Raw genomic sequence first — 200,857 nt, forward strand, 5'->3', positions numbered from 1 at the left:
CCCTATTACATGTGCAAGACGAAGGGCTGCGAGAGCTACCGGAAATCGATCCGGCGCGATCAGCTTCATGGAGACTTCGAGGACGTGCTGCAATCCGTCCAGCCGCGCCGCGGCCTGTTCCAGATCGCCAAGGACATGTTTGCCGATGCCTGGAATCAGCGTCTCTCACAAAGCGGCGAGAGCCGCGCGGCCCTGAAACGGGAAATCGCGAGCATCGAGAAGGACGTCGAGGGGCTGCTCGACCGGATCATGGAGGCGAGCAACCCGACCGTGATCGCGGCCTATGAGAAGCGGATTTCCAGCTTTGAACGCCAGAAGGTCGTGGCAGAGGAAAAACTGACCCAGATCGGGCGTCCGCAGAAGGCCTTCGAGGAGTCGTTCGAACTCGCCTGCAGATTTCTCTCAAGCCCTTGGAATATATGGGTAAATGGAGGATTAGAGGTGCGCCGGACCGTGCTCAGACTGGTGTTCCAGAAGCCCCTTGCCTATAGCCGGAAACAGGGTGTTCGAACCCCGGAAATATCGTTTCCATTCAAGGCTTTAGGTCAGATTTTCGGCGGGAATTTTGAAATGGCGCACCCGACAGGATTCGAACCTGTGACCTTCGCCTTCGGAGGGCGACACTCTATCCAGCTGAGCTACGGGTGCGTCGTCCGGTCTTTTAGCGTGGCCCCGCAGAGGACGCAATGACCGAAGCGCAGCTTTTGGGCAGTCTTTTCGTCGATCTTCGGCGACGCCTCGATCGCGCGGCCCGGGGGCGACGGGCGCCCAAGCTGCCCCCGACGGTGGTCCGGAGATTTCGACCCGTGCGGCCGGGCAGGGGACCGCGGGCGGTGGCGACATGCCCGCGCGGGCCGCAGCTCTAGACCATCAGGCCGCGGGAGCGGAGCACCTCGGCGACGGTCAGGGCGGTGAATTCCGTCTTCGTCCAGATCGCGACGACATTGGCCGCCTCGGCCTTGGCGCTCATGAAGGGCGAGGGCCAGTCGCTGACCATGACCACCGGGATCTGGCTCCAGCCGCGGTGTGCGGACAGCTCCAGAGCGAAATTCGCGCCCTTCCCGTCGGGAAGGGAATTGTCGAGAAAGATGATCGAGATCGGCTCCTCGTAAAGGCATTGTCGTGCCTCGGCGAGGGTGGCGGCTAAGCGCACCTGAAGCGACTTGTCAATGGCGGCGAGTTTCCGCTGCATGATCATCCGGTCGAAATCCGTATCCTCGACGACGAGGCAGATGGGTGCGGACTGAGTCATCCTGTCGGCCCCTTGTGGCGTTGGTCTCGATGCGGGCGTGTATTCTGGTTTCGTGAGCATCTCTGGTCTCGTGAAATGGAACGACGCCGCCCGACCCCCGCATGGAGGCTGACGTTGGGGAAAGCATACTCGAAAATGCCGCAGCGTCGCAGGAACAAATCATGAAAATACAACCGATCGTCGCAAGATCCGACAAGCCTTTGAAATGCGGGTCCGTCACGCGTTTCGCCCGACAGGCCTTGTGCCCGGTTGGAACCGCCGCAAACGGGCAGGGGCCCCGGCCCGGGAGGCGGCCTTTCGGCCCGGGCGCGGAGCGGCCTGCACGCGCCGATCGGCCTGAGGCGAATTGTCCCAATGGCGTAGACAAACGCACATGTCGTCCCCAGACTGACCCGGCACACGACCGTTCCCATGGAAAGAGCCATGCCCGTGACCAAGACCGATGCCGGCCCCCGGAGCCCCGCCCGCCGCTCCGCGATCAAGACGCTCGCCGCCGCCGCTGCCGGCACCGCGAGCCTGCCGCTCTGGGCGCGCTATGCCGGCGCCCAAAGCGCTGCGCCGATCCGGATCGGGTTCCAGATGCATGCGACCGGCATCGGCGCCGCCTATGGCCGCTGGTACGACCGCACCACCCGGGCCGCGCTGCGGCTGATCAACGAGGCGGGCGGCATCAACGGTCGGCCGGTCGAGCTGGTCACCGAGGATGACGGCACCGATCCCAAGCGCGGCGCCGAGGTGGTCGAGAAATTCGCCAGCCTGCACCGCTGCGATGTCGGCTATGGCACGCTTTTCAGCCATGTGGTGATGGGCTCGGCGCCCCGCGCGGGCGAGCTGAAGCTGCCCTATTTCGTGGTCTCCGAAGGCCATCACGTGGCCTCGGGCGCGCTCAACCGCTGGACGCTGCAGCCCGGCATCACCGATGTCAAAAGCCAGGTTCTGGCGATGGCGCCCTTCGTGCGCGAAAACCTCGGGCGCAAGGTCACGATGATCTTCCCCGACTACGCCTTCGGCCACGACCATCGCGACTTCTTCAGCCAGGCGATCGAGGCCCAGGGCGGCGAGGTGGTGGCCAAGCTGGCGATCCCGCCCACCGAAACCTCCTTTACCAAGTATTTCGCCAAGATCCCGCGCGAGACCGAGGTGATCTACCACGTCATGGTCGGCCCCTCGGTCCTGACCTTCGTCAAGGAGATGGGCGAATTCTTCGGCCCGTCGCGGCCCGAGATCTTCGGCTTCATCGACAGCCTCGAGTCGGTCGATCTGCAAAGCCCAGGGCTCGACTTCCTGGAAGGCACCTATTTCTGGGAGGGCATGCCCCGCTACGCCCAGCCCGACCAGACCGCGTTCGACCGCCATTACCGCGCGGCCATCGGCATCGACGAGAACGGCGCGCTGGCCGCCGATCCGTCCGATGTTTCGGCCTATGCCCACATGTTCGGCTGCTGGGAGACGCTTTACGTCATCAAGGCCGGGATGGAGGCCTGCGGCTATCGCGGCCCCGACGACCGCGCGGCGCTGGTCGAGGCGGTCGAGGCGATGACCGAGATGCCGCTGTCGAACGACCACCCGCAGGGCGCCAAGCTCTTCAACGGGCGGACGCACCAGGTCTTCGGGCCGCAATACATCTCGAAGGTCGAGAACGGGCGGCTGGTCGTGCAGGCGGAAACCCCGATCGAGGCCGGGTTCTATCCCGACGAGGTCGACTACACGACCCAATCGCTCTAGGCAGGGTCCCGGAGCGCGCGCGCCGAGGCCCGGGTCCGGGCGCGGTCGCGCGTGCCGCTTGTCCTTACGGGGTCGGGTTCTGCGCCCGGCCCATCCCGACCCGGAGCGCCCATGGAATTCGGCCCCCATCTGATGCTTGCCGTGCTGGAGGGCGCGGTCACCGCGGCCGTGCTGGCGCTGATGGCCTCGGGGCTCAGCCTCGTCTTCGGGGTGATGCGCGTCGTCAATGTCGCCCATGGCCAGTTCTTCATGCTGGGCGCGGTGCTGGCCTGGGCGGTGTCCTCGGCGCTGGGGGGCGGGGCCGTGGGCTTTGTCGCGGCACTCCTGCTGGCGCCGGTCATCGCCGGGGCGCTGGCGGTCGCGGCCGACCTGACCGTGCTCAAGCGCGTGGGCTACGACCCCGAACGGACCATCGTCGCCACCATCGGGCTGCTCTATATCCTGCAGCAGGCCGCGCTGATGACCTATGGCCCCGAGGCGCGCCCCGTGGCGCCGCCCTTCAACGACCGCCTCGCGCTACCCTGGATCGAATTCGGCCCGGAGGGACCTGGGCTGATCTGGCCCTGGGGGTTGTCGATCACCTCTTACAAGCTCTTCGTGATGGGGGCCGCTGCGGCGGTGCTGGCCGGGCTCTGGGCGCTGATGACCCGGACCGGGATTGGCCTCGTGATGCGGGCGACCCAGCTGGACCGCGAGACCGCGCAGGCCTTCGGCATTCCGGTCGAACGGGTCTATGCCGGGGTCTTCGGGCTGGGGGCGGCGCTGGCCGCGCTTGCGGGCGTGCTGATCGTGCCGATCCAGCAGGCGCATTACCTGATGGGGGGCGACGCGCTTCTGCTGTCCTTTATCGTGGTCATCATCGGCGGGCTCGGCAGCCTTGGCGGCACGGTGATCGCGGCGCTGCTGATCGGGCTGTCCGACGGCATCGTCTCGGTCTTCTTCTCGCCGACGCTGGCGAAGATCCTCGCCACGCTGCTGGTGGCGCTGGTGCTGGTCTTCCGGCCCGAGGGCTTGATGGGCAAGGCCGCGCGATGAGGGGCGGGCGCCTCCTCGGGCTGCATCTGGGGCTGGTCGCGGTCCTTCTTGCGCTGAACTTCCTGCTGCCCGCCTACAGCCATGGCACCGTCGCCCGGGTGATGGTGCTGGCGACCTATGCGATGGGCTACAACATCCTCTTCGGCTATACCGGGCTCCTGAGCCTCGGCCACGCGATGTTCTTCGCCGCGGGCATGTACGGGCTTGCGATGCCGATGACGCATCTGGGCCTTGGCGCCGGGCCTGCGCTTCTGACCGGCATCGGTGCCGCGGCGCTTCTGTCGCTGGGCGTGGGGCTCCTGGCGCTGCGCACCAGGGGCGTCGCCTTCATGATCGTGACGCTGATGTTCGCGCAGGCGGCCTGGCTGACGATCCTGCTGGCCGGGCGCTGGACCCGGGGCGACGAGGGCGTGGTGATCCCGCAGGCCGACCGGATGCTGCTGGGGCTCGATCTGTCCGACCCGCAGAGCCGCTATCTGGCGGCGCTTGCGCTGTTCTCGGCGGTCCTTTTCGGCACGCTCTGGCTGGTCCGCCAGCCGATGGGCCGGGTGCTGGTCGCGATCCGCGAGAACGAGGACCGGGCCGAGCTTCTGGGCTATGACACCTTCCGGCACAAGCTGGGCGCGGTGGTGCTGTCGGGCACGGTCTCTGGTGCGGCGGGCGCGGCCTACGGGCTTTTCTTCGGCTATGCCGGGGCCAGCTTCGCCGAAACGCACTATTCGATCTTCCCGCTGCTCTGGGTGCTGCTGGGCGGCGCGGGCACGGTGATCGGGCCGTTTCTCGGCACGCTCTTCATGTTCTACCTGATCGACCTCACCTCGGGGCTGACGCCCGCCTATATGCTGGTCGCGGGCGTGGCGCTGGTTCTGTTGACGCTGTTCGCGCCGCAGGGGCTGGCGGGCGAGATCCGGCGCCGCTGGTGGCGGGGCCTGCCATGAGCACGCTGCTGTCGACCCGGGCGCTGTCGCGCAGCTTCGGCGGGCTGCGCGCCGTCCATGAGGTCGATCTGGACCTCGGCCCCGGCGAGGTGCGCGCGCTGATCGGGCCGAATGGCGCGGGCAAGACCACCTTCGTGTCGATGCTGATCGGCCGGGTCGCGCCCTCGTCGGGGCGCATCCTCTTCGACGGGCAGGACATCACCCGGCGGCCCGCCCATGCCCGGGTGCGGCTGGGGCTGGCCTATACCTTTCAGATCACCTCGGTCTTCGCCCGGCTTCCGGTCGCCGAGAACGTGGCGCTGGCCGCCCGCCGCAGGCTGGGTCGCGACCGTGCCGCCGTCGCGGCCGAGGTCGCGCGCACGCTCGGCCGGGTCGGGCTGACGGGGCGCGAGAAGATCGCGGCGGCCGATCTGAGTTATGGCCACCAGCGGCTTCTGGAACTGGCCATGGGGCTGGCGCAGGCGCCGCGCCTGCTGATCCTCGACGAGCCGACGCAAGGCTTGTCCGAGCCCGAGATCGAGACCTTCAAGGCGCTGGTCCGCACCCTCGCGGGCGAGACCGCGATCCTGCTGATCGAACATAACATGGGCGTCGTGATGGACCTGGCCGACCGCATCACCGTGCTCGATGCCGGAATGGTGCTGGCCGAGGGCGCACCCGCCGCGATCCGGGCCGATGCGCGGGTGCAGGCCGCCTATCTGGGACGCTCGGCCGATGCTTGAGGTCAGGAACATCGCGGCGGGCTACGGTCCGGTCCGGGTGCTGCACGGGCTCAGCCTGACCGTCCGGCCGGGCGAGATCACCTGCCTTCTGGGCCGGAACGGTGCGGGCAAGACCACGGCGATGAAGGCGATCATGGGGCTTTTGCCGCTTGCTTCGGGCCGGGTTCTGCTGGACGGCGAGGATATCGGCCGGCTGCCCGCCCATGAGGTGCCGCGCCGGGGCATCGGCTATATCCCGCAGGGGCGGCGGCTGTTCTCGGATCTGACGGTCGCGCAGAACCTCGAGATCGGGATGCGCTGCCGCAAAAGCCCGCCCGAGGTCCGCGACCGCGTGCTGGAGATGTTCCCGCGGCTTGCCGACCGGATGGGCCAGCGCGCGGGCACCCTGTCGGGGGGCGAACAGCAGATGCTGGCCACCGCCCGCGCGCTGTGTGTCGATCCGCGCGTGTTGTTGCTGGACGAGCCGACCGAAGGCTTGCAGCCCTCGATGATCGCGCTGATCCGCGACACGGTTCTCAGGCTGCGCGACGAAGGTGTGGCGATCCTTCTGGTCGAACAACGGCTCGACGCGGTGCTGGCCACGGCCGACCGGGCGGTGATCCTCGAAAACGGCGCGGTCCGGGCCGAGGCCGAGGCCGCGCAGCTGCGGGCCGAACCCGGTCTCTTGCGGCGTCACCTCGGGGTCTGACACCCCATATCCCATTGCAAGACAGGAAGTTGCAATGGGATGTTCATGTTTTACGTGAACCTGAGAGCGGTCCCCGGTCTAAAGGTCCTTCACCAGCCGCAACGCGTCGTAGATCGCGGCATGCACGTTGCGTGCGGCCACCGCGTCACCGATGCGGAACAGCCGATAGCGCCCCTCGGGATTGCGACCCAGCGCCTGCGGCCGCCCTTCGATCAGCGCGGGGTAATCGACCTCGCCCAGGTTCGACGCGCCCGGCCGCAGCCCGAAGTAAAGATCGTCAAGCGGGTGCGTGCCAAGGTTGACCACCACCTGATCGACCTGCCGTTCGCGCGTCTCGGGGCCGTAATCGCTGCCAAGCAGCGCGGTCAGCGCATTCCCTGTCCGCCGGATCGCATCGAGCCGCCAGGTCGGGGACCAGAGCACATCGGCCCGCTGCAAGGCCCGGAGCGCCGGGGTCAGCGACATCGCCATCACCTCGGGCACCAGGCTGCGGTCGCGGCAGACGATCTCGACCCGCGCGCCGGACGCGGCCAGCGCCTCGGCGGTCTGCAGCCCCGCATGATCGCCCGCATCGTCCCACAAAAGCACGTTCATGCCGGGCCGCACCTCCCCCGACAGGATGTCCCAGGCCGAAACCGCAAGAGCGTCTCCCTCGGCCAGACCCGGCTCGGGCGGCAGGCCGCCGGTCGCGACGATCGCCACATCGGGCGCCTCGGCCTGCACCGTTTCGGGCTCGGCCCAGGAATTGAACCGGAAGCCGACGCCAAGCCGGGTGCATTCGGCCATGCGCCAGTCGATCACCGCCATCATCTCGGCCCGGCGCAGGTGGCGCGCCAGCAGCCGGACCTGACCGCCCGGATCGGTCGCGGCCTCGTGCAGCACCACCTCGTGGCCGCGTTCGGCCGCGACCCGCGCGGCCTCGAGCCCGCCGGGACCGGCACCCACCACGACCACCTTCAGGGGCGTCGCGGCCTTCGCCACCAGATGCGGCATGGTCAGCTCGCGCCCGGTGGCGGGGTTGTGCAGGCAATAGGCGGACCCGCCCTGATAGATGCGGTCGAGGCAGTAATTGGCGCCGACGCAGGGCCGGATGCGGTCCTCGGCGCCCGCCACCAGCTTGGCGATCAGATGCGGGTCGGCCAGATGCGCGCGGGTCATGCCGACCATGTCAAGCTTGCCTTCGGCGATGGCATGGCGCGCGGTCGCCAGATCGGGGATGCGCGCGGCATGCAGGGTGGGCAGCCCGGTCGCGGCCCGGATACCGCCCGCGAAATCGAGATGCGGGGCGCTTTTCATCCCCTGCACCGGGATCACGTCGGTCAGCCCGGCATCGGTGTCGATATGGCCGCGGATCACGTTCAGGAAATCGACCAGCCCGCTGTCCTTCAGCCGCCGGGCAATCTCCAGCCCCTCGGCCGCGCCGATCCCGCCCGGCAACGCCTCGTCGGCGACATGGCGGATGCCGACGATGAAATCGGGGCCGACCCGGTCGCGGATCGCCCGCAGCACCTCCATCGACAGGCGCATCCGGTTGTCGAGATCGCCGCCCCAGGGCGGCTCCAGCGCATTGGTCAAGGGCGACCAGAACTGGTCGAGCAGATGGCCATAGGCCTCAAGCTCGATCCCGTCGAGCCCGGCCGCCTGCATCCGCTCGGCGGCATCGGCATAGTCGGCCACGATGCGGGCGATGTCCCAGTCCTCGGCGGTCTTGGGAAAGGCGCGGTGCGCGATCTCGCGGGCGGGCCCGGCCGAGACCACCGGCAGCCAGTCGCCCCGGTCCCAGCGGGTGCGGCGGCCCAGATGGGTCAGCTGGATCATCACCGCAGTGCCGTGCTCGTGGCAGTCGTCGGTCAGCCGTTTCATCCAGCCCACCACCTCGTCCTTCCAGGCGAGGATGTTGTTGAAGGCGGGCGGGCTGTCGCGCGAGACCGAGGCCGACCCCGCCGTCATGGTCAGCGCGACCCCGGCCCGGGCGCGTTCGACGTGATAGGCGCGGTAGCGGTCCTTGGGCAGGCCGTCCTCGGCATAGGCGGGCTCGTGCGCGGACAGGAAGATCCGGTTCTTCAGCGTCAGGTGGCGCAGCCGGAAGGGCGAAAGCAGGGGGTCGTTGGTCATCGGGCTCTCCGTCGGTCGCGCCGAGTGTTCCCCGCGCCGCAGCGTTCTGGCAAGCCGGACCGGGCTGCGCCGCTCGGCCGAATTGCGGGGCGGGGCGAAGTCGCCTAGGGATCGGGCATGTCCCCGTTGCGAAAGGCCGCCTCCGCATGACCGACCCGATCCGCACCACGCTTGACGTTCTTCTTGAGATTCTTGCGCCGCTCGAGGGGCGGTGCGTGCTCGATATCGGCTGCGGCCGGGGCGGGTTGGCCGGACCCTTCCGCGAGGCCGGTGCCGAGTGGCGCGGGCTCGAACCCTTCCCGCAGGCGGGCGGCGTGCCCGGCATCGACGTGGCCCAGGCCGAGGCCATGCCCTATCCCACGGGCGCCTTCGATGTCGCGGTCATCGTCAACGCGCTGCATCACATCCCGGTCGAGGGCATGGGCGACGCGCTGGCCGAGGCGGCGCGGGTGATCGCGCCCGAGGCACCGCTGGTGGTGATCGAGCCGCGCGTCGAGGGCGATCTGAGCCAGGTGATCGCGACCGTCGATGACGAGACCGGCATCCGCACGGCGGCGCAGGCCGCGCTTGATGCCGCGGTGGCCTCCGGGCTTCTGACCGAAACCCGCGCCTTCGACTATGTGCGGCGCGAGGTCTATGACGATTTCGACGCCTTCGTCGGCCGGATCTCGTCCTTCGCGCCTGAGCGCGGCGTGCTGACCGAGGATCTGACCGAGGCGCTGCGCGCGGCGTTTCTCGCGCGCGCAGGCCGTGAGGGCGCGGCCTTCACCCTGACCCAGCCGATGTCGGCGCGGTTGTTCCGGCGCGGTCCGGCGACAGGCTAGGGGCGCGCGCCGCCGCCCAGACCCCGCCCGCCAGAAGGTCGCCCACCACCGCGCGCAGGGTTTCGGCCACCGCCTCCTGGGCGCGGGTCACCGGGCGCGCGGCCGGCCGGATCAGCCAGGCCCCGCGCCAGAGCCCCGGCGCCGCGATCCGGCTGACGATCAGCGCGCGGGCCTCGGCCTCGGGCGCGACCGCGTGCCAGGGCAGCACCGAGGCGCCGAAGCCCGCCGCGACCAGGTTCTTGATATTGGCATAGGAATCGATCTCGACGGCCAGCTCCGGCGCAATCCCGTCGGTCGCGAGCCGCGCGTCGAGCATCCGGCGCAGCCCATGCGCCCGGCTCGGCAGCACCAGCGGCACGCCGTCAAGCGCGGCCAGCCCGATTTCCGGCGGGGCGGGCCAGTCGGGCGGCCAGAGCACGACCAGTTCCTCTTCCAGCAGCGGATCGCAAGCCAGACCCGGATCGGCGGGCGCCTCGTAAAGCACCGCCAGATCGACCCGGCCTTCGGACAGCCATCCGGCGACGAACCCGCTCATCGCCTCGGCGATCTGCAGCGTGATCCGCGGATAGCGCTCGCGCAGCGCCTCGATCAGCGGCACCGCCAGAAGCCCGCCGATGGTGCCGGTCAGCCCGATCGCGACCCGGCCCGAGGGGTCGGTCTCGAGCCCGCGGATCTCGGCCTCGGTCCGCGCGACCTCGTCGAGGATCGACCGCGCCCGCCGGGCCAGAAGCTCGCCCGCCTCGGTCGGCACCACCCCGGTCGGACGGCGCAGCAACAGCCGGGTGCCCAGCCGGTCCTCGAGGTTGCGGACATGCAGCGACAGCGCGGGCTGGGCCACGTTCAGCGTGCCCGCCGCCCGGGTGATCGACCCGCGTTCGACGATTTCCAGAAAATAACGAAGCTGCCGCAGATCCATGCCCGTGCCCGAAGGGTCCAGCCTCTCCCATATAAAAACCATATGGCAGTCAGGCAAAGAATATATTTGCATGATGGGGGGACGTGCGCATTTCTGGCTCAAATGCCTCAGGCAGGACCCTCCATGCAGACCGACCCCCATCAGGACATCCGCGACGCCATCCGCGCGCTGTGCGCGACCTTCCCGCCCGAGTATCACCGCCGGATCGATGCCGAGCGCGGCTATCCCGAGGCCTTCGTGCAGGCGCTGACCGAAGCCGGATGGATGGCGGCGCTGATCCCGGAAGAGTATGGCGGCTCGGGGCTGGGGCTGACCGAGGCTTCGGTGATCATGGAAGAGATCAACCGCTCGGGCGGCAATTCCGGCGCCTGTCACGGTCAGATGTACAACATGACGACGCTGGTCCGGCACGGCTCGGAAGACCAGCGCCGCCGCTACCTGCCGAAGATCGCGGCGGGCGAGCTGCGGTTGCAATCGATGGGCGTGACCGAGCCCACCACCGGCACCGACACCACCCGGATCAAGACCACGGCGGTGAAGAAGGGCGACCGCTATGTCATCAACGGCCAGAAGGTCTGGATCAGCCGGGTCCAGCATTCGGACCTGATGATCCTTCTGGCCCGCACGACGCCGCTGGCCGATGTCGCGAAGAAATCCGAAGGGCTGTCGATCTTCCTCGTCGATATCCGCGAGGCGATGGGCTCGGGCATGACGGTGCGGCCGATCCCCAACATGGTCAATCACGAGACCAACGAGCTGTTCTTCGACAATCTGGAAATCCCGGCCGAGAACCTGATCGGCGAGGAGGGGCAGGGGTTCAAGTACATCCTGACGGGGCTCAATGCCGAACGCACGCTGATCGCGGCCGAATGCATCGGCGACGGCTACTGGTTCACCGACAAGGTCAGCGCCTATGTGCGCGAACGCCAGGTCTTCGGCCGCCCCATCGGGCAGAACCAGGGCGTGCAGTTCCCGATTGCCGAGGCCTTCATCGAGGTCGAGGCCGCGAGCCTGATGCGGTTCGAGGCCTGCCGGATGTACGATGCCGGCCAGCCCTGCGGTGCCCAGGCCAACATGGCCAAGTATCTGGCCGCCAAGGCGTCGTGGGAGGCCGCAAATGCCTGCCTGCAATTCCATGGCGGCTTCGGCTTTGCCTGCGAATACGATGTCGAACGCAAGTTCCGCGAGACGCGGCTGTATCAGGTGGCGCCGATCTCGACCAATCTCATCCTCAGCTACGTGGCCGAACACGTGCTGGGCCTGCCGAGGTCGTTCTGATGCGCCCGCTCGAGGGGATCGAGGTGGTCGCGGTCGAACAGGCGGTGGCCGCGCCCTTCGCGACCGCGCGGCTGGCCGATGCGGGCGCCCATGTGATCAAGATCGAGCGGCCCGGCGGCGATTTCGCGCGCGGCTATGACGATGCCGCGGCCGGGCAGTCCAGCTATTTCGTCTGGCTCAACCGCGGCAAGGAGACCCGGACGCTGGATCTGGCCTCCGAGGCCGGGCGCGCGGCGCTGGCGGATCTGCTGGCCGGGGCCGATGTGCTGGTGCAGAACCTCAAGCCCGGCGCGCTGGCCCGGCTCGGGTTTTCCGACGCGGTGCTGGCGCGCGACTATCCGCGGCTGATCTCCTGCGCGATCTCGGGCTATGGCACCGAGGGGCCGCTGGCCGGGCGCAAGGCCTATGATCTGCTGATCCAGGCGGAATCGGGGCTGTCCTCGATCACCGGGGGGCCCGACGAACCGGCGCGGGTGGGGGTCTCGATCGTCGATATCGCGACCGGGGCCACGGCGCATGCCGCGATCCTCGAGGCGCTGATCCGCCGCGGCGTGACCGGGCAGGGGGCGCGGATCTCGGTCTCGATGTTCGACGTGATGGCCGAATGGCTGACCGTTCCGTTGCTGAACCACGAGGCCGGGCGCACGCCGGGTCGGGTCGGGCTCGCGCATCCCTCGATCGCGCCCTACGGCGTCTTTCATCCCGGCGATGGCCGCCCGATCCTGATCTCGATCCAGAGCGACCGCGAATGGCGCATGCTGGCCGAGCGCTTCCTCGACGCGCCCGGGCTGGGCACCGATCCGCGCTTTGCGACCAATGTGGCGCGGGTCCGGAACCGCGCCGAGACCGACCGGATCGTCGCCGAGGCCTTTGCCCGGCGCAGCGGCGCGGAGGCCGTGGCGGCCCTGGTCGCCGCCGACATCGCCTTTGCCTCGGTCAATGACATGGCCGGGCTTTCCAACCATCCGCATCTGCGCCGGATCGAGGTCGACAGCCCCAACGGCCCGGTCACGATGCCCGCGCCCGCCGCCCGGGTCGAGGGCGAGACGCGCAGCTTTGGCCCGGTGCCCGCCCTGAAACCCCGGGAGACCTGAATGGATCTCGATATCGAGCATCTGCGCGGCTGGATCGGCCGGGAGGAGACCGCGACCGAGCGGCTGACCCCCGATCTGGTCCGCCGCTTCGCCGCCACCTTCGACCGGACCTGGCCGCTGCAACCCGGCAACGAGGCGCCGCTTCTGATCCATTTCTGCCTGGCGCAGCCGACGGTGCCGGGCGCCGAGCTTGGCCCCGACGGCCATCCGGCGCGGGGCGGGTTCCTGCCGCCGGTGCCGCTGCCCCGGCGGATGTGGGCGGGGGGCGCGTTCCGCTTTCACACGCCGCTGCGGGTCGGGGACAGCGTCACCCGGCGGTCCACCATCGCCGATGTCACGCTGAAACACGGCCGTTCGGGGCCATTGCTGTTCGTGACGGTCGAGCACAAGATCCGCGCCCGCGGACGGCTCGCGCTGACCGAACGGCAGGATCTGGTCTATCGCGCCGCCGCCCCGTTCAGCCCGCCTGCGGCTGACCCGGCCGCGCAGGGCAGTTCGGTCCGGCGGCTGATGCCCGGGCCGGTGATGCTGTTTCGCTATTCGGCCCTGACCTTCAACGGCCACCGCATCCATTACGATGCCCCCTATGCGCGCGAGGTCGAGGGCTATCCCGGGCTCGTGGTGCATGGGCCGATGCAGGCGACGTTGCTTGTGCAATTCGCGGCCGATCTCAAGGGCAGCTGCCCGTCGCGCTTTGCTTTCCGCAGCGTCTCGACCGTGTTCGACACCGCCGAGATGGAGATGCATGCCAATTGCGAGGGCGACAGCCTGCGGCTCTGGACGGCGCAGGTGGGCGGCCCGGTCGCGATGGAGGCCACCGCAAGCTGGTAGCGCGGGGCCTTGGGCCCGGATGGTTCCGGCGTGGCCTGCGCGACAACAGGCCCGCGCGGCGGGGTCTTTCAAGTCCCTCCGGTCACAGAAGGCTGGCCATCGGCCGCCGGGCGCGGTAGCTGGCAGGAACGGCACCGCTGTCGCGGTCGCGCCGGGAGGCCAAAGGCGCCCGGCAGAGCGATAACGGCGCCTGCCGGGACGCTGCGAGTCCCCCCGCCGAGGATTGGCGGTGTCGCTGCGCCCCGGAAAATGCTAGAACGGAATACAACCGGAACGGGAGCAAGGTGAAGCCTTGACCGAGGACCGCACGCCCGAGACCGGCCTTGCCGGCACCTGGGCCCGCCTGCGCGCGGGCTTTCCCTATCTCCTGGCCGCCGGCCTTTTCGTCCTGGGGCTGGTGGCGCTTTACAAGCTGCTGGCGGCGGTCAATTTCGCCGATGTGGTGGCGCAGGTCCGCGCCACGCCCTGGTCGACGGTGGGTCTGGCGCTGGCGGCGACGGCGGCCAGCTATATCTCGCTGGTGGGCTATGACTGGTCGGCGCTGCGCTTCATCGGCAAGCCGCTGAAGTTTCCCGTGGTGCTGGCGGGCGGGTTCATGGCCTATGCCTTCGGCAACACCATCGGGCTGTCGGCGGTGTCGGGCGGGGCGGTGCGCTGGCGGGTCTATTCGGCGCTGGGGCTCGACGGCTACGATGTGGCCGCGGTCTCGACCTTCGCGGCGGTCTCGTTTGGGGTGGCGGCGACGGTGGTCGGGCTGGGCGCGCTGGCGGTTCATCCGGGCGCGCTGGCTGCGGTGCTGCCGCTTGCGCCCGGCACGGTCCGCATGCTGGCGCTGGCCGGTGTGGCGCTGATCGCGCTGCCGCTTTTGTGGGCCTCGCTGCGGCAAGGCTGCGTGAAACTCGGCCGCTTCACCTTGCGCGCGCCGGCGCCGGGGGATCTGGCGGCGCAGATCGTCTTTTGCCTGGGCGATATCGGCTTCGCCGCCGCGACGCTTTATCTGCTGATGCCGGCGAACGATCTGGGCTTTGCCACCTTTCTCGCGCTCTTTGCCGCCGCGACCATGGCCGGGGTGCTGAGCCACGTGCCGGGGGGCGTCGGTGTCTTCGAGGCGGTGATGATCGCCGCGATGCCGGCCACGGCCCCGGTCGAGGCGGTGGCGGCCTCGCTTTTGCTTTACCGGCTGATCTATTTCCTCGTGCCGTTCAGCGTGGCCCTGCTGGCGCTGGCCAGCTACGAGCTGTTCCGCTCGGCCGGCGCGCATCTGCCGCGTGGCCAGTGGGGGCGGGCGGTCGCGGCCGCCGATCCGGGCTTTCGCGCGGTCGAGGGGATCGCGCCGCTGGTGCTGGGCACGATGATCCTGGGCGCCGGGCTCTGGATGAGCGTCTCGTCGATCCTGCCGCCCACGACCGAGGCCGCCCGCGCCGCCGAGGCGCTGTTCCCGCTGCCCTTCATCGAGGGCTCGGCCCTGGCCTCGAGCGTGATCGGGGCGGCGCTGGTGCTGCTGTCCTTCGGGGTGATGCGTCGCGCGCTGGCGGCTTTCTGGCTGGCGCTGGTGGTGATGGAGACCGGCGCGGCGGTGGCGCTGATCCAGGGCGTCGATCTGGACCGGGCGGTGTTTCTTGCGGCGGGCGCGCTGTTGTTGCTGCCGTTCCGCCATGCCTTCCACCGCCACACCATGCTGAGCCACGCGACGCTGACGCCCGCCTGGGTCGCGCTGATCGTGGCGCTGATCGCGGGCTTCGGCTTCGTGCTGTTCTTCGCCCACAAGCAGACCCCTTATGCGCATGAGCTCTGGTGGCAGTTCGCGGTCAACGAACGCGCGCCGCGCGCGCTGAGGGCGGTTCTGCTGGGCAGTCTCGTGCTGGGGCTCGGGGCGCTTCTGATGCTGTTGCGCGCGCCCCGCGTGGTGCCCGACCCGCCCGATGCCGAGGATCTGGCCGCCGCGGCGCGGATCGCGGGGGGCGGCGACAACCCCGATGCGGGCTTTGCGCTGACCGGCGACAAGTCGATCCTCGTCTCGGACGATGGCCGCGCCTTCGTGATGTTCGCGGTCTCGGGCCGGTCCTGGATCGCCTATGGCGGCCCGGTCGGCCCCGCCGACGCCGCCGAGGACGTGGCCTTCGCCTTCGTCGACGCCGCCCGGCGCGAGGGCGCGCGCCCGGCCTTCTACGAGGTGCGTGCGGCCGATGTGCCGATCATGCTGGATCTGGGGCTGTCGCTGCACAAGATGGGCGAAGAGGCGATGGTCGATCTCACCCGGTTCTCGCTGGAAGGCTCGGCGCGCAAGAAGCTCAGGACAACCCATTCGCGGGCGCTGCGCGACGGGCTGTCGCTCGACTGGACAGAACCGCCCCACGCGGCCCCGCTTCTGGCCGAGCTGGGCGCCGTGTCGGATGCCTGGCTTGCGGCCAAACGCGCCCATGAAAAGGGGTTCTCGGTCGGGCGGTTCGATCCGGGCTGGCTGAACCGCTGGCCGGTGGCGACGGTGCGCCACGAGGGCCGGGTCGTGGCCTTTGCCAATGTGCTGGTCACCGACAGCCGGACCCAGGCCAGCATCGACCTGATGCGCCAGGTCGAGACCGCGCCGCCCGGCACGATGGAGTTTCTCTTCACCGCGCTGATGCTGCGGCTGAAGGACGAGGGCTATGGCGCCTTCTCGCTGGGCATGGCGCCGCTGTCGGGGCTGAGCCCGGAACGCAGCCGCAGGCTGTGGGACCGGTTCGGCGCGCTGATCTACCGGCACGGGCGGAGCTTTTACAATTTCGAAGGCCTGCGCGCCTTCAAGGCCAAGTTCGACCCCGACTGGCGGCCGCGCTATCTGGCGGCGCCTTCGGCGCTGCCGCCCCTGCTGACGCTGGCCGATGCCGCGCGGCTGATTGGCGGGCGTGCCGACCGGCGCAGCGCCGAGCGGCGCGGCAGCGACCGCCGGCACGAGGCCTGAGGCGCGTCCGGCAGGACATCTTCCCGCGGCCCGGAGGACCTTCCCCTTGGGGAAGGTTCGATTCGGGACGGTCCCGGACGCCGCTCGGGTGGCATTCCATTTCAGCACATGGCGCCAGACTGATCGAATTTAAGGCAATTGCCGGTTTTGGGGGCTGAATCCCGCCCCCTTGCGCCTGCCGTCCCGGACCCTCTCGGGCACAGTGGCCCCGGGACAGGGCGGCGGGGACCGCCCTTGGAACGCAACAAGGAGGTCCAAGGTGCTTGGAATAAAGAAAAGTTTCTCTGCGCTGATGCTGACGGCCGGGCTGCTTTCGGCGCAGACGGCGCTGGCGCAGGGCACGCTGCGCATCGGCATGACCGCGGCCGACATTCCGCTGACCACCGGCCAGACCGACCAAGGCGGAGAGGGCATGCGGTTCATGGGCTACACGGTCTACGACTCGCTGATCGAGTGGGACCTGACCTCGGCCGACAAGCCCTCGACCCTGATCCCGGGGCTGGCCACCGAATGGGCGGTCGATGCCGAGGACAAGACCAAGTGGATCTTCAAGATCCGCGAGGGCGTCAAGTTTCATGACGGGTCCGACTTCACCGCCGAAAGCGCGGTCTGGAACCTCGACAAGCTGCTGGACGACACGTCCGAACAATACGACCCGCGCCAGGCGGCGCAGGGCAAGTCGCGGATCCCGGCGGTCGCGAGCTACCGCGCCATCGACCCGCTGACGCTGGAAATCACCACCAAGGCCCCCGACGCCACGCTGCCCTATCAGCTGGCCTGGATCCTGATGTCGTCGAAGGCCAACTGGGAGGCTCATGGCAAGGACTGGGAACAGGTCGCCATGGAGCCCTCGGGCACCGGCCCCTGGAAGCTTGAGGAATTCGTGCCGCGCGAGCGCGCCGAGATGGTGCCCTTCGCCGAATACTGGGACGAGACCCGGGTGCCGAAGCTCGACAAGATGGTGCTGATCCCGCTGCCCGAACCGAACGCGCGCTCGGCCGCTCTTCTGTCGGGACAGGTCGACTGGATCGAGGCGCCCGCGCCCGACACCATCCCGGCGATGACCGCGAACGGCTTCGTGATCTCGTCGAACGCCTATCCGCATAACTGGACCTGGCACCTGTCGCGGCTGGAGGGGTCGCCCTGGAACGACATCCGCGTGCGCAAGGCCGCGAACCTGGCCATCGACCGCGAGGGCATGGGCGCGCTTCTGGGCGGGCTGATGGTGCCCGCCAAGGGCTTCCTGCCGCCCGGATCGCAATGGTTCGGCAAGCCCAGCTTCGATGTGCGCTATGACCCCGACGAGGCCAGGCGCCTGCTGGCCGAGGCGGGCTACGGCCCCGACAAGCCGCTGAAGGTCAAGGCGCTGATCTCGCCCTCGGGGTCGGGCCAGATGCTGCCGCTGCCGATGAACGAATACATCCAGCAGAACCTGGCCGAGGTCGGCATCGATGTCGAGTTCATGGTGGTCGAGTGGAACCAGATGATCAATCTGTGGCGCGCGGGGGCCGCCGATCCGGCGGTCGAGGGCAGCCAGTCGATCAACTTCACCTACTTCATCCAGGACCCGTTCACCGGGCTGATCCGGCACCTGTCCTGCGACCTGATCGCGCCGAACGGCACCAACTGGGGGCATTACTGCGACCCCGGGATGGAAGAGCTGTTCAGCCAGATCCGCAACACCTTCGATCCGGCCGAACAGGACGAGGTGATGCGGCGCACGCATGAGAAATTCGTCGATGACGCGCTGTTCCTGATGGTGACCCATGACGTGGCGCCGCGCGCGATGAGCCCGAAGGTCAAGGGCTTCGTGCAGGCGCAGAACTGGTACCAGAACTTCTCGTCGATCACGATGGAGTAAGGGCCCGTCCGGGTCCGGCGCCCCCGCCGCCCGCGCGCGGCGGGGCCGTTTCCGAAGGAGAAGACCTTTCATGTTCAGCTATTTTCTGAGGCGGCTGATCCTCGTGCTGCCGGTCGCGTTCGGCGTTTCGGTGATCTGCTTCCTGCTGGTGCAGATCGCGCCCGGCGACCCGCTGACCGCGATCATGCCGGTCGATGCGACCGCCGAGGAACAGGCGGCGATGCGCGCGGCCTACGGGCTCGACCGGCCGCTGCCGGTGCAATATGCGATCTGGGTCGGCAATCTCGCGCAGGGCGACATGGGCCGTTCGATCGCGACCGGTCGCCCGGTCGCGGGCGAGGTCTTCGGTGCGGTGCAGAATTCGCTGCTGCTGGCCGTCAGTGCCGCCGTCATCGCCTTTCCCATCGGCATCTTTCTGGGCTTCCTCGCGGGCTATTTCCGCGACACCGCGCTCGACAAGGCGGTGACGGCGGTGTCGATCGCGGGCGTGTCGGTGCCCAACTACTGGCTCGGGATCGTCCTGGTGATCATCTTCTCGGTCAATCTCGGCTGGCTGCCCTCGATGGGGGCGGGGCCGGGCGGCTCGCGCGACTGGTCCTGGAACTGGGAGCATATGCGCCATCTGGTCCTGCCCGCGGTGACGCTGTCCGTCGTGCCCATCGGCATCGTCGCCCGCACCGTGCGGGCGCTGTCGGGCGACATTCTCAGCATGGATTTCGTGCAGGCGCTTTACGCCAAGGGCATGAGCCGGCTCGACGTGCTGATCCATGTGGGCCGCAATGCCGCCGCGACCGCGCTGTCGGTGATGGGGCTGCAGCTGGGGTACCTCCTGGGCGGGTCGATCCTGATCGAGACCGTGTTCAACTGGCCGGGCTCGGGCTTTCTGCTGTCGAACGCCATCTTCCAGCGCGACCTGCCGCTGTTGCAGGGCACGATCCTGGTGCTGGCGCTGTTCTTCGTTGCCGTGAACCTCATCGTCGACGTGGCCCAGGCCGCCATCGACCCGCGGATCAAGAGGAGCTGAGCCGATGGCGCTGACCGAAACCCTAGAGCCGGTTCAGACCCCAGAGGCGCGCAAGGGCTACTGGGCGGGCGTGGCGCAGCGGCTGGCCCGCGACCCGGTCTCGATGCTGTGCCTCGCGGTCGTCGCGGCGCTGATCCTGGCCGCGATCTTCGCGCCGTATCTCGGGCTGGCCGATCCCTACAAGGGCTCGATGATCGCGCGGCTGAAGCCCATCGGCACGCCGGGCCATCTGCTTGGCACCGACGAACAGGGCCGCGACATGCTGGCCCGGCTGATCCATGGCGGGCGGCTGACGCTGTTCATCGGGCTGATGCCGGTGGTCTTCGCCTTCTTCATCGGCTCGACCCTCGGGATCGTCGCGGGCTATGTCGGCGGCCGGCTCAACACCCTCATCATGCGGGTGGTCGATGTCTTCTTCGCCTTCCCCTCGGTGCTGCTGGCCATCGCCATTTCGGGGGCGCTGGGGGCGGGGATCGTCAATTCGCTGGTCTCGCTGACCATCGTCTTCGTGCCGCCCATCACCCGCGTCGCCGAGGCGGTGACCTCGGGCGTCCGGAGCCTCGACTATATCGACGCGGCGCGGGCCACAGGGGCCAGTGCGCTGACGGTGATCCGGGTCCATGTGATCGGCAACGTGCTGTCGCCGATCTTCGTCTATGCCACGTCGCTGACCAGCGTCTGCATGATCCTCGCGGCGGGTCTCTCGTTCCTCGGGATCGGCGTCCGCCCGCCCGAACCAGAATGGGGCCTGATGCTGAACACGCTGCGCTCGGCGATCTATGTCAATCCGTGGCTCTCGGCGCTGCCGGGGGTGATGATCTTCGTCACCTCGCTGTGCCTCAACCTGCTGAGCGACGGCGTGAGGAGTGCGATGAATGTCCGCGACTGAGCTTTACGACCGGCTGCCCGACCGGGGCGGGCCGGGCCAGCCGCTGCTGACGGTGCGGGGCCTGAGGAAATACTTTCCGATCCGGGGCGGCATCCTCGGGCGCACCCGCGCGATGGTGCAGGCGGTCGACGGCGTGTCCTTCGAGGTCCGCAAGGGCGAGACGCTGGGCATCGTCGGCGAATCCGGCTGCGGCAAATCCACCACGGCGCGGCTGGCGGTCGGGCTGATCGACCGCGACGAGGGCGACATCATCTTCGACGGCGACGCGTTGGGCGACACGCTGAGCCTGCGCGAGCTGCGCCGCGGCATCCAGATGGTGTTTCAGGACAGCTATGCCTCGCTGAACCCGCGGCTGACCATCGAGGAGTCGGTGGCCTTCGGCGCCCGGGTGCAGGGCCTTTCGGACCCGATGGGACGCGCGCACGGGCTGCTGGCGCGGGTGGGGCTTGATCCTGCGCGCTTTGCCCAGCGTTATCCGCACGAGCTGTCGGGCGGCCAGCGGCAGCGCGTGAACATCGCCCGGGCGCTGGCGATGTCGCCCCGGCTGGTGGTGCTGGACGAGGCGGTCTCGGCGCTGGACAAGTCGGTCGAGGCGCAGGTGCTGAACCTGCTGTCCGACCTGCGCGCCGAATTCGGGCTGACCTATATCTTCATCAGTCACGACCTGAACGTGGTGCGCTATATCTCGGACCGGGTGCTGGTGATGTATCTGGGCGAGGTGGTCGAGGTCGCCCCGGTCGATGCCATCTGGGCGCGGCAGGCCCATCCCTACACCCGCTCGCTGTTCTCGGCGATGCCCTCGATGGACCCGGACAACCGGACCGAGGAGCCGCCCCTGACCGGCGATCCGCCAAACCCCATCGACCCGCCCGAGGGCTGCAGGTTTCACACCCGCTGTCCCTTCGCGGCGACGCTGTGCGGGCGCAAGGTGCCCAAGCTTCGCAAGATCGGCGCGGATGGCCACCTGGCCGCCTGCCACCTGCATGACCCTGCGTCCGGCCATCCCAAGGCGGGGAAGATCGCATGACCGACAAGCTGCTTGAAATCGACCATCTGACGGTGCGCTTCAAGGGCGCGCGCACGGTCCATGCCATCAACGACCTGTCGCTGTCGCTGGGTCCGGGCGAGACGCTGGCGCTGCTGGGCGAAAGCGGCTCGGGCAAAAGCGTGACGCTGAAGGCGCTGTTGCGGCTTCTGCCGCCGAAACGGACCGAGATCGAGGGCGACATTCGCGTCGGGGGCACCGACATCCTGCGGCTTTCCGGCCGGTCGCTGCAGCGCTATCGCGGCGGCGACGTGTCGATGGTGTTTCAGGAACCGGCGCTGGCGCTGGACCCGGTCTATACGGTGGGCGCCCAGATCGCCGAGACGGTGATGCGCCACAAGGGCGTCAGCCGGTCCGAGGCGATGGAGGTCGCTCTGGACATGTTGAAGCGGGTCAAGATCCCGTCGCCCGAGCGGCGGCTGCAGAACTACCCGCATGAATTGTCGGGCGGCATGCGCCAGCGGGTGATGATCGCGCTGGCTCTGGCCTGCCGTCCGCGGCTTTTGCTGGCCGACGAGCCGACAACGGCCCTTGACGCCACCGTCCAGATCCAGATTCTGCTTTTGTTGCGCGAGCTTCAGAAGGAATTCGGAATGGGGGTGATCTTCGTCACCCACGATATCGGTGTGGCGGTGGAAATCTCGGAACGGATCGCGGTGATGTATGCCGGCCAGATCGTCGAGGAGGGCACCACCCGCGAGATCATCAAGGACCCGCGTCACCCCTATACGCGCGGTCTTCTGGCGGCAAACCTGCACGATGTGGCACGGGGGGAGCGGCTGGCCGCGATCCCGGGCGCGCCGCCCGCGCTGGATACCCGGCCTGCCTCCTGTTCCTTCGCGCCGCGCTGTGCGCTGGCCGGACCCGATTGCCGGGCCGGGCTGCCGCCTGTCGTGACCCCTGCGCCGCGGCGCCGCGTGGCCTGTCTGCGCGCCGACGAGGCCGTTCCTGCCGAGTGACCGGATGCTGATCGAAGAAGATGCCTATCATGCCTTCATGCCCTATCCCGCCGTGCCGGTGGACAATGCCCCCCATGGGCCGCTGTCCGGGCTGACGCTGGCGGTCAAGGATCTGTTCGATGTCCGGGGCTATCGCACCGGCTGCGGCTGTCCGCTGAAACTGGCCGCGAGCCCCGAGGCCGAGACCACCGCCCCGGCCGTCCGGCGGCTGCTGGAGGCGGGGGCGCGCTTCGTCGGCAAGACCCATACCGACGAGCTGGCCTGGGCGCTTTACGGCATGAACCCCCATTTCGGCATCCCGGTGAACCCGAAGGCCCCCGACCGCATCCCGGGCGGGTCCTCGTCGGGCTCGGCCGTCGCCGTCGCGGCGGGGCTGGCCGATATCGCGCTTGGCACCGATACCGGCGGATCGGTCCGGGCCCCGGCAAGTTTTTGCGGCACCTGGGGGCTTCGGCCGACCCATGACCGGGTGCCGCTGGCGGGCGCGATGGCGCTGGCACCCAGCTACGACACCGCCGGGCTGTTCGCGCGGGACGGCGCGACGCTTCTGGCCGCGGCCGGGGCGCTGATGGACCCCGACCCGGTGCCGCTGCCCGAGATACCCGATCTGCTCTGGCCCGCCGACATGGTGGCCCAGCTTGACGAGGCGCCGCGCGCGGTGCTGGAGGCGGCCTTCGGCACCATGCCCTCGCGCGAGGTCGAGGTGTATCCCGAGGGCGCGGACGCGGCCTATGCCGCCTACCGGGTGACCAACGGCGCCGAGGCGCGCGAGACGGTTCTGCCGTTCATCCGCCGCTCGGGCATGCCGCTGGCGCGCGGGATCGACGGGCGCGTGGCGGCGGCCGCCGCGCTGGAGGAGGCCGAGATCGACAAGGCCCGCGCCACCCGTCATGCCTTTGCCGCCCATCTCGAGGAACTGCTGGTCGATGCCGTCCTGCTGGCGCCCGCGGTCCATGCGGCCCCCTTCGCGCTTGACGCGCCGGACGAGGTCTTGGAGGGCTTCCGCCATGACGCGATGCGGCTGCTCTGCGTCGCGGGGCTGGCCGGGCTGCCGCAGGTGGTGCTGCCCGCGGGCATGGTCGAGGGCGCGCCTTACGGGGTGTCGCTGATCGGGCCGCGCGGGTCGGACCTGTCGCTGGTCGCGCTGGCCCGGCGGCTGGCGCCCGAGCCGCATCCATGACCGCCTGTCCGGTCGAAGCACGGCTGCGAGAGCTGGGCCACAGTCTGCCCGACAGCGCGCCGTCGCGGGCGATGTTCCTGCCGGGCAAGCTCAGCGGCAACCTGCTGTTCCTGTCGGGTCAGATCTGCGAATGGGAGGGCGTCCCGCGCTATTTCGGCCCGGCCGATGACAGTCTGGATCTGGCCGAGGCGCAGGCGGCGGCGCGGATCTGCGCGCTGAACCTTCTGTTCTCGATCCGCGCCGTGGTGGGCTCGCTCGCCCGGGTGCGCGAGATCGTGCGGGTCGGGGGCTTCGTCTCGGCGCGGCCGGGCTTCGAGGCCGGGCCGATGGTCGTCAACGGCGCCTCGCAGCTTTTCATCGACCTCTGGGGGACGGCCGGTCAGCATGCCCGGACGGCGGTCTGCGTGGCTTCGCTGCCCGCCAATGCGCTGGTCGAGATCGACGCGGTGGTCGAGATCGCCTGAGACCGGTTCGCGGCCTAGCCGCCGGTATGGCTCATGTGGCGGCTGACCTGACCGTCGGCGCGCTGGCGCGAATAGTCGAAATCGTGGCCCTTGGGTTTGGCGGCAATGGCTTCGCGGATCGCCCCGATCAGCGCGCCGTCATCGCCCGGATGGGCCCGCAGCGGCGCGCGCAGATCGGCGCGGTCTTCCTGACCGAGGCACATGTAAAGCTCGCCGGTGCAGGTCACCCGCACCCGGTTGCAGCTTTCGCAGAAGTTATGCGACAGCGGCGTGATGAAGCCGATCTTCTGCCCGGTCTCGGCCAGCCGCACATAGCGCGCGGGTCCGCCGGTGCGTTCGGCCAGATCGACCGTGGTGAAGCGGTCTTCCAGCCGCGCGCGCACGTCGCGCACCGACCAGTACTGATCGACCCGGTAGTCGTTGCCCAGATCGCCCATCGGCATGACCTCGATGAAGGTCAGGTCCATGTCTTGGGCGGCACACCAGTCGACCAGATCGAACAGTTCGTCCTCGTTGAAGCCCTTCAGCGCGACGGTGTTGATCTTGACCCGGAGCCCCGCGGCCTGCGCCGCCTCGATCCCGCGCCGGACCTGATCGAGCCGGCCCCAGCGGGTGACGCGGGCGAACTTGTCGGGATCGAGCGTGTCGAGGCTGACATTGACCCGCCGCACCCCGGCCTCCCACAGCGCCGCGGCGTGCTTTTCCAGCTGCGAGCCGTTGGTCGTGACAGTCAGCTCGTCCAGCGCGCCGCTGTCCAGATGCCGCCCCATGGCACGGAAGAAGGTCAGGATGTCGCGGCGGACCAGCGGCTCGCCGCCGGTGATCCGGAGCTTCCGGACCCCGAGCCCGATGAAGGCCGAACAGAGCCGGTCGAGCTCTTCCAGCGTCAGCAGGTCCTTCTTGGGCAGGAAGGTCATGTTCTCGGCCATGCAATAGACACAGCGGAAGTCGCAGCGGTCGGTGACCGACACACGCAGATAGGTGATGGCGCGGGCGAAGGGGTCGATCAGGGGCGGCTGCTGCATCATGTCGCAGAAGGTAAGGGCAGGGGGTGCGCGCGGCAAGCACCTTTCGGGGGCCGCGCGAAGCCGCTAGGCTGGGGCGCGATGCTGGGATCGAGGAGATCGCCGATGCGGCGTGCAGACGGAACGACCCGGGGCCTGACGGCCGCCAGAAAACTGGGACCGGGTTTGGGACTGGCTCTGGTGCTGGCCGGGTGCAACGGCGCCGGAACGCCGCTTGGCGACGGTGCCGCGCCGCCCGCCGAGGAGATCCCGGCCGATCCCGGCGCGCCGCTTTCGGCGCTTGGGACCCTGCCGACCGACGGGGTCCCCGAGGCCACCGGTCCCGAGGCCGGGGCGGCTGCCGGGTCGGACGCGGTGCCGCCCGCCCCTTCCGGGCTGGCCGAGGCCACCGCACCGGTCTTCGGGCTTGAACGCGAGCTGGGCGTGACGACCGCCTCGCTGGGCGATCCGAACGAGGCGGGGTTCTGGGCGGTGACGCCGCTGGTCGACGAGACCCGGCGCGGCCGTCTGGCCGATCCGGTCTCGGGCGCCAGCGCGCAGGTCGAGCTGAGGCCCAGCGACAGTTCGCCCGGGGCGGGCACGCGGGTCTCGATGCAGGCGCTGCGGGCGCTGGGGCTGCCGCCGATCTCGCTGACCAATCTCAAGGTCTACGTGTCGGAATAGGCCCCGGCGAGTCCCGGCCGATTCTTTGACGAAGGCGGGCTTGCGAAACGGTCCGGCCGAATGGCGTGCATTGTTTTGGCAAAATTCTGTCGCGGTCGCCGGTTTCGTCAGACAGGCCGATCCGGAGCGTGCCGGATCGCGGCGGATCATCGTTTCCGGTTCGCCGGGTTTTCCTGGCGTGCCGCCGCCGAACCGCCCTCATCGTTTCCGGTTTCGCCGGTAAACCCCCGGGGCTTGCGCGGTTCTGGACCACCTGCTGCGGGGCGGGGACAGGGCCATGCCTTCTTTAGGCCATACTCCGCCGTAGCGCCCCAAGGCGTCCCGGGTTAAGGTTTTGTCAACCGATCCGGGGGCGGTCGGGCGGCTGTGCGGGGGCTTGGCCGATCGCGGGGCGGGACGTGCGTGGGACCGGCAAATCGGGTCGGCCGGCGCCGATCCAACCAGGGCAGCTCGGGTCGCCTGCGTCCCGTGCGCGTTCCGCAGGCGATTGCGCCACTGGTTTAGGCCGTGGCCCCGCGACAGATGAAATCCAGGCTCTTGCGCCCGGAGCGTTTCCCCTGCAAAACGTCGCACCCGCTGGACAGGTGCCGATGCAGACGGCACGATCCGGCGGCGCGCGTGAGAACCCGGGGAAAGAAAATGTCCGACGAGTCCGAGGCCTGGCACATGATGCCGGTGGCGATCCTGGCAATCCTCTGGAACCTTGCCGGATGCGCCGATTACGTGATGACGCAATATGGCGTGGCGCCGTATCTTCAGCTTTTCACCCAGACGCAGGCCGCCTATTTCACCTCTGTTCCCGCCTTTGTCGACGGCGCCTGGGCGGTCGCGGTCTGGGGCGGTCTGCTCGGCGCGGTGCTGCTGTTTCTCAGGGTCGGCGCGGCGCCCTGGGTGCTGGGCTTCTCGGCCCTGGGGATGACCACGGCGGCGGTCTGGCTGATCGGCTTCGCGACGCCCGGCCTGACCGAGGTCGCAGGCTATTTCGGCGACGCGATGATCGCCGGGGCGGCGGCGATGGCGATCCTGTTCTATGCCTATGCCCGCCGGATGCGGGTTCTGGGCGAGCTTTAGCGCCCCGCCCGGGCGCGCCAGTCGGTCCAGTCCTCGGGCGTGTCGAGATCGGTGACGGCGCGTCCGCCCGGCAGGGCCAGCCTGCGCACCGTCTCGCGGGCCAGCAGGTCGCGCCCGCCGACATCGCCCGCCACCGTTTCAAGCGCGGGGAAAAGCCGTGCCGGAAAGACCACCGGATGGCCCGGGCGGCCGTCCTCGGCGGTGGCGCGCAGGCAGCTGTCTGGGGCCTCGGCGAAGCTCTCGATCAGGCGGAGGAGATCCTCCGTCTCGATCTCGGGCAGGTCGGGCAGCATCACCATCAGCCCGCGCGCGCCTGCGGCGGCTGCGGCCTCGGCCCCGGCGCGCAGCGAGGCCGCCATGCCCTCGGCCGGGTCGACATGGGTGACCCTGAGGCGCGGCAGCCCGTCCAGCTGTTCGGCTCTGGGACCGCCCGCATGGCGGGGCAGGGTGACCAGAACCGGGGCGCCGCTGGCCCCGGCCCGGCGGGCCTGACGGCGCAAGAGCGCCTCGCCGTCGACCGTCTCGAGCAGCTTGTCCCGCCCGCGCATCCGCGACGAGGCGCCGGCGGCGGGCATGAGGATCAGGATGTCGGTCATCTTGGCCGGTCCCCCTCTTTGTGAACGGCCTGCCGCCCCCGCGCGGCCGCCGTCAAGGTCATGAAACCCGACTGCTCCGCTGCGGTCCGTGACGGTAACAAAGATTAACGACCGGGCCGAAGACGGAGGAGATGCCGATGGGCAGACGGGTCATGCGGGCGCTGTGCGCTCTGGTACTCATCCTAGGGGCAGGGGAGGCTCTGGCGCAAGGGCAGGGACGGGTGACGCCTCTGACGCCGACGGCGCGGCTGCTTTTGCTGGCCCCGCCGCCGGTGCAGCCGGTCTATTGCTGCAAGGTCTGCAGCAAGGGCAAGGCCTGCGGCGACAGCTGCATCAGCCGCAGCCGGTCCTGCCATGTGGGGTCCGGCTGCGCCTGCGACGGCTAGCGCGGGGCCTAGCGTTCGGGGATCAGCCCGCGCGGGCTGAAGCGCAGCACCACCAGCAGCACCACCCCCATGGTCAGGAGCCGCATATGCGCGACGCTGTCCAGAAGATGCGTCTTCAGCGCCGAGCCGTCGGCCATGCCCGAGGTGATCACGCCCATCAGCCAGGCGCCCAGGGGTTCCACCTGCACCCAGAGGAACCAGATCAGGAAGCCGCCCAGCACCGAGCCCCAGTTGTTGCCCGACCCGCCGACGATCACCATCACCCAGATCAGGAAGGTAAAGCGCAGCGGCTGGAACGAGCTGGGGGTGAGCTGGCTGTCATAGGTGATCATCATCGCGCCTGCGAGCCCGCAGATGGCCGAGCCGAGGATGAAGATCTGCAGATGCCGGCGGGTGACGTCCTTGCCCATGGCGGCGGCGGCGGTCTCGTTGTCGCGGATCGCGCGCATCATCCGGCCCCAGGGCGATTTCAGCGCCTTCTCGCAGAGCCAGAGCAGGACCACCAGCACCAGGGCGAAGAGCCCCGCATACAGCAGCTTGACGAAGATGGTCGAGGCGGTCAGCGGGTCCAGCCCAAGGTCCTGCGCGCGGGCGACGAATTCGGCGCTCGATTGCAGATCGACCTCGTAGGGCACGGGGCGCGGGATGCCGTTGACGTTCTTGACGCCGCGGCTCAGCCAGTCCTCGTTCTTCAGGACCGCGATGATGATCTCGGCGATGCCGAGCGTCGCGATGGCCAGATAGTCCGACCGAAGCCCCAGCGCGGTCTTGCCGATCACCCAGGCCGCCCCCGCCGCCAGCAGGGCGCCGACCGGCCAGCCGATCAGCACCGGCAGGCCGAGCCCGCCCAGATAGCCGGTCGCGGCCGGGTCGATGGCCTCGATCGCCTCGACCGCCGGATCGAAGATCGCGCGATAGAGAAAGAAGCCCGCGATGAGCCAGAGGATCATGGCGATCCCGCGCAGACGGCCCTTGCCCAGCTTTCGCCAGATCGCGATGGCCCCGGCAATGACGCCGAGCCCGACGGCCAGCCCGGCCCAGACGCGGACGCCGCCCGCGGCCCAGGCCTCGGGCACCGGCGGCATCGCGATCAGCACCACGGCCAGACCGCCCAGCGCCGAAAAGCCCATGACACCGATGTTGAAGAGCCCGGCATAGCCCCATTGCAGGTTGACCCCCAGCGCCATCACCGCCGAGATCAGCCCGTAATTCAGGATGAAGAGCGCGGCGTTCCAGCTTTGCAGAAAGCCCGTGCCCGCGATCAGAAGGGCCACCAGCGCGAAAAGCGCCCGGTCACGCATGGTCATATGGATTTCCCCCGGAAAAGCCCCGTCGGCCGGAACAGCAGCACGATCACCAGGATCACGAAGCTGACCGCGAACTTGTAGTCGGTGCTCAGAAGCTGCACGAGCCCGTCAGGCGCCAGATTGTCGGGCAGGGTATAGGTCAGCACCTTCTTCCAGGCATAGGTGACCATCACCTCGGAATAGGCGATCAGGAAGCCGCCCGCGATGGCGCCCAGCGGGCTGCCGATGCCGCCGACGATGGCCGAGGCGAAGATCGGCAGCAGAAGCTGGAAGTAGGTGAAGGGCTTGAACGACTTGTCGAGCCCGTAGAGCACGCCCGCGATGGTCGCCAGCGCCGCCACGATGATCCAGGTGATCGCCACCACGCGTTCGGGGTTGATCCCCGACAGCAGCGCCAGATCCTCGTTGTCGGAAAAGGCCCGCATCGACTTGCCGGTGCGGGTATAGGTCAGGAACCAGAAGAGCAGCGCCACCACGATGACCGCCGTGACGATGGTCAGCCCCTGGGTGCTGCGGATCGCCAGCCCCTCGGAGAGGCCCGTCATCTTGCGGAACTCGCCCGCGGTGACGATGAAGCGCTCGCCATCGGCGAAGTTCTGTTCGCCCGGCCCGATGATGATCCGGACGATGCCGTTGAGGATGAACATCACCCCCATCGAGACGATGACCAGGATCACCGGCTTGGCGCGCTGCTGCCGGTAGAAGCGATAGACCAGCCGGTCGGTGCCCAGCACCATCAGCGCGGTCCCGGCGATCCCGAAGGGCAGGGCCAGCAGGGCCGTGGGCAGCGGCCCGAACGAGACCCCGGCCGCCTGCAACGCCCAGGTGACGAGGATCGTGACCATGGTCCCGAAGGCCATGGTGTCGCCATGGGCGAAATTCGAAAAGCGCAAGACGGCATAGATCAGCGTGACCCCCAGCGCCCCCAGCGCAAGCTGGGCGCCGTAGGCGGTGGCCGGGACCAGCACGAAATTGGCGAAAGCCACAAGGGCATTGAGGAAATCCATCACTCGCAGGTCCCGATATAGGTCGTTGAAACCGGCCCCTCGGCCGAATGAACGGTGTAGCGCGCGGCGGGCCCGGAAAGCGCCATATAGTGCCGCTTGGCCCCGGCACCGCCTTGCAGGAACAGCGTGCCGCCGGGTCTGGGGCCGGGTCCGGGGCCGCTTCCCGGCCCGCTCAGCGTGCCGATGGTCTCGACGCGCCCGTCGGAAAGGCTCAGATCGGCCCGCGCCAGCACAACGCTCGCCCCCAGGCCGCCGATCCGTCCGCTGACGGCGGCCGTCACATCGGTCGCCTCGCAGGGCGCGGCCTCGCGGCAGGCGGTTGCGAAATGGCAGCGCATCTCGAACCCGTTCGGGCCGGGGTCCCTGGCGGTCTGCGCGGCGGCAGGCAGGGCAAGCGCGGCCCAGAGCACGAGCAGACCGGCCAGCGCGGCCAGTTTCCGCGGCCGGGACGCGATCTCGGGGGCGTGGGTCACGGCGTGACTCCTTCGAACGGGTCCGGGGCGCGCGCCTCTGCGCCCGGACAGGCTTCAGTCCTTTTCGGCACAGGTGCCATGCACGGTGACGGCAATCGTCCGGGGCGTGCCGCCCTCGGGGTCGAGCAGCACCGCGTCATGCCGGGTCAGTACGAAATCGAGCGTGTCGAAGACGGTCAGCACGCCCGCGCCCTGGCCGGGTTCCAGCCCGCCGCCGCTGGCCTGCAGGCGCACGCCCTCGGTGCCGGGCAGGCGGCGGAATTCGTAGAACCGCCCGGTCTCGTCGGCGCCCTCGGGCGTCATCACCACCTTGGCGCCGGTCTTGCGCCCGACCTCCAGCGCATAGCGCAGCTCGGTCGGCTGACAGCCCGTGCTGCCCGCTTCCAGATTGCTGACGCAGGTCAGTTGCGCCACGCAGTCGAGGCTGACGGCCGCCGCCCCCGCTGCGCCGGCCGAAGCCGCCACCAGGGATCCTGCAAGGATTGCCAGATGTCGCATGCTCAGCCCCCCAGGAAGGTGCGTCGCACCTCGGGATCGTCGAGCAGCGCCCGGCCGGTATCGGTATAGGCGTTGCTGCCCTGCACCAGCACATAGCCCTTGTCGGCGATCTCCAGCGCCTGACGCGCGTTCTGTTCCACCATCAGGATGGAAATGCCGGTCCGCGCCACCTCGATGATCCGGTCGAAGAGCTCGTCCATCACGATCGGGCTGACGCCCGCGGTCGGCTCATCGAGCATCAGCACAGAGGGCCGGGTCATCAGCGCACGGCCCACGGCCACCTGCTGGCGCTGGCCGCCCGACAGCTCGCCCGCCGCCTGCCGGCGCTTTTCCTTCAGGATCGGGAACAGCCGGTAGACCTCGTCGATGGTGCCCGAAATGTCGTCGCGGCGCAGGAAGGCGCCCATTTCGAGGTTCTCCTCGACCGTCATCGAGGTGAAGATGTTGTGGGTCTGCGGCACGAAGGCCATGCCCTTGGCGACGCGGGCCTGGGGGCTGAGGCGGGTGATGTCCTCGCCGTTCAGCCGCACCGCCCCGGCATGAATGTTCAGCATCCCGAAAACCGCCTTCATCGCGGTCGACTTGCCCGCCCCGTTGGGGCCCACGATCACGGCGATCTCGCCCTTCTCGACCGCCACCGTGCAGCCGTGCAGGATATCGGCCCCGCCATAGCCGCCGGTCATCCGGTCCCCGATCAGGAAAGGCTCTGCCATGCGTGCGCTTCCGTTCTTCTTCTTGGTTCAAATACCCATGCCCGGGCCCGCAAGAGGCACCGGCCGGGCGGTTTTTCGGACGCCGGTCTCAGCAGGCGCCAGTCTCTGGCGCTGTTTCAGGCACTGGCGCCCGCCGTCATCTTGTTCTTCAGCCCGGTGCCCAGATAGGCCTCGATCACCGCCTCGTTCTGCATGATCTCGTCGGCCTTGCCCTCGGCCAGCACCTTGCCCTCGGCCATCACGATCACCGGATCGCAAAGCCGGCCGATGAAATCCATGTCATGCTCGATCACGCAGAAGGTGTAGCCGCGTTCCTTGTTCAGCCGGACGATGGCCTCGCCGATGGTGTTCAGCAGCGTGCGGTTCACGCCCGCGCCGACCTCGTCGAGGAAGACGATCTTGGCATCGACCATCATCGTCCGGCCCAGCTCCAGCAACTTTTTCTGTCCGCCCGACAGATTGCCCGCCTTTTCGTCGGCAACATGCGAGATCGTCAGGAACTCGAGCACCTCGTCGGCCTTCCGGGCCAGCGCGCGTTCCTCCTCGGCGATCCGGCCGCGCCGGAACCAGGCCGACCACAGGCCTTCGCCCGACTGACCCGCGGGCACCATCATCAGGTTCTCGCGCACCGTCATCGAGGAAAATTCATGGGCGATCTGGAAGGTCCTCAGAAGCCCCTTGTGAAACAGCTCGTGCGGCTTCAGCCCGGTGATGTCCTCGCCATCCATCAGGACCCGGCCCGAGGTCGGCGGCAGCACCCCCGCGATCACGTTGAACAGGGTCGACTTGCCCGCACCGTTCGGCCCGATCAGCCCGGTGATCGACCCGGTCTCGATCTCGATCGAGGCGCCGTCAACGGCGTGAAAGCCGCCGAAATGCTTGTGCAGGTTTTCGACCTTGATCATCGGTTTTCCCTTTGCCGCCGCGTCCTTGCCCGGCGGCGGGCGCTTAGCGAATGGCACGGCCCGGGGCAACCTTTTTCAGCCCCGGGCCGTCCGGCCTTAATGTCGCGGTGCGGCTCAGCGGAACCGGTCGGTGACCGCCTTGCCGTCGGTGATGGTGAACTCTCGGAAGCTGCCCGCGCTTTCGCCGGACCCGATCATCTCGACATTGGTGGCGCCGACATAGTCGATGTCCTCGCCCGCCTTGAGCAGCTCGAGCCCCTTGGCCAGCTCGCCGGGCAGGATCTTCTCGCCGGGCGCGTTGGCCACGTCCATGATCTTGTCCTTGTAGTCCGCGGGCGCGGACGATCCCGCCGCCTGCATCGCCAGCAACATCAGCGCGGCCGCGTCATAGTCTTCGCCCACATAGGACGAGGTGCCGTCGAAGCCCGCTTCGGCCGCCATGTCGAGGATCGTCTGCGCGCCGTCGCTGTCGGTGCCGGGCACGGTGCCGAACGAGCCGTCGAGCGGCGAGCCGATGGCCTCGATCAGCGAGTCGCCATACATGCCGTCGGGCAGGAAGAAGGTGTCGAAGGCGCCGGTATCGACCGACGCCTGGATGATGCCCTTGCCGCCCTGATCGACATAGCCCGCCACGACCAGCATGTCGCCGCCCGCCGAGGCCAGCGCCGCGACCTCGGCCGAATAGTCGGCCTTGCCGTCCTCATGCGCGGCCGAGATCGTCACCGTGCCGCCGGCGGCCTCGAAGGCGGACTGGATCGAGTCCGCCAGCCCCTTGCCGTAGTCGTTGTTTGTGTAGGAGATCGCGACCGAGGAGATGCCCCGTTCCTTCAGCACGTCGGCGATCACCTCGCCCTGGCGCGCGTCCGACGGCGCGGTGCGGAAGAAGAGCCCGTCATCCTCGGCGGTCGAGAGCGCGGGCGAGGTCGAGGAGGGCGAGATCATCACCACGCCGTTCGGGCGGGCGACGTTCTGCAGCACCGCACCGGACACGCCCGAACAGTCGGCGCCCACGATGCCGTTGACCTTGTCCGAGGTGACCAGCCGTTCGCCCGAGGCGGTGGCGGCGGCGGCGTCGACGCAGGTCGAGTCGGCCCGCACCGAGCTTACCGTGGCGCCGTCCAGCAGCGTGCCGGCCTTGTTGACCTCGGCAATCGCCAGTTCCGCGCCCGCGGCCATGTTCGGCGTGATCGATTCCAGCGGGCCGGTAAAGCCCAGAAGGATGCCGATCTTGACCTCTTCGGCGTTCGCGACGCCAGCGAGAGCCAGCGTGGCCGCGCTGGCCAGAAGCAGTTTCTTCATTCTTAGAACTCCCGTGTTGGAACGAAATTCATCGTGACCGTAAAAGCCGCGCAAGAAAAAGAAAAGGGCGTGCCTCAGCGCCCCGGGATCCCGGCCCGCAGGACAGACCGCCCGCGCCCGTCCGGCGCCTCACGCCTCGAGCCTCCCGCCGCGGCTGCCGCGTTCGCGGTAGGGCGTGGTGTCGTAATGGGCGCGGTAGCATTTCGAGAAGTGGCTGGGCGAGGCAAAGCCGCAGGCCAGCGCCACGTTGATGACGCTCATGTCCGTCTGCATCAGCAGGTTGCGCGCCTTCGACAGCCGAAGTTCCATGTAATAGCGTTTCGGGCTGCGGTTCAGGTAGCGGCGGAACAGCCGTTCGAGCTGACGCGTCGACATGCCGACATCGCGCGCCAGCGTCGCGGGCGAGATCGGGTCCTCGAGGTTTTTCTCCATCACCTGGATGACCTGGCTCAGCTTGGGGTGGCGCACCCCGATCCGGGTCGGGATCGACAGCCGCTGGGTGTCCTGGTCGGTGCGGATCGAGGAATAGATCAGCTGATCGGCCACCGCATTGGCCAGATCTTGGCCATGGGTCTGCGCGATCAGCGTCAACGCGAGGTCGATCGAGGCGGTGCCGCCCGCCGTCGTCATCCGGTTGCCGTCGATCACGAAGACGGACCGCGTCAGCTCGATCTCGGGGAAATCCTCGAGAAAGCCGTCCTGGTTTTCCCAGTGGATGGTCGCGCGCTTGCCGTCGAGCAGCCCGGCCTTGGCCAGCGCATGGGCCGCGGTGCAAAGCCCGGCCACGATCAGCCCCTTGCGCGCCTCGCGCCGGAGCCAGCCGACCAGCGGCCGGGTGGTGGCCTTCTGCACGTCGATGCCGCCGCAGACGATGACGATCTCGTCGCGCCCCAGCGGCTCGAGCCCGATGTCGAGCAGAACCCGGCTGCCGTTCGAACAGGCCGCCTCGCCGCCGCCTTCGCCCGCCAGCCGCCAGCGGTAAAGCGTCTGCCCGGCCATGCGGTTGGCGATGCGGAAGGGCTCGATGGCCCCGGCGAAGCTCATCATCGTGAACCGGTCAAGCAAGACGAAGACCAGGTCCTGCGGTTTCCGCCCGGCGGCGGCCGCGAGTGTGGTGCTGGATCTGTCGGGAACCGGGGCCAAGTGTTCCTCCGCGCGTCGTGTCGATCAGCGATACAGAATTGTCCGTCGGGATCAAGGCTCTGAACGCGCCCGGGCGGACGGGCAGGGGCATGACGGGGCGGCATCGGTCTGCTGCTGCGGGCGGGCGGCGGCGCCGCGGCGGCAGGCAAGGCGAATTCCGGGTAGCCGGGGAGGCCCTCAGCACCTATAAGGCACAAGTTGACGAAGAGCATGGAACCACGACGATGACCACCTGGCAGAAATCGGATTGGCGTGCCCGCCCGCGGGTGCAGATGCCCGACTACACCGATGCGGCGGCGCTGACGGCCGTCGAGGCGCAGCTTGCCAAGTATCCGCCGCTGGTCTTTGCGGGCGAGGCGCGCAACCTGACCGCCAAGCTCGGACAGGCGGCGCAGGGCAAGGCCTTCCTGTTGCAAGGGGGCGACTGCGCCGAAAGCTTCGCCGAATTTTCCGCCGACACCATCCGCGACACCTTCAAGGTGCTGTTGCAGATGGCCATCGTGCTGACCTGGGGCGCCAAGGTGCCGGTGATCAAGGTCGGCCGGATGGCGGGCCAGTTCGCCAAGCCGCGCTCGGCCCCGACCGAGACGATGAACGGGGTCGAACTGCCCAGCTATCGCGGCGACATCATCAACGGCTTCGACTTCACCCCCGAGGCGCGGATCCCCGATCCGGCGCGGATGCTGCAGGCCTATACCCAGGCCGCCGCCTCGCTGAACCTGTTGCGCGCCTTTTCCAAGGGCGGGTTCGCCGATATCCACCGGGTGCATGCCTGGACGCTGGGCTTCCTCGAACGCGACGAGGCCGAGAAATACCGCGACATGGCCAACCGGATCAGCGACACGCTGGCCTTCATGACCGCGGCGGGCGTCAATGGCGAGACCATGAACGGGCTCTCGACGGTCGATTTCTTCACCTCGCACGAGGCGCTGCTGCTGGAATACGAAGAGGCGCTGACCCGGGTCGACTCGACCTCGGGCAACTGGATCGCGGGCTCGGGCCACATGATCTGGATCGGCGACCGCACCCGGCAGGTCGATGGCGCCCATGTCGCCTTCTGCCAGGGCGTGATGAACCCGATCGGGCTGAAATGCGGGCCCTCGATGGCCGAGGACGACCTGAAGATCCTGATCGAGAAGCTGAACCCGAAGAACGTGCCGGGGCGGCTGACGCTGATCTCGCGCTTCGGGGCGGGCAAGGTGGGCGATCACCTGCCGCGGCTGATCAAGGTGGTGCGCGAGATGGGGGCCGAGGTGCTTTGGGTCTGCGACCCGATGCATGGCAACACCATCAAGTCGCCGAGCGGCTTCAAGACCCGGCCCTTCGACGCGGTGCTGTGCGAGGTGCAGGAGTTCTTCGCCGTCCACAAGGCCGAGGGCACGATCCCCGGCGGCGTGCATTTCGAGATGACCGGCAAGGACGTGACCGAATGCACCGGCGGCGTGCGCGCGGTGACCGACGAGGACCTGTCCTCGCGCTATCACACCGCCTGCGACCCGCGGCTCAATGCCAGCCAGGCGCTGGAACTGGCCTTCCTCGTCGCCGAGGAACTGTCAGCGCGCAACGACGCGGCCGCGGCCGCAGCCGCGATGTGATCCGCTCTGGCCGGCGGGGGCACAGTGCCCCTGTCGGCCGACGCTTCATGCAGGGGCGCAAGATCGCCCGGCACCCCATTCCAGAACAACAAAAAAATCCCGCCCGCCTTCTGGCGGACGGGACGTTTCCTCCGGACAGGCGATACCCGTCGCCCGGCGTCCGGAGAGGACCATTCCTTGATGTCAGAACGCCGGTTCCGGTTCGACGATCCCGCCCTGAATGACCGTCAGTGCCGGGCGGCGCGCCTCGCCCTCGTCCTGCGCGGGGCGCGGTTCGGGATTGGCGGTTTCGCCGAGGATCTGGAACCGGCGGGGCGTCCAGCCCACGGTGCCGACCGTGGCCAGCGCGCCGAGGATCTTGGTGGGCGAGCCGTTCTCGCGGGCCAGCGGCAGCAGGATCATCCCGGCGAACAGGGCCTGACGATTGTAGCTGCGCGGCGAGATCAGCGTCAGCCGCACGCTCGCCCCGTCGCCCGCCAGAAGCGCCTCGATCTTTTCTTCCAGCACCGGCCGCGATTCCGGCAGGATCATCGCCGAAAGCGGCATGCCGCGCATGTCCATGCCCATCAGGTCGGTCATGTGCTGGCCGGTCAGCCGCAGCCGCAGGTGGCGCGGCGCCATCGCCTCGGCCACGAAGCAGTTCGACAGCGCCCGCGAGAAGCCGCGCGGATCGAGCTGCGCCCGGCTGGGCAATGTGCCCTGATCGTCCCGCAGCCGGGCCCAATAGGTTTCCACCTCGTCCAGGGCGGACAGGGCGCCTCCGGTTCGGTATCCCGACAGGGCGATCACCGCAGCGCGGGGACGGGTTTCGGACTCCACCATGGCAGTCTCCTTGCATCTCGGTATCGCCGCGGGCACCCTGTCCGCGGCGTTGTCGCCACCCGATCGAAGTGCTATCGCGGTGCGACCACTGTTGAAAGGAATTTGCCACAAAATGGCCACTTATTCGCGCCTTTTTTATACCGAAGGTTAACGGGTTCATGTTGCAGTCGATGACCGCCTTCGCGTCCCGCTCCGGACAGACGGAAACGCATGTCTGGACATGGGAGTTGCGGGGCGTGAACGGGAAGGGGCTGGACCTGCGCCTGAGGCTGCCGGACTGGGTGTCCGGGCTGGAACAGGCGGTGCGGACGGCCGTGCAGGGACGGGTGACACGGGGCAGCGTGACCCTGGGGCTGCGACTCACGGCCCGCGATTCGGCCCATAATGCCCTGCATGTGGACCCGGCCGCGCTGACGGCGGCGCTGGCGCTGTTGGCCCGGGTCGAGGCCGAGGCGGAGCGGCAGGGGCTGCGTCTGGCGCCCTCGAGCGCGGTCGAGATCCTGGCGATGCGGGGGCTTGCCGACAACGCCGCGCCCGACCCCGATACCGGCCCGCTGCTGGCGGCGCTGACCGCCGATCTCGGCCCGCTTCTTGACGACTTTGTGGCGATGCGGGCGGCCGAGGGCCGGGCGTTGACCACCGTGCTTTGCGACCATCTCGCCACAATTTCGTCACTTGCCGAGACCGCCGCCCGTGCGGCCGAGGCCCGGCGCGGGCAGATGGAAGAGACGCTGACGACCGCGCTTGCGCGGGTGATGGAGGGCGCGGCGGGCGCCGATCCCGACCGGGTCGCGCAGGAACTGGCGCTGATCGCGGTCAAGACCGACGTGACCGAAGAGATCGACCGGCTCAGGGCCCATGTGGCGGCGGCCCGGGCGCTGATGGCGACGGGCGAACCGGCCGGGCGCAAGCTCGACTTCCTGATGCAGGAATTCAACCGCGAGGCCAACACGCTGTGTTCGAAGGCGCAGTCGGCCGAGCTGACCCGGGTCGGGCTTGACCTCAAGGCCGCCATCGATCAGATGCGCGAACAGGTCCAGAACGTGGAGTAAGAGGCGATGGCGGCACGGCGCGGATTGCTGATCATCCTGTCTTCGCCCTCGGGCGCGGGCAAGTCGACGCTGGCACGCCGGTTGCGCGGCTGGGACCCGGCCATCGCGTTTTCGGTTTCGGCCACCACCCGCGCGCCGCGGCCGGGCGAGGTCGACGGGCACGACTATCATTTCCTGTCCGAACAGGCCTTCAAGGCGCAGGTCGCGCGCGGGGCCATGCTGGAACACGCCTTCGTCTTCGGCAATTTCTACGGCTCGCCCGAAGCGCCGGTGCGCGCCGCTATCGAGGCCGGGCAGGACGTGCTGTTCGACATCGACTGGCAGGGGGCGCAGCAGATCCGCAATTCGTCGCTGGGCCAGCACACGCTGTCGATCTTCCTGCTGCCGCCCTCGATCGCCGAGCTGCGCCGGCGTCTGGTCAGCCGCGGCCAGGACACCGCCGAGACCATCGCCGGGCGCATGCAGAAAAGCTGGGACGAGATCAGCCACTGGGACGGCTACGATTTCGTGCTGGTGAACGACGATCTCGACGCCACCGAAGAGAAGCTGAAGACCATCCTGACCGCCACCCGCCTGCGGCGCAGCCAGCAGCCCGGTCTGACCGAGCATGTGCGCGCGTTGCAGGCCGAATTCGAGGCCCTGCCATGACGCTGTATTCTCTCGACGGACTTGCCCCCACGCTGCCCGAGGATGGCGATTATTGGGTCGCCCCCGATGCCAACGTGATCGGCAAGGTGATCCTCGGCGCGGGCGCCTCGATCTGGTTCGGCAGCACGCTTCGGGGCGATAACGAGCCGATCACGGTCGGCGCCGGGACCAATATTCAGGAAAACACCGTCTGCCATACGGACATGGGCTATCCGCTGACCATCGGCGCGGGCTGCACCATCGGCCACAAGGCGATGCTGCATGGCTGCACCATCGGCGAGAACACCCTGATCGGGATGGGCGCCACTGTGCTGAACGGCGCCCGGATCGGCCGCAACTGCCTGATCGGAGCGGGGGCCCTGATCACCGAGGGCAAGGAGATCCCCGATAACAGCCTGGTGATGGGCGCGCCGGGCAAGGTCGTGCGGCAGCTGGATGAGGCGGCCATCGAGCGGTTGCGGCAGTCGGCGCTGCATTATCAGGAAAACGCGCGCCGCTACCGGGCGGGTCTTGTCGCGATATGAGACCGACCGTGCCGGCCCGTTCGAGCAGCGCGCCGCAACCGGCGGGGCGCTAGTGCCGCGCCCGGGGGATCAGCTGGACGGTGATGCCCGGGCAAAGCGCCGCGATCTCGCGCCGGATGATTTCGGGGTTGGGCACGACGGGCGTCACCACGACATAAAGCCCGCGATATCCGCCCAGGTCCAGCTGCGTGGCCAGATCCATCGCGTCGAACTGTTCGGTCAGAAGCGGCGAGACCACCATGTCGACAGATTGCACCGAGCACAGCGCGGTCTGAACCAGACCGTAGGGCAGCCGCTCGACGCGCGCGCTGGCAAAGGGCATGCCGATTTCCGGCTGATCGACCCGATCGAAACCGATCAGAAGCGCCATTCCGCCGCGGCCTGCGCCGGGCTCGGCATGAGGGGCTTGTCCGGGGCCTGTATATTCCATAGTCGCGCTCCTTTTGGCGACTGGCCATCACGGCCGAATTGCAGAAAACCTCGTCAACAACACTGTCAAGCTGTTCATTACGCCATGTACACAAGTCTGCCTATAGCGCGTGGGTGGGCAATCTGGCAATTGCCCAAAGGTCGATTCCGTCACGTCCAGCCGTCACGTCATGGCCGGTCCGGGGCCGGTCTTCAGCGATGGGGTAAAAAGTGAACGATTCTTTAGGGTTGTCAATTATTGCGGGAGTTCCCGTTCCGGTGGTTCTGATCGGCCGGGACGAGCGTGTCAACGCGCTCAATGATGCGGCCATGGCCCTGTTCGGCCCCAGCGGCAGGGGGCGTCATTATGTGACCGTGCTGCGCCATCCGGCGCTTCTGGATTGTGTGGAAGAGGCGCTGCGGCTGCGCCAGCCGCGGCGCGCGCGCTATCTGCGCAGCGATCTGGGGCGCGATTCGACCTATGACGTGACCGCCAGCCCGCTTGAAGGGGTCGCGGCCGGCGGGGTCGTTCTCAGCTTTGCCGACATCTCCGACCGCGAGCAGGCCGGGCAGATCCGCCGCGATTTCGTGGCCAATGTCAGCCACGAGCTGAAAACCCCGCTGACCGCGCTGATGGGCTTCATCGAGACCCTGCGCGGCCCGGCCAGGGACGACGAGGCCGCGCGCGAGCGGTTTCTCGAGATCATGGCGCGCGAGGCGGAACGGATGAACCGGCTGGTCAGCGATCTGCTGTCGCTGAGTCGGGTCGAGGCCGAAGAGCGGATGCGGCCCGGCGTGCGGGTCGATGTCGCCGCGCTGTTGCGGACCTCGGTGCAGACCCTGCGGTCGCTGGCGCGCGACGCGGCGGTCGAGATGACGCTGGAGGGGGCCGAGGACGCGGCCCATGTGCTGGGCGACGAGGACCAGCTGACCCAGGTGTTCCACAACCTGATCGAGAACGGCATCAAGTATGGCGGCTCGGGCGGGGTGCTGCGGCTGGTCCTGACCCGGTCCGAGCGCGAGCTGGCGTTTCGCGGCCCCGGCGTGCGGATCGACGTGATCGACCGGGGCGAGGGGTTCGATCCGGTGCATATCCCGCGCCTGACCGAACGGTTCTACCGGGTCGACAACCACCGCTCGCGCGAGATGGGCGGCACCGGGCTGGGGCTGGCCATCGTCAAGCATATCGTGAACCGCCATCGCGGCCGATTCCGGATCGACAGCGTTCCGGGCGAGGGAAGCACGTTTTCGGTGATGCTGCCGATGGCCTGACAACCCATGGTGGCAAGGCGAAAGCGGAGCCCCGAGATGTCGCAGCCGAATATGACGACTGTCATAAAACCGTTACGTCTCTGTCACAAAAGGTTGGCGCCGCAGGTCTAGGACCCGGGCCGAGGCCGCCCGCAGTCCCGCGGCCGAAACCAATCAGGAGCTATTCATGTCCTTTGCGAAACTGACCGCCTCGGCGCTCGCCATCGCTGCCGTTTCGGCGACCGCCGCCGCGGCGCGCGACAACGTCCAGGTTGCCGGGTCCTCGACCGTGCTGCCCTATGCCTCGATCGTCGCCGAAGCCTTCGGCGAGAACTTCGACTTCCCGACCCCGGTCGTGGAATCGGGCGGGTCGTCGGCCGGTCTGAAACGCTTCTGCGAAGGCGTCGGCGAAACCTCGATCGACATCGCGAACGCCTCGCGTCCGATCAAGGACAAGGAAATCGAGACCTGCAAGGCCAATGGCGTGTCGGACATCATCGAGGTCCGCATCGGCTATGACGGGATCGTGTTCGCCAGCCAGCTGAACGGCCCGGCCTTCACCGCCTTCACGCCCTCGGACCTTTACAAGGCGCTGGCCGCCGAACTGCCGGTCGACGGCAAGATGGTGGCGAACACCGCCGCCACCTGGGCCGATGCCAACCCGGACCTGCCCGCGGTCGATATCGCGGCCTTCATCCCCGGCACCAAGCATGGCACTCGCGAGGTCTTCGAAGAGAAGGTGCTGATCGAGGGCTGCAAGGCCACCGGCGCGCTGGACGCGATGGTCGGCATGGGCATGGACGAGAAAGACGCCGAGAAGGCCTGCAAGGCGGTCCGCACTGACGGCAAGTCGGTCGACATCGACGGCGACTATACCGAGACCCTGGCCCGCATCGACACCAACCCGAACGGCATCGGCGTGTTCGGACTGGCCTTCTACGAGAACAACACCGACAAGCTGAAGGTCGCGACCATGTCGGGCGTTGCTCCCTCGACCGAGACCATCGCTTCGGGCGAGTATCCGGTGTCGCGTCCGCTGTTCTTCTACATCAAGAAAGCCCATATCGGCGTGATCCCCGGCCTGAAGGAATTCGCCGAATTCTTCGTGTCGGATGAAATGGCCGGCCCCGACGGCCCGCTGGCGGCCTATGGCCTGGTGTCGGACCCGGAACTGGCTGCGACCCAGGCGAAGGTTGCCAACGAAGAGACCATGAGCAACTAAGCTCGGCAGGTCCGGAAGGGCGGCGCCCACGCCGCCCTTCCGTCTTTTAGGTTGTTTCATCCGACAGACGGAGCGGTCATGCCTGTTCTCTGGCTCGTGCTCATCGTGTTTGCCCTCGGCGCCCTCGGCTTTGTCCTGGGCCGGCGCCGCGCCCTGGGCGGGGCGGGGGGCGACATTCGCCTGCTGCATTCGCTGCCCTCCTATTACGGCACCAATGTCACCTTGCTGACCGTCGTGCCGGCGCTGTTCCTGCTGGGCATCTGGCTTCTGGTGCAGCCCGTCGTGGTCGACGCGAGAGTGTCGGCGATGCTGCCCGACAGCGCCATTTCCGAAGGCACCACGCGCGATCTGGTGATGAGCGACGTGCGGCGCATCGCCGAGGGGCTGGACAAGGCCGTAGCCGAGGGCGCGATGACCCACCGCGAGGCCCGCGACATCCGGGCCGAGTTCACCGATGTCCGCAACCGGCTTGGCGCGGTCGGCGTGGCGCTGGGATCGACGGTCGGCGCGCCCGAGCTTTACGCCGCCCAGCGCTACCGCAGGATTGCGGGCGAGGGCAGCCTGGCGATGACAGGCGTCGTTCTGGCGCTGGCCCTGGGGGGCTTCGCGCTGTCGCTGATCCGCACGACGCCCAGCTTCCGGGCGCGGAACACGGTCGAGACCGGCATCCGCTATGTGCTGATCTTCGCGGCCACCATCGCGATCCTGACCACCATCGGCATCGTGCTGTCGCTGGTCTTCAACACCATCGATTTCTTCCGGCTTTATCCCGCCTGGGACTTCTTCTTCGGCACGACCTGGAGCCCCAGCTTCGGCGGCGGGTCCGACCTTGGCATCCTGCCGCTGCTGTGGGGCACGTTCTATATTTCGATCATCGCGCTTGCCGTATCGGTGCCGATCGGGCTGTTCGCGGCGATCTACCTGTCGGAATACGCCTCGCCGCATGTCCGCGCCTTCGCCAAGCCCATGATCGAGGTGCTGGCGGGCATTCCCACCATCGTTTACGGCCTGTTCGCGCTGCTGACCGTCGGTCCGCTCTTGCTGAAGGTTTTCGGTCAGGACGGGGTCGGCATCATGCAGGCGGGCACGGCCGTCATGACCGCGGGTCTGGTGATGGGCATCATGCTGATCCCCTTCGTCAGCTCGCTGTCCGATGACATCATCAACGCGGTGCCGCAATCGATGCGCGACGGGTCGCTGGGGCTTGGCGCCACCCGGTCGGAAACCGTCCGGCAGGTGGTCCTTCCGGCGGCGCTGCCGGGCATCGTCGGCGCCATCCTGCTGGCCGCGAGCCGCGCCATCGGCGAGACCATGATCGTGGTGCTGGGGGCAGGGGCCGCGGCCAATCTGTCGCTGAACCCGTTCGAGGCGATGACGACCGTGACCGCCAAGATCGTCAGCCAGCTGACCGGGGATGCGGACTTCGCCAGCCCCGAGGCGCTGGTCGCCTTCGCGCTTGGCATGACGCTGTTCGTCATCACCCTTGGGCTGAACGTCTTCGCCCTTTACATCGTGCGCAAGTACCGGGAGCAGTACGAATGACCGACGTCCCCTTCACCGACGCATCGTCCGGCCCGGCCCGGCCCGCCCGCACCGGTTCTCTGCTCGAGGCCGACGCGCGCACCCGCCGCCGCAACGCCGCCGAGGCCCGGTTCCGGCTTTACGGGATCGCCGCGGTCGGGGTCGGCCTGTTCTTCCTGGCGGCGCTGCTTTACGCCATCTTCTCGAACGGCATCGGCGCGTTCCAGCAGACGGGCTACACGCTGCAGATCGAATTCCGCGAGGACGTACTGGACAAGACCGGCAATCGCGACCTCGAGGACATCAAGTCAGTCAAGACCTTTGCTTATTCGCCGCTGTTGCGCGCGGCGATGCTGCGCGAGATCGAGACGCACGGGATCGACACGCCGCTGGCCGAGGCCAAGCTCACCGGCTTTTCCTCGCCGCTCGACAAGCTGTTTTCCGATGGCGCCCGCTCGACCTTGCGCGACATGGTGCTGGCCGATCCAAGCCTGATCGGGCAGACGGTCGCGGTGCGGATCCTGGCTTCGTCGCGGGTCGACGGCTATCTCAAGGGCCGCGTCAGCCGCGAGTCGATCGAGCGCGACAAGAACCTCGACGCGGTCCATCTGGACCTGATCGACAAGCTGCGCGAGGCGGGTGTCGCGACCAAGGGCTTCAACCTGGCCTTCATCACCGGGCCCGACGCCTCGGACGCGCGGCCCGAACAGGCGGGGCTGGGCGTCGCCATGCTGGGGTCGCTTTACATGATGATCGTGGTGCTGGCGCTGGCGCTGCCGATCGGCGTCGCGGCCTCGATCTATCTGGAGGAATTCGCGCCGCAGAACCGCTTTACCGACATCATCGAGGTCAACATCTCGAACCTCGCGGCGGTGCCCTCGATCGTCTTCGGGATCCTCGGGCTGGCGGTCTTCATCCAGTTCGTCCACCTGCCGCAATCGGCGCCGCTGGTCGGCGGGCTGGTGCTGTCGCTGATGACCCTGCCGACGATCATCATCTCGACCCGCGCCTCGCTGAAGGCGGTGCCGCCCTCGATCCGCGACGCGGCGCTGGGGGTCGGGGCCTCGAAGATGCAGGCGGTGTTCCACCATGTGCTGCCGCTGGCGATGCCCGGTATCCTGACCGGCACCATCATCGGGCTGGCGCAGGCGCTGGGCGAAACCGCGCCGCTGCTGCTGATCGGGATGGTGGGCTTCATCGCCTCGAACTATCCCGACGGGGCGATCTCGGGCTTTCTCGCGCCGAACTCGGCCATGCCCGCACAGATCTACGAATGGGCCAAGCGGGCCGACCCGGCCTTCTACGAACGGGCCTGGGGCGGCATCATCATCCTGCTTCTGTTCCTGATGACCATGAACATCATCGCCATCATCCTGCGCCGCCGCTTCGAGCGCCGCTGGTAGAGCGCCGCGAAAGGACATCTAAGACATGTACGACAATCCAGATCTTGCGAGGACGACGGTGACGAGGGACATCAAGATCGCGGCGCATGGTTGCCAGGTCTACTACGGCGACACGCATGCGATCAGGGATGTCGATATCGACATCGAGGACAAGACCGTGACCGCCTTCATCGGCCCCTCGGGCTGCGGCAAGTCCACCTTCCTGCGCTGCCTTAACCGGATGAACGACACCATCGACATCTGCCGGGTCGAGGGCGACATCCGGCTGGACGGCGAGGACATCTACGACAAGCGGGTCGATCCGGTACAGCTGCGCGCCAAGGTCGGCATGGTGTTCCAGAAGCCGAACCCCTTCCCGAAATCGATCTACGACAACGTGGCCTACGGGCCGCGCATCCACGGGCTGGCGCGCTGCAAGGCCGATCTCGACGAGATCGTCGAAAGCTCGCTGCGCCGTGCCGCGATCTGGGGCGAGGTCAAGGACCGGCTCGACGCGCCCGGCACCGGGCTGTCGGGCGGCCAGCAGCAACGGCTGTGCATCGCGCGGGCGGTGGCGACCGAACCCGAGGTGCTGTTGATGGACGAGCCCTGTTCCGCGCTCGACCCGATCGCGACCGCCCAGGTCGAGGAGCTGATCGACGAGCTGCGCAGCCAGTATTCGGTGGTGATCGTGACGCACTCGATGCAGCAGGCCGCGCGGGTCAGCCAGAAGACGGCCTTCTTCCATCTGGGCAGCCTGGTGGAATATGGCGAGACGGGGCACATCTTCACCAATCCGACCGACCCCCGCACCGAAAGCTACATCACCGGCCGGATCGGCTGAGAAAGGTTCCAGAATGTCGGACGTGATGAAGGACCCGCATATCGTCAAATCCTACGACCGCGATCTTGAATCGATCCAGGCGCTCATCATGAAGATGGGCGGTCTGGTCGAGACCGCGATCCTCGAGGCCGCGAATTCGCTCGAGGCCCGGGACGAGGAGCTGGCCGAACGGGTGCGCAAGGGCGACAAGGCCATCGACGCGCTGGAAGAGAAGGTCAACGAAGAGGCCGCGCGGCTTCTGGCGCTGCGCCAGCCCTCGGCGGGCGATCTGCGCACCGTGCTGTCGGTGATGAAGATCTCGGCCAATCTGGAACGTTGCGGCGACTATGCCAAGAACATGGCCAAGCGCACCGGCGTGCTGGTGCAGATGGCGCCGATGGAAGGCTCGGCCGGCGCGATCCGGCGCATGGCCAAGGCCGTCGAGCTGATGCTGAAGGACGCGCTCGACGCCTATATCCAGCGCGACGCCGAACTGGCCGAGGACGTGCGCCAGCGCGATCTCGAGGTCGACCAGATGTACAACGCGCTGTTCCGCGAATTCCTGACCTTCATGATGGAAGACCCGCGCAACATCACCGCCTGCATGCATCTGCATTTCATCGCCAAGAACATCGAGCGGATGGGCGACCATGTGACCTCGATGGCCGAGCAGGTGATCTATCTGGCGACCGGCCATCTGCCCGAGGACGAACGCCCGAAAGCAGACCGCACCTCGGTCGATGCGGGCCGGAGCTGACCGCATGAGCCCGTCCGAACAGCCCACGGTCCTGATCGTCGAGGACGAGCCCGCCCAGCGTGAAGTCCTGGCCTACAACCTTCAGGCCGAGGGCTTTCGGGTGTCGAAGGCCGAGAACGGCGAAGAGGCGCTTTTGCTCGTGGACGAGCAGGCGCCCGACATCATCGTTCTCGACTGGATGCTGCCCTCGGTTTCGGGCATCGAGGTCTGCCGCCGCCTGAAATCGCGCGCCGATACCCGGGGCGTGCCGATCATCATGCTTTCGGCCCGGTCGGAAGAGGTCGACCGGGTGCGGGGGCTGGAAACCGGCGCCGACGACTATGTGGTGAAGCCCTATTCGGTGGTCGAGCTGATGGCCCGGGTGCGGGCGCAGTTGCGCCGCACGCGCCCGGCCGCCGTCGGCCAGAGGCTGGAATTCGAGGATATCCTGCTGGATGCCGAGACCCACAAGGTGTTCCGGTCCGACAAGCCGCTGAAGCTCGGGCCCACCGAATTCCGGCTTCTGTCGACCTTCATGGAAAAACCCGGCCGGGTCTGGAGCCGCGAGCAGTTGCTCGACCGGGTCTGGGGGCGGGACATCTATGTCGACACGCGCACCGTGGATGTCCATATCGGACGTCTGCGGAAGGCGCTGTGCCAGCATGGCGGGTCCGATCCGGTCCGCACCGTGCGGGGCGCGGGCTACGCACTGGGCTGAGCTTTCAGTGCCGACCGGTTCCTGCACGGGCTCCCGGCGGTTTCCCGATTTTTTCTGTCAGGAATTGATCCCGACGCGACGTCGGCCTATGCTGGGCGGGTGTCGCCGGGGCGCTGCCCCTGGGGCGCAAAGATCCGACCACCGGACCGGCTCCGGGCTGACAGGGACAAGGCACATGGGACGACCGGGCATCGCCACCGCAGCGGCAGTTTTCATATCCGCGGCGGGCCTCGCCTCGGCCGAAGAGGGAGGCGCGACCGCCGGTCCCTATGCCACGCCTGAGGCCTTCGGCGAGGCGCTCTTCTTCGATGTGAACCTCTCGAAGACCCGCAGCCAGGCCTGCGCCACCTGCCACGATCCGGCCCAGGCCTTCACCGACCCGCGGCCGACCGCGGCGGGGCGGGCGGTGTCGCTGGGAGCCGACGGCCACTCGCTGGGCGACCGCAACGCACCGACCGCCGCCTATGCCATGTTCTCGCCGACCTTCGCCCGGCGCGCCGATGGCAGCTATGTCGGCGGCCAGTTCCATGACGGCCGCGCCGCCGATCTGGCCGAGCAGGCGGGCGGGCCGCCTCTGAACCCGATCGAGATGGGGCTGGCCGATGTGAACGAGGCCGCCGCGCGCATTCTGGAAAACCCGCGTTACGGCGCGACGCTCGACGCGCTTTACGGCCCCGGGACCGCCTCGGACCCCGAGGCCGTCTATCGCGCCGCGACCTCGGCCATCGCAGCCTTCGAGGCGACCGATCTCTTCGCGCCCTTCGATTCCAGGTATGACAGATACTTGCGGGGCGAAGTTCAGCTGACGGATGAAGAAGAGCTGGGCCGTGTCCTGTTCTTTTCGCAGCAGTTCACCAACTGCAATCTCTGCCACCAGCTGCGCAGCTCGCCCATGGCGGCGGACGAGACCTTCACCGATTACAGCTATCACAATATCGGTGTGCCCGCGAATACGGCCGCGCGTGCGGTCACCGGCGTCACCGCGACCGATCCCGGGCTGCTGGCCAATCCGGCGGTCGACGACCCGGCGGAGGCGGGGAAGTTCAAGGTGCCGGGGCTGCGCAACGTCGCGGTGACCGGGCCTTACATGCATAACGGCGTCTTCGAGGATCTGCGGACCGTGATCCTGTTCTACAACAAATACAACAGCAAGGCGCCGGCGCGGCAGATCAATCCCGAGACCGGCGCACCCTGGGCCGCGCCCGAAGTGCCGGACACGCTGTCGATGGACGAACTGACGACCGGACCTGCGCTCGACGACGAGCGGATCGACGCGCTGGTGGCGTTTCTCGCGACTCTGACCGATCGCCGTTATGAGGATCTGCTAAAGTAAGAGGGCCGAACGCAGGTCCTCGGCGCTTTAAGCGCGAGCCGCGCCATTGGAAACAGCCGGGGCAGCGCCAGTCGAGCGATCAGGCAAGTCGGATAATCATGATTATGTAACCTAAATCCCTTCAAGCCGCGCGACTCCGACTGCGACCAATTCAACCCAGGATCCAGCCGACCGTTTCCCGGCGTCACGGGCATCATGTTCCGTTGAGTGGAACAAAGTGCCATGATAACAAGGGCTAGACTGCGGCTACCGCACCGTTTGCAAGGCCGATCCCGGAAAACGGGACGTTTCGCCCGCTGGTCTTGCACACAGTTACGCTGCGCGGCAGCGCTCGACAGGAGCCGCTTACCTGAACTAACAAAAAGGCATGTGTGGAGGGTCAGTCATGTTGGGTCGAGTTCGGCAAACCGTGTCCGTGCGTCTGTGCGCTTCCGGAACCGCGAGGTCGAGGTCTTCATGAGCCTTGAACATCTGAGCGCCTTGATCGCTGCGCGCAGCATCGAAGAGCTTTGGGCGCTGCACACCCAGAAGATGGCCGATTTCGGGTTCGACCGACTGATCTACGGGTTCACGCGATTCCGCGCCGCCAACAGCTTCGGCGACCGCGACGACGTCATCGTCCTGTCGAACCATTCGCCGGACTATGTCCGCGCCTTCGTCGACAAAGGGCTTTACATGAATGCCCCGATGGTCCGCTGGGCCTCGCGGAACGAAGGCACCAGCAGCTGGCGGATCATCGCCGAGCGGATGGCCCGGGGCGAACTTCCGCCCGAAGAGCTGGAAGTGCTCCAATTCAACCGCTCGATGGGCGTGGTCGCGGGCTACACGATCAGCTTCAGCGAAATCTCGGTCCGCGCCAAGGGCGCCATCGGGCTTGCGGCCCGGCCCGGGCTCGACCAGGACGATGTCGACCGGATCTGGGCCGAACATGGCGACGTGATCCAGCTGATGAACGACGTGATGCACCTGAAGGTGCACAACCTGCCCTATGCCGCACAGCGCCCGCCGCTGACCCCGCGCCAGCGCGAGGTGCTGGAATGGGTCGGCGACGGCAAGACCACGCTCGACATCGCCACCGCCCAACAGCATGCAGACAAGTCCGAAGGCCGCGACCGGCTGGCGGCCGTCCGCGGCCGACAGGACCGTGCCCATCGCGACCCACCAGATCCCCGCCCAGGCGGCCGCCAGCAGCGCCAGCGCCGCGCCCCTACTGAAGGGCTTGACCGCGAGGCCAAGATTCAGGGTCAACACCGCATAGGCGGATGGCAGGTCGAAACCGGCGCCAGTCCGCAGCATCCCCGGCAGGGATGTGCCCGAGAGCATCGCCGGCCAGCCGGGCAGCAGGGCCTCAAGAAGCCCCTGCGCGCCGATCAGAGCGGCGCCAAGCCCGAGCCCGGTCCAGATCGTCAAAGACCGTCCGGCGGGCCGACGCCCAAGCAGCGACAGCGCAAACAGCGCGAAACCGGCGGCGGCGGCGGGATGAAGCGAGGCCGCCTCCCGATGCGGCGGGATCAGCGACACCGGCAGCGCGCCAGCCAGGGCCGCGACCAGCATGGCAAGACCAAGCAGGCGAAGCGCCTGACGCGACAGGGCATGGGCGGGAAAGGCGGCGAGGTTGGGCACGGTGTGGCCCCCAAGGCTGCAAGATCTCGGCCCGAAAACCGTAATATTTTGACCCTAATCTGCAGTTAAGGTTAATAAGATTGCGCGACAGGACGAAATAGCGTGCGGCGCGTAACCAAATATTAAACCTATCGCTGCCCAATTCTGCCGCATAAACGGTGACGAGCGAGCGGTACGATGTGGATCAGTGGCCTGACAATGCGGAAATCCGGAGCGATGCGCGTTCTGGGCCTTGCCATCCTTCTTGTGATCGGTTCCGGGCTCATCCAGAATCTCCTGTCTCCCCCCGACGACAGCGCGGCGGCGCTCCATCCCCTGCCCGCGATCGGCTTTGCGCTTTTCGGGCTGGTCTTCCTGACCGGCCCGCAGACCCTGAGCCGCAACGCCCCGATCCGCATGATCGCCGCCATCATAGCGGTTCTGGCGGTCGAGCGGCTTCTGGAAGCGTCGGTCCCCGGCTGGGTGCAGATCGTGGGCCATCCCCGGATCGAGGCATCGATCGAAGACATGGGGTTGCGCGGCATCTTGTCGGTCGAAATCTCCTTCGCGCTCGCCGTGCTCAATCTCGGACTGCTGGCCGAGCCGTATCAGCGCCAGACCGCGCTGCTGTTCCTGGCTGCCGCCTGGGTCGCGACCACCATGGGCATTCTCAAGCTCGCGTTCAATCTGACGCTCTGGCGCGGAGAAATGTCGCCCTATGCGCTCGCGACCATGGTGCTGGTCTGCTCGGCCCAGACGCTGAAGCTGCGCGACCAGCCGTTCCTGCGGCCGCTTTTCGCCCAGACCAGCTATGGCACCTATACCCGCGCGCTGGTCACCGGGGCGCTGGTCGTTCCGTGGATGTCGGGCTTTCTCTATTTCCTCAACGTGCGGCCCGATCCCGCCACCCATCTGGCGCTGGAGCTTGCCTTCGGTTTCATCGGCTGGATCATGCTGGCACTGGTGCTGAGCATCGGCCATCTGATGGAGAAATCGAGCCTCGCGCTGGAACATGCCGCGCGTCACGATCCGCTGACCGGCGCCCTGAACCGGCGCGGTCTGTCGGCGGCTCTGGGCACCCGCAACGAGGCGCGCGGGGTCGTTCTGTTCGACCTCGATCACTTCAAGGCGGTCAACGATGCGCTTGGCCATGACGCGGGCGACCGGCTTTTGCGCGACATCGCAGAGACCGTGACCCGGAACGTGCGCAACGGCGATCTGCTGGTGCGCTGGGGGGGCGAGGAATTCCTGGTGGTGATGACCAGTTCGGCCGAGGTGCTGCTGGTACAGACCGCCGAACGGCTGCGCCAGGCCATCGCCGCCCGGGACCCCATGCGGATCGGCGCGACGGCGTGTCCGGTCACCGCCTCCTTCGGCGTCAGCATGGTGCATCCCGGCGAGGTCGGCATCGCCGCGGCGATCCGCCGGGCCGACGAGGCGCTTTATGCCGCCAAGATCCGCGGCCGCAACCGCGTCGTTTCGGCCGCCACGCTCTGCCAGGCCGATACCGCCCCGCTGCCCACCGCCGACCCGATCGAGCCGACGCGGCTGGTGTCCTGAAACGGCCCGCTGCCCCGCCAGACACGGAAAGCGAGAAACCTAAAGCGAGAAACGAAAACGGCGCGGCCCCGTCCGGGTGCCGCGCCGCCATGTCTTCGGGTGGTCCGTGCCGTGCGGCAGGATCAGCCCTGAGCGACTTTCGCCACTTCGGCCGCGAAATCTTCCTCGGCCTTCTCGATGCCTTCGCCGACCTCGATCCGGACAAAGCCGGTGATGGTGGCACCGGCCGCCTGAGCGGCAGCCTCGACGGTCAGGTCGGGGTTCACCACGAAGGCCTGCCCCATCAGGGTCGATTCCGCGATGAATTTCTTCATCCGGCCCGGGATGATGTTGTTGGTGATCACCGCCTCGGGCTTCGGTTTCGCGGCGCCCGCGTTTTCTTCCAGCGCCTTGGCGGTCTGGACGGCGAGTTCCTTCTCGATCACGGCCGGATCCATCTGGGCCTCGGACAGCGCCGCCGGGTTCGCCGCGGCGACGTGCATCGCCACCTGACGCCCGAAGGCCTCGTCGCCGCCGGTCATCGCGACCAGAACGCCGATCTTGCCCATGCCGTCGGCGGCCGCGTTGTGGACATAGGCCACGAGCTGGTCGCCCTCGATCTTGGCCATCCGGCGCAGCGTCATGTTCTCGCCGACGGTGGCGATCTTGTCGGTCAGCGTGTCGGCGACGGTCTTGCCGCCCAGATCGGCCGATTTCAGCGCCTCGATGTCATCGACGGCGATGGCCGCCTTGGCGATCTCCGCGACCATCGCCTGGAATTCGGCGTTCTTGGCCACGAAGTCGGTTTCCGAGTTCACCTCGACCGCGACGCCCTTGCCGCCCTCGACGACGACGGCCACCAGGCCCTCGGCGGCGGTGCGGCCGGATTTCTTGGCGGCCTTGGCCAGACCCTTGGTGCGCAGCCAATCGACCGCGGCGTCCATGTCGCCGTCGGTTTCGGTCAGCGCCTTCTTGGCATCCATCATGCCCGCGCCGGTCTTGTCGCGCAGTTCCTTCACCAGTGCAGCGGTGATCGCCATGGTTCGGCTCTCCTCGATAGTCGTTGGGTGACCGGGCGGGCTCTAGCCGCGCCCGGTATCGATTCCGTGACAGCGGATGAGGCTCAGGCCTCTTCCTCGGTCCGGGCCTCGGCCAGCAGCTCTTCGACCGGCGCCTCTTCCAGCGCGCCGATATCGACGCCGGCGGCATCCATCTGCGCGCTCATGCCGTCGAGCGCGGCCCGGCTGGCCAGGTCGCAATACAGTTGGATCGCGCGGGCCGCGTCGTCATTGCCCGGGATGATGTAGTCCACGCCCTCGGGCGAGCAGTTGGTATCGACCACCGCGACCACCGGAATGCCCAGCTTGCGGGCCTCGAGGATCGCCAGGTCTTCCTTGCGCACGTCGATGACGAACAGCAGGTCCGGCAGGCCGCCCATTTCGCGGATGCCGCCCAGCGACGCCTGCAGCTTGGTCTGCTCGCGCTCCATGTGCAGCCGTTCCTTCTTGGTCAGGCCCTCGGCGCCGGCAGACATGCGCTCGTCGATCTCGTTCAGACGCTTGATCGACTGCGACACGGTCTTCCAGTTTGTCAGCGTGCCGCCGAGCCAGCGGTGGTTCATGTAGTATTGCGCGCATTTCTCGGCCGCCTCGGCCACCGATTTCTGCGCCTGCCGCTTGGTGCCGACGAAGAGGATGCGGCCGCCGCGCGCCACGGTATCGCGGATCACGTTCAGCGCCTGGTCCAGCATCGGAACGGTCTGGGTCAGGTCGACGATGTGAATGCCGTTGCGGTCGCCATAGATATAGGGCGCCATGCGGGGGTTCCACCGCTGGGTTTGGTGACCGAAGTGAACGCCAGCTTCCAGCAGCTGACGCATGGAGAAATCGGGAAGCGCCATGTCCTTGTCCTTTCCGGTTTGCGCCTGAGCGGGACGTCAAGGGCAGATGCCCAACCGGCGGACCGCTGCGGGATGTCTCCCCGCAGGGCCCAGCCCCGCCTGTCGAAGTGACGCGCGCTTACCCTCATTTGGCCGCCCGCACAAGCCCTGCCTCTTCTTCTTGGCGAAAATACCCATATCCCGCGACTTGTCACCGGCCGGGACGCGGATCAGAAAGGCGCCATGAGCGCGGATCTTCCCATTCTCTGCATCGGCGCCGTCCTCTGGGACGTGATCGGGCGCGCGCCCCGGCCGATGGCCCCGGGCGACGACCGCCCGGGCCGGATCGCGCGCCGTCCCGGCGGTGTGGCGCTGAACGTGGCGGCGGCGCTGGCACGCCACGGACTGACCCCTGCGGTCCTGGGGGCGGTCGGGCGCGACGCCGAAGGCGCGGCGCTGATCGCCGCCACCGCCGCGCTGGGGATCGAGACCCGCTGGCTTTGCCGCGGCGCGCAGCCCACCGACATCTATATGGCGATCGAGGATGCGACCGGGCTCGTGGCCGCCATCGCCGATGCGGGCGGGCTGGAGGCCGCCGGAGCCGCGGTGCTGGCTCCGCTGATCGACGGCCCGCTCGGTGCGCCCGACCGGCCTTTCGCGGGCACCGTGGTGCTGGACGGCAACCTGCTGCCCGGGCTTCTGGCCGGGATCGCCGCCCATCCGGCCTTCGCCGCCGCCGATCTGCGCGTGGCGCCCGCAAGCCCCGGCAAGGCCGGGCGGATCGCGCCCTTCCTTGCCCGGCCCGGGGCGACGCTCTATCTGAACCGGGCCGAGGCGGGGCTGATCCTCGGGCGCGAGCTTGCCGATGCCCCCACCGCAGCCGCCGCGCTGCGGGCCGCGGGCGCGGCGCGGGTGCTGGTCACCGATGGCGCGAGGGCGGCCGCCTTCGCGTCGGACGACCGGCTGGTCGCCGCCTGCCCGGCGCCTGTCGAGGCCGCCCATGTCACCGGCGCGGGCGATGCGCTGATGGCCGCCCATATTGCCGCCGAACTGGGCGGCGCCCCTGCCGAAGCGGCGCTTGCCGCAGCCCTTGCCGCCGCCACCCGTCATGTCACCGCCGAGGACGATCCATGCCCCTCTCGCTGAGCTACTCGCCCGAAGTTTCCGACGCCAAGGCCGCCTTCGCGCCCATCGTCGCGCTGGAAAGCACCATTGTCACCCATGGCATGCCCTGGCCGCGCAATCTCGAAACCGCGCTGGCGGTCGAGGCCGAGGTGCGCGCGGCGGGCGCCGTGCCTGCCACCATCGCCGTCGTCGGCGGGCGGATCCATGCCGGACTGGCACCCGACGCGCTTGAGGCGCTGGCCCGGGCCGAGGGCGTGGCCAAGCTCAGCCGGGCCGATCTGGCGGCGGCACTGGCCCGCGGCGTCACCGGCTCGACCACGGTCGCGGCCACGATGATCTGCGCCCGCCTGGCCGGGATCGCGGTCTTCGCGACCGGCGGCATCGGCGGCGTGCATCGCGGCGCCGAAACCAGCTTCGACATCTCGGCCGACCTGCAGGAACTGGCGCAGACGCCGGTGACGGTGGTGTCGGCCGGAGCCAAGGCGATCCTCGATCTGCCGAAGACGCTGGAGGTGCTGGAAACCCTTGGCGTGCCGGTCATCGCCTATCAAAGCGACGCCTTCCCGGCCTTCTGGTCGCGCTCGTCCGGGCTGGCCGCGCCGCTCCGGATGGACAGCGCCGCCGAAATCGCCGCTGCCCACCGGATGCGCGGGCTGCTGGGCCTGCCGGGCGGCCAGCTTGTCGGCAACCCGATCCCCGAGGAAGACGAGATCCCCCGCGCCGAGATCGAGCCGATGATCGCCCGGGCGATGGCCGACACGGCCGGGGCCTCGGGCAAGGACGTGACCCCGGCCCTGCTGGCCCGGCTTTACGAGCTCAGCGGCGGGCGCACGCTCGAGGCCAATATCGCGCTCGTGCGCGCGAATGCGCGGCTCGCGGCCGAAATCGCCCTCCGCCTCGCCTGAGCGCGCCCGCCGCCTGCTCCCGGTCCCGCACCGCCCGGCGAACGGGCAGGCGGTCGGCGGAATGCCCGGTCCGCGCCCCTCTGGCGCCGAAATCCTCACCGCTTCTCGGCGCGGCTATTGCCGGGCGGCAGACCCCTGCCTAGGTATGGTCCGACACGGGAGATTTCAGCCACACATGTTCGAGACCAAAGAGCCCTCTGCCGACCATCCCGAACCGCAGGACCCGCAACCGCGCCCGTTCTGGCGCGGCGTGCTGGCGCGGCTTCGCAACAACTTCCTGGCCGGGCTGGTGGTGATCGCCCCGGTCGGCCTGACCGTCTGGCTGATCTGGACCGTGACCGGCTGGATCGACGGCTTCGTGCTGCCCTTCGTGCCGCAGAAGTTCCAGCCCGAGCAATATATCGGCATCGACATTCGCGGCCTCGGCGTGATCTTCTTCCTGATCTTCACCCTGGTCGTCGGCTGGATGGCCAAGGGCATGGTCGGGCGGTCCTTCATCGGCTGGGGCGAACGGGTCGTCGGGCAGATGCCGGTGATCCGCTCGGTCTATAACGGGCTCAAGCAGATCGCCGAGACCGTCTTCGCCCAGACCGAGACCAGCTTCGACCGGGTCGTTCTGGTGCAATATCCGCGCCAGGGGATCTGGGCGCTGGCTTTCGTCTCGACCAGCGCCAAGGGCGAGATCAAGCGCGTGATCCCGGGCGAAGAGCCCTTGCTGTCGGTGTTCCTGCCGACCACGCCCAACCCGACCTCGGGCTTTCTGCTCTTCGTGCCGCAAAGCGAGGTGATCGAGCTTGAAATGAGCGTCGAGGAAGCCGCCAAGCTGGTGATCTCGGCCGGGCTGGTGGCGCCCGAAGACCCCCGGGTTCTGGCCGCGGCGGCGGCGGCCGCCCCGCGCGCCGTGCAGGAGGCCGCCCGGCGCCCGCGCCAGCGCGAACGGCTCGGCGCCTGAAGGCGACCGCAGCGTGACCGTGCTGGGACCGGGGCTGACCGGATTCGCGACCTCGCTGTCGCTGATCCTCGCGATCGGGGCGCAGAACGCCTTCGTTCTGCGTCAGGGGCTTCTGGGCAGCCATGTCTTTGCGCTGTGTCTTTTCTGTGCGCTGTCGGACGCGGTGCTGATCGCGGCCGGGGTCGCAGGCTTTGGCGCGGTGACGGGCGCCCTGCCCTGGCTGCCGCAGGCGCTGAGCCTTGGCGGCGCGGCCTTCCTGATCGTCTATGGCGCGCTGCGCGCCCGCGCCGCCTGGCAGGGCGGGCACCGGCTGACCGCCGAGGGCCGGGCGGGCAGCGTCTGGGCGGTGCTGGGCACGGCCGCCGCGCTGACCTGGCTGAACCCGCATGTCTATCTGGACACTCTGGGTCTGATCGGCGCCGTCTCGACCGAATTCGACCCCGGTGCCGCGCGCGAGGCCTTCGCGCTGGGGGCGGTCCTGGCCTCGTTCTGTTTCTTCTTCGCGCTCGGCTACGGGGCGCGCGTCCTTGCCCCCGCGATGGCCCGCCCGGTCGCCTGGCGGGTGCTTGACGCGCTGATCGCCGCGGTGATGTGGGCCATCGCGGCGCGGCTGATCCTCGGCGCCTGACCCCCGCTCAGGTGCCTTCGCACATCCTCTGAAGGTTCACGCTGCTCGCGGTCTGCAAGGCGGGCTTGACCTCGTGCAGGAACCGCTCGGCCGCCGCCCGTCCGGCCTCCTTCAGCTCGGCCAGCACGATGGGGCTTGGCATCAGCTTGGTCACGATGCTGAGGCTGTTCATCATCCCGTCATCCGAGATCATGTGAATCCGCGGCACCTTCAGCGAGCCTGCCTCGATCCGGCCCTCGGCGATCAGCTGTTCGAGCTGCGAAATCGCCCGGAGTTCCCGAAGCAGCGACGAGTTGAAGCTGATCTCGTTGATCCGGTTCTGGATGTCCTGCGGCGTGCGCGGAACCTCGTCGCGCTCCATCGGATTGATGGACACGACCACGATGTCCTCGGGCAGTTCCGGCGCGAACAGCGGAAAGAGTGCCGGGTTGCCGGTATAGCCGCCATCCCAGTAGGCCTCGGTCCGGCCGGTGTCCGGGTCGGCGATCTCGACCGCCTGAAACAGCGTCGGCAGGCAGGCCGAGGCCAGCAACACGTCGCCGTCGATCTCGTCGCCCCGGAAGACCCGCACCTTGCCGGTCCGCACATTGGTGGCGCCGACGAAAAGAAGCGGTTCGGCCTTGGCGCAGACCTTGCCGTAATCGAAGCGGCGCACCACCCGTTCCAGCGGGTTGCGGTAGAACGGCCCCAGAGCATAGGGGCTGACCGACCGGCTTGCATTGTCGATCAGCGAGATCGGCAGGGCGTGTTCCATGAACTGCGCCACGGCGCCCGCGCCCGGCAGGAAGGCCGCCATCCAGCTGGTCAGCCGCATGTCGCCGACCGCGCCCACCTGTTCCCAGAACCAGTCTAGGTTCTCGCGCGCGGCCTCGCGGCCGCCCGAGACCAGCCCGGCCTTGACCGCCGCGCCGTTCATCGCGCCCGCCGAAGCGCCCGAGATCGCGGCAATCTCGATCTCGGGGTCCAGCAGCAGCCGATCGAGCACGCCCCAGGTGAAGGCGCCATGCGCGCCCCCGCCCTGCAGCGCCAGGTTGATGCGCCGGGTCGTCATCGCGCCCTCACAGCGCCGTCCAGCCGCCGTCGACACTGATCGTCGTGCCGGTGATCTGTTTGGCGGCGTCCGAACAGAGGAACACGGCCGTGCCGCCGATTTCCTCGACCGTGGCGAATTCCTTCGAGGGCTGGCGGTCCAGCATCACCTCGCGAATCACCGTCTCGCGGTCCATGTCGTGCGCCTTCATCTGGTCGGGGATCTGCGCCTCGACCAGCGGCGTCAGCACATAGCCCGGGCAGATCGCGTTGCAGGTGATGGGCTCTTCGGCCGTTTCCAGCGCGGTGACCTTGGTGAAGCCCACGATGCCGTGCTTGGCGGCGACATAGGCGCTTTTGAAGGGGCTCGCGGTCAGGCCATGGGCCGAGGCGATGTTGACGATCCGCCCCCAGCCCGCCTTGCGCATCATCGGCAGCGCCGCGGCGGTGGTGTGAAAGGTCGAGCTGAGGTTGATGGCGATGATCCCATCCCATTTCTCGACCGGAAACGCCTCGATCCGGGCGACGTGCTGGATACCTGCGTTGTTGACCAGGATATCGCAGGCCCCGGCCTTTTCAATCAGCGCGCGGCAGTCGTCGCCCTTGGACATGTCGGCCTTGATGTAGCGGACCTTCACCCCGTGCTGCGCGGCCATCTCTTCGGCCAGCTTGTGATCCTCGTCGCGGTCGGTGAACGAATTCAGCACGACGTCGGCGCCCGCCCGGGCCAGTTCATGCGCGACGCCAAGCCCGATGCCCGAGTTCGACCCGGTGACGATGGCGGTTTTTCCGGCAAGCGACATTTGAAACCTCTTTCGTGAATGCTGCAGTTGCAGAAATCCTACATGGCGCGGGGACGGCGGCATAGCAGGGAAACACACGCGAACGGGAGCCGAAGTGAATTGGCTCGACCGGCCGCCGACTGTAGGCAATTGCCGCTGCGGCCGGGGCCCGAAGCGGTACCGCGCCTGACCGATTCTCTTGCCCGGGATATGTCTGGAAAGCCCAGAAAAAAACGCCCGCACAAGGCGGGCGTTAAGTTATTGAGGCAGGTTTCATACAGGCAAGAAACCTATCGAGCAGTGGGTTCTTTATACGCAATCCGGCGCCGAGGGCCAAGCTAAAAGTTTGAAAAGCCACGGTGCTGCGCGTAGGCTCCGGGTCAAGCAAAACAAGGCCCAGCCAAACAGAGGCCCGAGCACCATGACAGGCACCCCCCTTCGCGCGGTACGAATCGCAGGCGTCGCACTTGGCGTGATTCTCTCGGCCGGCCTCGGTCTGGCCGAAGCCTCCGCGTCCGCGCCGGCCCATGGCATCGCCATGTATGGCGACCCGGCGCTGCCCCCGGATTTCGTGGCCCTGCCTTATGCCAATCCCGACGCGCCCAAGGGCGGGCGGATCGTGCTGGGCGAAACCGGCAGTTTCGACAGCCTGAACCCGTTCCTGCTGAAAGGCACCGCGCCCTGGGCGCTTGGCCATCAAAGCTACGAAAGCCTGATGGGCCGGTCCTGGGACGAACCCTTCACGCTTTACGGGCTTCTGGCCGAGACCGTCACCACCGGCCCGAATCGCGACTGGGTCGAATTCACCCTGCGGCCCGAGGCGCGGTTCTCGGATGGCAGCCCGGTGACGGTCGAGGATGTGCTCTGGTCGGTCGAGACGCTGGGCACGCTCGGCCATCCGCGCTATCGCAACGGCTATGAAAAGATCGCCCGGGCCGAGGCCGTGGGGCCGCGCAGCGTGCGCTTTACCTTCGACGCCCCCGACCGCGAATTGCCGCTGATCCTGGGGTTGAGACCGATCCTGAAGAAGGCGCAATGGGAGGGCCGCGACTTCGCCCGGAGCGGGCTCGAGGCACCGATCGGCAGCGGGCCTTACGTGGTCTCGGAGGTCGAGCCGGGCCGCTTCGTCAGCCTGCGCCGGAACCCCGACTATTGGGGGCGCGATCTGCCTTTCAACCGCGGCCAGCACAATTTCGACGAGATCCGCCACGACTATTACGCCGACGGGGCCGCGCTGTTCGCGGCCTTCGCCGCGGGCGAGGTCGATATCTACCGCGAAACCAACGACGCCCGCTGGCAGAGCGCCTACGACTTTCCGGCGGTCCGCGACGGCCGCATCGTCAAGGCCGAGATCCCGCACCACCGGCCCTCGGGCATTTCGGGCCTGGCGATGAACACGCGGCGGCCGATCTTCGCAGACTGGCGGGTGCGGGATGCGATGATCCTCGCTTTCAACTTCGAATTCATCAACCAGACCCTGACCGGCGGCACCCAGCCCCGGATCGCGTCCTATTTCTCGAATTCGGAACTCGGGATGCGGCCCGGCCCGGCCCAAGGCAAGGTGCGTGACCTGCTGCAGCCCTTCGCGGACAGCCTGCTGCCGGGCGCGCTTGACGGCTATGCGCTGCCGGTCTCGGACGGGCGGCCGCAGAACCGGCGCAACCTGCGCGCAGCTCTGGCGCGGCTGGCCGAGGCCGGATGGACGGTCGGCCCCGGGGGCAAGCTCAGAAACGCCGACGGCGCGCCCTTCCGGTTCGAGATCCTGCTGGTGCAGGGCGCCTCGGACAGCGAACGCATCGTGACGCTTTTCGCCGATGCGCTGCACCGGATGGGCATCGACGTCCGCGTAACCCAGGTCGATACCGCGCAATATGTCCAGCGCACCGCGTCCTACGATTTCGACATGACGGTCTACGCCCGCGCGCTGTCGCTCTCGCCGGGCAACGAGCAATGGCTGTACTGGGGATCGGCCGGCGTGACCGAGCCCGGTACCGGCAACTGGATGGGCATCGACAGCCCCGCAGCCGAGGCGATGATCCGGTCGCTGCTGAACGCCACCGACCGGGACGATTTCATCGCCGCGACCCGCGCGCTCGACCGGGTGCTGACCACCGGGCGCTATGTCATCCCGATCTGGTACGCGCCCAGCTCGCATCTTGCCCATGCCGCCCGGCTGCACTACCCGGAGACGATCCCGGTCTATGGCGACTGGGTCGGCTTCCTGCCCGATGTCTGGTGGTCCGAGGAGAACTGAGATGTCCCGACTTCTGCCCCGTCTGCTTCTTGTGGTGCTGGCGCTCGCGCTGGCCGGATGCTCGACTGTCGAGGGGGTGGGCAAGGACATCTCGGCCGGGGCCCGCGCCGTCCGGAACGCGCTTTAGGCGGGAACGCTGGTCACTCGACCGAGGTCACCCACAGCACGGTCGCATCCTCCTGGCTGACCGACACCAGATTATGCCCCATGGTCGCATCGTAATAGGCGCTGTCGCCGCGGCGCATGTCCACCGGCGCGTAGAATTCGGTGTAAAGCCGCACGACGCCGGTCAGCACATAGAGGAACTCTTCGCCCTCGTGGCGCACCCAGCCATCGAACTCGGCCACGTCGCGGGCGCGGATCCGGGTCCGGTAGGGCATCATCCGCTTGCGCGCCAGCGCCCCCGCCATCAGCTCGTGTTCGTAGGTGGCCGTCGCATGGGCCGCGCCTTCGCCGGTGCGCGTCACCGCCATCCGCCCGCCCGCGCGCGCACCGCGCATCGGCGTGAACAGCTGCGGCACCGACACGCCCAGCCCGGTCGCCAGCTTCTTCAGCGCGTCATAGGTCGGCGACATCTGGTCGTTTTCGATCTTCGAGAGCGTCGAGCGCGCAAGACCCGCCTGACGGGCCGCCTGTTCCAGCGTCCAGCCCTTCTCGGTGCGCAGCTCGCGCACCCGGCGCCCCAGATCCAGCGGTTCGGCCGCCTCGGCCTCTCCCTGGGCACGGGCGATGCGGATCAGGCTGTGTTCGCTCTCCTCGTCCATGCGCTTCGCTCTTAGAGCTTGCCCCTTGCAACCGCAAGGTCGCGCGGCTAGCACCTCTGGCATGCACGCGATCTTCGATGAGGGCGCGCCCGCGCCCTGCCCCGCCCCGTTCAACCTGGCCGCCTATGTGCTGGCCCCCGCCGCGCTGTCGCCCGACAAGGTGGCGCTGGCCATCGTCGGCCCGCATGGCGCCGAGCGCTGGTCCTATGCCCGGCTCGAGGCCGCGGTGCGCGGCCTTGCCGCAGGCCTGCTGGCAATGGGCCTGCCCGAGGGCGGACGGGTGCTGCTGCGGCTGGGCAACGGGGTCGAGTTTCCGATCGCCTATCTGGCGGCGATCACCGCCGGGCTGGTGCCGGTGCCGACCTCGGCGATGCTGACGCGCATCGAGATCGGCAAGCTCGCTGCCGAGATCGAGCCGGTGGCGATCTTCGCCGGGCCGAACGTGGCGCTGCCCGAGGACTGCCCCGCGCCGGTGCTGGATATCGAGACCCAGCGCGGCTTTTACACTCACGCGCCCGCCGACTACGTGCCGGGCGATCCCGACCGCCCCGCCTATGTGGTCTATACCTCTGGCACTTCGGGCCAGCCGCGCGGCGTGATCCATGCGCACCGGGCCGTCTGGGCGCGGCGGATGATGTGGGAGGGCTGGTACGGGCTGACCGCCGAAGACCGGCTGCTCCATGCCGGGGCGTTCAACTGGACCTATACGCTGGGCACCGGGCTTCTGGACCCCTGGGCCATCGGCGCGACCGCGCTGATCCCGGCGCCGGGGGTGCAACCGGCCGACCTGCCGCTCTTGTTGCGCCGGTTCGACGCGACGCTTTTTGCCGCCGCGCCGGGGGTTTACCGGCAGATGCTGAAGGCGCATCCGCAGATCGTGCTGCCGAAGCTGCGCCACGGGCTGTCGGCGGGCGAGAAGATGCCCGAAGCCACCCGGGCCGCCTGGCGCGAAGCGACCGGCACCTTCGTCTATGAGGCGCTCGGCATGTCCGAATGCTCGACCTTCGTCTCGGGCAGCCCCGCGCGGCCCGCGCCGCTTCCGGCCTCGGGCTATCCGCAGACCGGGCGCCGCATCGCCGTGCTGGACCCCGACAACGCCCCCGTCGCGCGGGGCGAGCCCGGGCAGCTCGCCGTCTCGAACCGCGATCCGGGGCTGATGCTGGGCTATCTCAAGGCCGAGGCCGAGACCCGCGCGCGGTTCGCGGGCGAATGGTTCCTGACCGGCGACATGGTCGAAATGGCCGAGGACGGCGCCATCACCTATCTGGGCCGCGGCGACGACATGCTGAACGCGGGCGGCGTGCGGGTCTCGCCGCTGGAGGTCGAGCGCGCGCTGATGGAACACCCCGCCATCCACGAGGTCGCCGCGACCGAGATTGCGGTCAAGGCCGACACCACCGTCATTGCCGCCTTCTATACCGGCACGCCGCAGGACGAGGCCGAGCTTGCCGCCTTCGCCGCCGAACGGCTGGCGCGCTACAAGCAGCCCCGGCTTTACGTCCATCTCGACGCGCTGCCGAAGAACCCCAATGGCAAGCTCAACCGCCGCCTGATCCGGCAACGCCATGAGGCCGCGCATGATCCGGCTTGATATCTTCTCCGATCCGATCTGCCCCTGGTGCCTGATCGGCAAACGGTTGCTGGACGCGGCCCTTTCCGAACGTCCCGACCATCCTTTCACCATCGCCTGGCAGCCCTTCCAGCTGAACCCCGGCATGCCGCGCGCGGGCATGGACCGGCGCGCCTATCTCGAGACCAAGTTCGGCGGCCAGACCGAGGCCGTCCGCGCCTATGCCGAAATCGACCGCCGCGCCCGCGAGACCGGGATCGAGCTGAACCTGGCCGCCATCGAGCGTACGCCGAACACGCTCGACGCGCACCGGCTGATCCACTGGGCCGGGATCGAGCACCGCCAGACCGAGGTCGTGACCGCGCTTTTCGAGGCCTATTTCCAGCAGGGCCGCGATATCGGCGACCCCGAGGTGCTGACCGACCTGGCCGCCTCGGCCGGGCTCGACGGGGCGATGATCGCGCGGCTTCTGGCCAGTGACGCCGATCTCGATCAGGTGCGCGCCCGCGACGCCCATGCGCGCGAGCGGGGCGTGAGCGGGGTGCCGACCTTCATCCTGGCCGATACCCATGTGCTGGTGGGCGCCCAGCCGACCGAGCTTTGGCTCGACGTCATCGCCGAACTCGCGGGCGCACCGACCGCCGCCGGGCCGCACTGATCCGCGGCCCCTGCCGCGCCCCGTGCACTGACGCACAGTGCCGCCGACTTGTCCGACCGTTCCGGATCGTCTAAGGGCGACAGGTCGGAGCGGCGGTTTTCGGGCACCTGCCCGCGCGGATCTCCTCCTCTTCAGGAAAGGACAGCACATGGCCGTACGCCGTCTCTCGCGGGTCGAATTCGTCGCCATGACGGCGCTGCTGTTCGCGACCGTCGCCTTCTCGATCGATGCGATGCTGCCCGCCCTGCCCGAGATCGGCGCCGAATTGACGCCCGAGACGCTGAACCGCGCGCAATTCGTGGTCACGAGCTTCATGCTGGGCATGGGCGCGGGCACGCTGATCATGGGGCCGCTGTCGGACTGTTTCGGGCGCAAGCCGGTGATCCTCGGCACCGCGCTGGCCTATATGCTGGGCGCGGCCATCGCGGGGCTTGGACAAAGCCTCGAATGGCTGCTGATCGGCCGGGTCATTCAGGGCTTCGGCGCGGCGGGCGTTCGGGTGGTGGCGCTGGCCGTGGTGCGCGACCTTTATTCGGGGCGCGACATGGCGAAGATCGTCTCTTTCGTCATGACGATCTTCACGCTGCTGCCGGCGCTGGCGCCCTCGGTCGGTGCGGTGGTCATGGCGGGCTTCGGCTGGCGCGGGATCTTCGGCGCCTTTCTCGTCTTTTCGGTCGTTTCGATGGGCTGGTTCGGGCTGCGCCAGGCCGAGACCCTGCCGCCCGAGTCGCGCCGCGCGCTGCGCCCCGGCCCGCTTCTGGCAGCGGCGCGCGAGGTGCTGGGCTCGCCGGTGGCGCGCAGCGCGACGCTGGTGCAGACCTTCATCTTCGCCGGGTTCTTCGGGTTCCTGACCTCGACCCAGCAGGTCTATGACATCTATTTCGACAAGGGCGACAGCTTTCCCGTCTGGTTCGGCGTGGTCGCCGTCTGCGCCGGATCGGCCAGCTTTCTCAACGCGATGCTCGTCGGACGGCTGGGCATGCGCTACCTGATCCGGACGGCGTTGATGGCGCAATTCGTGCTGTCGGGCGTCATGATGGCCGCCTTCTGGCTACACCTCTTGCCGGGCTGGGCCGAGTTTCCGGCCTATATCCTGTGGTCGATCACCTTCTTCGGGATGAACGCGCTGACCATCGGCAACCTCAACGCATTGGCGATGGAGCCGCTCGGCCATGTGGCCGGGATGGCGGCCTCGATCATCGGGGCCTTCGCGACCGCGTTGTCGGCGCTTCTGGCCTCGCCCATCGGGCTTCTTTTCGACGGCACGCCGCGGCCGCTGGCCACCGGCTGTTTCATCGCCGTGGGCGCGGCGCTGGCGGTGATGCTGACCGTGCCGAAACGCTAGGCCCCCTTCAGGCGGTCTCGCGCACCTTCTCGGCCAGATCGCGGGCGATGGCGAAGGCGCCCTTGATCTTGTCGCTGTCCTTCTTCCAGTCGCGGCGCAGGATGATCTTGTTGTCCTTGACCTTGGCCAGCCCCTGCTGGTCCTGGATGAAGGCCACAAGCCCGGCCGGATTGGCGAACTTGTGGTTGTGAAACTGCACGGTCGCGCCCTTCGGCCCGCCATCGAGCCGGGCGATGCCCGCAGCCTTGCACATCGCCTTGATGCGGACCACCAGCAGCAGCGTGTTGACCTCTTTCGGCAGCTTGCCGAAGCGGTCGATCAGCTCGGCGGCAAAGCCCTCCAGTTCGACCTTGGTCGTCAGCGTCGAGAGCCGCCGGTAAAGCCCCAGCCGCACGTCCAGATCGGGGACGTAATCGTCCGGGATCAGCACCGGCACGCCCAGATTGATCTGGGGCGACCAGCCGCTGTCGGTATCCGAAATCCCTTCCAGCTCGCCCGATTTGATGCGGGCGATCGCCTCTTCCAGCATCGACTGGTACAGCTCGAAGCCGACCTCGCGGACATGGCCCGACTGTTCCTCGCCGATCAGGTTGCCCGCGCCGCGGATGTCGAGATCCTGGGAGGCCAGCGTGAAGCCCGCCCCCAGCGTGTCGAGCGAGCCCAGCACGCGCAGCCGTTTCTGCGCCTGCGGCGTCAGCGGCGCGCGGGGCTTCGTCGTCAGATAGGCATAGGCCCGCGCCTTCGAGCGCCCGACCCGGCCCCGGATCTGGTACAGCTGGGCCAGCCCGAACATGTCGGCGCGGTGCACGATCATGGTGTTGGCGGTCGGGATGTCGAGCCCGGATTCGACGATGGTCGTGGCCAGCAGGACATCGTACTTGCCGTCGTAGAAGGCGTTCATCCGCTCGTCGAGATCGCCCGCCGCCAGCTGGCCATGGGCGGTGATGAAACTGACCTCGGGCACCTGTTCGCGCAGGAAATGCTCCATCTCGGGCAGGTCCTTGACGCGCGGCACCACGAAGAAGCTCTGCCCGCCGCGATAATGTTCGCGCAACAGCGCCTCGCGGACGGTGACCGTATCGAATTCGCTGACATAGGTCCGGATCGACAGCCGGTCGACGGGCGGCGTGCCGATGATCGACAGATCGCGCACCCCGGTCAGGCTCATCTGCAGGGTGCGCGGAATCGGCGTCGCGGTCAGGGTCAGGACGTGTACGTCGGACCGCATCTGTTTCAGCCGTTCCTTGTGGGCGACGCCGAAATGCTGTTCCTCGTCGATGATCAGCAGGCCCAGATTGCGGAACCGGACGCCCTTGGCCAGCAACGCATGGGTGCCGATGCAGATATCGACCGTGCCCTCGGCCAGCCCAGCCCGCGTTGCAGCCGCCTCCTTGGCGGGCACGAAGCGCGAGAGCTGCCGCACCTCGACCGGAAAGCCCCGGAACCGTTCGGCAAAGCCCTTGGCATGCTGGCGCGCCAGCAGCGTGGTCGGCGCCACAACCGCAACCTGTACCCCCGACATCGCCGCGACGAAAGCCGCACGCATCGCGACCTCGGTCTTGCCGAAGCCCACATCGCCGCAGATCAGCCGGTCCATCGGCGTGCCCGAGGCCATGTCGGTCAGCACATCCTCGATGGCGGCCAGCTGGTCGTCGGTCTCCTGATAGGGGAAACGCGCCGAGAACGCCTCCCACATGTGATGACCGGGCTCCAGGATCGGGGCATGGCGCAGCACGCGCTCGGCCGCCACCCGGATCAGCTTGTCGGCCATCTCGCGGATACGTTCCTTGAGCTTGGCCTTCTTGGCCTGCCAGGCGCCGCCGCCCAGCTTGTCCAGAAGCCCCTCGTCATGGCCGTAGCGGCTGAGAAGCTCGATATTCTCGACCGGCAGATACAGACGGTCGCCGCCCGCGTATTCGAGGGCCAGGCATTCATGCGGCGCACCGGCCGCGGCGATGGTTTCGAGCCCGGTATAGCGCCCGACCCCGTGTTCGACATGCACGACCAGATCGCCGGGCGACAGCGACTGGGTCTCGGTCAGGAAATTCTCGGCCCGGCGGCGTTTCTTCGGGCCGCGGATCAGGCGTTCGCCCAGCACGTCCTGTTCCGAAATGACGGTCAGGCCCGGCCCCTCGAAGCCATGTTCCAGCGCCCAGACCGTCAGATAGAGCCCGCGCCCCTCGGCCACCTCGCGAATGTCCGAGATCAGCGTGGCCTCGGTCAGCCCCTCATCCTCGAGAAGGCCCTGCAACCGTTCGCGCGCACCTTCGGAATAGGAGGCGACGACCACCGCGCCCTCTTCGCGCCGGGTCTGAATATGGTCCTTCAAGGCCCTGAAAAGGCTGACCTGTTCCAGCTTTCGCTCGGGCGCGAAATTGCGCCCGATGCGGCCGCCCGCATCGATGACGCCCGGCCCCAGCCCCTGCTGCAACGGCGCCAGCTGCACCACCCGGTGGCCCGCCACGGCCGCCTCCCAGGCGGTGTCGTCCAGATACATCAGCCCCGGCGGACAGGGCTTGTAGACGGTGTCGATCCGGCCCTTCTGCGCCATCGCCTCGCGCCGGGTCTGGTACTGATCCTCGATGGTCTCCCAGCGCGACAACCGCGCGGGCGTGACCTGATCGTCAAGATAGATCGCGGCCTCGGGCAGATAGTCGAAGATCGTTTCCAGCCGGTCGTGGAAGAAGGGCAGCCAATGCTCGGCCCCGGCATGCTTGCGCCCGGCGCTGACCGCCTCGTAAAGCGGGTCGTCGGTACCCGCCGCGCCGAACTCGATCCGGTAATTCTGTCGGAAGCGGGTGATCGCGGCCTCGTCGAGGATGACCTCGGACACGGGCGCCAGTTCGACCGATTTCAGTTTCTCGGTGGTGCGCTGGGTCGCCGGATCGAAACGGCGCGCCCCGTCCAGCACGTCGCCGAAGAGATCGAGCCGCACCGGCCCGGCCTCGCCCGGCGGGTAGATATCGACGATCCCGCCCCGGATCGCGTAGTCGCCGGGTTCCATCACCGTCGGCGCCTGGGTGAAGCCCATGCGGACCAGGAAGGCCCTCAGCGCCGCCTCGTCGATCTGCATGCCGACCCGCGCGGTGAAGGAGGCGCCCTGAAGCACCTCGCGCGCGGGCACGCGCTGGGTCGCGGCGCCAAGCGTCGTCAGCAGGATGAAGGGGCCCGAAAGCCCCGCGGCCAGCGTGGCCAGCGTCGCCATCCGTGCCGCCTCGACATCGGCATTGGGCGAGATCCGGTCATAGGGCAGACAGTCCCAGGCCGGGAAGTCCAGCACCACCGCCTCGGGCGCGAAGAAGGTCAGCGCCGCGCGCATCGCCGCCAGCCGCTTGTCGTCGCGGGCGACATGGATGATGGGCCGGCCGCTGCGGGTCAGCTCGCGGGCCAGAAGCCGGGCATCGAACCCTTCGGGGGCACCGCCGGCGGTGATGTGACGCGGATCTTCCATGGGGAGGTTCAGATACGTGCGGCGCGGCCGGTGTCAACCGCAACCCGCCCGAAGCCGGGGGCGACGGTCAAAGCCCGGTGACCACCATGTTCATCCACATGCCCCACATCGCGGTGACGAAGACCGAGACGATGCCCATCGCCTGCACCCCCAGACGGTGCCAGCGCAGCATCCGGTACAGCGCCTCGCCCGAGGGCGCGCGTTCGGCATAGCGGCGCGCGGTCCGCACCGACCAGAGCCCGACCAGCGTCGTCGGCGCGACCAGCAGAAATACCGCCTGGCAGAATTCGACCCCGTAGCCGAAGCCCAGCACCGCCAGCGCCGCCAGCGCGAAGCCGGTGAAGGCGGCGATCCAGAGCCCGGCCTCGGAGGCGATGTAAAGATAGCGCCGCGCGTTCACGCCCACCAGCGTCGCCACATCCTCGGCCGCCTGCCCGCCCCGGCGGCGCGCCCGCTGGATCAGGTCGAAGGGCACGCCCAGCACCCAGTGGCTGGAGGTCGACCACAGCACCGCCAGCGCGATCCAGTACCACAGGTTCGAGAAGGACCGCATGTCGATCAGGTCGAAGACTTTGCCGTACAGATCCACCTGGCGCGCCTTTCCTCTGTGCGAAGGCCTGGGACGATTCCCGCCCTTTAAGAGGGGCCCGGTTGGGTGTAACGCAGTCGCAGAAAATGTTGAAGGAGCCCTTGCCATGCGCCCGACCGTTGCCCCCTTCCCGACCACGCGCCTGCGCCGCACCCGCCGCACCGCGGCGCTGCGTGCGCTGACCAGCGAGACCACGCTGTCGGTGGGCGACCTGATCTGGCCGATCTTCGTGCGCGCGGGCGAGGGCGTCGAAGAGCCGGTGCCCTCGATGCCGGGTGTCATGCGGCGATCGGTCGATCTGTCGGTCGCGGCGGTCAAGGAGGCGGCCGCGCTGGGCATCCCGGCGGTCTGCATCTTCCCCTATACCGACGTTTCGCTGAAGACCGAGCTTTGCGAAGAGGCCTGGAACCCCGACAACCTGTCGAACCGGCTGATCCGCGCGATCAAGGCCGAGGTGCCCGAAATCGCGGTGATGACCGATATCGCGCTCGACCCCTACAATTCGAACGGCCATGACGGCATCGTGCGGGACGGCGTGATCGTGAACGACGAAACCGTCGAGGCGCTGGTCAAGATGGCACTCGCGCAGGCCGAGGCAGGCGCGGATATCCTGGGGCCCTCGGACATGATGGATGGCCGGATCGGCGCGATCCGCACAGCACTCGAGGAAAACGGCCATTCCGACGTGACCATCATGTCCTATTCGGCGAAATACGCCTCGGCCTTTTACGGTCCGTTCCGCGATGCGGTTGGCGCCTCGGGGGCGCTGACGGGCGACAAGAAGACCTATCAGATGGACCCGGCCAATACCGACGAGGCGGTGCGGCTGATCGAGCGCGACCTGATGGAAGGCGCCGACATGGTCATGGTGAAACCCGGCATGCCCTATCTCGACATCTGCCGCCGGGTGAAGACCGAATTCGGCGTGCCCACCTATGCCTATCAGGTGTCCGGCGAATACGCGATGCTGATGGCGGCGGTCCAGAACGGCTGGCTCGACCATGACAAGGTGATGATGGAAAGCCTGATGGCGTTCAAACGCGCGGGCTGCGACGGCATCCTGACCTATTTCGCGCCCGCCGCGGCGAAGATCCTGAACGCCCGCTAAGCCGGGCCCCGAAGCCTGTGCCCGTGGCTCTGGTCGGCGGGTGCAGGTCTGGCAAGGAATTGCCTCCTGCTGCCGTCAAGCTTGGTGACAGTCCCGGCGGGGCTGTCTATAGTTTGCGCCAAAGGCCGCCAAGGCCACAACAGCATGGGGCATGAGAGCAATGTTCAAGGACAAGACCTCCCACCTGATCTCGCGGCGCGGCTTTATCGGTGCGACCGGGGCGGCGGCGACTCTGGCGGCCTGCGGCAATGGCGTGGGCAGCAGCGGGGCAAGCGAACTCGACGCGCGCGTCGATAGCACCCGCAACTATCTTTTCGCCCATTACCCGGCGACCCGAGAGCTGTCGCAAAAGGCCCAGGGCATCCTCTGGATGCCGCTGATCACCAAGGCCGGGCTCTGGGTCGGCGGCGCCTACGGGCGCGGCGCGCTGCGCATCAACGACGTGACGGTCGATTACTACTCGGCCACGCAGGCGAGCTTCGGGTTGCAGATCGGCGCCCAGCAATACGCCCATGCGCTGTTCTTCATGACCCCCGAGGCGCTCCGGCAGTTCCGCTCGGGCTCGGGCTGGTCGGCCGGGGCCGATCTGGAATATGCGGTGACGAACGACGGCGGCATGGTCTCGGCCGATACCATCACCGCGCTCGATCCGATCATCGCCATCGTCTTCGGTCAGGCCGGGCTGATCTTCGGCGCGACGCTCGAAGGCACCAAATACACGCGCATCATTCCCTGACCCGGGACGCCCTGTCGAAAGGCCGGCCCGGACCCGGGCCGCTTTCGCATGGACAGTCCCGGCCCGTCCGGGGATAGTCGCAGGGCAGCGCAAACGGAGCCTCCGATGCAGATCGCAAGTTTCAACATCAACGGCGTCAAGGCGCGGCTTCCGGCCGTTCTCGACTGGCTCGACGCCGCGGCGCCGGATGTCGCCGTGCTGCAGGAAATCAAGTCGGTCGACGAGGCTTTCCCGCGCGAGCCCTTCGAGGATCGCGGCTACAATCTGGAAACCTACGGCCAGAAGGGGTTCAACGGGGTCGCGATCCTGTCGAAATTCCCGCTGGAGGACGTCCGGCGCGGGCTTCCGGGCGATGACGAGGACGCCCAGGCCCGCTGGATCGAGGCGACCGTCACGGGCCGCCGCGCGGTCCGGATCTGCGGGCTCTACCTGCCCAACGGCAATCCGGCGCCCGGCCCGAAATACGACTACAAGCTGGCCTGGATGGCCCGGCTCGAGGCCCGCGCCCGCGAGCTGCTGGCCGCCGAGGAACCCGCGGTGATGGCGGGCGACTACAACGTGATCCCGCAGGACGAGGATGCCGCCCGGCCCGAGGCCTGGGCGAAGGACGCGCTGGCCCTGCCCCGGACCCGCGCGGCGTTCCGCAGGGTCCTGAACCTCGGCTTTACCGAAGCGTTCCGTGCCCGGGTGCAGGGGCCAGGCCATTATTCGTTCTGGGACTATCAGGGCGGCGCCTGGGACAGAAACGACGGCATCCGGATCGACCACATGCTGTTGACGCCGCAGGCCGCCGACCTGATGACCGACTGCCGGATCGAAAGCGGCGTTCGCGCCGGCGAAAAACCCTCGGATCACGTGCCGGTCTGGATCGACCTCGACGCCTGAGCCGCGCGGCTCCCGCGCCTGCCGAAGGCCGACCGCCGCGGGCCCTGGCCCGCGGCCGGGCCCAAGCCCGGGCAAGCGGCTTTGCCGCGCCGTCCCGGGGGCGGGAGCGCCCCCCCCTCAACGCCCGCTCAGACCGGCGCCACCGGATAGCGCGCCGCTGCGTCGTAGCCGTAAAGCCAGTCGAACCGCCTGAGCGCCGCGCCCGGCGCCAGAACGCCGCCCAGCCGCAAGGCGGTCTGTGCCGCCAACCGCAGCGGCGGGAACCTCAGGTGATAGTTGCGCGCGTTCCGGCTGGCCATCTCGACGATGCGCGCGGTGCGCGGGCGCCGCTCGGCCCGATAGGCGGCAAAGGCCGCCTCGGGGGTTGCATGCCGGGCCAGCGCCGCAGCCAGCACCCAGGCATCCTCCAGTGCCATGTTGGCGCCCTGCGCCAGGAACGGAAGGGTCGGATGCGCCGCGTCGCCCAGGATCGCGGCCGGGCCGCGATACCAGACATCGGCCACCGGATGCCGGAACAGGCCCCAGAGATTGACGCTGTGCACCTGGTCCAGCAGACGCGGCACCTCGCCGCCGAAATCCGCAAAGACCCGCCGCATCGCGTCCGGGTCGCCGGTCCGGTTCCAGCCTTCCTCGACCCAGGCCTCGCGCTCTTCCACCGCCACGATGTTGATCATGTCGCCGCCGCGCAGCGGATAATGCACCAGATGCTTGCCCGGCCCCATATGCACATTGGCCACCGGCGCCACCTTGCCCCGGGCAGGCACCAGCGCGCGCCAGGCGACCTGGCCGGTAAAGCGGGGGGTGACCTGCCCGTTCAGCGCCGCGCGCACCACCGAATGCAACCCGTCGGCCCCGATCAGCAGATCGCTGCTGGCCCGCGCGCCCTGCGCCGTGATCAGCTCGGCCCGGTCGCCCTCCAGCGAAAGCCCGGTCACCTCGTGCAAAAGCCGTATCTGCACCCCGGCCGCGCGCGCGGCGTCGGCCAGAATGTCGATCAGATCGGCCCGATGCACGAAGAAGTAGTCCCGGGCGCCGCGCGACAGGTCCAGCCGCAGCACCCGCGCGCCGTGGCGATAGTCGCGCAACACGACGGCACTGCCCCGGCCCGAGGTCGCGGCCAGCGCCTCGCCAAGACCCAGCGCCCGCAGCACCGCCACCCCGTTGGGACTGATCTGCAGCCCCGCGCCGACCTCGCGGATCGCGTCGGCGCGTTCCAGCACCACGACCTCGGCCCCGTGCCGTGCCAGTGCGGTGGCGACGGCGAGACCCGCGATGCCGGCCCCGAGGACAGTGATCTTTCGGCTGCCCAGGAACATCCGGCACCTCTTAAAAGCTGGCCCGGTACCGGGCCATACACTCCCGGTCAGTCGTCGCGATGCACCCGTTCGCGCCGCTCGTGCCGTTCCTGCGCCTCGAGGCTCAGGGTCGCGATCGGACGCGCATCGAGCCGTTTCAGCGAAATCGGCTCGCCGGTCTCCTCGCAATAGCCATATTCGCCATTCTCGATCCGCCGCAGCGCCGCGTCGATCTTGGCCACCAGCTTGCGCTGCCGGTCCCGGGTCCGCAATTCCAGAGCCCGGTCGGTTTCCTCGCTGGCGCGATCGGCAATGTCGGGGATGTTGCGGCTCGAATCCTGAAGGCCCTCGAGCGTCTCGCGGCTTTCGTTCAGAAGATCGTTCTTCCAGGCAATGAGCTTGCGGCGAAAATATTCGAGCTGGCGCTCGTTCATGAACGGCTCGTCCTCGGCGGGACGATAATCGTCGGGCAAGAAAACTTCGGCTTTCATCCCTGCTCCCTCTTTTGGGCCGGGCGAAACCTGTTTCATAATCATTCTCCCCCGGCGCACCTGGGCTCGCGTGTAGCCCAATCGCCGTATCGTGTCACGAGGTTTGTGGTCCCTTACATGGCGCTTGAAGCTTTGTGAAGGGGCGCTATGGTCGCCCCCGATTTCAATGGATTGAGAGGCGGAATTGCGATGAAATTCGGGTCCACCGACGCCTATGTCGCCGCAGACGACCTGACCGTGGCCGTGAATGCCGCCGTGACGCTGGAACGCCCGTTGCTGGTCAAGGGCGAACCGGGAACCGGCAAGACCGAGCTCGCACGTCAGGTTGCCCAATCTCTGGGCATGCCGCTCATGGAATGGCACATCAAGTCCACGACCCGGGCCCAGCAGGGGCTGTACGAATACGACGCGGTGAGTCGGCTGCGCGACAGCCAGCTGGGCGACGAACGGGTCCATGACGTCGCCAACTACATCCGCCGCGGCAAGCTCTGGCAGGCCTTCGCCGCGCCCCGCAAGGTGGTGCTGCTGATCGATGAAATCGACAAGGCGGATATCGAATTTCCGAACGACCTGCTTCAGGAACTCGACCGCATGGAGTTTCACGTCTACGAGACCGGCGAAACGGTGAAAGCAAAAGAACGGCCGGTTGTCATAATTACGTCAAACAACGAAAAGGAATTGCCCGACGCGTTTTTGCGGCGCTGTTTCTTCCACTATATCCGTTTCCCCGATCTCGAGACGATGAAGAAGATCGTCGAGGTCCATCATCCGGGCATCAAGCAGGACCTGCTGCAGGCCGCACTGACCCGGTTCTACGAGATCCGCGAGACCGACGGGCTGAAGAAGCGGCCCTCGACCTCGGAAGTGCTCGACTGGCTCAAGCTGTTGCTGGCCGAGGACATGCGGCCCGAGGATCTGCGCAAGGACGGCCGCTCGGCGCTGCCCAAGCTGCATGGCGCGCTGCTGAAGAACGAACAGGACGTGCAGCTCTTCGAGCGGCTTGCCTTCATGGCGCGGCGCGGCGGCTGATCAGCGCGCCGCCAGCGCCTCGGCAAGGATGGACCTGACCAGCGCCGGATCGGCCTCCGCGGTCACGAAAGCCTCGCCGATCCCGCGCGCGAGGATAAAGCGCAGCCTGCCGTCCTGCACCTTCTTGTCCTGCGCCATCAGCGCGATCAGCCCGTCCGCGTCGGGCAGATCGCCCGGGATGTCGGCCAGATCCTTCTTCATCCCCATCGCGTCCAGATGCGCGCGCACCCGGCTCGGGTCTTCCTGCGCGCAAAGCCCCATCCGTGCCGACAGCTCGAAGGCCAGCGCACAGCCGATGGCGACCCCCTCGCCATGCAACAGCCGGTCGGAATAGCCGGTCGCGGCCTCCAGCGCATGGCCGAAGGTGTGGCCAAGATTCAGAAGCGCACGGTCGCCCTGCTCGGTCTCGTCGCGCTCGACGATCCGCGCCTTGGCCTCGCAGGACCGTTTCACCGCCGCGATCCGCGCCGCCACATCGCCTGCCGCCAGCGCCGGCCCCTGTGCTTCGAGCCACTCGAAGAAGGCGGCATCGCCCAGAAGCCCGTATTTCACCACCTCGCCATAGCCCGCGAGGAAATCGCGCGGCGCCAGCGTGCCCAGAACGCCGGTATCGGCCAGGACCAGCGAGGGCTGGTGAAAGGCGCCGATCAGGTTCTTGCCCTGCGGCGAGTTGATGCCGGTCTTGCCCCCGACGGAACTGTCGACCTGCGCCAGCAGCGTCGTCGGCACCTGCACGAAGCGCACGCCGCGCCGCAGCACGGCGGCGGCAAAGCCCGCCAGATCGCCGATCACCCCGCCGCCGAGTGCCACCACGATATCGCGCCGCTCGACCTTTTGCTCGATCAGCCATTCGACGGCGCAGCCGAACTGCGCCCAGCACTTGGTGGCCTCGCCCGCAGGCAGGGCCTGCGCCGGCGCCTCGATATCGCCAAGACCCGCGCGGAAAGCCGCAAGATGCAGCGCGGCCACCGTCTCGTCGGTCAGGATCGCCACGCGCGGGCGGCGCAGAAGCGGCCCGATCTCGGCCCCGGCCCGGGCCAGCAGCCCCTCGCCGATGCGGATGTCGTACTCGCGCCCCGGCAGGGCCACATGCACCGTCTCGACCGTCGCGCTCATGCCGCCTCCATCACGTCGGGCCGGGTTTTCAGCGCCTCGATCACGCGCCCGGCCATGTCCTCGATCGAATAGCGCGGATCGGCGCGGACGGCCAGATCGGCCATCGCGTAGAACGGTCGCCGCGCATGGTAGAGCTCGGCCAGCGTGCCATAGGGGTCGGGCGTGCGCAGCAGCGGCCGGGTGTCCTTGTGGCGCACCCTCTGCCACAGCAGGTCCAGATCGGCATCGAGCCAGACCGACACGCCGAGCCCCGAAATCGCCTCGCGGTTGGCCTCGCCCAGAAACGCCCCGCCGCCGGTCGACAGCACCCCCGGCGCGGCGCGCAGCAGGCGGGCGATCACCTCGGCCTCGCGGGCGCGGAAAAAGGCCTCGCCGTCGCGGGCGAAGATCTCGGGAATCGTCATGGCGGCGGCCTTCACGATCTCGGCGTCCGAATCGAGGAACGGCACCCCGAGCCGCCGCGCCAGGACCGTTCCGACCGCCGTCTTTCCCGCCCCCATCAACCCGACCAGAACCACCGTTTTCTTCAACTTCGCGCCCACCTGGGCAACCTCCCGCCACCGTCGCAGATTTCTGCCCCTGAATGGCGTGAACTCCGGAGGAATGCCAGTTATAATCGGGCAAAGGCGGGAAACGCGCGAGCAGACCAAAAAAGGCAGACCGGCATGGTGCGACTACTCAAGGCACTGGTTTTCATCATTTTTATCGCATTCGTCGGGCTGGTGGGCTTCGCCTATCTGGGCGACATGGACCCCGAACAGCAGACGGTGACGCAAAGCCTCACCCTCGATGTCGACTAGGGCGCCGACACTTATCCTGCTGGCCGCGGCGCTGGCGGCGGGCGCGCCCGTATGGGCCGAGCGTCCACTTTCGGCCATCGACTGGCTGTCGGATTCGGTGGCGGCCCCCGGCCCCCGAAAGCCCCCGGCGACGATCAGCCCGGTGCCCGGCGCCGAGCCCATCACCGTGGTGCCGCTGGGCACGACCGTGATCGACGCGGTCGGGCTTTTGCCCGCGCAGGTCACCGGGTTGCCCCGCGATCTCTGGGGGCCGGGCGAGACCCAGACCATCGCGCGCGCGATCCGGGCCGAGCGTGTCGATACCCTTCCCGCGGTGCAGGAGCTGCTGGTCACGCTGCTGCTGGCCGAGCTCGATCCGCCAACGGGCGGCGGGGCCGACGGGCAGCTTTTGCTGGCGCGGCTCGACAAGCTGCTGGATCTGGGCGCGCTCGATCAGGCGCAGGCGCTGGTCGAACGCGCCGGGCCGACCGCGCCTTCGCTGTTCCGGCGCTGGTTCGACATCTCGCTTCTGACCGGGCAGGAGGACCGCGCCTGTTCGGCGATGCGCGCCAATCCCGGCATCGCGCCGACCTTTCCGGTGCGGATCTTCTGTCTTGCGCGGGGCGGCGACTGGAACGCGGCCGCGCTGACGCTGGAAACCGGGCTGGCGCTTGGCTTCGTCAAGCCCGAGGAGGACGCGCTTCTGGCCCGGTTCCTCGACCCGGCGCTGGCCGAAGAGGGCGACGCGCTGCCGCTGCCGACCCGGCCCTCGCCGCTGATCTTCCGGATGCGCGAGGCGATCGGCGAGCCGCTGTCCACGACCACCCTGCCTGTCGCCTTCGCGCGCGCCGACATGCGTTCGACCGCCGGCTGGAAGGCCCGGATCGAGGCGGCCGAGCGGCTGGCCCGGACCGGCGCGCTGGCCCCGAACGAGCTTCTGGGGGTCTGGACCGAACGCAAGCCCGCGGCCTCGGGCGGGCTTTGGGACCGGGTCGCGGCGTTGCAGGCCTTCGATCTCGCGCTCCTGTCGGGCGGCCCCGAGGCGGTGACAGATACCCTCGACCCGGCCTGGACGGCGATGGTCTCGGCCGAGCTGGAGGTGCCCTTCGCCCAGCTGTACGGGCCCCGCCTGGCGCGGATGAAGCTTGGCGGTCCGGCCGGGGCGCTGGCCTTCCGGATCGGGCTTCTGAGCGACGAATACGAAGACATTGCCCGAAGCCGCGAGCCGCAGACCAACGAAGAGGCGTTTCTGGTCGGCATCGCGCGGGGCGATCTGCAAGGCCTGCCGCCGCTCGGATCGCTTGCCGCGGCGCTGCAGGACGGGTTCGACCAGCCCGCGCTGGGGTCAGGCCCGTCGCGGCTGATCGAGGAAAAGCGGCTGGGCGAGGCGATCCTTGCCGCCATAGACCTCGTGACCGATGGCGCGCAGGGCGACATTCTGGATGTGACGCGGGGGCTTGGACTTTTGCGGCAGCTGGGGCTGGAGGATGTGGCGCGGCAATCGGCGCTGCAGCTGATGCTTCTGGAGCGGCGCGGATGACCCCCGATGCCGCGCGCTGGATCTCGGCCTTTCTCGAGGCCAAGGCGGCCGAACAGGACGCGACCGCCAATACCCAGCTGGCCTATGGCCGCGACCTGAAGGATTTCGCGGGCTTTCTGGACCGGCGCGGCGGCGCCTTCGAAACCGCCACTGAGGCCGAGATCACCGCCTATCTGATCGCCTGCGAAGCCGAGGGGCTGGCCGCGACGACGCGGGCGCGGCGGCTGTCGGCGATCAAGCAGCTTTACCGCTTTGCCTATGAAGAGGGCTGGCGGTCCGACAATCCGGCGCTGCAGATCCGCGGGCCCGGCCGGGCGCGGCGATTGCCGAAGACGCTGAGCCCGGACGAGGTCGAGCGGCTGATCGAGGCCGCGGGCCGCACCCCGCACGATGCCACGCGCAATGCCTGCCTGATGGAGGTGCTGTACGCGACGGGCATGCGGGTCAGCGAGCTGGTGACGCTGCCGGTGGCGGGGGCGCGGGGCGATCCGCGGATGTTGCTGGTGCGCGGCAAGGGCGGCAAGGAACGTATGGTGCCGCTGACCCCGGGGGCGCGCACCGCGCTGGCCGCCTGGATCGCCGAGCGCGACGCCGCCGAAGAGGCGGCCCGGGCCAAGGGCCTGCCCGCCAGCCGGTATCTCTTTCCCGGGCGCGGTAAGGCGGGCCATCTGACGCGGCACCGCTTTTACGTGCTGATCAAGGAGCTTTCCGTCGCGGGCGGCATCGATCCGGCCAAGGTCACGCCGCACACGCTGCGCCATGCCTTCGCCACCCATCTGCTGGCAGGCGGCGCCGATCTTCGGGCGATCCAGACGCTTCTGGGCCATGCCGATGTCTCGACGACCGAGATTTACACCCATGTTCTGGAAGACCGGCTGCGCGATCTGGTTCTGGAGCATCACCCGCTGGCGCGCGACTCCGGACCGTCTTGATCGCGGGCCGCCCTGCCCCCATAACCAGACGGACAGTCCCGAACAGAGAGACCCATGGACAGCCCCGCCACGGTCGCCGACGCGGCCCTTTTCATTTCCAGCGCCGCCATAATCGGGCTGCTGCTGCTGTCGGCCTTCTTTTCCGGATCGGAGACCGCCCTCACCGCCGCCTCGCGCGGCAAGCTTCGCGCCCGGGCCGACAAGGGCGAACGCGGCGCCGAGACCGCACTGACCATCACCGAAGACAATGAGCGCCTGATCGGCTCGGTGCTGCTGGGCAACAACTTCGTCAACATCCTCGCGACCTCGCTGGCGACCACGCTGTTCACCCGGCTTTTCGGCGATTCCGGCGTGGCGCTGGCGACGCTGGTGATGACGCTGGTGGTGCTGGTCTTCGCCGAGGTGCTGCCCAAGACCTATGCCATCACCAATCCCGAACTTGCCGCCTCGCGGGTCTCGCCGCTGATCCGGCCGATCATCCTGATCCTGTCGCCGGTGGTCAGTGCCGTTCGCGCGCTGGTGCGCCAGATCCTGGCGCTGTTCGGGGTCCGGGCCGATCCCGACAGCCAGATCATGGCGGTCCGGGACGAAATCGCGGGCGCGCTGCAGCTGGGCCATTCCGAAGGCGTGGTCGAGAAGGAGGATCGCGACCGCATCCTCGGCGCGCTCGATCTGAGCGAGCGCACGGTCGAGGAGATCATGCTGCACCGGTCCCAGATCGAGGTGATCGATGCCGACCTGCCGCCCGAGACGATCCTGATGACCTGTCTGGAAAGCTCGCATACGCGGCTGCCGATCTACAAGGACGACCCCGAGAACATCGTGGGCGTGATCCATGCCAAGGACCTTCTGCGCGCGGTCGAGCGGCTGGTGCGCGGGCCGGACGGATCGCCCGAGAAAATCTCGGAGCTTCGGGTGCTGGATGTGGCGCGCAAGCCCTATTTCGTGCCCGACACCACGACGCTTGACGACCAGATGCGCGAATTCCTGCGCCGCCATACCCATTTCGCGATGGTGGTCGACGAATATGGCGCGCTGCGCGGGTTGATCACGCTGGAGGATATCCTCGAGGAGATCGTCGGCGAGATCACCGACGAGTTCGACATCGACAGCGAGCGCCCGCTGCGCCGGACCGAGGACGGGGCGATCCTGGTCGACGGCGCGATGACGATCCGCGACCTGAACCGGGCGATGGACTGGAGCCTGCCCGACGAGGAGGCCAACACCATCGCCGGGCTGGTCATTCACGAGGCCCAGTCGATCCCGACCCCGGGGCAGGTCTTTTCGTTCCACGGCTTCCGGTTCGAGGTGCTGCAGCGGCAGGCCAACCGGATCACCCGGCTGAAGATCCGGCCGCTCTGAGAGTGCTGACCGGGCGGCTCCCGCCCCCGGCCTGCACGGCGCCTGCGGCGCCGCTGGTCCGGCCTTGGGCCGGGCCGCGCCCAGGGGCGCGGCGCCTCCGGCGGGGGTATTTTTCCCAAGAAGAAACGGGGGGCGCGTCACCGCCTGCGGAAGAGCCCGCCGAGAAGGCCGCGCACCAGGCGGCGTCCGGTCGGGCCGGACAGCTCGTCGATCAGGGCCTGACCGAGGGCCGCGCCGAGGCTTTCTGCGCGGGGACCGTCGCGCGGGACAGACCGGGCCGGGGAATGCGGGCCGGAATAGCGGCGGGCGGAGGGAGCCTCGGGCGGCGCGGCGATTTCTTCGGTCCGTGCGGCCAGCATCTCGGCGGCCGAGGCGCGGTCGAGCGGGGTGTCGTAGCGGCCCGCGAGCGGCGAGGCCGCGATCAGGGCCGCGCGTGCCTCGGGGTCGAGGGGGCCGAGCTGCGAGGCGGGCGGGCGGATCAGGGTGCGCTGGGCGGGACCGGGAGCCCCCTTGGCGTCGAGCATCGAGGTGACCGCCTCGCCGGTCCCGACCTCGCGGATCGCGGTTGCGATGTCGAGCCCGGGATTGTCGCGATAGGTCTCGGCGGCGCGGGCCAGCGCGCGGCGGTCGCGTTCGGTGAAGGCGCGCAGCGCGTGCTGTACCCGGTTGCCGAGCTGGCCCAGCACATCCTCGGGCAGATCGTCCGGGGACTGGGTGACGAAATAGACGCCCACGCCTTTCGAGCGGATCAGCCGGGCCACCTGTTCGATCCGGTCGACCAGCGCCTTCGGGGCGTCGTCGAACAGAAGATGCGCCTCGTCGAAGAACATCACCAGTCGGGGTTTTTCGGGGTCGCCGATTTCGGGCAGGGTTTCGAAGAGTTCCGACAGGAGGAATAGCAGCAGCGTGGCGTACACCCGGGGAGCGGTCATCAGCGCCTCGGCGGCGAGGATGTTTATGCGCCCGCGCCCGTCGGGGGCAGCGAGCAGCAGATCGGAAAGCTGCAAGGCCGGTTCGCCGAAGAGATGCGCGCCGCCCTGGCTTTCGAGCACCAGAAGCCGCCGCTGGATCGCGCCCACCGAGGCCGCCGAGACATGACCGTAGCGCAGCGACAGCGTCTCGGCCCGGGCGCCGACCCAGGACAGAAGCGCGCGCAGATCCTCGAGATCGACGACCGGCAGCGCCTCGTCATCGGCGACGCGGAAGGCCAGGGTCAGCACGCCCTCCTGAACCTCGTTCAGTTCGAGCAGCCGGGACAGCAGCAAGGGGCCGAGCTCGGCCACGGTGGTGCGCAGCGGATGGCCCTGGCGGCCGAAGACATCCCAGAAGGTCACCGGGAAGGCCCTGTAGCCGTAATCGCCGAGGCCGATCCGGGCGGCCCGGGCGACGAAGGCGTCATGCAGGCGGAAGGCCGGGCTTCCGGCCGCGCCGAGGCCCGAGAGATCGCCCTTGACGTCGGCAAGAAGCACGGGCACCCCGGCGGCGGAAAACCCTTCGGCCAGGATCTGCAGGGTGACGGTCTTTCCGGTCCCGGTCGCCCCGGCGATCAGCCCGTGCCGGTTGGCCTTGTCGAGCCGCAACATCTGCGGATCGGCATGGTCCGTCCCGGCGCCACCCAGAAAGATATCGCCCGGCATTTGTAATTCTCCGCAAATTTTAGGCCGATTTGACAATACTTATTTAACTTTTGACTGTCAGGCTTCTTTCTATCCCGCTTTCCGGGCTTCCGCTCGGGCGGGTCTTCCTCCCTGATGGACTGGCCGCATCTTCGCGATGCGGCCTTTTTTTGATCTCCCTGAGGTTGAATCGCGGACTTTCTTTGCATGTTGACGCGTTCCGGCAAACTCCGTAGCTTCCTTTCATCAAAAAGGTCGGCCCGTCCGACAGGGAGCAAGAACACGGGGAAAAGGGTCGCGACGCGGCCCTTTTTCCATTCGTGGCGAAGCGTTGCCGGCGCCCCAGATTGCCCCCTGACAGCCGTGCGCGGCTGGTGTAGACCGGCACCGACGAGCATCCAAGAAAGGCAGGCACGACGATGCGAGAGTTTTTCGGCCCCCTGGGACTGGCCATGCTGACCGCGCTGGCGGCACCGGCCCTGGCGCAGGACGCCCCGACCCAGCCCGAATCCAGCGGAACCCCGGCCCAGGTCGACAGCACGCCGGCCGAGCAATTGCCGATGGGCCAGGCCGAGGCGCCCAAGGCGCCGCAAGCCTTCGTCAAGGAAACCTACAAGGACTGGCGCGTTGTCTGCGTCAAGGCGGACGAGCGGGAATCCTGCAACATGCAGCAATTGCTGCGCGACGCTGAAAACAATGCGGTGGCCCAGGTCTCGGTCGCGCCGATGCCGCCCGCGGCCGCGCCGCGCGTCGCGGCGGTCGAGATCGCGACCCCGCTGGAAACCCTGCTGTCCGAGGATCTGCTGGTGCAGATCGATACGAGCCAGGCCAAGCGCTATCGGTTTTCCTTCTGTACGCCGCAGGCCTGCGTCGCGCGCTTTGCCCTGTCGGCCGAAGATCTTGCGGCGTTCAAGGGCGGCAAGGAGGCCAAGGTCGTGATCGTTCCGCTGGTCGCGCCCGACCAGAAGGCCAATATCACCATGTCTCTGGCGGGCTTCACCGCGGCCTTCGACGACGCGCTGTCGACGATGTCGGGCCAGAACTGACCCACACCGGCCAGGACCCAAAACAGAAACGCCGCCCCGAAGGGCGGCGTTTTGCTTTGGTCCGGACCTGTGTCGCCCCGCGCGGGTGGCGTCAAACCTTGCGCAGGGCCAGCACGGCGTTGAGACCGCCGAAGGCGAAGGCGTTCGACAGCACCACATCGACCTCGGCCTCGCGCGCCTCGTTCGGCACGACATCGAGCGCGCATTCCGGGTCGGGCTCTTCATAGCCCACGGTCGGCGGAATGACTCCCTCTCGGAGCGCCATGATGCAGGCCAGAAGCTCGACCGCGCCGGTGCCGCCGATCAGGTGGCCATGCATCGACTTGGTCGAGGAAATCATCAGCCGGTCGGCATGGGCGCCGAAGACATCGGCCACCGCCGCACATTCGGTCTTGTCATTGGCCGCCGTGCCGGTGCCATGGGCATTGATATAGCCCACATCGCCGGGCGCGAGCCGCGCGTCGCGCAGCGCCCCGGCAATCGCCCGGGCCGCGCCCTGGCGCGAGGGCATCACGATGTCGGAGGCGTCCGAAGTCATGGCGAAGCCGATAACCTCGGCGAGGATCTCGGCGCCGCGGGCGCGCGCATGCTCGTATTCCTCGAAGACGAAGACCGCCGCGCCCTCACCCTGCACCATGCCGTTGCGGTTGGCGCTGAACGGGCGGCAGGCGTCCCGCGACATGACCCTGAGGCCTTCCCAGGCCTTGATGCCGCCAAAGCACAGCATCGATTCAGACCCGCCGGTGACCATCACCCGGGACATGCCCGACCGGATCATCTGGAAGGCCTGACCCATCGCGTGGTTCGACGAGGCGCAGGCGGTGGCCACGGTAAAGCTCGGCCCCTTCAGGTTATAGGCCATCGAGACGTGGCTGGCGGCCGCGTTGTTCATCAGCTTGGGCACGACGAAGGGATGGACGCGGTTCTTGCCCTCTTCGTAGACCGACCGGTAATTCTCGTCGAGCGTGTTCATGCCACCGCCCGAGGTGCCCAGCACGACCCCCGCCTCTTCCGACAGCTCGTCGGAAAAGGTCAGCCCCGCCTGCCCCACCGCCTGACGCGCGGCCAGCAGGGTGAACTGGGTGAACCGGTCGTAAAGCGCGATCTGCTGGCGGTTGAAATGCGCCTCGGGGTCATAGCCCCGGACCTGGCCGCCGATCCGGATCGACAGCCGGTCGAGGTCCTGAATGTCGATTTCCCCGATGCCGCAGCGGCCCTCGCGGAAGGCCGCCAGCGTCTCGGGCACCGAATGGCCAAGCGCGTTGATCGTGCCCTGGCCGGTAATGACGACGCGCTTCATGCGTGCTTTTCGGCGACCAGGCTTTCGACGGCCGTCACGATGGCCGCCACCGAGGAAATGTCGAATTCGCTTTCGGTGGGTTCGTTGGCGTTGAAGGGCACCTGGATATCGAAGGCTTCCTCGATCGCGAAGATCGATTCGACCAGGCCGAGGCTGTCGATCCCCAGATCTTCCAGCGTCGACTCCATCTTCACGTCCGAAGGCTCCAGCACCGCCTGCTCGGCGATGATCTCGATGACCTTGTCCTTGACGTTCTCAGACATGAAAAGCCTTTCTGCCCCTGAATCAGCGTCGGTTTAGTCTCTCTGGGCGAGCTTTGAAACCGCTTTTTGCAGCTCTGCGACCTGCGCGAAAAGACGCGGCAACCGGCGCAGGCCCTTGTAGGCCTCGATATGGGTTTCCATCCGCATCGCGGGGTAGCCCAGCAGCACCCGTCCGGCCGGTGCGTTCGAAAAGATCTTGGTCGCCCCGCCCGCGATCACGTCGTCACCGACGAAGATGTTGTCGTTGACGCCGACCTGTCCGGCCAGCACCACGCGGTTGCCGATCCGGGCCGATCCGGCGACGCCGACCAGCCCGCACAGCAGGCAGTCCTCGCCGATCTGGCAGTTGTGGCCGATCTGCACGAGGTTGTCGATCTTGGTGCCCGACCCGACCTGCGTGTCGCGGATGGTGCCGCGGTCGATGGTCGAATTGGCGCCCAGCTCGACATCGTCGCCGATGGTGACCGATCCAAGCGAATGAATGCGGGTATAATGCTGCTGGCGCGACGCCCCGGCATCGCCCAGCGTCTCGCGCACCGCCTCGACTGCCGATTTCTCGGGCGTGACGAAGGAAAACCCGTCGCCGCCGACGGTGGCGCCGGGCTGGGCGATGAAACGGTCGCCGATCTTCACCCGGGCGCAGATGCGCACGCCGTACATCAGAAGCGCGTCATCGCCGATCCGGACATCCTCGGCCACCACCGCATGCGCCGCGATCCGGGCATTGGCCCCGATCTGCGCCCGCGCGCCGATCACCGCATAAGGCCCGATCGCGGCCCCTGCCCCGATCATCGCAGTCGGATCGACGACCGCCGTCGGATGGATGCCCGGCGCGATCTCGGGGCCGGGGTCCATCATCCGGGTCAGCCCGGCCATCGCAAGCCGCGGGCGCGGCGCGAAGATCGCGGCCTTCAGCCCCATTGCCCGCCAGTCGGCCCCCGCCCAGAGCAGCGCCGCCTGGGCACCGCCCTCGGCCAGACCGCCCGCATATTTGGGGTCCATCGCCAGCGCCAGATCCTGCGCCCGTGCCGTCGCCGGTTCCGCCGCGCCGGTCACCCTGACGTCGAGATCGCCCTCGGCGGGGGCGCCGAGGGCGGTTGCGATCTCCTGGATCGTGAAGCTCATGATAGTCTCCTGCCCGTTGGCCGGAGCGCCCCTCGCGGGCCGCCCCTGCCTGTTCTGGCCGGAGATCTAGCCCTGAACCTCGGGCAGCGCCACCCCGGCGGCCTGCAGCGCGTCGAAAATGGCGGCATCGCGCCCGTAGACATCGCGGCGGTACTGCATCCGGCCCTTGGGCTCGCCCATCGCGGTGCGGTAGATCAGGTGCACCGGCAGCGGGTGTTCCAGATCGACGCGGGTTTCCCGGCCGCTGTTCAGCTTGGCCGCGAAGAACCCCTTGGGATCGTCGGTCTGGGTCGCGAGCAGCGCATAGGCGAAGTCGTAGGGGTCGCCGAGCCGGATGCAGCCATGGCTGAAGGCCCGGGTCTCGCGGTTGAAGAGCGACTTCGAGGGCGTGTCGTGCAGATAGATGTTGTAGGGGTTCGGGAACATGAACTTCACCCGCCCCAGCGCATTGCCGTTCGAGGGCGGCTGCTTGAGGTCGAAGGGGAAGTTCGAGGCGGTATACTGGGTGAAATCGACCGCCGCGCGGGTGACCACGCGCCCGGCCCCGTCGACCAGCATCAGATGGCCCGCGGCATTGGGATTGTTCTTGAACTGCGGCAGGTATTCCTTGACCGCGATCGAGCGCGGCACGTTCCAGGTCGGGTTGACCACCATGTGATCCATCACGTCCGAGAATTCGGGCGTGCGGCGATCATGCGCGTTCTGGCCGACGACTGACCGGGTCTCGAACACGACCTCGCCCTTGTCGACGATCCGGGCATGGAAATCGGCGATGTTGACCAGCACGTGCTTGTCGCCGCGCACGTCGCCAAGCCAGCGTTCGCGCTCCATCGCGACGAGGACCGACCGCAGCCGACGTTCCGGCGGCACGTCGAGCTCCTGCACGGTGCTGGGCCCGGCGATGCCATCGGCGCTGAGACCGTGGTCGAACTGGAACGCCTGCACCGCCTTCTGCAGCGTCGCGTCATAGGTCTGGGTCGCGGTGCGCGGCAGATAGCCCATCGCGATCAGCCGGTTCCTGAGCGCGATCACGCGCGGGCCGGACTGGCCGGGCTCGATCTTGCCGCCGCCGCCGACCTCGGGGCCCCAGCCGCCTTCGGCGATCAGCCGTTCCAGGCGGATCTTCTCGCGCATCAGCCGGGCGTATTCCGGGCTTTGCGGCGATAGCCCCCGCAGATAGGCCAGCGGCGAGGGCGCCGTGGCCAGCCCCTCGATCAGCGCCGCGGGCGCGGGCCGGTCGACCTTGCGCTTGATCTCGGACAGCACGGCCCCGGGCGTCAGCACGCCCCGGCTGGCGTCATGGGCATAGTCCAGATACATCCGCATCGCCGCGACCTCGGCGCGGCCGATGGCGCGCTGGGTCCGGGCCTCGCGGAAGGTTTCGACCAGGCGGGCGGGATCGTAGCGCGCGGCCGGCAGGCCCTGTTCGGAGGCTTCGCCCAGCACTGTCAGAAGCGCGCTGCGCCGGGCCGCGGCATCGGCCGAGGTCCAGAACGGGGCATAGTCCCGGTCCCGATAAAACGCGGCAATGGCATCGTTTTGCACCGCAGCCGCGGCCACCGCCTGTTTGAAAGCTGTCAGTTCCGTCTCGGCATGGGCCGGGGCCGCAAGCCCGAAGCAGGCGGCGACGAGACCGGCAAAGGCGGCCCCGCGGAGGTGGGACAAAGGCATTAAGTCATTCCCGTTCAGATAGTTCCAGTCGCGCGAACGGAACCAACAATCGGTCAATTGCCGCCCGCTGTCCACTGCTATTAGACACCGTTGCGTCAACGTCCGGTTAACCGTGGCGGTTCCGCCCCATCGGAGCGAAATGGCCGAGAACGCTCGCAAAGTGAGCAAGATCTTGCCGTTTTTGGGTATCTCGGGCGGCCCCGGCGAATCCAATCTTGGCCCGGTCTCCGAGTTGTGAGATAGGGTGGCAGGGCGCCGGAGACGGGCTCGATCAAAAAAAACGCCGCGAAAACGCGGCATTGGATCGACTGGGGCAGGCGGAGAAAACATGACGACACCCAAATACTGCTTGACGCGCCGTGGCGTGCTGGCGGCGTTCGCGGCGACGACCGTGGCGGCAGCACCCACCTATTCGAACGCCTTCGGGCTGATCCGAGGTGCCGGCGATGTCCGACGCGTCCGGATGTATTCCGGCCGGACCGGCGAAAACATCGACACGGTCTACTGGATCGACGGCGAGTACATCGGCGAGGTCGTGAAGGAGATCAACCATTTCATGCGCGACTGGCGCACGGATTCGGCGATCTCGATGGACCTGCGCAATCTCGACATCCTCGCGGCCGCGCACAGCCTGATGGACGTTCACGAACCCTACATGCTGCTGTCGGGCTATCGTACCCCCGAGACCAACGCGATGCTGCGCTCGCGCTCGTCGGGCGTGGCCAAGAATTCGCTGCACATGAAGGGTCAGGCCGCCGATATCCGGCTGAAAAGCCGGTCGGTCGACCAGATCGCGCGCGCCGCCAGCGCCTGCCATGCGGGCGGCGTCGGGCGCTATTCGCGCTCGGACTTCGTGCACATGGATTGCGGTCCGGTGCGCAGCTGGGGCCGCTGAGGCCTCGCAGGGCATGACCTGTCGGACTACGGGCGCCCGATCCGGACGCCCGGGACGAGGATGCGGCCAGTACGGCCGCCGGATGCGGTTCGGGCGTTCCGCAATCCGGGCGATGCACCAGAAGGGTGCCCCTTTCGCCCCAAGGGCTATGCTTGCCGACCCGGCCATCGCGCCCGTCCCTGTCCTTCCCAACGCTGTCCCGGCCCGGCCGGTTCTGTCTCAACGCAGACCGCCCCGTCCGGTTCCCGAGTCGTCCCGCCGTCCCCGATCCGGTCCCCGGGCGGACCGCGGCCCGGTCGCCGACCGCCCCGGTCGGCCTCCGGTCCGGGGGCGAGGCAGAGGGTCGCAGCCCGGCGCCGGGTGGAAAAGCCGTTCCATATGTGATGTCTATGGAGCAGCGGTGGGCGCTGACACAAAAGTTTCAAATGACTTTCACCTTGCCGGTCCGCTAACGGACGGCGCGTTGGCGGCCTGGCGCCGCCGGTATTCTGATCCCGAAAGGAGATGTCGATGAAGATTGCGGTTCTTGGCGGCGATGGGTTCTGCGGCTGGCCGACCTCGCTGCACCTGTCCAACCTCGGTCACGAGATTCACATCATCGACAACCTCAGCCGGCGCTGGATCGACACCGAGCTGGGCGTGCAGTCGCTGACGCCGATGGACTCGATCCAGGAACGCTGCCGGATCTGGAAGGAAGTCTCGGGCGAGAAGATCCATTTCCACCTGATCGACCTCGCCAAGGAATATTACCGGCTGCGCGACTGGCTGTCGGAAAACCGCCCCGATGCGGTGATCCATTTCGCCGAACAGCGCGCCGCGCCCTATTCGATGATCTCGGACCGTCACAAGATCTACACCGTCGACAACAACATCAACGCCACCCATAACCTGCTGGTGGCGATGGTCGAGACCGGGCTTGACGCGCATCTGGTGCACCTGGGCACAATGGGCGTCTATGGCTATTCGACGGTCGGCGCGCCGATCCCCGAGGGCTATCTGGATGTCTCGATCGACACGCCCGATGGGTCCAAGGGCATGGAGATCCTCTATCCGACCCGGCCCGGCTCGGTCTATCACATGACCAAGTCGCTCGATCAGATCCTGTTCCAGTTCTACGCCCAGAACGACGGCGTTCGGGTCACCGACCTGCATCAGGGCATCGTCTGGGGCACCAATACCGACCAGACCCGGCGTCACCCGCAGCTGGTCAACCGGTTCGATTATGACGGCGATTACGGCACGGTGCTTAACCGCTTCCTGGCCCAGGCCGCCATCGGCTATCCGCTGACCGTGCATGGCACCGGCGGGCAGACCCGCGCCTTCATCCACATCCAGGACACCGTGCGCTGCATCGAGCTGGCGCTGAAGGACGCGCCCGCCAAGGGCGACCGGGTGAAGATCTTCAACCAGATGACTGAAACCCACCGGGTCCGCGATCTGGCCGAGCTGGTGGCCAAGATGACCGGCGCCAGGATCGCCTACCTGCCGAACCCCCGCAAGGAAGCCGCCGAGAACGAGCTGATCGTGAAGAACGACAACTTCCTCGGCCTCGGGCTCGACCCGATCACCCTGCAGGAGGGCCTTCTGGAAGAGGTCGTCGAGATCGCGAAGAAATTCGCCCACCGGGTCGACCGCAAGCGCGTGCCCTGCGTCTCGGCCTGGACCCGCGATCTGGCCAGCCGGGTCGAGCGTGATCCGGAAGGCAAGCGGCTGAAATCGGTCTCGTGAGCGACGGTCTGAGGCCCGCACGCGGCGCAGGGGCACGGCATGCCTATGTGACGCTGGTCACCAACGCGGATTTCGCGTTGGGGGCCAGGGCTCTGATACGCTCGCTGAAACGGACGGACGGACGGGCCTCGGATATCTGCGTGCTGCATACCGGCGGCGTGGCCGAGGCGGATCTGGCGCCGCTGGCCGATCTGGGCGCGCGGCTGGTCGAAACCGACCTGCTGCCGACCTCGGACGCCTTCAACGCCGCCCATGCCCGCGACAAGCTGCACCGGGACGCGCCCTTCACCAAGGGCACCAAGCCCGCCTTTCACACGCCGCTCGACAATTTCTGCAAACTCCGGCTCTGGCAGCTCGATTACGAGCGGGTGATCTTTCTCGATGCCGATACACTGGTGCTGCAACCGATCGACCGGCTGTTCGACTATCCCGAGCTGTGCGCCGCGCCGAATGTCTATGAAAGCCTGGCCGATTTCCGGCGGATGAATTCGGGCGTCTTCACCGCCCGGCCCCACGCCCAGACCTTCGAGAAGATGCTTCCGCTTCTCGACGCTCCCGGTGCGTTCTGGCGACGAACCGACCAGACCTTCCTGCAACACGCCTTCCCCGACTGGCACGGGCTGCCGGTCTTCGACAACATGCTGCAATATGTCTGGTTCACCCTGCCAGAGCTCTGGTCCTGGCCAGACATCCGCGTGCTGCATTTCCAGTATGAAAAACCCTGGCAGGACCACGACAAGGCCGACCGCCTCAAACCGCTGATCGATCTCTGGCGCGCCCATGCGGATGGCAGCGAGATCCCCGACACCACCGCCCTGCCCGGACCCGCCGCCTCATGACCCTGGCCGTCACCGGCGCCACCGGCCTTGTCGGGCGCTTCTTTGTCGAAGAGGCACTGGCCCGGGGCGAGCCTGTCACGATCCTCGGCCGCACGCCGCCGCCGCCGGGCTTCTTCTCGGCCCCGACCGGGTTTCGGCCCTACGCGCTGGGCGACCGCCCCGACCTCTCGGGTCTCGACGCGCTCGTTCATTGCGCCTTTTCCCATCTGCCCGGCCGCTATCGGGGCGGCGAGGGCAGCGATCCGGCGGGCTTCACCGCCGCCAATCTCGGCGGCTCGATCACGCTTTTCGAGGCGGCGCGCGCGGCCGGGCTCAGCCACATCGTCTTTCTCTCAAGCCGCGCCGTCTATGGCCGTTACCCGCCCGGCACCGCGCTGACCGAAACGCTGACGCCCTATCCCGACACGCTGTATGGCGAAGTGAAGGCCCGCGCCGAAACCGCGCTCCTGTCGCTTGCCACCGACAGCTTCGCCCCGGTCGCCCTGCGCGCCACCGGCGTCTACGGCCCCGCGGGCCCCGGCCGCGCCCATAAATGGCAGACGCTCTTCGACGATTTCCGCCAGGGCCACCCCATCGCGCCCCGCCGCAGTACCGAGGTCCATGGCACCGACCTTGCCGCCGCCGCCCGGCTCTTGCGCAACGCGGGCGCGCGCGGGGTCTTCAACGTCTCGGACATCCTGCTCGACCGCCACGACCTGCTGGCGCTGCTCGCCGAGGCCGAGGGCATCCCCCATCCGCTGCCGCCCCGCTCGGACGCGGCCGTCAGCGCCATGCGCTGCGACCGCCTCGCGGCCTTCGGCTGGACGCCCGGCGGGCTCGCCCGGCTCAAGGCAACCATCCCGGCGCTTTGCCGCCCCTGTCCGGCCGACTGATCCCCCAGACCCGGCCCGCCTCTTCTTCTTGGCAAAAATACCCATGACACGGTCGGCCATCCCGCCCCGCCGCCCGGGGATGGACCCCCGGGGCTGCGTCCCTACATATTCCTTAAACCGTCATCAGTGAGGATTTCCGAACCATGATCGACATTACCGAAGAAACCGCCGAAGGCCTTCTCGAGATCCGGGCGACCGGACGCGTCACCGAACAGGATTACGAAACCGTCCTGATCCCCGCCGTCACCCGGGCGCGGGACTGGGGCGTGCCGGTGCGGCTTCTCTACCAGATCGGCCCCGATTTCGACGGCTATTCCCCCGGCGCGCTGCTGGCCGATGCCCGGCTGGGGCTGAGACAATGGCGCGGCTTCGAGAAGATCGCCGTCGTCACCGACAATGACAAGATCGAGGCCGGGGTCCGGATGTTCGGCTTTACCCTGCCCTGCCCGGTCCGCACCTTCGATCTCGACAAGCGCGACGAGGCGCGGATCTGGCTGCGCGAATCCCTCGGGGCGCTGCATATCGAGGAAATCGGCGAGGACGCGCTCGAGGTGCAGCTGATCGGCCGGCTCGACAGTGCCTCCTACAAGGCCCGCACCCCCGATCTCGACGCCTATGGCGCGGCCCATGAGCGCTATCGCCTTATGGTGGACCTGCGCCGCTTCGAGGGCTGGCAGGGTCCCGCGGCCGTGGGCGAGCATCTGGGCCTGATCCGCCATCACCGCCGCCAGCCCTACCGGATCGCGGTGGTCGGCGACAAGTCGTGGATGAAGCTTGCGGAAACCGTGCTGCCGATGGTGCTGGACGCCAAGACAAAGTATTTCGACGAGGACGACTATCCCGCCGCCCGGGCCTGGCTGCTGGCCTGACCGGCCCATCCCTCGCGCCCCCCGGCCCGCTGCCGGAGGGCGCTTCGCCGCCCTTGCCGGTCCGGCGCCGCTCCCCCCCTTTGCCCAATCGCCGCACCGCCTGCGCGCGGGACTCGACCTGACAGGCGCGTTCACGCATTATCGGAAAGGTGGTAAGAGGGATACGGCATCACCCATGTACGATGCATTCTTCGGGCTGGCGCACCGACCGTTCGGGGTCGCGCCATGCGAGGGGTCCGTGCATTGGACCGACCCGCACTGGCATGATTTCGAGCGCCTCCGGCTGGCGCTGATCGACGGCGCGCCGCTGGCGCTGGTGCTGGGCGATACCGGCACCGGCAAGACCACCTTCTTGCGCGCGCTGCTGCGCGACGAGACGCTGGCCGACATCTTCCGCCCGGCCTTCCAGACCAACCCCACCGGCGACGGTCCTGCGCTCCTGCGCTGGATCCTCTCGGCCTTCGGCGCCGAGGCGGGCGCGGCCGATCTCGATACGCTGCTGGCCCGGGTCGAAACCGTGCTGGCCGACATCCGCGCCGCCGGGCGACTGCCGCTTCTGGCCATCGACGAGGCCCAGGGTCTCTCGGAGGCCGGGCTTGAGATGCTCGACCGGGTGGCGCATCCCGACCGGGGCCACGGCGCGGCGTTTCAGGTGGTGTTGGCCGGACTGCCCGATCTCGAACCGCACCTGTCCCAGACCCGCCCGTCCTTCCTGAGCCTCGCCGAGGACAGCGTGGTCCGGCTGAAACCGATGACCGCGGCCGAGACCGCCGATTATATCCGCACCCGGATCGCGGCGGCCGGCGGTTCCGCCGAGACGCTGCTGGATGCCGATGCCATGGCGCTGATCCATGGCCAGGCCCAGGGCGTCCCGCGCCTGGTCAACGTGCTGTGCGACCGCTGCCTGAACGCAGCCTTCGCCGCGCGCCAGCCCCGGCCCGACGCGGCGCTGGTGCGCAGCGTGCTGGCAGACTGGACCGACCCGTCCGGCGCCGACAGCTGCGTCTTCGAGACGCCCGATGCGGGCGGGCCGCAGGCGATCCCCCGTCCCGCGTCCCGCCCCGCGTCCCGTCCCGCGCCCCATGCCGCCCGCCCGGCGGGCCCCGCGCCGACGCCGACCGGGGCTTACCCCGACGCGTCCCCTGACGCGGCTTTCGCGGATCGGCCCGGCCCCGTGCCCGAGGCCGGTCCCATGCCCGAGACGACCGCGGCAAGCCCGCCAAGCCTGCCCGACACGATCCAGTTTCATCTCCCGTCCGACCCCGCACCGTTCCCGGCAGCACCGGCCGCGCCGATGAGGGACCGGATCTCGGAGGAGCCGTCCCCCGCCCCCCTCGCCGCACCGCCCGCCGCAGGCCCGGTCGCCCCGGCCAGCAGGCGCGGCCGGGGGGGACGTGCCATCGCCGCCCTTGCCGGGGCCGGGATCGGCCTTGCTGCAAGCCTGGGCGCGCTGGCGCTTCTGACCGGTCCGGCGCGCGATCCGGTCGCGGAGCCCGGCACCGCCGAACCGCGACTGGCCGCGTCGGGTCAGGGTGCGGGCATCGGACCCGACGGCGCCCTTGCGCCTCTGTCCGACCGGCTGACCGAGGCCCGCGCCGCCGCCGGGGCCGCCGATGCCGAGGCCCGCGCGGCCTCGCGGCGGCTCGACGATACCCGGGCCCGGCTCGCGGCCGCCGAGAGCCGCCTTGCCGCGACCCGGACCGAGCTTGACACCATCGAAGCGCGGCTTCGGGCCGCCAGTGCCGAGGCCGGCACGGCCGAGATCCGCCGCGACACCGCCCGGTCCGAGGCCGCGCGCGCCGAAGCCGGTCTGGCCGGGCTGCGCGACCGGATCGCCGAGGCCGAGCTGCGGCTTGCCGCACTGACCCGGCGGATCGGCGAAACCGGGGCCGCGCCGCTGATCGGCCTGTCGGCCACCGCCGCCACGCGTCCGGCCGCGAAGCCCCCGGCCGTGACGCTGGCCGCCGCAGCCGTTCCGCCCGTCACGCTGCACGCCGCCCCGCCCGATCCGCGCGCCGCACAGCGCCTCTATCGGCAGGCTCTGGCCAGCACCGACCTGCTCGACATCGCCATCGCCTATTCCCGCGCCGCGGTGAACGGTCAGGCGCGCGCGGCCTATTATCTGGGCCAGATCTACGAGGTCGGCGACGGCGTGGCCCGCGACCTCGGCACGGCGCGGCAATGGTACATGACGGCCTCGGTCGAGGTCGCGGCCGCCCGGGTGCGGCTGGCCGACCTGCCCGAGCGTCCGGCCGATCCGGACCGCGCCCAGGCCTGGCCGCTGGCCTCGGCCCTGTCCGAGGGCGTGGCCGAACTGGTCTGGCAGGGAAGCGGGCCCTTCGTCGTCGAACTGGCGCCCGAGCCGGGGCCGCCCTCGGCGGTCTTCGCAACGCCGCTGACCGCCGCCCGGATCGCCCTGCCCTCCCGGCCCGCGCTGGCCTGGTGGCGGGTGCGGGCGGGCACCGCCGCCCCGACCGAATGGCAGCCGCTGGCCCCCGAATAGCCCTTTCCCGGATGCAGGGGCCGCGAAGGCAGGGCCTCAGCAGCCCCCGATGGCGTCGCAGATCCGGCGGCGATAGGTCGCGTTCGCGGCACTCATCGCCGGTTCGGCCGCAGGGGCCGTGTTGCGCGTGCAGGGCAGCGTGAATTCCGGATCGAGCCCCATGTTCACGCAGGCCCCGACCTCCCAGCCGGGCGGAATGTCGGTCAAATCGACCTGCGTCCATTTCGGATGGCCGGTCTCTTTCAGCTCGGCGAACTTCGCCAGCACCAGATGCGAGATGCTGCGCACCGCATCGCAGCTGGCGCGGTGATAGCCGTTCTTGCCGATCTGGTATTCATAGGTCATCAACACCGCCTTGACCGCCACCGCCTCGACCGGGTCGCTCTGGAAGGGATAGGTGTCGGCGGCGATGGTGGCGGGCGTATAGACCGCCTGCAGCACCGGATCGGTCAGCGCCAGCAGATGGAACCGGTCGGCCGAGATCCCGGGGTTCTGGAACAGCTTGGTGGGCGCGCCCGCCACATAGAAGAAGGCGTCGATCTCGCCCGCCAGCAACTGGCGCAGCGACTCGTCGGGGCCGATGGTCACGCGCTCGGCCGCGACCTCGGTCAGGTCGAGCACCAGCGTCGCGGTGACATAGGTGCCGCTGTCCTCGACCCCCACCGCAACCCGCTTGCCCGCCAGATCGGCGAGGCTGCCGATATCGGACCGGGCCAGCAGGTGAACCTCTTCATTGTAAAGCGGAAAGGCGATCCGCACCCCGGCGATGGTCCGGGCGATTTCGGGATCGTTCGAGGCATAGGTCCGCAGGTATTCCAGAACGTCGCTCTGGACGATGCCGAACTGGGTAAAGCTGCGCTGCCGCACGCCGACGAAGTTTTCCAGCGAGCCCGCGCTTTCGCGCACGTTGAGCGTGATGCCGCATTCCCCGGCGATGCGGGCGATGTCGCGGCCGAACTGGATATAGGTGCCGGCCGGTCCGCCGGTCAGGATGTTCTTCTCGAATTGCTGGGCAAAGGCGGGACCGGCGGCAACAAGGCCCGCCAGAGCAAGCGCGGTCAGAACCCCGACGCGCAGGGCGAAAATGGCGCGGCGGGACCGATGGAAAAGGGACATTCTCAAACACTCCTCTGCGCGGGCGGCAGGCGCTAGCACCGGCCGAGACCGCGGATCAGCGAAACGAGCGTCTGGCGGTTGATCCCGCCGAACACGGTGCGAAGCGCGTCGGGCGCGCACATGCCTTCGCCCAGCAGCCGCTCCAGCTCGGTACGTTCGGCCGGGCTGGCCTCCTGCAGGCCCGGGGCCGCAGCCACTGCCCGGGTGACGGCCTCGCTTGAGGGCGCGGGACCCGCGCGATAGGCAGGCCGTGCGCCCGGGGCGGGCGGCGACGGGGCCATGACGGCCGCCGCCTGCACCTCGGCGCTGGATGCGGCTGCGCCGGATTCGGACGCATCCGGAAGCATCCGGCGCGCGGCCTCGATATCGGCGGCAAGCTGGGTCGCGCGGGCCTCGAGCACGGCGACCCGGGCCTCGGCAGCCTGCTCGCGTTCCTCGGCCATCGCCCGCGCCTCTTCGACAAGGGTTGCCGCCCGGGCGCGGCCGTCTGCCATCGCAGTGTCGGCCTCGGACCGGGCCTGATCGCGCATCCGCGTGGCCGCTTCGGTTTCCTGCCGCAGCCGATCGAGCGTCGTGCGCGCTTTGGCGATCTCGGCCTGCAGCGCCTCATTCTCTGCCCCGGACTCGCCGACCCGCTTTGCCATTTCGGCGGCCTCGGCTTCGGCGGCCTGGGCAATCCCGCGTGCCGCCTCGGCCCGGTCGCGCGCCTCGCCCTCGGCCGCCGTCGCCTCGTCAAGCGCGGTCTCGATCCCGGTCAGGCGGCCCTTCGCCTCTTCGGCCCCGGCCTCGGCCTGCCGGCGCGCGGCCTCGGCGGCGTTGGCCGCCGCTGCGGCCTCGCGGGCCGCGGCTTCGGCGGCGGAAAGTTCCGACCGTCTCGCCTCAAGCGCCGCCCCGGCCTCGGCGATCCGGTCTTCGGTCGCGGCGAGTGCCGCCCGGGCCGCCGCCATCCGGTCCTCGATGTCCTTCAGCGCGGCCTTGGCGGCCTCGGTCCCGGCCCGGGCGCTGTCGGCCTTCTGGGACGCGGCCTCGGCTTCGGCAAGCCGGGGGGCCAGATCCTCGATCTTCTGGCGGGTGGCGGCCAGCAGCGCCTCCGCCGCCGCCTGCTCGGCCTCGGCGCGCTCTGCCGCGGCCGTGGCGTCGTCGCGACGGGCGGCCGCGCCTCGATCGTCCTCGGCCAGCGCCGCTTCGGACTCGGCCCTGGACGCCGCCGCCGCCTCTGCCTCGGCCCGGGCGGCGGCCGCCGCCTCGCCAAGTTCGGCCGCCTCGCGCCGCGCCGTTTCGGCCTCTGCGCTCAGCCGGTCCAGTTCGGCCCGGGTTTCGGCCGCCTGGCTTTCCGCCGCTTCGGCCGCCGCGGTGGCCGTTTCCGCCCTGGCTTCCAGCGCCTCAAGACCGGCCGCCGCCTCGGCCCGGGCGGTTTCCAGCCCTGCCGTCTCGGCGTCCAGACGGTCGCGCTCGGCCGCGAGATCGGCCAGTGCGGCCCGTGCCGCCGCAACCTCCCTGCTCAGATCGGCCAGCTCGGCCTTCTGTGCATCTGCTGCCGCGAGGCGGTCCTCGATCTCGACCTGACGGGCGGTCATGTCCTCCAGCCGCGCCTCGGCTTCCGCAAGCGCGTTCAGCGCCGTCCGAAGCCGGTCCTGCGTGCCCTCGAGCACCGCCTCGGCCTGGGCGCTTTCTTCGGACAGCGCCGCGATGATGCGCCGGTAGGAGGCCGCCTGCTGCGACAGATCCTGCACGTCCTCAGCGGTCAGTTCAGGGCCGGTCGGCGCCGCCTGCTGGCAGATCCCTCCCGTGCCCGATACGGACAGCACAGCCGCCGTCGCGGCCAGCCAAGCGTAGCGCATCCGTCCCTCGCCTCGTCAAAGCGGTCCCCCCGGACCGGATGACGCAAGTGTGACCTGACCTCTGCGTCAAGGCAAGGGGTGTGCCGGTCCGGTCCGCCGCAACCGCGCCACGCAGCCGGGCGCCTGCGCGGGATCGGTCGAATTTTCGCGGATTTCCGGGGCGACGTTAAGCTTGTGCAAAACCCGCTGCCGCAGGATCGCGGCCGGGAACAAAAGTCGAACCTTTCATGCTGCGCCCCTGCTCTTTCCGCGCCCTCGCGCCCGATCTGCGCCCTGCCGGCGCATCGGTGCCTTGACCGGCTCGCTCTCCGCCGTCCTGGCCGGGGTCGATGTCGGCCGCCGCTTCCTGCTGCTGACCGCGGCAGGGTATCTGACGGCACTGGCTTCGATCGCGGCGGCGCTGTGGCTTGTCGCGGTCCCGGCGCTCCACAAGCTGCATCTGGCCGCGCTCGAAACCCAGGCCCAGACCCGGGCCGGATCGGTGCAGGATACGCTGGACCTGGTGCTGGCCGAAGCCCTGTCGCTGGCCCGCGCGCCTCAGACGGGCGCCTATCTCAGCTCTGACGCGGGGGCCCGGACCACCCGGATGCGCCGCGCGCTCGAGCGGCTGAGCGACGGGGTCACCGCCCAGGTTCTGCTTTTCGACCGCAACGGGACGGTCCGGCTTCGAACCCCGGGGGTGATGGTGCGTCCGGTCTTCGGCCTGGCCGAAACGCGGCAAGGGCTCAGCCAGCTTGCCGCCGGCCGCATCGGCAGCGAACCCCTGATCTCGTACCGCCCCGGCCGCGGTGGCAACAGCGTCGACTCGGCCTTCCTTATGTCGATCCCGGTCTTCGCGGGCGGCCAGCCGCGCGGCATGCTGGTGATCGAAAAGCACCTCGATCTCAGCCGCGTGCTGACCGGCGACGCGGTCTCTGCCAAGACCCGGCTGGCCACCGCCTTTCAGGTCGCGATGTATCCCGACTGGACCGGCCATCGCGACGACCTGATCGCCGCCCCGGTCGCGGGCACCGATTTTTTCGTCGTGATCGAGCGCAATACCCGGCTGACCGGTCGACTTGCGCGTGAGATGGGGCGCGAGGTCGTCCTGTTCACCGGGCTGGCTCTGCTCGTGCCCTTCGTGGCGATGGGGCTCGCCGGCCACCGCTTCATCGTCGCCCCGCACCGGGCGCTGGAACAAAGCCGCCGCGACCTGGCCACCAGCCGGGACGAACTGGCCGAACTGGCGCAGATCGCCCGCATGTCGAGCGACTCGATCGTCGTCTCCGACGCCCAGCGGCGCATCGTCTGGACCAATCCCGCCTTCCTGGCGCTGACCGGCTACACCGCCCGCGAGGTGCTGGGCCGCGATGCCGATGCCCTGCTGCAGGGCCCCGGCACCGACCCGGCGGCTGGCCGGCGTCTGCGCGAGGCCATCGCGCGCAAGGAACCGGTGCGCGCCGAGATCCTGAACTACCGCCGCGACGGCACGCCGTTCTGGGCCCATCTCAGCATCACGCCGATTTTCGACGCCGATGGCCGGGTGATCCGCTTTGCCGCGATCTCGACCGACATCACCCGGCGCAAGACCTATGAAGGCGAGCTTGAACGTGCCCGGCACGAGCTTGAACACCAGGCGCTGCATGACAGCCTTACCGGCCTGCCGAACCGCCGCGCCCTCGAACGCCTGTTCGCCGGGATCGACCCCGAGGGCGACCCGCGCAGCGTGGTCCGCATCGACCTCGATCATTTCAAGAACGTCAACGACACCCACGGCCACGCCGCGGGCGATCACGTCCTGATCCGGGTCGCCGAGATCCTGCGCGAGGGCACGGATCCGGGCGATGTTCCGGCCCGGATCGGCGGCGACGAATTCGTGATCGTGCTGGGACCGGGCCGCGATACCGACGATGCGATGCGCCTGGCGGACCGTCTGCGCAACGAAATCGGCCGCGATATCCCGTACCAGAACAAGACCTGCCGGATCGGCGCCAGTTTCGGCATCTGCGGCACGGGCGACGGGCTGGTCGACATCGGCGCGCTTCTGGTCAGCGCCGACGCCGCGCTTTACGCCTCGAAGGATGACGGGCGCAGCGCGATCACGCTTTACACGCCCGATCTGCACCGCGACGTTCAGGAAAAGCGAAGGCTCGCCGTCGAGATCGAGCGGGCCGTCCTGAACGAGGAATTCCTGCCCTATTTCCAGCCCCAGTTCGACGCCGTCTCGGGCGCGCTTGTCGGGGTCGAGACCCTGGCACGATGGCAGCATCCGGTGCGCGGCATCCTGCCGCCCGCCGCCTTTCTGGGGCTGGCCGCGCAGATGTCGATGATGCCCGAAATCGACCGAATCATCTATCGAAAGGGCCTGCAGGAGGTCGCCGCCATGAACCGCGCGGGCTTCGACATTCCCAAGGTCTCGTTCAACGCGGGCGTCGCGCAGCTGCGCGAAACCGACCTGCCGGGCATCGCGGCGGCCATCGACCTCGGCCCGACGCGGATCGCCGTCGAGATCCTCGAAAGCGTTCTGGTCGAGGAACAGACCGACGAATTCGGGTTTCACGTCGATCTGCTGCGCGACTACGGGTTCGGCATCGAGATCGACGATTTCGGTTCGGGGCATGCCTCGGTGGTGGGGCTGATGCAGCTCGCGCCCGACGTCATGAAGATCGACCAGCGGCTGATCGTGCCCGTCACCCGGACCGAGCGAGCCCGCAGACTGGTGCGCAGCATCGTCGATATCGGTCACACATTCGGCATCGGGGTAACCGCCGAAGGGGTCGAGACCGCCGCCCATGCCGAGATTCTCGCAGCCCTCGGCTGCCACACCCTGCAGGGCTTTCATTTCGCCCGCCCGCTCGCGCCGAAGGATCTGTGCACTCGGCTGAGCGAGGGGCGGATGGGCCCCGGCGCCTCCTCGGTCGCCTGAGCCGGGGTGCATGAAACCGGGTTTCGCTCGGGCTTCAAGGTTTTCGTAACCCATTCGGCGTAGGACCGGGAGTGACTTGATGAGCAGGGAGAATCCCGTGACTGGCTTTGCAAACGAGATGTCCCCGGCGTCGGCGATTCCCGGCCCGGACACCGCGGCCGCGGAGGCGACTGCCACCGTCGAGCCTCAGCCGACCCACCTTCTGACCATGTCCCGCGGCGCGCCCGAGGCCGTGCCCGCCTCTGCGATGCGGGTGCTGCGCGCGATGGGTGTCGAGGCCGTCATGATGCCCGGACAGGGCGTCGGGCTGACCTTCCGGCGCGAAATCCCCAATTTCCTCCGGCTCGATCCCTTCCGCCTGACCGATCTCGCCCCCGCGGAATCGCCGTCCGATCCGGAGGCCGAGGTCGACCTCGTCGAGACGGACATGACGCACGAGGCCGATGCGGACGCCATGGGCGAGGACACGGCCTCGGAAGACATCGGGTCCGAAGCGACCGATGAAACGGGCGAAGACAGCTTGGACCTCGGCGCCGAGGACGTCCCGGCCACCGATCTTGCCGACACCGATCCTGCCGACACCGATCCTGCCGACACCCATCTCGGCGACACCGACCTTTGCGACGCGGGCCTGGCCGAGGCGGATGTTCCGGAATCCGACCTGGAGCTGTCCGAAACCGACGCCGCCGATGCAGATCTGCCCGCCTTCGACGAGGCCGACACGGACGAGACCGGACTCGATATGGCGGCCGGGTCCGATGACGCCGAACCGCTCGGTGTCGATGCGATGACCGGGGATGTGGACGATGGCCTCTCTGACGCGGCCCCGATGGACCTGACCGAGGCCGGGATGCCCGCCGACGACGGGACGGACCCAGAGCTGGACGAGACTGTCGCTTTCGGCAGCGCTGAAACCGTGGCCGAGTCGATGAAATTCGGCGCCGACGAGTTCCATCTCGACGCCCCCGAAGACGACGCGCTCGACACGGCGGGCGAAGACATGCTTCTGGGGGATGAAGGCATGCCTGCGGAGGCGCCCGAAGACCTCGTCTCCGACGAGATGGGTCCAGAAGACACGGGTCCCGAAGGAATGGGCCACGAAGAAATGGCCGAGGCACCGTCCGACGCAGCGTTCGACGCCTGCGGCGAGATGGCCGAAGACGAAGTCCTCGGCGACGAAGGCGACGTTCCGGACCTCGCGGACGAGGCCGCAGAGATCGACGCCCTGACGGATGCCGACCCTGACGACATGGGGGCCACGCTGGACGCCGACAGTGACGAGACCGCGGAAGTCGATGCCGGGATCGAGGCCGAAGCCCGCATCGACGACGACGCCGGGCTCGACCAGATCATGGACCGGCTCGACCTCATCGAATTCATGCTGTGCGGTCAGCGCGACGGCGAGGCCGGTTCCGCCGAATCCGATCCGGGCGAAAGCCTCGGCACGCGGATCTCGCGGATCGAGGCCGGGCTGGCCCGTGTCGAAGCCGAACAGGGCCGTCTCGCCGAAGGGCTCGACCGGGTCGAGGCCGCCGTGTCCCGCATCGAGTCCGCGCTCGAGGGACTCGCCGGTCAGGCAGCCGCGCCTGCCGCGCCCGCTGACGGTGGCGCAACCCTGGGCGACGCGCTCGATGCGGTGGATCAGCGGATCGAGGCCATCGCGGATCGTCTGACCGAGGTGCAATCGTCGCATTCGGGCGAGATCGCCGCCCTGATCGAGCGGATCGAGCGGCTTGCCGAAACCCAGCCCGACGGCAGCGTCAGCGCCGACGACATCGCCGCGCGCGCCATCGAGATCGATGCGCTGTCAAGCCTCGTCACCGCGCTTTCGGAACAACTGATGGCGGGTCAGGGCGGTGGCGAACGGAAGGACGGCCTCGAGGAAGTGCTCGAACGTCTCAACGCCACCCAGGAGAGCATCGCTGCCATGGTCAGCCAGTTGATCGAGGGCACCCCTGCCCCCGAACGCCAGATCAGCGCCTGATTTTCGTCCGGGTCTCCGCGTTTCCCCCCTTGCGTGGCCCCGGACAGACCGGACCCCGGTCCCGATTTCGGGACCGGGGTCCGCCTTGTTTCGCAGGCCTGTTCGAGACCTCGCGCCTGCGACGCTCCGGCGGCGGTCCCGTCTTTGACCACCAGTCCTCCGATTTCGGGCGCGCCGTTACAGCCATCGGGCAACTCGGGCCCAACACGCGTCCGGACCGATCAGCGGAGAAAGCCGCGGCCCGCCGCCGGAGGGCGGCAACGGCCCGATTTCTTTCCAGGCCCCCAACGGGTCGTCAGGACCGCACCAAGACTTGCACGCTCGGGAAGCCGCGTCTTTGGAGCGGTGCAGAGTTTCGGCCGCAATCAGAGGTCACCTGTTGCCCGAGGGACGACACCGTCCATTGAAACGACCCGCACCTGGCGGGCCCTTCCACCGTAAAGGCCCAGGTCCGGTGGTCACGCCTCAGGCCGCCGCAACCGCCCGCCCGGTCAGGACCCGGATCAGATGCGCGCGGTACTCGGGCGAGCCGTGCAGATCGCCGATCATGCCCTCTGGGTCGACGCTGAGCCCCGCCACCGCCTCGGGCCGGAAATCGTCCGACAGCGCGGCCTCGGCCTCGGTCCAGCGGAAGACCCCGTCTTCCGAAGCGCCGGTCACTGCCACCCGCACCCCGTCCACGAACCGCGCGATGAAAACGCCCACCAGCGCGAAGCGCGAGGCCGGCTGGGCGAATTTTACATAGGCCGCCTGCTCGGGCACCGGAAAACGGATCTCGGTGATGATCTCGCCCTCTTCCAGGGCGGTGGCGAACATGCCCTCGAAATAGTCATCGGCCGCGATTTCGCGGGTATTGGTCCGGATCGTGGCACCGGAGGCCAGCACCGCCGCCGGATAGCAGGCCGAGGGGTCGTTATTGGCCAGCGAGCCGCCGATGGTGCCGCGGTTGCGCACCGCCGGATCGCCGATATGGGCGGCCAGATCGGCCAGCGCCGGGTAGGTCGCCGCGGCCTCGGCCGCCACCGTCGCATGGGACGTCGCCGCACCGATGCAAAGCGCGCCGTCATCGGCCACGCAGATGCCTTTCAGTTCGTCGATGCCGGTCAGGCTGACCAGCCGGGCGGGACTTGCCAGCCGCTGCTTGAGCGCCGGGATCAGGGTCTGCCCGCCGCCAAGCGCCTGCGCCTCTTCCTGCCCCAGCGCCGTGACGGCCGCGTCGAGCGTGGTCGGACGGTCGATTTCGAACGCATACATGGTCTTCTCCTCAGCCCTGCATCGCCGCCCAGACGCGCGAGGGCGTCAGCGGCATGTCGATATGGGTGACGCCGGTATGGCCCGCGCGCTGCAGCGCATCGACCACGGCATTGACCACCGCGGGCGGCGATCCGATGGCGCCCGCCTCGCCGCAGCCCTTCACGCCCAGCGGGTTATGGGTGCAGGGCGTGGCGCAGGAATGATCGACCCGATAGAACGGCACATCGTCGGCGCGCGGCATGGCGTAGTCCATGTAGGACCCCGACAGAAGCTGGCCGTAGTCGTCATAGGACGCGGCCTCCAGCAGCGCCTGGCCCACGCCCTGCGCGATCCCGCCATGGACCTGGCCCGACACGATCATCGGGTTGACGATATTGCCGAAATCGTCGGCGGCGGCGAAGGAGCAGACGGTAACCTTGCCGGTGTCCGGATCGACCTCGACCTCGCAGGCATAGGCGCCCGCGGGATAGGTGAAGTTGTTGGGGTCGTAGAAGGCGGTTTCCTCGAGCCCGGGCTCGATATCCTCGAGCGGGTAGTTGTGGGGGACATAGGCCGCGAGGGTGACATCGCCCCAGGCCACCGACTTGTCGGTGCCCGCGACCGAGAACCTGCCGTCCTTCAGCTCGATATCCTCGGGCGCGGCCTCCATCAGGTGGGCCGCGATCTTCTTGGCCTTGGCGATGATCTTGTTCGTCGCCCGGACCATCGCCGAGCCGCCCACCGCGAGACTGCGCGACCCGTAGGTGCCCATGCCCATCGGCGTGTTGGCGGTGTCGCCATGGACGATCTCGACCATGTCCTCGCCGATGCCGATCATGTCGGCCACGACCTGGGCGAAGGTGGTCTCGTGCCCCTGCCCGTGGCTGTGCGACCCGGTCATCACGACCAGCCCGCCGGTGGCGTTGACCCGGACGGTCGCGCTTTCATAAAGCCCCGCGCGGGCGCCGAGCTGGCCCACGAGCTGGCTGGGTGCGATCCCGCAGGCCTCGATATAGCAGTTGAGCCCGAGCCCGCGGAGCATGCCGCGGGACTTGCTGTCGGCCAGACGCGCCTCGAAACCCGCGACATCGGCAATCTCCAGCAGCTTGTCGAGGGTCGCGTTGTAATCGCCGGTGTCGTATTCGACGGCGACGGGGGTCGCGTAGGGAAATTCGGTGATGAAGTTCCGCCGCCGAAGCTCGACCGGGTCGATCCCCATCTCGCGCGCGGCCTTGTCGATGACCCGTTCGAGTTGGTAGGTGGCCTCGGGCCGCCCGGCGCCGCGATAGGCATCGACCGGCACGGTATTTGTGAAGACCGCCTTGACGTTCACATAGATCAGCGGGGTCTTGTAATTACCCGCCATCAGCGTGCCGTGCAGCCAGGTCGGGATCGAGGGCGCGAAGGTCGAGAGATAGGCGCCCATATTGGCATGGGTCTCGGTCCGGAGCGCCTGGAAATGCCCCTCGGCGTCGAGCGCCAGTTCGATCCGGGTGACATGGTCGCGGCCATGGGCGTCGGAGATGAAGGCCTCGGACCGGGTGCAGGTCCATTTCACCGGGCGCCTCAGCTGTTTCGCGGCGAAGGTGCAGAAGGCCTCCTCGGCGTAGTGGAAGATCTTCGAGCCGAAGCCGCCGCCGACATCGGGGGCAACGACGCGGAGCTTGTGTTCGGGGATGCCCAGCACGAAGGCGCCCATCAGCAGCCGGATCACATGCGGGTTCTGCGAGGTGGTGTAAAGCGTCGAGTCCTCGGTCGCCGGGTTGAAATCGCCCAGCGCGACGCGCGGCTCCATGGCGTTCGGCACGAGCCGCTGGTTCACCAGATCGAGGGTGGTGACATGGGCGGCGGTCTCGAAGGCGGCATCGACCGCCGCGCGGTTTTCCTCGACGAAGCCCCAGTCATAGCAGAGGTTGTTTTTCAGCTCGTCATGGACGAGGGGGGCGTCGGGGTCGAGCGCGGCTTTCATGTCGAGCACGGCCGGAAGCTCGTCGATCTCGACCTCGACCGCCTCGGCGGCGTCGCGGGCCTGCTCGGCGGTTTCGGCGACGACGACGGCCACCGGGTCGCCGACATGGCGGACCTTGCCGCGCGCCAGCACCGGGTGGCCGGGTTCCTGCATCGGCTGACCGAAGCGATCGGTGACGAGCCAGCCGCAGGGCAGACCGCCCACCCCTTCGAAATCGGCACCGGTGAAGACGCGCAGCACGCCCGGCATGGCCTCGGCGGCGGATGTGTCGACTCCGGTCAGGCGACCATGGGCAACTTGCGAGCGCACGAACCAGGCATGGGCCTGACCGGGCAGGTTGATGTCGTCGGTGTAGCGGCCCTTGCCGGTGAGGAACCGCTTGTCCTCGCGCCGCTTCGAGCTGGCGCCGATGCCATGATCTTTCGGCATTGTTATCCTCCCTGATACGATCTTTCTGCGAAAGATCGGTCCGAATTTTCTGCGAAAATTCGTGTCTGCCTCACTCGGCGGCGATGGCGTCGCCGCCGATGTCGCCGACATCCTGGCCCGATGCCGCAAGGATCGCCTTGACGATGTTGTGGTAGCCGGTGCAGCGGCAGATGTTGCCTTCGAGATAATGCCGTACCTCGGCCTCGGTCGGTTTCGGAGTCTCGGCTAGAAGCGCTGCCGCCGACATCACCATGCCGGGCGTGCAGAAGCCGCATTGCAGCCCGTGATGGTCCTGAAACGCCTGCTGGATCGTCGACAGCGATCCGTCGGCATTGGCCATGCCCTCGATCGTGGTCACCTCGCAGCCTTCGGCCTCGGCCGCGAACATGGTGCAGGATTTCACGGCCTTGCCGTCGACATGCACGACGCAGGCGCCGCACTGGCTGGTGTCGCAGCCGACATGGGTGCCGGTCAGGCCCAGAGTGTCGCGCAGGAAAGACACCAGCAGCGTCCGCCCCTCGATTTCGCCCGACACCGGCTTGCCGTTCACCTTCATGCTGACCTTGGTCATTTTTATCCTCCCTGAGTCCCTGTCATTCCGCTTCGGCCTTGCGGGTCATCAGCCGCCCGAGCCATCCCTTGCCTTTCGGCGCATCCTCTGCCGGGTCCGCGCCCTCCGGTTCGGCGGCCGCCTCTTCCGTTTCCGAGGGGCCTTCGACGACCTCCTTGAAGCGGGTGAAGAACTGGTCGCTCAGCTTGTGGGCCACGCCGTGGATCATCCGGCTGCCCAGCTGAGCAAGCTTCCCGCCGACCTCGACCTCGACCTCGTAGCCGAGCCGCGTGCCCTCGGGGATCTCCTCCAGCGTCACCCGGGCCGCGCCCTTGGCAAAGCCCGCAGCGCCCCCCTTGCCCTCGCCCGACAGCGTCAGTGCCGAGGGCTCTTCCATGTCGCTGAGGGTCACATGACCCTTGAAGGTTGCCTTCACCGGGCCGATCTTCTGCAGAACCGTCGCCTCGAAGCCGTCCTCGGGATTGCCCGACAGTTCCTGACAGCCCGGCAGGCAGGCCTTCAGCACCTCGTCGGTCAGCAATGCCTCCCACACGGTCGCGCGCGGCGCGGCAATGTCATGCGTTGCAGCGAGTTTCATCTTGCGCCCCCCTCTTCGCGCCCAGCCTAGGGTGCCCGCGCCTCTGCTGCTATTCGACCAAGGGATTATATCCCCCGTCATGCCACCGTCGCGCTGAAGGGCCGAACCGGGCGGTCCGACCTTGGTGCCGATGGGCGCGGCGCCGCCCGCATGCTAGGCTGCGTCAAACCGCAACCAGCCGGGAGACCCAAGGGCCATGACCGCCGTCCAGAACCGCCCGGCAGAAGGACCCGCGCCCCGCCGCTTCGACACGGCGATGGTGATCGACGACCATCCGCTTTTCTGCGACGCGCTGTCGATGACGCTGAAATCGGCCGTGGGCATCGGACGGGTCGAGACCAGCGATCACCTGGAGGATGCGCTTTCGCGGCTCGGCCAGGCGCCGCGGCCCGATATCGTGCTGCTTGATCTGAACCTTCCCGATGTCACCGGGCTCGACGGGCTGATCCGGCTGAAGACGGCGGTCGGCGAGACCCCGGTTGTGGTCGTGTCCTCGATGGCCGATTCCCGGCTGATCGGCACCGCGATCCGGGCGGGCGCGGCCGGCTTCGTGCCCAAGCACAGCCCCCGCGACGTGTTCCGGGCCGCCTTTGCCGCCATCGCCGAGGGCGAGGTCTACGTGCCCGACGGCGTGATGCTGAGCGATTGCTCTGGCGCGACGGCCCGGGACGACGCGATCCGGCGGCTCGCGCTGCTGACGCCGCAGCAGGGGCGCATCCTGCAACTGATCTGCGCGGGAAAGCTGAACAAGCAGATTGCCTTCGACCTCTCCATCGCCGAAACTACCGTTAAGGCCCATGTCACTGCCATCATGCGCAAGCTCGGGGTCCAAAGCCGGACCCAGGCGGTCCTGATCGCCCAGGAAGCCAGCTTCTCCGGGGTGATGACCGACCCGAGCTAGATGCAGGCCAGCCGGCGCCGGAGCCAACCGGAGCCACCCTAGGGGTCGTCGTCTTTGGGAGGAGATGCATGGACCGCACCGCGATACCGGGCCGACACCAGGACCGGCCCGCCTGTCCGCCGGACCGCCAGCGCCTGTCGGGCGCGGCCTGTCCGGCTTCTGGCCCGACCCGCCCGCGGTACGCGAAATGTCCGACCGCCTGATCCGCCCGCCGGACCCGCGCGCGCACCGGATCGAAGACCAGACCGACCGGGTGCACCGCATCGCGCGGCTCCTGACCGCCCGCAGGGCCGATGCGTCCGCCCCCGAGGGCGCCGGCCCGTCGCTGACCGATCGCGCGGTCCTTCTTGCGGACGAGGTGCGCGCCCGCACCGACGAGCTTGAACACGCGCTCGACCTGCTCAACGAATCGAATGCGCGTCTGGCCGCGGCGAACCGGGCCACCGAGGCCGCCCGCGCCGATCTGGCCAATGCCATCGAGACGCTGCAGGAGGGCTTTGCGCTTTTCGACGAGGCCGACCATCTGGTTCTGTGCAACAGCCGTTTCGTGATGCAGATGCCCGACGTGCGCGAACAGCTTCGGCCCGGGCTCGGGTTCCAAGCCTATGTCGAGGCGGTCAGCCGGTCACGGTTTCTGACCCTGCCCGATGGCGACACCGCCGCGGACTGGGCCGACCGCCGGATCGCGCGCCACCGCGACAACCTCCATACGGTGATCAATATCAGCCTGCTCGGGCATCGCTGGATCCAGGTCAGCGATCACCGCACGCAAGACGGCAAGACGGTGATCCTGCAGACCGATATCACCGACATCATGCGCTCGGAACGGCGCGAACGCAGCCGGATGCTGGACGACCAGGCCCGCATGGTGCGGGCCACGCTCGAACATATCAACCAGGGGGTCTGCATCTTCGACCCTGAAAAGCGGTTGGTCGGCTGGAACCGCAAGGTCGGCGCAATGCTGTCGATCCCGGTGGCCCAGTTCCGGCTGGGCGCCGATTTCGACCGGCTGTTCGGCCAGCTTGCCGCCGACCCGGCGCTGCAGGTCGACACCGACCCCGAGGCGCTTCTGACCTGGGTCCATCGCACCGACCGCCGCCCGCCGCTGCAGTTCGGGCTGGCGCGCGGCGAGGCCCTGGTGCTGGAGGCTCTGGCCGAAGAGATGCCCGACCGGGGCTTCGTCATCTCGTTTTCCGACGTGACCGCCGCACGCCGCGCCGCGGGCGCGCTGGCCGAGGCCAAGACCCATCTCGAACAGCGGGTTCTGGAACGCACGCTCGATCTCGAGGACGCACTGTCGGTGGCCGAACGGGCCAATGCCTCGAAATCGCGCTTTGTCGCGGCGGCCAGCCACGACCTGCTGCAACCGCTTTCGGCCGCCCGGCTTTACGTCTCGTCCATCGTCGAGGATCTGGCCCAACCCGATCACCGCGAGGTCCTCAGCCGCGCCGAAACCGCGCTGGAAAGCGTCGAGGGTATCCTTGAGGCGCTGCTTGACATCTCGACGCTCGACAGCGGTCAGGCGGCGATCTCGCCCGAGCCGGTCGGCATCCGCGATCTCTTTGCCCGGCTGCAGACGGGCTTTGCCCCCCATGCCGCGCTGAAGGGGCTCGATCTGAGGGTGATGCCCCGCGATCTGACCGTGCGCACCGATCCGGGCTATATCCGCCGGATCCTGCAGAACCTCGTCTCGAACGCCATCCGCTATACCGAAACCGGCCGGGTCCTCGTCGGCGCCCGGCGCCAGGGAGCCTCGCTGAGGCTCGAGGTCTGGGACACCGGCCCCGGCATCGCCGAAGAGGACCAGGAGGCGATCTTTCGCGAATTCCACCGGCTCAACGCCCGCGCCTCGGCCAGCGAGGGCATGGGGCTGGGGCTGGCCATCGTCGAGCGCGCCTGCGCGCGGCTCGGCCATCCGCTGGGGCTCTGGTCGCGGCCCGGGCGCGGCAGCGGTTTCTTCGTCACCGTGCCGCTGGCCGAGCCTGCGCCCGTCGGTCCCCCGGCCCAGCCCTTGCCCGAGGCCGCGCCGGGGCTGGTCGCGCTGTTGATCGAGGACGATCCCGAGATTCGCCGCGCCCTGCCGATGCTGGTCCGGCGCTGGGGCGTCGATGTGCTGGACGTCGCCGATGCCGACGAGGCGCTGGCGCTGCTGGCCGAGATCGACCTCAAGCCCGACGCGGCCCTGATCGACGACCGGCTCGGGACCGGCACCGGACTCGAGGCGCTCGACCGGATCGAGGCGCGCTACGGCCCGATCCCGGCCCGCATCGTGAGCGCGAACCGCAGCCCCGACTTCGCCGCCGCCTGCCGGGCGCGCGGGGTCCAGATCCTGCCGAAACCGCTCTCGCCCGAACCGCTCCGCGCCTTCTTCGCGGATGTCTCGCGCCGCCGGAACGGTCAGGACTGAACCGCAAGCCCGGCAGGTCCGAATGCCCGCGCTCAGTACAGCCCCGCGACGCGCGCGCGCAGGCTGACCAGCGCCAGCACCGTATCGATGGCGGGCGTCGGCGTGCCGGTGATCCGGCCCAGCTCCTGCACCGATCCGACCAGCGCGTCGATTTCCATCGGCCGCCCCAGATCTAGATCCTGCAGCATCGAGGTCCGGTGCGCGCCGACCGCAGCCCCCCCCTCGATCCGGCGGTCCACATCGATCGGGAACTTCACGCCCAGCTTTTCGGCAATGACCTGCGCCTCCAGCATCATCGCCCGCGCCACGCCCCGCGTGCCCGGATCGGTGCACAGCACATCGAGCGTGGCATGGGTCAGCGCCGAGATCGGATTGAACGACAGGTTGCCCCAAAGCTTGACCCAGATCTCGTCGCGCAGCTTGGGCCGGACGGGCGCCTTCAGCCCGGCCGCGGCCAGCGCCTGCGACAGCCGCGTCGCGCGCTCGGACTTCGACCCGTCGGGCTCGCCCAGCGAGAAGCGGTTGCCCTCGATGTGCCTGACGACGCCGGGCTCGATCACCTCGGCCGCCGGATAAACGACGCAGCCCAGCACCCGGTCGGGCCCGAACCCGGTCCATTGCGCATCGCCCGGATCGACCGAGGCCAGCCGCGTGCCCTCCAGCGGGCCGCCGATCTTGTGGAAATACCACCAGGGCACCCCGTTCACCCCGGACACGATGGTCGTGCCCTCGCCGATCAGCGGCTGCATCCTGCCCACCACGGGCGGCACCGAATGCGCCTTGAGCGTGACGATCACGTAGTCCTGTTCGCCCAGCTCGGCCGCATCCTCGGCAACCCGGACCGGCACCGTCTCGTCGGTCCCGGTCTCCTCCTCGATCAGCCGAAGCCCCCGCGCCTTCATCGCCGCCAGATGCGGGCCGCGCGCCACCAGACTGACCTCGGCGCCCGCCTGCGCCAGCTTCGCCCCCATATAGCCGCCGATGGCGCCCGCCCCGAACACACAGATCTTCATGCACACACGTCCCTGATCCCGGCAGCGGGCCCGACAGGCCCGCCGCTTTGCTCTTCTTCTTGGGAAAAATACCCGCCGCGCAGCGTCCGGGCAAAGCCCGGAATTCTTGGACTCCGGGCCAGGCCCGGAAACCGGCTTAGGCGGGTTCTGACAGGCCCAGCTTTTCGGCCAGGCCGATTCGCTGCAGCTTGCCGGTCGCGCCCTTCGGGATCTCGTCGAGGATCACCACCTTGCGCGGCACCTTGAAATCGGCGATGCGCCCGGCCGCGAACTCGCGGATCTCGCGCTCGCTGGCTTCGGCGCCCTCCTTCAGCACCACGGCCGCCGCGACCTCTTCGCCCAGCTTCGGATGCGGCAGCGCGAAGGTCACGCATTGCGCAATCGCCGGATGGTCCATCAGCACGCCATCGACCTCCAGCGGGCTGACCTTCTCGCCGCCCCGGTTGATGATCTCCTTCAACCGGCCCGTGAGATGCAGATAGCCATCGGCATCGAAGGCGCCCTGATCGCCGGTGCGGAACCAGCGCCGACCCTCGGCCTCGAAGAAGTTCTTGGCATTGGCCTCGGGATTGCCTTCATAGCCGGGCGTCACGTTCGGCCCCGAAATCACCACCTCGCCGGTGCCGTCCGTCAGGCGGTTCTCGACCTCATGTGCGATCCGCACCTCGGGCCCGGCGGCCACGCCCACCGATCCGGGCTTCTGGGCGCCGCGCGGCAGCGGGTTGCAGCACATCTGGTGCGCGGCCTCGGTCATGCCATAGGCCTCGATCAGCGGCGCGTCGAAGGTCTCGACCAGCGCGGTCATCACCTGCGCGGGCAGCGAGGCCGAGGACGAGCGCAGGAAGCGCAGCGGCACCGCCTCAATGGTCTCGCGGTTCCGGCCCGCGCGCGACAGGATCGCCTGATGCATGGTCGGGACGGCGGTGTACCAGCTGGGCCGCGCCTCCGACATCCAGCCGAAGAATTTCAGCGCGTCAAAGCCCGGCGCGCACCAGATCGAGGCGCCTGCCGACAAGGACGCGGTCACCGCCGCCAGCAGCCCGTGGATATGGAACAAAGGCATCACGTTGAGGCAGCGGTCGGCCGGTTTCAGCGCCAGCGAGTCGCGGATATGCACCGCCGAGGCCGCGACGTTCGATTGCAGCAAGGGCACGATCTTCGGCCGCGACGTGGTGCCCGAGGTATGCAGGATCAGCGCCACGTCTTCAGGCCCCGGCGCAGAGGTATCGCACTCGCCGCCGCCGCCCTCGGCACGCAGCGAAAACCGCCCAGCGGGTTCGGTCGGATCGGCCGAGAGCCGCAGCACGATCAGACCGAACCGGCGCGCGGCCGCCGCCGCCGGGCCGTCATAGCCTTCCTGCAACACGATGGCGCGGGCCTTCAGGTCTTCCAGATAGAAGGCGAATTCCTCTTCGCGATAGGCCGGGTTCAAGGGCGCCGTCACCGCCGCCTGCGCCACCGTCACGAAGGCCGCGGCCATCTCGGGGCCGTTCGGCAGCACGATCGCCACCCGGTCGCCCCGGCCGATACCCGCGTCATGCAACGCCTCGGCCACGGTCCGGGCCTGGTCCCGAAGCCCGCCGAAATCGAGCCAGGCCCGCCCGGGCGCGCCGATGGCCGGCGCGGCGTCGTCATGTGCCTGAAGAAGGTCCGCGATGGTCTGCACGTTCATGTCCTTTCAGTCTCGTTACGTCACTCGGCCGGAGCCGGATTGGAGGCGCGGGCCCGGCCGCGGCGCAGCAGCCGGATCAGCGGCAGTGAGAAGAGCAGCAGCGAGATCGCCATGAAGACCGCCGAGATCGGCCGGTCGACGAAGACGGTCAGATCGCCATGTTCCGCGATCATCGTCTGACGGAAGCTCTTTTCCATCAAGGGGCCAAGCACCAGCGCCAGCACCAGCGGCGCCAGCGGATAGTCGGCCTTGCGCAGCACATAGCCCGCGATCCCGAACCCCGCGATCATCCAGACATCGTGCATACGCTGGTCGGGCGCGTAGCCGCCGACGATGCAGAGCACCAGAACCATGGCGCAGAGCACGGTGAAGGGCATCCTAAGCGCCCAGACAAAGACCGGGATCAACGCGATATTGACCAGCACCGCCGCCACATTCGCGGTGTAAAGCGAACTGATCAGCCCCCAGACGAACTCCTTCTGCTCGACGAACAGCATCGGCCCGGGCGTCAGCCCCCACATCACCATGCCGCCCAGCAGCAACGCGGTGGTCGGCGAGCCGGGGATGCCCAGCGTCAGCATCGGCAGAAGCGAGCCGGTCGAGGCGGCATTGTTGGCGGTCTCGGGCGCGGCCACGCCTTCGGGGTTGCCGCGTCCGAAACTTTCGGGGCGTTTCGATATCGACTTCGCCACGCCATAGCTCATAAGCGCGGCGGGTGTCGCGCCCGCGGCCGGCAGGATGCCCACGAAGAAGCCCAGAACCGAGCCGAGGCTCATGGTGCGCCACATCCGGGTCATTTTCGACAGCCCCGCGCGCAGTTCGGAAAAGGTCAGCCGGGCGGGCGTGACCATGGGCGCATTGCGCGAGGTCTCGATGGTATAAAGCACCTCGCCCACGCCATAGACCCCGATGGCCAGCACCAGGAAGGAGATCCCCGAATAGAAGCCCGGCATGTCGCCGAAGATCAGCCGCGGCTCGCCCGAGATGATGTCGAGCCCGACGGTCGACAGCACGAGCCCGAGGCAGATCATGACGATGGTCTTGAGGATGTCGTCGCCGCCGAGCCCCACGAAGGTGGTGAAGGCCAGCAGGACCAGCGCGAATTCCTCGGCCGGACCGAAGGCCAGCGCCATGTCGGCCAGCGGCACCGCGAAGACGGTGAACAGCACGACCGAGATCGTGCCGCCGATGAAGGAGGCCACGGCCGCCACGATCAGCGCCAGCCCCGCCTCGCCCTTCTGCGCCATCGGGCGGCCGTCGAAGGTGGTGGCCACGGCGGTCGAGGCGCCGGGAATGCCCAGCAGGATCGAACTGATCGCGCCCCCGTACATCGCCCCGTAATAGATCGCGGCCAGGAGGATGATGGCCGAGGTCGGCGGCACGATGAAGGTCAAGGGCAGCACGATGGCCACCCCGTTGACGGACCCGAGCCCCGGCATCGCGCCGATGAAGATGCCGACCGTCACCCCGATCAGCACGATCAGCAGGTTCAGGGGCGAGATCGAGGTGGCAAACCCGTCAACCAGAAGTGCGAGAACGTCCATCTCCGGGGCTCCTCAGAAGAACATCGCGTAAAGCGGATAGAACAGCGGCTCGGTGATGCCCTTGGGCAGCAGGATCTTCAGCGTCACCTCGAAGAAGAAGAACAGGAAGACCGGCGTCGTCAGCATCAGGATGCCGGTCAGCAGCCAGCCATGGCCGCCGATGATCCTGAGATAGCCCAGCAGGAACAGCATCAGCGCGATATAGGCCCCGAGCAGCGGGATCAGCGCGATGGCGCCCAGCAGCAGGCCGACGACCCCCAGGATCTGCGGGATCGCATCGGCATCGGGGATGAAGGTCTCGTCCGAATGGGGCCGCGTCACGAAGCTGCGCGCCAGGATCGCCGCCGAGGCCAGCAGCATCCCGAGCCCCAGCCAGAACGGAAAGGCGCCCGCGCCGGGCCCGGTCTCGGGCTCCCAGCCGATCGGCAGACGCAGGGCATAGATCATGAAGCAAAGAGACAGCCCCATCAGGGCCAGGGCGATGATACGGTCGGCGGCAAGCATGGGCCTCGCTCCTTCTCGTGCCAGTCTGTCGGGCCGGGACCGGCGGGCGCACCCGCCGGGGCTTCGGGATCAGGACGAAATCAGGACGACCCCATCTCGCGCAGGATCTGGGCGTGCTTGTCGCGTTCCTCGAGGAAATAGTCCTGCAGCGCGTCTCCGGTCAGGAAGTCGGCCAGAAGCGCCTGTTCGGCGGTGTATTTCCGCCATTCCTCGGTCTCGCTGAGCTGGCGGAACATGTCGGTGTAATAGGCGACCGCGCCTTCGGGCATGTCCTTCGGTCCGACGAAGGACCGCTGCATCGTGTAGACCAGCGGGTGGCCCAGTTCGGTGAAGGTGGGCAGATCGGGGAAGGTCTCGAGCCGGTCGGCGGTCAGCGCGGCGATGGGGCGGGACTTGCCGGCCCGGAAGAAGCCCATCTGTTCCGACGGGTTGTTGACGGTCGAATCGACATGCCCGCCGATCAGCGCGGTCGCGACATCGCCGCCGCCCTTGTAGGGCACATAGGTGACCTTGATGCCGAATTCCTTTTCCAGCATCGCGGTGACCAGACTGTCCTCCTGCCCGGTGCCGGTCCCGCCCATCTTCCAGGTGCCGCCCTTCTCCTTCACCGAGGCGACGAAATCGTCCAGTGTCTGGATCTCGCTGTCGGCCGAGACCCACAGCACGAAGGTATCCAGCGCCATCCGCGCGATCGGCGTGAATTCGGCGATGTCGACGCCGATATCGGTGCGCAGGGGCGTCGTGTAATAGCTGTTCAGCGTCGCCATGATGACATGGGCGTCGCCCGACTTGTCCTTGAGATAGCGCAGCGCCTCGGCGCCCGATCCGCCCCCCTTGTTGACCGGCAGGATCGGCATGCGCGACAGGCCCTGTTTCTGGATGATCGCCTGGAAAAGCCGCGCGAGCTGGTCGGCGCCGCCGCCCTGCCCGGCCATGATCACCATCTCGATGGGCTTGATCGGTTTCCACTCATCGGCGAAGGCGGGGGCGGCCGCGGTCAGGGCCGCCGCGCCCATCAGGGACAGGCTCGCCCGACGTGTGAATCGGTGTGTCATGTTGATCCTCCCAAACTGACCGGAAGGCCGGGTCCGGCGGGCAGTCTCCTCCCTGCCTGCCGAACCGGTCTCTCCGCAGCCTCGACAATAAGCGGGGAGGCCGATTTTTCACACGAAACCGCGTCGGTCTGTTAAAGTGGGTTCTTACAAACCGCGTTCCTGTAATGTTGTAAATCATGCAGAAAGCCCTGATCGGATCGAAACTGCGCCAGCTGCGGCGCGATCATGGCCAGACCCAGGCCGAGATGGCGCGGCGGCTGAACATAAGCCCGGCCTATGTCAACTTGCTGGAAAACAACCAGAGATCGTTGTCGGTCAAGGTGTTGATGGCGCTGGCCGAGGCCTATGGCATCGAGATCCGCGAGCTTCTGAGCGACCGCAATGCCGGGCGACTGGCCGATCTGCGCGCCGCCGTTGCCGACCCCGCCTTCGGGCGCGACCGGCCCGATCTGCAGGAGCTGCGCGGCGCGGTCGACCACGCCCCCCGGCTCGTCGATCTGTTCCTGCAACTCTACCGCAGCCACCGCACCGCGGTCGACCGGATCGCGCGGATCGGCGGCACCGGAACCGAGCCCCAGCTGCTGGTCACCTCGCCCGAAACCGCGGTGCATGACTTCTTTCGCGACAATCGTAACTATTTCGACGCGCTCGAAACCGCGGCCGACAATGTGCGCGGCCAGTTCATCGGCGGCGCCGATGACATGTATGCCCAGCTCAAGCGCTATCTGCGGCTGAAGTTCGACATCGAGGTGCGGGTCGAGCCCAGTCACGACATGCCCGACGCGCTGCGGGTCTTCGACCGGCAGGCGGGCCAGGTGCGGCTGTCGCAGGCGCTCGACCATTCCAACCGGGTGTTCCAGCTGGCCCATGTGCTGGCGCTGGCCGACATTCCCTATCTGCTTGATTCGATGATCGGCCAAAGCGGGATCGACACCGATCTGGCCGCCGCCCGCTGCCGGGTCGAGCTGGCCAACTACTTTGCAGCCGCCCTGCTGATGCCCTATGACCCCTTCCTCGCGCTGGCCGAGGCCACGGGGTACGATGTCGACCGGCTGGGCGCGGCCTTCGGCACCTCGTTCGAGCAGGTCAGCCACCGCCTGACGACGCTGCAGCGCGACGGGGCGCGCGGCGTGGCCTTCTTCCTGATCCGGGTGGACAAGGCCGGCAATGTCACCAAGCGGGTCAACGCCACCCCCTTCGCGCTGGCCGAAAAGGGCGGGTCCTGCCCGGTCTGGAACGTGCATAACGCCTTTGCCACGCCCGGCGTGATCCTGCCGCAACTGGTCGAGATGCCCGATGGCAGCCAGTTCTTCACCCTCAGCCGCACCGTCAAGCGCCCGGTCTTCAGCCCGCATCTGCAGGACAACCGGCTGGCCGTGGCGCTGGGTTGCGAGCGCGGCGAGGCGCACCGGATCGGCTATGCCCAGGCGGTCAACCTGGAGGCCGACGGGCCGGTCGCGAGGATCGGCGTCAGCTGTCAGCTTTGCCCGCGCCAGGCCTGTTCCCAGCGCGCGCACCAGCCCTTGCACATGGACCTGCCGATGGATGCCGACCGGCGCGGCAAGACCCGCTACGAAAGCTGAGCGTCAGCGGCGCGACGCCGGGCTGGCGCCGGGAAAGGGCAGCGGGCCGGTCATCGGGGCCATCGGGCCAAAGCCCGCAGCCTTGCGCGGTCCGACCGCGTCCCGGCGCGTCAGCGCACCGGCGATCAGGCGCAGGTCGACCCAGGGACCGGCGATCTGGCTGTAGCGCAGGTCGTCATGGACCCGGTCGCAGAACCGCCCGCCGGGCCGCGCATCGGCAAGCCCGATCAGCCCCGGGCGCATCGCCAGATAGACGCTGCGCGCCAGACCGTAGCGCGCCAGATCGGCGCGCGCGGCCGGGCGCGGACCCACAAGGCTCATGTCGCCGCGCAGCACGGTCCAGAGCATCGGAAGACCGGCCAGCCCCAGCCGCCGCACCCAGATGCCGACCCGGCCCGCCGCGGGTTCGGCTCCGGTATTGCCAAGCCGCGCCCGAAGGTCCCCCTGCCGCGACCGCACCGCCCGGATCGGGCGGGCGGTGTGGAAGACAAGGCAGGAGATCGGCGCGCCGCCCCGGCCGATCCGGATCCGCCGGGCGAAGCCCTGCCCCGTCTCGACCCGAAGCAGAAGCCAGATCGCGCCGATCACGGGCGCACAGAGGATCAGCAGCGCCGCCGACAGGACGATATCCAGCAGACGCTTGCCCGCATAGCCGCCCGGACGCGGCACCGGCGCCGCGCCCATCGGCACGGCAAAGACCTGCAGGACACCCGTGTCCATCCAACCCTCCTGCCCAACTCTTCCGCGAGGCGCGCGCGACAGGCGCCCCGGCTCAGGATCGGCGAAAAAGGGTCAACCATGGGTTAACAAAGCCTGCGGCATTCGCGACATAAATCGCGAATTTTCTGAAACTTGCACGCGCATCTTCATGCGACGCGCGAAGCGGTCAGGCCGCCACCGGCGTGCCGGTGACCAGCGTGCCCTCCTGGGCGTAGAACGGAAAGACGACGTTGTGGCGGGTATTGGTGCGCTCGACCTCATAGTCGAGAAAGACGCTCATCCGCCCCTCGGCCCAGTTCTCGAAGCTGACCCGCACCTCGCGCAGCCTGATCCGCGCCTCGAAGAACAGGATCGCCCGCGAGATGGCGGTCTCGACCGCGCGGGCGGTGGCCGCGGTCATCGGCTCGAACACCAGATCGTGGATGCGGCAGCCATAGGTCGGGTGCATCACCCGTTCGCCCGGCCGGGTCTCGAACAGGATGCGCAGGCTCTGCTCGATGTCCTCGACCGCCTCGACCATGCGCGCGCCGCCCTCGGCCGGATCGAAATCGGGCGGAAACGCCCAGCCCCGGCCCAGAAACCCCGGATCGCCCTTCTCCATCGCCTCAGCCTCCGATCATCACGGTGGCCAGCCCCAGCACGATCGAGCCGCCATGCGAGGTCGTGTCGCCCATCCGCGCCGCGGGCATGCCGCCGATCATCACCGTGGCCGACCCCTTGACGATGCTGTCGGGCGGCCCGACGCAGACGCAGCTGTCGCCCACCACCGCCGCCGGAAGCCCGCCGATCAGGACCGTCGCCTCGCCCGGCCCCGAGATCGGTCCGCCCACATGGGGAACGACGCCCGTTGTCATCGGGCAGACATGCATGTCGGTCAGTCGCGCGGCAGGCGGCATCGGTGTCTCCTCAGTTGATCATCACCATGGCGCCCTTGACGGTGGTCTGTCCACCGGCGCTGAGCTCGGCCGAGGTGCCGCCCTTGGCGGTCAGCCCCATATCGCCGCTGAGCGAGACGTTGGTGCCGCTGGCGGTCACGTCGCCGCCCGACGAGCTGATGGTGATGTTGCCCCCGGCGGTCAGATCGAGCGTGCCCTTGCTGGACACCGTCACGCCCGAGCTTTCCATCTTGATCGTGTTGCCGGTGCTGTCGGTGACGGTGACAGACGTGTCGTCGTCGCTCAGCACGATACTGTGGCCGCCAGGGGTCTTGGCGGTCAGCACGGTCTTGTCGTCGTCGAAGCTGATCTCGAGGCCCGAGCGCGTGGTCAGCGCCTTGATCTCGTTCTCGTCGGTGGCCTCGCGGGTGCGCGCGAGCTTGCCGCCATGGAGCGAGCCCAGGATCACCGGCGCCGCCGGATCGTCGGCGAAAAAGCCCAGAACGACCTCGTCGCCCACCTCGGGCAGGAACTGGATGCCCGCCCCGTTCGACCCGTAGGGCTGGGCATAGCGCGCCCAGATCTCGACCGGCGGATCGCCAGACAGCGGCAGGCTGACCTTGATCATCGCGGCGTCGGACAGGGGATTTTCACCGCCACTGTCGGTCAACGCCACCACGGTCGCGGGCTGGAGCCCGGGCACCGGAGCGACGAGCCCGCCCGCCGCCGCGCCGCCAAGCCCGATCCCGTCCGACCGCCAGCCCTGCGGCAGGCCCAGGCGCGCGGTGGTGGTCCAGTGCCCGTCGCCCAGCTCGTGGGTGATGCCCGCGACATAGGCGGTGCCGCCCATGCGCTCGCCCACGCCCTTGATCTCGATCGTGTCGCCGGGCCTGGCCGCGGCCGAGCCGGGATAGCTGCACCGCCCCTGCAAGGCCGCCAGCGACACCCGCGCGGCCCGCGCCTTGGCGACCGAGGTCAGCGAGACCTGACCTTCGGCATAGGAGGCGGTCTGCGACCGGGTGCGGTCCCCGGTCACGCCGGTCAGATCCGAAAGCGCGCTCGACCCCCAGGACCCCGACGCCGCGGCATCCGAGGTCTGGACCGTCGCGGTCTGCTGGGCCGGGTCCCAGCCCGTCACCGAAACCGTCTTTTCCAGCCCCACCGTGTCGAGCCGGGCGTCGAAATCGAGAACGTCATCGCCCAGCGTCAGCGTCAGCTTGGCCGCGGCCGACGGGTCGGGCGCGGCTGCGGTGATCTTGCCCGCATCGACCGCCAGCACCTGCCCGTTGCGGTCGGCCAGAAGCCTGAGGAAGTCCCAGTCCGGGCAGTCATGCTGCACCAGATCGGCCTCGGGGCCGTCGGTCGCGGCGATGTCGGCGGTCAGCCCCGCCGCCTGAACCAGCGCCGACATGGCATCGCTGTCCTTGGTCTTGGACCAGACCGCCGTGCGGCAGAGGCCCGTCATCTTCACCGCCTTGTCGCGGCAGGAAAGTTCAAGCTGGCCGCCGCTGCCGCTGCGGATCCGAAGCCGCAGGCCGGTGACGATCCCGGTGAACAGGGTCTGCGCCGTGTTGGACCCGAACTGGGCGGAAATCTCGATTTCGCTGCCGGGCTTGGCGGTGTCGGCATCGGTCAGCGGAAATTCCTGTTCGGCGACCGACCCGTCGGCCAGCGTGACCACGGCCTCGGGCACGCGGTTCAGCTCGGTCTCGACCCGGATCGAGACGATGCCGACCGTGTCGGCCAGCGCGGTGCCGTTCAGCTTGACGGTGACGCCCAGCGGGCCATCGGAACCGGAGACCGGGCTTTCGGCCATGGCTCAGCGGATCGGCGGGAAATGCAGCAGCATGCCGGGCGCCAGGTCGCGGAAATCGTCCAGGTCGTTGGCCCGGGCAATTTCCAGATACCGCGTGACGTCCTTGTAGACCCGCTGGCACATCAGGGGCAGCGTATCGCCCTCGCGGACCTGCAGCACATGGGTCATGTCCGGCGACTTGTCGTTGCTTTCCTTGGCCTCCTTCTCTTCGGTGATGGCCTCGATGAATGTCATCTCGACGGTGGCGCGCAGCGGCGTGCCGTCGGCCTGAAACAGGGTGTAATCGACGTCGAGCCCGGTCAGCCGGCCCTGGAAATCGGACAGCCCTCCACCCCATTCCACCTCGACCGGGTTCGGCTGATGATCGTCGCCGTCATAGCTGTAGGCGATCTTGCGCAGCTTCTCGATCTGGGCCGAGACCGTCGTGCTGGCGGCATCGGGCACCACGCCGGTGCCGTCGAGGGTCAGCGTCAGGGTCAGCTGTTCGGGTTCCGAGCGGTCGAACTTGGGCACCGGCTTCGACTTGCCGATGGCGCTGTCGCGGTCGACGCCCGAAAACCGGGTCTTGTACTTGCGCTTGAACCGGGCCGGGTTGATGGTGGCGGTGAAGATGTTCGCATCGCCCGACATCTTGACGATGTCGCCGCCCTGGATCTCGCAGCGGGTGATCTTGAGCTTGGTCACGACCGCCCCTCGCGCAGCCGCCGCTCGGCCGCCTCGACGGCACGGGCGATCTCGTCCTCAAGGTCGCGCCGCAGATCGGCCAGCCGTTCTGCGAATTCCTCGGGGCCGACCGCCTCGGTCTTCTGCGCCGGGCGCCCGAACGAGCCCTTCACCACCAGACTGCCGATCTCGATCGTCATCTCACAGCTTCCTTTCGAGCGTCAGATAGGCCAGCTCGACCGTTTCCAGCGCCAGTTCGTTCTTCATCGCGTCGAACCCCGCCACCGTCCACTTGACCGGGAAGGCGTTGCCGACCGACCAGGTCGCGACCGGATTGGCCTCTTCGTCCAAGAGCGACACGACCAGATCCTTGGGCACGATCGCCGTGCCGAACCCGCCTTCGAGACAGGACTTGCACCAGGTGACCAGACCGCTCGACGTGCCGGTCAGGGCGCGCTTGAGCGTCAGGTTCGCATGCGTGACCTTTTCCGGCAACTGGTGCTGGAACCGGTTCTCGCCGCCCTCCTGCAGGGGGGTGGTCTCGATCCGTGTCTCGAGACCGCCCACCTCCTGAAAGGCGGTGTCGTCCACCTTCGGCGCGCTTCCCGTGAAGCTCACCGAAAAGTGGAACGCGACCGGAGGCGCGAAATCCTCCATCGCCTCAGCCGTTCTCGATCACGAAGCCTTCATGCGCGATCTCGATGGTCTCGACCGCGACCTCGTTGCCCTCGGCCTTCAGATCGGTCGAGGACACCTTGACCGGGAAGGCGTTCTGCACCTTCCAGACCATGGTCGGGTTGCCTTCCTCGTCCAGCAGCGAAATCGTCAGCGCCTTGCGCTTGATGATGTTCATCTTGATCTCGGCGAACCAGTCCCAGATCGCGTTGTCCTTGACGAAGACGCCCTTCTTCATGGTGATGTTCGAGGTCTTCAGAAGCCCCGGCATCTTGATCTTGGAAAACACCTTGCTGTTGCCCGCACGGTATTCGATGGCCTCGCTTTCCATGTCGAGCCCCGAGACCTCCTGGAAGGCCAGTTCGGTATCGTCCCATTTCACCTGGAAATAGAACTTCGGAAGCGGCCATACCGTCTGCGACTGGGCGGAACCGTCATCTGCCATGGGTCATACCCTCCTCAGGCTCAGGATTTCTGCATCTGTTGCTGGAACGTGATCTCGATGAATTCCGCGGGGCGGGTGACGGCGACCAGCACCGTGATCCGCAGAATGCCTTCGAGGATGTCTTCGGGCGTCATCGTCTCGCCCAGGCCTACGAAGACGCTGAAAGCGTCGGTCGGCACCGCGCCCGCAAGCCCGCCCGCCTTCCAGACCGAGGTCAGGAAGTTCTCGATCATGGACCGCATGGTGACCCAGGTATTGGCGGTGTTGGGCTCGAACACATAGGCCTTCGACGCCAGCCGGATCGATTCCTCGATCATGATCATGGTCCGGCGCACGTTGATGTAGCGCCAATCAAGGCTGTTGCCGTCCAGCGTCCGCGCCCCCCAGACCAGCGTGCCCTCGCCCACGAAGGGCCGGATCGCGTTGATCGACTTGCCGGTGGTCGAGACGTTGAGGTTTTCCTGTTCCTCGTGGTTGATGTTGACCTTGGGCGCCACGACCGAATTCAGCGACACGTTCGCGGGTGCCTTCCAGACGCCGCGGGCATTGTCGACCATGGTGTAGATCCCCGCCATCGCGGCGGCGGGCGGCATCGCGTTCTCGCGCTTGGCGATGGCGTCCATCATCGTCACATACAGCGGCACCAGCGCGCGCAGGGTCTTGTCGATGGCCGCGGGCGTCGGGGTTTCCTGGCGCACCGGCGTGGTGCCGTCGACCAGCACCCGGATCTCGCGCGTGGCAAGCGGCGCGTCGTCCTTGAAGATGGTGTATTTCACCTTGGCCTCGGGCCCGGCGAAGGCCGGATCGGGGGTGAAGGTCACCGTGCCCGCATCGGCCTTCCAGGTGCCGACCCCGTCCAGCGCCTTGGTCTTGCCGTCGCTGCTGGTGGCCTCGACCAGAACGACCGAGTCCGCGTCGCCCTCGGGATTGTCGGCGGCCACATCGACCGAAACCGCGGTCTCGGCCTCGATATCGGCCTTGGCCAACACGCCGCCCACCACCTCGACCTTCAGCGTGATGGTATCGGTCGAGATCCCGAGCTCGTCGGTCACGGTCATCTCGAACTTGCCCTCGGGCGTGGCGTCGTCATGCTTGAAGCTGACCTTGCCCTCGGACACATCTTCCTGGGTGAAGGTCTTGATCTCGCTGTCGTCCTCGGTCTTGACGAAGCTGCCCGCCAGGGTGCCGGGCTTCTTGGCCAGGGCATAGGTCAGCCCGGCCTTGTCGCTTTCGTCATCCTCGGCCTTCAGGTCCTGTTCGGTGATGGCGACCTTGCCGCCCCTGGTCACCGAAATGGTGAAATCGCCGGTCACGGTCGGCGCGCTGATCCGGTCGATCTCGGGCGCGAGGTCGGGATTGCGCTTCACCGACTGCTTGAGCAGCGCCATCATCTTGGGATGGCTGGCGGGCTCGATGTTCTGGAAGCTGAAGTCGCGCGACTGGAAGATCGAGGTGTCGAGCCAGGGGAAATAGGCCGCCCCGAAATCGAGGTTGTTGATGCCCACATCGTTGCGGAAGGTCGCGACCGGGTTGCCCAGCGGGTCCTTCTGGCCAAGATGCCCGCCGAAGATATCAAGGATGGCAAAGCGGTTCTTCATGTCGTTGCCGCAATGCTTCAGCATCGCCTGCTGGACCTTGACGCAGTTCTGCCGCACCAGCCGCGTCGCCTCGGGGATCACCAGCATGGTGGGCTCGGGCTCGTTCTTGAGACTTTCGATGGCGGTCAGCATCTTCTCGGCGTCGATCACGTTGTCGACCAGCTGGCCCTGGTCGTCCCGGACCTTGTAGGCGCCGATCGAGATCACGTAGCAGGGCCCGCCGCCGTTCTGGAAAAAGAGCCGCATCGCGCCGTAAAGCGAAAAGGCCGGGTTCTTCTGCTTAAGCTCGAATTTCTTCTCGCCCAGCGGGAAGACCGCGCGCGGCAGCGGGTCCTTCATCGCCGCGCCATCGGCCGACAGCGGCGAGACGCCCGAGGCGACCTCGAAATCGACGATCTCGAAGACCGGGTCGGGGGCGCCCCCGTAATACTGCACGAATTCCGAGAAGGAGGTGATCCGCCAGGGCGTCATGTCCAGCGACACGGTGCCGTTGACGGCCCGTTCGGTGTAGCCGATGAAGGCCGGCACTGCGGTGGCCACCTGGACCACCGAGTTTGGAAAGGCGCTTTTCTCGACGATGTAAACGCCGGGGGTCTTCATGGCCATGGGGGCGTCTCCTCTACCAAAGGCTCACGTATATGTCGGATTGAAGGCCGTCCTGACCGGGGGCAGGACGCAGGTTGACGCCGCCCGCGGGCAGCACCGGGATCAGGGCTATGGGATCGAAGGGTGCGGGCTGGGTTTCCTCCAGCCGGAACCGGACCGAAGGCCGCGCGGCCAGCGCCACCGGCCGGGTCGAGCGGATCACCCGCGCGGGCCGCCCGTCGGGCAGTGGCGCCTGGCCCAGATCCTCGAAGGCGATCCGATCGGCCGGGTCGATGACCCGGATCGGCCCGTCCGCACCGCGGCCGGTCACGTGATAAGCCCAGAGCGCCGCGACCGGCTCGAGCGACAACCGCAGCGTCCAGCCCCCGGGGTCGGCCCCCGCGAGATCCAGCACCAGCCGGCAGATCCGGGCATCGCCCGGCCCCCGGGGCAGCGTTTCGGTCGCGTCGGCCAGCCCGGTCTCACTCGTCCCGGGGCCGGGCGTCAGCACCGGCACGGCGTCGGCCTGCCAGCCTTCGGTCAGCGCGATGGCGCGCGGCTCGGCCAGGATGTCCAGCGCCACCGGCGCAGGCGGCGGAGCCGTCTCGGGCAGGCCGAGAATGGCCCGCGTCCCGTCGGTCTTGAAGACGATATCGGCCCGCGCCAGCCGCACCGGATCGGCCGCCGCGATCCTCAGTGGGGCGGGCGCGTCACCCCAGAAGCCATGACGGACGGTCAGATCCAGGGCGACGCGGTATCTCATTCGCGCCCCCTCCCCGTGCGCCCCTCGGGCCGCTGCGGCGACCGGATCGGCGCCGCAACCCCGGCGATGGCGCCGGCATCGACCCGGACAGACCGGATCTTGAACATCACCGAGGGCACATAGCGCCCGCCGAGATTGCCCCAGAGCTGGCCCACTTCCTCGACCTTCAGATTGGCGATCTCGAAGGACAGCTGCGCCAGACCGGGCGGCATGTCGGGGGTGTTCTGCGGCGTCATAACCGGCTGCGCCTGAAAGAACATCAGCGCCGCCGACAGCTGCTTGAGCCCTTCGGCATATTTGTCGGGGTCATGGGCGGCGGCCAGCATCGCGTAGATGTCGAGATGAATGGCCTGCGCCCCGCGCGCGAGCCCGATCGAGGACAGCCCCGGTCCGCGCGCGCTACGCGGCATGGTGTCCTCGGCGATGGCGGTGACGAACAGCGCCAGCTTGTTGCGGGCGGTATCGGCGGGCTTGCCCTCGGCATCGGTCAGCGGCGACAGCACCACGACGTCGTCCCCGGTCCGGAACCGCCCGGCCAGGTGGCCGTTCAGGCGGTCGACGGCAAGGGTCAACGCCTGATCGATCATGCGCCGCTCTCCCTTCGGGGCGACACAGATCCGACGCGGGCTGCGGGTGCAACCATGGCTCCCCCCTGACCGGACCGCGGGTCCGGCCGTTTTGACCGGCGTCCCGCTCAATCGCCAAAAGGCGTTGTTCCGCAATCCAAATTCAACCACAGGAGGTAGCGTTTAGGCAAGCCAAGAATTGACCGCCGTTCCGTGCCGTCACGGACGATACGGCTGCGCTGTCCGGTCCCGGCCCTTGGCCTTGCCCTTGCGCTAGCCGTCGGACGCGGTCGGGGGCGGCGTCAATCGGGGGCAATGCTGCTTGATCCCAGATAGCGCTGCGCCAGCCGCCGCCAGCCGCCATGGCGGATCTGCTCGATCAGCGCGCTGTCGATCCGGGCACGCAGGTCCTGCGGCAGCGCGCTGCCATAGCCCCAGCCGAGCGGCTCGTTGCGATAAACCTTCTGTTCGACGGTCACCTTGCCGCGGAACCGGTCGGTGCCCGCCAGATAGGTCAGCTCGGCCCAGTCGCCGATCACCTGATCGACCTCGCCCGCGACCAGCGCCTCGAGAAGCTTTTCGGCCGAGGGCTCGGTCGCGCAGCCCGGTCCCGCCAGCGGCGCGGCCGACAGCGGCCGGCAGCCGGGATCGTCGGGCTTTCCGGCCGCCGCCTCATAGGCATCGGTCAGGAATTCCTGGGCGGTCGAATGGGATTCGATGCCCACGCGCTCGTCGGTCAGGTCCCGTTCGTCGATCCGCTCGCTCTGGCCGATGGCCGAGACGAAGGCCGAGGTCAACACCCCCAGAAGGGCGGCCGACAGCGCCGTGCCGATGATCGCCATGAACATTTCGAGGCCCCGGCCCGCCAGGTTGAACCCGGCATCGCCGATCCCCTTCAGCCCAAGCGTCCGCTCGACCGCCTCGAGATAGGGATCGACCAGCGCCAGCAGGCGGCCGGGGGCCGCGCGGTCCTCGTCGGGGCGGCGGCGGGCGTCGCGCAGCACCCATTTGATCAGCACCGCCAGCACGAGGTTCAGCACCAGGAACAGCAGCACCGCGCGCAGCGTGCCGGGCTGAAACAGCGTCGTCACCAGCACCTCGAGCGCATGGGAAAACGCGATCTCGTTGCTGTGGCGCGCGGCGATGGTCAGCCCCGACAGGAAATACTGGCGCGAAAAGCCATAGGAGAGCAGCCGTTCGGGGGTGATCGTCAGCGGCGCCAGCACCAGATCGAGACCGCCATCGGTCAGCGCCTCCTCCTGCTGCTCGATGGCGTCGCAGACCACGAAATGGCTGCCCTTGATCCGCCCGGCCTCGATCAGGCCGGTTTCGACCCGGCGCCAGAGCTCGACCGACAGCCCGGTGGGCGGCGCGCCGTCCTCGAGGATGACAAAGGGCGGCGCATGGGACACCGCGAGATCGAGAAAACCCGGCTCGCGCGGGCCGGTGCACTGGGCCGCCGCAGCCCCGGCGGCCAGAGCCGTGACCAGCCCCCAGATCGCCAGCGCACGACACCGCGCACCGAGCTGAACACCGAACCGGCGACCGAGACCACGACCGCGCCGGGACACCCCCGCCGCCGCCGGAAGGATACGCCCCGCCGGCGCCGGGCGGGACCCGATCCGGATCATAGTTTCGCGGCTTTGGCGCCCATCCGGTCGGCCTCGCTTTCCAGCGCGGGGCTGTCATTCAGCGGCTGCCCGGCGACCTCGCTGGTGGGTTTCACCTGGCCCTTGGCCTGCTGCACCGTGTGCCAGGCCTCGTGCGGCAGGTGTCTTTCCTGGCCCGGCCCAAGATGGATGTCCGATCCCTGCGCATAGGCATGGGCTTGCACCGCGGCCGGTCTGGGCGAATTGTAGTGAACCCGCACGTTGCTCATGTCGAGGCCCGAAAGCTGCTCGACGCCGGACCTGAGACTCTCCGGCAGGCCGGTTTTCGAACCGCCCTTGCGCTGGAGCGGCTTGCCCCAGATCGCCTTGCCTTGAAGCGGCTCTTCCTCCTCGACCCGCTGAAGCGCCTTGCCCTGCAGCGGTTCCTCCTCCTCGGGCGCCTCGGCCCGTTGCAGCGCCTTGCCCTGAAGGGGCTCCTCCTCTTCAGCGGCTTCGGCGCGTTGCAGGGCCTCGGCCCGAAGCGCCCCCAGCCGGGCGGCAGTGCCCCCCGAGGTTGCCGCATCGGCCTTGGCCTGAAGCGCGGACAGACGGTCCTCCTCGGGGCCACCCGCCCGGGCGCCGCCCCGGGCCTGCGGCGCCGGACCGGCGCTGCCGCGTTCGCTCTGGAAGATCTGGGCCATGGCTGCCTCCCGATACCGATAGGGAATGAAACCACAGGTTGTGAAGCGCTGGCAAGCGGCATCGCGCGCCCGCGCCCCACCGTCGCGGCAAGGGCCGCTTCCGGCTTGGCGCCGTTGCCCCGCCAGGGCAACGTCCTTCCGGACCGGTCCTTGCCGATGTCGCGCCGCCACACGCCATGGTTGACGAAGCCGTCGGGCTCGGCCACCCTGTCGGCAACGAACCGCCCCCAGGGAGGCGCCCCAGATGACCACAGGCCGCCGCCTGTTCCAGTCTTTTCCGGCCGTTGCGCTGGGGATCGCCTGCCTCGCGCCCACCGCCTGCGGGCTGGTCACGAAGGTGCAGGAACTGCCGGTCGTCGAACGGTTCGGCTTCGGTGTCGAGGTGCCCTGCGACATCAACCTCTACCAGCAGCGGCGCATGACCGGGGCCTATCTGCAGATCGCCGTGGGCTCGGCCGGAGGCGTTGCGCAATACGTCACCGGACGGCCGTCGCGCAGCGCGCTGCCGCGCAATCTGGTGATCGAGGAGGACACGATCCGGCGCCTCCGCCCCGAGGAAGAGAACGGCCAGACCAAGCTGGAAGGCTGGAAGCGCGCCAGCGCCGTCCCGGTCCCGGGCCTCGGCCCAGGCACCGAACTGCCCGCCGCCTACACCTTCAATTTCCGCTCGCAGAAGATCGACTATACCGGCCCGCTGGTGGTCGGCCAAAGCCCGACCGCGACCGAGATCCCGAAGGCGGGGCTTGCCACCATCACCGGGCCGGTGCGGGTGAGCTTCACCGCAACCGACGCCACCGGCAAGACCGAGGTCACCGACGCGCTGGGCAGCTTCACCCTGCAGATCGGCTATGGCACGGGACGGGCCAGCTTCGTCGCGTCGGGCTTCACCGCCGACAGCGGGCCCGCCCTGCCCTTCGACGGCTTTTCCTGGTCGCGGCTCGGGCTTTGCGCGCCGCGCGTGGTGTCCAGCGGCCAGGGGACGGTCCGCTTCACCGGCCCCGATGGCGGCCGGGTCGGGCTGCTGACACCCGGGCTGGAACCGGCGGCGCTGCTCAGTTTCGAGGCCAGCCAGTTCGCCGGAACCGACCGCCCCGGCCCGCCCGGCGCCGCGGGCGGCGTCTTCGCGATCCAGGGCAACAGCGCTACCCTGACAGGTGTGTTCCTGTCGCAACCTTCACCCTAGACGGGTTTCTTTCCTTGCCCTGTATCGAGGCTTCCGCCAGTATCTTAACCAAGAAAGACCCTACATCCGTGAACCGGAACGATTTTCTACCGTCTTCAGGGGGGACCGACCGCAGCCGCCTGGGCTGCGGTCCTTTGGCAAGTCGCATGCGTTGAATACCGACTGGTCCGATATCCGCGTCTTGCAGGGGGCCTCGTGCGAGGCGCGCCTTCCAGTCCCTTTGACCCGCGATGCCCCCTGGCTTCGCCCGCGCGATCTGGCCGCCCGGCTGGCGGCGCTGGCCGACACCGCACCTTCGCCCTGGCGCGACCGGCTGCGGGCCGAGCCCGCCGTGGTGGCGGCGCAGATCCTCAGCTTTCGCCCCGACGATGCCATCGCCGCCTTCGATCTTGCCGCCGACGGGGGCACCGATGCGCTGATCCGCCATGTGCGCGCGCTGTCGCGCCGGATCGACGACTGGCTGATGCGGATCGAGGCGCAGCTGCCCGAGGCTTTCGGCGAAACCATCGCAGCGCTCGAACGGCAGATGGGGCTGCGCGGGCGGGTCAGCGGGCTTGCGGCCCGGTCGGGCAACGATCTGGCCGCGCTTTTGCTGACCACCTTCGCCCCGCCGCATGGCGGGCCCCGGGCCGACCCGCGGGCCATCGCCGTGCCCGACCGGATCGCCGAGGCCCGGGCGCTCGCCACCGCGATCAGCGCGGCGCACCGGCAGATGATCCATGCCGTGGCCTCGCTGCAGCCCGCCGCCGCCACCGCCTTTGCCGAACGGATCGAGGCGGGCACGATCGAGCCCGGCATCGGGCTGATCCTGGCCGAGCTGTCCGCAGCCGGGCTGGTCGACGACCGGCTGAACCGCTTTACCCGCCGCCATACCGATTTCTACTACCGCGAGATCCTGGGCCAGCCGCCCGCCGATGCGACCCCCGAACGGGTGCTGCTGCATGTGCCCCCGGCCGCGGCCGAACGCCACCTGCCGCGCGGCACCACGCTTGCCGCGCGCGGCGCCGACGGCACGGTCGCGGCCTTCCGCACCCTGACCGCGATTCCGGTCAGCACCGCGCGGGTCCGCACCACCGGCGCCATCACCTACGAGACCGATCCGCAGGTGTCGTTCTTTGCCACGCTGGGCGCGATCACCCGCGTCGAGGCGGGGCTCGACCCGGCCGGGGCCGGGCCGCTCGGGCGCGGGGTCTTCGTCGCCCGCAGCCCCGCCGCGTCCGAGGGCGGGCGCAGGCAGGCCGGGGCCGAGATGGGGCTCGACATCGCCTCGGATCTTTTCCGGCTGCGCGAGGGGCGCCGCCAGGTCGAGCTCCGGCTGGACATGCGCCGCGCAAGCCCCCTGCCCGCGATGTCGCCGAAGCTGCCGCCCGGCACCGAGCCCGGCCGCGACCCCAATGTCGCGCTCGAACTGCGCCACGATCCCGAACTGATCCGCGCCTGCGGTTTCGCCAGCCTCGAGGAGGGGATCGAGGTCATCGACGCCGCCGTGCAGGACTGGGCGCGCAACATGGTGCGCGCGCCCTCGATGGCGATGATCTACGAGGTGATCGCGCGCAAGACGCTCAACGCGGCACCGCTGCGCCAGCTTCTGGGGCGGATCGTGACGCTGAGCCTCGTCGAGGGCGTGCCCTGGCCCGAGGGCGACTATCTGCAGCTGCTTCTGGACAAGAACGGCGCGCTGCAACAGGGGCCCGAGGGGCTGCTGCGCCGGGCCGCGGCGGGCGAAACAGACGGAAGCGCCCCGGCGGACGGGGCTGCGGCCTCGCTGATGGCGGGCGCCTTCCAGCTGGCCCCGGGCGGCCGGGGGTTCCTGCTGGCGCCCTGCGACGTCTTCCAGAAGTTCTTCGCCGATGCCTTCACCGTCACCCTGACCAGCGCGCGCGGCCAGGTCGCGCCCGAGGTGCTGCAGATCCTGCCGAACGGCCCGGGCCTGCCGCCGGGCGTGACCTTCCGCATGGCCTTCGGCCGCGAGGCCCCGCCGCTCGAACCCGATCCGGCGACGCCCGAGGCCGCGCCGGCGCTCGCGATCCGCGCCGCCCCCGATGCCCGGATCTGCCCGGTCAGCTTCTTCGAGCGCTACGAGGTCGATGCCGCCGCGATCCGGGTCCGGGTCGAGGGGTTGCGGACCATGGCGGGGTTCAACGATGACGGGCCGGTCGCGGTCGATCAGGCGGTGCTGCCCTTCGGCGCCCGCCCCGCCGATGGCGGCACGCTGACGCTCGCGGCACCCGAACTGGCGGTCAAGCCGGTGACCCATGTCTCGCTCGACCTGACCTGGGCCGACCTGCCCGCCGGGATCGACGGCTTTGCCGGGCATTACGCCGCCTATCCGCGCGACACACCCGTCCCGGACCCGCTTGTGAACGTCGAGGTGCTGTCGGGCGAGACCTGGAAGCCGCTGCTGGATGGCCCGACGCCCATGGCCGACCGCGATCCGGCCAGCGGCCGGCTGCTGGCCGACTGGCACCGCGAGGCCGATCTGGAAAGCCCCAGCCTGCCCGAGGACGGCCCGGCCGCGCTGAAGCTGCCGAAAGCCCGGGGCGAGATCCGGAGCGGTGCGCTGCGGCTGCGGCTGTCGGGCAGCGCGGGCGGCTTCGGGCAGACCGCCTATGCGCTGGGGCTGGCCGATGCGCTGCGCCCGCGCCTGCTGCGGCTGCGCCCGCGTCCGGTGCCGCTGCCGCCCTATCTGCCCCGGATCGCGCGGCTCAGGATCGGCTATGAGGCCGCCGGGCGGATCGCGCTGTCCGCCCCCGACAGCGCCCGGGCGCGCGACCGGGTGCGCCAGATCACGCCTTTCGGCACGATCCCGGTCTTTCCCGAACGCACCGAACGGGCGGCGGGGCTGGTGCCCGCGCGGCTGGGCTATGGCACGCTTTTCCTTCAGCTTTCGGGCAATTCGGCCAAGGAGAACCTGGCGCTGCTGTTCGACATCGCCGACAGCGGCCATGAACGGGTGGTGCCCGATCCGGTGCCGCTGGTCTGGCACTACCTGACCGAGGCGGGCTGGCAGGACCTGCCCGCCACCGCGATCTCGTCGGACACGACCGACGGGCTGCTCAGGTCCGGCACGGTGGTGATCGACATGCCCGACGACGCCAGCGAGACCGCGCCCGACATGCCGCCGGGCGGCATCTGGCTGGCGGTCTCGGCGATCTGCCCCGGGTTTCACACCCATCCGGTGCTCGATGGCGTCCATACCAACGGGGTCTGGGCCGAAAGCCGCGACAGCCATCCGCATCCGGGCGACGGCCCGCGCGACTGGCGCTTCGATCCGGGCTTTGCGGGGCTTGGCAAGCCGGTCGAGGTCGACCGCCGGATCCCGCCGCGCCCGCCCGAGACCCCGCCCGCCTGGCGCGCCCGCGTCGCCGAACGGCTGCGCCACCGCAAGCGCGCGGTCACGCCCTGGGATGTCGAACGGCTGGTGCTGCAGGAATTCCCCGAGATCTGGCGGGTCAAATGCCTGCCCCATCTGACCGCCGCCACGCCCGAGCCCGCGCCGGGCCGGGCCACGGTCGTGCTGGTCCGCCGCCCGCCCGAGCCCACGGACGGCGCCCCCCCGCCGCCGCGCGAGCTGTACTTCGATGTCGGCAAGCTGGAACGCGTCCGCGCCTGGCTGCAGGCCCATGCCTGCCCCTTCGCGGGTTTCGACGTGGTCAACCCGGCCTTCGACCGGCTGCAGGTGCGCGCCCAGATCCGCTTTGCCCCGTTCCTGAACGACGGCGCGCTGGCCTTCCGGCTGCGCCAGGACCTGATCGCGCGGCTGTCGGTCTGGACCGCCGCGCCCGAAATCGCGCGGTTCGGCTGGTCGCTGAACGTGGCGCTTCTGCGCGCGCAGATCGCGGCGCTCGACTATGTCGAGGATGTCACGGATTTCTCGGTGCTGCATTTCGCCGCCGACGATTCCGGGGTCCACCGGCTGGCCGATACCGCACAGATCGACGGGCGCGGCCCGCACGGGCCGGTGATCCGGCCGTCCCGGCCCTGGGCGCTGGCGCTCTCGGCCTCGGATCACGCGCTGGCGGCAGCCACCGCGCGGGGCGGCATCGAAGCGACGCAAAGCGGCATCGGTCGGCTCCGGGTGGGCGACATGCTGATCGTGGGGCAGGAGACGGCGCGGTGACAAGACAGGACAGGACAACGCTGAAATCCTTCTTCCGCGACGGGGCGCTGCCCACGGCGGAACATTACCGCGACCTCATCGAATCCTGCGTCAACCAGACCGAGGACGGGTTCTCGAAGACCCCGGCAGACGGGCTGCAGTTGCATTCGGTCGGCAGCTCGCGCGCGGTTCTCAGCCTCTATGAGGGGCTCGGCACGCCCTATGCCTCGTGGGTGCTCGAACATGGCGAAACCCAGGGCCATCTGCATTTCCGCCAGGGGCTCGGGGTTTCGGGCAACACGCTGGACAGCGCCGCGGGCGGCTGGGTCGCCGGCCCGCCCGGGCTGACGCTGGGCCGGGACGGCCGGATCGGGATCAGCGAGGCCGCGCCCGAATGGCGGCTCGACCTGCGCGGCACGGCGCGGATGGACGGGCGGCTGGGGCGCGCGACCGAGGGCCTTGCGGACCCCGTCGCCGACGGCACCTGGCACGACATCACCCGCCCGATGACCGGCTGTCAGGCCTTCGAGGTGATGGCGGGCGTCGGCGGCGAGGTCGGACAGGGGCATTACGCGCTGATCCACGCGGTCGCGATGAACGCCTTCCATCCCCGGAACGCGATCCTGAACTGGATGTTCGGGCGCCGCCGGATCCGCGCCCAGACCGCGGTCTACGGGTCCTATGCCGACCGGCTGCGGCTGCGCTGGCTTGCGACCGAGGAACGCCACCACTTCAAGCTGCAGATCCGCACCAATGCCGATTACGGCACGGCCGAGGGCGCGCCGGTGCGGATCCGCTATTACCTGACGCGGCTCTGGTTCGATCCCTTGATGACCGGGTCGCGCGGACCCGCCGGAGGGCCGGACCGCGAGGACGGGCTGTTGTGACCGAAGAGCTGCCGCCTCCGATCACCTTCGCGGCGCTGATGGCCGAGGCGACGCCCGCCGCGCAACGCGCCTCGGGCCGGATCTGGACCGATTACAACACCCACGACCCGGGCGTGACCTTCCTCGAACAGACCGCCTTCGCGCTGACCGAGATCGCCTATCGCGCCGACCATCCGGTGCGCGATCACCTGACCGCCGCGCCCGAGGCCTTCGATCTTGACGCGCTGGCGCTTTTCGGGCCGCGCGCGGTGCTGCCGGGGCGGCCGGTGACCGCACTCGACATGGCGGCCTGCCTGTCCACCCTGCCCGAGGTCGCGCGGGTCTTCGTGCGCCCGGCCGGGGCGCGCGGGCTTTACGAAATCGCCGTGCTGCCGGGCGAGGGCACCCCTGCCGCCACGGCCGTCGACGCGGTCGCGGCCGCCTTCGACCGGATACGGCTGATCGGCACCGATACCCTGCCCGTCGCGCTGGCCGAGACGCGCTGGCTCGACCTTGCCGGGCGCATCAGCATCGGCCCGATGGCCAAGCCCGACGCCATCGCGGCCGAGGTCTATCATGTGGTCAATCTGGTGCTGAAGGGGCTCGACGCGACCGGCACCGGCGAGCGCCGGGGCGCGACGCGGGCCGATCTTTTCGACGATCCGGCGACGATCTGGCCGCCGGTGCAGGCCGAACCCGGCGACCCGGCGCGCCCCGATCTGGTGCTGGCCGCGCTGGAACGGATCGAGGGCATCGAGAATGTCCACGAGCTGCGCCTGATCGAGGCCACGCCCCATGACGACCGCAGGCTGGCCCGGCCCGGCATCGTCGCGGTGCACGAGGTCCGTCTGCCCGCAGGCGCCGCGCGTCTGGAACTGACGCTGGACGGCGCGCCGGTGCCGCTCGATCCGCATGGCATCGCCGAGGAATACGACCGCCTGACCGCCGCGCGGATCGCCGGGCAGGGCAACCGGCTCGACCCGCGCGATTTCGACGTGGCCTTTGCCGGGCGGCCGCGCGCGGCGGGGCGGTTGTCGGTCGATGCGACCCTGCCCGCCATCTACCGGATCCGGGGCGGCGAACGGATCGCCTCCTATCGCGGGATGATCGACGCGACGCTCGGCGCCATGGCCGCACCGCTCTCTGCCCTGCCCGCCCGCTATGCCGCCCGCGCCGACACTGACCCCGAGGATGCGGTCGCGCTGCGCGAACGGCGCGAGATGCTCGATTACCTCATTGCGCTGCAGGGCGACGAGATGCCCGACACCGCGCAGACCGGGCTGCATGCCTATCGCAGCGCGGCCGAGCGGCTGCGCTGGGACATCGCCTGGCGCGAGGCCTATCTGGCCCGCCTGCCCGGGTTCGACTTCCACAAGGGCACTGCCCATCCCGAATTCGGGGCGGCGGCGCGGCTGGCGCATCTGTGCGATCTCTCGCCCTGGACCGGGCCGGTCGCGGCGCTGGCGGCGGCGGGCCTCACGCTCGACGCCGGGGTCGATGCCCCCGAGGCGACCGTGCCGCGCAGCGACCTGACCCTGCCCGATCCGGCGCATGACCTGTTTCTCACCCGCCGGTCGGCACCCGCACCGCTTGGCGCGTCCGATCTCGCCGCGCTCTCGCCCTGGATCGCCGAGGGGCGGATCTCGCCCGCGCTCCTGCGCCGCGCCGCCTCTGCCGAGGCCTATCTGCTGACCCCGGGCGACGATCCCGCCGATGGCTGGCAGCTTCTGTTCGAGCCCGTCCCCGGCGCGCCCTTCCTCTATCGCTGCGCCACCGACCGCGACCGCGCCGCGCTCGACCGGCTCGGGACCCGTCTGTGCCGCGCCTGGCAGGACCTGAACCGCGGCTGCGAACAGCTTCTTCTGGTCGAGGATATCCGGCTGCGCGGCAGCGGGCGGGGCTTTGCCGAGGCCAGCGTCTGGGCGCTGCTGCCGGGCTGGACCGCGCGCGGCACCGACCCGGCCTTTCGCCGCCATGTCGAGGACATGATCCTGCGGGTCGCCCCCGCCCATGTGCATGTCCGGCCGGTCTGGCTGGACGCCGCTGCCCTGGCGGATCTGGCGCCGCGCATCGCCGCCTGGCGGGGTGGCATCGACGGCGCCGCGGCCGGACTGCGCGCGGCGCTGAGACGGGACGGAGGGCCGCTGGAATGACCGGGCAGCCCGCGCCCCATCCCCTGACCGAAGCCCCCCCGAACCGGATCGGGACGCTGGAATTCCGCTTCGATCTCGTGGACGGCCCGGGCCCGCTCGGCACGCCCGAACGGCTGCTGCTGGCGATCCGGGCCGAGTTGCTCGCCACTGTCGAGCATGTGCTTGCGGACAGCGCCCACGCCCGCGCCGATCTGAGGCTCGAGACGGTCGAGATCGACCTCGGCGACTTCCCCGACCCGCCCGACTGGCCTGCCGTCAGGCGCCGTCTGGCCGAAACCCTCGCCGCCGCGCTGGCACCCCATCTCGGCCGCCCGCGGCCAGAGCCATCCCGGCCAGCGGCCTCCGCGCCGATCCCGGGCCCCTCCTTTCCCGGCACAGAGGGCCTGCGCGGGCCAGCCCCCTCGGCCACGATGCCCGAGCCCAAACCCGAACCCGAGAGGGTGCCGGCCTCCGCCCCCCCGACAGCGCCTTTGGCCGACCGACCCGGGGCCGCACCTGGGGCGCCGACCGATCCATACGCTCTGCCGGTCTTTCGGGCGGCATCCGTGCCGGCGGCGGCTACCCGGTTGACCTCCGGCCCGGCGGCCCTGCCCGCTCAGCCGGACCGGCATGCGGCCGCCCCCTCTCTGCCCGCCGACAGCGCGCCCCGCGCCACGCCGCTCCCCCCGACCGGCGCAGTCGCCCCCGAACCGCCCTCAGTCGCGCTGTCCGGAACCGGGCTTCCCGAGACCGGGTCTCTCGGCAGCACGGCCACCATCGGGCACAGCCCGTCATCCGGAAACCCGGCCGCCGCTGCCCCGCCTGCCGCCGTCGCCGATCCTGTCAGCGGCCCCGGGACCTCCTCCCTTTCAGGCCCCGCCCGGCCAGGGCCATCGGCGCCCGAAGCCGCACGCTCTTTGCGCAATGCCCTGGAGAGCGCCCCCGCCCCGGCCGCACCGAGCGCAGCCCGCGAAACTCCTCCCCTGGGGCCGAAGCCAGGGGCGGACCGGACGGCCGGCGCCCCGAGCGACCAGACCGGCAGCCCCGGCGACACCCGCCCGCACCCGCCCGGTTACGGCGGCACGGCCGTCCCCGCGCCGCCCGGCCTCGTGGTTCCGCGCGACCTTGCCGACCGGGCCTCGTCGGCCTCGGCCGACACCGCGCCGGTGCCGATGGCACAGACCGCCGTGCCCGACGACCTCTCCGGCACGGCCCCGCCCGCGCCGCAAGCTGACCCCGCCTCCGACGCGCGGACCGGACCCGGCCTGGCCCGCGCGCCCTCCGGCGCCCCGGCGCGACCAGCCTCTCCGGCGGCGCCCGAGCCGGAAACCCCCACGGCCATCCCACAGGAAGCGGGCGCTGCGCACCGCATGTCGGTGCCGGACGACACCGCTTCGGCCCGGTCCCTCGGGGATCACCCGACCGCAGGCGTCTCGGCTCTGACCGACGCGCTCTCGGCCCGCGCGCCGTCTGCGGTACAGACGCCGCCGGGCCCCTCCTCGGGCCGCGAAACCCCAGACCTTCCGCCGACGGAACGCCCCCCGCATGACCGGCCCGACGCCACTGCGCGGCACGGCGTCCCCGAGCGCCATCCGGCCTCACCGCAGCGGTCGCTGCAGGACGATGCAAACCGGCGTGAACCGACGCGACCGGTCGCTCCCGCGGCAGGGTCTTCCCCGGAGCGCTCGATCGGGGCCCCCGCGCCGCCGCAGGCCGAAACCGCGGAAGGGTCTGCCCCCGGATCCGGCGCGCGGGAACTCGACCAGGCTCCGCAGCCCGACCGCGCCCGGACGACCGGCGAGGCCCGCGACCTGAAGGGCTTCGCCTCGCGTCAGGACCCCGATGAGGCCGACGACACAGGCGCCGGATCGAAGACCGCGACGGCGGCGGGCACCGGGCAACAGACCGACACCCCGGCCCCAACCGCGCGCTCCGACCCAGCGGCCCTGCCCCGCGAGGCATTGGGCGACGAAAGGCCGATCCCGGCAGACCGGTCTCGGCAAGGCCACCGGCCGGGCGGCGCAAGCGCATCGCAAACGCCTTCGCAATCAGGCCTCGCGGATGCCGTTTCAGATGCCCCGACACCGCCGAACGACACCGCCTCCGCCGCCTCGGCCAGGCCCGGGATGGTCGGACGCCAGCGCGCGGCCCGGCGGCTGGTTCCGGCGCTTGGCGGCGAGAGCGCCCGCCTTCGGCCCACGCCCGAAACCCTTGACCGCATCGCGGCGCAACTGAGATTCGCCCCCCCGCCCGAGACCCTGGCCGCGCTGGCCTCCGGGGGGGCGGCCGCCCGCGCTGCGGCGCAGGCGCTCCGGCAGGCGACGATCGGCCGCCCTGGCGGGGCCGACCCGATTCTGGCGGGGCTCGCCCCGGACGACATCGCCCGGCTGATCGCGGCGCTTCTGCCCAAGGGCGCGCAAGCCCTGTCGGAGGCGGTCGCGGCACTGGACCGAACCGCGCGCGATCCGGTCTCGGCCCGGCGCGCCGTGGCGCAGGCCCTGCTTGAAACCCGGCCGGTCGATCTCGACGCCGCCCGTGCCCTCGCGCCGAAGGTTCCCGGCGCCCGCGCCCTCGCCGACCTGTTGGCGCTGGCCGGCGCATCGCCAGGCCGTGTCACGCCCGCCCCGGCCCTGCCGGGCGACGCCACGCCCGGCGCTCCTGGCCGCGACCGTGCCGCGCAAACCGGCGAAGCTCCTGATGCGACCCGCGATGCTGCAAGTCCCGGCCAGCCGGCGGAAGATCGGTCCGGCGCGTCGGACAACGGAGCCTTTGCGGCGCCCCCGGCGCAGACCGCCCCCCCCGAACGCAAGGCGGATGCCCCGGACGCAGGTCCCGAAACGCTTGGGTCCGGCCCCGCCGCAGAGGGTCCGCCTGCCGCGACGCCCCAAACGGGGCCGCAAGGGATCTCGGATCGCGCGGCGTCTAAGACCGGCTCTGCCGATGGCGGGCACGCGGCCGACCGCGCGACCCCTGCCGCGCATGCGGTACAGGCCGATCCGGCGGGACCACGGCCCGGCGAGCCCGGCGAGAAACCGGATGCCCCCGTGACCGGCGCGACGACCGACCCCGGCCCCCAGCCGGGTGGGTCGGCGCGGGCGGAGCCGGGCGAGGCGGCCGGCGACGGCACCGGGCCCGACGCCGGGATCCTGGAAGCTGCGGCCAGGAACCGGCGCGATCCGAAACCGACAGGCTCTGCGGAGGGGGCAAGGCGCGCGGCCGGAAACGGCCCGGACAAAGCCGCACTGCCCGGGCCGCGGTCTGCCGATGGCGGGCACGCGGCCGATCGCGCGACCCCTGCCGCGCATGCGGCACAGGCCGATCCGGCGGGACCACGGCCCGGCGAGCCCGGCGAGCAACCGGATGCCCCCGTGACCGGCGCGACGACCGGGCCCGACCCCCAGCCGGGTGGGTCGGCGCGGGCGGAGCCGGACAAGGCGGCCGGCGACGGCACCGCTCCCGACACCGGGATCCTGGGGGCTGCGGCCAGGAACCGGCGCGATGCGAAACCGACAGGCTCTGCGGAGGGGTCAGGGCGCGCGACCGGAAACGGCCCGGACAAAGGCGCACTGCCCGGGCCGCGGTCTGCCGAGGGCGGGCACGCGGCCGATCGCGCGATCCCTGCCGCGCATGCGGCACAGGCCGATCCGACGAAACAACGGCCCGGCGAGCCCGGCGAGAAACCGGATGCCCCCGTGACCGGCGCGACGACCGACCCCGCCCCCCAGCCGGGCGAGGCGGCCGGCGACGGCACCACTCCCGACGCCGGGTTCCTGGGGGCTGCGGCCAGGAACCGGCGCGATCCGAAACCGACAGGCTCTGCGAAGGGGTCAAGGCGTGCGACCGGAAACAGCCCGGACAAAGCCGCACCGCCCGGGCCGCAGAGTGACGCCGATGTCGCGGCGCGCGCGGGTCGATCGCGCGGCCCCGAGGGGAACGCACCCCGGCAGGATGCAGAGGGCAGCCCCGGGGCGGACCCGGCAACGCCGTCCGCTGGCGCGGCACGCGACGGATGGTCTGGCCATCTGCTTGGGCACGATGCTCGGCCCTTGCCCGAGACGCGCGGTCCGGCGGGGCGCGGGGACCGGTCCGCGCCGGCCGGATCGGCCGGACATGCCACGGCGAAGGAGCGCCCGTCCGACGCCGCGCAACGACGCGCCTCCGGGTCCCCGCCCGAGCGGAGCGGCGCACCGGATCCGTCTCGGATCGAGGCCCTCGCCGGGCGGGATCTCCCCGAGGCGCCCAAAGGCAAGCCTCTTGACGGACCCGCCGGTCCGTCCGTGCCGAGGACGGCCGAAACCGCTCGGCCGGATCCGGCGGCCGCCCCCGGGACAGGCAAGACCGGACAGGCCCGCGCCGATGCAGAAAACGCCGCCCGGCCCGGGGCAGACAGCCCTGCGGATGGGCCGCCCGATCCGGCCCGCCCGTCCCTCGCCCATGCCGAGGCGGCCGATGCCGCCCCCGCGGCGACAGAGGCACCCGGACCAGCAGATGCGCTACCAGAGACCGAAGCGCGGGAGGCGGCACTGGCGGGACTTTACGAGGCGGCGCTTGGGGATGGGGCCTCGACGGTGCGCGGCATGCTGGACCAGATCGCCGGGGCGCTGCCCGTGGCCCTGACGTCCCCCCTGGACCGCGATGGGCTCGACGCCGCCAAGCTGGCCGCCGCGCTCGTCGCCGGTCCGGGGCCGGGCGCGCCCGGGCGGGCGGCCGAGGCCTTCCTTCAGGCGCTCTCCCCCGATGAGGCAGAGCGGGTCGTGGTGTTGCGCAGCCTTGCCGCCCGGCTGGGCTACGCCGCACCCGCGCCCGGACCGCAGGGCGCGCTGCGCCGCACCGCCCGGGCGGCGGTCGAGGACCTGCTGAGGGCCGCCGCGCCCGCCCCCGCACCGGCCCGCGCCGCGCCGCCTGCCGGGACCGCCTCCGAGGCGGCCACGCACAGCCTGACCGAGCGCGCCGGGCTCGTGCTGTTTCACCCCTATCTGCGGATGCTCTTCGACCGGCTCGGGCTGATCGAGGCCCGGCAGATCCGCGCCGATGGCCTGCCCCGCGCCGCTGCCGTGCTGGCCGCCCTGGCCGAGGCCCAGCCCGCACAGCGCCTGCCCGACCCGCTGGAACGGCTGCTGCTGGGGCTGCCCGACGGTGCCCGGCCCGAGCCTTGCCCCACGCTGGCCCCGGCCGAAACCGCGCTGATCGACAGCCTGCTCCGCAGCGTCATCGGGCAATGGACCCGGCTGGGCAAGACCTCGCCCGAGGGGCTGCGCGCCACCTTCATCCGCCGCCGCGGCCTGATCGGCACCGACGACCGCGGCGCGCCCCGGCTGACGGTCGCGCCCGGACCGTTCGACATGCTGCTGGACGGGTTGCCCTGGGCGCTGGGACCGATCCGGCTGCCCTGGATGCCCGAGGCGCTGAGCGTGATCTGGAGAAAAGACGATGACTGAGCGCCCGCCCGTTCTCGCGCCAGGGGCCGATCCCCATGCCGAGGCGCTGAAGGCCGAGCTGGGCTGGCTGGCCGACACCGTCACCGCCCGGCTGACCCATTTCTTCGAAGGCAGCGCCACGCCCTTCGCCCTGCCCGATCCGCCCGCGCTGCCCGGAGACTCAGCGCTGGCGCGGCTGATCGACGGCGCGGGGCTCGACGCGCCTGCCCGGCTGGTTCTGGCGCTGGCGCTGGCGCCGCATCTGGCGCCAGCCGCCCTCGATCCGTTCTTCGTCAAGAATTCGGCCATCGACCGGGTGTTCTCCGAATTCGGCGCGGCGCGGGGCGAGGCGCAGGCGGGCGGCCCGGGCTTTGCCCCGAGCGCGGTCACAGCCCTGTTCCTGCTGGGCGGGGCCGATGCCGCGGCGCGGATCTCGGCGATGGCGCTGTTCGCGCCCGACCATCCGCTGCGCGCGGCGGCCGGGCTGACCGTGGGCGCGGTCGCAGACCCTGGCGGCGCCACGCTTCTGTCGGGGCCGCTGACCCTGCCGCCGCACCGGGTGCTGACGCTCTGCGCCGGGCACCCGCCCCGGCCCGATTATGCGCCGGGCTTTCCGGCCAAGCGGCTGACCACCCGGCTTGACTGGGACGAGCTGATCCTGCCGCAGGGCGTCAAGCACAGCATCGAGCATCTGGTCGCCTGGTACACCCATCGCGCCCTGATCCGCGAGGAGTGGGGGCTGGCGCGCCGGGTCGGCGCCGGGTTCAAGGCGCTCTTCTACGGGCCGGCCGGCACCGGCAAGACGCTGACGGCGGCGATGCTGGGCAAGCGTACCGGGCTCGATGTCTACCGGATCGACCTGTCGATGGTGGTCTCGAAATACATCGGCGAGACCGAAAAGAACCTCGCCCAGGTCTTCGACATGGCCGAGATGAACGACTGGATCCTGTTCTTCGACGAGGCCGATGCGCTGTTCGGCACCCGTGGCCAGGGCGGATCGGCCAATGACCGCTATGCCAATCAGGAAGTGGCCTATCTGCTGCAACGGATCGAGGACTGCCCCGGTCTGGTGATCCTGGCCACCAACCTGCGCAACAATATCGACGACGCCTTCTTCCGCCGGTTCCAGACGGTGGTGGGCTTTCCCCGCCCCGATGCGGGGCTGCGCCGCGCGCTCTGGGCCAGCATACTGGAACGCGTACCGCTGGCGCCCGATGTCGATCTCGACGCGCTGGCGCAGGGCCACGAGCTGGCGGGCGGGTCGATTACCAATGTGGTGCATCACGCCACGATCAGCGCGCTCCGGCGCGGCGCCGAGACGGTCAGCGCGCACGATCTCGCGCAGGCGATCTCGACCGAGATGCGCAAGGAAGGACGCACCGCATGACCAAAGCCCCGCTTCTTTGCCTTCTGGCCCTGATGGCCACGCTGGCCTGGGCGGCGCCCGGCGCGGCGCGGGCCGATTGCACCGATCTTGCGGCGCTGAGCGAATTGCCGCCCGCGGCGGGCAGCATCGACCAGATCCAGCGCGGGCTGCGCAGCGCGCTGCGCGACCCCAGCAGATACCTGCGCGACGGCAAGCTTGGCCCCTACACCAAGCAGGCGCTGGTGCGGCTCTGCCGGGCGGTGCCGCTGGGGCTGGGGCGCGACAGCGTCGCGGGCACGCTGGAACTGGCGGCCGATTATGGCGCGCTGGCACGGTCCGACGCGCATTGGCAACCGCGCGCGGTGGCCCCGGCGCTGGCCGCGCGGCTGGGCGCGATCCCCGAGACCGGCGCGAACCGGCTGGCGCTGCAACTGGCCGGACCGCCCGCGCTGGCCATCAGCGCGCTCGAGGACTGGCAGAAGGGTGCGGCCTGCGCGGGCCTGTCCGAGGCCGCCCTGTCGGACGAGGCGCGCGCCGGGCTGGCCGCGCTGACTGCGGTCGGGGCCTGGCCCGACACCGACGCGCTTTGCACCGGGCTGACCCCGGTCCCGAATGCGCTGGGCGATCAGGCGGTGGCCGCGGCGCTGGCCGCCTATGGCCGGATCGAGGCAGGCTTTCCCGGCGCGGTCGCGCGGCTGGTCTCGCCGGGGTTTTCCGACTGGCTGGTCGCGGGTCAGGCGACGCGGGTGCCGCGCCTGATGGGCTCGGACGCGGCGGCGGTGGCGCTGATAGCCGAATACCGGCCGAGCCTCTCGCCCGCCACCCAGGCCGATGAGACCGTCGAGGCGGACGAACCGGCCTCTTGCGCCGAGCCGGTCAGCCGCACCGTGCTGGACTATACCGCCTTCGACGCGGCCGATTACCAGACGCTGATCGCGCCCGTTGACGTCAAGACGGCTCTGGCCGGGCTCGACGGCAAGACCTTCGCCAGCGCCGCCGACCTCGGCGCCGCCATCGACGCGGCGCTTTCCGGTCAGCTCACGCGCTGCGCGCTGGACGAGATCCGCGCGCTGGTCACCGGGCCCTCGCATCTGGGCCTGCGCTTCGGGCTCGATCCGGCGGCGGCCGCGAACATGACGCTGAACCCCGACCTGGTCGCGGCCTCGGGCGCGGTGGCCCCGCTGGTCGGGCTGTCGACCCCGGTGCGCAAGACGCTCGAGACCGCTGCCGAGGCCGCCATCCGCAAGGCCGTGCGCGCCGAGTTCGAGGCCGAGATCGAGGTCGCCGCAGACACGCTGGCGGGCGCCGCCGAAGAGATCGTGCCCGGGCTCGACACCCGGCCCGAGGGCGTGCCGGAATTCCCCGAGCTTCCGGTCGGGACCCCGCTGGGCGTGACCGACGCCACCGACAGCGCGGTGCAGGCGGCGGTCAAGGATGCCGATTTCCAGCAGGCGCTACTGAACGCCGATTACGCGCCCGCCCCCAACGCCGAGGTGCTGAAGGGCGACGTGCGCCGGTTGCTGGACCCGATCGCCGCGCGCAAGGTCGAAGAGATCGTCAGGACCGCCATGACCGAGCTCGTGGCCGCCATCGACGACACCTGGCTCATGACCCCCGACCTGAGCGCGGCGATCCTGGGGCTCGACGCGGTCGCCGCTGCGCAAAGCCTCGACATCCCCGAGGCGACGGCGCTGGCGCTGGAACAGCTGGTCGGGTTGACCTACCCCAATCAGCGGCTTTTCGCGGCGGCGGTCGATGCGGTCCCGCCGCCCGTCCCCTACGGCCAGTTCGAGGCGGTCAAGCGGCAGGCGCGGCAGGCGGCCTTCCGCACCGTGACCCGCGCCGAGGCGCAGGCCGCGCGCTCGGCCGAGGCGTTGGCGCTGCCGGGCTGCGGCTGCGTCGAGCCGAGGCTCGATCATGCCGAGGTCTATGCCTTCTACCCGTTCTGGATGCTGCCCCGGACGCCCGCCGCGCCCAAGACGGCGGAGGCCGACAGCGCGCCCCCCGCGCCCGACCCGCTCAATCAGGTCGATTTCGGGCTGGTCAGCCGGGTCGCGCTTTACGGCTACGAGATCGCCTATGGCGAAGGCACCCGGCAGGCCGACTTCCCGGACGAATCCGACTGGAGCGCGATGCGGCGCGATTTCATTCAGGCAGCGCATCGCCACCGTGCCCGCGCCGATCTGGCGATCACCCTGACCGGCTGGCAGGACTGGACCGATTTCCAGATCGAGACCGCGGTGCAGCAGATCCTGCGCTTTTCGGCGCCCTTCCCCCGGATCGCCGACAACACCTTCAAGGCGCTGGCCGAGGGCTATCCCACGATCTTCGACGCGCCCCGCCCCGACGGGGTGACGCTGATCTTTCGCGGCTATTCCGGCGGCAAGGACAACGACCCGGCGGCCGGGCGGCTGCAACAGATCGTGTCGCGCAGCCATGAGGGCCTCGCGGCGCGCGGGCAAAGCGTCAATCTGGGGCTCGATCTGGACCTGATCGGCAGCGGCATCGACACGCCGCTGATGAACGATTTGCGCGCGATTCTGGTGCCGCCGACGCCGATTGCCGAACCCGACGACCCCGATGACGGCGCCGAATCCGCCGCCAGCGCCGCGCGCGGCCCCGAGCCGCCGGTCGAGCGCATCCTGATCTTCATGGAACGCCCGACCTCGGATGCCAAGAAGACCCTGCGCGCGCGGCTGGAACATGGCGATTTTCGCGGCCCCGAACGCACCGAGGTCCTGCGCCGGATCGTGCCGGTGCTGCCACCGACCGGCCACCGCGAGGTCGAGCGCCGGCCGCGCAGCGATCTGGACCCCAACGACCACCCCGAGGATTTCAGCCAGTTCCGGGACGATCTGGTCTATTTCCAGGATAATTTCGGCGGCATCGGCTTCTGGCCCGCGCCCGACCCGACCACCGGGGAAAGCCAGACGCTGCGGCGGATCTTCAACGAGCTCTGGATCGAGCCGGTGCTGCCGGGCTTTCTGGCCTCGCTGAGCGTGCTTTGCGCCTGGATCTGCCCGCACCGCGCGGTGCTGCTGACCGGGGCGGCGCTGATCGCGCTGGCGACGGCGGGGCTGGTCTGGCGGTCCTTCTACAGCGGTGTCGCCGACCGGCTGGCCTTCCGCTGGAAGCTGGCCTGGATCGGCGTTGCGCTGGTGATCCTGATCCTGACGGCGCTGACGGTCTGCGACCCCGAGGCGGTGGTGGCACCCACCGGGCTGGCGGCGACGCTTCTGGGTCTGGCGCTGCTGATCGGCTTCACCGCCTATCAGCGGGCGCGGAACGGGCCGAAGCCCTGAGCGCGAAACGTGAAACGCCCGGCCGCTAGGGCCGGGCGTGTCGGGTCAGAGTGTCAGGCCGCCGCGGCGGTCACATGATCCGGTAGTTCGGGCTTTCCCGGGTGATCTGCACGTCGTGGACATGGCTTTCCTTCAGCCCCGCGCCAGTGATCCGCACGAAGTTGCAGTTCTTGCGCATCTCCTCGACCGTGGCGCAGCCGGTATAGCCCATCGCGGCGCGGAGCCCCCCCACCAGCTGGTGAACGACGGCGCTGGCCGGGCCCTTGTAGGGCACCTGCCCCTCGATCCCTTCGGGCACCAGCTTGTCCGAGGCCGCGTCCTTCTGGAAATAGCGGTCGGCCGAGCCCCGCGCCATCGCGCCCAAGGACCCCATACCCCGGTATTCCTTGAAGGACCGGCCCTGATAGAGCACGACCTCGCCCGGGGATTCGTCGGTGCCCGCGATCATCGAGCCGACCATGGCGCAGGAGGCCCCCGCCGCGATCGCCTTGGCGAAATCGCCCGAATACTTGATGCCGCCATCGGCGATCACCGGCACGTCGCCCGCCGCGGCCGCGCAATCCATGATCGCGGTCAGTTGCGGCACGCCGACGCCCGCCACCATCCGCGTGGTGCAGATGGACCCCGGGCCGATGCCGACCTTGACCGCATCCGCGCCCGCGTCGATCAGGGCCTTGGTCGCCTCGGCGGTCGCGACGTTGCCCGCCATGATCTGAACGCTGTTGGTGGCCTTCCTGAGCCGCTCGACCGCCTTCGCGACGCCCTCGGAATGGCCATGCGCGGTGTCGATGACGATCATGTCGACGCCCGCCTCGACCAGCGCCAGCGAGCGTTCGAACCCGGCATCCCCCACCGTGGTCGCCGCAGCGACGCGCAGTCGGCCAAGCTCGTCCTTGACGGCCTGCGGGTTCAGCACCGATTTCTCGGTATCCTTCAGCGTCAGCAGCCCGGTCAGCTTGCCCGCCGCGTCGGTGATCAGAAGCTTTTCGATCCGCCGCGCCTTCATCAGGTTCAGCGCCTCGGCCCGGTCGACGGGCTCGCGCAGCACGGCAAGGTCGCGACAGGTCATCATCGCGCTGACCGGGGTCGCATCGCTGGAGGCGAAGCGCATGTCGCGGTTGGTGAGGATGCCGACCACATGGCCGCGCTCGTCGACCACCGGAAAGCCCGTGAAGTTGTAGCGCTCGATCATCACCTTGGCATCGCCCAGCGTCTGGTCGGGGCGCAGCGTGATCGGGCTGTAGACGACCCCGGATTCGAACCGCTTGACCCGGCTGACCTCGCGCGCCTGTTCTTCCACCGTCAGGTTGCGGTGGATCACGCCGATCCCGCCCGCCTGGGCCATGGCGATGGCCATCCGGCCCTCGGTCACGGTATCCATTGCCGAGGACAGAAGCGGGATGTTGAGCCGGATCGTGCGGCTGACCCGGGTCGAGGTATCGGCCTGGCTGGGCAGCACGGAGCTGGCGGCGGGAACGAGAAGGACGTCGTCGAAGGTGAGGGCCTCGCGAATCTCCATGGGGGTCTCCTGGGGGAGTTTTCGTTTGGCGCTTCCCTATTTCACGCGAGGGGAGAAAAGGAAAGGGGCAATCGCCAGAGCCCTCCCGGGTACGCCCTTATGGCCGCGCCCTCGCGGGCGCGGTGCCTCCGGCGGGGGTATTTCCGCCAAGAAGAAAACGCGGCGGGCGGCCTGTGGCGGGCCCGCTCAGCAGCAGTTCTGTTCGAGATCGTACAGAAGCTCTTCGGCGGCGCTGTCGCCCAGTTCCTCGAAGAAGGCGTAGAGGCTGTTCACCTGGCTGCCGACGAAATGCAGGTTGTCATTGCCCATGCGGGCCTTCTCGGTCAGCTTCTTGTCGAAATAGCCGACCCAGCGGGACTGGCTGGTCGCCATATGCGCGGCCAGCATGGCCAGCAGGCGGTCGGCCTTGCGGTCGCAATCGATGCCGCAGAAGGTCACGTAACGGTCGGGGGTCTGGTCGGTCATGGCCATGCGCTCCTCTTCCGGGGCCGGGACTTGGGGGACCGGGTGCTGATAGGCGAGCGCGGGGACCAGTTCTGTCAGCCAGCCGACAGTTCGGCCAGCTCTTCCAGCCGGGCGATGTCGCACAGCGCCAGATGGCGGCGGTCGGGACGGGCCAGCACGCCCTCGCGGATCAGCTTGTTGATCAGGGTCGAGAGCGTCTGCCGCGAGGTGCCCAGCGCCGAGGCAAGGGATTCGGTGCTGTCGATCAGCCGGATCCGGTCGCTGTGCTGCAGCCGCCGTTCGCCCAGCAGAAACCGCGCGAGCCGGGATTCGACCGGGCGGAAGGCCAGATCCTCGATCAGGTTCATGGCGCCATGCAGAAGCTGGCCAACCTCGCGGAAGGCGGCAAGCCCCAGCGCGGGCTGGCGGGTGACGAGTGCCAGCATCTCGCTGACCGGCCAGGAGACGACCGTGCTGGGCGCCAGCGCCTCGATCCAGGCGCGGGTATGGGTGACATAGATCCCGCCCGGGCGCAGATAACCGATGGTCAGCTCGCGCGCCGCCCCGTTCAGGCAGATCCGCGCCAGCCCCGCGTCCAGCACGAACAGCCGGTCGGGCCCGTCGCCCGGGCGCGCGATGGCCTCGCCCGGCTGGAACCGGCGGCGCAGCCCGCCGGGCAGTTCGGCCAGCCAGGCGGAATGGGGAAAGGGCGCGGACTCGGTCATGGCAGGAGCCTAGCGCGGGCGCGCGGCCCATGGCCAGAGAGGCTCAGACCCGCGCGGCATTGGTCTGCGCACCGAGCTTGCCTTTTGCCCAGGCCTGCATCACCCACAGAAGGATCGGCGGGATCGCCAGCGTCGCCGCGACCAGGCTGACGCCGCCCGCGATGCGGAAGAGATCGCCCAAGGGCTCCGCTGTCCCGGCCAGCGCCAGCATCAGGCTCGCGAAGGCTGCCATCGGGAAGGTGAACGCCCCCCAGAGCGGCGAGACTCCCGAAGCCAGGATCCAGCGCGCGCCTGCGAGCATCAGGAGAAGCAGGAGCACGGCCAGTGCGGCCGCCGCCAGCGCCAGCGGCATCAGGCCGAGCGACGCGGCCACGGTGCCGATCAGGCAGGCGGGTGCCAGGTGGATCGCCAAAAGCGGCCGCAGCGGCGCGGGCACGCTCAGGCGCCGCGCCTGAACGAGGCTGGCCGCCCAGATCGCCAGCGCCATCGCGGTCGTGCCGTAAAGGAGGACGGTCGCAAGCCCGGTATGGCCCAGCGGCACGGCGGGCAGGCAGGCGACGATGAAGCCCACGAAATGCAGATGCCAGACCGGCGTGACGCGGCGTTGCTCGGCCGGACCCGTGGCCAGCCCCCGGATCAGAACCGCCAAAAGCGCCAGATGCAGCCCGAGCCCGGCCCAGAGCAGCGCCTCGGCCAGCACAGGGGCCAGCGACACCAGCGCGGCCGACAGAAGATAGACCGACAGCACCGAGGCCGACAGCCCGGCGCGGCCCGGAAGCACCCGCAGATCCTCGGCCAGAACGCCCGGGCGGCGCCCGAACTTCAGCGCGTAAGCGACAACCATGAAAAGAAAAAGGAGCGTGACCGCGCCCAGGATCAGATCGCCCGCGGCGCCCGGCACGCCGAAGGGATCGACCGCCCGGCGCCAGGCCAGCCCCAGCCCCAGCGCACCGAGGACCGGCGGGAAGATCGCGGGCGGGGTCTGGGTGCCGAAACGGGGGCGCGGGGTGAACATATCGGGTCTCTCCTGGCGGGTCGGTCCCGGTGTGCCATGCCGCCGCCGCCCCGGCAAGCCGGACGCCGCCCGCGCGAGTTTTTGCTTTACCGGCGCGCCGCGCCCGTTACTCTGAGCCGGGGAGATCAGGGAGGATCCACCGATGAAAACCGCGATCGGCGCCGTGGCGCTGGCCGCCTTCGGCTGCTGTCTTGCGGGCGAAGCGCTGGCCGAAACCTGGAATGTCTCGCTTTGGGGCAAGCGGCGCGCCTTTACCGAAAACGTCGAGAAACTGGCCGAGCTGGTCAACCAGAAGACCGGGGGCGAGTTCACGCTGTCGCTGTCCTATGGGGGGCTCTCGAAGAACACCGAGAACCTTGATGGCATCCAGATCGGCGCCTTCGAGATGGCCCAGATCTGCGCGGGCTATCACCGCGACAAGAACCCGACGCTGACCGTGCTGGAGCTGCCCTTCCTGGGCGTCGACAGCCTGGAACAGGAACGCGACCTGTCGATGGCACTGTACCGCCATCCCGCGGTGGTGGCGGATCTGGCGCGCTGGAACGCGACGCTTCTGATGCCGACGCCGATGCCGCAATACAATTTCGTGGGCGTCGGCGAGCCGCCCCGCAAGCTGGCCGATTTCAACGGCATGACGGTGCGCGCGACCGGCGGTATCGGCGAGGCGATGGAGATCATCGGCGCGGTGCCGACCTCGATGGACGCGACCGAGGTGCGCCAGGCGCTGGATTCCGGCGTGGTCAAGGCGGTGTCCTTCGCGCCGCATGCGCATATGTCCTTCGGCACCATCGACACCGGCACCTGGTGGACGACGAACCTGAACCCCGGCACCGTGAACTGCCCGGTGGTGGTCAACAGCGACGCGCTGGCGGGGCTGTCCGAAGCCCATCGCAAGGCGCTGCTGGGGTCCGTCGACGAGGCGCTGGCGCATTACATCGACTATTACAACTCCGAGACCATGTCGCGCTGGGGACCGGCGCTCGACGAGCGCGGGATCGAGCGGATCACCTTCGCGCCCGAGGCCATGGCCGAGTTCCGCGAGGCGGCGGCCGGCCCCGTGGCCGCGGCCTGGATCGAGGAAATGACCGCCCGCGGCCTGCCCGCGCAGGAGCTTTACGACACCGTGACCGGGCAGATCGGGAACTAGGCCCGCAGACCTGCCCGGGGTGCGGTCCGGGCCGGGCGGCGCACCCTGCCCGGCCCGGTGTGCCTTGCACCGCCGCCTGACGGTCCGGGCCCGCGCCCGAACCGCCCCCCCCCAAGCCAAGGAGAGACCGATGGCCATCCATGCCCCCGTGCTGGAGGATGACAGCCCGCTCTCGCGGCTCGACCGCGGACTTTTCGTTCTGGAGCGCCAGCTGGCGCTGGTCGCGGGCCTTGCGGTCTTTGCGCTGATGCTGCTGGCCGTGGTGTCGGTCGGGGGCCGGCATTTCTTCAACCAGCCGCTGGCGGGCTATGTCGACTGGATCCAGCAGGGCATGCCGCTGATCGCGTTTCTGGGCATTGCCTATACCCAGCGGGATGGCGGCCATATCCGGATGGACATTCTGGTGGCCCGGCTGTCGGGCCGGGCCTTGTGGGCGGCCGAGGCGGTGACGACGCTGGCCATGCTGATCGTCATGGCCCTGCTGGTCTGGGGCAGCTTCGCCCATTTCCAGCGCAGTTTCGACTGGGGCGCGCCGCTCTTCAGCCGGGACAGCTCGATCGACATCAACCTGCCGCTCTGGCCCGCCAAGCTTCTGGCGCCGGTCGCCTTTTCGGTCCTGTGCCTGCGCCTTGCGATCCAGCTCTGGGGTTATGGCCGGGCCTTCGTTCTGGGGCTGGCGGCGCCCGTCGCGGTGCCGCTGGTGGTGTCCGTGGCCGATCAGGCGGCGGCCGAGGCGGGCCATGTCTCGGGCGCGGACGACTAGGGGGCGGGAATGGAACCGATCGACATCGGCCTTGCGGTCACGGGCATCCTCTTCGTCGTGGTGCTGCTGGGCATGCGGGTGGCCTTTGCCGCCGCGCTGGCGGGGCTTCTGGGGCTGATCTGGATCTTCTGGTCGAAGAAGGGCTATGATCCGCAGGAGTTCGGCTGGGCGCTGACGGTCGCGGTCAAGACGGCAGGCCAGGTGCCGCATTCGAAGGTGGCCAGCCAGGCGCTGAGCCTGATCCCCACCTTCATCCTGATCGGCTATCTGGCCTATTACGCGGGGCTCACCCGCGCGCTGTTCGACGCGGCGAAGAAATGGTTCGGCTGGCTGCCGGGCGGGCTTGCGGTCTCGACCGTCTTTGCCACGGCGGGCTTTGCCGCCGTCTCGGGTGCCTCGGTCGCGACCTCGGCGGTCTTTGCCCGGATCGCCATCCCCGAGATGCTGAAGATCGGCTATGACAAGCGCTTTGCCGCGGGCGTCGTGGCGGCGGGCGGCACGCTGGCCAGCCTGGTCCCGCCCTCGGCGATCCTTGTCATCTACGCCATCATCGTCGAGCAGGACGTGGGCAAGCTGCTGCTGGCGGGCTTCGTGCCCGGCATGGTCTCGGCCTGCATCTATGCGCTGCTGATCGTGGCGCTGGCGCTCACCTTGCCCCGCTTCGGCCCGGCCGTCCGGGGCTTTAGCTGGGGTCAGCGGTTCCGCGCCCTGCCCAAGGCGCTGCCGATCCTCTTCGTGGTCTGGACCATCGTCTTCTTCGTCTACAACCCCTTCGGCGGCGATGCCTGGGGCACGCCGACCGAGGGCGGGGCCATCGGCGCCTTCGTGATCTTCCTGATGGCGATCTGGCACGGCATGCGCTGGCCGCAATTCAAGGACGCGCTGCTGGAAACCGCCAAGCTGTCGGCGATGATCTTCACCATCATCTGGGGCGTGCTGATCTATGTGCGCTTCCTGGGCTTCGCCGATCTGCCGGGCGCGTTCTCGGACTGGATCACCGGGCTGAACCACCCGCCGATGCTGACGCTCGTCATGATCCTGCTGGCCTATGCGGTGCTGGGCATGTTCATGGACGCGATCGGGATGCTGCTGTTGACACTGCCCGTGGTCTATCCGGCGGTGATGGCGCTGAACGGGGGCGAGTATGTCTCGGCCGCCGACAGCGCCTTCGGCATGTCGGGGCCGATGTGCGCGATCTGGTTCGGCATCCTCGTCGTCAAGATGGCCGAGCTTTGCCTGATCACCCCGCCCATCGGGCTCAATTGCTTTGTGGTGGCGGGCGTGCGCGACGACCTGACGGTGCAGGACGTGTTTCGCGGCGTCGCCCCCTTCTTCGTGGCCGACGCCATCACCATCGCCGTTCTGATCGCGGTGCCGGGGATCGTGCTGTGGCTGCCAAGCTTTGCCTGAACGGGGCGGCTACGACACGCCCGCGACGCCCCCGGCCCGGGCCTCGGCACCAAGCGCGCGCAGGAAGGCCGCGATGTTCTCGCGCGCGGCGCCCTCATTGGCATAGCGCAGCCGCTCGGAGCCGAGAAACGACTCGCCCAGCCGCGCGGTATGGCGGGTGACGATCCGCCGTTCCCATCGGGTCTTTCCGGCGCGGTCCTGCAGCCGGTAGCGCACGGTCAGCCCGACCTGCATGTCGAGCCCGAACAGCGGCTGGGTGATCTCCTCGATCTCGGCCCTCAGCACATAGCGGCCCGAGGCGGAATAGGCCCCCGACAGCAGAAGCGCACTGCGCAGCGCAGCCTTGAAATCGGCATCGGCAATCTGCGAGGCCAGCGCCGGATTGGTATCCTTGCCGCCAGCGGTCTCGATGTCGGAAATCGCGCCGCGATGAGGGTTGCCTGCGGGCAGCGGCGCGATGGCGGCCGGGATCATCGCCGTTTCGTCCGCCCCATGGGCGCAGGCAGAAAGCAGCGCGCAAAGCGCGAGTGCGCCGAACGGGCGGGGCATCGGCATGGTCATCCTCCCAAAGGCTCCCAGAGCGGCCGCGCCGGGCGGCGTCCCGGGAAGCATGCCAGACCTTCGCGGTCCCGCAGGGCGACCCGTTGCCGCAACCGCCCCGGCTCAGAGCGGCCCGCCGGTCGGCGCGCCCTCGGCGCTGGCGCCGAGGCTGCGAAGCAGCAGCGCGATATTGTCCTTGGCGGCATTCTCGCTGGCGATCCGCAGCCGGTCCACGCCCCGCACCGCCTGGCCCAGCGGCGAAGTGTAAGAGGTCGTCACGGTCTGGTCGAAGACCGCGCGGCCGGTCGCGTCGTGGATGGTGTAATGCACCACCATCGCCACCTGCACCTTGGTGCCGGTCTGGGGCTGGGTCACGCTTTGCACATCGGCATTCAGCCGGTAGGCCCCGCCCGCGGTCAGGATCCCCGCCCGGGTCAGCGACTGCGCCAGATCGGACCGGAAGCCCGGCCCCGAGAATTCGGCGTTCCACATCGGATTTGCGACCAGCCCGTCGGTGCCGGTGACGGTGCCGACCGCATTCGCCCAGGCACTTCCGGGCGCGACCGGGCCGATCACGCCGGGCGCCATCGAGCCCATCGGCCCGGTCTGGACACAGGCCCCGAGCAACAGCAGCGGAAGCGCGACAAGCAGGGACCGGCGGGCCATCGAACGCGGCATCGGAGGGCATCCTTCCTTCATGGGGCGGCCCACCGGTACGCCCGGACGGACCTGTCGCGCCTTTCTCGAACGGGTCCCGCGCGCCGTCAAGCGCTGCCCGCGCGCCCCGGCGGGCTATCGCCAGAGCAGCGACCGCCCCCCGGCAAAGAGATGCACCCGGCCCGGATCGGCGGTCATCCTGAGGGTCTTGCCGCGCAGCCCGGCATGGACCCCGGACAGCTTGGCGATCACCGGATCGGCCTCGGGGTCTTCGCGTTCGAAATAAAGCTGGGTGACCTCGCCCAGGGCCTCGAGGATCTCGACCCGGCCCTCGAAGGCGTAATCCGCGCCATCGGTCGCCTCCATGTCCTCGGGGCGGATGCCGACCCGGACCTTGCGGCCCTTGTCGCCGGGCTCGGTCGGCACCCGCGCCCGGATCGCCCCGCCGCCCGCCGCCAGCCGCACCTCCGTCGTCTCGCCGGTCCCCGAAATGGCGCCCTCCAGCAGGTTCATCGCCGGGCTGCCGATGAACTGCGCCACGAATTCCGACCGCGGCTTCTCGTAAAGCTCGAGCGGCGGGCCGACCTGGGCCACGCCCTTGTCGGCCAGCACCACGATGCGGCTGGCCAGCGTCATCGCCTCGACCTGGTCATGGGTGACATAGATCATCGTGCTGTCGGGCATCGACTCCTTCAGCTGGGCGATCTCGATGCGTGTCGCCACGCGCAGCGCCGCGTCGAGATTCGAGAGCGGCTCGTCGAAGAGATAGACCTTGGGGTCGCGCACGATGGCCCGGCCGATGGCCACGCGCTGGCGCTGCCCGCCCGACAGCGCCTTGGGCAGCCGGTCGAGATAGGGCTCGATCTGAAGCCTGCGCGCGGCGCGCGTCACGGCGGCGTCGATCTCGTCGCGCGACTGCCCGGCGATCTTCAGCGCGAAGGCCATGTTGTCGCGCACCGTCATGTGCGGGTAAAGCGCGTAGGACTGGAACACCATGGCGATGCCGCGCTGGGCGGGCGGCACGTCGTTCACCCGCACCCCGTCGATCGTCAGCGTCCCCGCGGTGATCCGTTCGAGCCCCGCGATCATCCGCAGAAGCGTGGACTTGCCGCAGCCCGAGGGCCCCACGAAGACCACCAGCTCGCCGGTCTCGATCTCCAGATCGATCCCCTTCAGCACCTCGACCGCGCCATAGCTCTTGCCCACGCCGCTGAGTGTCAGACCCGCCATCACGCCCCCTTCCGCCGCAGCATCAGCGAGGGCTGCCACGGTCCAAGATGCACCAGCCCGTCGGCCCCCGGCCGGGCTGCGTTGATTTCGGCGCCAACCGGCAGCCAGTCGCCCTCGGGCGGGACCAGCGCGGCGGGCGTCTCGCCCAGATTGATCGCCACGAACATCTCGGCCGTCGCGTCATGGCGCCGGAAGGACAGCACATTGCCCTCGGCGCGCACCGCATCCATCGCGCCGCGCGCCAGCACCGGATTAGCATGGCGAAAGGCGATGGCCCGGCGGTAATGATGGATCGGCGCCTCGGGCGCGTGCTCCTGCGCCGTCACGGCCAGCCCGATATGGGTCTCGGGGATCGGCAGCCAGGTGCGCGGCGCGCGCGAGAACCCGGCATGCAGGTCCTCGGCCGCCCAGACCATCGGCGTGCGGCAGCCATCGCGCCCCTTGAATTCGGGCCAGAAGGCGATGCCGTAGGGGTCCTGCAACGCCTCGAAGGGCACCTCGGCCTCGGGCAGGCCCAGCTCTTCGCCCTGATAGAGACAGACCGTGCCCTTGAGGCAGAGCGTCAGCGTCAGGAACCCCCTGAGTGCGGCGGGCGACAGGCTCCAGCGGGTCGGGTGGCGCACGACGTCGTGGTTCGACAGCGCCCAGCAGACCCAGCCCTCCGCCGCGACCCGGTCGAGCCGCTCATAGACCTGCGCGATGCGGGCGGCGGTCAGCGGCGCGCTGCCGAGGAAATCGAAGGCATAGCACATCTGCACCTTGTCGCCGCCCGAGGTGTATTGCCCGAGGATTTCCAGATCGCTTTGCGCGTCGCCCACCTCGCCCAGGGCGATGGCTCCGTACTCGTTCAGAACGGCGCGAAATTTCCTCAGGAAGTCAATGTTTTCCGGCTGGTTCTTGTCGTAAAGGTGAAGCTGGTGATTGTAGGGGTTCACCCGGGGCGCGATATTGTCGTTGCGCTCTTCGGGCGGCAGCGGAGGATTGGACCGGAACTTCTTGTCACAAAAATAGAAATTGATGGTGTCCAGACGAAACCCGTCGACGCCCCGGTCCAGCCAGAACCGCGCGGTGTCGAAGATGGCCTGCTGCACCGCCTCGCAATGCAGGTTCAGATCAGGCTGCGAGGCCAGGAAATTATGCAGGAAATACTGCTCGCGCCCCGGGTCCCAGGCCCAGGCCGGGCCGCCGAAGATCGACAGCCAGTTGTTGGGCGGCGTGCCGTCGGGCCTGGGGTCCGACCAGACATACCAGTCGGCCCTCGGGTTGGTGCGGCTCGACCGGCTTTCGATGAACCAGGGGTGGCGGTCCGAGGAATGCGACAGAACGAGGTCGATCATCACCCTCAGCCCCCAGCCATGGGCGGCCGCGACCAGCGCGTCGAAATCGGCAAGGCTGCCGAACAGCGGATCGACATCGCAATATTCCGAGATGTCGTAGCCGAAATCCTTCATCGGCGAGGGGAAGAAGGGCGAGATCCAGATCGCGTCCACCCCCAGCGAGGCGACATGCGGCAGCCGCCGGATGATGCCCGGCAGATCGCCCACCCCGTCGCCATTCGAATCCTGAAAGCTGCGCGGATAGATCTGGTAGATCACCGCGCCCCGCCACCAGTCGGGATCGTCGTTCAGGGCCAAACCCGTCTCCTCATTTCACCGACCCGGCCAGCAGGCCGCGCACCAGATACCGTTGCAGCGCGAAGAACACGACCAGCGGCACCGCCATCGAGATGAAGGCCGCCGCCGCCAGGATGCCCCAGTCGCCCCCGCGCGACCCCAGAAGGTCGTCGGCGATCTTGACCGTCATCACCTTGGTTTCCGAGGCGGCGGGCAGGAAGACCTTGGCCACCAGCAGGTCGTTCCAGGTCCAGAGGAACTGGAAGATCGCGAAGCTCGCCAGTGCCGGAAAGCTCAGCGGCAGCACGATCCGGGTGAAGACCTGGAAATCGGTGGCGCCGTCGACCTTGGCGCTTTCGATGATGTCGCGCGGCAGCCCGGCCATGTAGTTGCGCAACAGATAGACGGCCAGCGGCAGGCCGAACCCGGTATGGGCGAACCAGATGCCCATGAAGCTTTGCCCGATCCCCACCGCCTGATGCAGCCGCAAAAGTGGCACCAGCGCCAGTTGCAGCGGCACCACCAGAAGCCCCACCACCGCCGCGATCAGCAGGCCGCGCCCCGGAAATTCCATCCAGGCCAGCGCATAGGCCGCGAAGGCCGCGATCAGGATCGGGATGACCGTGGCCGGGACCGTCACCGTCAGCGTGTTGATGAAGGCCCGGTCCATGCCGTCGGCGCCCAGCACCATGCGGTAGTTGTCGAGCGTGACCTTGGGCGGGGTCTCGGCCTCGAAATAGATCGTGGGGCCGCGCCGCCCGAAGGGCGCATCCGCCTCGGCCGTGAAACGGCCATCGGCCGCGACCGTCAGCCGGCCGCCGCCGCGCAGATCGGCGGTCGCGCCCGGCGCGAATTCGGCGGGCGCACGGCCCGTGACGCCGAACCCCGTGACCGTGCCCGACCCGGCGCTGTCCTCGCTGTCGAAGACATTGCCGCTCAGGACGACCCGTCCGTGGCGTTCGACCGCCGCGTCCGGATCGGTGCGCACCCGGTAGGTCTGTTCGACCGGCAAAGGCGCCTCCCACCAGCCCGAGGCCGAGATCTGGTCGCGGTCGCGGAAGGACGACACCAGCAGCCCCACGGTCGGCACCAGCCACAGCACGACCAGCGCCGCGACCGTCAGATGCACCGCCCAGCTCAGCCCCGATTTCGCCCCGGCATGGCTTTTCATCAGCGCATCTCCTTGCGGGCCTGAACGATGTTCCAGACCATCACCGGCAGCACGATCAGCATGATGACGAAGGCCACGGCGGTGGCGCGGCCATCATCCTTGAACATGTAGCTCATCATGTAGCTGGGCAGGATCTGGGTGCCGAAATTGCCCCCCGTCATGGTGTAGACGATGTCGAAGACCTTCAGCACCAGGATGGTGATGGTGGTCCAGACCACGACGATGGTGCCGGTGATCTGCGGCACCATCACCCGGAAGAAGATCTGGAACGGATTGGCCCCGTCGAGGATCGCGGCCTCGATGGTCTCGTCGGGGATGCCGCGCAGCGCCGCGGACAGGATCACCATGGCAAAGCCGGTCTGGATCCAGATCAGGATCGCCATCAGGAAGAAATTGTTCCAGAACGGGATCTGGATCACGTCGATGGGGTCCTGAAACCCGAGCCCGGCCCGAATCGCGTTGATCAGCCCGATATCGGCCTCGTTCGCATAGACGAATTTCCAGATCAGCGAGGCGCCCACGAAGGAAATCGCCATCGGCATGAAGATCATCGACTTGGCGATATTGCCCCAGCGGATGCGGTCGGTCAGCTGCGCCGCGATCAGCCCCAGAAAGGTCGAGGCCGCGGGCACCACCAGCACCCACAGAAGATTGTTGAAAAGCGCCGTGCGGAAGGCCGGATCGGCCGCCAGATCGGTGTAGTTGCCAAGCCCGATGAAGCTGCCGCCGTCGCGGTTGAAGAGCGAGCGCCAGAAGGACCCCACGACCGGATAGACCAGATAAAGCCCCAGCGCCGCCATCGCGGGCGCCATGAAGAGCCAGGGCCGCACCGCGTTCGCCCGCGAGATATTCGCCCCCGGATCGCGGCCGCGCGCCGGAAAGATCACCCGGTCGAGCATCAGGTTCGCCCCGTAGAAATAGCCCACGCAGCCCCCGACCCCGATCAGGATCGTCACCAGCCCCTGCAGCAGAGGCGACATCGGCACTCCTCCCGTTCTGGCCCGATCGTCGGGGCCGGATCTTCGTCCGGCCCCGGCCTGCCCTCGCGGCGCGCCCTAGCGGATCGAGCTCCAGCGCTGCTCGATCTCGTGCGCGGCGGTCTCGGCATCCTTGCGGCCGGTCGTGTAGTCGACCATGCCCTTCCAGAACGCGTCCGCCCCGACCTCGCCCGGCATCAGGTCGGACCCGTCGAAGCGGAAGGTCGTGGCGCTGGTCAGGATCTCGCCTTGGGCACGCATGGTCTCGGTCGCGTAGGCCTCGGGATTGGCGCCGGTGAAGGGCGTCAGAAAGCCCGACTGCGCCATCCAGACCTCATGGGCGATGGGCGTCTGCAGGAAGTCGATGAAGGCATGCGCCGCCTCGCTGTCGCGGGTGATCGCCCAGAGCGTGCCCGCCCCCAGAACAGGCGTGCCCAGATCGCGCTCGGCCGAGGCGGGGAAGTAGAAGAAATCGACATCAAGCCCGATTTCGGTGCCTTCGGGGAAATAGGTGTCGATGAAGCTGGCCTGCCGGTGCATGTAGCAGCCCGGCGGAAAGCTGAAGAGCCCGGCCGGGCTTTCGCGGAAATCGGTGGTCGCGACCGCCTGCGACCCGCCCTCGACGAAGGCGTCGTTCCGCGCGAACCAGCCATAGGCCTCGATCGCCCCGACCACCGCCGGGTCGTCGAACGGGATCTCGTGGCTGACCCAGGCATCATAGGTTTCAGGCGTCTCGCGGCGCAGCATCAGGTCCTCGACCCAGTCGGTGGCGGGCCAGCCCGTGGCCGCGCCGGACCCCAGCCCGATGCACCAGGGCGTGCCGCCATCCTCGGCGATCCGTTCGGTCAGCGCCTTCAGATCCTCCAGCGTCTCGGGGATCTCGTAGCCCGCCTCGGCGAAGGCGTCGGGCGCGTACCAGACCAGCGATTTCACGTCGATCTTGTAGAAGAAGCCGTAAAGCGCCTCGGCGCCGGTCTGGTCGGCATAGGTGCCGAGATCGACCCAGCTCTCGCCCGCGGCGTAGTTCTCGCGCACCCAGTCGGCGGTCTCCTCGCCCAGCGGCGTGAGAAACCCGCGCCGCGCCATGTCGGCCGCCAGCCCCGGCTGCGGGAATACCGCGATATTGGGCGCGGACCCCGCCTGGGCCGCGATCACGATATCCTGTTCGAAACTGTCCGAGCCCGAATAGCGCACCCGCGCGCCGGTCGCGGCCTCGAAATAGGCCAGAACGCTTTCGACCAGATCCTTGTCGGGCCCGATCCAGACGCCCGAAATGTCCAGCGTCTGGCCGTTCAGATCGTGGCTGTCGGCAAACGCCTCGAAGCCGTCCCACGAAAACCGCGCGTCCTCGCCCGGCGTGAATTTCAGCGCCTGCGCCCCGGCCGTCCCTGCGAACAGGGCCAGCGCGGCGGCCGTGGCACCGGCCATCCTGATAAGTTGCATCTCGACCTCCCCTCGGGCCCGCCCGCCGGCCGGCCCAGTCGTTGTCCAGTCGTTTTTCAGTCGTTTCCTGACGGTCTCTGTCGTCTTGGTGCACCCGTCCGGGGGCAGGCACGCCCCCGGGGGAGTCGTCCTCGAACGGTGGCCGATGGCTGCCGGGCTGTCAACCGAGGCGCGAGGCAGGGCCCCTGCACACCCCCCGAAACCGCCGTTCGGGACGGATGCTTGACGCCTTGGCCCTGTCACGCGAGCATGGAGGCCAGCCCCGCCCGAATAGCCCCGCCCGCCGCGACCGATCCCGCCCCGGAGGAGCCCATGACGCCCACCCGCGCCGATTTCCCGCCCGGCTTCCTGTTCGGAACCGCCACCTCCGCCTATCAGATCGAGGGCACGGGCGGCGCCGGGCCCTGCCACTGGGACAGCTTTGCCGCGACGCCCGGCAATGTCGCGGGGGCCGCCGACGGGCGGCGCGCCTGCGGCCATCTCGACCGCTATGCCGAGGATCTGGATCTTGTGGCGGCGGCCGGGTTCGACATCTACCGCTTTTCGACCTCCTGGGCGCGGGTGCTGCCCGAGGGCGCGGGGGCGCCCGATCCCGAGGGGCTCGATTTCTACGACCGGCTGGTCGACGCGACGCTGGCGCGCGGGCTGAAACCGGCGCTGACGCTGTATCACTGGGAGCTTCCGTCCCCGCTGGCCGACCGGGGCGGCTGGACCAATCGCGACACGGCGCTGCGCTTTGGCGATTTCGCGGCGCTGATGGCCGAGAGGCTGGGCGACCGGGTCTGGTCCTGGGCCACGCTGAACGAGCCCTGGTGCGCCGCTTGGCTTGGGCATTTCGCGGGCGTCCATGCGCCCGGCCTGCGCGACATCCGCGCCACGGCCCGGGCGATGCACCATCTGGCGCTGGGCCATGGGGTGGGTCTGGCAGCCCTCCGGGCCGGAGGCGTCGGCCAGATCGGGATCGTGCTGAATTTCGAACCCGCCTTCCCGGCCGACCGCGGCGAGGGCGTGCGCGCGGCGACGCTGCGCTATGACGCGGTCTTCAACCGCTTCTTCCTCGGGGGCGTGGCGCGCGGGGCCTATCCCGAACTGGCGCTCGAGGGGCTCGGCCCGCATCTTCCGCGCGGCTGGCAGGCCGATCTCGACGCCATAGGGGCGCCGATCGACTGGCTCGGCGTCAACTATTACACCGTCAAACGCATCACCCATGCCCCCGGCCCCTGGCCCAACTGGGCCGAGGTGCCGGGTCCGGGCCGCAAGACCGACATGGGCTGGGAAATCGCGCCGATGGCCCTGCCCGATCTCTTGCGCTGGATCAGCGGCAGCCATACCGGCGATCTGCCGCTTTACGTGACCGAAAACGGCATGGCCGCCCCCGATACGCCGGTCGCGGGCGAGACGGGCCCCGAAATCCATGACGAGGACCGCATCGCCTTTCTGTCCAGCCATCTCGCCGCGGCGCGCGAGGCCATCGCCGAGGGCGTGCCGCTCAAGGGCTATATCGTCTGGTCGCTGCTGGACAATTTCGAATGGGCCTTCGGCTACGGCAAGCGCTTTGGCCTCGTACATGTCGATTTCGAGAGCTTGCAGCGCACCCCCAAGGCATCTTACCACGCGCTGAAACGCATGCTGGAGGACCGAAGGCCGTGACCTCGCTCGTCGCCGATATCGGAGGCACCAATACCCGCGTCGCGCTGGCCGAGGGGCCGGTGCCGGTGCCGGGCTCGGTCCGGCGCTTTCGCAATGCCGACCACCCGGACCTGACCGACGTGCTGGCCGCCTATCTGGCCGAGGCGGGCTCGCCCGAGATCGACGGCGCCTGCGCGGCGCTGGCCGGGCCGGTGCGGCATGGGCGCGGCAAGCTGACCAACCTCGACTGGATCATCGAGGAAGACGCCATTGCCCGGGTCGCCGGGACCGGCCGCGTCAAGCTGCTGAACGACATGGCGGCGCAGGGACATGCGCTGGATCACATCGCGCCCGGGGCGCTGGAAACGGTGCTGGAGGGCCCGGCGCAGCCCGGCGGCCCGCGTCTGGTGATCGGGATCGGCACCGGGTTCAACGCGGCCGCGGTCCATGCCCTGCCCCATGGCACCCTCGTCACCGAGGCCGAGGCCGGGCAGGTGTCGCTGCCGGTCGGCGATGCCGAGACGCTGTCGCTGGCGCGCTTCCTCGCGGAACCCGACGGCTTCGCCCCGGTCGAGGAGGCGCTGTCGGGGCGCGGCCTGGGCCGGCTTTACGACTGGGCGACGGCCGAGGCGGGCACGCCCCGCCGGCTGGACGGCCACGGCGTTCTGGCCGCGCTCGACACCGATCCCGAGGCGCGCCGGGCGGCCGAGACTTTCGTACGGCTTCTGGGGACGGTGGCGGGCGATCTGGCGCTCAATCACCTGCCCTATGGCGGGATCTACCTGATCGGCGGCATGGCCTGTGCGGTCACGCCGCTGGCCTCCGGCATGGGGTTTGCCGAGGCGTTCCGCCGCAAGGGCCGGTTCGCGGAGCTGATGCGCGCCTTTCGCGTGTTAACCGTGACCGACGATTCCGCGGCCCTGACGGGTTGCGCGGGATATCTGGCAAGTGCCGAGTGAGACGACTGACCGCGTTTGCCGACGGCCTGCGGGCAGGCCAAAACGCAACCGGGGTGGAAGGGTGAAGGAAAGGACCTAGGGGCCATGAAGATCGACGGGACCCATTATCGGTCCATCTGGCGCGAGTCCGATGGAACCGTGAAGATCATCGACCAGCGCTGGCTGCCGCACGAGCTGCGGATCGTGGCGCTGACCAACCGGCGGGATTTCGCCTCGGCGATCCGCGACATGTGGGTCAGGGGCGCGCCCCTGATCGGGGCCACGGCCGCCTATGGGGTGGCGGTGCAGATGGCCCATGACGCGTCCGACGCGGCGCTGGCGGAAACCTGGGAGGTGCTGCACGCCACCCGGCCGACCGCGATCAACCTGCGCTGGGCGCTGGATGAGATGACCCGGGTGCTGAAGCCGCTGCCGCCGTCCGAGCGCGCCGCCGCCGCCTTCCGCCGCGCCGCCGAGATCTGCGACGAGGATGTCGAGATCAACCGCCGGATCGGGCTGAACGGGCTTGAGCTGATCCGCGCCATCTCGGAACGCAAGGGCGGCAAGCGCGTGAACGTGCTGACCCATTGCAATGCGGGCTGGCTGGCGACCGTCGACTGGGGCACCGCGACCTCGCCGATCTATCACGCGCTCGAGGCCGGGATCGACGTGCATGTCTTCGTCGACGAGACCCGGCCGCGCAACCAGGGCGCCCAGCTGACCGCCTGGGAGATGAACCATCACGGCGTCAGCCACGACCTGATCGTGGACAACGCGGGCGGCCATCTGATGCAGCATGGCGAGATCGACCTGTGCATCGTCGGCACCGACCGCACCACGGCGCAGGGCGATGTCTGCAACAAGATCGGCACCTATCTGAAGGCGCTCGCGGCCAAGGATAACGGCGTGCCCTTCTACGTGGCCCTGCCCTCGCCCACCATCGACTGGACGGTGCGGGACGGGGTGAAGGAGATCCCGATCGAGGAACGCGACGGCGGCGAGGTGACCCATGTGCAGGGCCGGATGCCCAGCGGCGTGGTGGGGCTGGTGCAGATCTCGCCCGACGGCACGCCCGCGCGCAACCCCGCCTTCGACGTGACGCCCGCGCGGCTGGTGACCGGGCTCATCACCGAACGCGGCGTGGCCGAGGCGAGCCCCGAGGGCCTGGCGCGGCTCTTCCCGGACCGCGCGACCGTCGCGGCCGACTGAGCGCCTGCATCGTGACGCATTTTAAAGGGGCGTGCCTGCCGGGCGCGCCCCTTTTTCATGGCCGTTCCTGCCTTGCATCCTGCTGCGCGCGACGGCGCAAAAGGGAACGACCGGACGCAATCGCGTCCTCCCGTATCCTGCAGCGCGCGGCCCGCCTCCTTCCGCGCATTCCGCCTTCCATCCTGCCTCCTTCCATCCTGTCCCCTGATGCCGAGCGGGCGACCGCGATCCGGCGGGCCTCTTTCCGCCCGGATTTGCGCGCGGACACCCCTGCCCGACCGTATCCGACGAAAAAACTCAGGTTGACTTATCCGAGCATTTTCGTCAGCTTTGGCCCGACGCGAACACGACCCGAACCCACCTGCCGGAAGGCCCGGGCATTCTGACCGATCAGTTCAAGACGGCATCGACGACGGGGCTTGGCCCCGGTCCGCCGCGGCCGGATGCCAAGGAGACCCGAAAGATGACTGCCGACCCCAATCGACGTGGCGGAGCCGCCGTGGGCTACCTCACCGATCTCGACCCGGTCGAGGCCGGGGCGGTGCGCTGCCTTCGCCTTTGGGCCGATGGCGACGCCGCGCAGCGCGAGCTGCGGCGCGAGCTGGCCGACCGTCTGGGGCCGCTGCAGGGGCGCGCCGCGGCCGAAAGCCTGAACACGATCTGCACGCTTTGCGCCATGTACGGGCGGCGCCCGCTGATGCGGCATTCGGCCTGCTGCCCCTGTCTCGGGGCGGACGAATCCTGTTTTGCCACCTTCGTCGCCGCCGCCGGCGCGGGAGATCGCGAGGACGCGATGCTGATGGCGGCGATGCTGGTCCGGGCCGATCTGGCGCCCGGTCTGGTCGATCCGGCCACCCGGCTGGGGCTGGCGCTCCGGCGCCTTGCGACGGGCGTGGCGCCGCAGCCGTCGCGGCCGCCTGCGGAAAAACTACACTGAAAGGACGGGAACGCATGATGAAACCAACGCTCGCCACCTGCTCGCTGGCCCTCGGGATGGCCGGGACCGCCGCCATGGCCGAGGCTCCGGCCGCCGAGGCTGTGCTGACCACCTATGCCGACATCGCGGCCGCCACCTATGGCGACGCGCTGACCGGGGCCGAGCGCCTGCAGGCGGCGGTCGATGCGCTGGTGGCCGAGCCCTCGCCGCAGGCGCTCGATGCCGCGCGCCGCGCCTGGCTGGCCGCCCGCGTGCCCTATCAGCAAAGCGAGGTGTTCCGTTTCGGCAACCCGATCGTCGACGACTGGGAGGGCAAGGTGAATGCCTGGCCGCTGGACGAGGGGCTGATCGACTATGTCGATGCGGGCTATGGCGGGTCGACCGACGAAAACCCGCTGGCCGCGGTCAACGTGATCGCCTCGCCGCAATTCGAGATCTCGGGCGAAACCGTCGATGCCACCGAGATCACCCCGGCCCTGCTGGCCGAGACGCTGCACGAGGCCGACGGGGTCGAGACCAATGTCGCGACCGGCTATCACGCCATCGAATTCCTGCTGTGGGGCCAGGACCTGAACGGCACCGATCCGGGTGCGGGCAACCGGCCCTGGACCGATTATGCGACCGGCGAGGCCTGCACCAACGGCAATTGCGACCGGCGCGGCGCCTATCTGAAGGCCGCGACCGATCTGCTGGTGTCGGATCTGGGCTGGATGGCGGCGCAATGGGCCGAAGATGGCGAGGCCCGCGCGGCGGTGATGGCCGACAGTTCGGCCGGGCTTTCGGCGATCCTGACCGGCATGGGCAGCCTCTCCTATGGCGAGCAGGCGGGCGAGCGGATGCGGCTGGGGCTGATGCTGAACGACCCCGAGGAAGAGCATGACTGCTTCTCGGACAACACCCATAACAGCCATTACTATGACGGGCTCGGCATCCGGAACGTTTATCTTGGCAGCTATACCCGGATCGACGGCACCGAGGTCGCGGGGCCGTCGGTCTCGGATCTGGTGGCGGCGAAGGATGCGGATCTCGATGCCGAGATGAAGACCAAGCTCGACGCCACCATGGCCGCGCTCGCCCGGCTGAAGACCGCCGCCGAGGCGGGCTTCGCCTATGACCAGATGCTCGCGCGCGGCAACGAAGCCGGCGAGGCGTTGATCATGGGCGGCGTGAACGGGCTTGTTGCCCAAACCGCAAGCATCGAGCGGGTCGTCGACACGCTCGGCGTCGGCGATGTCTCGGTCGAGGGGTCCGACAGCCTCGACAACCCGGCCGCCGTTTTCCAATGATGTCCTGAACCCGGGGGCCCCGCCAGTACCGGGGCCCCACGCTTTCCGGAAGGAGCGTCCCGCATGATCGTCTGCCACTGCCAGCGCATCACCGACCACGACATTCACGCCGCCATCGACTGGATGCGCGCGGCGGACCCGGCGACCATCGTCACGCCCGGAAAGGTCTTTCGCTCGCTGGGCAAGCGCGCAGATTGTGGAGATTGCATGACGCTCTTTCTAGACACGATGCGCGCGAACGCTAATCTTGAGGTTCCATCGGACCTACAGAACCTCAGGCCCCAGCACAGAAAGGACAAGACCTCATGCAAGGCGACCCCAAGGTCATCGACTACCTGAACAGCGCGCTTCGCAGCGAATTGACCGCCATCAGCCAGTACTGGCTGCATTACCGCCTGCAGGACGACTGGGGGCTCGGCCACATGGCCAAGAAGAGCCGCGAGGAAAGCATCGAGGAGATGACCCACGCCGACAAGCTGATGGCGCGGATCCTGTTCCTCGAGGGCCACCCGAACCTGCAGAAGCTCGACCCGCTCCGCATCGGACAGACCCCCAAGGAGACCCTCGAATGCGACCTGGCCGCCGAACAGGATGCCCGTGCGCTGTACAAGGAAGCGCGGGAATACTGCGCGGGCGCCGGGGATCACGTCACCAAGGAGCTGTTCGATGAGCTTCTGGCCGACGAAGAGGGCCATATCGACTTCCTCGAAACCCAGCTTGACCTCTACGACCGCGTCGGCGCCGAGAATTACGCGCTGCTCAACGCCTCGAAGATGGACGAGGCCGAGTAAGGCCGCCCTTCTCGGATTGTGGATGGGGTCGGCGTCCGCCGCCGGCCCCCTGACCCAGGCGCTCACCGGCCCGGGTCTTGCCACCCTGCCCTTCACCCCCGCCGAAGAGGCCCGCATCGCGGAGGCGACCGCCCTGCCGCGCCATTTCACCCGCCCGCAGCCTTTCGAGGCGCTCGCGGGCGGCGCGGGCACCGTTGCGGGCGCGGCCGCCTTTTCGGCGCCGCTGGCGAACCTGCCCCGCAGCGAGGGGCTCGATTTTCGCGGCGGACAGGCGCTTTTCGACCGGACCTGGGTTTCGGCGCCCTCCTCAACCATCGCCTCTGACGGGCTGGGGCCGCTCTTCAACGCGCGGTCGTGCCTTGCCTGCCATCCGGGCGGCGGGCGCGGCGCGGCGCCCGCAGGCCCCGGCGATCTGCCGGTCGCGCTGATGTTGCAACTCGGGGTCCCCGATCCGTCGGCCATCGAGGGCTATCTTTCTCAGCCCGATCCGGTCTATGGCCGCCAGATCCAGCCCGCGAGCCTGCCCGGCCTGACCGCCGAGGGCCGCCCGACCGTCGCCTATGACGCGGTCGAGCGCGCTCTGTCCGGGGGCGACAGCGTCACCCTGCGCCAGCCCCGCTACGCGCTGGCCGATCCGGGCTATGGCCCGCTTGGCGCGGACACGGTCCTCAGCCCCCGCATCGCGCCGGGGCTGGCCGGGCTCGGGCTGATCGAGGCGATCCCCGAAGAGGCGATCCTGGCGCTCGCCGATCCCGAGGATGCCGATGGCGACGGCATTTCCGGCCGGGCGAGCCTGTTGCCCGGCCCCGAGGGGCGCCCGGTGCTGGGCCGCTTCGGCTGGACCGCCGCACAGCCGACGCTGGAGGCCCAGATCGCCCATGCCTTTGCCCATGACATCGGGCTCAGCTCGCCGCTTTATCCCGAGGGCCATGGCGACTGCACCCCGGCCCAGACCGCCTGCCGCACCGCGCCCGATGGTGGCGATCCCGAACAGGACGGCTTCGAGATCTCGGCCACCGCGCTCGATCTGGTGACGCGCCATGCGCGCCACACCGCCGTGCCCGCCCGCCGCGACGCGGACGCCCCCGAGGTGCTGGCGGGCAAGCGGGTCTTTCACGACACCGGCTGCGCCGCCTGCCACCGCCCCGCCTTCGTCACCCGCCGCCTGCCCGACGCGCCCGCGCTGAGCTTTCAGCTGATCTGGCCCTATAGCGACCTGCTGTTGCACGACATGGGCGCGGGGCTGGGCCAAGGCGGCGCCGGGGCCGAGGGACGCGAATGGCGCACGCCCCCGCTTTGGGGGCTGGGCCTTGCCCGCGCGCTGGAGCCGCAGGCGGGCTATCTGCATGACGGCCGCGCCCGGACCCTGCTGGAGGCCGTCCTCTGGCATGGCGGCGAGGCCGCCCCGGCCCGCGACCGCGTGGCGACGATGCCCGCAGCCGACCGCGCCGCCCTGATCCGTTTCCTGGAGAGCCTATGATCCGAAGATCCGTCCTTGCCCTCGCCCTGGCGCTCTGCGCCGCCCCCCTTGCCGCAGCCCCGGCCGACATCGCCGAGGCGGTGATCGACCGCCATGTGCTGCCCGGCTTCGCCCGGTTCGAGGCGGCGGCCGCCGATCTGGAAACCGCGGCCGAGGCCGATTGCGACCCGGGATCGGAAACGCTCCGCACCGCCTGGGGGGCCGCCTTCGATGCCTGGCTTGGCGTCAGCCATCTGCGGCTCGGGCCGACCGAGACCGACAACCGCGCCTTTGCGCTGGCCTTCTGGCCCGACCCGCGCGGGATGACCCCGAAGGCGCTGGCAGGCCTGATCGCCGATGCCGACCCGGTGGTCGACAGCGAGGCCGGGTTCGCCACCGTCTCGGTCGCGGCGCGGGGCTTCTACGCGCTTGAATACCTGCTGTACGACCCGCAATTCGCCGCCCCCACCCCCTATGGCTGCGCCCTCATTCGGGCCGAGGCGCGCGACATCCACGCGCTTGCCGCCGCGATCCTTGCCGACTGGCAGGGCGGCCATGCCGATCTGATGCGCCATCCCGGCCCCGACACCCCCTACCAGGACGAGCGCGAGGTGCTGAAAGCCTTCTTCACCGCGCTGCACGAAGGGCTGCAGGTCGATGTCGATCTGCGGCTCGGCCGCCCGCTTGGCACCTTCGAACGCCCGCGCCCGACGCGCGCCGAAAGCTGGCGGTCGGGCCGGCCGCTGCACAATGTGACGGTGACGCTGGCGGCGCTGCGCGAGCTGGCGATGCTGATGGCGGCCGAGGACCCGGCCAGCGCCGCCGCGCTGACCGCCGATTTCGACCGGGCCGACCGGCTTGCCGCGGACCTCGACGATCCGGTCTTCGCCGGGGTCGCGACGCCGCAAGGGCGGCTAAGGGTCGAGATCCTGCAACAGGCGATCCACGAGATCGCCGAGGAAACCCGCGCCAGCCTCGGCCCCGCGCTTGGCGTCGCCGCCGGGTTCAATTCGAGAGACGGAGACTGACATGACCGACCGCCGCAGCTTCCTTGCCGGGGCGCTGGCCGCCTCGCTTTCCCCCCGGGTCGGCTGGGCCGATGCGGGCAGCCCGGCCTTTCTCAGCGCCGCCCAGGACCGCGACGGCAGCCAGACTCTGGTCGGGCTCGATGCCCAGGGGGCCGAACGGTTCCGCCTGCCCCTGCCAGAGCGCGGCCATGCCGCCGCCGCCCATCCCATCCGCCCCGAGGCCACCGCGTTTGCCCGCCGCCCGGGCACCTTCGCGCTGGTGATCGACTGCCGCGAGGGCCGGGTGACTGCCGTGCTCGACGCGCCCGAGGGGCGGCATTTCTACGGCCATGGCGCCTATTCCGCCGACGGGCGCTACATGTACACGCCCGAAAACGACTATGACGCAGCGCGGGGCGTGATCGGGGTCTGGGACACCGAGGCAGGCTATCTGCGGGTCGGCGAATTCGACAGCCACGGCATCGGCCCGCATGACATCAAGCTGATGCCCGACGGGAAAAGCTTCGTCATCGCCAATGGCGGGATCGAGACCCATCCCGACAGCGGCCGGGCCAAGCTGAACATCCCCTTCATGGAACCGAACCTCGCCTATCTCAGCGCCGAAGGCACGCTGCTGGAAAGCGTCGCGCCGCCCGCCGACTGGCACATGAACTCGATCCGGCATCTGGCGCTGGGACCGGGCGGCACCGTCGCCTTTGCCATGCAATGGGAAGGCCCCGAGGCCGAGGCGCCGCCGCTTCTGGGCCTGCACCGGCGGGGCGAAGCGCCGGTCTGGCTGGACGCGCCGGGCGCCGAACATGCGGCGATGCAGGGCTATGCGGGGTCGGTCGCGATCTCGCAGGACGGGGCCGAGGCCGCGATCTCGTCGCCGCGCGGCGGCCGGGTGCATGTTTTCGACATCGCGGGCGCGCGGTTTGCGGGCGCCATCGAGGCCCTGGACGTCTGCGGCCTTGCCCCGGCGGCGGGCAGCGGCTTCGTCGCCACGACCGGCACCGGCGACGTGCTGGGCCTGCAGGGCCTGCGCCCGGTCTGGACGGCCCGGCACGGCCGCGCCTTCGACAACCATCTGGTGACGGTGGGCGCCGCCTGAGCCCGCCCCTCAGCCGAGTTCCAGCGTCGCCACCGCCGAGATGAGCGGGCCGGGCTGCGGAGCGGGCCCGCGATACATCCGCGCCGTACCGAAAACCGGGCTCAGGCCCAGCCCCGTGCAATGCCCGGCGAGCCAGGGGCTGGTCCCGGGCACGTCGATCATCGCAGGCGTGCCATGGGCGACGCGGCCGCAGGTCTCGATCAGCGCCGCCGCGACCGCGCCGTCCCCGGCGACCAGCGGCCCGATCTTCCAGCCCTCGCGGCAGGCCCGGATCGTCGCAAAGCCCGCGATCTCTCCGGCCGCGCGGCAGACGAGCGTGCGCCGGGTCTCGCAATCACGCGTCCAGGCCGACAGGAAGGCACGTTTCTCATAGCCGGTGGCCTCGGCCTCCATCGCGATCAGCGTTTCAATATCGTCTTTCAACACCGGACCGATGCCGGGATGGGCGCGGCCGGGCAGCACGCCCGCATAGCGCACCGTCCGCCCGGCCAGTTCGAACCCGCTCTTGCGATAGTTGTCCTGCTGCGCCTCGACCCCGTCGAGCCCGACCGTCCGCGCCCCCGCATGCTCCAGCGCATGGGTCCAGAGCGCATAGCCGATGCCCCGCCCGCGCCAGTCCGGGCGGCAGAGATAGAGGCCCAGAAAGGCCACCTCGTCGGTATGGTTCACCACCGAGATCGCGGCCACGATCCGGCCCTCGGCCTCGGCCAAGAAGAACCCTTCGGGATCGGCCGCAAAAAAGGCCGCGGCATCGTCGAGCCCCGGGTTCCAGCCTTCCTCGGCGGCCCAGTCCAGCACGGCGGGCAGTTCTTCGGCGGTCATGCTGCGCAGTTTCATCGGCCTGTCAGAGCCTCCTTCAGCGATTGCGGCACCGGCACCGGGTCCTGCAGGTCGAGAAGCGACAGCAGGTCCAGCAGATGGCCCTTCATCACCTCTTCGGCCCGGTCGCCGTCGCGGTCCTCCATCGCGCGCATGAGCGCGTGATGGGCATGACTTTCGCACATCGCCTGCGGCCGGCGCCAGTAAAGCGCGATCACCAGCGACGAGCGCGAGATGAGCTGCGTGATGAAGCCCTCGATGATGGTCTGGTCGGCGATCCGGGCAATCTCGATATGGAACTGCCCCGACAGCCGCAGCGCCAGACCGGTCTGGGCGGCGGCCAGCGCCGCGTGCTCCTGGTCCATGTGACGCTTGAGCAGGCCGATGTCGCGGGGCGTGGCGCGCAGCGCGGCCGAGCGCGCGGTGCGCGGTTCCAGAAGCGCGCGCGCCTCGAACACCTCGCGCGCCTCGCGCACGGTCGGCTGGGCCACGAAGGCGCCGCGATGGGGCTCGATGGCAACAAGATTGTCATGGGCAAGCTGTTGCAGCGCCGCGCGCACGATGGTCCGGCTGACCCCGAAGATTTCGCCCACCTCGTCCTCGGACAGCTTCATCCCCGGCCCCAGCCGGCGCTCGTGGATGGCGCGGGTCAGATGCTCGACCACGTCGCGGGCACGGGTCGCCCGCTTGCCCTCCTGGCGCGCTGTCGGGGTCTGATCGGTCACGGCTCTCTCCTCGTTGCCCTCCTGTCATCGCCCGACTCAGGCGGCCGGACAAGAATCGTCAGAGTTGTGAGGGATCGCAGACCGGATCGTATACAATCCGCGATGCCGTAGCGGACAATATTGTTCACATCTGCCCAAATTAGCAGCACATCTCGAAAAGGCGGGGGCAGATCGGTTGGCCGGGGCTTTTCGCGGGCGGCCCGGCCCGGAAAGGTGAGGCAACAGCTTCTGGGGGAGCGGCATGCGCACTGAACTCGATCTGGAACTCGTGGCCCTGACGAAACGCTACGGCGAAACCGTCGCGGTAGATGGCATCCAACACCTGTTTCGCGGCGGCACCTATGCCTGCCTGCTGGGGCCGTCGGGCTGCGGCAAGTCCTCGACGCTGAGGATGATCGCCGGGCATGAAGAGGTCTCGGACGGGGCCATCGTGCTGGCGGGCCAGGACATCTCGCGCCTGCCGCCCGCCCGGCGCGGCACCGCGATGATGTTCCAGAACTACGCGCTGTTCCCGCATCTTTCGGTCGCCGACAACGTGGCCTTCAGCCTCAAGATGAAGGGCATCGACCGCGAGACCCGCCGCAAGCGCGCGATGGAGCTTCTGGAGCTCGTGCACATGACCGCCTATGCCGAACGCCTGCCCGCCCAGCTGTCGGGCGGTCAGCAGCAGCGCGTGGCGCTGGCCCGGGCGCTGATCACCAATCCGCAGGTCCTGCTGCTGGACGAGCCGCTTTCGGCGCTCGACCCGTTCCTGCGGGTGCGGATGCGGTCGGAACTGAAGAAGCTGCAACGCGAGCTGGGCATCACCTTCGTCCATGTCACCCATGGCCAGGACGAGGCGCTGGCGCTCGCGGACGAGATCGTGGTGATGAACAACGCGGTGATCGAACAGGCAGGGCCCGCGCGCGAGGTCTTCAACACGCCGCGCACCGAATTCGTGGCGCGCTTCATGGGCGGGCACAATGTCATCGCCCTGCCGCGCGGCCATTTCGCGATCCGCTCGGACCAGATCGCGGTGACCGAGGCCGCGCAGGGCAAGCTCGACGGTCATGTCACCGGCATCGAATACCAGGGCACCAGCGTCGCGCTGACGCTGATGACCGCGGGCGATCAGGAGATCACCGCGATCGTTCCCGAAGACCAGTATTTCGTCAAACCCATCCAGCCCGGCGACGGCGTGGGGCTGAGCTGGGACGAAGACCACCTCCACGCCCTCACCGCGTGATCCAACAAGTCCACCATGGAGAGAAAGATGAGCGAAGCCACCAAGTCCGGCCTGAGCCGGCGCAGCCTGCTGAAGGGCGCCGCCGCGGGCGTTGCGGCCAGCGCCTTCCCGGCGCCGATGATCTGGGCGCAGAACATCAAGGACGTGACGCTGCGCCAGTTCGGCACCGGGGTGTCGAACATCAACGAAGTGGCGCAGAAGGTGAAAGAGGATCTGGGCTTCACGCTGGAGATGACCGCGCTTGACAGCGACGCGGTGACCCAGCGCGCCGCGACCCAGCCCAAATCCTTCGACATCGCCGATATCGAATACTGGATCTGCAAGAAGGTCTGGCCGACCGGCAACCTGCAGGGCATGGATGTCAGCAAGATCAGGAACTACGACAAGATCGTCGGCATCTTCAAGGACGGCAAGCTGACGCCCGACTCGACCATCGCCCAGGGCACCTCGCCCAACAGCGTGGGCTTCACCGACGGCCCGGACGGGACCAAGTTCGCCGATCACGAGACCGGCTGGATGACCCTGATCCCGACGATCTACAACGCCGACACGCTGGGCATCCGCCCCGACCTGATCGGCCGTCCGATCGACAGCTGGGCCGAGCTTCTGAACCCCGAATTCAAGGGCAAGGCCTCGCTTCTGGACATTTCGGCCATCGGCATCATGGATGCCGCCATGGTCTGCGAGGCGATGGGCGAGATCACCTATGGCAACAAGGGCAACATGACCCGCGACGAGATCGACAAGACCCTCGCGATCATGACCGAGGCCAAGAAGGCCGGCCAGTTCCGCGCCTTCTGGAAGACCTTCGACGAAAGCGTCAACCTGATGGCCTCGGGCGAGGTGGTGATCCAGTCGATGTGGTCGCCCGCCATCACCGCGGTGAAATCGCGCGGCATCCCCTGCGTCTACCAACCGCTGAAAGAGGGCTACCGCGCCTGGGGCGGCGGCATCGGGCTGTCGAAGAACCTCTCGGGGCTCGAGCTGGACGCGGCCTATGAATACATCAACTGGTATCTCGACGGCTGGGTCGGCGGCTTCCTGATGCGGCAGGGCTATTATTCGGCCGTTCCGGAAACGTCGAAGAATTACATGACCGAGAACGAATGGGGCTACTGGTTCGAGGGCAAGCCCGCGACCGAGGTCATCACCAACCCCTATGGCGATGCGATGGCGCAGCCGGGCGAGACCCGCGACGGCGGGTCCTTCGAGGAACGCATGGGCCATATCGCCTGCTGGAACGCGGTCATGGACGAGAACCAGTACATGGTCCGCAAATGGAACGAGTTCATCGCCGCCTGATGGCCTGAGCCCGACCCTGTTGGGGCCGGCGCGGGTTTCACGCCTTCCGTAGCGCCCGGCCCCAGCCCTTCCCCCGGTCCCGGGGGAAGGGCCCCCTTCCGCTGCACGAGTGAGACGCGCATGACCGCCCTGCCGAAAACCTCCCGTCCGTTCCCGGGCCAGCCCGCGGCCGCTCGCGCCCGCCTGCTGGGCGGCGGGCTGAAGAACCGCCACCTCTCGGGCTGGCTGCTGGCCTCGCCGCTGGCGCTGGTGCTGCTGGTCTTTCTGGTGCTGCCGATCGTGATGATCGCGATCGTCAGCTTCTGGGGCGCGACCGAGTTCTCGATCTACCCGGCTTTCCAATGGGACAATTACCAGTTCCTGCTGACGTCTCCCGTCACCTACAAGGTCTTTCTCAACACCTTCAAATACGCGGTGCTGACCTGGGCTTTCACGCTGACCATCGGCTTTACGGTGGCCTATTTCCTGGCCTTCCATGTCCGCAGCCTGACCTGGCAGATCGCGCTGTTCCTGCTGTGCACCATTCCGTTCTGGACCTCGAACATCATCCGGATGATTTCCTGGATCCCGTTTCTCGGGCGCAACGGCATCGCCAATTCGACCCTGATGTCGATGGGGGTGATCGACGAGCCGCTGGAATGGCTGCTGTATTCCGATTTCTCGGTGATCCTGGCCTTCGTGCACCTTTACACGCTGTTCATGGTGGTGCCGATCTTCAACACCATGATGCGGATCGACCGCTCGCTGATCGAGGCGGCCTACGATTCCGGCGCGACCGGCTGGCAGACGCTGACGAATGTCATCATTCCGCTCTGCAAGCCCGGCATCATGATCGGCTCGATCTTCGTCGTCACGCTGGTGATGGGCGACTTCATCACCGTGCGCTTCATGTCGGGGTCCCAATCGGCCAATGTGGGCCGCCTGATCTCGAACGATATCGGGCTGTTGCAATACCCCTCGGCCGCCGCCACCGCCGTCATCCTGCTGATCACGGTGCTGATGGTGATCGGCCTGCTGCTGCGCTTCGTCGACATCCGGAAGGAGCTTTGACATGGACCGCCGCCCCCGTTCCTTCTACGTGCTGGCCGCCTTCTTCACGCTGTTCCTGCTGTTTCTCTACGGCCCGACCTTCACCATCGCCATTCTCAGCTTTCAGGGCCCCGAGGGCGGGCTGACCTTCCCGATGCGGGGCGTCTCGCTGCACTGGTTCCGCGACCTCTTCGAGCAGCAGGCCGTGGGCGACATCTGGGGCAGCTTCGGGCGATCCTTCGTGCTGGGGCTGATGGTGATGGTGACGACCGTCGTCGTCTCGGTGATGGGCGGGCTTGCGTTCCGCAAGCGCTTTGCCGGATCGGCGGTGCTGTTCTATCTGGTGGTGACCTCGCTGGTCATCCCGTCGATCCTGGTCTCGCTGGGCGTCGGGCTGATCTTCAGCCAGTCGGGGCTCGACGTGCACTGGGCGACCTCGGGCTTCGGGTCGCAGTTGACATGGACCCTGCCCTTCGGCTTGCTGATCATGTTCGCGGTCTTCAACCGCTTCGACAAAAGCTATGAAGAGGCCGCGCGCGATCAGGGCGCCAGCGCCTGGCAGACGATCCGCCATGTGGTGCTGCCGATCATCGCGCCCTCGCTGATCGGGGTGGCGCTGTTCGGCTTCACCCTCAGCTACGACGAATTCGCCCGCACCCTGCTGACCGCGGGCAGCCATAACACCCTGCCGCTGGAGATCTACGGCATGACCACCAATGTCACCACTCCGGTCATCTTCGCGCTTGGCACGCTGACCACCGCCTTCTCGCTGGTCGTGATCGGCGTTTTCCTGGCCACCGTCTGGACGATGAACCGCCGCCGCGCCCGGCAAGGCTCGGACGCCGGTCAGGGGATGGTCTGAGCCATGGCCTTCATCGTCATCAACCCCAATTCCACCGCGGCCATGACCGACTCGATCCTCGCCATGGCCCAGGCCGCCGCCCCGGGCGCAGCCTTCGAGGGCTGGACCTCGACGCTTGCCCCGCCCGCGATCCAGGGGCCCGCGGATGTCGCCGCCGCGACGCCGCCGCTGCTGGAGCTGGTCACCCAGGCCGCCCGGCGCGGCGCCGAGGGGGTGATCGTGGCCTGTTTCGACGACCCGGCGCTGGCCGATGCGCGGGCCTGCGCGCCCTGCCCCGTGATCGGCATCGGCCAGTCCGCCTTTCACAAGGCGGCGCTCCGCGGCTGGCGGTTTTCCGTGGTGACGACGCTGCCCGCGGCGATCCCGACGGTCGAGGGCAATATCCGGGGCTATGGCCTGTCGCAGCATCTGGGCCGGGTGCGGGCCAGCAACGTGCCGGTTCTGGCGCTTGAGGAAGACACCGAGGCCGCCTGCGCCCGCGTCGCCGAAGAGGCTGAACGCGCCGTCGCCGAAGACGGCATCGACGCGGTGATCCTCGGCTGTGCCGGGATGGCCCGGGTCACCGGACATCTGCGCACCCGGCTGCCGGTGCCGGTGATCGACGGCGTCGAGGCCGCCGCGCGCTTCATCTCGGTGCTGTGAGGCGCCCAAGAACGATCCGTGCCCGCGCAATCCTCGCGCCCCGAGACGAAACCGACACCCGGCGCCGGGCTCAGACGCGTCGCCGTCCCCGCATCTTCGGCCGATCGACCTGCGCTTCGGACGGGAAAACCCGACTGCCGGTCGGGCGGATCGGACCTGTCGGAGGTCCCTGCCGCGATGCGGCCTGAATGGGCCTTCCCGAGGCGGAACCGGGATCGGCGCGCGCGCGTCCGAAGGCGGCACAAGAGCCGTCATTCCCCAGGATCGGGCGTCCTGTCCGGTGCAAGCGATCGGGGGGCATGCCCTGTCGCGGCTGACATGTCCCAGGCGGTCAGGGCGGCCTCCAACGCGGCGACGCCGTCCAGATCGAGGGGATGGGTCGGCCCGTCGAGGACGAGCCGCATCGGCGGCGGGCCCGGCCCCGAGGGCACAGGCCAGACCGATGCGCAGGCGCTCGCCCCCGCCCGGTTCGCCCGCGCGGCGCAAGGCATCCGCCGCATGAAACCCGAAACGGACCACAAAGCACGGGGCGGCACGCATTCCTGATCATCGCCCGAAAATGACGATTGCGGTGCGCGAGATGGCAGAGAGGAAAGTCCCCGGACAGCGGCCACTCGCGTGGCACCGCGGCGCCGGTCCCCGAGGCGGCCAAACATGATCCCGATGCGGTTGTGCCGCTTGTCCTGTCTGACGGTCCCGTTGCACTTCGTCCGTCCCGGGATGCAGGCTTGTATGCCCTTGCCTTTCACCGCGTCCCGGAACCGGCCTGCGGCTTCCGGAGCGCCCGGTCGCCCGTTTCGGCGGCATCCGGTGCGTGGTTCGGACATATCCGGTCGCGCCGGAGGCCAGCCGCCAGGCTCTTTTCCCCGATGTCGCCCGAGGGGAACCGGTCAAGCGGTTCGATCCCTGCGGGACAGCCGCCGCGCGCGGCGTCCTGCGCGCCCCATGATGCTGGCGCGGCCTCGCGGGTGGCAACCGGCCGGGCGCTGATCACCGCTTGTCTCCGTCCTCCCCGGGCCGCGCGTCTTTCACAGCGGCAGGCCATCAGGCCCCCGCCTGTGGACGCCGTGACCGGGCCGGTCCAGGATTGCGTCGGCGCGGGCGGGCTCGTCGACGACGCGGCGCCAGGCCCCAGCCGGCAACTGGCGGATGATGACGGCGACGCCGTCGCCGTCCCCGACGATCCCCATGAGGTCGCGCCGCGCGGCCCGGCCGACGGGCGGTCGGGGCCGATCAGCGGGTCGGGACGGCCCGGCCGACGGAACAGCCGGGGAATGCGGCCGCCGCCAGGGTCTGCCCGCGTTCTGCAAAAAGGCGCGGCACGCGGCGGTGCAGGACGCTCTTCCCGTTCCGAGAGGCGGCCTGCGCCGGGTCGGCTGGCCGATTTCGCGGCGGAAGACTCGTTCGCCCCGATCTTGCGGGAAGTCGCCGCGATACCGACCCCGCCCGCGATCCGTTCGGCGGCCGGTCGGGTGGACAGGAACCGGAAACTCCCAGACCACCCCACGCGTCGGCTCACCATCGCGCGCCATGTCCAGCCCCCTCGATCGCATGCAGACATCCTCCCAAGGCCCGTGTTTCACTGGACCATGGGGGCATTGCACCGCTTTCGATGCTCAACACGCTCAAGGCGCAGGTCGCCGCAGTCGGAGAAGGAAGCAGGACCCGCCTGTTGCCGTATTTCCGGCCGCGCGGGCCGGATTGCGGTTGCTGGCTCCGCGTCTGCCGGATGGATCCAAAACGGAGCCGCGGCTTTTGGCGGTCTTCCACGGCGATCCGGCCGCGACCGCATCGTCGCGGACGCCGCTGACGCTCAGGACAGAACGGCCCCCGAGGGCGAGGGATGACGGCCTGTGGCAGCCCCGTCGGGGTCCGAAAGGTGGAATGGCCGGCCAGTCCGGCCATCCGAAGGGTCCGCCCGGAACGCGCGCGCGCAAGTTCCCGTTCACTGACGTCCCGGCCCGGACACCGGCACCGGGAGCGACTTGCATCTGGCATTCGCGGCATCGCTCCGGTAACTGGCAAGGGTCAGCTGGCCTGCGGCACACGCCCCGCCATGACCGAAGGGACGGTTTCCTGCGCAAAAGCGTCCCGAGAATCGGGCGCCGCCGCAGCTGTGACGGATGATCAGCGTTGGAGATCCGGACCTTTGGAGAGAAGCCGCGCCGTCCTGGCAACCCTGGGATTCGACCCGAAACACCTGTCCTTCGCGGGCCGAACCGCGCTCGCCGCCTGCGCGGCCCTGGCTGTGGCCTGGGCGGCGGGGCTGGAGCATCCGCAATGGGCCGCGATGACCGTCTGGGCCGCGTCGCAGCCGACCCGCGGCCAGCTTCTTGAGAAAAGCTTCTTCCGGATCGCAGGCACGGTCAGCGGCACGGCCGCGGGCATCCTTCTGGTGCTGGCGGGCGGCCTGCACCCCCTGTTGCTGGTCCTCGGGCTGGCGCTTTGGGTGGCAGCCTGCACGGGCATCGGCAACGTGCAGCGCGGGTTCGTGTCCTATGGCACGGTGCTTGCCGGCTATACCGCCGCGATGGTGGCATTGCTCGAGTCGAGCCTCCCCGACCGCGTGGTTCTGCTTGGGGCCGACCGGCTGGCGACCGTGCTGACCGGGGTCGTCGTGGCGATGGTCTTCGGCTATGCCTTCGCGCCGCCCACGGCAAGCCCCGAGATCCGCCGGAGGGCGGCCCGGCTGATCGCGGATATCCTCGACGAGCTTGCCGCGCGGATGGACGGGCATGCCGAACGGCCGGACCGGGGGGGCGCCCTGCTGGCGGAGATGGCCAGTATCGAGGACGGGCTCGACCCCCAGGCGGCGGGCTCCATCCGGTCCCGGCGCGTGGTGCGGTCGACCCGCGCCGTCCTGGGGGCGGGATTGTCGGCGCTGCTCTGGGTCCGTCGCAACCCGGCGCATGCGCTTTGCCCCGGGGCGGCGCAGCCCTTCCGTCAGGCCGCGGACGACCTGCGACTGGACCATATCGACAGGGCACGATCCACGCTTTCGGCCTCGGCCGGCCTCGTGGCGGCGCATCCCCGGCTGCTGGGCGTGGTGCGCGACCTGGCCCTCGCGCTCGATCACTGGCAAAATCCGGACGCCCGCACGCCGGACCGCTCGCTGCCGGCCGTGATCTCGCGCGACTGGATCGGAGCGCGCGAGGCCGCACTCCGGGCCGGAGGCGCGATCCTTCTGTTCGGCGCGGTCTGGCAGGCGACGGGCTGGCATGCGGGACCCTATCTGCTGCTGGGCCTGTCGATCATGATCTCGCTGTTCTCGACCTTCGAGAATCCGCGGGCCATGATGCGTAACGTCTTCCTCGGCTCGCTGTTCGGCGCGCTGGGGGCGCTGGCCTGCCGCTGGCTGGTCTGGCCGCTGGCCGGAGCCGAGTATCAGCTGATCCTGCTGGCCTTTCCCTTCATCCTCTTCGGCCCGTTTCTCGTGGGCCATCGGCGCACGGCGGCGATCAGTTTCGACTACAACATGACCTTGATGCTCATGCTGCAACCCGTCTGGCCGCTGGCGGGCAAGTTTCTCGACTCGGTCGAGATCGGTCTCGCCATCCTCGCCGCACCGATAACGGCCTTCGTGGCCTATCGCTTCGTCTATCCCGCCGGGTTGCGGCGCAGGCTTCGGACCCAGTTCCGCATGATGATCGCGGATCTGGCCGCCCTCGCTTCGGACGACCAGGCCCTGACCCATCGCGCCGTCTGGCGGGCGCGGCTCTATCACCGGGCGCTGCGTCTGGTGCGCCTGTCCGAAAAGGCCTCGCGCGCCAAGGACCGGGGGCAGCGCGCGAGCCTTGCGATCCTCGATCTCGGGCATGCGACGATGCGGGCGAAGGACCTGCTGGAGCGCGGCGCCGTTACGCCGGGCGCGGCACGCGCCCTGACCGGCTTTATCGGGCGGGTGGCCCACCTGCCGGACCGGCCCGAGCGCTGCCTGTCTGCCCTCCGCCGCATCGAGGAGCGTTTGCCCGAGGACGAGTTGAGGCCGTTCCGGAAGGCCGCGTGCGAACTCGAAGGTCTGCTGGACGATTTCCGCCAGAGCCTGGTCTGATCATTCCTCGACCCGCAGCATCGTCTTGATGGCACGGCGCTCGTCCATCGCCCGGTAGCCCTCGGCGACATCCGCGATGGGAAGCGTCAGGTCGAACACCCTGCCGGGCTCGATCCGACCCTGCAGAACCCGGTCCATCAGGTCGGGCAGGAAGCGGCGCACCGGGGCCGGGCCGCCCAGCATCCGCTGCTGCTTGAAGAAGAGCTGCCCGCCGTCGAAGCTGACGCCATGGGGCACGCCGACATAGCCGATGGTCCCGCCCGGGCGGCAGACCCCCATCGCCTGCTGCATGGATTGCGCCATGCCGACGGCCTCGATCACCGAGTCCGCGCCGACGCCGTCGGTCAGGTCCATGATCCGGGCGATGCCGTCCTTGCCGCGTTCCCCGACGATGTCGGTGGCGCCGAAGTCGCGCGCCAGGGCCGAGCGGCTGTCATGCCGGCTCATGGCGATGATCCGCCCCGCGCCCAGCTGGCTGGCCGCCATCACGCCCATCAGGCCCACGGCGCCGTCGCCGACGACGACGACCGTTCCCCCCTCGCGCACATTGGCCGCGACCGCCCCGTACCATCCGGTCCCAAGCACGTCCGACACCGCCAGCATATGCGGGATCATCCCGGCATCCGGCATCTCTTCGGTGGCCACCAGCGTGCCGTCGGCCAGCGGAACCCGGGCATAGGGCGCCTGGGCGCCGGTCATGAACTCGCGCTGCTCGCAGGAGGACTGGAAGCCGAACTGGCAATGCGGGCAGGTATTGTCCGAAAGACAGAAGGACCCGACGACGAACTGGCCCGGCTTGACCGTGCGCACCTCGCTGCCGACCTCGACGACCACGCCGCAATATTCGTGCCCCATATGCGCGGGACCGTCCTGCGGCTGCAGGCCCCGGTAGGGCCAGAGGTCCGAGCCGCAGATACAGGTGGCCGACAACTTGATGATGGCATCGGTGGGCTTGAGGATCTTCGGATCTTCGACGGCTTCATAGCGAACGTCGCCGGGGCCGTGCATGACCGTTGCGTGCATGGAAACTCCTTTCCTTTAAGTCAGGCGCCGGACCCGGCGCCGGTGACATGCTGCATCCAGGTGCAGATCTACCTGTGCTTCCTGTCCTGGATGGCAATATGGCTGACGCTTGTCCCGGTCGGGCCACGGCAAAGTCCGGGGCAAAGCGCCCTCGGCCGAGGCCGACCCTCGACCCGTTGATCGCGACGAATTAGGGGCGTTGTCCCTTGGAAGGGCGGACTCGGACCCTGCGATTGCCGCCACTGGCGGCGCCCGCTGACGGTTGACCAAAGACCCTAATAATCGGATCGGCGCCGCGCATGCATGCAAAGGCGCCGGGAACGCCAGGCATCCTGCCCCTGGCGGTGGGGCCGCGGGTGCGCTGGTCGCGCCATCGGCCCGGCCTAGCGCAGGACCTGCCGTCATTGCGGGCGAAACGGCCAATCGCCCGTCGCGCCGGCGCCCCTTCGGGCAAGCATCGTCTCACCCGCCGGCCGACCCCGGCGGTCAGGCTCCTGCGGACCTGGCCGAGCCCCCGGGCGGGTGGAAAAGCGACCGCCGGATCGCCACATGAACCCCGAAATTGCCATCCGCGACCTGGGTGACGCTGAAATCGGCGGCGACAGACAGCAGGGCACGGGCGTCGTCTTCGGTCAGCCCGTGGACGTCCCTCAGGAAACGCCGCCCCTGGCGGAAGGCATGGCGCAAGGCATGATCCACCGAAGAGCGCGTGTAGACATCGGTCTGGGCGCTGCGGCCGAGATCGCGCAGGTGGTTTTCGAACCTGAAGCTCTGGATCACCCAAGCCTCGGGCGTCCCGATGACCGGCGCGGTCCGGCCGCGCACCCCGGGGACGGTGTCGGTTCCGGACTTGTGCAGTCTCAGGCGGAAGGTGCCGGTCAGCGACATCTCAAGACCCGTTCCGTTGATCTCGCCATCGCCCTGGCTGAAATGGCCGTCCCCGATGGACAGCAGCGCGCCCTCGACCGCGACGGGCAGATAGATGCGGGCGCCGGAACCGGCGCGCCGGTTGTCGATATTGCCGCCGAAATAGCCCGGCGGAATGGTATCGACGCTCTCCGCCGCGCGCGGGGCGCCCCCGACAAAGCCGAAATGCGGGCGCGCGGGCACGACGATCCCGTCCAGCGCCCGGCGGTGCCCGACCAGACTGTGGTCGACCGGAATGCCGGGATCGTCCATCGTGCCCTGCTCGATCCCGAACGGACCGGTCTGCGGGGTCCAGCGATACTGATAAACGGCGCGGGCCTCGTCGGGGCGGTCCGGATCGACCTCGAAGATCGTCACCGTCTCGTGCCGTTTCGTGCCCGGCAGCGGGTCCGTGTACTGATACCCCCACTAGGCCGCGGCGTTCGACCCGATGGCCTTGCACCGGAACAGCAGATTGGCCGAGGGGCGCGGGGCGATTTCGATGATCTCGACCTCCAGCACGTCGCCCGGTTCGGCGCCGGTGACATGGATCGGCCCACTGCAGATATGGACGTCGAAACCCTCGCCCGCGCCGCGCCCGAAGATCGAGGCATCCATCGGCCCGGCCCCGCGCCGGTCGATCGCCTTGGCCTCGCGGGTCCAGCGAAAGACGCTTTCCGCCCCCGGATCGCTCTCGACGAAGCGGGTGTAATCGTCGCCGCCATGCCGGGTCAGCGTCTCGACCCGGACGACCGCGCCGGAGGGCACATGGAGGACGGGCGGAAGCGACCGGCCGATATGCCCCCGATGCACGGTACCGGCCCGCGCGGGCAGAACGAAATCGACCGGGCAGCCATCGCCGGGCGCGGGGTCGGGGTCTGGGTCGGGAAGGTCCGTCGCGGGGGCGGCGGGCGGCCTCGCCCGGATTGCCGCGAACGGCGTAGGGAAGCGGCGCATGCCGGTTGTCCGCGCGCAGCGCGCGGGGCGATATGCCGAAGGCGTCGCGAAACGACAGGCTGAAATGCGCGGCGCTGGCAAAGCCCCTGCGATGCGCGATCTGGGCGATGCCGACCCCGTTCTGGCTCATGTCCAGCAGATCGGCACGGCTGCGCTCCAGCCGTTTCTGGCGGATGTGCCGGGAAAAGCTGTCGCCCTGCGGCTCGAAAAGCCGCTGGGCATAACGCGGCGACAGCCCCGCCAGTCCGGCGACATCGCTCAGGGACAGCTCCTGCATCGCCAGCCGCGTGTCGATGGCGGCCGTGACCCGCCGGAAATGCGCGACCTGAACGGGCGTCATCCCGCCGTCGTCGAAATCCGCCTCATGCAGGAGCGCCCCGCACAGCACGTCGAGCAGGGCGCCTTCGCTGGCGGCAAGGTCCTGCCGGGTCAGCGCGTCGAACTGCGCGCCGAGAACCGCCAGCATCGTCCGCGCCATATCGGCGGCAACCGACCCGCCCAGCACCAACGGCCGCGCCAGCCGCTGTCGGCCGAGCCGGGTCGAGACGCAGTCGGGCGGCAGATCCAGAAGGATCGCCTTGGCGTCGCCTGACCAACGAAGGCACCGGTCGACGCCCGGGGGCAAGAACCGCAAGATCGTTCTGGGCGAATTACTGCACGCGTGAGCCGACGGAAAGGACGCCCCGGCTGCGCAGCGTCAGCACCGCAAGCAACGCCCCGGACCGCGACCGGACCGCACCGGGGCGGATCTCTTGCGCGGGGGCCACGCGCCGCGCGAGACGCAGGCCGACTGGCAGCCGCAGGACGCTGAGCGTGCCGGTCAGCGCCGCCGTGCCGGCCGGCGCAGCGGTCAGCCCGAATTCGGCCAGCCGCGCGCCCCGCCTCGGGCGGCGTCGACAGATCCAGATGATCGGGGTCCAAAGCGCTGTCCATCCCGCGACAAGCCTGGCGCAGCAGCGGCCGCCCGGTGCCGGAAATCCGGGGGGGGGGCGGGCCGGTTTCCGTTCATATGCCTCAATTTCATGCGGCTGTGTCGGCAAGCGCTGTCCCGCATATGCACAAACGGTTTCCCGGAGGCGCAGCCCTCCTGCGGCGGCGGTCCGGCAGGGCGGCGGGCAGCCCCCGCCAACCCTTTGCCATGGCGCCTTTTTCCGCCGCCCGGAGCGGAAGGCCCGGGCGCGCTTGCCGAAACCGGGCCACCGCCAACTGAGCCTGCCGGTGCCAGACATTTCCCAACAGGAAAGACGATCATGTGTCGTGAAGACGATGCGACCTGCCCCGGTTTCGAGGCGCATTTCCGGCAGTTCAAGGAAGAGATCAACCCCGGCCCGCGGGCTGCTGGGCGCCGGTCTGTTCGGCGCGGGTGGGCTGATCGCGGTGGGGGCGGCGGGCTATCGCTGGTGACGCCCGCGCTGGCGCAGACCAGTGCCGCCAAGGCGCCGGGGCGCCCGTCCTGCCACTATCTTCCCGCCAATGCCGAGACGGTCCATTGGGGGATATTTCAGCAAGACGCTGGCGCCCCGGGGCGAGATCGACAGCGGCGACATCGTGACCCCCGAGACGCTGAGCCATCACGCCGCCGGCGACCTGGAACGCATGGTTCAGGGCGATGAGGCGCCGAAAGCGTCTGTCTCTGGACGAAGGACAGGAAGGGCGTCGACCGCCGGGGCGCGGGATCGACCGATCCGGCGGTCGACAGGGTGGGCTCGGGCGACAGTCAGGGGGGGCATATCCTCACCGGCCCGGTCCATGTGCGGGGCGCCGAGCCGGGCGACGTGCTCGAGATGCGCATCCTCGACTGCGTGCCGCGTCCCAGCGCCAATCCGGATTTCGCCGGCAAGAGCTTCGGGTCGAACGCCGCCGCCTGGTGGGGCTATCATTACAACGACATGCTGGGCGGCGCGAAACGCGAGGTCATCACGATCTATCAGGTCGATGCCACCGGAGACAAAAGCTGGGCCGAGGCGGTCTGCAATTTCAAATGGGTTCCGCAGACCGACCCGTTCGGCGTGACCCATCCGACCATCGACCATCCCGGCATGCCGGTCGACCATGCGCTGACCGACCGCAATTACGACGTGCTGAAAGGCATCCGCATCCCGATCCGGCCGCATTTCGGCACGCTCGGCGTGGCCCCGGCCGAGGCCGATTTCGTCGACTCGGTCCCGCCCAGCTATACCGGCGGCAATGTCGACAACTGGCGGATCGGCAAGGGCGCGATCATGTATTACCCGGTCTCGGTCGAGGGCGCTCTGCGGTCGGTCGGCGACCCCCATGCCTCGCAGGGCGACAGCGAGCTTTGCGGCACCGCCATCGAATGTTCGCTGACCGCGACCTCCCAGCTGATCCTGCACAAGAAGGCCGACCTTGCCGGAACGTCCCTGGAAGAGATGGATCACCCGATGCTCGAAACCCAGACCGAATGGGTGGTGCACGGTTTCTCGGTGCCGAACTGTCTGGGCGCGCTCGGCGCGACCGCGCAGGCCGACATCTACGGGAAATCCTCGGTCGATGACGCGATGCGGGACGCGTTCCGGAAGATGCGCAAGTTCCTGATGACGACGAAGGGCTGACCGAGAACGAGGCGCATTCGCTGATGTCGGTCGGCATCGATTTCGGGATCACGCAGGTGGTCGACGGCAACTGGGGTGTCCATGCCATCGTGAAGAAGGACATCTTCTCGGGCCGCGCCTGACCGCCCGGCTCCCCCCCCCGAGCCAAACGATGGCCCGGCACGGGGGGCTTGCGGCAGACCCGCCCACCGGCATGACCCGCACGCTCGGCCGCCCGCCCCGAGCGCCAGCCAACGCCGAGGCCCGTCCGCCCGCCGATGCCAATCGAGGACCGCTCCGCCCGCGCCGGAGCACGGCAGGGCCTCTCTGCGACCAGTCCGGCCGACGGGGCGGCGAGGCCGGGCCTCGTCTTCCCGTAATTCGGCATCCGATGCCCTGCCCGCCCGACCGGCAGCCCGGACCCAAAGCCCCATACCCAAAGCCCGACGCGGGCCGGACCGGTCTGTCTGCGAAGGCCGCGGCACGAGGCATGCTGCGGGTCTGCGACAAGGCCTCGCTCAGAGCCCCGAGAGCTTCATGAAAGCCTCGGGATAGCGATTGCCCTGCGGCCGGAACCCGGCGGCCTCGATCTCGGCCATGTCGGCCTCGGTCAGCGCGACGTCGAGCGCGCCGCAGTTCTCCTCGAACCGCTCCAGCCGCCGGGTGCCGAAGAGCGGCACGATCCAGGGCTTGCGCGCTAGCAGCCAGGCCAGGGCGACCTGGGCGGGCGTCGCACCGTGGCGGGCGCCGATCCCCGAAATCAGCTCGACGAGCCGCATGTTCGCCGCGCGCGCCTCGGCCTCGAACCGCGGCATCTTCGCCCGCATGTCATTCTCGGCAAAGCTGGCGGCCGGGTCGATCTTGCCGGTCAGGAACCCCCGGCCCAGCGGCGAGAACGGCACGAGCCCGATCCCCAGCTCTTCCAGGACCGGCAGGATCCCGCCCTCGGGCTCGCGGGTCCAGAGCGAATATTCGCTTTGCAGCGCCGCCACCGGCTGCACCGCATGGGCCTTGCGGATCGAGCCCGCCCCGGCCTCGGACAGGCCGAACCAGCGCACCTTGCCCTCGGCGATCAGGTCCTTCACGACGCCCGCGACATCCTCCATCGGCACCTCGGGATCGACCCGGTGCTGATAGCAGAGGTCGATGTAATCGGTACCCAGGCGGCGCAGGCTGCCCTCGACCGAGGACCGGATCTGCGCGGGCTTGCTGTTGACGCCGCCGCGATGCTCGCCGGTCTTCTGGTCGATGTCCCAGCCGAACTTGGTCGCGATCTTGACCTTGTCGCGCATGCCCCGGAACGCCTCGCCGACCATTTCCTCGTTGGTCCAGGGCCCGTAGACCTCGGCCGTGTCGAAGAGGTTCATGCCGCGCTCGGCCGCCGCCCGCAGCAGCGCGATCATCTGGTCGCGATCCTCGATCTCGCGGCTCTTGCCGTATCCCATCGCGCCAAGCGCGAGGGCCGACACTTCCAACCCTTGTCCAAGCGTTCGCTTCTGCATGGATTTTCCCTTCATCCGTTGGTCGCCCCCGGGGCGCGGCCCCGGACGGTCCGGCCATGACATAGCGCCCGCGCGTAGCTCTGGAACGCCCGGGGTCCTTGTTTGCGACATGAGCAGGGCTCATGAATGCCCCATGCGACCGGGGTCCTGCCCTCGCCGCGCGCGACCGCGTCCAGCGCCGCCGCGACGGGTGTGACGCCGTGGGTCAGATCGAGGATCTCGCGCCGGATCCCGGGCAGACCGACCCGCCCGGCGAGGACGCGGGCGACGGTGCCCCGGGCGACCCAGCCACAGGGCACCGCGAGGCCGGGGCTGCCCCTGCCCTCGCCCCCTTCGTGAACCAGCGTCCCGGGCCGCGGGATCACCCGGTCGAGCCCCGAGGCCGCAACCGCGACATCGGCCCGCTTCTTTTCGGCCATGTAATGTTCGAAACCCGGAGTACGCGCGTGCTGGCGGCCGGCCTCGGGACAGGCCGAGACCAGGCAGAGGCGGCGGATGCCAAGCCGCTCGGCCGCCGCGACGACCTTGGCCGGGGCATCGCCGTCGGTCGCGGTGGTGCGCTTGGACCCGCTGCCCGCCGCCCCTGCCGAAAAGACGAGGACCTCGCAGCCCTCGGCTGCGCGGGTGAAGTCGTCCACCGTCATCCCGACGATGTCGCCCGACACCGGGACCGCGCCTGCCTCGGCGATCCCGACGGGCTGTTCGGGTTTGCGGTGCAGGCCCCGCACCTCGTGCCCGTCCGCGCGAAGGCGCGACAACAGCTGTCTGCCGATGCCTCCGGTGGCGCCGATCACAAGCACCTTCATTCTTCTGTCCTTCGGATCGTCCGACTGATCCGGCGCGTCGATCAGCCGGGCAGGCGCTCGACGAAATAGCCGCGCTTCCGGCCCGCGGCGAGGCGGTGGACCCGAATTTCGGCATGGGCCTCGGACCGGTACCAGCCAGGCGCGCTGTCCATGCTGCCGAACCGCGGCCTCACGATCTTGCCCTCGGGCGCGCGGCCCTCGACCGCTTCGGTCCGGCCGCCAGTGGCCAGCAGCCACCCACCGAACCGCGCAGGCGCGGCCGCGACCCTCTCGGCATGGGGGACGATCCGCGCGGGGTCCTGCGGGTCGGGTTCGAGGACGAAATGGCCAGCAGGCCTCATGTCCGGGTCCTTCCGGCTGACATATCGGGGAAAAGGCGCACCAGTCGCCCCCCTCTCAGGCCGCTAACCGTGCCGCGCGATCGCGCGCCCGGTCCGTCACCGCTTGCAGGTCCTCGGCACTGTTCACCCCCGGGACATGTCTCATGCCGGTCGAGATGACGGGAGACTGGTCGTCCATCCCGCAAAGCAGCGCCGGAAGAAAGTCCTCCAGCGGAGAGGTCATCGGCTGGCCCGACGCATAGGCCGCCCCGGGAGCGCCCGTGGTGAAGGACTGGATCAGCGGCTTGCCCTGCAGCCGCGTGCCCCCCGCGCCGTGGGCGAAACCATGCACCGGCACGCGGTCGACCCAGGTCTTCATCAGCCCCGGCAGGCCGAAGCAGTCGAAGGGGAGACTGCCAGACAATGACGTCGGCATCGGACAGGGCCGCCTGTTCGGCGGGCACGTCGATGCGGAAATCGGGGTAAAGCGCGTCGAGGCGGCGCAGCTCGATCTCGATCCCGGGCTGCGCCCGCAGGCTGTCGAGGATGATGCGGTTCGCGGTCGACCGGTCGAGATCGGGATGGCCGGAAATGACGGGTGTCTTGGTCATGCTTTGATCCGCGGGGGCATTGGGGAGCTCGGGGCCGATCCAGATCCGCGCGCTTTTGACGATTGGCCGTGGAATGGACCAATCCTTCTTTCCCGGAAGGAAAGGACACGTTGGCCGAGCTGGCGCTTTACGGGCACCTCCGGGTGTTTCCTGCCATCGCTGCCGAGCGCCGCGTCACCGGCGCTGCACGGCGTCTGGGTGTCGGCTTGCCCGCGGTCAGCAAGTCTCTGAAAGCGCTCGAAACGCAGACGGGGTGCCGCTTTTCAACCGCAGCACCCGGCGGCTGGAAATCACCCCGGCGGGCGAAATGCTGCGGGGCCGCAGCTCGGACGCGCTGCGGGTGCCGAGCCATGCGGTGGAAAGCGTGCAGGATCTGGGCCGGACCCCCAGCGGCACGGTGCGGATCACGGCGGCCCGCTTTGCCCATTGGTGCGGGCTGCGGCGGCCCGTGCTTGCCCGCTTCGCCGCGCGCCATCCGCAGATCCGGCTGGAAATCTCGGACGATCACGGCACGGTCGATATCCTGCGGCAGGGCTTCGACATCGGCATCCGCTTCGGCGACCGGCTGGAAGAGGACCTGCCCGCGCACCGGAGACTGCCGCTGATGCAGGAGCGCGACGGCGAGGACCCGACCATCGACATGCCCGCGCGCCTTGCGACCAACGACATCGAGGTGACCGCCGACGCGGTGCGGCAGGGCCTTGGGATCGGCCGGTTGTTCGAACCAGTGCGCGCCCGCCTGCCCGATGCGGCGGACTTCGCGCCGGTGCTGGAGCCCTGCTGCCGCCGCTATCCGGCGCTCTTTCTCTATTTTCCCCGGAACGGCCGGAAGGCGGCACGGGTCCGGACCCTGACCGACTTTCTGGCCGAAAGCGCAGGCGGGCGCCGAGCGCTGTCCCCGCCTCGGACACGCCCCCCACGCCCCCCGCTCACGACACCGGACCCGCCGGGCGGGGCTTTGCGGGAAGGGCCCCCGGCGGCAAGGGTTCGGCGGCAAGGGCTCGGCGGCAGGGGACCGGTGCGGAGGCGGACAGTCGCCGTCTCCGCACCGCCCGCTTGGGTCAGGCGGCCCGGCGGCGTTTGCGCCCGGCGCTGCCAAGGGCGCCGCAGGCAAGACCGATCAGCCAGACCGATGCCGGCAGCGGAACCGGGGCCGGGTCCTCCGCCGCGGCCAGGACCTCGTACCGGAGCCCGGCGGCCGCGCCCTCCTCAAAGCCGAACCAGTAGCTGTGATCCGGGTTGACGGACCCGTCCTCGTTGACCGACCAGACGCCGTCGTCGCCCTTCTCGACCAGGTCGAGATAGGGGGCCTTGCCGGTGTCGCCCTTCAGTTCGATGTCGAGCCAGGCGGTCACGAAATGCTGGCCGATATTGTTGGTGAAGACCTGATCCCAGAGCGGATCGATGTAGTGATCCGCGACGCCCAAGGCATGGCTTTCCTCCGGGGCGGGGATCGGCGCGACGACATGGTGGCCGCCGCCCTCAAGCGTCAGCAGGGAGCGGTCCACGCCGGTCGCGCCTTCCCAGATCGCCCGCACGCCGGTCTCATAGCCCGCCGTGCGGTCGTCCGACCCCGCGATGAACAGCATCGGCACGTCGATCGCCGCCAGCCCCTCGGCCTCCCAGAGACCGTAATTCATGCCCCAGGGCGCAATGGCCACGGCGGTCTTGATCCGCGGATCGGCCATGGCCGCGTGGGTCTCGCTGCCCTGCTCGTGGATCGCCAGCGTGTTCGCAGGCGCCCAGCCCATCGCCGCTTCGGACAGGCCGCCGCCGGCCGTGACGATCGCCCCGTAGCCGCCCATCGAATAGCCGATCAGACCGGTATGGCGCGTGTCGATCAGACCGGCCAGCCCCGAATTTGCGTCGGCGTTCAGCCGCTCCATCTCGTCCAGGACGAACAGCTGATCCAGGGTCCGGTTCACCAGCGTCGAGCCGAACGCCGCCTGGCTGCGATAGGTCGAATCGGTGTGATCGATGGATGCGACCACATAGCCCTTCGAGGCGAGGTTTTCCGCCAGTTCCGCCATCAGGAAGCGGTTGCCCGGATAGCCGTGGCTCATGATCACCAGCGGCAGCGGCTCGGCGCTGTCCGCGGCGGCGGCGTCGCGAACCGCGCGGCCTTCCAGCGCGACCTCGGTGATCCCGTCGCGCAGGTAGACATCAAGCGAGGTCTCGCCCGTCGCGCCCGCGACGGCCGGATACCAGACCTCGACCGTCAGCGGCCGGTCGTAGCGCGGCAGATCCGCCGATGCGCCCGCCGCCGGATCGATGCCGACGATGTCGATCTGGTTTTCATGGACCAGATCGATCCGCCGCACGCCGATGGGCAGATCCCCGTAAGCCGCCAGAGCGGGGGCGTTGGGCGCCTGGCCGTCAATTCTGTTCTCCGCCGCAAGCGGCGTCGCCGCCGCCGCGGCCGTCAGCAACGAGAAGGCCAAGGGAAGATGTCTCATGTGAAGATCTCCTGGGGTCGAGAAACGTCGGCCAGTCCGGCGATTGTCGCGCGATCCGGCGGCGCAGGACGGGACACTGACGCGGTTCCGGTCCGCCGCGGCGGCCGTCGCTCGCCGTTTCGGCACCGATCGGCGCCGTCCTGGACCCATCCTGGGGCCGTCCTGGTGCCGCGCGGCCAGAGCCGCGACGCGCGACGCGTTTCGTGTCATCCGAACTGAATTTTAGGGTCTTGGTGAGCGCGTGACCGTCGGGTATCCACCGCAGGTAACACCGCTGTGAACCCTTCGTCATTTTTCTGACCGCCCTGGCTTTCGCCCTGCCCGGCACCGCCCGGTTCGGCCGGAACCGCCGCATCGGGCGGTCGAGCGTCTTGCCCCGCGCGAGGCCGCAGGCGCAACGGCCCCATATCGGGGCGTCCGGGCCCCGGGACCGGCGACAAAGGCCCGGGCCGCGCGGTCATGGACAGGGGTGGCCCTGGCCCGGCCGCCCGCGATGCCCAGTCCAACCGATGGCGGAACGCCAAGGTGGCTGTGCAGCGCCACGTTTCCGCCGGTGCCGGGAAGGCCAATCGGGCGCGCGCCATTCGGAACGCCGCGCGCCCCCCGCTGGCGCCGGCGCATCCAGCGCCTCGATCACGTCCCAGCAAAAGGGTTGCGGGATAGGCCCCGCGCCGTGCCGGTCGAAGGCCAAGACCCGACCCGGAACCGGCTTCTGCCGCGCGGCTCCGGGGACGTCCCGAGCCGGGGGCTCGGGTCCTCGCGGGCCTCTTTCCCTGCGGGCTCAGCGGCCGGGGTCGGACAGGCCTGGCTGGCCGACCGGGGCCACGCGGCCAGCGGGACAGCCGGTCGGTCCCGGCAATCGGCCGGTCGCCGATCCGGGCGCGGCCCACCATCATCGGGCCGTCCGCGCCGAAATCCCATGTCTCGTTGCCGCAAGCACGACCCCCTCTGGCACCCGGGCGGCGGGCCTCATGGACAAACCGGTCCGAGAGCCGGTTGCCCGCAGGGCCCAGAAGCGCCCCGATCGGCCGGCGGCCGCGTTCGGCGGCGCATCGGCGCGTCGGAACGCCATCCGGGTTCCGCCAATCGGGGCCGGACGCGGAGGCCCGCGCGGCGACTTCGCGATGGCGGACGTTCCCGGCATCCTTGCCCAGCCAGCCGCAGCGTGTCGGGGGACGCGGGCGGCGGACATGCGACCCCCGAAGGCGCGAAACCGACCCTGTTCCCGGCCGCGGTCAGCAATGGCAACGCGGATGCGCCCTTCTCCAGCCGCCGACGCCCTCGCAAATCCGCTGGACCGGCCGCCGTCGGGGCCGCATGACAGGCAGGACCGAGACACGATCCTCAAGGAAAAGGAAGACCGGCTTGCCTGAAACGCCGAACCTCGTCGACGCGCTGCTGCGCCTGCCCGATCCCGACGCGCTGGTCCCGGCCAGGCGCAGCGCCCATGCGCCGCGCATCCTGATCCTCTATGGCTCGCTGCGCGAGCGCAGCTATTCGCGCCTGGCCGCCGAGGAAGCCGCACGCATTCTCGAACGCCTCGGGGCCGAGGTCCGGTTTTTTGACCCGCGCGACCTGCCCTTGCCCGACAGCGTCGAGGCCGACCATCCGAAGGTCGCGGAGTTGCGCGCCCTGGTCGAGTGGTGCGAGGGCATGGTCTGGTCCTCGCCCGAACGCCATGGCGCCATGACCGCCATCATGAAGGCGCAGATCGACTGGATTCCGCTGTCGCTGGGCTCGGTGCGCCCGACCCAGGGCAAGACGCTCGCCGTGATGCAGGTTTCGGGCGGCTCGCAAAGCTTCAACACGGTCAACCAGCTGCGCGTGCTCGGGCGCTGGATGCGCCTGCTGACCATTCCCAACCAGTCCTCCATCGCCAGGGCCTGGACCGAATTCGACGAGGCCGGGCGGATGAAGCCCTCGCCCTCTTACGACCGCATCGTCGATGTGATGGAGGAACTGATGAAGCTCACGCTTCTGACGCGCGACATCCGCGACCATCTGGTCGACCGCTACTCGGAGCGCAAGGAAAGCCATGCCGAGCTCTCGGCCCGGGTGAACCTGAAGACCCTTTAGACCGGCACCGGCGGAAACGGTCGCTTCGGGCGGGTTCGCCGACCGGCCAACGACGCGACGGAAAGGGGTCGATGCGTCGGGAGGCCCTACGAGGCGCAGCGCGCGCCCGGCGGCCCGGATGGCTCAGCTTCCCCCGGGGTCTTCCAGCGGACAGAGGCCCCGGGATCTCTGCGGACCGACGCGGCCATGGCCCGCTGCGCCGCTCGGGGATCCGCCAGTCGGCAGCGCCTTCGGCCCAAAAGGCGCCGCACCGGACGCCGGGCATTCAACGGGCGACAGCAGTGCCGTTCGCCGAAACGGCCCGATGGATGATCCCGAAAGCCCTTGCGGTTGTGGATCGGGAACAAGTTGGGGCCAAGGCGTAGATTTTTTGATTTCGTATCAGATGCTTAAAGTGACAGTCAAAGTGCCTTGGTGTCAAGATGCGGCCAAGTCGGCCTCAAGGTCCGGCCGGATCACCCCGTGAGACATGAAAAAACCCGCCGAAGCGGGCATTTTCTCATATCGCGGAAGATCGTCAGAGCTAGGTGGGCTCAACCAATCACGTCGTCCAGGTGGACGCGAAGGCTGGCAACGCCATGCTGCATAGGAGCACGAAGCGCACGGAGTTCACCCGACATGATCCTGGAAAAAGGTCCGCGAACGGACCAGCTCCACGCTGACAAGCATAACCTACAGGATGCCATCCATCGGCGGGATCTGTCAGCTCGTCGAGAACCATAATCTTGGAAAGAAGTTGCTCCAGATGCCGACGGGAGAAGACCACCTTTCGGACGGCACCACGCTCAGGTGCAGGTATCAGGGGGACGAGGTGTGACCTGCCCGATATAGCACCTCCACCTGCCGTTTGCTGGCCCCCAGGTGGCCGGGGATGTCATGAAGACTGATCGCTGTCTGGAAGTCTTCGATCAGAGGCAAGATTTCAGCCGCATCGAACACGATCCTGCCGCTTTCCTTATCTGATGCCCCCATCGGAACCTTCCCAAATTTCTGGAGGATCCGAGACAAGCGCTGCCGATGAATTCCAAGCGTGTCGCTCAGAGCCTGGAAGCTATAGGTGGTGCGGGCGGTGATTTGCTCGCCCAAAATGTTCGTGCCGGGCTCGATCGCAAAGTGCTTTGTGATGTGCGTACGGAGGATATCTCGGATGGGCCCCGGATCGATTGCGTTGGCTCGCCGATCAAGCCAGTCAAACAACGCTCCATAGTAGGCGAGAGGCCCCGCCTGAACGGCCGAAGCCGGGGACGTTGCATGGATCGTATCAAGCGCCTCGGTCACAGCCTCGGGGCCTTCGCGGTAGATGCTGAAACCGATGTCTGTCGCCTGCTCCACTTCGATGGGGGCGAGCTTCTTGATCTTGACGCCATGACCGTGCTCGAGGACGGCTCCAAGCATCTCAGACGCGTTCAAGACCTGCTCCAAGGTCTGACCCTCGAGCCAGGACCACACCGGTGTACTCGTATTGGAGAGGCTGCATTTCAGCCAACCAATGTACTCGGGCGTGGGGTCTTCGACAGTATCCCGTTGTTTGAAAGTCGAAACCGAGACCGCATCGGGCAGCGCTTCTGCAGATGCATTGTCTGAATGGGCGAGCCAAAGACCATGGCGGTCACATCGGTGAACGTGCCGAAAACCCCAGATAAGCCGTTGCCGCCAGCATTCGCGGGCACCATCCGCCGCCAGGCAGGCCGGGCAGAAATGTGCAGCATGCGGGGAGAGAAATGCCCGGGCCAGTCGCTGGTCCCTGAAGCTTGCATGAGTCTGCTTCACGTCGACACTGTTTGCCAAAAGCTCTTCGGGTTCGACGCCCACCATCTCCGCAAGTGCGCTGGTTTCCGCCGCATGGCCCGAAACGAAGCTCGGAGCGCTGATATTGAGATCACGCAGGAAGTGCCGCATACCGCGCCCCGTGTGCATGAGCGCAAGACAGTTGGCGAACGACAACGTCGTTTCCTCAGGGTCAAACGGCAGATATGGACGCAGCACTCTCATCGCACCCATCCCATGGCCCTCAGCTCGCTCTCGACGAAGGACCAGTCTCCGGGGTGAAAAGGTGTCATTTCCCTGGGACCATTGCTTTTCACGAAGATGCGCTCGGCGTCCTCGAGTTCGAGCCGGGAGCGCCGCTTGGTGATCACGCGGCGCAGGCTATCCTTGACGAGTTTGACCGCACGGCCAGCCTCCCCATGCTCAGCGAACAACACACGCTCAGAAAACTTGAGTCCGGGGTCAATCGCGATACCCAGCTTACGTGCTGACGTAGCTACACACCTTGGTCTGCCCCCCGGAAGTTCCCTCGCCGTAGCGTAGAGTCTGCCCAACCTGAAGGAGCAGACGAATGAGGAAAAGCCGTTTCACCGAGGCGCAGATTATCGGGATGCTCAAAGAGCAGGAGGCGGGTTTGCCCACCTCGGAACTTTGCCGGACGCATGGGCTGAGCCCCGCGACCTTCTACAAGCTCAAGGCCAAGTATGGCGGGATGGACCTGTCGGACGCCAAGCGGCTGAAGCAGCTCGAGGATGAGAACGCGAAGCTGAAGCGCCTGCTGGCGGATGCCATGCTGGATCGAGCCATTGGAACGCCATTGGTCCGAGAGACAATGGCGAGGGTTGTTCTGAAGGATCTGCTGGGAAAACCGTGACGACGCCGATGCAACGGCGGGACGCGGTGTTGCGGGCGATGAGGGATCATCCGATCTCGCAACGCCGGGCCCGCGTCCTGATCGGTGTCGATCCGAAGACGGTGCGGCGTGAGCGGCCGCCCGATAACCCGGAAATCCGTGAGGAGATGCACAAGATCGCCGAGAAGCGTCGACGCTTCGGCTATCGGCGCGTGGGCATCATGCTGGAGCGCAAGGGGATGATCATGAACGAGAAGAAGCTGTACCGGATTTACCGCGAAGAAGGGCTGTCGGTGCGCCGCCGTCGTGGCCGCAAGCGGGCGCGCGGCAGCCGCACTCCGATGCCGGTGCCGCTGCGGCCAAACCAGCGCTGGTCGCTGGACTTCCTGTCGGACACCTTCGGGGCCTGCCCGAAGTTCCGCATCCTGGCGGTGAACGACGATTGCTGCCGCGAGACCCTTGGCCTGATCGCTGATACCAGCATCTCGGGGGCCAGGGTGGCGCGCGAACTGGACGCCTTGGTTCGCATCGACGGCAAACCGGCCTGTGTCGTCAGTGACAATGGCACCGAGTTCACCAGCAAGGCGATCCTGCAATGGGCGAACGACTGCCCTGCTCCCCAACCTTGGACCGCGGGAAGTTGGATTTTTCCGGCTGCTGCCCTGCTCCCCAACCTTGGACCGCCGGAAGTTGGATTTTTCCGGCTGCCTCAC

At 68.9% G+C, this 200,857-nt stretch carries 170 protein-coding genes, 1 tRNA gene and 6 pseudogenes (1 of these 177 cut by a window edge); 95 read left to right on the forward strand and 82 right to left on the reverse strand.

The window, feature by feature from the left end; translation table 11 throughout:
* Nucleotides 1-78: pseudogene (locus BYZ73_RS24090) on the forward strand (recombinase family protein); its annotated part reaches 978 nt to the left of the window's first position; the annotation flags it as partial.
* A gap of 493 nt (nt 79-571) precedes the next feature.
* Here the strand turns inward: BYZ73_RS24090 and BYZ73_RS00515 are convergent.
* Nucleotides 572-648 (reverse strand) — tRNA-Arg (locus BYZ73_RS00515).
* 214 nt (nt 649-862) lie between these two features.
* Nucleotides 863-1,252, reverse strand: coding sequence for a response regulator (locus BYZ73_RS00520; protein WP_112314481.1), 390 nt, complete (start codon nt 1,250-1,252; stop codon nt 863-865).
* 423 nt (nt 1,253-1,675) lie between these two features.
* Here BYZ73_RS00520 and BYZ73_RS00525 point away from each other — a divergent pair, with 423 nt between their 5' ends.
* The 5 genes from BYZ73_RS00525 (at nt 1,676) to BYZ73_RS00545 (ending at nt 6,360) form a co-directional block, all read left to right on the forward strand.
* A complete protein-coding gene (locus BYZ73_RS00525; RefSeq protein ID WP_112314482.1) occupies nt 1,676-2,977 on the forward strand; it encodes an ABC transporter substrate-binding protein in 1,302 nt (433 codons plus the stop codon).
* 111 nt (nt 2,978-3,088) lie between these two features.
* Nucleotides 3,089-4,012, forward strand: coding sequence for a branched-chain amino acid ABC transporter permease (locus BYZ73_RS00530; protein ID WP_108023354.1), 924 nt, complete (start codon nt 3,089-3,091; stop codon nt 4,010-4,012).
* On the forward strand, nt 4,009-4,950 hold the full coding sequence (locus BYZ73_RS00535; RefSeq protein ID WP_112314483.1) for a branched-chain amino acid ABC transporter permease: 942 nt from the start codon (nt 4,009-4,011) through the stop codon (nt 4,948-4,950). Before BYZ73_RS00530 ends, BYZ73_RS00535 begins: the two co-directional genes overlap by 4 nt.
* A complete protein-coding gene (locus BYZ73_RS00540) occupies nt 4,947-5,672 on the forward strand; it encodes an ABC transporter ATP-binding protein (RefSeq protein WP_112314484.1) in 726 nt (241 codons plus the stop codon). Before BYZ73_RS00535 ends, BYZ73_RS00540 begins: the two co-directional genes overlap by 4 nt.
* The gene (locus tag BYZ73_RS00545) at nt 5,665-6,360 is read left to right on the forward strand and encodes an ABC transporter ATP-binding protein (RefSeq protein ID WP_112314485.1); all 696 of its coding nucleotides are present in this window, start codon (nt 5,665-5,667) and stop codon (nt 6,358-6,360) included. The genes BYZ73_RS00540 and BYZ73_RS00545 overlap by 8 nt, the downstream gene beginning before the upstream one ends.
* Before the next feature lie 78 nt (nt 6,361-6,438).
* On the opposite strand, the gene BYZ73_RS00550 is transcribed toward BYZ73_RS00545, so the two are convergent.
* Nucleotides 6,439-8,475, reverse strand: coding sequence for an oxidoreductase (locus BYZ73_RS00550; RefSeq protein ID WP_112314486.1), 2,037 nt, complete (start codon nt 8,473-8,475; stop codon nt 6,439-6,441).
* Nucleotides 8,476-8,621: 146 nt separating this feature from the next.
* Here BYZ73_RS00550 and BYZ73_RS00555 point away from each other — a divergent pair, with 146 nt between their 5' ends.
* A complete protein-coding gene (locus BYZ73_RS00555; RefSeq protein WP_112314487.1) occupies nt 8,622-9,299 on the forward strand; it encodes a class I SAM-dependent methyltransferase in 678 nt (225 codons plus the stop codon).
* Here BYZ73_RS00555 and BYZ73_RS00560 read toward each other — a convergent pair.
* Nucleotides 9,241-10,215, reverse strand: a complete 975-nt coding sequence (locus BYZ73_RS00560) for a LysR family transcriptional regulator (RefSeq protein WP_112314488.1) — start codon at nt 10,213-10,215, stop codon at nt 9,241-9,243. The genes BYZ73_RS00555 and BYZ73_RS00560 overlap by 59 nt on opposite strands.
* Before the next feature lie 123 nt (nt 10,216-10,338).
* Here BYZ73_RS00560 and BYZ73_RS00565 point away from each other — a divergent pair, with 123 nt between their 5' ends.
* The 11 genes from BYZ73_RS00565 (at nt 10,339) to BYZ73_RS00615 (ending at nt 23,781) form a co-directional block, all read left to right on the forward strand.
* Nucleotides 10,339-11,493, forward strand: coding sequence for an acyl-CoA dehydrogenase family protein (locus tag BYZ73_RS00565; protein WP_112314489.1), 1,155 nt, complete (start codon nt 10,339-10,341; stop codon nt 11,491-11,493).
* Nucleotides 11,493-12,587: a CaiB/BaiF CoA transferase family protein gene (locus tag BYZ73_RS00570; protein ID WP_112314490.1), complete on the forward strand. Its 1,095-nt coding sequence runs from the start codon at nt 11,493-11,495 to the stop codon at nt 12,585-12,587. The genes BYZ73_RS00565 and BYZ73_RS00570 overlap by 1 nt, the downstream gene beginning before the upstream one ends.
* On the forward strand, nt 12,588-13,418 hold the full coding sequence (locus tag BYZ73_RS00575) for an HTD2 family dehydratase (protein ID WP_112314491.1): 831 nt from the start codon (nt 12,588-12,590) through the stop codon (nt 13,416-13,418).
* A 292-nt stretch (nt 13,419-13,710) separates the two neighbouring features.
* The gene (mprF, locus tag BYZ73_RS00580) at nt 13,711-16,359 is read left to right on the forward strand and encodes a bifunctional lysylphosphatidylglycerol flippase/synthetase MprF (protein WP_181497921.1); all 2,649 of its coding nucleotides are present in this window, start codon (nt 13,711-13,713) and stop codon (nt 16,357-16,359) included.
* 259 nt (nt 16,360-16,618) lie between these two features.
* Nucleotides 16,619-18,220, forward strand: coding sequence for an ABC transporter substrate-binding protein (locus tag BYZ73_RS00585; protein ID WP_245943014.1), 1,602 nt, complete (start codon nt 16,619-16,621; stop codon nt 18,218-18,220).
* 70 nt (nt 18,221-18,290) lie between these two features.
* A complete protein-coding gene (locus BYZ73_RS00590; RefSeq protein WP_112314494.1) occupies nt 18,291-19,244 on the forward strand; it encodes an ABC transporter permease in 954 nt (317 codons plus the stop codon).
* Nucleotides 19,245-19,248: 4 nt separating this feature from the next.
* The gene (locus tag BYZ73_RS00595) at nt 19,249-20,133 is read left to right on the forward strand and encodes an ABC transporter permease (RefSeq protein ID WP_112314495.1); all 885 of its coding nucleotides are present in this window, start codon (nt 19,249-19,251) and stop codon (nt 20,131-20,133) included.
* The gene (locus BYZ73_RS00600; protein WP_112314496.1) at nt 20,120-21,160 is read left to right on the forward strand and encodes an ABC transporter ATP-binding protein; all 1,041 of its coding nucleotides are present in this window, start codon (nt 20,120-20,122) and stop codon (nt 21,158-21,160) included. The genes BYZ73_RS00595 and BYZ73_RS00600 overlap by 14 nt, the downstream gene beginning before the upstream one ends.
* Nucleotides 21,157-22,137 carry an ABC transporter ATP-binding protein gene (locus BYZ73_RS00605; protein ID WP_112314497.1) on the forward strand — a complete coding sequence of 327 codons (981 nt, stop codon included), beginning with the start codon at nt 21,157-21,159 and terminating at the stop codon, nt 22,135-22,137. Before BYZ73_RS00600 ends, BYZ73_RS00605 begins: the two co-directional genes overlap by 4 nt.
* A 4-nt stretch (nt 22,138-22,141) precedes the next feature.
* Complete coding sequence (locus BYZ73_RS00610) at nt 22,142-23,317, forward strand: amidase (RefSeq protein WP_112314498.1); 1,176 nt, start codon at nt 22,142-22,144, stop codon at nt 23,315-23,317.
* Nucleotides 23,314-23,781: a RidA family protein gene (locus BYZ73_RS00615; protein ID WP_112314499.1), complete on the forward strand. Its 468-nt coding sequence runs from the start codon at nt 23,314-23,316 to the stop codon at nt 23,779-23,781. Before BYZ73_RS00610 ends, BYZ73_RS00615 begins: the two co-directional genes overlap by 4 nt.
* 14 nt (nt 23,782-23,795) lie before the next feature.
* On the opposite strand, the gene moaA is transcribed toward BYZ73_RS00615, so the two are convergent.
* The gene (gene moaA, locus BYZ73_RS00620; protein ID WP_112314609.1) at nt 23,796-24,806 is read right to left on the reverse strand and encodes a GTP 3',8-cyclase MoaA; all 1,011 of its coding nucleotides are present in this window, start codon (nt 24,804-24,806) and stop codon (nt 23,796-23,798) included.
* A gap of 105 nt (nt 24,807-24,911) precedes the next feature.
* Here moaA and BYZ73_RS00625 point away from each other — a divergent pair, with 105 nt between their 5' ends.
* Together BYZ73_RS00625 and BYZ73_RS00630 are read left to right on the forward strand one after the other, a co-directional pair.
* Complete coding sequence (locus BYZ73_RS00625; protein ID WP_112314500.1) at nt 24,912-25,469, forward strand: hypothetical protein; 558 nt, start codon at nt 24,912-24,914, stop codon at nt 25,467-25,469.
* A gap of 639 nt (nt 25,470-26,108) precedes the next feature.
* A complete protein-coding gene (locus BYZ73_RS00630; RefSeq protein WP_108023391.1) occupies nt 26,109-26,540 on the forward strand; it encodes a hypothetical protein in 432 nt (143 codons plus the stop codon).
* Here the strand turns inward: BYZ73_RS00630 and BYZ73_RS00635 are convergent.
* Nucleotides 26,537-27,136: a nucleotidyltransferase family protein gene (locus BYZ73_RS00635; RefSeq protein ID WP_108023393.1), complete on the reverse strand. Its 600-nt coding sequence runs from the start codon at nt 27,134-27,136 to the stop codon at nt 26,537-26,539. The genes BYZ73_RS00630 and BYZ73_RS00635 overlap by 4 nt on opposite strands.
* Nucleotides 27,137-27,273: 137 nt before the next feature.
* Between BYZ73_RS00635 and BYZ73_RS22315 the strand changes: the two genes are divergently transcribed.
* Nucleotides 27,274-27,522, forward strand: coding sequence for a hypothetical protein (locus BYZ73_RS22315; RefSeq protein ID WP_146176212.1), 249 nt, complete (start codon nt 27,274-27,276; stop codon nt 27,520-27,522).
* A gap of 8 nt (nt 27,523-27,530) precedes the next feature.
* Here BYZ73_RS22315 and BYZ73_RS00640 read toward each other — a convergent pair whose 3' ends face one another.
* The 8 genes from BYZ73_RS00640 to BYZ73_RS00675 all read right to left on the reverse strand — a co-directional run bounded on the left by BYZ73_RS00640 (nt 27,531) and on the right by BYZ73_RS00675 (nt 34,771).
* On the reverse strand, nt 27,531-28,823 hold the full coding sequence (locus tag BYZ73_RS00640) for a branched-chain amino acid ABC transporter permease (protein ID WP_108023705.1): 1,293 nt from the start codon (nt 28,821-28,823) through the stop codon (nt 27,531-27,533).
* 2 nt (nt 28,824-28,825) lie between these two features.
* A complete protein-coding gene (locus tag BYZ73_RS00645) occupies nt 28,826-29,836 on the reverse strand; it encodes a branched-chain amino acid ABC transporter permease (RefSeq protein ID WP_108023395.1) in 1,011 nt (336 codons plus the stop codon).
* A complete protein-coding gene (locus tag BYZ73_RS00650) occupies nt 29,836-30,309 on the reverse strand; it encodes a hypothetical protein (RefSeq protein WP_112314501.1) in 474 nt (157 codons plus the stop codon). The genes BYZ73_RS00645 and BYZ73_RS00650 overlap by 1 nt, the downstream gene beginning before the upstream one ends.
* Nucleotides 30,310-30,363: 54 nt before the next feature.
* Entirely contained in the window at nt 30,364-30,774 is a 411-nt protein-coding gene (locus tag BYZ73_RS00655) for a hypothetical protein (protein WP_112314502.1), read from the reverse strand.
* 35 nt (nt 30,775-30,809) lie between these two features.
* On the reverse strand, nt 30,810-31,520 hold the full coding sequence (locus tag BYZ73_RS00660) for an ABC transporter ATP-binding protein (RefSeq protein WP_108023401.1): 711 nt from the start codon (nt 31,518-31,520) through the stop codon (nt 30,810-30,812).
* Between the two features lie 116 nt (nt 31,521-31,636).
* Entirely contained in the window at nt 31,637-32,425 is a 789-nt protein-coding gene (locus tag BYZ73_RS00665) for an ABC transporter ATP-binding protein (RefSeq protein ID WP_112314503.1), read from the reverse strand.
* Nucleotides 32,426-32,539: 114 nt separating this feature from the next.
* Nucleotides 32,540-33,724, reverse strand: a complete 1,185-nt coding sequence (locus BYZ73_RS00670) for an ABC transporter substrate-binding protein (protein ID WP_108023405.1) — start codon at nt 33,722-33,724, stop codon at nt 32,540-32,542.
* A gap of 129 nt (nt 33,725-33,853) precedes the next feature.
* Entirely contained in the window at nt 33,854-34,771 is a 918-nt protein-coding gene (locus BYZ73_RS00675) for a GlxA family transcriptional regulator (protein WP_108023707.1), read from the reverse strand.
* Between the two features lie 320 nt (nt 34,772-35,091).
* Here BYZ73_RS00675 and BYZ73_RS00680 point away from each other — a divergent pair, with 320 nt between their 5' ends.
* On the forward strand, nt 35,092-36,462 hold the full coding sequence (locus tag BYZ73_RS00680; RefSeq protein WP_108023407.1) for a class II 3-deoxy-7-phosphoheptulonate synthase: 1,371 nt from the start codon (nt 35,092-35,094) through the stop codon (nt 36,460-36,462).
* A gap of 183 nt (nt 36,463-36,645) precedes the next feature.
* Here the strand turns inward: BYZ73_RS00680 and BYZ73_RS00685 are convergent, their stop codons facing one another.
* Nucleotides 36,646-37,284: a PAS domain-containing protein gene (locus BYZ73_RS00685; RefSeq protein WP_108023409.1), complete on the reverse strand. Its 639-nt coding sequence runs from the start codon at nt 37,282-37,284 to the stop codon at nt 36,646-36,648.
* Nucleotides 37,285-37,454: 170 nt separating this feature from the next.
* Here BYZ73_RS00685 and BYZ73_RS00690 point away from each other — a divergent pair, with 170 nt between their 5' ends.
* Genes BYZ73_RS00690 through BYZ73_RS00700 form a run of 3 tightly spaced genes read left to right on the forward strand, consistent with a single transcriptional unit; the run spans nt 37,455 to nt 39,508 of the window.
* Nucleotides 37,455-38,336, forward strand: coding sequence for a YicC/YloC family endoribonuclease (locus tag BYZ73_RS00690; RefSeq protein ID WP_342768174.1), 882 nt, complete (start codon nt 37,455-37,457; stop codon nt 38,334-38,336).
* A 6-nt stretch (nt 38,337-38,342) separates the two neighbouring features.
* Nucleotides 38,343-38,984, forward strand: coding sequence for a guanylate kinase (gene gmk, locus BYZ73_RS00695; protein WP_112314505.1), 642 nt, complete (start codon nt 38,343-38,345; stop codon nt 38,982-38,984).
* On the forward strand, nt 38,981-39,508 hold the full coding sequence (locus BYZ73_RS00700; protein ID WP_112314506.1) for a gamma carbonic anhydrase family protein: 528 nt from the start codon (nt 38,981-38,983) through the stop codon (nt 39,506-39,508). The genes gmk and BYZ73_RS00700 overlap by 4 nt, the downstream gene beginning before the upstream one ends.
* Nucleotides 39,509-39,557: 49 nt before the next feature.
* Here BYZ73_RS00700 and BYZ73_RS00705 read toward each other — a convergent pair whose 3' ends face one another.
* Nucleotides 39,558-39,938 (reverse strand): hypothetical protein, encoded by a 381-nt coding sequence (locus tag BYZ73_RS00705; RefSeq protein ID WP_112314507.1) that lies wholly within the window; start codon nt 39,936-39,938, stop codon nt 39,558-39,560.
* A 209-nt stretch (nt 39,939-40,147) separates the two neighbouring features.
* Here BYZ73_RS00705 and BYZ73_RS00710 point away from each other — a divergent pair, with 209 nt between their 5' ends.
* The 10 genes from BYZ73_RS00710 (at nt 40,148) to BYZ73_RS00755 (ending at nt 52,064) form a co-directional block, all read left to right on the forward strand.
* On the forward strand, nt 40,148-41,188 hold the full coding sequence (locus BYZ73_RS00710; protein WP_170120292.1) for an ATP-binding protein: 1,041 nt from the start codon (nt 40,148-40,150) through the stop codon (nt 41,186-41,188).
* Nucleotides 41,189-41,354: 166 nt separating this feature from the next.
* Nucleotides 41,355-42,389, forward strand: coding sequence for a substrate-binding domain-containing protein (locus BYZ73_RS00715; protein WP_112314508.1), 1,035 nt, complete (start codon nt 41,355-41,357; stop codon nt 42,387-42,389).
* Nucleotides 42,390-42,467: 78 nt separating this feature from the next.
* On the forward strand, nt 42,468-43,931 hold the full coding sequence (gene pstC / locus BYZ73_RS00720) for a phosphate ABC transporter permease subunit PstC (RefSeq protein ID WP_112314509.1): 1,464 nt from the start codon (nt 42,468-42,470) through the stop codon (nt 43,929-43,931).
* Nucleotides 43,928-45,313: a phosphate ABC transporter permease PstA gene (pstA, locus tag BYZ73_RS00725; RefSeq protein WP_112314510.1), complete on the forward strand. Its 1,386-nt coding sequence runs from the start codon at nt 43,928-43,930 to the stop codon at nt 45,311-45,313. Before pstC ends, pstA begins: the two co-directional genes overlap by 4 nt.
* Before the next feature lie 25 nt (nt 45,314-45,338).
* Nucleotides 45,339-46,136 carry a phosphate ABC transporter ATP-binding protein PstB gene (gene pstB, locus BYZ73_RS00730; protein ID WP_112314511.1) on the forward strand — a complete coding sequence of 266 codons (798 nt, stop codon included), beginning with the start codon at nt 45,339-45,341 and terminating at the stop codon, nt 46,134-46,136.
* 25 nt (nt 46,137-46,161) lie between these two features.
* Entirely contained in the window at nt 46,162-46,872 is a 711-nt protein-coding gene (gene phoU, locus BYZ73_RS00735; protein ID WP_425440007.1) for a phosphate signaling complex protein PhoU, read from the forward strand.
* A 4-nt stretch (nt 46,873-46,876) separates the two neighbouring features.
* On the forward strand, nt 46,877-47,569 hold the full coding sequence (gene phoB / locus BYZ73_RS00740; protein ID WP_108023427.1) for a phosphate regulon transcriptional regulator PhoB: 693 nt from the start codon (nt 46,877-46,879) through the stop codon (nt 47,567-47,569).
* A gap of 175 nt (nt 47,570-47,744) precedes the next feature.
* Nucleotides 47,745-48,902: a cytochrome-c peroxidase gene (locus tag BYZ73_RS00745; protein WP_112314512.1), complete on the forward strand. Its 1,158-nt coding sequence runs from the start codon at nt 47,745-47,747 to the stop codon at nt 48,900-48,902.
* A gap of 456 nt (nt 48,903-49,358) precedes the next feature.
* On the forward strand, nt 49,359-50,594 hold the full coding sequence (locus BYZ73_RS00750; protein WP_181497922.1) for a helix-turn-helix transcriptional regulator: 1,236 nt from the start codon (nt 49,359-49,361) through the stop codon (nt 50,592-50,594).
* Between the two features lie 147 nt (nt 50,595-50,741).
* Nucleotides 50,742-52,064: a GGDEF domain-containing protein gene (locus BYZ73_RS00755; protein WP_181497923.1), complete on the forward strand. Its 1,323-nt coding sequence runs from the start codon at nt 50,742-50,744 to the stop codon at nt 52,062-52,064.
* Between the two features lie 122 nt (nt 52,065-52,186).
* Here BYZ73_RS00755 and tsf read toward each other — a convergent pair whose 3' ends face one another.
* Both tsf and rpsB read right to left on the reverse strand, forming a co-directional pair.
* Nucleotides 52,187-53,083, reverse strand: a complete 897-nt coding sequence (gene tsf / locus BYZ73_RS00760; protein ID WP_112314515.1) for a translation elongation factor Ts — start codon at nt 53,081-53,083, stop codon at nt 52,187-52,189.
* Nucleotides 53,084-53,166: 83 nt separating this feature from the next.
* Nucleotides 53,167-53,943 (reverse strand): 30S ribosomal protein S2, encoded by a 777-nt coding sequence (gene rpsB / locus BYZ73_RS00765; protein ID WP_112314516.1) that lies wholly within the window; start codon nt 53,941-53,943, stop codon nt 53,167-53,169.
* 222 nt (nt 53,944-54,165) lie between these two features.
* Between rpsB and BYZ73_RS00770 the strand changes: the two genes are divergently transcribed.
* The 4 genes from BYZ73_RS00770 to BYZ73_RS00785 all read left to right on the forward strand — a co-directional run bounded on the left by BYZ73_RS00770 (nt 54,166) and on the right by BYZ73_RS00785 (nt 57,532).
* Nucleotides 54,166-55,068: a PfkB family carbohydrate kinase gene (locus BYZ73_RS00770; RefSeq protein ID WP_112314517.1), complete on the forward strand. Its 903-nt coding sequence runs from the start codon at nt 54,166-54,168 to the stop codon at nt 55,066-55,068.
* On the forward strand, nt 55,053-55,952 hold the full coding sequence (locus BYZ73_RS00775) for a pseudouridine-5'-phosphate glycosidase (protein ID WP_112314518.1): 900 nt from the start codon (nt 55,053-55,055) through the stop codon (nt 55,950-55,952). The genes BYZ73_RS00770 and BYZ73_RS00775 overlap by 16 nt, the downstream gene beginning before the upstream one ends.
* Before the next feature lie 175 nt (nt 55,953-56,127).
* Nucleotides 56,128-56,904, forward strand: coding sequence for a DUF502 domain-containing protein (locus tag BYZ73_RS00780; protein WP_112314519.1), 777 nt, complete (start codon nt 56,128-56,130; stop codon nt 56,902-56,904).
* Between the two features lie 22 nt (nt 56,905-56,926).
* Nucleotides 56,927-57,532: a LysE/ArgO family amino acid transporter gene (locus BYZ73_RS00785; protein WP_112314610.1), complete on the forward strand. Its 606-nt coding sequence runs from the start codon at nt 56,927-56,929 to the stop codon at nt 57,530-57,532.
* Between the two features lie 7 nt (nt 57,533-57,539).
* Here the strand turns inward: BYZ73_RS00785 and BYZ73_RS00790 are convergent, their stop codons facing one another.
* Together BYZ73_RS00790 and BYZ73_RS00795 are read right to left on the reverse strand one after the other, a co-directional pair.
* Complete coding sequence (locus BYZ73_RS00790) at nt 57,540-58,583, reverse strand: patatin-like phospholipase family protein (RefSeq protein ID WP_112314520.1); 1,044 nt, start codon at nt 58,581-58,583, stop codon at nt 57,540-57,542.
* Nucleotides 58,584-58,590: 7 nt separating this feature from the next.
* Nucleotides 58,591-59,364 (reverse strand): 3-hydroxybutyrate dehydrogenase, encoded by a 774-nt coding sequence (locus BYZ73_RS00795; RefSeq protein WP_112314521.1) that lies wholly within the window; start codon nt 59,362-59,364, stop codon nt 58,591-58,593.
* A 400-nt stretch (nt 59,365-59,764) separates the two neighbouring features.
* On the opposite strand from BYZ73_RS00795, the gene BYZ73_RS00800 reads away from it, so the two are divergent.
* Together BYZ73_RS00800 and BYZ73_RS22320 are read left to right on the forward strand one after the other, a co-directional pair.
* Nucleotides 59,765-61,597: an extracellular solute-binding protein gene (locus BYZ73_RS00800; RefSeq protein WP_112314522.1), complete on the forward strand. Its 1,833-nt coding sequence runs from the start codon at nt 59,765-59,767 to the stop codon at nt 61,595-61,597.
* Nucleotide 61,598: 1 nt separating this feature from the next.
* A complete protein-coding gene (locus BYZ73_RS22320; protein ID WP_146746243.1) occupies nt 61,599-61,724 on the forward strand; it encodes an entericidin A/B family lipoprotein in 126 nt (41 codons plus the stop codon).
* Nucleotides 61,725-61,737: 13 nt separating this feature from the next.
* Here the strand turns inward: BYZ73_RS22320 and BYZ73_RS00805 are convergent, their stop codons facing one another.
* Complete coding sequence (locus BYZ73_RS00805) at nt 61,738-62,361, reverse strand: helix-turn-helix domain-containing protein (RefSeq protein WP_112314523.1); 624 nt, start codon at nt 62,359-62,361, stop codon at nt 61,738-61,740.
* A gap of 61 nt (nt 62,362-62,422) precedes the next feature.
* On the opposite strand from BYZ73_RS00805, the gene BYZ73_RS00810 reads away from it, so the two are divergent.
* The 3 genes from BYZ73_RS00810 to BYZ73_RS00820 all read left to right on the forward strand — a co-directional run bounded on the left by BYZ73_RS00810 (nt 62,423) and on the right by BYZ73_RS00820 (nt 65,934).
* On the forward strand, nt 62,423-63,952 hold the full coding sequence (locus BYZ73_RS00810; RefSeq protein ID WP_112314524.1) for a class I adenylate-forming enzyme family protein: 1,530 nt from the start codon (nt 62,423-62,425) through the stop codon (nt 63,950-63,952).
* A complete protein-coding gene (locus BYZ73_RS00815; protein ID WP_112314525.1) occupies nt 63,939-64,589 on the forward strand; it encodes a DsbA family oxidoreductase in 651 nt (216 codons plus the stop codon). Before BYZ73_RS00810 ends, BYZ73_RS00815 begins: the two co-directional genes overlap by 14 nt.
* A gap of 148 nt (nt 64,590-64,737) precedes the next feature.
* On the forward strand, nt 64,738-65,934 hold the full coding sequence (locus BYZ73_RS00820) for an MFS transporter (RefSeq protein ID WP_112314526.1): 1,197 nt from the start codon (nt 64,738-64,740) through the stop codon (nt 65,932-65,934).
* Nucleotides 65,935-65,941: 7 nt separating this feature from the next.
* Here BYZ73_RS00820 and mfd read toward each other — a convergent pair whose 3' ends face one another.
* A complete protein-coding gene (gene mfd / locus BYZ73_RS00825) occupies nt 65,942-69,385 on the reverse strand; it encodes a transcription-repair coupling factor (RefSeq protein ID WP_112314527.1) in 3,444 nt (1,147 codons plus the stop codon).
* A gap of 67 nt (nt 69,386-69,452) precedes the next feature.
* The gene (locus tag BYZ73_RS00830) at nt 69,453-69,974 is read right to left on the reverse strand and encodes a component of SufBCD complex (RefSeq protein ID WP_112314528.1); all 522 of its coding nucleotides are present in this window, start codon (nt 69,972-69,974) and stop codon (nt 69,453-69,455) included.
* 106 nt (nt 69,975-70,080) lie between these two features.
* Between BYZ73_RS00830 and hemB the strand changes: the two genes are divergently transcribed.
* The 3 genes from hemB to xth all read left to right on the forward strand — a co-directional run bounded on the left by hemB (nt 70,081) and on the right by xth (nt 72,703).
* On the forward strand, nt 70,081-71,082 hold the full coding sequence (gene hemB, locus BYZ73_RS00835) for a porphobilinogen synthase (protein WP_112314529.1): 1,002 nt from the start codon (nt 70,081-70,083) through the stop codon (nt 71,080-71,082).
* Nucleotides 71,083-71,233: 151 nt separating this feature from the next.
* A complete protein-coding gene (locus tag BYZ73_RS00840; protein ID WP_245895476.1) occupies nt 71,234-71,818 on the forward strand; it encodes a lipid-binding SYLF domain-containing protein in 585 nt (194 codons plus the stop codon).
* Nucleotides 71,819-71,923: 105 nt separating this feature from the next.
* Nucleotides 71,924-72,703 carry an exodeoxyribonuclease III gene (gene xth / locus BYZ73_RS00845; protein ID WP_112314530.1) on the forward strand — a complete coding sequence of 260 codons (780 nt, stop codon included), beginning with the start codon at nt 71,924-71,926 and terminating at the stop codon, nt 72,701-72,703.
* Between the two features lie 128 nt (nt 72,704-72,831).
* Here the strand turns inward: xth and BYZ73_RS00850 are convergent, their stop codons facing one another.
* Together BYZ73_RS00850 and dksA are read right to left on the reverse strand one after the other, a co-directional pair.
* On the reverse strand, nt 72,832-74,019 hold the full coding sequence (locus BYZ73_RS00850) for an FAD-dependent monooxygenase (protein WP_108023468.1): 1,188 nt from the start codon (nt 74,017-74,019) through the stop codon (nt 72,832-72,834).
* A gap of 47 nt (nt 74,020-74,066) precedes the next feature.
* On the reverse strand, nt 74,067-74,489 hold the full coding sequence (gene dksA / locus BYZ73_RS00855) for an RNA polymerase-binding protein DksA (protein WP_108023470.1): 423 nt from the start codon (nt 74,487-74,489) through the stop codon (nt 74,067-74,069).
* A 189-nt stretch (nt 74,490-74,678) separates the two neighbouring features.
* Between dksA and BYZ73_RS00860 the strand changes: the two genes are divergently transcribed.
* A complete protein-coding gene (locus tag BYZ73_RS00860) occupies nt 74,679-75,518 on the forward strand; it encodes an AAA family ATPase (RefSeq protein ID WP_112314531.1) in 840 nt (279 codons plus the stop codon).
* Here BYZ73_RS00860 and aroB read toward each other — a convergent pair whose 3' ends face one another.
* Nucleotides 75,519-76,634 (reverse strand): 3-dehydroquinate synthase, encoded by a 1,116-nt coding sequence (gene aroB, locus BYZ73_RS00865; protein WP_112314532.1) that lies wholly within the window; start codon nt 76,632-76,634, stop codon nt 75,519-75,521.
* A complete protein-coding gene (locus BYZ73_RS00870) occupies nt 76,631-77,176 on the reverse strand; it encodes a shikimate kinase (RefSeq protein ID WP_108023476.1) in 546 nt (181 codons plus the stop codon). The genes aroB and BYZ73_RS00870 overlap by 4 nt, the downstream gene beginning before the upstream one ends.
* A gap of 123 nt (nt 77,177-77,299) precedes the next feature.
* On the opposite strand from BYZ73_RS00870, the gene BYZ73_RS23970 reads away from it, so the two are divergent.
* From BYZ73_RS23970 to BYZ73_RS00885, 4 genes are read left to right on the forward strand one after another with little or no spacing between them, the layout of a single operon-like run.
* Nucleotides 77,300-77,434 carry a hypothetical protein gene (locus BYZ73_RS23970; protein ID WP_281269456.1) on the forward strand — a complete coding sequence of 45 codons (135 nt, stop codon included), beginning with the start codon at nt 77,300-77,302 and terminating at the stop codon, nt 77,432-77,434.
* On the forward strand, nt 77,424-78,953 hold the full coding sequence (locus BYZ73_RS00875; protein WP_112314533.1) for a hypothetical protein: 1,530 nt from the start codon (nt 77,424-77,426) through the stop codon (nt 78,951-78,953). The genes BYZ73_RS23970 and BYZ73_RS00875 overlap by 11 nt, the downstream gene beginning before the upstream one ends.
* Nucleotides 78,950-79,885, forward strand: coding sequence for a site-specific tyrosine recombinase XerD (locus BYZ73_RS00880; protein WP_112314534.1), 936 nt, complete (start codon nt 78,950-78,952; stop codon nt 79,883-79,885). The genes BYZ73_RS00875 and BYZ73_RS00880 overlap by 4 nt, the downstream gene beginning before the upstream one ends.
* 54 nt (nt 79,886-79,939) lie before the next feature.
* The gene (locus BYZ73_RS00885) at nt 79,940-81,247 is read left to right on the forward strand and encodes an HlyC/CorC family transporter (RefSeq protein WP_112314535.1); all 1,308 of its coding nucleotides are present in this window, start codon (nt 79,940-79,942) and stop codon (nt 81,245-81,247) included.
* Nucleotides 81,248-81,384: 137 nt separating this feature from the next.
* On the opposite strand, the gene BYZ73_RS00890 is transcribed toward BYZ73_RS00885, so the two are convergent.
* Nucleotides 81,385-82,884, reverse strand: a complete 1,500-nt coding sequence (locus tag BYZ73_RS00890; protein ID WP_112314536.1) for a helicase HerA-like domain-containing protein — start codon at nt 82,882-82,884, stop codon at nt 81,385-81,387.
* A 398-nt stretch (nt 82,885-83,282) separates the two neighbouring features.
* Here BYZ73_RS00890 and BYZ73_RS00895 point away from each other — a divergent pair, with 398 nt between their 5' ends.
* Nucleotides 83,283-83,909, forward strand: a complete 627-nt coding sequence (locus BYZ73_RS00895) for an invasion associated locus B family protein (protein WP_108023486.1) — start codon at nt 83,283-83,285, stop codon at nt 83,907-83,909.
* A gap of 91 nt (nt 83,910-84,000) precedes the next feature.
* On the opposite strand, the gene BYZ73_RS00900 is transcribed toward BYZ73_RS00895, so the two are convergent.
* The 4 genes from BYZ73_RS00900 to BYZ73_RS00915 all read right to left on the reverse strand — a co-directional run bounded on the left by BYZ73_RS00900 (nt 84,001) and on the right by BYZ73_RS00915 (nt 88,268).
* Nucleotides 84,001-85,209 (reverse strand): beta-ketoacyl-[acyl-carrier-protein] synthase family protein, encoded by a 1,209-nt coding sequence (locus tag BYZ73_RS00900; RefSeq protein ID WP_112314537.1) that lies wholly within the window; start codon nt 85,207-85,209, stop codon nt 84,001-84,003.
* Nucleotides 85,206-85,472 (reverse strand): acyl carrier protein, encoded by a 267-nt coding sequence (locus tag BYZ73_RS00905; RefSeq protein WP_075786013.1) that lies wholly within the window; start codon nt 85,470-85,472, stop codon nt 85,206-85,208. The genes BYZ73_RS00900 and BYZ73_RS00905 overlap by 4 nt, the downstream gene beginning before the upstream one ends.
* 33 nt (nt 85,473-85,505) lie before the next feature.
* A complete protein-coding gene (lpxD, locus tag BYZ73_RS00910) occupies nt 85,506-86,597 on the reverse strand; it encodes a UDP-3-O-(3-hydroxymyristoyl)glucosamine N-acyltransferase (RefSeq protein ID WP_108023490.1) in 1,092 nt (363 codons plus the stop codon).
* Between the two features lie 66 nt (nt 86,598-86,663).
* Entirely contained in the window at nt 86,664-88,268 is a 1,605-nt protein-coding gene (locus BYZ73_RS00915; protein ID WP_112314538.1) for a L,D-transpeptidase family protein, read from the reverse strand.
* Nucleotides 88,269-88,596: 328 nt separating this feature from the next.
* On the opposite strand from BYZ73_RS00915, the gene mepK reads away from it, so the two are divergent.
* The 6 genes from mepK (at nt 88,597) to BYZ73_RS00945 (ending at nt 95,974) form a co-directional block, all read left to right on the forward strand.
* Nucleotides 88,597-89,163 (forward strand): peptidoglycan L,D-endopeptidase MepK, encoded by a 567-nt coding sequence (mepK, locus tag BYZ73_RS00920; RefSeq protein ID WP_108023494.1) that lies wholly within the window; start codon nt 88,597-88,599, stop codon nt 89,161-89,163.
* A gap of 510 nt (nt 89,164-89,673) precedes the next feature.
* Nucleotides 89,674-90,891: an NAD-dependent epimerase/dehydratase family protein gene (locus BYZ73_RS00925; protein ID WP_112314611.1), complete on the forward strand. Its 1,218-nt coding sequence runs from the start codon at nt 89,674-89,676 to the stop codon at nt 90,889-90,891.
* The gene (locus BYZ73_RS00930) at nt 90,888-91,730 is read left to right on the forward strand and encodes a glycosyltransferase (protein WP_112314539.1); all 843 of its coding nucleotides are present in this window, start codon (nt 90,888-90,890) and stop codon (nt 91,728-91,730) included. Before BYZ73_RS00925 ends, BYZ73_RS00930 begins: the two co-directional genes overlap by 4 nt.
* On the forward strand, nt 91,727-92,602 hold the full coding sequence (locus BYZ73_RS00935; protein WP_112314540.1) for an NAD-dependent epimerase/dehydratase family protein: 876 nt from the start codon (nt 91,727-91,729) through the stop codon (nt 92,600-92,602). Before BYZ73_RS00930 ends, BYZ73_RS00935 begins: the two co-directional genes overlap by 4 nt.
* A gap of 143 nt (nt 92,603-92,745) precedes the next feature.
* A complete protein-coding gene (locus BYZ73_RS00940; RefSeq protein WP_112314541.1) occupies nt 92,746-93,471 on the forward strand; it encodes a SpoIIAA family protein in 726 nt (241 codons plus the stop codon).
* 175 nt (nt 93,472-93,646) lie between these two features.
* Nucleotides 93,647-95,974: an AAA family ATPase gene (locus tag BYZ73_RS00945; protein WP_112314542.1), complete on the forward strand. Its 2,328-nt coding sequence runs from the start codon at nt 93,647-93,649 to the stop codon at nt 95,972-95,974.
* Between the two features lie 36 nt (nt 95,975-96,010).
* On the opposite strand, the gene BYZ73_RS00950 is transcribed toward BYZ73_RS00945, so the two are convergent.
* Both BYZ73_RS00950 and BYZ73_RS00955 read right to left on the reverse strand, forming a co-directional pair.
* On the reverse strand, nt 96,011-97,090 hold the full coding sequence (locus BYZ73_RS00950) for a TAXI family TRAP transporter solute-binding subunit (RefSeq protein WP_112314543.1): 1,080 nt from the start codon (nt 97,088-97,090) through the stop codon (nt 96,011-96,013).
* A 32-nt stretch (nt 97,091-97,122) separates the two neighbouring features.
* The gene (locus BYZ73_RS00955; protein WP_112314544.1) at nt 97,123-98,931 is read right to left on the reverse strand and encodes a coiled-coil domain-containing protein; all 1,809 of its coding nucleotides are present in this window, start codon (nt 98,929-98,931) and stop codon (nt 97,123-97,125) included.
* Between the two features lie 292 nt (nt 98,932-99,223).
* Between BYZ73_RS00955 and BYZ73_RS00960 the strand changes: the two genes are divergently transcribed.
* Together BYZ73_RS00960 and BYZ73_RS00965 are read left to right on the forward strand one after the other, a co-directional pair.
* Nucleotides 99,224-101,836 (forward strand): putative bifunctional diguanylate cyclase/phosphodiesterase, encoded by a 2,613-nt coding sequence (locus tag BYZ73_RS00960; protein WP_112314545.1) that lies wholly within the window; start codon nt 99,224-99,226, stop codon nt 101,834-101,836.
* A gap of 97 nt (nt 101,837-101,933) precedes the next feature.
* Nucleotides 101,934-103,820, forward strand: coding sequence for a hypothetical protein (locus tag BYZ73_RS00965; protein ID WP_146746244.1), 1,887 nt, complete (start codon nt 101,934-101,936; stop codon nt 103,818-103,820).
* 465 nt (nt 103,821-104,285) lie between these two features.
* On the opposite strand, the gene BYZ73_RS00970 is transcribed toward BYZ73_RS00965, so the two are convergent.
* The 4 genes from BYZ73_RS00970 to BYZ73_RS00985 form a co-directional block, all read right to left on the reverse strand.
* Nucleotides 104,286-105,074: an FAD binding domain-containing protein gene (locus BYZ73_RS00970; protein WP_112314547.1), complete on the reverse strand. Its 789-nt coding sequence runs from the start codon at nt 105,072-105,074 to the stop codon at nt 104,286-104,288.
* A gap of 10 nt (nt 105,075-105,084) precedes the next feature.
* Entirely contained in the window at nt 105,085-107,451 is a 2,367-nt protein-coding gene (locus BYZ73_RS00975; RefSeq protein WP_112314548.1) for a xanthine dehydrogenase family protein molybdopterin-binding subunit, read from the reverse strand.
* A 70-nt stretch (nt 107,452-107,521) separates the two neighbouring features.
* Entirely contained in the window at nt 107,522-108,022 is a 501-nt protein-coding gene (locus BYZ73_RS00980) for a (2Fe-2S)-binding protein (RefSeq protein ID WP_108023516.1), read from the reverse strand.
* 22 nt (nt 108,023-108,044) lie between these two features.
* The gene (locus BYZ73_RS00985; protein WP_108023518.1) at nt 108,045-108,599 is read right to left on the reverse strand and encodes an SRPBCC family protein; all 555 of its coding nucleotides are present in this window, start codon (nt 108,597-108,599) and stop codon (nt 108,045-108,047) included.
* A 196-nt stretch (nt 108,600-108,795) separates the two neighbouring features.
* On the opposite strand from BYZ73_RS00985, the gene BYZ73_RS00990 reads away from it, so the two are divergent.
* Nucleotides 108,796-109,500, forward strand: a complete 705-nt coding sequence (locus BYZ73_RS00990) for a response regulator (protein ID WP_112314549.1) — start codon at nt 108,796-108,798, stop codon at nt 109,498-109,500.
* Between the two features lie 187 nt (nt 109,501-109,687).
* Nucleotides 109,688-111,907, forward strand: a complete 2,220-nt coding sequence (locus BYZ73_RS00995; protein WP_112314550.1) for a hybrid sensor histidine kinase/response regulator — start codon at nt 109,688-109,690, stop codon at nt 111,905-111,907.
* Between the two features lie 32 nt (nt 111,908-111,939).
* On the opposite strand, the gene BYZ73_RS01000 is transcribed toward BYZ73_RS00995, so the two are convergent.
* From BYZ73_RS01000 to BYZ73_RS01020, 5 genes are all read right to left on the reverse strand, one after another.
* The gene (locus tag BYZ73_RS01000; RefSeq protein ID WP_112314551.1) at nt 111,940-112,920 is read right to left on the reverse strand and encodes a 2-dehydropantoate 2-reductase; all 981 of its coding nucleotides are present in this window, start codon (nt 112,918-112,920) and stop codon (nt 111,940-111,942) included.
* 136 nt (nt 112,921-113,056) lie between these two features.
* The gene (locus tag BYZ73_RS01005) at nt 113,057-114,592 is read right to left on the reverse strand and encodes an acyl--CoA ligase (RefSeq protein WP_112314552.1); all 1,536 of its coding nucleotides are present in this window, start codon (nt 114,590-114,592) and stop codon (nt 113,057-113,059) included.
* 20 nt (nt 114,593-114,612) lie between these two features.
* Nucleotides 114,613-116,136: a tripartite tricarboxylate transporter permease gene (locus tag BYZ73_RS01010; RefSeq protein ID WP_112314553.1), complete on the reverse strand. Its 1,524-nt coding sequence runs from the start codon at nt 116,134-116,136 to the stop codon at nt 114,613-114,615.
* Nucleotides 116,137-116,148: 12 nt separating this feature from the next.
* Nucleotides 116,149-116,640, reverse strand: coding sequence for a tripartite tricarboxylate transporter TctB family protein (locus tag BYZ73_RS01015; protein WP_112314554.1), 492 nt, complete (start codon nt 116,638-116,640; stop codon nt 116,149-116,151).
* An 80-nt stretch (nt 116,641-116,720) separates the two neighbouring features.
* Nucleotides 116,721-117,695 (reverse strand): Bug family tripartite tricarboxylate transporter substrate binding protein, encoded by a 975-nt coding sequence (locus tag BYZ73_RS01020; protein ID WP_112314555.1) that lies wholly within the window; start codon nt 117,693-117,695, stop codon nt 116,721-116,723.
* Nucleotides 117,696-117,871: 176 nt separating this feature from the next.
* On the opposite strand from BYZ73_RS01020, the gene BYZ73_RS01025 reads away from it, so the two are divergent.
* The gene (locus BYZ73_RS01025) at nt 117,872-119,278 is read left to right on the forward strand and encodes a helix-turn-helix domain-containing protein (RefSeq protein ID WP_112314556.1); all 1,407 of its coding nucleotides are present in this window, start codon (nt 117,872-117,874) and stop codon (nt 119,276-119,278) included.
* Between the two features lie 3 nt (nt 119,279-119,281).
* On the opposite strand, the gene BYZ73_RS01030 is transcribed toward BYZ73_RS01025, so the two are convergent.
* The 13 genes from BYZ73_RS01030 to BYZ73_RS01090 form a co-directional block, all read right to left on the reverse strand.
* Nucleotides 119,282-119,998, reverse strand: coding sequence for a sugar transferase (locus BYZ73_RS01030; RefSeq protein WP_112314557.1), 717 nt, complete (start codon nt 119,996-119,998; stop codon nt 119,282-119,284).
* Between the two features lie 166 nt (nt 119,999-120,164).
* Nucleotides 120,165-120,599 (reverse strand): GPW/gp25 family protein, encoded by a 435-nt coding sequence (locus tag BYZ73_RS01035; protein WP_108023534.1) that lies wholly within the window; start codon nt 120,597-120,599, stop codon nt 120,165-120,167.
* Between the two features lie 4 nt (nt 120,600-120,603).
* Nucleotides 120,604-120,894, reverse strand: a complete 291-nt coding sequence (locus BYZ73_RS01040) for a PAAR domain-containing protein (RefSeq protein WP_108023536.1) — start codon at nt 120,892-120,894, stop codon at nt 120,604-120,606.
* 10 nt (nt 120,895-120,904) lie between these two features.
* On the reverse strand, nt 120,905-122,689 hold the full coding sequence (locus tag BYZ73_RS01045) for a phage baseplate assembly protein V (protein ID WP_112314558.1): 1,785 nt from the start codon (nt 122,687-122,689) through the stop codon (nt 120,905-120,907).
* 3 nt (nt 122,690-122,692) lie between these two features.
* Nucleotides 122,693-123,373 (reverse strand): CIS tube protein, encoded by a 681-nt coding sequence (locus BYZ73_RS01050; protein ID WP_112314559.1) that lies wholly within the window; start codon nt 123,371-123,373, stop codon nt 122,693-122,695.
* Entirely contained in the window at nt 123,370-123,552 is a 183-nt protein-coding gene (locus BYZ73_RS01055) for a hypothetical protein (RefSeq protein WP_112314560.1), read from the reverse strand. The genes BYZ73_RS01050 and BYZ73_RS01055 overlap by 4 nt, the downstream gene beginning before the upstream one ends.
* Nucleotide 123,553: 1 nt before the next feature.
* Complete coding sequence (locus tag BYZ73_RS01060; protein ID WP_108023544.1) at nt 123,554-124,009, reverse strand: phage tail protein; 456 nt, start codon at nt 124,007-124,009, stop codon at nt 123,554-123,556.
* A 4-nt stretch (nt 124,010-124,013) separates the two neighbouring features.
* Nucleotides 124,014-124,472, reverse strand: coding sequence for a phage tail protein (locus BYZ73_RS01065; RefSeq protein WP_075786042.1), 459 nt, complete (start codon nt 124,470-124,472; stop codon nt 124,014-124,016).
* Between the two features lie 20 nt (nt 124,473-124,492).
* Nucleotides 124,493-126,676: a cadherin-like domain-containing protein gene (locus BYZ73_RS01070; RefSeq protein WP_112314561.1), complete on the reverse strand. Its 2,184-nt coding sequence runs from the start codon at nt 126,674-126,676 to the stop codon at nt 124,493-124,495.
* Nucleotides 126,677-126,689: 13 nt separating this feature from the next.
* Entirely contained in the window at nt 126,690-127,418 is a 729-nt protein-coding gene (locus BYZ73_RS01075; protein WP_112314562.1) for a hypothetical protein, read from the reverse strand.
* Nucleotides 127,415-128,005 (reverse strand): Pvc16 family protein, encoded by a 591-nt coding sequence (locus tag BYZ73_RS01080; protein WP_108023550.1) that lies wholly within the window; start codon nt 128,003-128,005, stop codon nt 127,415-127,417. The genes BYZ73_RS01075 and BYZ73_RS01080 overlap by 4 nt, the downstream gene beginning before the upstream one ends.
* A gap of 281 nt (nt 128,006-128,286) precedes the next feature.
* On the reverse strand, nt 128,287-129,555 hold the full coding sequence (locus tag BYZ73_RS01085) for a transporter substrate-binding domain-containing protein (protein ID WP_158272284.1): 1,269 nt from the start codon (nt 129,553-129,555) through the stop codon (nt 128,287-128,289).
* A gap of 56 nt (nt 129,556-129,611) precedes the next feature.
* The gene (locus BYZ73_RS01090; protein ID WP_112314563.1) at nt 129,612-130,274 is read right to left on the reverse strand and encodes an eCIS core domain-containing protein; all 663 of its coding nucleotides are present in this window, start codon (nt 130,272-130,274) and stop codon (nt 129,612-129,614) included.
* Between the two features lie 244 nt (nt 130,275-130,518).
* Here BYZ73_RS01090 and BYZ73_RS01095 point away from each other — a divergent pair, with 244 nt between their 5' ends.
* From BYZ73_RS01095 to BYZ73_RS01125, 7 genes are all read left to right on the forward strand, one after another.
* The gene (locus BYZ73_RS01095) at nt 130,519-131,457 is read left to right on the forward strand and encodes a hypothetical protein (RefSeq protein ID WP_112314564.1); all 939 of its coding nucleotides are present in this window, start codon (nt 130,519-130,521) and stop codon (nt 131,455-131,457) included.
* A 220-nt stretch (nt 131,458-131,677) separates the two neighbouring features.
* Nucleotides 131,678-135,577, forward strand: a complete 3,900-nt coding sequence (locus BYZ73_RS01100) for a baseplate J/gp47 family protein (protein ID WP_112314565.1) — start codon at nt 131,678-131,680, stop codon at nt 135,575-135,577.
* Complete coding sequence (locus BYZ73_RS01105; protein WP_112314566.1) at nt 135,574-136,443, forward strand: hypothetical protein; 870 nt, start codon at nt 135,574-135,576, stop codon at nt 136,441-136,443. Before BYZ73_RS01100 ends, BYZ73_RS01105 begins: the two co-directional genes overlap by 4 nt.
* Nucleotides 136,440-138,575, forward strand: coding sequence for a hypothetical protein (locus BYZ73_RS01110; protein WP_112314567.1), 2,136 nt, complete (start codon nt 136,440-136,442; stop codon nt 138,573-138,575). Before BYZ73_RS01105 ends, BYZ73_RS01110 begins: the two co-directional genes overlap by 4 nt.
* Before the next feature lie 2,105 nt (nt 138,576-140,680).
* Nucleotides 140,681-143,992 carry a contractile injection system tape measure protein gene (locus BYZ73_RS22325; protein WP_146746245.1) on the forward strand — a complete coding sequence of 1,104 codons (3,312 nt, stop codon included), beginning with the start codon at nt 140,681-140,683 and terminating at the stop codon, nt 143,990-143,992.
* Nucleotides 143,985-145,358, forward strand: a complete 1,374-nt coding sequence (locus BYZ73_RS01120) for an ATP-binding protein (protein ID WP_112314569.1) — start codon at nt 143,985-143,987, stop codon at nt 145,356-145,358. The genes BYZ73_RS22325 and BYZ73_RS01120 overlap by 8 nt, the downstream gene beginning before the upstream one ends.
* A complete protein-coding gene (locus tag BYZ73_RS01125; RefSeq protein ID WP_112314570.1) occupies nt 145,355-148,639 on the forward strand; it encodes a hypothetical protein in 3,285 nt (1,094 codons plus the stop codon). The genes BYZ73_RS01120 and BYZ73_RS01125 overlap by 4 nt, the downstream gene beginning before the upstream one ends.
* 70 nt (nt 148,640-148,709) lie before the next feature.
* Here the strand turns inward: BYZ73_RS01125 and guaB are convergent, their stop codons facing one another.
* From guaB to BYZ73_RS01145, 4 genes are all read right to left on the reverse strand, one after another.
* A complete protein-coding gene (gene guaB, locus BYZ73_RS01130) occupies nt 148,710-150,158 on the reverse strand; it encodes an IMP dehydrogenase (protein ID WP_112314571.1) in 1,449 nt (482 codons plus the stop codon).
* Nucleotides 150,159-150,344: 186 nt separating this feature from the next.
* Nucleotides 150,345-150,623 (reverse strand): N(2)-fixation sustaining protein CowN, encoded by a 279-nt coding sequence (gene cowN, locus BYZ73_RS01135; protein ID WP_108023721.1) that lies wholly within the window; start codon nt 150,621-150,623, stop codon nt 150,345-150,347.
* Nucleotides 150,624-150,697: 74 nt separating this feature from the next.
* Nucleotides 150,698-151,327 carry a Crp/Fnr family transcriptional regulator gene (locus tag BYZ73_RS01140; protein ID WP_108023571.1) on the reverse strand — a complete coding sequence of 210 codons (630 nt, stop codon included), beginning with the start codon at nt 151,325-151,327 and terminating at the stop codon, nt 150,698-150,700.
* Between the two features lie 43 nt (nt 151,328-151,370).
* Complete coding sequence (locus BYZ73_RS01145) at nt 151,371-152,342, reverse strand: TDT family transporter (protein WP_112314572.1); 972 nt, start codon at nt 152,340-152,342, stop codon at nt 151,371-151,373.
* Between the two features lie 142 nt (nt 152,343-152,484).
* On the opposite strand from BYZ73_RS01145, the gene dctP reads away from it, so the two are divergent.
* The 3 genes from dctP (at nt 152,485) to BYZ73_RS01160 (ending at nt 155,662) form a co-directional block, all read left to right on the forward strand.
* On the forward strand, nt 152,485-153,489 hold the full coding sequence (gene dctP / locus BYZ73_RS01150; protein ID WP_112314573.1) for a TRAP transporter substrate-binding protein DctP: 1,005 nt from the start codon (nt 152,485-152,487) through the stop codon (nt 153,487-153,489).
* 130 nt (nt 153,490-153,619) lie between these two features.
* Entirely contained in the window at nt 153,620-154,252 is a 633-nt protein-coding gene (locus BYZ73_RS01155; RefSeq protein ID WP_108023577.1) for a TRAP transporter small permease subunit, read from the forward strand.
* Nucleotides 154,253-154,261: 9 nt separating this feature from the next.
* Nucleotides 154,262-155,662 carry a TRAP transporter large permease gene (locus BYZ73_RS01160; RefSeq protein WP_112314574.1) on the forward strand — a complete coding sequence of 467 codons (1,401 nt, stop codon included), beginning with the start codon at nt 154,262-154,264 and terminating at the stop codon, nt 155,660-155,662.
* 9 nt (nt 155,663-155,671) lie between these two features.
* Here the strand turns inward: BYZ73_RS01160 and BYZ73_RS01165 are convergent, their stop codons facing one another.
* The 7 genes from BYZ73_RS01165 to BYZ73_RS01195 all read right to left on the reverse strand — a co-directional run bounded on the left by BYZ73_RS01165 (nt 155,672) and on the right by BYZ73_RS01195 (nt 163,293).
* On the reverse strand, nt 155,672-156,217 hold the full coding sequence (locus BYZ73_RS01165) for a hypothetical protein (protein WP_112314575.1): 546 nt from the start codon (nt 156,215-156,217) through the stop codon (nt 155,672-155,674).
* A gap of 108 nt (nt 156,218-156,325) precedes the next feature.
* Complete coding sequence (locus BYZ73_RS01170) at nt 156,326-156,880, reverse strand: hypothetical protein (RefSeq protein WP_108023583.1); 555 nt, start codon at nt 156,878-156,880, stop codon at nt 156,326-156,328.
* Between the two features lie 114 nt (nt 156,881-156,994).
* Complete coding sequence (locus BYZ73_RS01175) at nt 156,995-158,089, reverse strand: ABC transporter ATP-binding protein (RefSeq protein WP_112314576.1); 1,095 nt, start codon at nt 158,087-158,089, stop codon at nt 156,995-156,997.
* Nucleotides 158,089-159,723, reverse strand: coding sequence for an alpha-amylase family glycosyl hydrolase (locus BYZ73_RS01180; protein WP_112314577.1), 1,635 nt, complete (start codon nt 159,721-159,723; stop codon nt 158,089-158,091). The genes BYZ73_RS01175 and BYZ73_RS01180 overlap by 1 nt, the downstream gene beginning before the upstream one ends.
* Before the next feature lie 10 nt (nt 159,724-159,733).
* Nucleotides 159,734-160,873, reverse strand: a complete 1,140-nt coding sequence (locus BYZ73_RS01185) for a carbohydrate ABC transporter permease (RefSeq protein WP_112314578.1) — start codon at nt 160,871-160,873, stop codon at nt 159,734-159,736.
* Nucleotides 160,873-161,853, reverse strand: a complete 981-nt coding sequence (locus BYZ73_RS01190; protein ID WP_108023591.1) for a carbohydrate ABC transporter permease — start codon at nt 161,851-161,853, stop codon at nt 160,873-160,875. The genes BYZ73_RS01185 and BYZ73_RS01190 overlap by 1 nt, the downstream gene beginning before the upstream one ends.
* A 75-nt stretch (nt 161,854-161,928) precedes the next feature.
* Entirely contained in the window at nt 161,929-163,293 is a 1,365-nt protein-coding gene (locus BYZ73_RS01195; RefSeq protein ID WP_112314579.1) for an ABC transporter substrate-binding protein, read from the reverse strand.
* 312 nt (nt 163,294-163,605) lie between these two features.
* Between BYZ73_RS01195 and BYZ73_RS01200 the strand changes: the two genes are divergently transcribed.
* The 10 genes from BYZ73_RS01200 (at nt 163,606) to BYZ73_RS01245 (ending at nt 173,660) form a co-directional block, all read left to right on the forward strand.
* Nucleotides 163,606-164,943 (forward strand): GH1 family beta-glucosidase, encoded by a 1,338-nt coding sequence (locus BYZ73_RS01200; RefSeq protein WP_112314580.1) that lies wholly within the window; start codon nt 163,606-163,608, stop codon nt 164,941-164,943.
* A complete protein-coding gene (locus BYZ73_RS01205; RefSeq protein ID WP_181497928.1) occupies nt 164,940-165,881 on the forward strand; it encodes a glucokinase in 942 nt (313 codons plus the stop codon). Before BYZ73_RS01200 ends, BYZ73_RS01205 begins: the two co-directional genes overlap by 4 nt.
* Before the next feature lie 84 nt (nt 165,882-165,965).
* A complete protein-coding gene (gene mtnA / locus BYZ73_RS01210) occupies nt 165,966-167,069 on the forward strand; it encodes an S-methyl-5-thioribose-1-phosphate isomerase (RefSeq protein ID WP_108023596.1) in 1,104 nt (367 codons plus the stop codon).
* Between the two features lie 463 nt (nt 167,070-167,532).
* Entirely contained in the window at nt 167,533-168,006 is a 474-nt protein-coding gene (locus tag BYZ73_RS01215) for a hypothetical protein (protein ID WP_112314581.1), read from the forward strand.
* Between the two features lie 14 nt (nt 168,007-168,020).
* On the forward strand, nt 168,021-169,292 hold the full coding sequence (locus tag BYZ73_RS01220) for an imelysin family protein (protein WP_112314582.1): 1,272 nt from the start codon (nt 168,021-168,023) through the stop codon (nt 169,290-169,292).
* 63 nt (nt 169,293-169,355) lie between these two features.
* Nucleotides 169,356-169,631, forward strand: coding sequence for a (2Fe-2S)-binding protein (locus BYZ73_RS01225; protein ID WP_108023602.1), 276 nt, complete (start codon nt 169,356-169,358; stop codon nt 169,629-169,631).
* Nucleotides 169,598-170,083, forward strand: coding sequence for a bacterioferritin (bfr, locus tag BYZ73_RS01230; protein WP_075786072.1), 486 nt, complete (start codon nt 169,598-169,600; stop codon nt 170,081-170,083). Before BYZ73_RS01225 ends, bfr begins: the two co-directional genes overlap by 34 nt.
* A gap of 22 nt (nt 170,084-170,105) precedes the next feature.
* A complete protein-coding gene (locus BYZ73_RS01235) occupies nt 170,106-171,563 on the forward strand; it encodes a di-heme oxidoreductase family protein (RefSeq protein ID WP_112314583.1) in 1,458 nt (485 codons plus the stop codon).
* Nucleotides 171,560-172,570, forward strand: coding sequence for an imelysin family protein (locus tag BYZ73_RS01240; protein WP_112314584.1), 1,011 nt, complete (start codon nt 171,560-171,562; stop codon nt 172,568-172,570). The genes BYZ73_RS01235 and BYZ73_RS01240 overlap by 4 nt, the downstream gene beginning before the upstream one ends.
* Before the next feature lies 1 nt (nt 172,571).
* On the forward strand, nt 172,572-173,660 hold the full coding sequence (locus tag BYZ73_RS01245) for a DUF1513 domain-containing protein (RefSeq protein ID WP_112314585.1): 1,089 nt from the start codon (nt 172,572-172,574) through the stop codon (nt 173,658-173,660).
* 9 nt (nt 173,661-173,669) lie between these two features.
* Here the strand turns inward: BYZ73_RS01245 and BYZ73_RS01250 are convergent, their stop codons facing one another.
* Nucleotides 173,670-174,497 carry a GNAT family N-acetyltransferase gene (locus BYZ73_RS01250; RefSeq protein ID WP_112314586.1) on the reverse strand — a complete coding sequence of 276 codons (828 nt, stop codon included), beginning with the start codon at nt 174,495-174,497 and terminating at the stop codon, nt 173,670-173,672.
* Nucleotides 174,494-175,144 carry a GntR family transcriptional regulator gene (locus BYZ73_RS01255; protein WP_245895490.1) on the reverse strand — a complete coding sequence of 217 codons (651 nt, stop codon included), beginning with the start codon at nt 175,142-175,144 and terminating at the stop codon, nt 174,494-174,496. The genes BYZ73_RS01250 and BYZ73_RS01255 overlap by 4 nt, the downstream gene beginning before the upstream one ends.
* Before the next feature lie 301 nt (nt 175,145-175,445).
* Here BYZ73_RS01255 and BYZ73_RS01260 point away from each other — a divergent pair, with 301 nt between their 5' ends.
* The 6 genes from BYZ73_RS01260 (at nt 175,446) to BYZ73_RS01295 (ending at nt 184,315) form a co-directional block, all read left to right on the forward strand.
* The gene (locus BYZ73_RS01260) at nt 175,446-176,429 is read left to right on the forward strand and encodes an ABC transporter ATP-binding protein (protein WP_112314587.1); all 984 of its coding nucleotides are present in this window, start codon (nt 175,446-175,448) and stop codon (nt 176,427-176,429) included.
* 27 nt (nt 176,430-176,456) lie between these two features.
* Entirely contained in the window at nt 176,457-177,731 is a 1,275-nt protein-coding gene (locus BYZ73_RS01265) for an ABC transporter substrate-binding protein (RefSeq protein ID WP_112314588.1), read from the forward strand.
* A gap of 120 nt (nt 177,732-177,851) precedes the next feature.
* The gene (locus tag BYZ73_RS01270; protein ID WP_181497924.1) at nt 177,852-178,781 is read left to right on the forward strand and encodes an ABC transporter permease; all 930 of its coding nucleotides are present in this window, start codon (nt 177,852-177,854) and stop codon (nt 178,779-178,781) included.
* Nucleotide 178,782: 1 nt separating this feature from the next.
* Nucleotides 178,783-179,622, forward strand: coding sequence for an ABC transporter permease (locus BYZ73_RS01275; RefSeq protein ID WP_108023619.1), 840 nt, complete (start codon nt 178,783-178,785; stop codon nt 179,620-179,622).
* Between the two features lie 3 nt (nt 179,623-179,625).
* Nucleotides 179,626-180,264: an aspartate/glutamate racemase family protein gene (locus BYZ73_RS01280; protein ID WP_112314589.1), complete on the forward strand. Its 639-nt coding sequence runs from the start codon at nt 179,626-179,628 to the stop codon at nt 180,262-180,264.
* A gap of 2,149 nt (nt 180,265-182,413) precedes the next feature.
* Complete coding sequence (locus BYZ73_RS01295; RefSeq protein WP_181497925.1) at nt 182,414-184,315, forward strand: FUSC family protein; 1,902 nt, start codon at nt 182,414-182,416, stop codon at nt 184,313-184,315.
* Here BYZ73_RS01295 and BYZ73_RS01300 read toward each other — a convergent pair whose 3' ends face one another.
* The 4 genes and pseudogenes from BYZ73_RS01300 to BYZ73_RS24095 all read right to left on the reverse strand — a co-directional run.
* Nucleotides 184,316-185,338, reverse strand: a complete 1,023-nt coding sequence (locus BYZ73_RS01300; protein ID WP_112314592.1) for a zinc-dependent alcohol dehydrogenase family protein — start codon at nt 185,336-185,338, stop codon at nt 184,316-184,318.
* Between the two features lie 486 nt (nt 185,339-185,824).
* Complete coding sequence (locus tag BYZ73_RS01305) at nt 185,825-186,622, reverse strand: acetamidase/formamidase family protein (RefSeq protein WP_112314593.1); 798 nt, start codon at nt 186,620-186,622, stop codon at nt 185,825-185,827.
* A 51-nt stretch (nt 186,623-186,673) separates the two neighbouring features.
* Nucleotides 186,674-187,201: an acetamidase/formamidase family protein gene (locus BYZ73_RS01310; RefSeq protein ID WP_112314594.1), complete on the reverse strand. Its 528-nt coding sequence runs from the start codon at nt 187,199-187,201 to the stop codon at nt 186,674-186,676.
* Between the two features lie 70 nt (nt 187,202-187,271).
* Nucleotides 187,272-187,679: pseudogene (locus BYZ73_RS24095) on the reverse strand (helix-turn-helix transcriptional regulator); the annotation flags it as partial.
* Nucleotides 187,680-188,901: 1,222 nt separating this feature from the next.
* On the opposite strand from BYZ73_RS24095, the gene BYZ73_RS23475 reads away from it, so the two are divergent.
* Nucleotides 188,902-189,774 (forward strand): acetamidase/formamidase family protein, encoded by an 873-nt coding sequence (locus BYZ73_RS23475; RefSeq protein WP_220086775.1) that lies wholly within the window; start codon nt 188,902-188,904, stop codon nt 189,772-189,774.
* Nucleotides 189,775-190,271: 497 nt separating this feature from the next.
* Here the strand turns inward: BYZ73_RS23475 and BYZ73_RS01330 are convergent, their stop codons facing one another.
* From BYZ73_RS01330 to BYZ73_RS24100, 5 genes and pseudogenes are all read right to left on the reverse strand, one after another.
* Nucleotides 190,272-191,255: an aldo/keto reductase gene (locus BYZ73_RS01330; RefSeq protein ID WP_112314596.1), complete on the reverse strand. Its 984-nt coding sequence runs from the start codon at nt 191,253-191,255 to the stop codon at nt 190,272-190,274.
* An 11-nt stretch (nt 191,256-191,266) separates the two neighbouring features.
* Nucleotides 191,267-192,061, reverse strand: coding sequence for an NAD(P)H-binding protein (locus BYZ73_RS01335; RefSeq protein ID WP_112314597.1), 795 nt, complete (start codon nt 192,059-192,061; stop codon nt 191,267-191,269).
* Nucleotides 192,062-192,102: 41 nt separating this feature from the next.
* Nucleotides 192,103-192,402 (reverse strand): DUF1330 domain-containing protein, encoded by a 300-nt coding sequence (locus BYZ73_RS01340; protein WP_112314598.1) that lies wholly within the window; start codon nt 192,400-192,402, stop codon nt 192,103-192,105.
* Between the two features lie 55 nt (nt 192,403-192,457).
* Nucleotides 192,458-192,805 (reverse strand): NAD(P)H-dependent oxidoreductase, encoded by a 348-nt coding sequence (locus BYZ73_RS01345; protein WP_220086776.1) that lies wholly within the window; start codon nt 192,803-192,805, stop codon nt 192,458-192,460.
* Between the two features lie 40 nt (nt 192,806-192,845).
* Nucleotides 192,846-192,992: pseudogene (locus BYZ73_RS24100) on the reverse strand (hypothetical protein); the annotation flags it as partial.
* Between the two features lie 143 nt (nt 192,993-193,135).
* Between BYZ73_RS24100 and BYZ73_RS24105 the strand changes: the two are divergent.
* Together BYZ73_RS24105 and BYZ73_RS24110 are read left to right on the forward strand one after the other, a co-directional pair.
* Nucleotides 193,136-193,240 (forward strand): annotated as a pseudogene (locus BYZ73_RS24105) (helix-turn-helix domain-containing protein); the annotation flags it as partial.
* A gap of 59 nt (nt 193,241-193,299) precedes the next feature.
* Nucleotides 193,300-193,569: pseudogene (locus BYZ73_RS24110) on the forward strand (LysR substrate-binding domain-containing protein); the annotation flags it as partial.
* 484 nt (nt 193,570-194,053) lie between these two features.
* Here the strand turns inward: BYZ73_RS24110 and BYZ73_RS01355 are convergent.
* Both BYZ73_RS01355 and BYZ73_RS24115 read right to left on the reverse strand, forming a co-directional pair.
* A complete protein-coding gene (locus tag BYZ73_RS01355; protein WP_108023637.1) occupies nt 194,054-195,448 on the reverse strand; it encodes a poly(ethylene terephthalate) hydrolase family protein in 1,395 nt (464 codons plus the stop codon).
* Between the two features lie 206 nt (nt 195,449-195,654).
* Entirely contained in the window at nt 195,655-196,602 is a 948-nt protein-coding gene (locus BYZ73_RS24115; protein ID WP_112314599.1) for a DUF1348 family protein, read from the reverse strand.
* Between the two features lie 211 nt (nt 196,603-196,813).
* Between BYZ73_RS24115 and arsH the strand changes: the two genes are divergently transcribed.
* Nucleotides 196,814-197,524, forward strand: coding sequence for an arsenical resistance protein ArsH (arsH, locus tag BYZ73_RS01365; protein ID WP_425440003.1), 711 nt, complete (start codon nt 196,814-196,816; stop codon nt 197,522-197,524).
* Between the two features lie 798 nt (nt 197,525-198,322).
* On the opposite strand, the gene BYZ73_RS01370 is transcribed toward arsH, so the two are convergent.
* Nucleotides 198,323-199,516, reverse strand: coding sequence for a TniQ family protein (locus BYZ73_RS01370; RefSeq protein WP_181497926.1), 1,194 nt, complete (start codon nt 199,514-199,516; stop codon nt 198,323-198,325).
* Nucleotides 199,513-199,725 carry a hypothetical protein gene (locus BYZ73_RS22330; RefSeq protein ID WP_146746246.1) on the reverse strand — a complete coding sequence of 71 codons (213 nt, stop codon included), beginning with the start codon at nt 199,723-199,725 and terminating at the stop codon, nt 199,513-199,515. The genes BYZ73_RS01370 and BYZ73_RS22330 overlap by 4 nt, the downstream gene beginning before the upstream one ends.
* A 137-nt stretch (nt 199,726-199,862) precedes the next feature.
* On the opposite strand from BYZ73_RS22330, the pseudogene BYZ73_RS01380 reads away from it, so the two are divergent.
* Nucleotides 199,863-200,749: pseudogene (locus BYZ73_RS01380) on the forward strand (IS3 family transposase); the annotation flags it as partial.
* Nucleotides 200,750-200,857 lie beyond the last annotated feature (108 nt).

Source organism: Rhodovulum viride (genome assembly GCF_003265965.1).
Lineage (GTDB): Bacteria > Pseudomonadota > Alphaproteobacteria > Rhodobacterales > Rhodobacteraceae > Rhodovulum > Rhodovulum kholense.

Excerpts from the sequence above, each read along its gene's own strand:
- BYZ73_RS01080 (WP_108023550.1), bottom strand. The coding sequence starts at position 128,005 with ATGATCGATCAGGCGTTGACCCTTGCCGTCGACCGCCTGAACGGCCAC.
- rpsB (WP_112314516.1), bottom strand. The coding sequence starts at position 53,943 with ATGGCGCTTCCCGATTTCTCCATGCGTCAGCTGCTGGAAGCTGGCGTT.
- BYZ73_RS00840 (WP_245895476.1), top strand. The coding sequence starts at position 71,234 with ATGAGAGCAATGTTCAAGGACAAGACCTCCCACCTGATCTCGCGGCGC.
- guaB (WP_112314571.1), bottom strand. The coding sequence starts at position 150,158 with ATGGAGATTCGCGAGGCCCTCACCTTCGACGACGTCCTTCTCGTTCCC.
- BYZ73_RS00555 (WP_112314487.1), top strand. The coding sequence starts at position 8,622 with ATGACCGACCCGATCCGCACCACGCTTGACGTTCTTCTTGAGATTCTT.
- BYZ73_RS00675 (WP_108023707.1), bottom strand. The coding sequence starts at position 34,771 with ATGATGAGCTTCGCCGGGGCCATCGAGCCCTTCCGCATCGCCAACCGC.
- BYZ73_RS01165 (WP_112314575.1), bottom strand. The coding sequence starts at position 156,217 with ATGCCGATGCCCCGCCCGTTCGGCGCACTCGCGCTTTGCGCGCTGCTT.
- mfd (WP_112314527.1), bottom strand. The coding sequence starts at position 69,385 with ATGGAAGATCCGCGTCACATCACCGCCGGCGGTGCCCCCGAAGGGTTC.
- BYZ73_RS00945 (WP_112314542.1), top strand. The coding sequence starts at position 93,647 with ATGTACGATGCATTCTTCGGGCTGGCGCACCGACCGTTCGGGGTCGCG.
- BYZ73_RS00935 (WP_112314540.1), top strand. The coding sequence starts at position 91,727 with ATGACCCTGGCCGTCACCGGCGCCACCGGCCTTGTCGGGCGCTTCTTT.
- mtnA (WP_108023596.1), top strand. The coding sequence starts at position 165,966 with ATGAAGATCGACGGGACCCATTATCGGTCCATCTGGCGCGAGTCCGAT.
- BYZ73_RS01095 (WP_112314564.1), top strand. The coding sequence starts at position 130,519 with ATGACCACAGGCCGCCGCCTGTTCCAGTCTTTTCCGGCCGTTGCGCTG.
- BYZ73_RS00630 (WP_108023391.1), top strand. The coding sequence starts at position 26,109 with ATGTCCGACGAGTCCGAGGCCTGGCACATGATGCCGGTGGCGATCCTG.
- BYZ73_RS00685 (WP_108023409.1), bottom strand. The coding sequence starts at position 37,284 with ATGGTGGAGTCCGAAACCCGTCCCCGCGCTGCGGTGATCGCCCTGTCG.
- BYZ73_RS01020 (WP_112314555.1), bottom strand. The coding sequence starts at position 117,695 with ATGACACACCGATTCACACGTCGGGCGAGCCTGTCCCTGATGGGCGCG.
- BYZ73_RS00615 (WP_112314499.1), top strand. The coding sequence starts at position 23,314 with ATGACCGCCTGTCCGGTCGAAGCACGGCTGCGAGAGCTGGGCCACAGT.
- BYZ73_RS01120 (WP_112314569.1), top strand. The coding sequence starts at position 143,985 with ATGACTGAGCGCCCGCCCGTTCTCGCGCCAGGGGCCGATCCCCATGCC.
- BYZ73_RS01190 (WP_108023591.1), bottom strand. The coding sequence starts at position 161,853 with ATGTCGCCTCTGCTGCAGGGGCTGGTGACGATCCTGATCGGGGTCGGG.
- BYZ73_RS00545 (WP_112314485.1), top strand. The coding sequence starts at position 5,665 with ATGCTTGAGGTCAGGAACATCGCGGCGGGCTACGGTCCGGTCCGGGTG.
- BYZ73_RS00925 (WP_112314611.1), top strand. The coding sequence starts at position 89,674 with ATGAAGATTGCGGTTCTTGGCGGCGATGGGTTCTGCGGCTGGCCGACC.
- pstA (WP_112314510.1), top strand. The coding sequence starts at position 43,928 with ATGACCGACGTCCCCTTCACCGACGCATCGTCCGGCCCGGCCCGGCCC.
- xth (WP_112314530.1), top strand. The coding sequence starts at position 71,924 with ATGCAGATCGCAAGTTTCAACATCAACGGCGTCAAGGCGCGGCTTCCG.
- BYZ73_RS01060 (WP_108023544.1), bottom strand. The coding sequence starts at position 124,009 with ATGGAGGATTTCGCGCCTCCGGTCGCGTTCCACTTTTCGGTGAGCTTC.
- BYZ73_RS00880 (WP_112314534.1), top strand. The coding sequence starts at position 78,950 with ATGACCCCCGATGCCGCGCGCTGGATCTCGGCCTTTCTCGAGGCCAAG.
- BYZ73_RS00995 (WP_112314550.1), top strand. The coding sequence starts at position 109,688 with ATGTCCGACCGCCTGATCCGCCCGCCGGACCCGCGCGCGCACCGGATC.
- BYZ73_RS00790 (WP_112314520.1), bottom strand. The coding sequence starts at position 58,583 with ATGACGACCCGGCGCATCAACCTGGCGCTGCAGGGCGGGGGCGCGCAT.
- pstB (WP_112314511.1), top strand. The coding sequence starts at position 45,339 with ATGTACGACAATCCAGATCTTGCGAGGACGACGGTGACGAGGGACATC.
- BYZ73_RS00905 (WP_075786013.1), bottom strand. The coding sequence starts at position 85,472 with ATGTCTGAGAACGTCAAGGACAAGGTCATCGAGATCATCGCCGAGCAG.
- BYZ73_RS00970 (WP_112314547.1), bottom strand. The coding sequence starts at position 105,074 with ATGTATGCGTTCGAAATCGACCGTCCGACCACGCTCGACGCGGCCGTC.
- tsf (WP_112314515.1), bottom strand. The coding sequence starts at position 53,083 with ATGGCGATCACCGCTGCACTGGTGAAGGAACTGCGCGACAAGACCGGC.
- BYZ73_RS01235 (WP_112314583.1), top strand. The coding sequence starts at position 170,106 with ATGGGGTCGGCGTCCGCCGCCGGCCCCCTGACCCAGGCGCTCACCGGC.
- BYZ73_RS00665 (WP_112314503.1), bottom strand. The coding sequence starts at position 32,425 with ATGATCAAGGTCGAAAACCTGCACAAGCATTTCGGCGGCTTTCACGCC.
- BYZ73_RS01260 (WP_112314587.1), top strand. The coding sequence starts at position 175,446 with ATGCGCACTGAACTCGATCTGGAACTCGTGGCCCTGACGAAACGCTAC.
- gmk (WP_112314505.1), top strand. The coding sequence starts at position 38,343 with ATGGCGGCACGGCGCGGATTGCTGATCATCCTGTCTTCGCCCTCGGGC.
- BYZ73_RS01265 (WP_112314588.1), top strand. The coding sequence starts at position 176,457 with ATGAGCGAAGCCACCAAGTCCGGCCTGAGCCGGCGCAGCCTGCTGAAG.
- BYZ73_RS00850 (WP_108023468.1), bottom strand. The coding sequence starts at position 74,019 with ATGTTCCTGGGCAGCCGAAAGATCACTGTCCTCGGGGCCGGCATCGCG.
- BYZ73_RS00940 (WP_112314541.1), top strand. The coding sequence starts at position 92,746 with ATGATCGACATTACCGAAGAAACCGCCGAAGGCCTTCTCGAGATCCGG.
- cowN (WP_108023721.1), bottom strand. The coding sequence starts at position 150,623 with ATGACCGACCAGACCCCCGACCGTTACGTGACCTTCTGCGGCATCGAT.
- BYZ73_RS01015 (WP_112314554.1), bottom strand. The coding sequence starts at position 116,640 with ATGCTTGCCGCCGACCGTATCATCGCCCTGGCCCTGATGGGGCTGTCT.
- BYZ73_RS00610 (WP_112314498.1), top strand. The coding sequence starts at position 22,142 with ATGCTGATCGAAGAAGATGCCTATCATGCCTTCATGCCCTATCCCGCC.
- BYZ73_RS00645 (WP_108023395.1), bottom strand. The coding sequence starts at position 29,836 with ATGGATTTCCTCAATGCCCTTGTGGCTTTCGCCAATTTCGTGCTGGTC.
- BYZ73_RS01160 (WP_112314574.1), top strand. The coding sequence starts at position 154,262 with ATGGAACCGATCGACATCGGCCTTGCGGTCACGGGCATCCTCTTCGTC.
- BYZ73_RS00590 (WP_112314494.1), top strand. The coding sequence starts at position 18,291 with ATGTTCAGCTATTTTCTGAGGCGGCTGATCCTCGTGCTGCCGGTCGCG.
- BYZ73_RS00705 (WP_112314507.1), bottom strand. The coding sequence starts at position 39,938 with ATGGAATATACAGGCCCCGGACAAGCCCCTCATGCCGAGCCCGGCGCA.
- BYZ73_RS00915 (WP_112314538.1), bottom strand. The coding sequence starts at position 88,268 with ATGCCTTTGTCCCACCTCCGCGGGGCCGCCTTTGCCGGTCTCGTCGCC.
- hemB (WP_112314529.1), top strand. The coding sequence starts at position 70,081 with ATGCGCCCGACCGTTGCCCCCTTCCCGACCACGCGCCTGCGCCGCACC.
- BYZ73_RS01055 (WP_112314560.1), bottom strand. The coding sequence starts at position 123,552 with ATGACGATCGAGATCGGCAGTCTGGTGGTGAAGGGCTCGTTCGGGCGC.
- BYZ73_RS00750 (WP_181497922.1), top strand. The coding sequence starts at position 49,359 with ATGAGCCTTGAACATCTGAGCGCCTTGATCGCTGCGCGCAGCATCGAA.
- BYZ73_RS01010 (WP_112314553.1), bottom strand. The coding sequence starts at position 116,136 with ATGGACGTTCTCGCACTTCTGGTTGACGGGTTTGCCACCTCGATCTCG.
- moaA (WP_112314609.1), bottom strand. The coding sequence starts at position 24,806 with ATGCAGCAGCCGCCCCTGATCGACCCCTTCGCCCGCGCCATCACCTAT.
- BYZ73_RS01330 (WP_112314596.1), bottom strand. The coding sequence starts at position 191,255 with ATGCAGAAGCGAACGCTTGGACAAGGGTTGGAAGTGTCGGCCCTCGCG.
- BYZ73_RS01035 (WP_108023534.1), bottom strand. The coding sequence starts at position 120,599 with ATGGAGAAGGGCGATCCGGGGTTTCTGGGCCGGGGCTGGGCGTTTCCG.
- BYZ73_RS00800 (WP_112314522.1), top strand. The coding sequence starts at position 59,765 with ATGACAGGCACCCCCCTTCGCGCGGTACGAATCGCAGGCGTCGCACTT.
- BYZ73_RS01075 (WP_112314562.1), bottom strand. The coding sequence starts at position 127,418 with ATGAGATACCGCGTCGCCCTGGATCTGACCGTCCGTCATGGCTTCTGG.
- BYZ73_RS00890 (WP_112314536.1), bottom strand. The coding sequence starts at position 82,884 with ATGCCGGGCGATATCTTTCTGGGTGGCGCCGGGACGGACCATGCCGAT.
- aroB (WP_112314532.1), bottom strand. The coding sequence starts at position 76,634 with ATGAGCGCGACGGTCGAGACGGTGCATGTGGCCCTGCCGGGGCGCGAG.
- BYZ73_RS00860 (WP_112314531.1), top strand. The coding sequence starts at position 74,679 with ATGAAATTCGGGTCCACCGACGCCTATGTCGCCGCAGACGACCTGACC.
- BYZ73_RS00815 (WP_112314525.1), top strand. The coding sequence starts at position 63,939 with ATGATCCGGCTTGATATCTTCTCCGATCCGATCTGCCCCTGGTGCCTG.
- BYZ73_RS01275 (WP_108023619.1), top strand. The coding sequence starts at position 178,783 with ATGGACCGCCGCCCCCGTTCCTTCTACGTGCTGGCCGCCTTCTTCACG.
- BYZ73_RS01140 (WP_108023571.1), bottom strand. The coding sequence starts at position 151,327 with ATGACCGAGTCCGCGCCCTTTCCCCATTCCGCCTGGCTGGCCGAACTG.
- BYZ73_RS00985 (WP_108023518.1), bottom strand. The coding sequence starts at position 108,599 with ATGAAACTCGCTGCAACGCATGACATTGCCGCGCCGCGCGCGACCGTG.
- BYZ73_RS00595 (WP_112314495.1), top strand. The coding sequence starts at position 19,249 with ATGGCGCTGACCGAAACCCTAGAGCCGGTTCAGACCCCAGAGGCGCGC.
- BYZ73_RS00775 (WP_112314518.1), top strand. The coding sequence starts at position 55,053 with ATGCCCCTCTCGCTGAGCTACTCGCCCGAAGTTTCCGACGCCAAGGCC.
- BYZ73_RS00575 (WP_112314491.1), top strand. The coding sequence starts at position 12,588 with ATGGATCTCGATATCGAGCATCTGCGCGGCTGGATCGGCCGGGAGGAG.
- BYZ73_RS01240 (WP_112314584.1), top strand. The coding sequence starts at position 171,560 with ATGATCCGAAGATCCGTCCTTGCCCTCGCCCTGGCGCTCTGCGCCGCC.
- BYZ73_RS01300 (WP_112314592.1), bottom strand. The coding sequence starts at position 185,338 with ATGCACGCAACGGTCATGCACGGCCCCGGCGACGTTCGCTATGAAGCC.
- BYZ73_RS00670 (WP_108023405.1), bottom strand. The coding sequence starts at position 33,724 with ATGAAGAAACTGCTTCTGGCCAGCGCGGCCACGCTGGCTCTCGCTGGC.
- BYZ73_RS00700 (WP_112314506.1), top strand. The coding sequence starts at position 38,981 with ATGACGCTGTATTCTCTCGACGGACTTGCCCCCACGCTGCCCGAGGAT.
- BYZ73_RS01245 (WP_112314585.1), top strand. The coding sequence starts at position 172,572 with ATGACCGACCGCCGCAGCTTCCTTGCCGGGGCGCTGGCCGCCTCGCTT.
- BYZ73_RS01070 (WP_112314561.1), bottom strand. The coding sequence starts at position 126,676 with ATGGCCATGAAGACCCCCGGCGTTTACATCGTCGAGAAAAGCGCCTTT.
- BYZ73_RS00570 (WP_112314490.1), top strand. The coding sequence starts at position 11,493 with ATGCGCCCGCTCGAGGGGATCGAGGTGGTCGCGGTCGAACAGGCGGTG.
- BYZ73_RS00640 (WP_108023705.1), bottom strand. The coding sequence starts at position 28,823 with ATGCGTGACCGGGCGCTTTTCGCGCTGGTGGCCCTTCTGATCGCGGGC.
- BYZ73_RS01145 (WP_112314572.1), bottom strand. The coding sequence starts at position 152,342 with ATGTTCACCCCGCGCCCCCGTTTCGGCACCCAGACCCCGCCCGCGATC.
- phoU (WP_425440007.1), top strand. The coding sequence starts at position 46,162 with ATGAAGGACCCGCATATCGTCAAATCCTACGACCGCGATCTTGAATCG.
- BYZ73_RS01370 (WP_181497926.1), bottom strand. The coding sequence starts at position 199,516 with ATGAGAGTGCTGCGTCCATATCTGCCGTTTGACCCTGAGGAAACGACG.
- BYZ73_RS00525 (WP_112314482.1), top strand. The coding sequence starts at position 1,676 with ATGCCCGTGACCAAGACCGATGCCGGCCCCCGGAGCCCCGCCCGCCGC.
- BYZ73_RS00980 (WP_108023516.1), bottom strand. The coding sequence starts at position 108,022 with ATGACCAAGGTCAGCATGAAGGTGAACGGCAAGCCGGTGTCGGGCGAA.
- BYZ73_RS00975 (WP_112314548.1), bottom strand. The coding sequence starts at position 107,451 with ATGCCGAAAGATCATGGCATCGGCGCCAGCTCGAAGCGGCGCGAGGAC.
- BYZ73_RS01030 (WP_112314557.1), bottom strand. The coding sequence starts at position 119,998 with ATGGACACGGGTGTCCTGCAGGTCTTTGCCGTGCCGATGGGCGCGGCG.
- BYZ73_RS01225 (WP_108023602.1), top strand. The coding sequence starts at position 169,356 with ATGATCGTCTGCCACTGCCAGCGCATCACCGACCACGACATTCACGCC.
- BYZ73_RS01065 (WP_075786042.1), bottom strand. The coding sequence starts at position 124,472 with ATGGCAGATGACGGTTCCGCCCAGTCGCAGACGGTATGGCCGCTTCCG.
- BYZ73_RS01195 (WP_112314579.1), bottom strand. The coding sequence starts at position 163,293 with ATGCAACTTATCAGGATGGCCGGTGCCACGGCCGCCGCGCTGGCCCTG.
- BYZ73_RS00950 (WP_112314543.1), bottom strand. The coding sequence starts at position 97,090 with ATGTCCCTTTTCCATCGGTCCCGCCGCGCCATTTTCGCCCTGCGCGTC.
- mepK (WP_108023494.1), top strand. The coding sequence starts at position 88,597 with ATGACGACACCCAAATACTGCTTGACGCGCCGTGGCGTGCTGGCGGCG.
- BYZ73_RS22325 (WP_146746245.1), top strand. The coding sequence starts at position 140,681 with ATGGTCGGACGCCAGCGCGCGGCCCGGCGGCTGGTTCCGGCGCTTGGC.
- phoB (WP_108023427.1), top strand. The coding sequence starts at position 46,877 with ATGAGCCCGTCCGAACAGCCCACGGTCCTGATCGTCGAGGACGAGCCC.
- BYZ73_RS00770 (WP_112314517.1), top strand. The coding sequence starts at position 54,166 with ATGAGCGCGGATCTTCCCATTCTCTGCATCGGCGCCGTCCTCTGGGAC.
- BYZ73_RS00535 (WP_112314483.1), top strand. The coding sequence starts at position 4,009 with ATGAGGGGCGGGCGCCTCCTCGGGCTGCATCTGGGGCTGGTCGCGGTC.
- BYZ73_RS01335 (WP_112314597.1), bottom strand. The coding sequence starts at position 192,061 with ATGAAGGTGCTTGTGATCGGCGCCACCGGAGGCATCGGCAGACAGCTG.
- BYZ73_RS01125 (WP_112314570.1), top strand. The coding sequence starts at position 145,355 with ATGACCAAAGCCCCGCTTCTTTGCCTTCTGGCCCTGATGGCCACGCTG.
- BYZ73_RS01005 (WP_112314552.1), bottom strand. The coding sequence starts at position 114,592 with ATGAACGTGCAGACCATCGCGGACCTTCTTCAGGCACATGACGACGCC.
- BYZ73_RS00565 (WP_112314489.1), top strand. The coding sequence starts at position 10,339 with ATGCAGACCGACCCCCATCAGGACATCCGCGACGCCATCCGCGCGCTG.
- BYZ73_RS00690 (WP_342768174.1), top strand. The coding sequence starts at position 37,455 with ATGACCGCCTTCGCGTCCCGCTCCGGACAGACGGAAACGCATGTCTGG.
- BYZ73_RS01040 (WP_108023536.1), bottom strand. The coding sequence starts at position 120,894 with ATGCCGCCTGCCGCGCGACTGACCGACATGCATGTCTGCCCGATGACA.
- BYZ73_RS01170 (WP_108023583.1), bottom strand. The coding sequence starts at position 156,880 with ATGCCGCGTTCGATGGCCCGCCGGTCCCTGCTTGTCGCGCTTCCGCTG.
- BYZ73_RS01215 (WP_112314581.1), top strand. The coding sequence starts at position 167,533 with ATGACTGCCGACCCCAATCGACGTGGCGGAGCCGCCGTGGGCTACCTC.
- BYZ73_RS00560 (WP_112314488.1), bottom strand. The coding sequence starts at position 10,215 with ATGGATCTGCGGCAGCTTCGTTATTTTCTGGAAATCGTCGAACGCGGG.
- BYZ73_RS00795 (WP_112314521.1), bottom strand. The coding sequence starts at position 59,364 with ATGTCGCTTGCCGGAAAAACCGCCATCGTCACCGGGTCGAACTCGGGC.
- BYZ73_RS01025 (WP_112314556.1), top strand. The coding sequence starts at position 117,872 with ATGCAGAAAGCCCTGATCGGATCGAAACTGCGCCAGCTGCGGCGCGAT.
- BYZ73_RS01310 (WP_112314594.1), bottom strand. The coding sequence starts at position 187,201 with ATGCGCCGCTTCCCTACGCCGTTCGCGGCAATCCGGGCGAGGCCGCCC.
- BYZ73_RS22320 (WP_146746243.1), top strand. The coding sequence starts at position 61,599 with ATGTCCCGACTTCTGCCCCGTCTGCTTCTTGTGGTGCTGGCGCTCGCG.
- BYZ73_RS00820 (WP_112314526.1), top strand. The coding sequence starts at position 64,738 with ATGGCCGTACGCCGTCTCTCGCGGGTCGAATTCGTCGCCATGACGGCG.
- BYZ73_RS01175 (WP_112314576.1), bottom strand. The coding sequence starts at position 158,089 with ATGGCGGGTCTGACACTCAGCGGCGTGGGCAAGAGCTATGGCGCGGTC.
- BYZ73_RS00990 (WP_112314549.1), top strand. The coding sequence starts at position 108,796 with ATGACCGCCGTCCAGAACCGCCCGGCAGAAGGACCCGCGCCCCGCCGC.
- BYZ73_RS01270 (WP_181497924.1), top strand. The coding sequence starts at position 177,852 with ATGACCGCCCTGCCGAAAACCTCCCGTCCGTTCCCGGGCCAGCCCGCG.
- dctP (WP_112314573.1), top strand. The coding sequence starts at position 152,485 with ATGAAAACCGCGATCGGCGCCGTGGCGCTGGCCGCCTTCGGCTGCTGT.
- BYZ73_RS00600 (WP_112314496.1), top strand. The coding sequence starts at position 20,120 with ATGTCCGCGACTGAGCTTTACGACCGGCTGCCCGACCGGGGCGGGCCG.
- BYZ73_RS01000 (WP_112314551.1), bottom strand. The coding sequence starts at position 112,920 with ATGAAGATCTGTGTGTTCGGGGCGGGCGCCATCGGCGGCTATATGGGG.
- BYZ73_RS00810 (WP_112314524.1), top strand. The coding sequence starts at position 62,423 with ATGCACGCGATCTTCGATGAGGGCGCGCCCGCGCCCTGCCCCGCCCCG.
- BYZ73_RS00900 (WP_112314537.1), bottom strand. The coding sequence starts at position 85,209 with ATGAAGCGCGTCGTCATTACCGGCCAGGGCACGATCAACGCGCTTGGC.
- BYZ73_RS01355 (WP_108023637.1), bottom strand. The coding sequence starts at position 195,448 with ATGAGACATCTTCCCTTGGCCTTCTCGTTGCTGACGGCCGCGGCGGCG.
- BYZ73_RS00715 (WP_112314508.1), top strand. The coding sequence starts at position 41,355 with ATGTCCTTTGCGAAACTGACCGCCTCGGCGCTCGCCATCGCTGCCGTT.
- BYZ73_RS00660 (WP_108023401.1), bottom strand. The coding sequence starts at position 31,520 with ATGGCAGAGCCTTTCCTGATCGGGGACCGGATGACCGGCGGCTATGGC.
- BYZ73_RS01340 (WP_112314598.1), bottom strand. The coding sequence starts at position 192,402 with ATGAGGCCTGCTGGCCATTTCGTCCTCGAACCCGACCCGCAGGACCCC.
- BYZ73_RS00885 (WP_112314535.1), top strand. The coding sequence starts at position 79,940 with ATGGACAGCCCCGCCACGGTCGCCGACGCGGCCCTTTTCATTTCCAGC.
- lpxD (WP_108023490.1), bottom strand. The coding sequence starts at position 86,597 with ATGAGCTTCACGATCCAGGAGATCGCAACCGCCCTCGGCGCCCCCGCC.
- BYZ73_RS01090 (WP_112314563.1), bottom strand. The coding sequence starts at position 130,274 with ATGGCCCAGATCTTCCAGAGCGAACGCGGCAGCGCCGGTCCGGCGCCG.
- BYZ73_RS00540 (WP_112314484.1), top strand. The coding sequence starts at position 4,947 with ATGAGCACGCTGCTGTCGACCCGGGCGCTGTCGCGCAGCTTCGGCGGG.
- BYZ73_RS01280 (WP_112314589.1), top strand. The coding sequence starts at position 179,626 with ATGGCCTTCATCGTCATCAACCCCAATTCCACCGCGGCCATGACCGAC.
- BYZ73_RS00550 (WP_112314486.1), bottom strand. The coding sequence starts at position 8,475 with ATGACCAACGACCCCCTGCTTTCGCCCTTCCGGCTGCGCCACCTGACG.
- dksA (WP_108023470.1), bottom strand. The coding sequence starts at position 74,489 with ATGAAAGCCGAAGTTTTCTTGCCCGACGATTATCGTCCCGCCGAGGAC.
- BYZ73_RS00520 (WP_112314481.1), bottom strand. The coding sequence starts at position 1,252 with ATGACTCAGTCCGCACCCATCTGCCTCGTCGTCGAGGATACGGATTTC.
- BYZ73_RS01155 (WP_108023577.1), top strand. The coding sequence starts at position 153,620 with ATGGCCATCCATGCCCCCGTGCTGGAGGATGACAGCCCGCTCTCGCGG.
- pstC (WP_112314509.1), top strand. The coding sequence starts at position 42,468 with ATGCCTGTTCTCTGGCTCGTGCTCATCGTGTTTGCCCTCGGCGCCCTC.
- BYZ73_RS22315 (WP_146176212.1), top strand. The coding sequence starts at position 27,274 with ATGGGCAGACGGGTCATGCGGGCGCTGTGCGCTCTGGTACTCATCCTA.
- bfr (WP_075786072.1), top strand. The coding sequence starts at position 169,598 with ATGCAAGGCGACCCCAAGGTCATCGACTACCTGAACAGCGCGCTTCGC.
- BYZ73_RS01045 (WP_112314558.1), bottom strand. The coding sequence starts at position 122,689 with ATGGCCGAAAGCCCGGTCTCCGGTTCCGATGGCCCGCTGGGCGTCACC.
- BYZ73_RS01220 (WP_112314582.1), top strand. The coding sequence starts at position 168,021 with ATGATGAAACCAACGCTCGCCACCTGCTCGCTGGCCCTCGGGATGGCC.
- BYZ73_RS01185 (WP_112314578.1), bottom strand. The coding sequence starts at position 160,873 with ATGAAAAGCCATGCCGGGGCGAAATCGGGGCTGAGCTGGGCGGTGCAT.
- BYZ73_RS01250 (WP_112314586.1), bottom strand. The coding sequence starts at position 174,497 with ATGAAACTGCGCAGCATGACCGCCGAAGAACTGCCCGCCGTGCTGGAC.
- BYZ73_RS00530 (WP_108023354.1), top strand. The coding sequence starts at position 3,089 with ATGGAATTCGGCCCCCATCTGATGCTTGCCGTGCTGGAGGGCGCGGTC.
- BYZ73_RS01200 (WP_112314580.1), top strand. The coding sequence starts at position 163,606 with ATGACGCCCACCCGCGCCGATTTCCCGCCCGGCTTCCTGTTCGGAACC.
- BYZ73_RS00955 (WP_112314544.1), bottom strand. The coding sequence starts at position 98,931 with ATGCGCTACGCTTGGCTGGCCGCGACGGCGGCTGTGCTGTCCGTATCG.
- BYZ73_RS00680 (WP_108023407.1), top strand. The coding sequence starts at position 35,092 with ATGACCACCTGGCAGAAATCGGATTGGCGTGCCCGCCCGCGGGTGCAG.
- BYZ73_RS00875 (WP_112314533.1), top strand. The coding sequence starts at position 77,424 with ATGTCGACTAGGGCGCCGACACTTATCCTGCTGGCCGCGGCGCTGGCG.
- BYZ73_RS23970 (WP_281269456.1), top strand. The coding sequence starts at position 77,300 with ATGGTGCGACTACTCAAGGCACTGGTTTTCATCATTTTTATCGCATTC.
- BYZ73_RS00805 (WP_112314523.1), bottom strand. The coding sequence starts at position 62,361 with ATGGACGAGGAGAGCGAACACAGCCTGATCCGCATCGCCCGTGCCCAG.
- BYZ73_RS00780 (WP_112314519.1), top strand. The coding sequence starts at position 56,128 with ATGTTCGAGACCAAAGAGCCCTCTGCCGACCATCCCGAACCGCAGGAC.
- BYZ73_RS00625 (WP_112314500.1), top strand. The coding sequence starts at position 24,912 with ATGCGGCGTGCAGACGGAACGACCCGGGGCCTGACGGCCGCCAGAAAA.
- BYZ73_RS00755 (WP_181497923.1), top strand. The coding sequence starts at position 50,742 with ATGCGCGTTCTGGGCCTTGCCATCCTTCTTGTGATCGGTTCCGGGCTC.
- BYZ73_RS00635 (WP_108023393.1), bottom strand. The coding sequence starts at position 27,136 with ATGACCGACATCCTGATCCTCATGCCCGCCGCCGGCGCCTCGTCGCGG.
- BYZ73_RS00745 (WP_112314512.1), top strand. The coding sequence starts at position 47,745 with ATGGGACGACCGGGCATCGCCACCGCAGCGGCAGTTTTCATATCCGCG.
- BYZ73_RS00895 (WP_108023486.1), top strand. The coding sequence starts at position 83,283 with ATGCGAGAGTTTTTCGGCCCCCTGGGACTGGCCATGCTGACCGCGCTG.
- BYZ73_RS00605 (WP_112314497.1), top strand. The coding sequence starts at position 21,157 with ATGACCGACAAGCTGCTTGAAATCGACCATCTGACGGTGCGCTTCAAG.